167 protein-coding genes (1 of these 167 running past the window's edge) are annotated in these 191,548 nt (G+C 63.9%); 76 read left to right on the top strand and 91 right to left on the bottom strand.

Annotation, left to right across the window (positions count from 1 at the left end):
• Positions 1-522: 522 nt before the first annotated feature.
• The 3 genes from WG899_RS11955 to WG899_RS11945 all read right to left on the bottom strand — a co-directional run bounded on the left by WG899_RS11955 (position 523) and on the right by WG899_RS11945 (position 6,395).
• The gene (locus tag WG899_RS11955; protein WP_339595878.1) at positions 523-4,278 is read right to left on the bottom strand and encodes a hydantoinase B/oxoprolinase family protein; all 3,756 of its coding nucleotides are present in this window, start codon (positions 4,276-4,278) and stop codon (positions 523-525) included.
• A gap of 109 nt (positions 4,279-4,387) precedes the next feature.
• Complete coding sequence (locus WG899_RS11950; RefSeq protein ID WP_339595877.1) at positions 4,388-5,323, bottom strand: LysR family transcriptional regulator; 936 nt, start codon at positions 5,321-5,323, stop codon at positions 4,388-4,390.
• A 244-nt stretch (positions 5,324-5,567) separates the two neighbouring features.
• Positions 5,568-6,395, bottom strand: coding sequence for a hypothetical protein (locus WG899_RS11945; protein WP_339595876.1), 828 nt, complete (start codon positions 6,393-6,395; stop codon positions 5,568-5,570).
• 309 nt (positions 6,396-6,704) lie between these two features.
• Between WG899_RS11945 and WG899_RS11940 the strand changes: the two genes are divergently transcribed.
• The 4 genes from WG899_RS11940 (at position 6,705) to WG899_RS11925 (ending at position 10,366) form a co-directional block, all read left to right on the top strand.
• Positions 6,705-7,091 (top strand): DUF2946 family protein, encoded by a 387-nt coding sequence (locus WG899_RS11940; RefSeq protein WP_339595875.1) that lies wholly within the window; start codon positions 6,705-6,707, stop codon positions 7,089-7,091.
• A gap of 142 nt (positions 7,092-7,233) precedes the next feature.
• The gene (locus tag WG899_RS11935; RefSeq protein WP_339595874.1) at positions 7,234-8,640 is read left to right on the top strand and encodes a hypothetical protein; all 1,407 of its coding nucleotides are present in this window, start codon (positions 7,234-7,236) and stop codon (positions 8,638-8,640) included.
• A gap of 23 nt (positions 8,641-8,663) precedes the next feature.
• Positions 8,664-9,617, top strand: a complete 954-nt coding sequence (locus WG899_RS11930) for a metal ABC transporter substrate-binding protein (protein WP_339595873.1) — start codon at positions 8,664-8,666, stop codon at positions 9,615-9,617.
• A complete protein-coding gene (locus WG899_RS11925) occupies positions 9,614-10,366 on the top strand; it encodes a metal ABC transporter permease (RefSeq protein WP_339595872.1) in 753 nt (250 codons plus the stop codon). The genes WG899_RS11930 and WG899_RS11925 overlap by 4 nt, the downstream gene beginning before the upstream one ends.
• On the opposite strand, the gene WG899_RS11920 is transcribed toward WG899_RS11925, so the two are convergent.
• From WG899_RS11920 to WG899_RS11885, 8 genes are all read right to left on the bottom strand, one after another.
• On the bottom strand, positions 10,367-11,542 hold the full coding sequence (locus WG899_RS11920) for a patatin-like phospholipase family protein (protein WP_339595871.1): 1,176 nt from the start codon (positions 11,540-11,542) through the stop codon (positions 10,367-10,369).
• A 33-nt stretch (positions 11,543-11,575) separates the two neighbouring features.
• Positions 11,576-13,579, bottom strand: a complete 2,004-nt coding sequence (locus WG899_RS11915; protein ID WP_339595870.1) for a tetratricopeptide repeat-containing protein — start codon at positions 13,577-13,579, stop codon at positions 11,576-11,578.
• A 98-nt stretch (positions 13,580-13,677) separates the two neighbouring features.
• Positions 13,678-14,838, bottom strand: a complete 1,161-nt coding sequence (locus tag WG899_RS11910; RefSeq protein ID WP_339595869.1) for a hypothetical protein — start codon at positions 14,836-14,838, stop codon at positions 13,678-13,680.
• Between the two features lie 81 nt (positions 14,839-14,919).
• On the bottom strand, positions 14,920-16,134 hold the full coding sequence (locus WG899_RS11905; protein WP_339595868.1) for a methyltransferase: 1,215 nt from the start codon (positions 16,132-16,134) through the stop codon (positions 14,920-14,922).
• A gap of 106 nt (positions 16,135-16,240) precedes the next feature.
• Positions 16,241-17,665, bottom strand: coding sequence for a serine hydrolase domain-containing protein (locus tag WG899_RS11900; protein ID WP_339595867.1), 1,425 nt, complete (start codon positions 17,663-17,665; stop codon positions 16,241-16,243).
• A 403-nt stretch (positions 17,666-18,068) separates the two neighbouring features.
• Entirely contained in the window at positions 18,069-18,617 is a 549-nt protein-coding gene (locus tag WG899_RS11895) for a single-stranded DNA-binding protein (protein ID WP_339595866.1), read from the bottom strand.
• A 55-nt stretch (positions 18,618-18,672) separates the two neighbouring features.
• Complete coding sequence (locus WG899_RS11890) at positions 18,673-19,764, bottom strand: FAD:protein FMN transferase (protein WP_339595865.1); 1,092 nt, start codon at positions 19,762-19,764, stop codon at positions 18,673-18,675.
• 11 nt (positions 19,765-19,775) lie between these two features.
• Positions 19,776-20,192, bottom strand: a complete 417-nt coding sequence (locus tag WG899_RS11885; protein ID WP_339595864.1) for a c-type cytochrome — start codon at positions 20,190-20,192, stop codon at positions 19,776-19,778.
• A 226-nt stretch (positions 20,193-20,418) separates the two neighbouring features.
• On the opposite strand from WG899_RS11885, the gene nosZ reads away from it, so the two are divergent.
• The 11 genes from nosZ to recQ all read left to right on the top strand — a co-directional run bounded on the left by nosZ (position 20,419) and on the right by recQ (position 34,260).
• Positions 20,419-22,341: a TAT-dependent nitrous-oxide reductase gene (nosZ, locus tag WG899_RS11880; RefSeq protein ID WP_339595863.1), complete on the top strand. Its 1,923-nt coding sequence runs from the start codon at positions 20,419-20,421 to the stop codon at positions 22,339-22,341.
• A gap of 116 nt (positions 22,342-22,457) precedes the next feature.
• Positions 22,458-25,118, top strand: a complete 2,661-nt coding sequence (locus WG899_RS11875) for a 4Fe-4S binding protein (RefSeq protein ID WP_339595862.1) — start codon at positions 22,458-22,460, stop codon at positions 25,116-25,118.
• Positions 25,115-26,404: a nitrous oxide reductase family maturation protein NosD gene (locus WG899_RS11870; protein WP_339595861.1), complete on the top strand. Its 1,290-nt coding sequence runs from the start codon at positions 25,115-25,117 to the stop codon at positions 26,402-26,404. Before WG899_RS11875 ends, WG899_RS11870 begins: the two co-directional genes overlap by 4 nt.
• Positions 26,379-27,371 carry an ABC transporter ATP-binding protein gene (locus WG899_RS11865; RefSeq protein ID WP_339595860.1) on the top strand — a complete coding sequence of 331 codons (993 nt, stop codon included), beginning with the start codon at positions 26,379-26,381 and terminating at the stop codon, positions 27,369-27,371. Before WG899_RS11870 ends, WG899_RS11865 begins: the two co-directional genes overlap by 26 nt.
• 2 nt (positions 27,372-27,373) lie before the next feature.
• Entirely contained in the window at positions 27,374-28,186 is an 813-nt protein-coding gene (locus WG899_RS11860) for an ABC transporter permease (RefSeq protein WP_339595859.1), read from the top strand.
• Positions 28,183-28,731: a nitrous oxide reductase accessory protein NosL gene (locus WG899_RS11855; protein ID WP_339595858.1), complete on the top strand. Its 549-nt coding sequence runs from the start codon at positions 28,183-28,185 to the stop codon at positions 28,729-28,731. The genes WG899_RS11860 and WG899_RS11855 overlap by 4 nt, the downstream gene beginning before the upstream one ends.
• Positions 28,732-28,743: 12 nt before the next feature.
• Entirely contained in the window at positions 28,744-29,373 is a 630-nt protein-coding gene (locus tag WG899_RS11850) for a nitrous oxide reductase accessory protein NosL (protein WP_339595857.1), read from the top strand.
• A 117-nt stretch (positions 29,374-29,490) separates the two neighbouring features.
• The gene (locus tag WG899_RS11845) at positions 29,491-30,609 is read left to right on the top strand and encodes a sensor histidine kinase (protein WP_339595856.1); all 1,119 of its coding nucleotides are present in this window, start codon (positions 29,491-29,493) and stop codon (positions 30,607-30,609) included.
• Positions 30,606-31,382, top strand: a complete 777-nt coding sequence (locus WG899_RS11840) for a LytR/AlgR family response regulator transcription factor (protein WP_339595855.1) — start codon at positions 30,606-30,608, stop codon at positions 31,380-31,382. Before WG899_RS11845 ends, WG899_RS11840 begins: the two co-directional genes overlap by 4 nt.
• Positions 31,379-32,299: a head GIN domain-containing protein gene (locus WG899_RS11835; protein ID WP_339595854.1), complete on the top strand. Its 921-nt coding sequence runs from the start codon at positions 31,379-31,381 to the stop codon at positions 32,297-32,299. Before WG899_RS11840 ends, WG899_RS11835 begins: the two co-directional genes overlap by 4 nt.
• 89 nt (positions 32,300-32,388) lie before the next feature.
• Positions 32,389-34,260 (top strand): DNA helicase RecQ, encoded by a 1,872-nt coding sequence (gene recQ / locus WG899_RS11830; protein WP_339595853.1) that lies wholly within the window; start codon positions 32,389-32,391, stop codon positions 34,258-34,260.
• Here the strand turns inward: recQ and WG899_RS11825 are convergent.
• From WG899_RS11825 to WG899_RS11815, 3 genes are all read right to left on the bottom strand, one after another.
• Positions 34,257-35,795, bottom strand: a complete 1,539-nt coding sequence (locus WG899_RS11825; RefSeq protein ID WP_339595852.1) for a DUF1501 domain-containing protein — start codon at positions 35,793-35,795, stop codon at positions 34,257-34,259. The genes recQ and WG899_RS11825 overlap by 4 nt on opposite strands.
• Positions 35,796-35,863: 68 nt before the next feature.
• A complete protein-coding gene (locus WG899_RS11820; RefSeq protein ID WP_339595851.1) occupies positions 35,864-37,651 on the bottom strand; it encodes a DUF1800 domain-containing protein in 1,788 nt (595 codons plus the stop codon).
• Positions 37,652-37,825: 174 nt separating this feature from the next.
• Positions 37,826-39,793: a hypothetical protein gene (locus WG899_RS11815; RefSeq protein ID WP_339595850.1), complete on the bottom strand. Its 1,968-nt coding sequence runs from the start codon at positions 39,791-39,793 to the stop codon at positions 37,826-37,828.
• Positions 39,794-39,924: 131 nt separating this feature from the next.
• On the opposite strand from WG899_RS11815, the gene WG899_RS11810 reads away from it, so the two are divergent.
• Positions 39,925-41,199, top strand: coding sequence for an MFS transporter (locus WG899_RS11810; RefSeq protein ID WP_339595849.1), 1,275 nt, complete (start codon positions 39,925-39,927; stop codon positions 41,197-41,199).
• Between the two features lie 4 nt (positions 41,200-41,203).
• Here the strand turns inward: WG899_RS11810 and WG899_RS11805 are convergent, their stop codons facing one another.
• From WG899_RS11805 to WG899_RS11785, 5 genes are all read right to left on the bottom strand, one after another.
• A complete protein-coding gene (locus WG899_RS11805) occupies positions 41,204-41,419 on the bottom strand; it encodes a hypothetical protein (protein ID WP_339595848.1) in 216 nt (71 codons plus the stop codon).
• A 215-nt stretch (positions 41,420-41,634) separates the two neighbouring features.
• A complete protein-coding gene (locus WG899_RS11800) occupies positions 41,635-42,276 on the bottom strand; it encodes a substrate-binding periplasmic protein (RefSeq protein WP_339595847.1) in 642 nt (213 codons plus the stop codon).
• Positions 42,277-42,484: 208 nt separating this feature from the next.
• Positions 42,485-43,840, bottom strand: a complete 1,356-nt coding sequence (locus tag WG899_RS11795; RefSeq protein ID WP_339595846.1) for a Gfo/Idh/MocA family protein — start codon at positions 43,838-43,840, stop codon at positions 42,485-42,487.
• A gap of 244 nt (positions 43,841-44,084) precedes the next feature.
• The gene (locus WG899_RS11790) at positions 44,085-47,024 is read right to left on the bottom strand and encodes a TonB-dependent receptor plug domain-containing protein (RefSeq protein ID WP_339595845.1); all 2,940 of its coding nucleotides are present in this window, start codon (positions 47,022-47,024) and stop codon (positions 44,085-44,087) included.
• Between the two features lie 115 nt (positions 47,025-47,139).
• Entirely contained in the window at positions 47,140-50,550 is a 3,411-nt protein-coding gene (locus tag WG899_RS11785; protein WP_339595844.1) for a TIM-barrel domain-containing protein, read from the bottom strand.
• Positions 50,551-50,913: 363 nt separating this feature from the next.
• Here WG899_RS11785 and WG899_RS11780 point away from each other — a divergent pair, with 363 nt between their 5' ends.
• Genes WG899_RS11780 through WG899_RS11755 form a run of 6 tightly spaced genes read left to right on the top strand, consistent with a single transcriptional unit; the run spans position 50,914 to position 58,318 of the window.
• Complete coding sequence (locus WG899_RS11780; protein ID WP_339595843.1) at positions 50,914-52,092, top strand: AgaS family sugar isomerase; 1,179 nt, start codon at positions 50,914-50,916, stop codon at positions 52,090-52,092.
• Positions 52,076-53,035, top strand: a complete 960-nt coding sequence (locus WG899_RS11775) for an ROK family protein (RefSeq protein WP_339595842.1) — start codon at positions 52,076-52,078, stop codon at positions 53,033-53,035. The genes WG899_RS11780 and WG899_RS11775 overlap by 17 nt, the downstream gene beginning before the upstream one ends.
• Positions 53,036-53,083: 48 nt before the next feature.
• Entirely contained in the window at positions 53,084-54,415 is a 1,332-nt protein-coding gene (locus tag WG899_RS11770) for a D-tagatose-bisphosphate aldolase, class II, non-catalytic subunit (RefSeq protein WP_339595841.1), read from the top strand.
• Between the two features lie 33 nt (positions 54,416-54,448).
• Positions 54,449-55,222, top strand: a complete 774-nt coding sequence (locus tag WG899_RS11765; RefSeq protein ID WP_339595840.1) for a DeoR family transcriptional regulator — start codon at positions 54,449-54,451, stop codon at positions 55,220-55,222.
• A gap of 19 nt (positions 55,223-55,241) precedes the next feature.
• Positions 55,242-56,411 (top strand): N-acetylglucosamine-6-phosphate deacetylase, encoded by a 1,170-nt coding sequence (nagA, locus tag WG899_RS11760; protein ID WP_339595839.1) that lies wholly within the window; start codon positions 55,242-55,244, stop codon positions 56,409-56,411.
• Positions 56,408-58,318: an MFS transporter gene (locus WG899_RS11755; RefSeq protein ID WP_339595838.1), complete on the top strand. Its 1,911-nt coding sequence runs from the start codon at positions 56,408-56,410 to the stop codon at positions 58,316-58,318. Before nagA ends, WG899_RS11755 begins: the two co-directional genes overlap by 4 nt.
• Positions 58,319-58,320: 2 nt before the next feature.
• Here WG899_RS11755 and WG899_RS11750 read toward each other — a convergent pair whose 3' ends face one another.
• The 3 genes from WG899_RS11750 to WG899_RS11740 form a co-directional block, all read right to left on the bottom strand.
• Positions 58,321-61,359 carry an ATP-binding protein gene (locus tag WG899_RS11750; RefSeq protein ID WP_339595837.1) on the bottom strand — a complete coding sequence of 1,013 codons (3,039 nt, stop codon included), beginning with the start codon at positions 61,357-61,359 and terminating at the stop codon, positions 58,321-58,323.
• A 65-nt stretch (positions 61,360-61,424) separates the two neighbouring features.
• Positions 61,425-62,645 carry a hypothetical protein gene (locus tag WG899_RS11745; RefSeq protein ID WP_339595836.1) on the bottom strand — a complete coding sequence of 407 codons (1,221 nt, stop codon included), beginning with the start codon at positions 62,643-62,645 and terminating at the stop codon, positions 61,425-61,427.
• A gap of 225 nt (positions 62,646-62,870) precedes the next feature.
• The gene (locus WG899_RS11740; protein ID WP_339595835.1) at positions 62,871-63,125 is read right to left on the bottom strand and encodes a hypothetical protein; all 255 of its coding nucleotides are present in this window, start codon (positions 63,123-63,125) and stop codon (positions 62,871-62,873) included.
• A 337-nt stretch (positions 63,126-63,462) separates the two neighbouring features.
• On the opposite strand from WG899_RS11740, the gene uvrA reads away from it, so the two are divergent.
• Positions 63,463-66,381: an excinuclease ABC subunit UvrA gene (uvrA, locus tag WG899_RS11735; protein ID WP_339595834.1), complete on the top strand. Its 2,919-nt coding sequence runs from the start codon at positions 63,463-63,465 to the stop codon at positions 66,379-66,381.
• Positions 66,382-66,430: 49 nt separating this feature from the next.
• Here uvrA and WG899_RS11730 read toward each other — a convergent pair whose 3' ends face one another.
• Positions 66,431-67,213, bottom strand: a complete 783-nt coding sequence (locus WG899_RS11730) for an MHFG family PEP-CTERM protein (RefSeq protein WP_339595833.1) — start codon at positions 67,211-67,213, stop codon at positions 66,431-66,433.
• Between the two features lie 388 nt (positions 67,214-67,601).
• Between WG899_RS11730 and WG899_RS11725 the strand changes: the two genes are divergently transcribed.
• A complete protein-coding gene (locus WG899_RS11725) occupies positions 67,602-67,994 on the top strand; it encodes a response regulator (protein ID WP_339595832.1) in 393 nt (130 codons plus the stop codon).
• Between the two features lie 103 nt (positions 67,995-68,097).
• Here the strand turns inward: WG899_RS11725 and WG899_RS11720 are convergent, their stop codons facing one another.
• Positions 68,098-68,523, bottom strand: coding sequence for an SWIB/MDM2 domain-containing protein (locus tag WG899_RS11720; protein ID WP_339595831.1), 426 nt, complete (start codon positions 68,521-68,523; stop codon positions 68,098-68,100).
• Positions 68,524-68,975: 452 nt separating this feature from the next.
• On the bottom strand, positions 68,976-69,293 hold the full coding sequence (locus WG899_RS11715) for an energy transducer TonB (protein ID WP_339595830.1): 318 nt from the start codon (positions 69,291-69,293) through the stop codon (positions 68,976-68,978).
• A 49-nt stretch (positions 69,294-69,342) separates the two neighbouring features.
• Here WG899_RS11715 and WG899_RS11710 point away from each other — a divergent pair, with 49 nt between their 5' ends.
• The gene (locus WG899_RS11710; protein WP_339595829.1) at positions 69,343-69,903 is read left to right on the top strand and encodes a hypothetical protein; all 561 of its coding nucleotides are present in this window, start codon (positions 69,343-69,345) and stop codon (positions 69,901-69,903) included.
• A 129-nt stretch (positions 69,904-70,032) separates the two neighbouring features.
• On the opposite strand, the gene WG899_RS11705 is transcribed toward WG899_RS11710, so the two are convergent.
• Positions 70,033-71,016, bottom strand: a complete 984-nt coding sequence (locus tag WG899_RS11705) for a TerC family protein (RefSeq protein WP_339595828.1) — start codon at positions 71,014-71,016, stop codon at positions 70,033-70,035.
• A gap of 317 nt (positions 71,017-71,333) precedes the next feature.
• On the opposite strand from WG899_RS11705, the gene WG899_RS11700 reads away from it, so the two are divergent.
• A complete protein-coding gene (locus WG899_RS11700; RefSeq protein ID WP_339595827.1) occupies positions 71,334-71,690 on the top strand; it encodes a phage holin family protein in 357 nt (118 codons plus the stop codon).
• Positions 71,691-71,707: 17 nt separating this feature from the next.
• Here the strand turns inward: WG899_RS11700 and WG899_RS11695 are convergent, their stop codons facing one another.
• Positions 71,708-73,318, bottom strand: a complete 1,611-nt coding sequence (locus tag WG899_RS11695) for a M48 family metalloprotease (RefSeq protein ID WP_339595826.1) — start codon at positions 73,316-73,318, stop codon at positions 71,708-71,710.
• Between the two features lie 89 nt (positions 73,319-73,407).
• Here WG899_RS11695 and moaC point away from each other — a divergent pair, with 89 nt between their 5' ends.
• On the top strand, positions 73,408-73,887 hold the full coding sequence (gene moaC, locus WG899_RS11690; RefSeq protein ID WP_339595825.1) for a cyclic pyranopterin monophosphate synthase MoaC: 480 nt from the start codon (positions 73,408-73,410) through the stop codon (positions 73,885-73,887).
• Positions 73,888-73,927: 40 nt separating this feature from the next.
• On the opposite strand, the gene WG899_RS11685 is transcribed toward moaC, so the two are convergent.
• Entirely contained in the window at positions 73,928-75,706 is a 1,779-nt protein-coding gene (locus WG899_RS11685) for a PglL family O-oligosaccharyltransferase (RefSeq protein ID WP_339595824.1), read from the bottom strand.
• Positions 75,707-75,784: 78 nt separating this feature from the next.
• Positions 75,785-76,678, bottom strand: coding sequence for a DUF2846 domain-containing protein (locus tag WG899_RS11680; RefSeq protein ID WP_339595823.1), 894 nt, complete (start codon positions 76,676-76,678; stop codon positions 75,785-75,787).
• A gap of 200 nt (positions 76,679-76,878) precedes the next feature.
• On the opposite strand from WG899_RS11680, the gene WG899_RS11675 reads away from it, so the two are divergent.
• Genes WG899_RS11675 through WG899_RS11665 form a run of 3 tightly spaced genes read left to right on the top strand, consistent with a single transcriptional unit; the run spans position 76,879 to position 79,711 of the window.
• Entirely contained in the window at positions 76,879-77,283 is a 405-nt protein-coding gene (locus tag WG899_RS11675; protein WP_339595822.1) for a GntR family transcriptional regulator, read from the top strand.
• An 11-nt stretch (positions 77,284-77,294) separates the two neighbouring features.
• On the top strand, positions 77,295-78,227 hold the full coding sequence (locus WG899_RS11670) for an ABC transporter ATP-binding protein (RefSeq protein ID WP_339595821.1): 933 nt from the start codon (positions 77,295-77,297) through the stop codon (positions 78,225-78,227).
• Between the two features lie 2 nt (positions 78,228-78,229).
• On the top strand, positions 78,230-79,711 hold the full coding sequence (locus tag WG899_RS11665) for a hypothetical protein (protein ID WP_339595820.1): 1,482 nt from the start codon (positions 78,230-78,232) through the stop codon (positions 79,709-79,711).
• Positions 79,712-79,737: 26 nt separating this feature from the next.
• Here the strand turns inward: WG899_RS11665 and trxC are convergent, their stop codons facing one another.
• Both trxC and WG899_RS11655 read right to left on the bottom strand, forming a co-directional pair.
• Positions 79,738-80,151 carry a thioredoxin TrxC gene (gene trxC / locus WG899_RS11660; RefSeq protein WP_339595819.1) on the bottom strand — a complete coding sequence of 138 codons (414 nt, stop codon included), beginning with the start codon at positions 80,149-80,151 and terminating at the stop codon, positions 79,738-79,740.
• Between the two features lie 52 nt (positions 80,152-80,203).
• On the bottom strand, positions 80,204-81,124 hold the full coding sequence (locus tag WG899_RS11655) for a LysR family transcriptional regulator (RefSeq protein ID WP_339595818.1): 921 nt from the start codon (positions 81,122-81,124) through the stop codon (positions 80,204-80,206).
• A gap of 128 nt (positions 81,125-81,252) precedes the next feature.
• Between WG899_RS11655 and WG899_RS11650 the strand changes: the two genes are divergently transcribed.
• A complete protein-coding gene (locus WG899_RS11650; protein WP_339595817.1) occupies positions 81,253-81,486 on the top strand; it encodes a hypothetical protein in 234 nt (77 codons plus the stop codon).
• A 44-nt stretch (positions 81,487-81,530) separates the two neighbouring features.
• Complete coding sequence (locus tag WG899_RS11645) at positions 81,531-81,959, top strand: tautomerase family protein (RefSeq protein WP_339595816.1); 429 nt, start codon at positions 81,531-81,533, stop codon at positions 81,957-81,959.
• A gap of 28 nt (positions 81,960-81,987) precedes the next feature.
• Here the strand turns inward: WG899_RS11645 and WG899_RS11640 are convergent, their stop codons facing one another.
• Positions 81,988-82,713 (bottom strand): hypothetical protein, encoded by a 726-nt coding sequence (locus WG899_RS11640; protein ID WP_339595815.1) that lies wholly within the window; start codon positions 82,711-82,713, stop codon positions 81,988-81,990.
• A 274-nt stretch (positions 82,714-82,987) separates the two neighbouring features.
• On the opposite strand from WG899_RS11640, the gene WG899_RS11635 reads away from it, so the two are divergent.
• The 5 genes from WG899_RS11635 to WG899_RS11615 all read left to right on the top strand — a co-directional run bounded on the left by WG899_RS11635 (position 82,988) and on the right by WG899_RS11615 (position 88,130).
• The gene (locus WG899_RS11635; protein ID WP_339595814.1) at positions 82,988-84,601 is read left to right on the top strand and encodes a sensor histidine kinase; all 1,614 of its coding nucleotides are present in this window, start codon (positions 82,988-82,990) and stop codon (positions 84,599-84,601) included.
• Positions 84,598-85,293, top strand: coding sequence for a response regulator (locus tag WG899_RS11630; protein ID WP_339595813.1), 696 nt, complete (start codon positions 84,598-84,600; stop codon positions 85,291-85,293). The genes WG899_RS11635 and WG899_RS11630 overlap by 4 nt, the downstream gene beginning before the upstream one ends.
• Before the next feature lie 75 nt (positions 85,294-85,368).
• Positions 85,369-85,896: an RNA polymerase sigma factor gene (locus tag WG899_RS11625; protein WP_339595812.1), complete on the top strand. Its 528-nt coding sequence runs from the start codon at positions 85,369-85,371 to the stop codon at positions 85,894-85,896.
• A complete protein-coding gene (locus tag WG899_RS11620) occupies positions 85,893-86,462 on the top strand; it encodes a hypothetical protein (protein ID WP_339595811.1) in 570 nt (189 codons plus the stop codon). The genes WG899_RS11625 and WG899_RS11620 overlap by 4 nt, the downstream gene beginning before the upstream one ends.
• 21 nt (positions 86,463-86,483) lie before the next feature.
• Positions 86,484-88,130, top strand: coding sequence for a serine hydrolase domain-containing protein (locus WG899_RS11615; RefSeq protein WP_339595810.1), 1,647 nt, complete (start codon positions 86,484-86,486; stop codon positions 88,128-88,130).
• Between the two features lie 46 nt (positions 88,131-88,176).
• Here the strand turns inward: WG899_RS11615 and WG899_RS11610 are convergent, their stop codons facing one another.
• The 3 genes from WG899_RS11610 to WG899_RS11600 all read right to left on the bottom strand — a co-directional run bounded on the left by WG899_RS11610 (position 88,177) and on the right by WG899_RS11600 (position 90,032).
• Positions 88,177-88,599 (bottom strand): DUF6326 family protein, encoded by a 423-nt coding sequence (locus WG899_RS11610; RefSeq protein ID WP_339595809.1) that lies wholly within the window; start codon positions 88,597-88,599, stop codon positions 88,177-88,179.
• A 134-nt stretch (positions 88,600-88,733) separates the two neighbouring features.
• Complete coding sequence (locus WG899_RS11605; protein ID WP_339595808.1) at positions 88,734-89,249, bottom strand: hypothetical protein; 516 nt, start codon at positions 89,247-89,249, stop codon at positions 88,734-88,736.
• A gap of 237 nt (positions 89,250-89,486) precedes the next feature.
• A complete protein-coding gene (locus WG899_RS11600) occupies positions 89,487-90,032 on the bottom strand; it encodes a hypothetical protein (protein ID WP_339595807.1) in 546 nt (181 codons plus the stop codon).
• 236 nt (positions 90,033-90,268) lie between these two features.
• Between WG899_RS11600 and WG899_RS11595 the strand changes: the two genes are divergently transcribed.
• Together WG899_RS11595 and WG899_RS11590 are read left to right on the top strand one after the other, a co-directional pair.
• Positions 90,269-92,179, top strand: coding sequence for a potassium transporter Kup (locus WG899_RS11595; RefSeq protein ID WP_339595806.1), 1,911 nt, complete (start codon positions 90,269-90,271; stop codon positions 92,177-92,179).
• Between the two features lie 26 nt (positions 92,180-92,205).
• Positions 92,206-92,469, top strand: coding sequence for a hypothetical protein (locus WG899_RS11590; protein WP_339595805.1), 264 nt, complete (start codon positions 92,206-92,208; stop codon positions 92,467-92,469).
• A gap of 14 nt (positions 92,470-92,483) precedes the next feature.
• On the opposite strand, the gene WG899_RS11585 is transcribed toward WG899_RS11590, so the two are convergent.
• The 6 genes from WG899_RS11585 to WG899_RS11560 form a co-directional block, all read right to left on the bottom strand.
• Positions 92,484-93,509 carry a GGDEF domain-containing response regulator gene (locus tag WG899_RS11585; protein ID WP_339595804.1) on the bottom strand — a complete coding sequence of 342 codons (1,026 nt, stop codon included), beginning with the start codon at positions 93,507-93,509 and terminating at the stop codon, positions 92,484-92,486.
• Positions 93,510-93,529: 20 nt separating this feature from the next.
• Positions 93,530-93,952: a response regulator gene (locus WG899_RS11580; protein WP_339595803.1), complete on the bottom strand. Its 423-nt coding sequence runs from the start codon at positions 93,950-93,952 to the stop codon at positions 93,530-93,532.
• Positions 93,953-94,167: 215 nt separating this feature from the next.
• Positions 94,168-96,510 carry an ATP-binding protein gene (locus WG899_RS11575; RefSeq protein WP_339595802.1) on the bottom strand — a complete coding sequence of 781 codons (2,343 nt, stop codon included), beginning with the start codon at positions 96,508-96,510 and terminating at the stop codon, positions 94,168-94,170.
• Positions 96,511-96,533: 23 nt separating this feature from the next.
• Complete coding sequence (locus tag WG899_RS11570) at positions 96,534-97,313, bottom strand: substrate-binding periplasmic protein (RefSeq protein ID WP_339595801.1); 780 nt, start codon at positions 97,311-97,313, stop codon at positions 96,534-96,536.
• The gene (locus WG899_RS11565) at positions 97,313-98,056 is read right to left on the bottom strand and encodes a substrate-binding periplasmic protein (RefSeq protein WP_339595800.1); all 744 of its coding nucleotides are present in this window, start codon (positions 98,054-98,056) and stop codon (positions 97,313-97,315) included. Before WG899_RS11565 ends, WG899_RS11570 begins: the two co-directional genes overlap by 1 nt.
• A 149-nt stretch (positions 98,057-98,205) precedes the next feature.
• A complete protein-coding gene (locus WG899_RS11560; protein ID WP_339595799.1) occupies positions 98,206-98,724 on the bottom strand; it encodes a flavin reductase family protein in 519 nt (172 codons plus the stop codon).
• 124 nt (positions 98,725-98,848) lie between these two features.
• Here WG899_RS11560 and WG899_RS11555 point away from each other — a divergent pair, with 124 nt between their 5' ends.
• Positions 98,849-99,829, top strand: a complete 981-nt coding sequence (locus WG899_RS11555; protein ID WP_339595798.1) for a M48 family metallopeptidase — start codon at positions 98,849-98,851, stop codon at positions 99,827-99,829.
• A 33-nt stretch (positions 99,830-99,862) separates the two neighbouring features.
• Here WG899_RS11555 and WG899_RS11550 read toward each other — a convergent pair whose 3' ends face one another.
• The 3 genes from WG899_RS11550 to WG899_RS11540 form a co-directional block, all read right to left on the bottom strand.
• Positions 99,863-100,513, bottom strand: a complete 651-nt coding sequence (locus tag WG899_RS11550) for a Crp/Fnr family transcriptional regulator (protein WP_339595797.1) — start codon at positions 100,511-100,513, stop codon at positions 99,863-99,865.
• Between the two features lie 63 nt (positions 100,514-100,576).
• A complete protein-coding gene (locus WG899_RS11545; protein WP_339595796.1) occupies positions 100,577-101,269 on the bottom strand; it encodes a helix-turn-helix transcriptional regulator in 693 nt (230 codons plus the stop codon).
• 184 nt (positions 101,270-101,453) lie between these two features.
• A complete protein-coding gene (locus WG899_RS11540; protein WP_339595795.1) occupies positions 101,454-102,986 on the bottom strand; it encodes a peptide MFS transporter in 1,533 nt (510 codons plus the stop codon).
• Positions 102,987-103,238: 252 nt separating this feature from the next.
• On the opposite strand from WG899_RS11540, the gene WG899_RS11535 reads away from it, so the two are divergent.
• From WG899_RS11535 to WG899_RS11520, 4 genes are all read left to right on the top strand, one after another.
• Positions 103,239-103,709, top strand: a complete 471-nt coding sequence (locus WG899_RS11535) for a Cd(II)/Pb(II)-responsive transcriptional regulator (protein WP_339595794.1) — start codon at positions 103,239-103,241, stop codon at positions 103,707-103,709.
• Between the two features lie 175 nt (positions 103,710-103,884).
• A complete protein-coding gene (locus tag WG899_RS11530; protein ID WP_339595793.1) occupies positions 103,885-104,556 on the top strand; it encodes a cation diffusion facilitator family transporter in 672 nt (223 codons plus the stop codon).
• Positions 104,557-104,562: 6 nt separating this feature from the next.
• Positions 104,563-105,024 carry a methyltransferase family protein gene (locus WG899_RS11525; RefSeq protein WP_339595792.1) on the top strand — a complete coding sequence of 154 codons (462 nt, stop codon included), beginning with the start codon at positions 104,563-104,565 and terminating at the stop codon, positions 105,022-105,024.
• A 244-nt stretch (positions 105,025-105,268) separates the two neighbouring features.
• Positions 105,269-106,060, top strand: a complete 792-nt coding sequence (locus WG899_RS11520; protein WP_339595791.1) for a helix-turn-helix domain-containing protein — start codon at positions 105,269-105,271, stop codon at positions 106,058-106,060.
• Positions 106,061-106,086: 26 nt separating this feature from the next.
• On the opposite strand, the gene WG899_RS11515 is transcribed toward WG899_RS11520, so the two are convergent.
• Both WG899_RS11515 and WG899_RS11510 read right to left on the bottom strand, forming a co-directional pair.
• Complete coding sequence (locus tag WG899_RS11515; protein ID WP_339595790.1) at positions 106,087-108,213, bottom strand: prolyl oligopeptidase family serine peptidase; 2,127 nt, start codon at positions 108,211-108,213, stop codon at positions 106,087-106,089.
• Entirely contained in the window at positions 108,213-111,032 is a 2,820-nt protein-coding gene (locus tag WG899_RS11510; protein WP_339595789.1) for a TonB-dependent receptor plug domain-containing protein, read from the bottom strand. The genes WG899_RS11515 and WG899_RS11510 overlap by 1 nt, the downstream gene beginning before the upstream one ends.
• Positions 111,033-111,423: 391 nt before the next feature.
• On the opposite strand from WG899_RS11510, the gene WG899_RS11505 reads away from it, so the two are divergent.
• Together WG899_RS11505 and WG899_RS11500 are read left to right on the top strand one after the other, a co-directional pair.
• Positions 111,424-112,581 (top strand): serine hydrolase domain-containing protein, encoded by a 1,158-nt coding sequence (locus tag WG899_RS11505; protein WP_339595788.1) that lies wholly within the window; start codon positions 111,424-111,426, stop codon positions 112,579-112,581.
• An 85-nt stretch (positions 112,582-112,666) separates the two neighbouring features.
• Positions 112,667-113,449, top strand: a complete 783-nt coding sequence (locus WG899_RS11500) for a fused MFS/spermidine synthase (RefSeq protein WP_339595787.1) — start codon at positions 112,667-112,669, stop codon at positions 113,447-113,449.
• A 21-nt stretch (positions 113,450-113,470) separates the two neighbouring features.
• On the opposite strand, the gene WG899_RS11495 is transcribed toward WG899_RS11500, so the two are convergent.
• The 11 genes from WG899_RS11495 to WG899_RS11445 all read right to left on the bottom strand — a co-directional run bounded on the left by WG899_RS11495 (position 113,471) and on the right by WG899_RS11445 (position 120,522).
• Complete coding sequence (locus tag WG899_RS11495) at positions 113,471-114,118, bottom strand: dihydrofolate reductase family protein (RefSeq protein WP_339595786.1); 648 nt, start codon at positions 114,116-114,118, stop codon at positions 113,471-113,473.
• Positions 114,119-114,174: 56 nt separating this feature from the next.
• Entirely contained in the window at positions 114,175-114,408 is a 234-nt protein-coding gene (locus WG899_RS11490) for a hypothetical protein (RefSeq protein WP_339595785.1), read from the bottom strand.
• 318 nt (positions 114,409-114,726) lie between these two features.
• Positions 114,727-115,212, bottom strand: a complete 486-nt coding sequence (locus WG899_RS11485) for a hypothetical protein (protein WP_339595784.1) — start codon at positions 115,210-115,212, stop codon at positions 114,727-114,729.
• Positions 115,213-115,224: 12 nt separating this feature from the next.
• Positions 115,225-115,458 carry a hypothetical protein gene (locus tag WG899_RS11480; protein ID WP_339595783.1) on the bottom strand — a complete coding sequence of 78 codons (234 nt, stop codon included), beginning with the start codon at positions 115,456-115,458 and terminating at the stop codon, positions 115,225-115,227.
• Between the two features lie 261 nt (positions 115,459-115,719).
• Positions 115,720-116,613 carry an alpha/beta fold hydrolase gene (locus tag WG899_RS11475; protein WP_339595782.1) on the bottom strand — a complete coding sequence of 298 codons (894 nt, stop codon included), beginning with the start codon at positions 116,611-116,613 and terminating at the stop codon, positions 115,720-115,722.
• 186 nt (positions 116,614-116,799) lie between these two features.
• Positions 116,800-117,357 (bottom strand): DUF1697 domain-containing protein, encoded by a 558-nt coding sequence (locus WG899_RS11470; RefSeq protein ID WP_339595781.1) that lies wholly within the window; start codon positions 117,355-117,357, stop codon positions 116,800-116,802.
• A 173-nt stretch (positions 117,358-117,530) separates the two neighbouring features.
• The gene (locus tag WG899_RS11465; protein ID WP_339595780.1) at positions 117,531-118,043 is read right to left on the bottom strand and encodes a GNAT family N-acetyltransferase; all 513 of its coding nucleotides are present in this window, start codon (positions 118,041-118,043) and stop codon (positions 117,531-117,533) included.
• Between the two features lie 108 nt (positions 118,044-118,151).
• Positions 118,152-118,751 carry a hypothetical protein gene (locus tag WG899_RS11460; protein WP_339595779.1) on the bottom strand — a complete coding sequence of 200 codons (600 nt, stop codon included), beginning with the start codon at positions 118,749-118,751 and terminating at the stop codon, positions 118,152-118,154.
• Between the two features lie 263 nt (positions 118,752-119,014).
• Positions 119,015-119,545: a hypothetical protein gene (locus WG899_RS11455; protein WP_339595778.1), complete on the bottom strand. Its 531-nt coding sequence runs from the start codon at positions 119,543-119,545 to the stop codon at positions 119,015-119,017.
• A gap of 78 nt (positions 119,546-119,623) precedes the next feature.
• The gene (locus WG899_RS11450; protein WP_339595777.1) at positions 119,624-119,833 is read right to left on the bottom strand and encodes a hypothetical protein; all 210 of its coding nucleotides are present in this window, start codon (positions 119,831-119,833) and stop codon (positions 119,624-119,626) included.
• 350 nt (positions 119,834-120,183) lie between these two features.
• Positions 120,184-120,522: a hypothetical protein gene (locus tag WG899_RS11445; RefSeq protein ID WP_339595776.1), complete on the bottom strand. Its 339-nt coding sequence runs from the start codon at positions 120,520-120,522 to the stop codon at positions 120,184-120,186.
• Between the two features lie 116 nt (positions 120,523-120,638).
• Here WG899_RS11445 and WG899_RS11440 point away from each other — a divergent pair, with 116 nt between their 5' ends.
• Positions 120,639-120,839 carry a hypothetical protein gene (locus tag WG899_RS11440; protein ID WP_339595775.1) on the top strand — a complete coding sequence of 67 codons (201 nt, stop codon included), beginning with the start codon at positions 120,639-120,641 and terminating at the stop codon, positions 120,837-120,839.
• Between the two features lie 105 nt (positions 120,840-120,944).
• Here WG899_RS11440 and WG899_RS11435 read toward each other — a convergent pair whose 3' ends face one another.
• From WG899_RS11435 to WG899_RS11420, 4 genes are all read right to left on the bottom strand, one after another.
• Positions 120,945-122,363, bottom strand: a complete 1,419-nt coding sequence (locus WG899_RS11435; RefSeq protein ID WP_339595774.1) for a M16 family metallopeptidase — start codon at positions 122,361-122,363, stop codon at positions 120,945-120,947.
• 20 nt (positions 122,364-122,383) lie between these two features.
• Positions 122,384-123,775 carry a M16 family metallopeptidase gene (locus WG899_RS11430; RefSeq protein ID WP_339595773.1) on the bottom strand — a complete coding sequence of 464 codons (1,392 nt, stop codon included), beginning with the start codon at positions 123,773-123,775 and terminating at the stop codon, positions 122,384-122,386.
• A gap of 112 nt (positions 123,776-123,887) precedes the next feature.
• The gene (locus WG899_RS11425; RefSeq protein ID WP_339595772.1) at positions 123,888-126,038 is read right to left on the bottom strand and encodes a prolyl oligopeptidase family serine peptidase; all 2,151 of its coding nucleotides are present in this window, start codon (positions 126,036-126,038) and stop codon (positions 123,888-123,890) included.
• 129 nt (positions 126,039-126,167) lie between these two features.
• On the bottom strand, positions 126,168-127,229 hold the full coding sequence (locus WG899_RS11420; RefSeq protein ID WP_339595771.1) for a GlxA family transcriptional regulator: 1,062 nt from the start codon (positions 127,227-127,229) through the stop codon (positions 126,168-126,170).
• A 41-nt stretch (positions 127,230-127,270) separates the two neighbouring features.
• Here WG899_RS11420 and WG899_RS11415 point away from each other — a divergent pair, with 41 nt between their 5' ends.
• Positions 127,271-128,500, top strand: a complete 1,230-nt coding sequence (locus WG899_RS11415) for an MFS transporter (RefSeq protein ID WP_339595770.1) — start codon at positions 127,271-127,273, stop codon at positions 128,498-128,500.
• Here WG899_RS11415 and WG899_RS11410 read toward each other — a convergent pair.
• Positions 128,445-129,374: a DMT family transporter gene (locus WG899_RS11410; protein WP_339595769.1), complete on the bottom strand. Its 930-nt coding sequence runs from the start codon at positions 129,372-129,374 to the stop codon at positions 128,445-128,447. The two genes, WG899_RS11415 and WG899_RS11410, sit on opposite strands and share 56 nt — an antisense overlap.
• 258 nt (positions 129,375-129,632) lie before the next feature.
• Between WG899_RS11410 and WG899_RS11405 the strand changes: the two genes are divergently transcribed.
• The 3 genes from WG899_RS11405 to WG899_RS11395 all read left to right on the top strand — a co-directional run bounded on the left by WG899_RS11405 (position 129,633) and on the right by WG899_RS11395 (position 131,761).
• Complete coding sequence (locus WG899_RS11405) at positions 129,633-130,094, top strand: Lrp/AsnC family transcriptional regulator (RefSeq protein WP_339595768.1); 462 nt, start codon at positions 129,633-129,635, stop codon at positions 130,092-130,094.
• Between the two features lie 49 nt (positions 130,095-130,143).
• Positions 130,144-130,695: an NUDIX domain-containing protein gene (locus WG899_RS11400; protein WP_339595767.1), complete on the top strand. Its 552-nt coding sequence runs from the start codon at positions 130,144-130,146 to the stop codon at positions 130,693-130,695.
• A gap of 148 nt (positions 130,696-130,843) precedes the next feature.
• Positions 130,844-131,761 carry a GGDEF domain-containing protein gene (locus WG899_RS11395; RefSeq protein ID WP_339595766.1) on the top strand — a complete coding sequence of 306 codons (918 nt, stop codon included), beginning with the start codon at positions 130,844-130,846 and terminating at the stop codon, positions 131,759-131,761.
• A gap of 42 nt (positions 131,762-131,803) precedes the next feature.
• Here WG899_RS11395 and WG899_RS11390 read toward each other — a convergent pair whose 3' ends face one another.
• On the bottom strand, positions 131,804-133,117 hold the full coding sequence (locus WG899_RS11390; RefSeq protein ID WP_339595765.1) for a solute carrier family 23 protein: 1,314 nt from the start codon (positions 133,115-133,117) through the stop codon (positions 131,804-131,806).
• Between the two features lie 142 nt (positions 133,118-133,259).
• On the opposite strand from WG899_RS11390, the gene WG899_RS11385 reads away from it, so the two are divergent.
• Positions 133,260-133,994: a metallophosphoesterase family protein gene (locus WG899_RS11385; RefSeq protein ID WP_339595764.1), complete on the top strand. Its 735-nt coding sequence runs from the start codon at positions 133,260-133,262 to the stop codon at positions 133,992-133,994.
• Positions 133,991-134,539: a cysteine hydrolase family protein gene (locus tag WG899_RS11380; RefSeq protein WP_339595763.1), complete on the top strand. Its 549-nt coding sequence runs from the start codon at positions 133,991-133,993 to the stop codon at positions 134,537-134,539. Before WG899_RS11385 ends, WG899_RS11380 begins: the two co-directional genes overlap by 4 nt.
• Before the next feature lie 16 nt (positions 134,540-134,555).
• Here the strand turns inward: WG899_RS11380 and WG899_RS11375 are convergent, their stop codons facing one another.
• The 4 genes from WG899_RS11375 to WG899_RS11360 all read right to left on the bottom strand — a co-directional run bounded on the left by WG899_RS11375 (position 134,556) and on the right by WG899_RS11360 (position 139,229).
• The gene (locus tag WG899_RS11375; protein ID WP_339595762.1) at positions 134,556-135,266 is read right to left on the bottom strand and encodes a phosphatase PAP2 family protein; all 711 of its coding nucleotides are present in this window, start codon (positions 135,264-135,266) and stop codon (positions 134,556-134,558) included.
• 239 nt (positions 135,267-135,505) lie between these two features.
• Positions 135,506-137,734 carry a xanthine dehydrogenase family protein molybdopterin-binding subunit gene (locus tag WG899_RS11370; protein ID WP_339595761.1) on the bottom strand — a complete coding sequence of 743 codons (2,229 nt, stop codon included), beginning with the start codon at positions 137,732-137,734 and terminating at the stop codon, positions 135,506-135,508.
• Entirely contained in the window at positions 137,731-138,198 is a 468-nt protein-coding gene (locus WG899_RS11365) for a (2Fe-2S)-binding protein (RefSeq protein ID WP_339595880.1), read from the bottom strand. The genes WG899_RS11370 and WG899_RS11365 overlap by 4 nt, the downstream gene beginning before the upstream one ends.
• 32 nt (positions 138,199-138,230) lie before the next feature.
• Positions 138,231-139,229, bottom strand: a complete 999-nt coding sequence (locus WG899_RS11360; protein WP_339595760.1) for an MBL fold metallo-hydrolase — start codon at positions 139,227-139,229, stop codon at positions 138,231-138,233.
• A gap of 187 nt (positions 139,230-139,416) precedes the next feature.
• Between WG899_RS11360 and WG899_RS11355 the strand changes: the two genes are divergently transcribed.
• A complete protein-coding gene (locus WG899_RS11355; protein ID WP_339595759.1) occupies positions 139,417-140,568 on the top strand; it encodes a sensor histidine kinase in 1,152 nt (383 codons plus the stop codon).
• Entirely contained in the window at positions 140,565-141,389 is an 825-nt protein-coding gene (locus WG899_RS11350) for a LytR/AlgR family response regulator transcription factor (protein WP_339595758.1), read from the top strand. Before WG899_RS11355 ends, WG899_RS11350 begins: the two co-directional genes overlap by 4 nt.
• Positions 141,390-141,545: 156 nt before the next feature.
• Here the strand turns inward: WG899_RS11350 and WG899_RS11345 are convergent, their stop codons facing one another.
• From WG899_RS11345 to WG899_RS11330, 4 genes are all read right to left on the bottom strand, one after another.
• The gene (locus WG899_RS11345) at positions 141,546-142,316 is read right to left on the bottom strand and encodes a LytR/AlgR family response regulator transcription factor (protein WP_339595757.1); all 771 of its coding nucleotides are present in this window, start codon (positions 142,314-142,316) and stop codon (positions 141,546-141,548) included.
• The gene (locus WG899_RS11340) at positions 142,313-143,410 is read right to left on the bottom strand and encodes a sensor histidine kinase (protein ID WP_339595756.1); all 1,098 of its coding nucleotides are present in this window, start codon (positions 143,408-143,410) and stop codon (positions 142,313-142,315) included. The genes WG899_RS11345 and WG899_RS11340 overlap by 4 nt, the downstream gene beginning before the upstream one ends.
• 71 nt (positions 143,411-143,481) lie before the next feature.
• The gene (locus WG899_RS11335) at positions 143,482-143,892 is read right to left on the bottom strand and encodes a hypothetical protein (RefSeq protein ID WP_339595755.1); all 411 of its coding nucleotides are present in this window, start codon (positions 143,890-143,892) and stop codon (positions 143,482-143,484) included.
• A 17-nt stretch (positions 143,893-143,909) separates the two neighbouring features.
• Positions 143,910-144,947: a tetratricopeptide repeat protein gene (locus WG899_RS11330; RefSeq protein ID WP_339595754.1), complete on the bottom strand. Its 1,038-nt coding sequence runs from the start codon at positions 144,945-144,947 to the stop codon at positions 143,910-143,912.
• Positions 144,948-145,228: 281 nt separating this feature from the next.
• Here WG899_RS11330 and WG899_RS11325 point away from each other — a divergent pair, with 281 nt between their 5' ends.
• The gene (locus WG899_RS11325; protein WP_339595753.1) at positions 145,229-146,230 is read left to right on the top strand and encodes an extracellular catalytic domain type 1 short-chain-length polyhydroxyalkanoate depolymerase; all 1,002 of its coding nucleotides are present in this window, start codon (positions 145,229-145,231) and stop codon (positions 146,228-146,230) included.
• 49 nt (positions 146,231-146,279) lie between these two features.
• The gene (locus WG899_RS11320) at positions 146,280-147,029 is read left to right on the top strand and encodes a DUF2306 domain-containing protein (RefSeq protein ID WP_339595752.1); all 750 of its coding nucleotides are present in this window, start codon (positions 146,280-146,282) and stop codon (positions 147,027-147,029) included.
• Between the two features lie 20 nt (positions 147,030-147,049).
• Here the strand turns inward: WG899_RS11320 and WG899_RS11315 are convergent, their stop codons facing one another.
• Positions 147,050-147,670: a glutathione S-transferase gene (locus WG899_RS11315; protein WP_339595751.1), complete on the bottom strand. Its 621-nt coding sequence runs from the start codon at positions 147,668-147,670 to the stop codon at positions 147,050-147,052.
• A gap of 102 nt (positions 147,671-147,772) precedes the next feature.
• On the bottom strand, positions 147,773-150,814 hold the full coding sequence (locus WG899_RS11310) for a bifunctional diguanylate cyclase/phosphodiesterase (RefSeq protein ID WP_339595750.1): 3,042 nt from the start codon (positions 150,812-150,814) through the stop codon (positions 147,773-147,775).
• Between the two features lie 349 nt (positions 150,815-151,163).
• On the opposite strand from WG899_RS11310, the gene WG899_RS11305 reads away from it, so the two are divergent.
• Entirely contained in the window at positions 151,164-152,144 is a 981-nt protein-coding gene (locus tag WG899_RS11305) for a DUF3667 domain-containing protein (protein WP_339595749.1), read from the top strand.
• Between the two features lies 1 nt (position 152,145).
• On the opposite strand, the gene WG899_RS11300 is transcribed toward WG899_RS11305, so the two are convergent.
• Entirely contained in the window at positions 152,146-152,841 is a 696-nt protein-coding gene (locus tag WG899_RS11300; RefSeq protein ID WP_339595748.1) for a DUF4386 family protein, read from the bottom strand.
• A gap of 158 nt (positions 152,842-152,999) precedes the next feature.
• Positions 153,000-153,812, bottom strand: coding sequence for a CPBP family intramembrane glutamic endopeptidase (locus WG899_RS11295; RefSeq protein ID WP_339595747.1), 813 nt, complete (start codon positions 153,810-153,812; stop codon positions 153,000-153,002).
• Positions 153,813-153,974: 162 nt separating this feature from the next.
• On the opposite strand from WG899_RS11295, the gene WG899_RS11290 reads away from it, so the two are divergent.
• Together WG899_RS11290 and map are read left to right on the top strand one after the other, a co-directional pair.
• Positions 153,975-154,250, top strand: coding sequence for a ParD-like family protein (locus WG899_RS11290; RefSeq protein ID WP_339595746.1), 276 nt, complete (start codon positions 153,975-153,977; stop codon positions 154,248-154,250).
• The gene (gene map / locus WG899_RS11285) at positions 154,250-155,047 is read left to right on the top strand and encodes a type I methionyl aminopeptidase (RefSeq protein WP_339595745.1); all 798 of its coding nucleotides are present in this window, start codon (positions 154,250-154,252) and stop codon (positions 155,045-155,047) included. Before WG899_RS11290 ends, map begins: the two co-directional genes overlap by 1 nt.
• A 20-nt stretch (positions 155,048-155,067) precedes the next feature.
• Here the strand turns inward: map and WG899_RS11280 are convergent, their stop codons facing one another.
• From WG899_RS11280 to WG899_RS11270, 3 genes are all read right to left on the bottom strand, one after another.
• The gene (locus WG899_RS11280; RefSeq protein WP_339595744.1) at positions 155,068-156,219 is read right to left on the bottom strand and encodes a serine hydrolase domain-containing protein; all 1,152 of its coding nucleotides are present in this window, start codon (positions 156,217-156,219) and stop codon (positions 155,068-155,070) included.
• Between the two features lie 215 nt (positions 156,220-156,434).
• Positions 156,435-157,118 (bottom strand): glutathione S-transferase family protein, encoded by a 684-nt coding sequence (locus tag WG899_RS11275; protein WP_339595743.1) that lies wholly within the window; start codon positions 157,116-157,118, stop codon positions 156,435-156,437.
• Complete coding sequence (locus tag WG899_RS11270; protein WP_339595742.1) at positions 157,115-157,549, bottom strand: DoxX family protein; 435 nt, start codon at positions 157,547-157,549, stop codon at positions 157,115-157,117. The genes WG899_RS11275 and WG899_RS11270 overlap by 4 nt, the downstream gene beginning before the upstream one ends.
• 79 nt (positions 157,550-157,628) lie before the next feature.
• Between WG899_RS11270 and WG899_RS11265 the strand changes: the two genes are divergently transcribed.
• Positions 157,629-158,513, top strand: a complete 885-nt coding sequence (locus WG899_RS11265) for a LysR family transcriptional regulator (protein ID WP_339595741.1) — start codon at positions 157,629-157,631, stop codon at positions 158,511-158,513.
• A 1-nt stretch (position 158,514) separates the two neighbouring features.
• Here WG899_RS11265 and WG899_RS11260 read toward each other — a convergent pair whose 3' ends face one another.
• The 3 genes from WG899_RS11260 to WG899_RS11250 all read right to left on the bottom strand — a co-directional run bounded on the left by WG899_RS11260 (position 158,515) and on the right by WG899_RS11250 (position 161,110).
• Positions 158,515-159,462 (bottom strand): Gfo/Idh/MocA family protein, encoded by a 948-nt coding sequence (locus WG899_RS11260; RefSeq protein WP_339595740.1) that lies wholly within the window; start codon positions 159,460-159,462, stop codon positions 158,515-158,517.
• A gap of 7 nt (positions 159,463-159,469) precedes the next feature.
• A complete protein-coding gene (locus tag WG899_RS11255; protein ID WP_339595739.1) occupies positions 159,470-160,282 on the bottom strand; it encodes a polysaccharide deacetylase family protein in 813 nt (270 codons plus the stop codon).
• A gap of 99 nt (positions 160,283-160,381) precedes the next feature.
• A complete protein-coding gene (locus WG899_RS11250) occupies positions 160,382-161,110 on the bottom strand; it encodes a type 1 glutamine amidotransferase domain-containing protein (RefSeq protein ID WP_339595738.1) in 729 nt (242 codons plus the stop codon).
• A 104-nt stretch (positions 161,111-161,214) separates the two neighbouring features.
• Here WG899_RS11250 and WG899_RS11245 point away from each other — a divergent pair, with 104 nt between their 5' ends.
• Positions 161,215-162,141: a LysR family transcriptional regulator gene (locus tag WG899_RS11245; protein ID WP_339595737.1), complete on the top strand. Its 927-nt coding sequence runs from the start codon at positions 161,215-161,217 to the stop codon at positions 162,139-162,141.
• A gap of 170 nt (positions 162,142-162,311) precedes the next feature.
• Positions 162,312-163,946, top strand: a complete 1,635-nt coding sequence (locus WG899_RS11240; protein ID WP_339595736.1) for a methyl-accepting chemotaxis protein — start codon at positions 162,312-162,314, stop codon at positions 163,944-163,946.
• A gap of 43 nt (positions 163,947-163,989) precedes the next feature.
• Here the strand turns inward: WG899_RS11240 and WG899_RS11235 are convergent, their stop codons facing one another.
• Positions 163,990-165,675 (bottom strand): HDOD domain-containing protein, encoded by a 1,686-nt coding sequence (locus WG899_RS11235; RefSeq protein ID WP_339595735.1) that lies wholly within the window; start codon positions 165,673-165,675, stop codon positions 163,990-163,992.
• A gap of 410 nt (positions 165,676-166,085) precedes the next feature.
• Here WG899_RS11235 and WG899_RS11230 point away from each other — a divergent pair, with 410 nt between their 5' ends.
• The 3 genes from WG899_RS11230 to WG899_RS11220 are packed head-to-tail and all read left to right on the top strand — an operon-like array spanning position 166,086 to position 170,681.
• The gene (locus WG899_RS11230; protein ID WP_339595734.1) at positions 166,086-167,222 is read left to right on the top strand and encodes an efflux RND transporter periplasmic adaptor subunit; all 1,137 of its coding nucleotides are present in this window, start codon (positions 166,086-166,088) and stop codon (positions 167,220-167,222) included.
• 10 nt (positions 167,223-167,232) lie between these two features.
• Positions 167,233-169,251 (top strand): ATP-binding cassette domain-containing protein, encoded by a 2,019-nt coding sequence (locus WG899_RS11225; RefSeq protein WP_339595733.1) that lies wholly within the window; start codon positions 167,233-167,235, stop codon positions 169,249-169,251.
• Positions 169,252-169,307: 56 nt separating this feature from the next.
• On the top strand, positions 169,308-170,681 hold the full coding sequence (locus WG899_RS11220) for a TolC family protein (protein ID WP_339595732.1): 1,374 nt from the start codon (positions 169,308-169,310) through the stop codon (positions 170,679-170,681).
• 15 nt (positions 170,682-170,696) lie between these two features.
• Here the strand turns inward: WG899_RS11220 and WG899_RS11215 are convergent, their stop codons facing one another.
• Positions 170,697-171,605 carry a LysR family transcriptional regulator gene (locus WG899_RS11215; protein ID WP_339595731.1) on the bottom strand — a complete coding sequence of 303 codons (909 nt, stop codon included), beginning with the start codon at positions 171,603-171,605 and terminating at the stop codon, positions 170,697-170,699.
• 147 nt (positions 171,606-171,752) lie between these two features.
• On the opposite strand from WG899_RS11215, the gene WG899_RS11210 reads away from it, so the two are divergent.
• Entirely contained in the window at positions 171,753-172,652 is a 900-nt protein-coding gene (locus WG899_RS11210) for an MBL fold metallo-hydrolase (protein ID WP_339595730.1), read from the top strand.
• Here WG899_RS11210 and WG899_RS11205 read toward each other — a convergent pair.
• On the bottom strand, positions 172,627-173,454 hold the full coding sequence (locus WG899_RS11205) for an MBL fold metallo-hydrolase (protein ID WP_339595729.1): 828 nt from the start codon (positions 173,452-173,454) through the stop codon (positions 172,627-172,629). The genes WG899_RS11210 and WG899_RS11205 overlap by 26 nt on opposite strands.
• A complete protein-coding gene (locus WG899_RS11200; protein ID WP_339595728.1) occupies positions 173,451-173,933 on the bottom strand; it encodes a tautomerase in 483 nt (160 codons plus the stop codon). The genes WG899_RS11205 and WG899_RS11200 overlap by 4 nt, the downstream gene beginning before the upstream one ends.
• Before the next feature lie 118 nt (positions 173,934-174,051).
• Between WG899_RS11200 and WG899_RS11195 the strand changes: the two genes are divergently transcribed.
• Both WG899_RS11195 and gpmI read left to right on the top strand, forming a co-directional pair.
• Positions 174,052-175,032, top strand: coding sequence for a GlxA family transcriptional regulator (locus WG899_RS11195; protein WP_339595727.1), 981 nt, complete (start codon positions 174,052-174,054; stop codon positions 175,030-175,032).
• Between the two features lie 122 nt (positions 175,033-175,154).
• Entirely contained in the window at positions 175,155-176,810 is a 1,656-nt protein-coding gene (gene gpmI, locus WG899_RS11190) for a 2,3-bisphosphoglycerate-independent phosphoglycerate mutase (RefSeq protein WP_339595726.1), read from the top strand.
• 60 nt (positions 176,811-176,870) lie between these two features.
• On the opposite strand, the gene WG899_RS11185 is transcribed toward gpmI, so the two are convergent.
• Genes WG899_RS11185 through WG899_RS11175 form a run of 3 tightly spaced genes read right to left on the bottom strand, consistent with a single transcriptional unit; the run spans position 176,871 to position 180,013 of the window.
• Positions 176,871-177,935 carry a serine hydrolase domain-containing protein gene (locus tag WG899_RS11185; RefSeq protein WP_339595725.1) on the bottom strand — a complete coding sequence of 355 codons (1,065 nt, stop codon included), beginning with the start codon at positions 177,933-177,935 and terminating at the stop codon, positions 176,871-176,873.
• 51 nt (positions 177,936-177,986) lie between these two features.
• A complete protein-coding gene (gene ampC / locus WG899_RS11180; RefSeq protein WP_339595724.1) occupies positions 177,987-179,153 on the bottom strand; it encodes a class C beta-lactamase in 1,167 nt (388 codons plus the stop codon).
• A 59-nt stretch (positions 179,154-179,212) separates the two neighbouring features.
• A complete protein-coding gene (locus tag WG899_RS11175) occupies positions 179,213-180,013 on the bottom strand; it encodes an exodeoxyribonuclease III (RefSeq protein ID WP_339595723.1) in 801 nt (266 codons plus the stop codon).
• Positions 180,014-180,249: 236 nt separating this feature from the next.
• On the opposite strand from WG899_RS11175, the gene WG899_RS11170 reads away from it, so the two are divergent.
• The 3 genes from WG899_RS11170 (at position 180,250) to WG899_RS11160 (ending at position 184,066) form a co-directional block, all read left to right on the top strand.
• Complete coding sequence (locus WG899_RS11170; RefSeq protein WP_339595722.1) at positions 180,250-182,517, top strand: TonB-dependent receptor; 2,268 nt, start codon at positions 180,250-180,252, stop codon at positions 182,515-182,517.
• A 137-nt stretch (positions 182,518-182,654) separates the two neighbouring features.
• Positions 182,655-183,332, top strand: a complete 678-nt coding sequence (gene pyrE / locus WG899_RS11165; protein WP_339595721.1) for an orotate phosphoribosyltransferase — start codon at positions 182,655-182,657, stop codon at positions 183,330-183,332.
• A 23-nt stretch (positions 183,333-183,355) separates the two neighbouring features.
• Positions 183,356-184,066 carry a hypothetical protein gene (locus WG899_RS11160; protein WP_339595720.1) on the top strand — a complete coding sequence of 237 codons (711 nt, stop codon included), beginning with the start codon at positions 183,356-183,358 and terminating at the stop codon, positions 184,064-184,066.
• Positions 184,067-184,111: 45 nt separating this feature from the next.
• On the opposite strand, the gene gatB is transcribed toward WG899_RS11160, so the two are convergent.
• From gatB to gatC, 3 genes are read right to left on the bottom strand one after another with little or no spacing between them, the layout of a single operon-like run.
• Positions 184,112-185,572, bottom strand: coding sequence for an Asp-tRNA(Asn)/Glu-tRNA(Gln) amidotransferase subunit GatB (gene gatB / locus WG899_RS11155; protein ID WP_339595719.1), 1,461 nt, complete (start codon positions 185,570-185,572; stop codon positions 184,112-184,114).
• A gap of 1 nt (position 185,573) precedes the next feature.
• A complete protein-coding gene (gatA, locus tag WG899_RS11150) occupies positions 185,574-187,085 on the bottom strand; it encodes an Asp-tRNA(Asn)/Glu-tRNA(Gln) amidotransferase subunit GatA (RefSeq protein WP_339595718.1) in 1,512 nt (503 codons plus the stop codon).
• A complete protein-coding gene (gene gatC / locus WG899_RS11145) occupies positions 187,085-187,384 on the bottom strand; it encodes an Asp-tRNA(Asn)/Glu-tRNA(Gln) amidotransferase subunit GatC (RefSeq protein WP_263539627.1) in 300 nt (99 codons plus the stop codon). Before gatC ends, gatA begins: the two co-directional genes overlap by 1 nt.
• 293 nt (positions 187,385-187,677) lie before the next feature.
• Between gatC and WG899_RS11140 the strand changes: the two genes are divergently transcribed.
• From WG899_RS11140 to mrdA, 4 genes are all read left to right on the top strand, one after another.
• Entirely contained in the window at positions 187,678-188,721 is a 1,044-nt protein-coding gene (locus WG899_RS11140; RefSeq protein WP_058722426.1) for a rod shape-determining protein, read from the top strand.
• A 228-nt stretch (positions 188,722-188,949) separates the two neighbouring features.
• Complete coding sequence (mreC, locus tag WG899_RS11135) at positions 188,950-189,945, top strand: rod shape-determining protein MreC (RefSeq protein ID WP_339595717.1); 996 nt, start codon at positions 188,950-188,952, stop codon at positions 189,943-189,945.
• Positions 189,942-190,463 carry a rod shape-determining protein MreD gene (mreD, locus tag WG899_RS11130; protein ID WP_339595716.1) on the top strand — a complete coding sequence of 174 codons (522 nt, stop codon included), beginning with the start codon at positions 189,942-189,944 and terminating at the stop codon, positions 190,461-190,463. The genes mreC and mreD overlap by 4 nt, the downstream gene beginning before the upstream one ends.
• A 15-nt stretch (positions 190,464-190,478) precedes the next feature.
• Positions 190,479-191,548: the start of a penicillin-binding protein 2 gene (mrdA, locus tag WG899_RS11125; RefSeq protein ID WP_339595715.1), read on the top strand. 1,153 nt of this gene lie beyond the right edge of the window; only the first 1,070 of its 2,223 coding nucleotides appear in the window; the start codon lies at positions 190,479-190,481; its stop codon lies off the right edge, out of view.

Raw genomic sequence — 191,548 nt, 5'->3', positions numbered from 1 at the left:
GCGTTCAAACAAGGGGCACGAAGCCAGTTCTTGAAGTCGCTGCGCGACGCCCGGCAAACTCTGTGCTCCTCGCCCATACAGAAGGGGAACCCAAAAGAACACGGCTCGCTGCGCATCGCCTTAAGGGGTGCGTGCTGCGTGCAGCACCCTGTTCGAGGCGATGCGCAGCGAGCCGTAGCTCTTCATCCCGTATGACTGGGTGAGGAGCGCAGCAATTCTGGGCAGGCGCGCAGCGCCCTCAACATCTGACTTCGTGCCCCTTGTTTGAACGCAGCGTAGCGAAGTGAGTTGGGCACGGGCCCTGAATTGCGAGCACCGCAACGGACCCCGCAGGGGCCAGGCGTCCGGGGCGCCTTCTTTTGCTTACTTTTCTTGGTGAAGCAAGAAAAGTGAGTCGGCCGCCGGGCCGAACACCCGGCATCGTGCCGCCAGAGCAATAAGGAATGGACTTCCGCTCCGGGCACTTTGCCGTCACCGGACTTTCGGTCCAATGGCCGCGATGCCGCCCCGGCGGCCACCTGCTCATTCGCTGGGCAAGTCTGCCGACTTGCCGTAGCCACCCCCACCCGGCGTGCGAATCGCAAACACATCGCCGGGGCGCATCTCGACCTGACCCAGATGCGGCAGTGGCTCGATGCTGCCGTCGGCGCGCTGCACCCAGTTCAGGCCCGGCATGCCGGCCGCGCCGCCGGCCATGCCGAAGGCGCCGGTCTTGCGACCATTGCTGAGGATGGAGGCGGTCATGGGCGCCAAGAAACGAATCTTGCGCAGGCCGCCATCGCCGCCGCGCCACTGGCCGGCGCCGCCGGTGCCGGCGGCGATCTCGTAGGACTCCAGACGCACCGGGAAGCGCCATTCCAGTACCTCGGGGTCGGTCAGGCGCGAGTTGGTCATATGGGTTTGCACGACGCTGGTGCCGGCAAAACCGGGGCCGGCGCCGGAGCCGCCCGAGATGGTCTCGTAATACTGGTGCTGCGCGTTGCCGAAGGTGAAGTTGTTCATCGTGCACTGGGCCGCCGCCATCACGCCCAAGGCGCCGTAGAGCGCATTGGTGACACAGGAGGAAGTTTCCACATTGCCGGCCACCACCGCGGCCGGCGCGCAGGGGTTGAGCATGCAGCCAGTCGGCACGATCACGCGCAGGGGTTTCAAGCAACCAGCATTGAGCGGAATCTGATCCTCCACCAAGGTGCGGAACACATACAGCACCGCGGCCATGGTGATCGAACGCGGCGCGTTGAAGTTATTCGTTAGCTGCTGTGCACTGCTGCCACTGAAGTCGATGACGGCGCTGCGCTGCGCCTGATCGACCTTGACCGCCACCTGGATCTGCGCGCCGTTGTCCAGCATCAGCGTGAAGGCGCCGTCCTGCAAACGGGTGATGGCGCGGCGCACCGACTCCTCGGCGTTGTCCTGCACATGCTGCATATAGGCCGCCACGGTGGCGGCACCGTACTGCTCGACCATGGCTTGCAACTCTTGCGCACCCTTTTTATTGGCGGCAATCTGGGCGCGCAGATCGGCCATGTTCTGGGCCGGGTTGCGCGCCGGGTAGGGGCCGCTGGCGAGCAGGGCCAGCATCTCGGCTTCGCGCAAGACGCCCCGGTCCACCAGCTTGAAGTTGTCGATCAATACGCCTTCTTCCTCGATACGGGTCGAGAACGGCGGCATCGAGCCGGGCGTGATGCCGCCGATATCGGCATGATGGCCACGCGAGGCGACATAGAAGTCGGGCTTGTCCGACAGCGCCTCGCCCTCGGCATCGCCGCTGGCCGCGTGCAGAAACACCGGGGTCACCACGGTGATGTCGGGCAGATGGGTGCCGCCCTGGTAGGGGTCGTTGAGCACAAAGACATCGCCAGGCGCCATCGCAGGGTTGCGCGCCATCACCACCTGAATGGATTCACTCATCGAACCCAGGTGCACCGGAATGTGCGGCGCGTTGGCGATCAACTCGCCGCGCGCGCTGAACAAAGCGCAAGAGAAGTCCAACCGCTCCTTGATATTGACCGAGTGCGCGGTGTTCTGCAGGCGCAGGCCCATCTGCTCGGCAATGTTCATGAAGAGGTTGTTGAAGACCTCCAGCATCACCGGGTCGACCCGAGTGCCGATCGCGTGGCGCGGCCGGCGCAGCGTGACGCGGCGAATCTCCAGCCCGCCGCCGGCCAGCAAGCGAGCCTGCCAACCGGGGTCGATCACCGTGGTGGCGTTCTGCTCGGCCAGGATGGCCGGGCCGTCGATCACGGCACCCGCATGCAAGGTTTCGCGCCGATGCAGGGCGGCCGGCCGCCAGCCGGCGGGGCCAGCCTCATCGGCCGGGCAGTACATGCGGCGCAGCGCGGCGGGCTCGGGGCTGTAGGCGGCGCTCGCGGCAGCCCCTGGCGCCAGCGCTTCGGCGCGCGCGCCGGCCGCCGTGCACTCGACCGCCACCGCCTCGATCACCAAGGCCCGACCCGGCATCAAGAAGGCAAAGCGCTGGCGATAGGCGGCCTCAAAATCGGCCCGCAAGCCGGCCACCACGTCTTCATCGCGCCGCGCCAAATCGGTCACTTCACAGGGCAAGGCGGTGTCGGTGCCTTGGTAGCGCAGCAGCAGGCGGCAGCGGCTGCGCACGCCCTCGGGGCTAATGCCCTGATCCAGCAGCTCGGCACAGGCCTCTTGCTGCAAGAGCTGCGCCGTGGCCCTTGCCGCGGCCAAGCCTGCGGCGTCCAGCGCCAGTTCGACCGAGGCCTCGCGCAACACCCCCTGCTCGGCCAGGCCCATGCCATAGGCGCTCAAGACCCCGGCCAAGGGGTGCGCCAGCACGCGGCTCATGCCCAGGGCATCGGCCACCAGACAAGCAGCTTGACCGCCCGCGCCACCAAAGCACTGCAAGGTGTAGGCCGTCACGTCATAGCCACGCGCCACCGAGATGCGCTTGACCGCATTGGCCATGCTGCCGACGGCAATCTGCAACGCGCCGCTGGCCAGCTCTTCAGCGCTGCTGGGGCCACCGACCTGGCTGCTGGCCTGGGCCAGCTCTGCGAAGCGCGCCGCCACCGTGTCACGGTCGAGCGGCTGATCGGCCGTCGGTCCAAACAGCGCCGGGAAGAAGTCCGGTTGGATGCGGCCGAGCATCACATTCGCGTCGGTCAACGCCAGTGGGCCGCCGCGCCGGTAACTGGCCGGACCCGGGTTGGCGCCGGCCGACTCGGGCCCGACGCGCAGACGCGCGCCATCAAACCGGATGATGCTGCCGCCACCGGCCGCCACCGTGTGGATGCTCATCATCGGCGCGCGCATGCGCACGCCGGCCACCTCGGTCTCAAAGGCGCGCTCATAGTTCGCCGGATCGCTGATGCCGCCCTCGTGCTTGTAGTGGCTGACATCGGTAGAGGTGCCGCCCATATCAAAGCCGATCAGCTTGGCGTGCCCCGCCGCCAGCCCGGTGCCCACCATGCCGACAATGCCGCCGGCCGGGCCGGACAGAATCGCATCCTTGCCCTGGAAGTGATGGGCCTCAGTCAAGGCGCCGGAACTCTGCATGAAGAACAGCGGCACGCCCGGCATCTGGCCGGCCACCTGCTCAACATAACGACGCAGGATGGGGGACAGATAGGCGTCCACCACCGTGGTGTCGCCACGTGGCACCAGCTTCATCAAGGGGCTGACCCGGTGCGAGACCGAGACCTGGGTGAAGCCCGCGGCGCGCGCCAGCGCCTCGGCACGCAGCTCATGCGCCGGGAAGCGGTAGGCATGCATGAAGACGATGGCGCAGGCGCGCAGGCCGGCCTTGAAGGCCGTCTTCAGCTCGCAGGCCAGCGCCGCCTCATCGAGCGCGGTGACGCAATCACCCTGTGCGCTCAGGCGCTCCTTGGCCTCGATGACGCGGCTATAGAGCAACTCGGGCAGCAGAATATGCCGATCGAACAAACGCGGCCGCGCCTGGGTGGCGATGCGCAAGGCGTCACGAAAACCCTGGGTGGTGATCAGCAGCGTGGCGTCACCCTTGCGCTCCAGCAAAGCATTGGTCGCCACCGTCGTGCCCATCTTCACGCACTCCACCCGCTCCGGCGTGATCGCCTCGCCGGGCTTCAAATCCAACAAGCGCCGAATGCCCTCGACCGCCGCGTCGCGGTATTGCTCGGGGTTCTCGGACAACAGCTTGAGTGTGCGCAGCGCGCCATCGGGTGCGCGCCCGACCAGGTCAGTGAAGGTGCCGCCACGGTCGATCCAGAACTGCCATCGCTGGGCGGCGATGGGCGTGGAGATGGCAGAACTAGCGTCGGCAGGGCACATGGGCGAAGGCCTCGAGTCGATTTCGACAGGCATTGTGCGATCCGATTGCGCCGCGATCAAACAACAAAATTTCTGTTGAACTGATCGAATTTTTTGATGAAGAAGTCGTTCAGCCTTGCTCCGCAAAGGGCTGCGCCGAGGCCAGCAGCTCCTCAATCAAGTCCGAGGCTGGGTCCGGCCGGTAGCTGGCATGCATCAGCAAGGGCGCCAGCTCGAAGTTGCAGGGCAGGATCTGCAACGCCACCGCAGGCATCTGCTGGCGCACGACCCGCTGCGCCACCGCCAGCGGCAAGGTCGCAATGCCAAAGCCGGCCTGCACCAGCTGCAGCATGGCTGCAATCGAGGAGATGGTGTGAATGCGCGGCGGCTCCAGCGCCGCGTCTTGGAACAGCTGCAACAAGGCTTGGTGCGGCTGCGAGCCGCGTTGAAAGGTCAGCAACTCCTGGCCGGCCAGGTCTCTCAGGCCGTAGCGGCGGCGGCGCCCCCGCAAGGGCGGCAGGCTTTGAGGCCCCAGGCAGGCCATGGACATGCTGGGCAGCGGCCGGCTGCGCAGCGCGGCGGTATCTGCGGCCGGCAAGGAGGCAAACACCAGATCCAGCTGCCCGCGCCGCAGCTGTTCCACCAGCTCCAGCGAGGTTTCCACCGTCAGCGCCAGCTCAAACTCGGGCAGGGTCTCGCGCACGCTCAGCAGCCAGTCACTCAACCAGCTGTGCAGCACCGACTCGATGGCGCCAATGCGCAGATGCACCGGGCGGCGCGGGCCGGTATCCTTGTCGGCCCCGTCGCCATGGCGGCCCATTTCTTCCTTCACCTGGCGCTGCAAGCGCAGCATCTGTTGCGCCAGCCCATGAAAGCGCTGGCCGGCCTGGGTCAGTCGGAACTGTTGCTTGTCGCGCCGGTCCAGCAAAACAACGCCCAGCTCCTGCTCCAACGCCGCAATCCGCGCCGACAAGGCCGACTGGGTGAGATGCAAGCGCTCGGCGGCGCGTGTCACGCTTTGCAAAGACACGGCCCAATGAAAGGCTTCGAGAAATCGTAGGTTCATGGCGAAGGCAGTTCTTTGTTCTTGGAGCCATCGATGTGCCCCACTTGGGATTTCTCGTTCGACCGTGACTCAGCATCTGGTGATCTACAAGCGCTCAACCCCACGTGGGATGGACTACCGGACAGACAGTCGTTCAAATTTGCCACTGATGGGTCTGCGTCGGCCGGCCTCGCAGAGCTACAAAACGCTACGGCCGCTCAACCCCGCCAGATGCCGTAGGCCCATTCGAGCGCGAGATTGGGCATCATTGAGCGGCGGCATGAAGTCTGGGTAGGCGGCGAAGTGCAGCACAGTCTTTGACTGCGCCAAGTTCACTTTCTTGGCGCACCGGCCCATCGTAGATTTGGTCGTACTTTTCGCCCAACACGAATGAAGCCCAGAGGCGGCCAGCTGACTCCCAGCGATCTGCCTTGACGCCAAATGACGCTAGTGATTCAGCATCCAGCAGCCAAGCACGACACAGGGGGTCGCGTTGTCCTTGCAGTTGAAATGCGAAATTTCCAGCAGACTCCTCTTTGTATGCAACTTCCACCTGTGATGTGGAAGTGAGAAGGTACATAAAGTTCATTGCATTTCGGTTGACGCCCGTTGCATCAAAGTAAGCAGTCATCTCGTCCCTTAGCGGACCAAGGGTACCGAGCAAGACTTGCCGTGCAGCATTTGGAAGATTCAAAAGGCCACCTTCACGCTGTGCAGATAAGAAGGCGCCTTCTGCTGCTGCATGCATCGCGATGACACTTCCGTCCTTTATCTTCAAAAGATGTGCGCCAGGAAGTATTAATTGAGCGCACGCAGATGCACACAGGCCGACAATTTCAACTTTAAGTTGCTTGGCCTTCAGAGTCTTCCCGATCTTCATCGCTTCGAGCAGCAATCCACCGGGTGACCGCACTTGCACAAGTTGGATGTCGTCGGTCAGTGCCCTTTCAAACGCCTCCGCATCGCCCGCGTCAATCGTGCCTCGCATCTCCAAGGTGCTGCTTCGAACGCTGATGGTCGCTGCTCGCGCTGATTCTTCCATTCCAGCCATGGCAATGGCCGATACGAGCAGAGCCGTAAGAACAGTACGCATGGGGCGGGAGCGGCTTGTTAGGCTTAATGACTGAGTGAATCGGCTTGCGCCAAAGTAACGAAGTATGCAAAGCATAAAAAATCCGAGTCGCGCCGCCACTGCAATTCTGAAGAAATGATTCGTTAGGCGACAACGCGCCCAGGAGGATACATGCGCCTGCTGCCGGCCGGTACCAGCATATGAGGTTGCCTGCCGGACTGCAGCTATTGGGTCAGCCTCAAAAAGGCTGGCCGAAGCCTTCGCAAGGACAACCGAGGTCGAATCCCCCAGCCAAGGCATCTTCCCCCTGGGCTAAGATCGCCCCCCATCGTGATCGCACCCCACACCCTCCCCGCCAACACCAAGCCCCGCCGCATGGACCCCCGCGTCTTGTGGGTCTTGTGCTTGGCGCTGCTCGTGCCTTTGGCGCAGGGCTGGTCGGGCTGGCATGCGTTCTCGCACCTGAGTCCGTCGACGAACAGCACGCAGAGCAGTAAAGGCGGCAGCGAACGCGAAAGCAGCGCGCTGCATCTGACGCATTGCGAATTCTGTTTGGCCGCTGCGGCCATCGACGCGATCGCGCCGCCTGCGGCTGCCCTGCACTTTGACGCGCCCAGCCTGGGCGAGACACTGGCCCTGTTCAGCCCCGGCCAAGGCCCGTCCAAGCGGCCGCTGCGCGCCTATCAAAGCCGCGCCCCTCCTGCTCGTTTCGTCTAAAGCCAAGCCTGGTGTTTTGGTCGCGCGCGGCCAAGCGCCCTTTTGCCTTTGCCGCCCCTGGCACAAGCGTTCCACGATGGCGACTCCCCGTCGCTGTCACGCTGGGCGCTGCTGGGCCGCAGACCCTACGAGATTTCTGAACATGCACAAGCTGATTCCCGCGAGCTTCGCTCTCGCCATGGCCCTACCTATGGCCGCCCAAGCCCAAACTCCGGCCGCCGAAACCGCCGCCGACATCAAAGCCCTGCGCCAAGAAATGGAGGCCATGCGTGCCGCCTACGAGGCGCGTATGCAAGCGCTAGAGCAACGCCTGCGCTCGGCTGAAGCCAGCGCGACAGCGGCGACCAAGCCGGCTGTAAGCGCAAACCCGGAGGCAGCGACCGCCGTTGCAGCAGCCCCCGTCAACACCAAGACGGCTGGCGCCAATGCCTTCAACCCAGCCATCTCGCTGATCCTCTCGGGCACCTATGCCAACACTTCGCAAGACCCCGAGAACTACCGCATCACCGGCTTCCACCTGCCCACCGACGGCGAGTTTGGCCCCGGTACCCGCGGCCTGAGCCTGGCCGAATCGGAGTTGGGCATCTCGGCCCAGATCGACCCCTTCTGGCGCGGCGCCTTGCATCTGGCCTTGCACCCAGACAACCAAGTCTCGGTGGAAGAAGCCTATGTGCAGACCACGTCGCTGGGCCATGGGCTGACGGCCAAGGCCGGGCGCTTCTTGTCCGGCGTGGGCTCGCTGAACTCGCAGCATGCCCACACCTGGGACTTTGTTGACAACGCTCTGGCCTACCAAGCCTTGCTGGGCGGCCAGTATGGTGACGACGGCCTACAACTTAAATGGCTGGCGCCACTGAATCAATACCTGGAGCTGGGTGCCGAGATCGGCCGCGGCCGCAGCCACCCCGGCACCGACACCTCGCGCAACAAGCCCGGCATGTGGGCGCTGACCGCCAAAACCGGTGGCGATATCGGTGAAAGCCACAGCTGGCGCCTGGGTGCTTCGCTGCTGAACGCCAAGGCCAGCGCGCAAGAGCTGGTCGGCCTGAATGCAGCGGGCGAATCGGTGCACAGCGCCTTCAATGGCGACACCCAGGTCTGGGTGCTGGACGCGATCTGGAAATGGGCACCGAACGGCAATGCCACCCGCAGCAACTTCAAGCTGCAGGGCGAGTATCTGCAAAGCCGCCGCAAGGGCAGCCTGCTCTATGCCGCCGACAGCGAAGCCGCCAGCAGCGGCGACTACCGCGCCACCTTGTCGGGCTGGTATGTGCAAGGGGTCTATCAATTCATGCCCGCCTGGCGCGTCGGCCTGCGCACCGAGCGCCTGGACGCCGGCCGGCCCGACTACGGCCTGAACAGCGATCTGTACGCGCAAAGCCGCTACAAGCCGGCCAAGCATTCGCTGATGCTGGACTACAGCCCCAGCGAGTTCTCGCGCATCCGCCTGCAGCTGGCGCAAGACCGCTCGCGTGAAGGCGTCAGCGACCGTCAGCTGATGCTGCAGTATCAAATGAGCTTGGGCGCCCACGGCGCTCACGGCTACTGAGCGCGCCTCAGGAGAAGCTTGTGATGAACTTTTCGAAGTCCCCACTTCGGCCGCGTCTCTCGATGCTGCTGGCCGGGCTTTGCCTGGCCGCCCTGCCCCTCAGCGCAGCGCATGCCGCGCTGCGCGTGCTGGCCTGCGAGCCTGAATGGGCGGCGCTCACGCAAGAGCTGGGCGGCTCTCTGGTGGAGGTCAACTCGGCCACCACCGCGCTGCAAGACCCGCATCAGATCCAGGCCAAGCCGAGCCTGATCGTGCGGGCGCGCAATGCCGATCTGCTGGTCTGCACCGGGGCTGAGTTGGAGGTGGGCTGGCTGCCCATCCTCTTGCAGCAATCGGGCAATGCCAAGATCCAAGAGGGTCAGCCCGGCCACTTTGCCGCCGCCGACCATGTGCGCAAGCTGGAAGTGCCGGCTCTGCTGGACCGCTCCCAAGGCGATGTGCATGCCAGCGGCAACCCGCATATCCAGACCGACCCACGCCAGCTTGCGGCCGTGGCCAAGGCCTTGAGTGCGCGCTTGCAGCAGGTGGATCCGGCCAACGCGGGAGCCTACGCCAAGGCTTACAGCGACTTCAGCAAACGCTGGGAGCAGGCCATGACCCGCTGGACCGCCCAGGCCGCGCCGCTGAAGGGCGCCTCGGTGGTCTCGCAGCACAAGGCCTTTGTCTACTTGTATGACTGGTTAGGCCTGAACGAGGTGGCGGTGCTGGAGCCCAAGCCCGGCGTCGAGCCCAGCGCCTCGCACTTGCAAGGCGTGCTGGCGCGACTGAAGGCCAAGCCGGCCAGCATGGTGCTCTACGCAGCCTATCAAGACGGCAAGCCGTCTGAATGGTTGAGCAAGAACGCCGGCTTGCCGGCGGTGAAGATCCCCTTCACCGTGGGCGGCAGCGAAGGTGCGAAAGACTTGTTCGGCCTGTTTGACGACACGCTGGCGCGTCTGTTGGCAGCGCAAGCCGGTCAAGGCGGAACCAAGAAATGAACTGGGCGGCCATGGATTGGGCCATCCTCGGCCCGGCTTTGATCGCGGGGCTCTTGGTCTTGTCCACCCATGTGCCGCTGGGTGCCAAGGTCTTGGACCGAGGCATCGTTTTCATCGACCTGGCGATTGCGCAGATCGCCGGCCTGGGCGTCATTGCCGCCGATGCCTTAGGCCTGCCGGAAGGCGGCCCCGCAGTGCAGGCCGCGGCCGTCACCGCCGCGCTCTTGGGCGCCTGGCTCTTGACCTGGACCGAACGCAAAGCGCCCAAGCATCAAGAAGCCTTGATCGGCGTGATGTTCATCCTGGCGGCCTGCGCCGGCCTTTTGATTCTGGCCGGCAACCCGCATGGCGGCGAGCATCTGAAGGACTTGCTGGTCGGCCAGATCCTTTGGGTCAACCACACGCAGCTGCTTTGGCTGGGCGGTGTTTCGGCCGCCTTGCTGCTGGCCATGCGCCTGGGTTGGGTGGACCGGCTGGGGCGATTTGGCTTCTACGCGGTCTTCGCCTTGGCCGTCACCGCCTCGGTGCAGCTGGTGGGCGTCTATCTGGTCTTCGCCAGCTTGATCATCCCGGCCCTGGGCACCGTCAAGCTGCAGGGTTCGGCGCGCTTGCTGGCCGGCTATGGCATTGGCATCGTGGCCTACGGCCTGGGCCTGGCCTTGTCGGCGTTGCTGGACCTGCCTTCAGGCGCGGTGATTGTGTGGGCCCTGGCGATCTGCAGCCTGGCCGCATCGTTGATCAGGCGCTGATCAAACAAAGCCGCGCAGGTGCGCCAGGCTGACATGCCGCTGTGCATAGGCCTGGCCCACTTGCTGGATGGCGGGAATGTGCTTGACCGAATCCATCAGTTGCACATCCTTGGCGCGGATGCCGTCCAGGCCCAGCTGATCCAGACCGGCCTGTGAGACATTGGGGTCGTAGCGCACATAGGCGAACTGCTTGTGACCGCTCCAGTTGCTTGAGGTGGCGTCGGGCGCCAGCACCATATCGCCGATCTCGCGGTCGATGAGCCCGCCATGCCGGCATTCGCCCAGGGTGCGACAAGCCATGTCCCAGCCAGCCGCCGCCGCATTCATCAAGGCGCCGGGGATGTTCTTGGCATGGTCCAGCAGCCACAAATCATCGGCCTGCAAATCGGGCCGTGCATTCGCCACCTGGCCGGTGCCGACCGAGACGATCAAGAGCTGATCCACCCCGGTTTGCCATCCGACCTGGTAGGGCGCAGCCGTTGCCATCTGGAAGGCCAAGAAGGCGGCGTTGTTGTAGGTGGTGACGCCACCATCGACAAAGACGAACTGGTACTCATTCGGCGTGTCGGGCGCAAAAGTCACCACCTCCGGCGGGAAGAAGGTGGGCGCCGCCGTGCTGGCCCTCACCAGCTGCCAGAGCGGCAGGTTCAGATTGCAATCAATGCGAGCCTTCTGGTTGTACTTGGCGAAGGGGTTGTTGCTGACCGGCCAGGGCGAATCGGTCGTGTGGTTGCGCATCACCATCATCAAGAGGCAGCGCAGCTGCTCGTCGCCCAGCGTGGCGGGCGCGGCATCCGCAGGGTAGCCCAACGCTTGGTTCAGCTGAATGCGCAGCAGCTGGGCCAGTGGCTCGTCGTTGTAGTTGTAGCGCAGACGCTTCAGCAGGGACGCCTTGTCGAACATCTGCTCGCCGCTGCCGACATAGAACTGGCGCAAGGTGGCCGTGTCCATGCCGGTGGCGATGCAGGCGGCGATGATGGCGCCGGTGCTGGTGCCGCAAACAAAGTCGAAATAGTCGGCCAAGACCAGACTGGGGTTCTGGGTTTTCTGCCGCAGATCAGCCTCCAACTTGGCCAGAATCTCCACGCTCATCAAGCCCAAGATGCCGCCGCCATCGCAGCTGAGAATCTTCTTTGCACCTGGGGACTTGATGCGATCAATGACTCGTTGACTCATGACGTAGACCTCACGGGTTAGACAATTCTTGACTCACCACAGCTTGCGCGGATCAATCCAGCTGACCCGCCCGGTGTGGCGCCGCACCTCTTGCACCATATGCGCGGTGCCGCCGGGGCCATCACCGCCGCCGCCATTCCAAAAGGTCAGCAGGTTCAGCTTGGCCAAGCCCCAGGACATGGCCGAATACAGCAGCCAGAGATTGCAGCGCTCATAGGCGTTGACGCCCTTGGGCAAGGGGCCTAGCGCATCCGGCATCAATCGCAAAGGCCGGTCCGGCCGCAAGCCCTGCACCACTTGGTAGTAGAGGTCTCGCCAAGCGGCGCTGTTGCTGCTGCGCGAATCGATGGAACGCTGAATGAACTCCGCCTCGCCAAAAGGCAAGAGGATCTGGCAGCGCAGGCCGCGCGCCTGCGCCGCTTGCAAGAACAAAAGGTCACTGCCCGCCGAGGCTTGGCAGAGCGCCAGATCCTCGGGGCCGGCGCCCATCTCATCCAGGGATGCTGCAATCGCCTGCGCCACCACAGCCTGCTTGTCGGCCGGAAAGCGCGGCTCCACTCGGCCGGGCTCGTCCACCATATGGCCACTGAACAGAATCACCTTGCGCGGCTGCCAAGGCCCGGCGGGCGCTTGCAGCTTGGCCAAGGCCTTGTCGAACACAGCCAGGGCCGCCGCCACCGGCTCGGGCCTGAAACCCAATTCGGCCAACAGCTGCAGCTGCGCCCGGCTGGACTTGAGCGCAAAGCCATCACCATCAGCTTTGGCCACCGCCTCGCGGTAGGCGGCCCGCACCCGCTCCACCGAACTGCCCTGCAGCAACTCCACGTCCGCCAAGGTGACCTGCGCCCAAAAAGCCTGTGCCGCTACGGGCTCGTTTGAAGCTGCGAACTGCACCGCACCTTGCAGGGCGGGCAGTTGAGCGGCGTAGCGCTGGTCGGCGCACAAATGCTCATGCAAATGCATCAAGCTCAGGGCATTGATGCCGGAGAAGTAATGCCCTGGATGGCGCCGATAGGCCTGGGCATAACTGTCAATCGCTGCGCGCAGCAAGGCGGCCTGCTCGCCGGCCTCCTCGCGCCTTTGCTCGGGCGTCAACTCGGCCCGCAGCCAACTCTCGGTCCAGGCGTCTTTGTCGACCCGGCCCAGCAAGGCCAGGGTTTCGGCATCTGCCGGGAAGTCCTTCAACACCGTTTGGTAATGAGCCCGAGCCTGTGCCAGGGAATGCCCTTCATGCTGAGCTTGGGCCAGGCGCTGCAGGCATATGCCCTTCTCGCGCAGGCCGGCCAAGTTCTTGGGCTCGATGGCCAGGCCCAACTCCAGCTGCTCCAGCGCAAAGCGAAAGCGTTCGGCCTTGCGCAGGGCGATGCCAGCCTTGATCCAGGCCTCAGCGCGAAAGGCCGCCACCGGCGCTTCATCGGCCAGCACCAACAAGTCGCCGATCAGGCCCTGCTTGCGCGCCAGGTCGATGCGCCCTTCCCATTCCTCATGCTGGACCCAAAACTCCTGCGCACAGGCCACACGCACCGACTTCCAATCCGGCTCTTGCAAATAGGGCAGCAGGGAATAAACGGGGCTGATCTTGCGGCCGGTCCAAGACTGCATCGTCGCCTGAATCATCTGGCTGAGCTTGACGATATCGCCGGCCAGCGTGGCCGGGTCGGGTGCGCCGTCCTTCAGGCCATAACGCAGCTTGCGATCGGTATAAACATCAAAAGCCGTGGTGGACCGCCCGCCCATCACCAGCACCACACCGCGAGCCCGCAGGGCATGGCGCACGCCCAGCTCGTACCAGACATTGGGGTTGTCGATGCTGAGGTCGGCCACCACCAGGTCGGCGATCAGCAGCTCCTGAAACATATCGCTGCGAATATCACCGGCATGCTGCTCTTGGTCGGCCCGAAAGGCGCTCAGGCCGGCCGCTTCAATGGCCGGCGCGATGTATTCCGTGTAGACGCGATTGAAGTCGATCAGCTGTCCGTCCGGGCCCGGCTTGCTGCCGAAGGGCATGGCGACAAAGGCATGCGGGCGAATGCTCATGGCGGGCGGCGTCTCCGGGCGGCTAGCGCGTCATTGAAGAAGGGTGCGCCAGCGTAGTTGGCGGCGCGTGTAAGCGTCAAGGCCGGAGCCTCTTCAAGTTAGGGTGCGCTGGCGGTCTCCGCCTGGATGCTGCGCACAATCCTCGCGCGCGCCTGCGCATGTTGAAGCAGCAACTCGCGTTGGCCGGAGCGGTCCAGCCAGTCAAAAAATCGCTGCACCGCGTAACGGGTGCTGCTGTCATCCCGGCAATTGGCCAAGAGCACCAGCTGGATGCGCTGCACCGGGTCGGCCACATAAACGCCAAAACCGGTGGACACCACGGTGGCATCCGGGAAGCCCAACAGATCGGTGGCCTGCTTCTCGGTGGCGGTGCGGTGGCAGGCGATCAGATGCACCGGACCGGCCGCCTCCGGCAAGGCCTCGGCCGAGGGCAGCTGCAGATGGTCGGAAAGAAAAGGCCGGCCGACCATCTCGCGCGCCGCTGCGTTGGAGGTGGCGGCGGGAATGGCATGCACGCAGATCAGCAGGTCCGCCGCGTCTTCTTCGCGCAGCAAGACTTGAGTCGGCCTATCCACCACGGGCCGTGCCGCCGTTCGGTCCAAGAGCGCCGCGCTGCAGCTGGCCTCCATGGCGGCCTTGCGGCCCGAGAAGGACAAGCGGCTCCAGGCCAGAGCCTCACCGAGCGCATAGCTGTCCTTGCTCAAGACGGCGCTACCGCCGCGCACCAAGGCGGCCACCGCTTGGCCCAGGCTCTGCCGCGCCAGCGCCAAGGCCTGGTCCTCGGTCTCAACCGGTGCGCCGCTGAACAAGGCCTCTTGGCTCAGCAACTCCGCAAAGCGCTCATCGCGCCGAGTGCTCTTGGCCGAACTCAGCGGCAGCTGGATGACCCGGGTGCGCTCGCGGCCGGACTGCAATCCCGCCATCAGCTCCGCATGACAGATGCCTACATCGGCAGGGCCTTTGGACCAACCGGCCGAGCCGTTGTAGAGCGCAATCACGATCTGCGCTCGGCGGGCTTCCTTCAAACAAACGTCCCACAAATCCAGGGCGGCCGATTTGGCGGGCTCCTCTTCGTTGATGAAGCACTCGAAGATGGGCTCGCCGAAGAGCTGCGTCGCCTCGATCTCGCGCTTCAAGTCCTGGCGCAGCTTGGCGAGTTTGAAGAGCTTGCCGTCCGGACCTTTGTAGTCCTTGCAACGGCTTGAAATCATCACGCGAATCTTGTCGACAGGCATCTGCGCCTCCCAGGCTTGGCTCATAGGCATCAGCGATTCTTGCCGGCATGAAGCTCAGGCCCAGCACCGCTGTGTTGGCAGATTATGGTCGGCTTTGATGGCGCCTCAGGCGGCCACGGCCCCCAGTCGCCACAGCGAAGTCAGCTCGGCCGAGCGCGCCGCGAACAGCGGGTCGCTTGCATCGCTGGCACGGGCATGCTGAGGCTTGGCGTCGCTGCGGCCCAGCACTTGCAAACCGGCTTCATGGATCCAGCCCAGCAGCTCTTCGCGGCTGCGCAAGTCCAGATGCTCGGCCAGGTCCGACAGAATCAACCAGCCCTCGCCGCCCGGCGACAGATGTGCAGCCAAGCCGCTCAAGAAACCGCGCAGCATGCGGCTGTCGGGGTCATACACCGCATGTTCCAGCGATGACTCGGCCGGCCAAGGCAGCCAGGGCGGGTTGCAGACAATCAGCTGCGCCAAGCCCTCGGGGAACAAATCAACACTCAGCAGCTGCACCCGCGAGCTGAGCTTGAGCAAGGCCAGGTTGTCGCTGGCGCAAGCCAGGGCGCGGTCTTGCTGATCGGTACCCACAACCTGGCGCACCCCGCGTTGCGCCAAAACTGCGGCCAGCACGCCGCTGCCGGTGCCGATGTCAAAAGCCACGCCGGCCTTGCCGCTGCTTTTCAAACTGGCCGGCAAAGCGGTGTCTGCCACCAGATCGACATACTCACCGCGCACCGGCGAAAACACGCCGTAGTGCGGCGAAATCGCGGCCTTCAAGGCCGGGATGTAGACGCCCTTCTTGCGCCACTGATGCGCGCCGATCAAGCCCTGCAACTCGCGCAGCGAAGCCACATAGTGCTCCCCGATGGCGCCGCGCGCCTGCGCGCCCGCCTCACGCACATCGGCCGCACGCGGCAGCGGCACGCTGTGGTCGGCATCAAAAGGCAGCAACAACAAGCCCAGCACCCGCGCCCGCTGCGCCTGCGTCTTGCGCTGCTGCACAAAGGCGGCGCGCATGCTTTGCGGACTGGACGAGTCCGCCTTAGGTTTGGGCTTCTTGCTCGATTGACGCCGCGCTTGTGCATCCAATCGCCGCACCAAGGCCTGCATCATCAGCCGGGCGTTTTGATAGTCGCCACACCAGAGCAGGCCCACACCCTCGCTGGCGAGCCGAAACGCGGTGTCGGCGCTCAGGCCATCGTCCACCATCTGCACCCGCTGCGGCGGCGGGCTGTCAGCCAAGGAGCACCAACGCGCCTGCTGGAGGCAATCGTCGGCGTCGAGCCAATGCAAGACAGGATGGGTGCCGGCGCCGAGGCTTGAGGATTCATTCATCCCGCATTCTCGGGCACAACGCGCAAGACGGACTCAAGGCCTCGACTTCGACCTTGACAGCCATATCGACGCGGCAGCACTTAAGGCCAACGACCGGCCTCAACGCTTAGCGCCCTGCTTTTCGGCTTTCAGCGCTGGGCTGATCGTTCTGCGTGACGATCAATTGCTCAAACACACCTGCCGCATCGGCCACGAAGCGAAGATGCACACGGCTGGGGCTGTCCTTGATGAAGAACTCCGCCGGGCCACAGGGCAAGACTTCAAACTTGCCGCGCCCGCTGCGCTGCATGAAGAGACGATTGCCTTCACGGCTGATCGAGCGATCTTCCTTGTCATTGATCTTGTAAACCCCGACAAACTTCTCCAAGCTGTCCGTATCCAACTGAATGGCTTTGTACTCGGGATAGGGCTTGCCCATGGCAATGGCCGCAATCTTCTCCGCCAAGTAGGCGGAGTTCGGCGCTGCAAAACCGTTGTTGCCAAGCACCGCCACGTACAGCTGATGTTCAGGAATCCTCACGGCAAAGGCATTGAAGCCGGGGATGATGCCGTCATGCCCAATCGCACGAGCACCACGAATCCGATAGTTATTCCAGCCATAGCCATAACCTTCATTTTGAGTGCCATGAATTTTGTGCGGCTGCATTGCAAGTTCCCAGGAACTGGGCTTCAACAATTTGCCGCCAACAATGGCCTGGTCCCAGGTGGCCAAATCATCCACCGTGGACACCAGTCCGCCTGCGGCATAGACGATGTCGATGTTGATGGGGTCAGCCTTCTGAACCTTCTCACCTTGGCCCATATAGCCTTCAACCCGACGCTGAGCGTCGCGCTCGCGCCCTTCGTAAGCCGTGTGCGTCATCTTCAAGGGCTCAAAGATGTTTTTGGCGAGGTAGTCCGCGTAACTCATGCCGGAGGTCTTCTCGATGATCAAGCCCAACAGGAAGTAGCCGGTGTTGCTGTAAGCGAAGCCCTGACCCGGCGGGAATGCCAAGCCATCATCTTTGAAAAGCTCGAAGATCTGTTGCCGCGTGATCGGCTTGCCGGCAGTCTCGGCAAATTTGGGTGAGCGGACGTAATCCTTCAGCCCCGAGGTGTGGCTGAGCACTTGTTCAAGCGTGATCTTCGCGCCCTGGCTTGGCAGTTCGGGAAGCAGGGCATTGATATCGTCATCGAGCTTCAACTTGCCCGCTTCGATCAATTGAAAGATCGCCGTCGAAGTGAATTGCTTGGAGACCGAACCGACCCGAAACATCATGTCGGGGCGCAAGGCGGTCTTCGCTTCGAGATCGGCCAGACCATAAGACTTGCGAAAGATGGTCTTGCCGGCGCGCGTCATGATCACCGAGACGCCGGGAAGATTGGCGTTGAAATACGGCGCCAGCGCTGCATCGAAACTGTCTTCAGCAACGGCGCTTGCCGCCGTCGTTTGCGCGGCCTCGGCGGTGCTTGCGGCAAAGAACCCCATCAGGGACAAGGCCAGGATGGCCGATGGCAAGCGGGAGAGAGCGGGTTTGGAGATGCTTTTCATTTGTGGGTATTCATCTGATTTTGCGCCGCAAACCGAAGCCACGAGCTGCACCAAGAAGACGGTCTGACAAGGACGAACCATGCGCCCTGCCCGACATGAAGCTTCATTCTTCCGGCCAAACCGCCTGCCTTGAAGCGCAATCCGACCGGATGCATAAACCATGGGTCAGTCGGTCTGTTCCTGAGGCGGGACCACGCAAAGCCACCGCATCGCCCCCTTGCGCCCCGATGGCAAGCAGCTCGTCCTTGAGCTGCTGGATGACCCACACAGAACAAGGAAAGTGATGTAAACAAGAAAAAAGCCCCGTAGCGCTGAGGCTACGGGGCTTTTGTTTACGTTCCTACAAGGTGTGTCTTAGAACGGGATGTCGTCATCCATATCGTCCTCCGAAGGGACGATCAATTTAAAAAGGGATGTCGTCATCCATATCGTCAAAACCGGTCGCCGACTTGGGCGCGGGGGCCGGGCGAGGGGCTGGCGGACGGGCTGCAGCCGGGCGAGCGGCAGGCGCGCGGGCTGGGGCGCTGTACTCATCGTCACCACCGCCATAGCCGCCACCGCCACGGGCTTCACCACGGCCACCGCCGTAGCCGCCACCGCCGCCTTCATCACCGCTATCGCGGCCGCCGAGCAGCTGCATTTCGGTGGCGATGATTTCGGTCGTGTAGACCTCCTTGCCTTCCTTGTCGGTCCACTTGCGAGTGCGCAGGCGGCCTTCGACATAGAGCGGGCGGCCCTTCTTGCAATATTGACCGACGATCTCGGCCAGCTTGTCGTTGAAGACGACGCGGTGCCATTCGGTCTCTTCCTGCTTCTCGCCCGACTCGCGGTTCTTCCAGCTGCGGGTGGTGGCCAGGCTGAGTGTGCAGAACGCCACGCCGCTGGGGTTGTAGCGCAGCTCGGGGTCGCGCCCCAGGTTGCCGATGAGAATGACTTTATTGACCGAGGCCATGATGGTGGAGCTTTCCGCTGCTGACTGATTCGACCCGGGATTATGCCGCCACCGCTCAGGCCAGCGGTCCGAGGGCTTGCCCCATGCCCGCCGAAGTCCAGACGCCATGGCGTGTATCGACCATCAAGGCCTCCAGGCCTGGCGCGGCCTCGATATGGCGGCGCCCGGCCGCCAATCCGCCGACCATGAAGGCCGCACCCAGGCCATTGACGGCCGCCACAGAGGCTTCGCCGGTGGCCAGCAGGCTCAGGCCTCGCAGGCCTTGGCTTGGCCGCCCGCTGCGCGGATTGAGGATGTGGTGCTGGCGCACGCCGTTTTGCACAAAACAGCGCTCGTAGTCGCCGCTGGAGGCCAGCAGGCCGCGGCCCTCCAGCTTCAACACGCCAAGCAGTTGCTGCGGCGCGCGCGGGTCGCGCAGCCCGATGCGCCAGGGTCTGCCCTGCCAGCGGCCGCTGTAAAGCACATCGCCGCCGCCATTCACCATGATGTTTTCAAAACCCTCGGCGCGCAGTGAATTCAAACCAGCCTCGAGTATCGGTAATTTGGCAATACCACCCAGGTCAATCGCCATACCGCGCCGTTTCAAATATGCCGTGCCGGCCGATGGATTCAATATCAGTTCGCGGTAATTAACCCATTGAAGTTGACGCTCAATTAACTCGGCCGGCGGTATTTGACTTTGACCCTGGTCAAAATGCCAAGCCTTGAGCGCGCCCACCGTAATATCGAAGACGCCATTGCTGCGCCGAGCCAATTGCTGGGCGTCGAGCAGTATCTTCATCATCTCGGGCGGCACCTGCACCGGCTGCACGCCGGCGGCCAGCTTGAGCGCGCTGACGACGCTGTCAGCGCGGTAGCGACTCATCATGTCGACCTGACGCGCCATCTCGGCATAGGCGCGCTCTAGCGCCGGGGCCAACTCAGTGGCCGCGACCTGCGACTGCGCGTTCGCCTCCACCGCAATGTCGACCTGCGTCCCCATCAAGGGGCGCGACTGCCGCAGCGAGGCCGGCCCGGCCGTCCGCGCGGAACTCGGCAAGGCAGCGGCCCAGGCCGGCAGCCCCAGCAGCGGCAGGGCCAGAGCGAGCACCCGACGCCTGCCGGAAACCCCAAGCAAGTTAGTGCTGGCTTCTGCTTTATCGCTCATGGCTTCGTTCTTTACTCGGACTTGGCCACCATGAAATCAACAGCAGCCTTGACCTCGTCGTCGCTCAGCGTCGAGCCACCACCACGCGCCGGCATCATGCCCTTGGCGCCGGTAAAGCCTTCGATCGCATGTTTGTACAAGGTGTCCTTGCCCTGGGCGATACGCGGGCCCCAGTCGGCCTTGTCGCCCGGCTTGGGCGCGCCGGCCACACCGGCGGCGTGGCACATGGCGCAGGTCTTGCCGAAGACGCCCTTGCCGACTTCGTTCTCGGCGGCGGCGACGACCGGCGCTGCCGAGGCGGGCGCAGCGGGCGCCGTGGCCGAGGTCGCGGCAGGGGTCGAAGCCGGCGCCGCCGCGTCCTTCTGGCCACAGGCGGCCAGGGCCAAAAAACCGAAAACCGACAAACCTAAAACAAACTTCTTATGCATGGCCAAGCGCCTCCGAAAGGGGATATGGAAATGAATTCTATGAATCCGCACTCTGGAGTAAAGCGCCTGTCAGGTTTATTTCAGGCCCACCGTCGCATATTTGAATTTCTTGAACCAGTTCAAGGCCAATAAAGCGCCACTGAGGAACGATTCGGTCGAACAAAAATCAATGTCAAGCGCCGGTCGTCTTCGCTGTAGAAGCCCCGGCCACAACCGAGGACCCACCATGGCTTCAGACAATTCCAACGCAGGCAATAGCGGCATGGGCCGCCGCCGCTTCCTCAACAGCGCCGCCGTGGCCGGCGTGGCAGGCTTGGTGGCCTGCACCGACAAGGCCGCCACCAACGCCGCAGCGCCGGCCGCCTCCGGCGCAGCCCCGACCGCCCACAGCGGCGGCGCAGCCAACGCCACCCACCTGAAGCCGGGTGAGTTGGACACCTATTACGGCCTCTGGAGCGGCGGCCACACCGGCGACGTGCGCGTGCTGGGCCTGCCTTCCGGCCGCGAAATCACCCGCATCCCCTGCTTCAACCCGGACGCGCTGGTGGGCTGGGGCCACACCAATGAGTCGAAGAAGGTGATGGGCACCAAGGCCGACGGCTCGCTGCGCTACAGCGTGGCCGACACCCACCACGTGCACGCCTCCTACAAGGACGGCAACTACGACGGTCGCTACGCCTGGGTCAACGACAAGATCAACAGCCGCATCGCCCGCATCCGCCTAGACTACTTCGTTTGCGACAAGATCACTGAGTTGCCCAATGTGCAGGGCTTCCACGGCATCTTCCCGGACAAGGCCGACCCGGTCGATCCGAAGATCAACTACACCACCCGCGTCTTCTGCGGCGCCGAGTTCTCGATCCCGCTGCCAAACGCCGGCATTGAAGATGGCACGAAGTACCGCTCGCTGTTTACCTGCGTGGACGCCGAGAGCATGGACGTGCGCTGGCAGGTACTGATCGACGGCAACTGCGACCTGACCGCCACCTCGTATGACGGCAAGCTGGCGGCCACCAACCAGTACAACACCGAGATGGGCGTGCACTACGAGGACATGATGTCCGCCGAGCGCGACGCCTGCCTGTTCTTCAACATCGCCCGCATCGAAGAGGCCGTCAAGGCCGGCAAGTTCAAGACCTATGGCGACTCCAAGGTGCCTGTGGTGGACGGCACCCGCGAGGCCAACAAGGACGCCAAGACCGCGCTGACCGCCTATGTCTCGGTGCCTAAAAACCCGCACGGCGTCAACGCCAGCCCGGACGGCAAGTACTTCATCTGCGCCGGCAAGCTCTCGCCCACCGGCACCGTGATCGAACTCACCAAGGTGCTTGATTACTTTGACGGCAAGCTGGACGCCGCCGACAAGGCCATCGTCGCCGAGGTTGAGCTGGGCCTGGGCCCCTTGCACACCGCCTTCGACGGCCGCGGCAATGCCTACACCACGCTGTTCCTGGATAGCCAGGTGGTGAAGTGGAATGTTGAAGCCGCTATCAAGTTCCACGGCGGCGACAAGAGCGCCAAGTACGTGGTCGACCGCATCGACGTGCAGTACCAGCCGGGCCACTTGAACGCCTCGCAGTCGGAAACCAAGGCCGCGGACGGCAAGTACCTGGCCGTCGGCTGCAAGTTCTCGAAGGATCGTTTCCTGCCGGTCGGCCCGCTGCACCCCGAGAACGAGCAGCTGATCGACATCTCCGGCGACAAGATGGTGCTGATGGCCGACCACCCGGTGCGCGGCGAACCGCATGACTTCATCATCTTCAAGCGTGATCTGCTGAAGCCCAAGCAGGTCTACAACCTCGATGATTTCCCACTGGCCATCAAGGACCCCAAGGAAACCGGCGTGTTCCGCAATGGCAAGAAGGTGACCGTCAAGATCACATCCCAAGCCCCGGCTTTCAGCATGCGCGAGTTCAAGCTGAAAAAGGGCGACGAGGTCACGCTGATCTTGACCAACTTGGACAAGATCGAAGATCTGACGCACGGTTTTGCCATCCCCAAGTACAACGTCAACTTCATCGTCAACCCGCTGGAAACCGCCTCGGTCAGCTTCATCGCCGACAAGCCGGGCGTGTTCTGGTGCTACTGCACCCACTTCTGCCATGCGCTACACCTTGAAATGCGCACCCGCATGATCGTGGAAGCCTAAGCCCTAGGCCAAGCAAAGGGCCGGAGATGAAGGCCCCGGTGGCGTGCGGACTCGAGCCCCGCCGCCACCTCGCGGACGGCGCCATCCGGCGCCCGTCCGGCGAACAGGAAAAGTAGATGAAATTGCATTGCCAAGGACTGGCGGCCAAGTGGGGGAAACTTCTCCAGTTGGCCGCATTTTTTCTGGTGCTGGGCCTGGGTGCGCAGGCCGCACAAGCCACGCAAACTGCACAAGCCGGGCATTCGGGCAATGGCGCCTATGAGGCCGCCTTGCCGGCCGAGCTGGCCACGGCCAAGGATATGTGCGCCCTGCTGCCTTGCAGGGACGTCTTCCCTGGTGCCAAGAGCTTTTCCGAGCGGCTGGGCTCGCCGCCCTATGTGAAGGCGCTGGGCGAGGCCGACAAGTTGCTCGGTTATGTGATGCTGTCCACCGACATCACCGACACGCCGGCCTATTCCGGCAAGCCGGTGGTGACCCTGATCGGCATGGACCTGAGGGGTCACTTCGTCGGCATCAAGGTGCTCAAGCATTCGGAGCCGATTCTGCTGCTGGGCATCCCCGAATCAGCGCTGCTGAAATTCAATGATCAATACCTCGGCAAGTCGGTGGCCGACAAGATCGAGGTCGGCCAGACCCGCCCGGACGAGAACGTACTCGGCGTCGACGCGATCTCCGGCGCCACCGTCACCGTGATCGCCCAGAACCAGGTCTTGATGGCCTCGGGCCAAGCGGTGGCCAAGCAGGTTGGCATCTTGGCGCCGACGGTGCGCGATCCGGCCCGTTACGCCCAGACCGAGCGGCGCTTTGACTGGGCGCAGCTGGTCAAGCTCGGCGCCGTGCAACGCCTGCGGGTCAGCCCCGAGCAAGTGGGGCTGCCGCGCGGCCCCGAGCCTTTTATCGAACTTTGGTTTGGCGACTTGAACCACCCCGCCATCGGCGCCAGCCTGATGGGTGCCAGCAACTGGGCCAATCTGCGTTCACGCATGAAGGAGGGTGAACATGCCTTCTTCATCATCCGCACGGCCGGCATCGAATCCTTCAAGGGCTCGGGTTTTGTGCGCGGCGGCATTTACGACCGGGTGCAGGTCAAACAAGGCGCCGACTCCTTCACCTTTCGCGACCTGGACTATCTGAATCTCTACGGCCTGGAGGCGGTTGGCGCGCCAGAGTTCAACGAATCGGCCATCTTCATCATTCGCTCGAAGTCTTTCTCTGCCGCTTACCCCTGGCAGCTGGCCTTCCTGGGCAACCGGGTGGACCGGGCCACCGGTACGCGCAGCTTTGCCAACTTCGACAGCAAGTATTGGCTGGCGGCTGAGTTGCTGGAGGGCGGCCGCCCGGTGGTGGTGGAGGCCGACGCCCCTTGGGTACGCGTCTGGAAGACCCGCGCGGTCGAGATCGGGCTCTTCATCGCCCTGCTGCTCGGCGTGACCGTGGTCTACGCCTTGCGCGAAAAACTGACGCGTCTTTCCACCCACAAAAACAAATGGCCGGTCAATGCCTTCAAGTACACGGCCTGGGGCTTGAGCATCGCCTTTGTCGGCTTTGGCGCAATGGCGCAGCCCTCCATCACCCAGGTGCTGACCTGGTTCCATTCGCTGCTGTTCCAGTGGACCTGGTCGCTGTTCCTGTCCGACCCCTTCATCTTCCTGTTCTGGATCTTCATCATCCTCACCGTCTTCTTGTTCGGACGAGGCCTGTTCTGCGGTTGGATGTGCCCGTTTGGCTCGCTGTCCGAGGCGATCTACAAGGTCGGCGAGAAGATTGGGCTGAAACGCTTCCAGGGCCATCTGCCTAACGCCTGGCACCACCGGCTGAAATGGCTCAAGTACGCCATCTTCTTTGGCCTGCTGGCGATCTCGATGTTCTCGATGGGCCTGGCCGAGAAGCTGGCCGAGGTGGAACCGTTCAAGACCACCTTCCTGGTCGGCATTACAAACAGGGCCTGGCCTTACGGCCTCTTCGTTGCCACGCTGCTGGGCCTGTCGCTGTTCATCGAGCGGCCCTATTGCAAATACATCTGCCCTCTCGGCGCGGCGCTGGCCATGCCCAGCACCTTTCGCTGGTTCGGTCTGAAGCGCAAGCAGGACTGCAATAGCTGCAAGGCATGCGCAGTCGGTTGCGGCTCGCTGGCGATTGATGCGGCCGGCCGCATCGACCACCGCGAATGCCTGCACTGCCTGGACTGCATGATTTTGTACACCGACACCAAGGGCTGCCCACCCCTGGCCAAAGAGCGCAAGCGCCGCGAGCGCGACGGCCTGCTGATCACCCCGATTAGCCGCGATGGCTATTTCATTCCTATCCAGCCCATTCAGCCCATTGCCATGAGCGACAAGGTGGCCCTGGGGCCGGACCCGCGCATGCCCACCGACCCGGTGGCGCCGGCCCACAAGGCCGAGGCCCAGGGTTTGAAATGGATCTGGGCGGAGTTGTTCGACCACCTCTGGCCTTGGCACAAGGACAGCTGGAAGAGCCAGAAGGCCTTGCAGATTGCCGGCTTCTCCTTGGCCTTGGCCGCCACGCTGGCCTGGGTGCTGGCCGGCAGCGGGCGCCTGTCGCAAAGCGCCATCATTGGCTGGTGGTTTGGCTGGAGTGTCTACGAGGTCTTGATCCGCCTGGCGGGCAAGCGCTACGTCAAAGACGGCCCCTGGTGGCAGGGCCACTACCGCCGCGCCTCGGTGATGGACATGCTCAGCTATGTCGGCTTCAAGAATCTGCTGATCGGCGCCGCCTTATTCCTGGCGCTGAAGGCAAGCGGGCTGATGCTGGCATGAGAGTTCATCTGCATCCTGTGTGCTTGTTGCTACTGAGCCTGTTGGCTTGGTTGGGCAGCGCGCAGGCCGCCACGCTGCGGGTCAAGCCCGGCCAGTCGCTGCAAGAGGCGATTGCCGCCGCCGCACCCGGCGATGTGCTGGAGATCGAACGCGGCCTCTATGTGGGCAACTTCCTGATCGACAAGCCGCTGACGCTGCGCGGCATCGATCGGCCGACGCTGAGCGGCGCCTTGACAGGCGATACCGTGCGCGTCACCGCCGCCGACGTGACTATCGAAGGCCTGATCGTGCGCGACTCCGGCAGCAGCCTGAAGGATCAGAACGCCGGCATCTACATCCGCCCCGGAGCGCACCGGGCGCTGGTGCAGCACTGCGATCTGGCCTACAACCTGTTTGGCCTGTGGATTGAGAAGGCCAATGGGGTGCGGGTGGAATACAACCTCATCACCGGCAAGCGCGAGCTGAACAGCTCACAGCGCGGCAACGGCATCCAGCTCTACAACACCGACGGCGCCCGCATCATCGGCAACAACATCGGCTTCGTCCGCGATGCGCTTTATGTGGACGTTAGCCATCACGCCGTCTTCAAGAGCAACAAGCTGCACCACAGCCGCTACGGCAGCCACTATATGAACTCCTACTACAACCTGTGGGAGGACAACGAGAGCTACTACAACCGCGGCGGCCTGGCCCTGATGGAGGTGCGCAACCAGGTGGTGCGCGGCAACCGCACCTGGGGCAATAGCGACCACGGCATCATGCTGCGCACGCTGCAGGACTCGGTGATAGAGAACAACATCATTGCCGGCAACGCGCGCGGCTTCTTCATCTACGACGTCGAGTACGCGACGCTGAAGGGCAATCTGGTGGTCGACAACCAAGTCGGCGTGCACCTGTCCGCCGGATCGACCCGCAATGTCGTCGAGGGCAATGACTTCATCGCCAACCGCGAGCAGGTGCGCTATGTCGGTGCACGCGATGAGGTTTGGGGCGGCAAGGACAAAAAATCCTTTGGTAACCATTGGAGCAATTACCTCGGCTGGGACCGCAATGGCGACGGCGTCGGCGATGTGCCCTATGAGGCGAATGACATGGTGGACCGCCTGAGCTGGCGTCATCCGAGCGTCAAGCTACTGCTAGCCAGCCCTGCCGTGCAGGCGCTGCGTCTGGTCGGCCAACAATTTCCGGTGCTGCGTGTGCCCAGCGTGGTCGACCCGGCCCCGCGCATGCAGCCCGGCAACAAGCAATGGAGTGAGTGGCGTGACAAGCACTATCCCGGCCAATAAGGTCAACCCTGCGCCAGCCATCGAGGTGCGCGGCGTCAGCAAGCATTACGGCGCCATCCACGCGGTGGACGGCGTTGACCTGCGGGTTGAAGCCGGCGAAATCTTCGGCCTGATCGGCCACAACGGCGCCGGCAAGAGCACTTTGTTCAAGATGATGTTGGGGCTCACGCCGCTGAGCCGCGGTGAGATCCTGATTGACGGGGGTTCGGTGCGCGGCAGCGGTTTTCGCGCCACCCGCCGCCGCCTGGGCTATCTGCCCGAGAACGTGGTGCTGTATGACAACCTCAGCGGCCTGGAAACGCTGCGCTTCTTCGCCAAGCTGAAGGGCGCCGATCTGCAGCAATGCGCGCCAACGCTCGAGCGGGTGGGCCTGGCGCATGCCGGTACGCGCCCCTTGCGTGAGTACTCCAAGGGCATGCGGCAACGGCTCGGCTTTGCGCAAGCGTTGCTGGGCGAACCGCGCGTGCTGTTTCTGGACGAGCCGACCAATGGCCTGGACCCGCAGGCGATCCGCGACTTCTACAGCGTGTTGCAAGACTTGAAGACCAAGGGCGTGACGGTGTTGATCACCTCGCACATCTTGGCCGAATTGCAGGAGCGCGTGGACCGGCTGGCCATCATGGCGGCCGGACGCATCCAGGCGCTCGGCACCGTTCAAGAGCTGCGCGAACAACAGCGTGCGCCGCTGCGCATCGAGCTGCGCCTGAGCGAGGTCGACGCGGTGCTGGCGCGGCAGGCGCTGAGCCAGTTGAGCTTCGATGGTCTGGCCTGCCGCAGCACGCCGCAAGGGCTCAGCCTGACCTGCCCCCGCGCGGCCAAGATGGCGGTGCTGGGCCTGGCCGGAGGCCTGGGCTCGCGCCTGCTGGATCTGAGCCTGCATGAGAGTTCGCTGGAAGATGTGTTCTTCGGCGTCGGCCAGTCGGCGAATGAAGACGCGGCGGTGACCGCTGCGGCGGGAGGCCGTTGAACATGGAACTGAGTCAAATCTTCACCCTCGCCGGCAAGGAATTCCGCGACCGCATGCGCAACCGCTGGGTGCTGGCGGTGGCGCTGGTGTTCACCGCCTTCTCGCTGGTGATCACCTACTTTGGCGGCGCCAGCAGCGGCCAGGTCGGCCCGCGCTCGATCGAGTTCATCATCGCCAGCCTGGTCAGCCTGGTGATCTATCTGATCCCCTTGATCGCCCTGCTGCTGGGCTTTGACGCCATCGTCGGCGAACGCGAACGTGGCTCGCTGGACCTGCTCTTGGCCCTGCCGATCACCAAGCTGGAGTTGCTGCTGGGCAAATACCTGGGCCTGGCGGCCGCCTTGACGCTGTCCACACTGGGCGGCTTCGCCCTGGTGGCGGCGCTGCTGTATCAACAGTTTGGCTGGCCCGGTCTGTTCCATTACCTAGGCTTTATGTTCAGCAGCACGCTGTTGGGCCTGGCCTTTCTGAGCCTGGCGGTGCTCTTGTCGGTGCTCAGCCGCGAGCGCACCCGGGCCTCGGGCCTGGCCATCGCCTTGTGGTTCTTCTTCGTGCTGGTGTTTGACCTGCTGCTGCTCGGCGCCTTGGTGGCCAGCAGCGGTGAGTTCGGTGGCGAGGCTTTGGCCTATCTGCTGCTGCTCAACCCAGCCGATGTGTTCCGCATCCTCAATATCTTTTCGCTCGACGATATGCGCACCCTCTATGGCCTGACCAGCATCGTGCCGCCGGCCCTGGCCAAGCCCGGCCTGATGGCGCTGGTGATGGGCGCCTGGATCGTCGTACCGCTGCTGCTGGCCCGCTGGAGATTCAAATGAAATTGCCTCAACTGTTCCGTTCTTCCCCTTCGCTGCTCCGCGTCACCCTGCTGTGCGCGGCGGTTTCGCTGGGCCTCGGCGCCTGCGGTCGTTCGGACGAAGCCAAGCCGCTGCCGCCGGTCGAGATTGACGCGCGCAGCACCTGCGATCTGGACGGCATGCTGCTGGCCGACTACCCCGGCCCGAAGGCGCAGATCCACTACGCTGGCCAGACCGCGCCGACCTTCTTCTGCGACACCGTCGAGCTCTTCAACACCTTGCTGGCACCCGAGCAGGTCAAGGCCATCAAGGCCGTCTATGTGCAAGACATGGGCCGCGCCGACTGGGAGCAGCCACGCGGCTTCTGGATCGACGCCAAGAGCGGCATCTATGTGCTGGGCAGCAAGCGCCATGGCTCGATGGGACCAACGGTCGCCGCCTTCGCGCAGGAAGCCGACGCCAAGGCCTTCGCCGACAAATGGGGCGGCAAGCTGCTGCGCTATGCCGAGATCAAACGCGATATGGTCGACCTGAGCGGCGGCGCGCTGCATGACAGCAAGATGTAGAAGGCGCTCGCGATGCTGCCCGTTTCCGCACCGCTGCACGGCCCGCTGGGCGTCTTGAGCCGGCTGGCCTGGGGCGCTTTCGCCGCCTTGGCGCTGGCCGGTAGCCTGCAATGGCTGCCCGGCCAGGCCAGGCTGGCCGGCCTCGACCCCAGCGCCGAGGTCTGCGTGGTGGCGCCGCCAACGCCCTATGAGCCGGCCTCGGGCCTTGCCCTGCTGGCGCCACGGCCGGTGCCTGCGGATGCGCGCTGCCCGGTCTGCGGCATGTACCCTGCACGCTCGCGCGACTGGGCGGCGCAAGTGATCTTCGACAACGGCGACACCCAGTTCTTCGACTCGCCGCTGACCCTGATGCTGTATCTGCAAGACGTCGGCCGCTACAGCCGCGGCCGCAGCGCCGAACAAATAGCCGCCCGCTATGTGACCGACGCCAACAGCGGCGCCTGGCTGGCCGCCGAGGCCGCCGTCTATGTGCACGGTTCCAACGCCAGCGGGCCGATGCGGGCCGGCAATCTGCCCGCCTTTGGTGATGCCGCCGCGGCACAGCGCTTCGCCGAACAGCGCGGCGGACGCCTGCTGACGCTGGCGCAGATCGACGCCGGGCTGCTCAAAGGCCTGGGCGCCCAGGGCAAGCACCGGCATTGAGGGGCTGGCTGCTGCTGCGGGCAAGGCCAATCGCATAGGCCCGCAAATCAGACCTCGCATCCCGCAGATGGGCACCGACCCGGCCCGGCGCACGCCGGGCTTGCCTAAGATGCCGCCATGGATCAAAGAATCGTCAAGCCCCAAGACCCGCCCGAACAGGCCCAGCGCCGCTTCTGGCTGGCCTATGCCGGCAGTTGCCTGCTGAGCTGGACGCTCTATATCTTGGCCGGCACCGACTACCAGCGCGGTCCCTGGGTGCTCTGGTCGGCCATCTACGAAGCCACGCTGACGCTGTGGGCCCCGATGCTGCTGGGCACGGCGGTCTGGCCCTGGATGCGCTGGATGCAGCGCCATGAACTGAGCCTGCCGGGTCAACTCGTCCTGCATGGCCTGGCGGCGCTCTTGTTCAGCGCGCTTTGGTTGGGGGCCGATGTGGCCCTGGCCGGCGCGCTGTTTGGCGCCGAGCATGCCTGGGCCACCCTGGAGCAAGCGGCGGCCTGGCGCGTCATCACCGGGGTGTTTGTCTATGTGCCGCTGGCGACCGGGTTTGCCGCGGTGCTGAATGCCCGCCGGGCCCGTGCCAGCGCGGTCGCCGCAGCGCAGGCCGAAAGCGCCTTGGCGCGCGCCGAGTTGGCCGCCATCAGCGGCAAGCTGAACCCGCACTTTCTCTTCAACACTCTGAACTCACTGATCGCGCTGACCCGCAAGGACGCCAAGGCCGCCGAGCAAGCCTTGATGCGCTTCTCTGACATGCTGCGCTATGTGCTGGCCAGCAAGCGCGGCAGCGCCGACCGGGTCTCGCTGCGCGAAGAACTCGACTTTGTGCGCGACTATCTGGCGCTGGAGTCGCTGCGTTTGGGCGCGCGCCTGCAGCTGAGCTGGGACATCGCCGAGGAAACCCTGGACGACGAACTGCCGCCGCTGACGCTGCAGCCCTTGGTTGAGAACAGCATTGTTCACGGCATCGCTCCGCGCCTGCAGGGTGGCACCATCAGCATCAGCGCCCGCCGCGACGCCTTGTCGCAAGACTTGACCCTGAGCGTGCGTGACGATGGCGCCGGCTGCGACCCGCTGACCTTGGAACGGCCGCGCGCCGAAGCCAAACTCGGCGGCATCGGGCTCGGGGCCTTGCGCCGCCGCTTCAAACTGGACTACGAAGGCCGCGCGCGGCTGCAGATTCACACCGCCCCCGGCGCAGGTTTTCGCGTCGATTTGAGAATTCCCCAATCCCTATGAACCACAGCACACGCATCAGCACCCTGATCGCCGAAGACGAACCGCTGGCCAGCGAAGCACTGGCCGAATGGGTGGCGCAACAACCGCAGCTGGAACTGGTGGCCTGCTGCGCCGACGGCGTCAGCGCGCTGGCCGAGATCCGCCGACTGCAACCGGCGCTGGTCTTCATGGACATTCAGATGCCGGGGCTGACCGGCTTGCAGGTGCTGCGCACGCTGGCGGACGCCAACGAGTTGGAGGGCCAGGCGCAGCCGCGGGTGATCTTCACCACCGCCTACGACGAGCATGCGCTGACCGCCTTTGAGTTGCATGCCGCCGACTATCTGCTCAAGCCCTTCTCGCAAGAGCGTTTCAATGAAGCGGTGGACCATGCGCTGCGTTCACTGCCCGGCGGCGCGGGGCTAGGCAATTCGCTGGAGGCGGCCTCGGCCATGAGCGACAGCTCACCGCTGACCCGCATCCTGGTGCGCGACCAGGGCAAGATTTTCCCCTTGCAGGTGGACGCGATCGAGTACCTGCGCTCCGACATCAAATACACCGCGGTGGCCAGCGCCGGCAAGCAATTCCTGGTGCGACTGCCAATCGCCGCCTTCGAGCAGCGCCTCGACTCAAGCCGTTTCTTGAAGCTGCAGCGCAGCTGCATCGTCAACCTGGATTTCGTCGTCTCGATGACGCCGGACGACAACTCGCAGCTGATCGTGCAGATGCAGGACGGCACGCGCTTCACCGCCAATCGCGAAGTGTCCAAAAAACTGAGGGAGCAGTCGATATGAGCCTACGCAAGACTTGCCGCGCCGTCTCGCTCGGCCTCTTGAGCGCCTTGCTGGTGGGCGCGAGCTGGAGCCAAGCGCTGCCCCTTCCACCGGTGGCGCCAGTGGCGCCGGCGACGGCAGGCAATCCGCCGCCACCACCGGCGCTGCCCGCACCGCAGCCCGCACCACAGCCCAATCGACCCCAGGTGCACATCCTGGTGCTGCCTTCGACCCCAGCGCCACCGGTGCCACCGCCGCTCCCGGCGGCCGAAGGGCGGCTGTATACATCGCGCCCGTTCGAGCGGGTTGAGTTGTCGGGCTCGGCCAATGTGCGGCTGATCCAGGGCGAGCGCGACCAGGTCTTTGTGGCCGGCGATGCCGAGGCGCAAAAAGCCATCGAACTGGAATTTGCCGGCGACCGGCTGCAGATCCGTTCGGTCGATGGCTGGAAGATGTGGCGCAACCAACGCCCGCAGATCGATGTGACGATGCGGCGCCTGAACCAATTGGTGCTGTCCGGTGCCGGGGACCTGCATGCGCCTGGGGCTTTCAAGGCCGTCAAGCTGGTAGTCAGCATCTCGGGGGCCGGAGCCGCCCGCTTTGACGACTTGATTGCCGAACGGCTGGACTTCGGCATCTCCGGCGCCGGCGAAGGTCGCATCAGCGGCCAGGTCAATGAGCTGAATCTGAGAGTGTCGGGCAAGGGCCGCCTGCAGGCCGAAAACCTGCAAGCGCAGCGCGCCTCGGTCAGCATCAGCGGCATCGGCGGTGCCGAGGTCTGGGCCACCGAGCTCTTGAGTCTGGGCGTCTCCGGCTTTGGCCAGATTGACTATTGGGGTCGCCCGGAGGTGACACGCAATTCAAGCGGCATTGCACGCGTCAATGCCCGTGGCGACAAGGCCGTGACCGCACGCGCCCTGCCCAGCTCTGCACCCTGAAGCGCCGCGCCACTCAAACGCGCCACTTGCAAGCTTTTGACCCGCGCTGACGAGGGGTTTGTTCGCCGTGGCCGACAATGGCGCCATCCATGAGTCAGCCCCATCCATCATCCCCGCCGCTGAGCATCTTGCAAGAGGTGTTCGGCTACCCCGCGTTCCGCGGTGCCCAAGCCGATATCGTTGACCATGTGGTGGCCGCTGGCGACGCCCTGGTGCTGATGCCCACCGGCGGCGGCAAGAGCCTCTGCTACCAGATCCCCGCCATTGCCCGCCACCGCGCCGGCCAAGGCGTGACCGTGGTGGTCAGCCCCTTGATCGCGCTGATGCATGACCAGGTTGGCGCCTTGGAAGAGGCCGGGGTGCACGCCGCCTTTTTGAACTCCACGCTGAGCAGCGAGCAGGCCAGCCATGTGGAGCGAGAAATGATGGGCGGCCGCCTGGTGATGCTCTACGCCGCGCCGGAGCGCATCACCAACCCACGCTTTCTGGCCCAGCTGGACTCGCTGTATGAACGCGGCCTGTTGAGCCTGTTTGCCATCGACGAGGCACATTGCGTCAGCCAATGGGGGCACGATTTCCGCAGCGAATACCTGGCCCTGTCGCTGCTGCACGAGCGCTACCCCGAGGTGCCGCGCATCGCGCTCACCGCCACCGCCGATGAGCTGACCCGCGCCGACATCATCGAGCGCCTGCGCCTGGAAGAAGCGCGCATTTTCATCAGCAGCTTTGACCGGCCCAATATCCGCTACGCCATTGTCGAAAAAGACAAGCCGCGCGAACAGCTCTTGCGCTTCATCCAAGACGAGCACGCCGACGACGCCGGCGTTGTCTACTGCCAGAGCCGCAAAAAAGTCGAAGAAACCGCCGCCTGGCTGGAGGCCGAAGGCATCAAAGCCCTGCCCTATCACGCCGGCCTAGACGCCGCCGTGCGGCAACGCCACCAAGACCGTTTCTTGCGCGAAGACAGCATCGTGATGGTGGCCACCATCGCCTTCGGCATGGGCATCGACAAACCGGATGTGCGCTTCGTCGCCCACCTGGACCTGCCCAAGAACATCGAGAGCTATTACCAAGAAACCGGCCGTGCCGGCCGCGACGGCGCCCCGGCCGATGCCTGGATGACTTACGGCCTGGCTGATGTGGTGAACCAGCGCCGCATGATCGACGAAAGCCCCGCCGGCGAAGAGTTCAAAAAAGGCCAGCGCGGCAAGCTCGATGCCCTCTTGGCCCTGGCCGAGGCGACCGACTGCCGGCGCGTGCGCCTGCTCAGTTACTTCGGCGAAATGAGCAGCGCTTGCGGCAATTGCGACAACTGCCTGGTTCCGCCCGCCACCTGGGACGGCACCGATGCCGCGCGCAAGCTACTCAGCTGCATCTACCGCTTTCATCAAAACGGCGGCCAGCGTTTTGGCGCCGGCCATTTGATCGATGTGCTGCGCGGCAAGGTCACCGACAAGGTCACGCAATACGGTCACCAAACGCTCAGCACCTGGGCCATCGGCGCCGACCTGCCGGAGACGCAGTGGCGCGCGGTGCTGCGGCAGTTGATCGCGCTCGGCCATGTCTTCACCGAGGGCGAATACCAAACCCTGGCCCTGGCCGACAGCGCCCGCTCGGTGCTGAAGGGCGAGGTGCAACTGCTCTTGCGCGTGCCCAGCGTGGCGCCCAAGAAGGGCAAGCTCTCTCGCGGCAGCAAGCCCAGCGGCTCGGGCCGCAGTTCCGCGCCGGTGGACTTGGACGAGTCCGCTCAGGCCCGCTTCGAGCAACTCAAGGCCTGGCGTGCCGAGGTCGCCAAGGAACATGGCCTGCCGGCCTATGTGATCTTCCAGAACGTGACCCTGGCCGAAATGGCCCGCCAACAGCCGCAGTCACTCGATGAGCTGGGCCAGATCAGCGGCGTGGGGGCGAAGAAGTTGGAAGCCTATGGCGCGGAGATTCTGCGCGTCTTGGATGACGCTTAGGCCATAAAACCCAGGTCCCGCTTGCTGGCGTCGAAGTTCTTCAGATTCGGGAAGATGTCGGCCAAAGAGCCCTCGCTGACGCCCATCCAGCGCCCCAGCGTGGCGCCGAGTTGCTCCACCGAGGTCTCGGGCAGCAGGCTGCCATTGCCGAGCTGATTCGGGCTGCTGTCGAAGTCATTGTTCTTGGCGTTCTTCAGCCCGACGACCGGGAACTTGCCGTAGAACTCGCGGCCCTTGACGGCGCCGCCCATGACGAAATGGTGGCTGCCCCAGCCATGGTCGGTGCCGTCGCCATTGCTGGTGAAGGTGCGGCCAAAATCACTGGCGGTGAAGGTGGTGACGTTGTTGCGCAAGCCCATGGCGCCCAAGGTGTTGTCAAAGTAGGCCAAGGCATGCGAGAGCTTGGCCATCAAGTCGGCCTGGGCGCGGTTCTGCCCGTCATGGGTGTCAAAGCCGCCCATGCTGACAAAGAAGACCTGCCGCCCGGCGCCCAGCGCGCTGCGCGCGCCCATGGTGCGCGCCACCACTTGCAGCTGCTGCGCCAGGTTGTTGTTTGATTTGCCGCCGGTCAGCGGGTTGTCGTACTGCAAGAGCGGATCGGCCGCGCCATTGGCCAGGCCCGGCGTGCCGTAGGGCGCGACATTGACCGCCGGCAAAGCACTGGCAATCAAGGCTTCAGCCGTCAAAGAGCGGCTCACCACGGCTGCATGGTCGCGGCCGATCACGTCGCTATTGCGGCCGCCGCGCATCACATTGCGCATGCGCTCCAGCGCCACGGTGGAGCCGAACAAACTGGTGTCGCTGCCGCCAATGCGGATCGCACCGCGCGTGCTGATCTGATACTGCAAGGCCTGCTGGCCGCTCAGGAACACCGCATTGCCGCCGGCCGAAATGGCGCTGAAGATGGGCTGGGTGTTGCCCGCCATCAGCAGGTCGGCAAAGCGCCCGCCCCAGCCCACCGTGGCGCCTTCCGGCGTCAAGGACTGCCAGGTGGACTGCTGGTCATTGTGCGAATACAGGCCGGCCGGCCGAGCGAAGCTGGCGATCTTCAGATCGGCCTTGGTGGTGGGTCGCACCAGCGGGCCGATATTGGGTAGCACGGCCAAGCGCCCGGCGGCGAAGAGATCGCGCACGCCGGTCATACATGGGTGCAGGCCGAAAGTGCGGCCCTGGTTGCTGATCGGGCTGATGGGCAGCACGCCGCCCAGTCGCTCCGGCGAGCCTGCTCCGGCTCCCATCTGCGGCGCCGTGCCGGGCGCCAGCAAGGCAATCGACTCAGGCGCCTGATTGCGCACCTGGCTGTAGGCCGACCACGAAGCGGCATCGGTGGGCAGCACCATATTGAAGGCGTCATTGCCGCCAAACAAAAAGACGCAGACCAGGGCCTTGTAGTCCCCGGCGGTTTGCGCGTTCGCACTGCTGAGTGCAGCCAGATTTAGGGCCATCGGTGCGGCAGCGCCGAGGCCGGCAATGCCTGCAGCCTGCCGCAAGAAAGCACGCCGCGAGGCCGGGGAATTGAATACGTTTGTGCTCATGGCGCTTCCATCCAGTCAGTTGGGGTCAGAGCATGGCGCTGCGCACCAAGGTCTGACCCACAAGTCCATTATTTTTGAACCAGGTACTCAGGCGACACCAGCGCCAGATAGACGGCCAGCTTGGCGCGGTTGCGCGTCTGGTCATCGACGGTTTTCTGATTGCTGGCATCGGGCTTGAGCGCATCCAGCTTGACCGACTCCACCGCCGCCACCATTTCGGCCTTCAGCGCCGCATTGGCGCGGGCACCCAGCAATTGCTTGCAGACCTGCTCGACCAAGTCGGCCGGCTTGGGCGCCAGCGCCAGCAGCGCCGTCAGGTCGAACTGCACATCGTTGCGGGTCGCTTTGAAGTCCAGGCCGCGCTGGCCGAAGCCGCTGGCCACGCCGTTCTTGATGTAGTTGGCATAGCCGGCCACCGAGGTTTCATGCACCAACTGCAGCTCGGGCATGGCCAGCTTGGCCGCGCCCGATTCACTGCCGGGCAGCACAAAGCCGGGCCGGTAGAAGTTGAACACCGAGGGCGAGCGCATCGGTGACTGGCCCAGTTGGGTGCCGGGGTCATCGGTGCTGCCGATCAGCCAGGCGCCGCTGTCGCTGGTGGCACCCAGTGCGCGCAAGGCAGCCGTGAGGCGCAACACCGGCTCTTGCAGCTTGCCGTAGCTGGGCTGACCGGCCAGCGCCACATCGCGCGCCTCGGCATCCAGCAGAATCGCCTTGACCATGGCCTTCATATCGCCAGCGCCAAAGGCCTTGCTGACGCGCGCCACATAGGCCGGGCTGGGGTTGCTGGTGACAAGGCGCTGAATCATCTGGCGGCCGATGAAGGGGCCTACATTGGCATGCGTGGCCAAGGTGTCCAGGCCCAGCTTCAGGCTGGCGGCCGGATCGGCCTTGTCTTGCGCGGGCAGCACCTTGCCGAGGAAACGCTTCTCGCTGATCGAGTGGAACTGGCTGTAGCCCTGCATGGGCTTGATGGTCCGGTCGGGCGAGCAATAGTCCGGGCACCAGCCCCAGAAGCGACCATCGGCGGTGTCGGCACCGTCCCAGCTGAAGCCGGTGAAGACCTTGGCCATGCCGGCAATGTCATCGGCGGTATAGGTCGGCTTCGGATTGCCGGCCTCCAGCTTGGGGCTGCCATCGGGGTTCAGTTCGATCAGGCCAATGGAGAAGAGCTGCATCACCTCGCGGGCAAAGTTTTCGTCCGGCACGCGGCCGGTCTTGGCGTCTTCCTTTTGGTTCTTCAGGTGCGAGAGATACAAGCCCATGGCCGGGTGCCGGGCCACCTGCTCCAGCAAGTCGCGGTAATTGCCAAAAGCATGGGCCGACAGCACATCCATGTACGACGCCACGCTGCGCGGTTGATTGCCCACATTGTCTTGCGCCATCGAGATCACCATGATCTGGGACAGCGCATAAGCCACCCGCTGGCGCAGCTGGTCCTCACCGGTGATGGCCACCTTGTAGAAGGAGTCCAGCACCTCGCGGGTACCGGCCGAGTTGGCGGGGGCGGCCGCCTTGATGGCCGCGTCGGCGGCGTCCCAGTTGAGGCGATGCGCGCTGGCTGGCTTGGCCAGCTGCTCATCCAGCCAAGGCTCATAACCCTTGTCCATGACGGCAGCAATGCTCGCCTCGGTGGGGCCGAAGCTGGCCTGCATCAAGAAACGCATCGCTTCGTCGCGGCTGCTGGGCTTGGCGATCACCGGCGGCGCGGGCGTGCTGGGCGTGGCGCTGCCACTGTCCGTGCCTGCGGCGCCACCGCCGCCGCCGCAGCCGGCCAACACGACGGTAGCGCTGAACAGCAAGGCCGTCAGGCTACGGCCTGGGCCGCGGGGGGATCGAAAAATAAAACCACTCATACCAAGTGCTCCAGGCTTTGGCCAAGCTGCTGGGGCAGCGCCATGGGCGGCACTCTAATCAGTGCCGCCCATGGCAGGCTGAGGAACTTGGCAAAAGGTGTAGGCAGGTGTTGCGGCCGGCATCGATGCTGCGCCGCAAGCTGCTGCAGCGTGACTTCTTACCGCCGGCTCAGCTCATCTTGAGCGCAGCATCCGCGTGGTTTGCTCCTGCTCATTGAAACGCTGCTGCTCGCTCAAGGGCTTGGCCTGGCCGGCCGCCAATGCGGCCTGATCCAGATTCGCACCCCAGCTCAGGCCGGCCCGCAGCGGCAGTGGCGCGGCCAAGCCATCGACGATATTGGGGCTGAGCCAGGGCATCAGCTCGGTCAACACCAGCTGCAAGCGCGGCCGGATGCTGGGCTCGCCGATGCGGCCGCGCTGGCCCCAGTTGAGGATCAGGTCGGCGCTATTGCTATCGGGGAGCAACTTACCGGCCACCGCGAAGTCGCGCAGCACGCCATAGCGCAGCTGCATCATGCCCTCCTCCACCAACATGGCCGCGTCCTCGCGCGAGTAGCTCTCGCCGCTGGGCACCGAGTAGCTGTAATCGTCATTGACCCGGTCAGCGCTGAAGAAGGCAGTGATGTCGGCCGCTTGGTAGGCGATTTGCTGCGCGCTGGGCGTCTCACCAAAGGACAGCACCCGCGCCAGACCCTGCATCTGGCTGGAATAGAAGGGCAGGCGATTCTTCAAATTCTCGGAGCTGCTCAGCGCCGGCCCGGCCTCGTAGACCCGCTTATTGCTGGGCAGGCCGGCATGGCTGCGCGGCGGCATGAAGTCGGCCGCGTGGGTCAGCTCGTGATACAGCAGGCGACCCAGCTCATAACGCAAATCCTCCAGGCTACGGCTTTGGCGGCCGGCGACCGGATAAGACACGCTGGCATGCTGGTTGTCCTTGACGTAACGCCAGGGGGTCGAAAAGTTCAGAAGCGCGCCGTTATTGCTGCGCGGATCAGGGGCCTCGCTGAGGCTGTCTCGCTGCTCGGGCGTCAACCAGAAATAAGCCGCGTCCAGATAGATGGCGCCGGTGGCGTTCCAGTAAAAAGCCGGCCGCACCCGGCCGCCTATCACCACCGCCGTGACCGACGCCAGCATGCGCCGGTAGTCGCCAAAGCTGTCTTGCTCACGCAGGAAGCGCTCGAACACCTCGCCCATCCAGTCGTTCGACACCAAGACCCGGTCCATCACCTGCTCCACCGTGGGCACGGCGCCACCAGTGGCCTGGCCCAGCAGCGGCAGCTGGCCCAGGGTGCAAAGATTGTTTGGGCTGCTCTTGCTCAGGGCGGCGCTGTAGACACAGTCGCTCAGCGGGCCCGCATAGGGGCTGGCAGCCCGGTAAGGATAGACGCGGGCAATCGCATCCGAGGACGCAAACAAGGGATCGGCCGGCCGCGCCGCTGGCGCCTGCACCAGCAAGGCGAACTGGCCCGTCAAGATGCGGCCATCGGCCAGGCTGATGCTGGCGCGCAGCTGCAGCAGCTGATCGCTGGTGACAACAGGGGCGGTCAGCAGCAGCCGGTTGGCGCTGGTTTCGCCCAAGGTGGCGGTGGGCCCGTCAACTTGGCTCCAGCTGTAGCTGGCGCCGGTCAGCTCGGCCTCACTCAAGCCGCTCGGCCAGGCGCGCAAAGAAGTCTTGCCGCCCGACACGACCGAGGGCTCGGCCCGCAGCGTCAAACGCGCGACGTCGGCGGCCGGCTCGGCCTTGAAGGTCACGGCCGCCTTGTAGCTGCGGTCCTTGGCATCGGTGTAGCCCAACTCAAAGCCGTAGCTGCCTGCCACCGCGGGCTCGAGGCTGATCGCCGCCGAGCCCGCAGACAAGGGCTTCAATGTCGGCCCACTGGTCTGCGTCCAGCGTATCTGGCTCAGCGCTGCGCTGCTGCACGAGAGCAAGGCCAGCTCGCTATTGCGCCCCTGCTGCGGCGCAGCCTCCTGGGCCAAGCGGGCCACCGAGCCAGCCTGACAGACGGCACTCAGCGGCGGCACTTCAAGCGGCGCAGGCTCGGGGCTGCCGCTACCGCCGCCGCCACCTCCACCGCAGGCCGCCAGCAACAGACTGAGCAGCCAGCTGGCGCGTCGCATTGGTGTCACGAAATTGCTTGTCATCTCCATCCCCTGTGGGCCGTACGCTGTTTGGTTTTTTTGGCGTCTGTGCAAGGTGAATCATCACGGTGGTTTGGGGCGCTCTGCGCGCGACCTGAACATTCCCTTCGACAAAGGCATGCCAAACTGGCCCGATGTTACAAGCCGTCGCGCGCCGCATCGCCCCGCTGGGGCTGCCCTTCAAATTGCTGCTGATCAGCGATACCTTGATGCTGCTGTCGCTGATGGTGGGGCATGTGGCCGTGCCCTGGTGGGTGGCCACCCAAGGCGGCGCCGCCGAGTTGGCGTTGTTTGCCGCCACCCTGTCCGCAGCCTCTTTTGTGGCCCTGCCCCTGCTGTCGCCCTTGGGTGACCGCATCTCCAAACGCCGCTTGATTGCCGGAGGCCTGATGCTGATGGCCGCCGAGGGCGTGGTCCTGGCCGCCCTGGCCCAGGCCGGCTACTACCATCTGAGTTGGGTGATCGCGCTGGAGTTGCTGGCGGTGATTGCCATGGCGGCCATCATGCCGGCCTCGCTGAGCATCGTGGCCGAACTGCTGCCGCCGGCCCAGCTGACCGAAGGTCTGGGCCTACAAAAAAGCGCCCAGGCGATCGGCCGGCTGATGGGGCCGGTCTTGGGCGGAGCCCTACTGGCCGCCGCCGGAACCGCGCCCACCTTGTGGTTGCACGCCTTGCTACTGGTCTGTGCGGCCGTGCTGGCCCTGCGGATCAAGACCGCCACGCCGGTCGATCAAGGCGCCAAAAAAGACTTTTTGAGGGAGTTACGCGCCGGCCTGGCCGCCAAATGGAAGATGCCGATGGAGCGCGGCTGGACCTTTGTGTCCTTCTTGGTGATGATTTTCTTCGGCCCTGGCATCGGCATGCTGCTGCCGCTGAAGGTTCAGTCGCTAGGCCTGTCGGCGGTGTGGCTGGGCGCCTGCGAAGCCAGTTTGTCGGCCGGCCTGCTGCTCGGCTCGCTGGGCGGTTCGGTCTGGCTGGCGCAGCGCATTGGGCGCTTCAATGCCAGCCTGAGCGCGATCTTGGTGGAAGGCTTGGTCATGCTGGGCATCGGCTTGACGCATGCGCCGCTGCTGATGGTGCTGGGCTTCGGCCTGTTCGGCGCCTGCATTGCCACCGTGCAGATGGTCGGTCAGACACACCGCCTCTTGGCCATGCCCCAGAGCTACCGGGCTCGCATGACGGCCGTCAATATGATGGCCATGCAGGTGGCCGGCGTGTTGGGGCCAGGTCTTGCCGGCCTGACCCTGTTGCGCAGCAATGTCGACTGGGTCTATGGCCTGTTCGGCCTGGGCCTCTTCACGGTCGGGCTGGGCTATCTGTGGGTGCCCGGCTACCGGGCCTTCCTGAATCTGCCCCACGCCGAAGCCGAGGGGCGTTACGTCAAGGACTACCCGCAGCTGTTCCGCTGACCGATCAAGACCGGGCGCGGCCTTCAATCAACACGGTCGGCAGTTGCTGGACCATGACGCCCTGCAGCTGCGCCGTCACCACTCGTCCGGCCTGCTTCTCCACCTTTTGCTGCGCTTCGGCCTGGTCGGCCAGATTCAGCCCGAGCACGGCCGAGGCCGCAACCGCGCCCAGCGCGGTCAAAAAAGTACTCAGAAGGGATGTGTTAAAGCTGGTTTTCATGGCCGGTACTCCTTGGTGTTGAGGGTGCTCCTCTGTTGCAATGTCTGCAGTGTCCTGAAAACCGCGCCGCGGCGCAGCCGGCAAGCGACGAAACGCGCGCTTTAGCGGGCGAAGTGAGATTGGCTGCGACGAATGGTCGCCCTTGCATGACCGCGCCGCCTGGGCCTCTGTGCGCAGCCAGCCCGGCGGCGTTCTGGTGGGCGATGCGGCGCGGGTCAGCGGTAACGAGCGAGCAATCGACCCAGAGCACCGCTGTTGCTGAACTCGGCAATGGCGCCATTCAAACGGTCCAACTTCAGCTCGCTGCGCGGTGACAAAGCGCAAGCCATGGCCAACTGAGACACCTTGAAATCGGGATGCAGGTCCAGCTTCAACATACCCTGGCGACGCTGGTAATCGATGTAGCGCTGATTGGCGACCGCATATTGCATGCGCCCAATCTCCAGCTTGCGAAGATTGGCGCCCATGGTCGGCGCGTCCTCGCGCACAAAGCCTGCGCCCAGTTGCCTTTGCAGTTCAGGGTACGCAAAGCCGCTGACCGTGCCGATCGGTTTGCCGGCCAGATCGCTCAGCTGACGTGGCATGGCGGCGCTGCGCAGGCTCAAGACCAGTTCGTTGTCGGGGAGGAAGGGTTCGCTCCAATCGAAGGGTCCAAGCAGCCATTGCGGCAGATAGGCGCAGGCAATGTCAGCCTGCCCCTGCTCCAAACGCTCGACGATGCGTTTGCGGGGCAAGACCATAAAGCGCGCCCGCAGCCCCATTTGCGCCGCCAAGCCCTCGGCCAAGTCGCGGTGAATCCCGCTGCGAACCTCGTTGTTCTGCAACTCGGCCCAAGGCAGTTGCGTGCTGGCATCCACCGCGAACACCAACGTGCCTGGCGCAGCCTGAATGGGCCCGACGCAAGCGCCCGCTAGTGCGAGGACCCTTGCGAACAAAAACAGCCGCCGACCAGCCGACAAGACCATAGTGATGCGCCCAGCATTGCCTCAATGCCCCGAGCTTAGCGCCTTCACATGTCATCAGCGCTGTGACGAGCGCAAACCTTGGCAGCGCCCGAGCAAAGCCTCAGTACTTGTCGTCAAACGCAAAAATCGGCTTGCGCGTCTTCCACTTGCCTTCGGTGAAGTCGGGGAAAGGCAAGGTCTTGAAACCCTCGGCAATCGACTGCTCCGACAAGGGCGTGATGGCGCTCCAGGCGACCGCGTCGTAGATGTCGATGGGCATGGGCGCGTCGGCCTTCAGCGCTTCGACAAAGGCGTTGATGACGAACCAGTCCATGCCGCCATGGCCGGCGCCGGCGGCGGTGGCGGCGTGCTTCTTCCACAAGGGGTGTTCGAACTTGTCTTGGTAGGCCTGGAAGTCCTCCCACTGGTGCGGCGGACTGATGCCTTCCACATGCACCGAGTGGTTCAGATCCATCCACAAGCCGTTCGTGCCCTGCACGCGGAAGCCCAGCGAATAGGGGCGCGGCAGCGAGGTGTCGTGCTGCAGCAGAATCGTTTCGCCGTTTTCGCAGGCCAAGGTGGTGGTGACGATGTCGCCCAGCTTGAACTTGACCTTGGCGTTCGGGTGCTCCTTCGTGCCCTTTTTGTTGGCCACATAGTCCTGCAGACCACGCGCCTTGCTGGCGAAGGCATTGATGTGGGTGAAGCGATTGCCGCGATGGATATTGGTGTACATCGCGCAGGGACCGATGCCGTGGCTGGGGTAGAGCTCGCCATTGCGCTGCACCGAATGCTCGGTGCGCCAGCGCGCCTCCGACCAGCCTTTTTCTCCGAACTCGACACCGCTGCCGTAAGGCTCGGTCGGCTTGCCGGAGTTGAATTTCACCGCGCGCAAATCATGCTGATAGCCGCCCTGCAGATGCACCAGCTCGCCAAACATCTGCGCCCGCACCATCTGCAGCACCGTCATCACATCGCGGCGGTAGCAGACGTTCTCCAGCAGCATGTACGGCGTGCCGGTGCGCTGCTGGGTGCGCAGCACATTCCAATGGTCCTGCAGAGTGATGCCGGCCACCACCTCGCAGCCCACCGCCACTTTGGCTTCCATGGCCGCAATCGCCATCGGTGCATGCAACTCCCAAGGCGTGGCGATGATGACGCCGTCCAGATTCTTCTGCGCCAACAGCTGCAGATAAGCCTGCTTGTCGCCGCTCTCGCCATAGGTCTGCGGCTTGGGCTTCTCGAACTTTTCCACCATGGCCAGCGCACGGCCCAGCATGATGGGCTCGATATCGCACAAGGCCACCACCTCCACGTCCTCGCGGCGCAGCAGCTCCTTGAGCAAGACCTGACCCCGCATGCCGGTGCCGATCAAACCCAAGCGCAAGCGCTCACGCGTGGCCGCCATGGCGGGGCGGAGCAGGCCGGCGGCGCCCAGGGTCGCTGCGGTGGAGGAGAGAAAACTGCGTCTTTTCATCTTCGTGGTCTCTGAATCATCAACAAGGCGGAGCCAACAAGGCGGAGCCAACAAGGCGGAGCCAACAAGGCGGAGCCAACAAGGCGGAGCCAACAAGGCGGAGCCAACAAGGCGGAGCCAACAAGGCGGAGCCAACAAGGCGGAGCCAACAAGGCGGCGCGCCGCACCGCCTATTACCCTTCGCCTATTGTCAATCGGCTCAGGCGGCTCAAACAGCGGCCCCTGAGTCGGGGCCGCCGGGTTTTCACCAGAACTTGTAGCTGGCCGACAAGCTGTACACACGGCCGAACAGGTTCAGGCTGTGGTCATAGCCTTCCCAGCCGTTCGGGTCGTAATAGGGTTTGGTATTCAGCACGTTCTTGATGTTGAGGCCCAGGTTCAAATCCTTCATCGGGGTCCAGTTGAAGCCCAGGCTAACTTCGTAATGCGCCGGCACGCCGCCGCACTGGTTGGACGCCAAAGCCACGCCACCAGCGGTGCAGGTGCTGGGGTTGTTGTCCGCCTCGTCCGCGTCGTCATAAGCCCATTTGCGGCTGCCGGTGTAGTTGACGAACAAGGTGCTGCCAAAGTTGTTCAGCTGCCAGGCGGCGCTGAAGGTGGCGCGCAGCTTGGGATTCTCGTAGTAGCCAACCTTGTTGACGGTGAAGCTGCCGGCGTCGTCATCCTTGTGCTTGTTGCGGTTCATGATGGTTGCAGCAAGGCCCAGATTCAGGCGACCCATATCGCCCAAGCTGAAGCGGGCGTGCGAGTCGATGTCAAAGCCATCGGTCAACGTGGCGCCGCGGTTCAGATAGCGATTGCTCATGCCGGCCAGCAGACCCACCGAGTACTTGGGCGCACCGCCCACGCACGCCGCAGCATTCGCGGGGTTGGCACACATGGCGGCCGCTGCGGCAATATTGGCGCGGTCTTCGTCGCTGATGCCGCTGCGGATCACGCCGGGCGCGCCAGCCAGGGTCGGGCCGTATTGCTTGGCATACTCGTCGTACAACTCCTGGAAGTCTTGACGCACGATCTCGTTGCGGCGGTAGATGAACCAGTAGTCGGCCGAGATGTCAAAAGCCTTGGCCGGCTGCAGGACAAAGCCCAGCGTCGAGATCTTGGCGGTCTCGGGCTTGAGGTCTTTGTTTGGCGGCGTGAGGCCAGCGATATTGATGCTGCAGTCGCGGTTCAGCAGCGACTTACCCAGGTCCTGGTCGGTGCTGCTGCTGGATTTCTTCAGCAGATTGGCCAGAGCATTGGTTTCATCGCAACGCACCTTGTCCTTCATGCCGCCGCGCTGGGCAAACACACCGCCCTCGCCGGATTCGGCCAGGTTGGGCGCACGGAAGCCTTCCGAGTAAGTGCCGCGCAGCAGCAGCTCCGGCATGGCGCGGAACTTCAGGCCCACTTTGGGAGCCAAATTGGCGCCGAAATGGGGGTATTTGTCCAAGCGCAGAGCCGCGTCCAGCTCCAAGCTCTTGGTGATGGGCACGATGGCTTCACCAAACACCGCGCCGATGGTGCGCTTGCCGTCAAACCAAGAGCCGCCTTGCTGGGTGATGCGTCCGTCCGCCGCATCCTTGTTGCCCGGGGTGACAAAAGACTCCTGCATCACGCTGGCGCCGAAAGCGGTGCGCACATCGCCGGCGGGCAGCTTGGCCACCGTGCCTTCGATCTTGCCGTCCAAAGTGACCAGGCGGGTCCAAGACTGGATGTCAAAGGTCGGGAAGGCTTCGCGCACCAGCTGCGCATTCTTCTCGTTGATGACGCCAAACTCATACGCCGGCTTGTCGGCAATGATTCTGCGGCCGCTCACCGGGTCGGTGCTGAAGGGGCCGAAAGCCTTCTCGAAACCGGCGGTGTTGATGTTCACCGTTTGGAACAGTGTGGAGTGGCTGCCAGCGGCGCTCAAGGCGGTCTCATAGTCCCACTCGCCCAGCGAACCGCGCAGGCCGGCCACCACGCGGTAGCTCTCGTCCTTGTTCTTCTGGCCGAAATGGCCCACCGCGTCTTGCAGCAGATAGGTCAAACCAGCGGTGCCGCCCATCTTGTCCTTCAAAGCCGGGCTCAACTTGTTATAGACGTTATTGGGGCCAAGGAAGGGGTTGACGAAGGTGTTGAGCGTGGTGCCGGTGTTGCGCGAGTACCAGTTGATGGTGCGGCCGCTGTTGAAAGCACCGGGGCCGTTTTCGCCGCGCATGTCGATGCGGGTGAAGGCGGCTTCGGCAAAGCCTTCCATCGTCGGGCTGATGTTCAAGCGACCGGCCAGATAGCCGGTGGCGCGGCTGGACTTGGGGCCGGTGTCCAACTGGTAAGGCAAGGTGTTCCAGATGCAACGCTTGCCCGAGGCTTCGGCAAAGGTGGTGGTGCAACCGGGTGCCGGCTCTTGCAAGCGGGCATTGCCCTTGGCCTTGTCGAACACGAACAAAGTGCCGTTGTTGACCACACCCGGCTCGGAGCCAATGCCCAGGCGGAAGTTGCTGACGAAGTTCGGGTTGTTCTCGTAGAACTGGGCCGGGCGCTTGTCGTAGGTGTCGGCCAGCGCAATGCGGTCGCGCTTGAACAGATTGATCGAGCCGTAGATATTGAAGCGGTCGCGGTCAAAGTCGCCAAAGCCATAGGTGGCGCTGGCCTGGTGTTCGCCAAAGGTCTTGACGTCGGCCGAGCGGTCGGTGCTGACTTTGACTTCCAGGCCTTGGTAAGAGCGTTTGGTGATGACGTTGATGACGCCGGCCATGGCGTCCGAGCCATAGATGGCGGAGGCGCCGTCGGTCAGAATTTCCATGCGCTCGACCGCAGCAGCCGGGATGGTGTCGATATTGACGAACTGGGTTTGGAAGCCCTCAGGCGCGCCGTAGAAGGACAGGCGGCGACCGTTCAAGAGCACCAGCGTGCCCTGCGCACCAATGCCGCGCAGATTGGCTTGCGAAGCGCCATCGGAGCCGGTGAACATGGAGCGGAAGTCTTGCTGGCCCGGCTTGGCGGCGGGCAAGTTGTCCAGCACCTGCAGCAAGGTGCGAGCGCCCATGCTTTCGATTTCTTTGGCGGTCACCACCTGCACCGGCGAGGCGGTTTCGGCATTCACCCGTTTGATGCTGGAGCCGGTGACTTCAACACGCTCCAAGGATTCGGCCTGGGCCGCGCAAACAACAGTCGTCAAGCCAGCGGTGGCCAGCAAGGCCGCCAATTTCGTCAGTTTCATCGCTATCTCCTGGTAGATTGGGGCGAGCTTTGCCGCCACCTTGTTTTTCAACGGTGTTCTTCTTGACCGCCCGAAGGCGGCATTTGCTTACTGCGGAGGTTTTTCTTCTTCGACTTCAGCGGGGTGCTGCGGGCCTGACTGCGGCCCTTGCCCCTTCCTGCCCGATCAGGGCCGCATTGGCCCAGTTGCCGCAGACCTTGGCCGGGGCTCCCGCCGCGGCCAGGCTGCGCAATTCCAAGTGGCTGATGCCACGGACATCCAACTCCGGCTTGACCACCGCCGGAGCCTGCATGGCACCGCTGCTGAACAGCAGACGGCCATCGCCCCAGACCTGGAACTCCATGCCGCCGGCCTTGCGGCAGCTGTCGTCAATGCCCACGTCGGCACGGAACAAGTGCCAGTTGCCGCTCAGATTCAGCGTCAGGCCTTGACCCGGACGTACACCCAGGCCCTTGCGGAACAGCAGGCCATTCATGCGCATCTCGGTGCCGCCGCTGGCCGGCCTGTCGAGCCCGAGCTTGGGCATTGCCTTCAGATCGCTGAGATAGCTTTGCTGCTCTTCGCCCTGCGGCGCGCGGTACTCCAAGACATGGAAGCTCGACAACACAATCGGCTCAACATCGCTGGCCGCCAGCGCATTGAAGGCCTTGGCGGGCGCTTTCTCCTGGGCAACCGCGGTCACCATCGGGTCGGCCGCACTGGCGCTCACACCTTCGCCATCCCCCTCTGGGTTGTGCGTACTCAAGACGCGGAATCGCAGCAAACGTCCGGCCGCCGGCTTGGCGAAGTTGATGGTCTGCAAGCCTTCCTGCAGCCGCAGTCGCCCCGTCTGCACCGGCTTGCCCCAATCGCCGTTGTTGTCGCCCAGATAGACCTCGTAGTCGCAGATCTGGCCGTGCTTCCAGTTTTTGTCATTGCGCGGTGCCAGTTCGATACCGTCGATCAGACGGCGCTCACCCAGGCCCAGCACCCACTCATGCGGGCCGGCGCGCATGGCCTGGTTGCGGGTGGTGCGGAACCAGGTGTCGTGCTTGCCGTCGAAGGCGTTCTCGATCGGGTGACCGGGCTCCTCGCCGGGGCGGTTGACCACGGTCAGGCTGTCGGCCGGCACCTGGCGGCCCAGCTCTGGCGCGGCCGGGAAGTCCTCATTCAGGGTCAGCGGCGTGTCGGCGCTGATCTTCACGAGGAACTGCGCGGCATGGCGGATTGAGCGCTGCGCGGTCTTGATATGGACGGTGCCGTACTTGTCTTGCGCATCAAAGAACCAACCCTGGCCGGCCGCCTCGAACGCGGCCCGGTCACCGAAGGCCGGCAGCACCTGGCCGCCCAACTCCACCGACTGCGGGCGGGCATGGGTGTGCACCATCAAGGCCAGGCTGCGCTGCGCTAACTGGCCGGCGTATTCACCGACGACCGCACCGACCTCGATGCGCACATCACCGGCGCCCTGCGTGACCGCGCTCATGCGAATCTCTTGGCGGCTGCTCTTGGCCTGCTCGCGGTACTGGCGCGTCAGGCCATCGTCTTCATAGATCGTGCTGCTGGACTCCCCATGCGGGTACAGATCCAGGGTCAGCTGATCCTTGGGTTTATGCCCGTCATAGAGCATCTCTGGGTACATCGGCAAGATGGCACCGGCGCGCACAAATACCGGCAGCTTGTCCAGCGTCACCTGCAGATCAAGCGAGCGGCCGTCCTTGCCGGCGCGGGCCAGGCGGCCGTCCCAGTAGTCAAACCACGCGCCCTCGGGCAGGTAGATGTTTTTGCGCCAGCCGCTCGAGGCGGCCTGACTGCGATAGACCGGCGCCACCAAGAGTTCACGGCCCAGCAGGAATTGGTATTTGTGCGCCTCGGTGTTGGCGTTCGGGTCCTTCGGGTGGTCCCACATCAGGCCGCGCACGATCGGCGCGCCGCTGGCCTCGGCCTCTTCGGCCAGGGTGTACATATAGGGCGTCAGCCGCATCTTCAGCTTCAGATATTTGCGGTTGATGCTGCGGTAGGGCTCCTCATAGGCCCAGGGATGCTTGCGCGCCTGCGCGGCCCAGCCGCTCATGCCCATCAGCACCGGGGTGAAGGTCTTCCACTGCAGATCGCGGGTGAAGGTCTCCGGGCTGCCGCCAAAGATGGCGTCCACATCACCGGTGGCATAGACCTGGCCCGACAAGGCCGAGCCAATCAACGTGGGGATGTGCCAGCGGATGTAATCCCAGCTGCTGCTTTGATCACCGGTCCAGGTGACGGCATAGCGCTGAATGCCGGCCCAGCCCATCACGGTCCACAGAAACGGCCGCGCGTCGGAGTTGTCCAGAATGCCGTTGAAAGCCGACTGGTTCGCGTCCATGGCGAACTGATAGCCCTGGCCGGTCCAGGCCACATCGAGCTTTTGCGCACGGGTACCGGCACTGCCGACTTCCCACTTGATCTTGTCGACGCCGTTCTCGGTCCACAAGCCGGTACGGAAACCCAGCTCGCTCAGGCCCTTCACCACCTGCGGTAGCTCGGTGTACCCACAGCCATAGCCATCATTCGGCAAGATCCAGCCGCCGGGCATGTCGTGCTCGCGGTACTTCTTGGCCACCGACTCGATCACGTCCGGCGTCTTGCCGGTCGGGCCATCGCTCCAGCCCTTGGGCACGGTGCCGGGCTTCTTGACGTTATCGCCGTCGTTATAGCAGTCGGCGTCGCCATACTCATAAGCCCAGCGCGGCAGCAGACGGGCACGGCCGGTCAGCTCGGTGTAACGGGCCAAGACCTCACGCGGACCGTCGCCGACAAAGTAGTAGGCATCGAAACGCCCCTCTTGGTGTTGCAGCGAAATCTGCTCCGGCTGGCGCAGGTCGTAGCTGCCGTCGCTCCAGGTATTGCGCAAAACACCCCAACCGCGCGAGCTCATCAAGAACGGCGCAGGGCTGGGCCGGTCGCCCTCCTCCCAACCGCCGGAGTAGCCCACCTCGAGCTGCTTGCCCTTGAATTCAAACCGGCCGTTTTGCTGACCGCCGCCAAAGAAGCGCTCTTGCTTGCTGCTGGCGAGGGTCTGTACGCTCAGCTTGTCGGCCAGATCAAGCGACTGGGTTTCGCTCCAGACCAGGGTCTGGTTGTCGTCCTTGTAAAGCGCAAAGCGCAGCGGCTTCTTATGGATGCGCAGCGCCAGCTGTGAGGTCTTCAGCAACCAATGGTCACCCAGGTCGCTCATGCTGTGCTCGACCTTGTCGGCATAGCGCCCCACCACGATGGGCGCGGCCTTGTCCTCGGCCGGCAGCAACTGATCTTTGCTGCCCGCCCAGATGCGCAAGACATCGGCCCGCAAGAGACTGACCCGCACACGCACCTTGGCGTCGGTGCGCAAGTCCCAATGCTGCTGGCCCTGGCCCAGCGCGCCAGCGTCTGGCACGACCAGCGGCGTCAACTCACGCAAATTGCCAACGGGCGCCGCTTGGGCCGAGCCGGCCGCACCCGCCAACAGCCAGGCCGCCAGCCCCAGGCCCGCACCGATAGGCAATGGCCCGGCGCGCAAACCCGTTTTCATGCTGAGGAAATTTCTTGTCTTCACGGCCATCAATCGAAATGAGTTGAGCGGACTCTAGGCAGGACAACCGGCAGTGTCAAACCAACGAAAACAACAACGAAAGATAAAAGCCGAAAATTCAGTGAAAACCACTAGATTTTTTTGATTGAAACGAAACTTAACAAATCGTCAATCAAGCCTTGAGAGTGCCGTTTCAGCGCGGCAAGCCCAGCAACAATCGAAAGAGACTCGGATCAATTCGATCCAGGCCGGAATTTTTCACCCCAGGGGCCTTCAAACTTTATCTTTCTTTTTATTTTCTTTTTTGCTAGAGTGAAAGTAATTTCAGCCATCGACGGCATCATCCGTTTCGACCGAATTGTTATGAACTCATTGCTCAACCGCTCGCCAGAGGCTTGGCGTCAACTCCAAGGCCTGCACACTGCCGAGGAAATCGCCCAGCAAGCCCAAGTCTGGCGCGAGCTGGGCCAGCGTCTGTTGAGCCAGCAGGGGCAGATCGACGCCTTTCTGAACAACTGGCTGGCCCAGCCCGGCCATCTGGTCATCCTCACCGGCGCCGGCAGCTCGGCCTATTGCGGTGAAGGCGTGGTGGAGCGCATCAACAAGACCTGGGCCGCCGAGGTCCGTGCCGTGCCCACCACCAGCCTGATCAGCCACCCCGGGCTGTACCTGGAACGCGGCCGCCCGACCTTGCTGGTTTCGTTTGCACGCAGCGGCAACAGCCCCGAAAGCCTCGGCGCCGTGGATCTGTTGCGTCAGCTGGTCGACGCACCGCGCTTCTTGAACATCACCTGCAATGCCGAGGGCTCGCTCTACACCCGCAACCAGGCGCAGGCCGACACACTCAATCTGCTGATGCCGGCCGCCAGCTGCGACCGCGGCTTTGCAATGACCAGCAGTTTCAGCAGCATGCAGCTGGCCGCCTTGATGGCCTTCTCAAGCGAGCCTTGGGCACAACGCCATGAGCGCCTGGAAGCGCTGGCGGCACAGGCGCAGACGCTGTTGGGCGAATGGGCCGCGCCGGTCGCCGCCTTGGCGCAACAGCCTTTTTCCCGCATCGTCTATCTGGGCGCAGGACCGCTGGAGGCCTTGGCCAAAGAAGCGGCGCTGAAGGTGCTGGAGCTGACTTGTGGCCGCGTGCTGGCCTTTGCCAACACGCCGCTGGGCTTCCGCCATGGCCCCAAATCCATCCTCGACAACAACACCTTGGTCGTGCTGTTCCTCTCCAGCGATGCGCATGCGCGCCGCTTTGATGAAGACCTGCTGGCCGAACTGCAGCGCGACCGCGTTGCCGGTCGCGTGTTGGTGCTGGGCTGCGGCTCACCGCAAACCGACGCCGAGCAATGGCTGTGCGCGCCGGACGCGCCACTGCTGACCGGTGGCGATGAATGGCTGGCGCCCTTGTGGCTGCTGATGGCCCAGCAATACGCGCTGCAACGTTCGGTGGCACTCGGCCTGACGCCGGACAACCCCTTCCCCGATGGCACCGTCAACCGCGTGGTTCAAGGCGTGACCCTGCATCCTTATGTCGAACGCGGCTGAGTTCCACTACGGCATCGACATCGGCGGCAGCAAGATCGAGCTGGTGGCCTATGCCGATGCGGCCTTGCTGCAGGAGCGCTTTCGCAAGCGTGTGCCCACCCCCGGACACAGCTTCGAGGCCTTTCTGGATGCCGTCTGCGGGCTGGTGCTTGAAGCCGATGCGGCGCTGGGCGCAAGCGGCTCGGTCGGCCTGGGCGCGCCGGGCGTCACCGATCCGCGCAGTGGCCGGCAGCTGAGCTCGAATGTGCCGGCCTTGAATGGCCAGGCCCTGGCGCCAGCGCTGCAAGCTCGGCTGGGCCGGCCGGTCGCTATCGGCAACGACTGCCAGTGCTTCGCCCTGTCCGAGGCCCATGGCGGAGCGGCCGCGGGCTACCCCAGCATGTTCGGCGCCATCATCGGCACCGGCGCCGGCGGCGGCTTCTGCCTGAACGGCCAGCTCTTGCGCGGCCACAACGGCCTGGCCGGCGAGTGGGGCCACGGCGCCCTGCCGGCCACGCTGCAGCAAAAACACCAGCTGCCACTGTGGCACTGCGCCTGCGGCCTGACCGGCTGCCTGGAACGTTATGTGTCGGGCAGCGGCCTGGCCGCGCTCTACCAATATTTCGGCGGCGAGGCCCTGGACGTGCCGGCCATCGAAGCCCGTGCCGAGGCGGCAGATCCCCTCGCCCTGCGGGTGCGCCTGATGCATCTGGATGTGCTGGCCTATGGTCTGGCGCAGCTGATCTTGATCGAAGACCCGCATGTGATCGTGCTGGGCGGCGGCCTGTCCCAAATGCAGCGGCTCTACACGCAGTTGCCGCAGGCCGTGGCCACGCATCTGTTTGCCAGCGTGCAATTGCCGCCGATCTTGCCGCCGCGCTTCGGCGACGCCGCCGGTACCCGCGGCGCAGCCTTGCTGGCCATGCAGCAGACACCGCACCCAGCAAGCGGCAACGGCGTCTGACGCCGCGCCCACGCCGACTCCCCTAGAACACTCGGAATACTTCTCGCCATGTCGTCCCTTCTTTCTGAACTGATCGCCCAGCATCGCGCTGGTGCGGCCCTGGGCATCTACAGCGTTTGCTCGGCCAATGTGTATGTGCTGCGCGCCGCCATGGATGTGGCCAAGCAGTACGGCGGGCCCTTGTTGATCGAGTCCACCTCCAACCAGGTGGACCAGTTCGGCGGCTACACCGGCATGACGCCGGCGCAGTTCCGCGCCTATGTGCTGGAACTGGCGCAAGCGCAAGACTTTCCGGTCAAGCGCTTGATTCTGGGCGGCGACCACCTCGGCCCGAACGCTTGGCAACACCTGGCCGCCGCCGAGGCGATGGGCTTTGCGCGCGAACTGATCCGCAGCTATGTGGCGGCCGGCTTCGAGAAGATCCACCTCGATTGCAGCATGTCTTGCGCCGACGACCCACGGCCGCTGTCCGACGCTTGCGTGGCCGAACGCTCGGCCGAGCTGGCCCGGGTAGCCGAGCAGGCCGCCCGAGACGCCGGCCTGCAGCCGCCGGTTTATGTGATCGGCACCGAGGTCCCGATCCCCGGCGGCGAGGCCTCGCTGGCCCAGGGCCTGGCGGTGACAACGCCGGCCGCCGCGGCCCATACCTTGGAGATTCACCGGCAGGCCTTTGCCGCGCCCGACTTGCAGGCCGCCTGGCAGCGCGTCATTGCCCTGGTGGTGCAACCGGGCGTGGACTTCGACCACAGCAGCATCCACCACTATCGTCCGGCCGAGGCCGCCGCCTTGTCGAGCTTTGTGCTGGAACACAGCGGCTTGGTCTATGAGGCCCATTCGACCGATTACCAAACCGAAGCCTCGCTGCACGCCTTGGTGCGCGACCATTTCGCCATCCTGAAGGTCGGCCCTGCGGTCACCTTTGCGCTGCGTGAGGCTTGGTTCGCGCTGGCCGCCATCGAGTCCGCCTTGCTGCCCGCCGATCGCTGCTCGCACCTGCCCGAGGTGCTGGACGCCGCCATGCTGGCTGCGCCCAAGCAGTGGCAAAAGCACTATGGGGGCAGCGCCGAGGAACAAGGCCTGCTGCGCGCCTACGCGCTCAGCGACCGCTGCCGCTACTACTGGGGCGACGCTCAGGTGCAGGCCGCGCTGGAGCGGCTGATCGCCAATCTGGACGCCCTCAGCATCCCGCTGCCGCTGCTCAGCCAATATCTGCCCGAGCAGTTCGATGCGGTGCTGCAGGGCGGGCTGGCACCCAGCGCCACCGCCCTGGCCCAGCACAAGGTCGGCACGGTGCTGGCCCGCTATGCCCGCGCTTGCGCCCAAGACAAGGTTTCAAGCGTCATCGAAAGCTCGGGTGGCAAAAAACTTTCGGTCGTATAAGCTTTCGGCATTGAACGAAAGCTATTACCCGCTATGACGACAAGAAACACCGGAAAACGGCGCGAACAGATTTTGCAACTGCTGATGGAAAAAGGCAGCGTGCAGGTCTCGGATTTGGCGCCGCTGCTGGGCGTGTCTTCGGTGACGATACGCACCGACCTGAGCGCCTTTGAAGAGCAGGGCTTGGTGACGCGCAGCTATGGCGGCGCCACGCTCAAGCGCATGCCGCCGCCCGAACACAATATCCGCCAGAAGGACACGCTGAACACGACGCTGAAGGAGCGCATCGGCACCCGTGCGGCGCAGATGGTGCACAGCGGCGACAACATCATCATCGACTCCGGCACCACCACGATGGCGCTGGCCCACCATATCCGCGATCTGCGCGAGGTCACGGTGATGACCAACGGCCTCAACATCGCCTGGGAATTGGCCGACGTAGACGGCGTTGAGGTGATGCTGACCGGCGGCCTGCTGCGCAAGAAGTCGCTGTCGATTCTCGGCACCCAGGCCGAAGCCTGCCTGAATGGCTACAACTTCGACAAGCTCTTCCTGGGCGTCGACGGCTGCGACCTGCAGTTCGGCCTGACCACCCACCACGAGGCCGAAGCGCGCCTGAACCACATGATGGTGGAGCGGGCCAAAAAGGTCATCGTGCTGAGCGACTCCAGCAAATTTGGCCGCGCCAGCCTGCACCGCATCGTGCAACTCGACCGCGTGCACACGCTGATCACCGATGCCGGCATCAGCCCCGAGTACCGCGAAGGACTGCTGCGGCTGGGCATTGAACTGATCATCGTTGACTGAAAGAAAAGAACCCGGCGCCATGAGTTCAGCCTTCACTTCCTTGTCGGGTCGCATCCTGACGCCCGACGGTTGGCTGCTGGGCCGCATCGAGTTCGATCAACACATCAGAGCGATCACGCCGGACGCCAGCGCCCCGGCCGAGCGCATCATCCTGCCCGGCTTCATCGACCTGCATGTGCATGGAGGCGCCGGCGTGGACATCATGGAAGGCACGGTGGACGGCCGCAACAGCGCCGAGCAGGTGGCCCGCGCCCACGCCCAACACGGCACCACCGCGCTGCTGGGCACCACCATGACAGCCAGCCCGGCGGCCATTGAGCACGCGCTGGAAGGCCTGAGCGCAGCAATCCAGGGTCGAGCGGCGCGTGGCTCCGGCATGCCGCGCATCCTCGGCGTGCATCTGGAGGGGCCCTTCATCAACGCCAAACGGCTGGGCGCGCAGCCGAATGTGGTCTGCTCGGCCACGCTGGAGCAGGTGCGCCACTATCACGCCATCGCGCCGATCAAGGTGCTGACACTAGCGCCCGAATTGAGCGGACACTTGGCCCTGATTCCGCAGCTGAACGAGATGGGCATTCGCGTCCAGATCGGCCATTCGGCCGGCAGCTACGAGGACGGCCTGGCCGCGCTGCAGGCCGGCGTAGCCGGCTTCACCCATTTGTTCAATGGCATGACGCCGCTGAACCACTACCAGCCCGGCATCGTCGGCGCGGCCCTGGCGCATGCGCAATTCGCCGAGCTGATCCCCGATCTGCAGCATGTGCATCCCGGTGCCATGCGGACGGCGATGCGGGCGATTCCGCAGCTCTACTGCGTCACCGACGCCACCGCCGCCACCGGCATGCCGGACGGCGAATACGCACTCGGCTCGCAGCGGGTACTGAAGTGCCAGGGTTGCGTGCGGCTCGCCAGCGGCTCACTGGCCGGCAGCGCGCTGACCATGGACCAGGCGCTGCGCAATCTGCTGTCGATCGGGGTGGATCTGGCAGCGGCCTCACATGCGCTGTCGCGCAACCCGGCCGACTACCTGGGCCTGTCCGACCGTGGCCGTATCGCCCCCGGCGCCTGGGCCGACCTGCTCAGCTTTGACACCGAGATGCAATTACAGGCCGTCGTCATCGAAGGCGAGGCTCTTTCTCTCAACCCCGATCGCCCCGATCAATCCGTCGCCAAGGACGCCCACGCATGAACGCGCCAGCCAGTTCCGCTACCGCAAGTCCGTCCCCAGGACTCAGCGGCGCCGCCGCCACCTCGACCCCACTCGGCTCGATGCGCTTCATGCTCTTCATCGCCGGCATGGGCGGCCTGCTCTACGGCATCGACATCGGCATCATCGCCGGCGCCCTGCCCTATTTGGAGTCGACCGCCTCGGTGCTATGGAAGCTGAGCACCCAGCAACTCGGCTTCATCGTCGCCGCGGTGCTCTTGGGCAGCGTGCTGTCGTCGCTGTTTGCCGGCGCGCTGGCCGACTGGATCGGGCGCAAAAAAGTGATGGTGCTGAGCGGCCTATTGTTCGCCCTCAGCATCCCCATCATCGCGCTGGCCGAAGGCTATATGCCGCTGCTGCTGGGTCGGCTCCTGCAAGGCATCAGCGGCGGACTGATCGGCGTAGTGGTGCCGCTCTATCTGGCCGAATGCCTGCCCGCCGAGCAGCGCGGCCGCGGCACGGCAATGTTCCAGTTACTGCTGACGATAGGCCTGGTAGTGGCCGCCTTGATCGGCTTGTACTACGCCCGCCAGGTGGAGGCCGCCACCGCGGCGACGCAGCTGACGAGTGGATTCGGCGCGCTGAGCAGCGCGCAAAGCAACGCCATCTTCCTGGCCAAAGACGCGGCCTGGCGCAGCATCTTCTGGATCTGCCTGGTCCCCGGCCTGGTGTTCACGCTGGGGGCCTTGCTGTTGAATGAATCGCCGCGCTGGCTCTTGCGCCGCGGCCGCCTGGATGCCGCCCGGCAGGCCTTGCTGCGCAGCCGCAGCCCCGCCCAGGCTGAGACCGAGATGCGCGAGATGCTGGCGCTGAGTCAGCCGCAGCAGCTTCACGTCGGCTCGGGGGCCGACCCGCTGCTGAGCCGCCGCTATCTGGCGCCCTTTCTGTTGGCCTGCCTGATCTTGGCCGGCACACAGGCCACCGGGGTGAACTCGATCTTGTCCTATGTGGTCACCATCCTGCACCAGGCCGGCCTGGCAGGCTCCACCGCCAATGCAGCCGATGTAGCGATCAAGGTCTTGAATGCGCTGATGACTGTAGTTGCCGTTGCCCTGGTCGATCGCAAGGGCCGCAAATTCCTCTTGATGCTGGGCAGCGGCGGCATTTGCGTCTCGCTGCTGCTGAGCGGCGCGCTGTTCTGGTCGGCCGAACGCGGCCGCAGCGATGTCGCCACCACGGTGCAAGCGTTGGTGCAAAACGATCGCCTCACGTTGGACTTTGATGCTGCCTTCCTAGCGCGCGCCGGCGTCAGCACGGGCGATGGGCGCCAGGCACAGCAGCTGACGCTGGCCTATTCCTATGGCGACTTCAGCAATGTGCAGACGCGCCGCAGCGATGAATTGGACCTGAAGACCCTACAGATCCAACGCGAAGACACGGTGCAGGCCGACAGCGTCATCGGCGCCTTCTTCCGCCGCCTGCATCTGAACCCCTTTGCCGACCCGGCCAGCGCCGTCGGCGCGCCGCTGAAGATCCAGCAAGCCCTGATCGGCCCGGTGCCCAGCGAGACCCACGGTTGGCTGGTGACGGTCTGCATCTTTGCCTTCGTCGCCTTCTTCGCGGTGGGCCCCGGCGTTTGCGTCTGGCTGGCGCTGTCGGAGCTGATGCCCACACGCATCCGCTCCAATGGCATGAGCATTGCGCTGCTGATCAACCAGTTCGTCTCCACCACCATCGCGGCGGTGTTTTTGCCCACCGTAGGCAATCACGGTTATGCGGCAATGTTCTTCTTCTGGGCCGGCTGCACGGTGCTCTACTTCCTGACCGCCAGTTTCCTGCTTCCCGAAACCAAGGGCCGCACGCTGGAGGAGATCGAGGCCTTCTTCGTCGGTAAGGGTGGCAAAGGCGGTAACGACGGTAAAGGCGGCAAGGGCCAAAACGGCCGATAAGGCTAATGCTGCGCCAGCAACTGCTGCGTGCGGCGCAGATGGTCGCCCATGCCTAGAGCCTCGAAGGCTGCTGCGGCCTGCGCCAGCAGCAGCTGCGCTGGCGCCCCCTGAGACAGGGCCAACTCGGCCGCGCACAAATCGTTGACGGCTGCCTCATGCGCCGAACCGCGCACTTCCGCGGCTCGGCGGGCCAAGGCCAAGTAATGTTGCGCGGCGGCCGGCCGCCCTTCGGTCTGAGCCAGCCTCGCCGCCGCCCGGTAGGCCATGGCCACGCCGATCCAATCGCTCTGGCGCGCACGCCGCAAGGTCTGGGCAATTTGCCGGCGCGCGCCGCTCACATCACCCTGAGCGACCAGTATTTCGGCCAACCAGCCATGGTTGAACGAGCTGAACAGCCCCCCGCCGCGCGGTGCAAGCCAGGCGATCGCATCACGCAACTCGGCGGCAGCACTGCTGCTGCGCTCCTCCATCCACGCGCCATAGGCCGCGGCCGCATGGCCCATTGAGAAGGTGAAGAGGCTGCGCACCCGCCCGCCAATGCGGTGCGCTTCCTGAGCGCTTTGGCGCGCCTCCGCCCAGCGCCCTTGCCACAGCAGCACGGCCGCACGCCAGCCTTGCACCGAGGCCTCCACCGGCAGATTGCTGCCGCGCACATTCGACAAGGCTTCGTCAAAGGCCTCGTGGGCGGCCTGGAAATGGCCCTGATCCCCAAGCACATAGGCCTTGCAGGCCAGTGAATAGCTGCGCCCGACCGCCGGGCGACCCAACCCGGACAAGGTGCCGCCGCGCGGGCCGCTACCGGCTTGGCGCTGAAAGGCCAGGGCCTCGTCCAGCAGACGCAAAGCGGCGGGGTAGTCGGCCGCCGCGGCCAGAATCTGCCCGAGCGCACCGCGCAACTGCGCCAGCAAGGCCTCATCACCGGCCTCTTGGGCGGCCAGCAGGCCCTGCTCGCAATGCTTCAGCCCAGCCTTGGCATCACCCAAGGCGTAGCTGACATAACCCAACCAATACTCGGCACGTGCGATGCGGCCGGCATCGGCACCAGCCGCCGCCAATTTGGCGGCATGCTGCAAGACCCGCAGGTCGGCACGCGAAGCGTCAAACACACAGGCCAGCCCAAAACGCTGCGCGATCAGCACCCAGCGCTCGTCCACCCCCGGGCCAGGCGGCAGGTGCTCCAGCGCGGCCAGGGCGGCACGGTATTGCTTCTTGGCGCGGTCCAGCGAGGACGAGGCCAGCGCCTGGTCGCCGGCGCGCTCGGCATGAAAAGCCGCTTCCTCCCACAGTCCGGCGGCCCCGCCGTGATAGGCCAGCAACTCATCGGTGGCCTGGCGCGGGGTGTTGACCGACTGCGAGCGCAGTTCGGCGGCCACGTGCCGGTGCATGAACTGGCGCTCGTGCCAGCCAATCGACTCGTAAACCACATCGCGGGTGATGCCGTGCTTGAAGCGCAGGAAACCCGCGCGCCGGTCAGGGAACACAAAGTCCGCCTCGGCCAAGGCCAGCACCGCGGGGTCGCGCTCGCCGCAGCCGGTCACGCGCTGCAAGAGCCAGGCCGGAATGACATTGCCGATCACCGCCGCCGCACGCAGCAAATGCACCTGAGCGGCAGGCAAACGCGCCACGCGCGACTCGATCAAGGCCGCCAACCAGGCTTGCCCGACCTGTTCTCGCCCCTGCGGAGTCGGCGTCGGCTGCTTCGCTGTCTCATGCTTGAGCGCATGACACAGCTCCTCGATGAACAAGGGGTTGCCGCCGGCATGACGCTGAATCTCAGTGGCAACAAAGGGATCGGTGGCGGGCAGCAGTTGCACCACGGCGGCGGCCGCCTCACAGTCATTGAAAGGCTGCAGGTCCAAGACGCTGATGCCTTCATCCCGGCTCGGTAGGGCCGGCTCCGGCAACACGTCCGCCGTCTGTTGCGGTCGGGTGGCGGTCAGCAAAAGCAGAGGCAGGCGCTGCTCGCGCGCAAGGGTGTGCAGCCGGTGCAAGAGCGTCAGGCTGGCATCATCGGCCCATTGCAAATCGTCAATGCAAATCAGCTGCGGGGCTCGCCGGGCCAGGCCGGCCATCCACTGCAGCCAGGCGTCCGGGCGCGCCGTGGGCTTGGCCTGCAGCAAGTCAGCGGCCTCTTGCATGCCTTGCGCCTGCAAAGCGCGCAGCATCTGTAAGAACGGTTGCAGGGGCTCGGCGCTCAAATAGCTTTCGCAATAGCCGCGGTGCACCTGGCAATTGCCTTCGGCGGCGCGGCTCAAAAACTCTTCGGTCAAACGGGTCTTGCCGACGCCGGCATTGGCCCGTACGCTGAACCACAGCGGCTGCCCCCGCACGGCCTGCTCAAGCGCAGCCTCCAAGGCGGCCAACTCGCTGACCCGCCCGACAAACGGAGACAGCCCGCGCCGCAGGCTGGCCTCAAAGCGCCGACCAATCGCCGCTCGCCCCATGATGGCGTAGACCGTCAAGGGCGTGCTGCGGCCCTTGAGCTGCACCTCGCGGCGTGCACCGGTTTGGAAGTAATGGCTTTGCAGCCCCAAGGTTTCTTCGCTGACCAGGATCTCATCGGCCTCGGCCATATCGGACAGCCGGGCGGCAAAATTCGGCGTATTGCCGAGCAGCTCGAAGCGGCCGCGCACCGCATCACCGTCTTCGATCAGCACCATGCCGGCATGAATCCCGGAGTGCAGGCTCAAGGCCTGACCATGCGGCCATTGCGCCTCGCCACTGGGCGGCTGCAGGCCGCGCACCGCCTGGTGCAACTCCAGCACCGCTTCGGTGGCACGCCGACCATCATCCTCACGCACCTCGGGGTGACCGAAGATGGCCAGCATGCCATCGCCCTGGATGCGCACCACCGTGCCACCATGCCGTGGCACCACGCTTTGATACAGCGCCCGCAGCTCGGTCAACATGGCGGCGTAATGCTCTGCCTCCATGCCATCGGCCAAGCGTGTCGAATCAGTAAGATCCGAAAACACGACGGTCAAATTGCGCCGCTGCCCCACCGAATGCAGTGTTGGCGCGCGTGAATTGGGGTCGGTCATGGCCTCAAGCTTTTGTCGCGGCTGGGTGCTGTCGTCCCATCCTACAACCTGTGGATGCGCTGGAATCAAAGATTCACAAGGGGCGCCGGGAATGCAGGTAAATCCTCTTCCCGCAGGCCCAGAAAGATCGGCTGACCTTGGCGGCGATGGATATTGATCTTGGCGTTGTAGACCCGGTGCGGCAGGCCATGTTTGTCGCTGATCTCGAACTCGCTGATACCGAATTCACCTCGCGCATCGCGGCGACCGGTCAGGTAGCAGGCGATTTCGTCAATTTCGGCGCCAGCCAAACTGAGACCATTCAGTTGCTTGAGCGGGCGGCGTGTACGTTCGACAAACTCGATGCTGTCGATGCGTTGAATCTCGCCGCTAGTCTCGCTGCGCATCAAGGTGTTGAATTTGCCAACCACGATCTGCCCGGGCAAGGCTCGGTCAATCATGCGCGCCAATTCAATCGTCACCTGGCCGACCAAATAGCTGAACGAGGTCGGGTTCAGCCCCTCACTTTGATAAAACTCATAGTGCGAGCCGACATGGAAGGCGGCGCGCAACTGCGGCACCGACTCGGGCCGCTTGGCGCGCTCGCGCGCCAAGGCGTTATCGGCCAGGATGAATTGCAGCAACTGGTAGAGCTCGACATTCGCCTCGATGCCGCGCATACGGTTCCAGATATAGAAGCCGTCGCCGGTGGTGGTGCGGGCGAAATTGATATTGATCTCGCGGTCCAATAACTTGGCATAGGCCGCATTGACCGAGCAAGACAGGCTGTTCAGCTGCACCACCTGCTGCAGCGGGGACAGCAGGGAAAAGCCCACCGCATCGAACAGAATCACGGCCCGGTCTTCCACCAGGCGAATGCCATAACGTGCCACGATGGCGGCAATCAGACCCAGGCCCAGGCCGGTTTCGGGCGCAAACGGCAGGTCGATCAGCTGCGGGCTCAGGCCCAGTTCAGCGGCCACTGCCTCAAATTGCGACTCGGGCACATGGGTCTGGTTGGCCAGCAATTCATCCAGCACACGGCGGCGGCGGGCGGCTTCCACCGCATCGGCACTCGACTGGCTGAACTCGGTCAGCAAAGGATGCGGCGCCACCAGCACGCGCAAGCCGCGCGGCGCTGGGGTCCAGGCAAAAATCAGGTTCTCGCCCAAGTCCCAGAGGGCGTAGAGCCGCTGATCCAGCACGACGATGTTGTCGCGCGCCTGCGCTTCGCCCAAGCCGCTGGGCAAGGCATAGGCCATGAAGCCGTCAAGCCATGACCTGCGCTTGCGGATTTCGTCTGTCACTGTTCTACCCCTGCCACGTCTGCATGATGCTCAAGGCCCATGCACCGACCGAGGTCGACACACATAGGCCTCAAGCGCCGTTTGAATCAGCCGGCATTGTCAGGGATGAACAAGAACTTTTTGAGCGAATCAAACCGAAGCGCAGCGGCGGCAGTGCAATGGGCGCGCTGTCGCTGCGCTTCGGCTCGATCCGGGTTCATGAAAGGCAGGCTTGTGCCCGCGCACTCAGACACGGCGCGCGCTGTTCTTGGCGGGCTTGGCGGCGGCCAGCAGTTGCTGCTGCATCTGGCTGTTGATGCTGAGTCCGGTAACCACCACACGCGGCAGTTGCACCACCTGGACGGCGGGGGCTGACTTGCCACTGATGAACACCGGCGGCAGTTGCGCAACGGCGGGCTGCGGAGCGGCCTGGGCCAGCGATGCCAAGCCAAGTGCGGCCGTGACAGAAAGGGTTTTGATCAAATTCAATGTTGTCGACATGATGAGTGCTCCTGAAAGTTGAGTGGGTGGCGAAGTCCTTTTTCGGCTTCGTTGGACTCATTGTGTGGAATGCTCACGCCCTTCACCATGCCGATGCGATGAACTGCCAGCCAAGCCGCTTGGCTTGCGCCATCAAGCGACGAAGGGTTTTCCCTAGATCACCACGCACCATCACCAAGCCCTTGTTTTTCCAAGCAAAGGCACGCTTCCGTTCTCGCCGCCTTGGCCTTGTGCAGGCTGGAGCAGCGACGGCCACCAAGCCTCCCCAAGCGCGCTTGCTGGCGCAATTTCGTCGCGGCGCCCTATGATGGCGGGTTGCCTTGCCAGATTGCCGACCATGTCCGACCCCACTCCGCTGCCGTTTGAAGTTCCGATGATCCGTGTGCGGGGGGCGCGCACCCACAATCTGAAGAACATCGATGTGGACCTGCCGCGCAACAAGCTGGTGGTGATCACCGGTTTGTCGGGTTCGGGCAAGTCCAGTCTGGCCTTTGACACGCTGTATGCCGAGGGCCAGCGCCGCTACGTCGAGAGCTTGTCGGCCTATGCTCGCCAGTTCTTGCAGCTGATGGACAAGCCGGATGTGGACGTCATCGAAGGCTTGTCGCCGGCCATCTCGATCGAGCAAAAAGCCACCAGCCACAACCCGCGCTCGACGGTCGGCACCGTCACCGAAATCCACGATTACCTGCGCCTGCTCTACGCCCGCGCCGGCACGCCCTTCTGCCCCGACCACCACTTGCCGCTGGAGGCGCAAAGCATCAGCCAGATGGTCGATGCGGTGCTCGGCATGCCCGAAGACAGCAAGCTGATGCTGCTGGCCCCGGTGGTGCGCGACCGCAAGGGCGAGTTTCTGGACCTCTTCGAGGCCATGCAGGCGCAAGGCTATGTGCGCTTTCGCGTCGATGGCGTGACCGTCGACGCACCGGACTTCCCGGCGCTGAAAAAGGCCGAGAAGCACGATATCGACGTGGTCATCGACCGGGTCAAGATCAAGGCCGAGAGCGCCGATTCGCTGCGCCAGCGCCTGGCCGAAAGCTTCGAGGCCGCCTTGCGTTTGGCCGAAGGCCGTGCGCTGGTGCTGAATATGGACAGCGGCAAGGAACAGATTTTCTCCAGCAAGTTCGCCTGCCCGATCTGCAGCTATTCGCTGCAGGAGCTGGAGCCGCGCCTGTTCTCTTTCAACTCGCCGGTGGGCGCCTGCCCGTCTTGTGAGGGCCTGGGCCAGATGACGGTGTTCGACCCCGAACGGGTGGTCGCCTTCCCCAGCTTGAGCCTGGCCAGCGGCGCGGTGAAGGGTTGGGACCGGCGCAATGCCTACACCTTCTCGATGCTGGAAGCGGTGGCGGCGCATTACCAGTTCGACATTGATCTGCCCTTTGAGGAACTGCCCGAAACGGCGCGCCAAGCGCTTTTGTATGGCTCCGGCACCGACGAGATCCAGTTTGTCTACCAGGCCGAAAGCGCGGCCGCCGGCGGCGGCACCAAGAAGCGCGCGGTAAAACGCTCGCACCCCTTTGAAGGCATCCTGCCCAATTTGCAGCGGCGCTTCAAGGAAACCGACTCCAGCGCGGTGCGCGAAGACTTGGCGCGCTATATGGCGCCCAAGAAGTGCCCGCATTGCGAAGGCTCCCGCCTGCGTCGCGAAGCCCGCCATGTCTTGCTGCAACCGGCCAGCGCCGAGGTGGGCGAGATGGGGCGGCCAATCTATGAGGTTGAGCATTCGACGCTGCGCGACTGTCTGCACTATTTTGAAGGCCTGAAGCTCAAGGGCGCCAAGGCCGAGATCGGCGACAAGGTGGTGCGCGAGATCACCTCACGCCTGCGCTTCTTGAACGACGTGGGCCTGAACTATCTGAGCCTGGACCGCAGCGCCGACACCTTGTCGGGCGGCGAGGCGCAGCGCATTCGCTTGGCCTCGCAAATCGGCTCCGGTCTGACCGGCGTGATGTATGTGCTGGATGAACCGTCCATTGGCCTGCACCAGCGCGACAACGACCGCCTGATCGCCACGCTGCGCCGCCTGCGCGACCTGGGCAACTCGGTGCTGGTGGTGGAGCATGACGAAGACGCCATCCGCGCCGCCGACTATGTGCTGGACCTAGGGCCTGGCGCCGGTGTGCATGGTGGCCACATCATCGCGCAGGGCACGCCGACCGAGGTGGCTGCCAACCCAGCCTCCCTGACCGGTCGCTACCTTTCGGGTACGGCCAAGATCGAGGTGCCGCGCGAGCGCCACCGCGTGCCGGCCGATGCCGAGCACAAGTCGCTGAAGATCATCAACGCACGCGGAAACAACTTGAAGGGCGTGACGGTCGAGATCCCGGTGGGCCTCTTGACCTGCGTGACCGGCGTGTCCGGCTCCGGCAAGAGCACCTTGGTCAACGACACGCTCTACACCGCGGTGGCCAAGAAGATTTACCAAAGCCACGCCGACCCCGCACCCCATGATGAGATCGAAGGGCTGGACGCCTTCGACAAAGTCATCAATGTGGACCAGTCGCCGATTGGCCGCACGCCGCGCTCCAACCCGGCCACTTATACCGGCTTGTTCACGCCCATACGCGAACTGTTCGCCGAGATGAACACCGCGCGCGAACGCGGTTACGGGCCAGGTCGCTTCTCCTTCAATGTGGCCGGCGGCCGCTGCGAGGCCTGCCAGGGCGACGGCGTGCTGAAAGTGGAGATGCACTTCCTGCCGGACGTCTATGTGCCTTGCGACACCTGCCACGGCAAGCGCTACAACCGCGAAACGCTGGAGGTGCTCTACAAGGGCAAGAACATCACCGAAGTGCTGGCGATGACCATCGAGGACGCCCACCAGTTCTTCAGCGCCGTGCCCACGCTGGCGCGCAAGCTGCAGACCCTGCTGGATGTGGGCCTGGGCTATGTGAAGCTAGGGCAAAGCGCCACCACGCTCTCGGGCGGCGAGGCGCAACGGGTCAAGCTGGCGCTGGAACTGAGTAAGCGCGACACCGGTCGCACGCTCTACATCCTGGACGAGCCGACCACCGGCCTGCACTTCGCCGATATCGCTTTGCTGCTGAAAGTCTTGCACCAACTGCGCGATGCGGGCAACACCATCGTGGTGATCGAACACAACCTCGACGTCATCAAGACGGCCGACTGGTTGATCGATATGGGCCCCGAAGGTGGCTCAGGCGGCGGGCAACTGCTGCTGGCCGGCACACCGGAAGACTTGGCCGCCCATGAGGGCAGCCACACCGGGCGCTATCTGAAGGCTTTGTTGCGTTAAATGAGCAATGCGCCATCACGGCGCCATCGACTCCAACGGTGCCTGCGGCTTAAGTGCTGCGGCGACGAGCCACAAAGCCCACGGCCAAGAGGCCGGCCATCAGCATCGCCCAAGTGCCGGGCTCTGGAATGCCTGGAACCACCGGCGGAATGGTGTTCGTGCCCGGCGGCAGCGAGGGGACAAAGAATCCACTGGGGGCCGGGGCAGGCGGCGCAAAGCCAGCACCCGTCGGCGGCAAGGAACTGACGTCAAAGCCGTCGTTATTGCCACTGGCGATTTGCGAGAAGCTGTTCGCCGGGGTGGGCGCCGCGGTCGCCATCGGGCCGGCCGATGGCGGATCAATTTCCAAGGGCGTTTGCGGATCGACCGACTCATTGGCGGCCGACGCAACGGTGCTGCCACCGGCGGCGGTCTTCGGGCTCAAGCGCTGGATGCGGCTGACGTTGCGGCAAACGGTCGGCACCAAAATGCACTGCCCATCTTCGCAATACACCAAACCACGCTCTTGATACTGCTGGGTCCACTTGGCCCGGCTGACGGTCTTGCAAATGCTGTTGGCGCCGAAATGCATGTCGCGGATTTCGCTGCCGTACTGGGCCTGACCCTGAATGCCGTCACGCTGAATGGTCACCAATTCGTCGTAGTCACGCTTGAGCATGCGGGCCTTGAGGCGCTCGCGGGCAGCGACGGGAATATCTTGGTAGCGATCAACGGCTGCCACCACGTCGCCCATGAAGGGGTTGACGCCTGGTTTGTCCCAGGAGCAATGCGGCAAGACATTGCCGGGGGCTGCGCCGGCAGCCGCTAAAGCAATCGATGCGAGCAAAGACATGGCTAGATTTCCGTTTCACGACAAGGCTTCGATGTAGCACCATTCACGCCGCCAGAAGCCACAGCCGACATGAAAGCAAGATGGGAAAAGCCCTGCTTTTTCCACGATGCGCAATGTCAACAGTGTAATAACCCTGACATTCGATACGAGATGCTGACGTGGGGCGCACTCTCTACAGCGGTGCGGTATTCACGTTTTTGCTTGGGTTTATCGCCCCATATCGGCTTGACCACCGCGCAAGCAGGCCGAGACGGCGCCCAAGGCCTTGTTGGCAAGCGTCGGCTGGGCGCTTACTTTTTTCATTGCCAGCCAGCGCTGCCCGCTTGCGGAGGCGTCATTCGCTGCTATCGTGCCAGGGCTTCGATCAGCCCCCAGACTTCTCATTCCCATGCATCCGGCCAGTGCCCCCTATGTGCTCTATGTCGAAGACGACAGGATCAATATCGTCTTGATGGAAGAGGTGTTCAGGCGTCTGCCCGGCTGGCGGCTTGACTGCGCCGAAGACGGTGCCCAAGCCCTTGAACTCTTATCGGCCGGCTTGCCAGACCTGATGCTGATCGACATGAATCTGCCCGATATGAGCGGGCTCGATTTGCTGCAACGGTTGCGCGCCGACGCCTCCACCGCCGCGCTGCGCTGCGTCGCCCTATCGGCAGATGGCCTGGGCGAACAAGTTGAGGCCGCGCTGCAGGCGGGCTTCAGTGATTACTGGCTCAAACCGATTGATGTGACGAGACTGGCCGAAACCCTCAGGTCGACCTTGTCGGACGAGGCGGCTTGATTCGAATGCGGTATGTGAAGCGACAAGAAAAAAGGCCCGGGTAGTCCGGGCCTTTGTCTTGCCGAGAGCGAAGGGCCTGAGCCTCCCGCCCTGACAGCACAATTTACTTCAGGTGGCTGTTGATCAGCTTGGTCATCTCGAACATATCGGCCTTGGCCTTGCCGAAGATTTCCTTCAGGGCGGCGTCGGCAACGATGATGCGCTTTTGCACTTCGTCTTGCAGCTTGTGCTTCTTGATGTATTCCCAGACCTTCTTGGTCACATCGGTGCGCGGCAGCGGAGCTGCGCCCACGATGGCGGCCAAAGCGGCGCTGGGGGTCAAGGCCTTCATGAAGGCAGCGTTAGGCGTACGCTTCTTAGCGGGTGCAGCTGCAACCTTCTTGGCCGCAGGAGCCTTCTTCGCAGGAGCCGCCTTCTTGGCCGTCACAGCAGCCTTTTTGGCCGGAGCCGCGGCTGCTTTTTTTGCCGGAGCGGCCTTGGTGGCCGGCGCCGCTTTCTTAGCGGGTGCGGCCTTCTTTGCAGTTGCCATTTCGATTCTCTCCATCAAAAGTTGTTGATGTGCTGGGTCCGGGTGAAGGCCGCATAAGCCTTCAATTCTCTCTAGCACCTAGCAGCGTGAATGGTACTGCTCGCCCCTGGCATTGAGAAGCCGTAGATCCGCAAAGAAGGCGCTATCTCACAGGGAAATACCCGTTGTTTACCCTTGGTGTCGCGCACTCGCATCACTTCGCGGGCATTTATTCGCGTCAGTGCGCGGGTCAGTGGCGATCCCCGGGCAGCATGCCTCGGCCCACCCGGCGCAAAATCCGATTGAATATGGCGTTATGAAATTTCGCCAGCCGCGCTTGGATGCCGACCTGAGCGGCCGATGGTTTGAATGACATCGGCTTCGCAAGCGGGTCTGTAGTGCCTGAGGGTTTTCACCAGCGCGGGCGACGTGCCCGCCTTCCATCGACGGCCGAAACCTTGGTCGGCGTCAACTTAACGCTCGGACTCGTAGGACAACAAGGCCGTGGTTTCCCATTCGATGGCCCGACCGTTCTCGACATAGGGCATGAAGCGTGCGCTGCGGATGTCCTGCAGCGCTTGTTGATCCAGTCTGGCAAAGCCGGACGACTTTTTCAAGCTGACTTCCTTCAACAAGCCTTGAGCGTCCACGACGATGCGTAGATGAGCGACACCGGTCTCACCCAAGCGGCGCGACTGCAAGGGCACCGTCAATTTGGGTTCTTGCAAATACCGAACGGCACCCGGTGCGATCTGCTTGGGTGCGGCTGGCGGCCCCGACTGCGGCGACACGACAGCATTCGGCGGTGCGGCCACCGCCACGGGACTCGTCAGCGCAGGGTTGCTGGCCGACTCCCGCGGCGCTTCATCCGCCGCCGGAGCATGCGCGACGGCGACCGAAACGACCGACACAAGCGGCGGGGCCATCGACGGCATAAGCACCGGCAAGGGGGCCGTGGGTCTTGGGGCCAGTGACGGTGACGGCAACGGTGGCTTCGGCGCGGCCGGGGTCGCGATGATGCTGAATTTGATCGGCTCAGAGATCTTCTTTTTCACCGAACCTGGCAGCAGCAAGGTCCAAGCCAGCAGCGCGTGCAAGCCCAAGATCGCAGCGATCACACCGATGCGTGAACGCGAAGCTCGATCACCGGGATGGCGAGCAGGCATCAAACGAGGAGACGCGTTCTGCGTCGTCCCGGGCGATCGGGACGATTTCTTCGGCAGCGCTCCGAGGTCGAGAGTGGCGGCGATGGCAGTGGTCACGGCAAATATCAGGCAAACAGAACGGGCAGAAGTGCCGACCTCAGATACCGGCTCGAGGTCGAACGGTGAGTTCCCGCTGATATTAACATTAATGCGAATTATTACTATTTACACATTTGCGATGAATCTGTGTGCATGACGCGCTTGCTGCAACGGACGAGAAAAAGCCCCTTTCACCTCGGGTGAAAGGGGCTGGATCGCGACACAGAGCCGGCCGACGGCCCGGCTCTATCGCGTTTCTAAATCAGGCCTGGGGCCGTTCGCTCAGTCAGTGAGCGCCGTCGGCGCCACTCGCGTTGCGGTCGATCTTCGGCGCGGTGCGCAGACTCAGCACCATGGTGGCCGCCAAGATCGCGACGACAACGCCCAATGAAATCAGCACCGGAATCTTGATCACGTCGATCAGCATCATCTTGGTGCCGATGAAGGCCAGCACCACTGCCAGGCCGTAGCTGAGCAAGTGGAACTTGGTGGCCATCGCCGCCAACAAGAAGTACATCGCACGCAGACCCAGGATCGCGAAGATATTGGACGTCAACACAATGAAGGGATCGTTGGTGATGGCGAAGATCGCCGGGATCGAGTCCACCGCGAAGATCACATCGGTCATGCCCACCAGCGCAATCACCAGCAACAGCGGCGTGGCCAAACGCTTGCCGTTTTCCACCGTGAAGAAGCGCTCGCCATCAAAGTTCTTGCTGACCGGCATGGTGCGGCGCAAGAGCTTCAGCGCCGGGTTGGCTTCCAGATCGGGCTCCTGGCCAGCCGCCCACCACATCTTGATGCCGGTGATCAGCAAGAAAGCGCCGAACAGATACAGCACCCAATGGAACTCGGCGATCAGCCAGCCGCCCACCAAGATCATCACCGTGCGCAGCACGATGGCGCCGATGATGCCGTACATCAGCACCCGCTTCTGGTACGCCGCCGGCACCGAGAAGTAAGTGAAGATCATCAAGAAGACAAAGATGTTGTCGACGGCCAGCGACTTCTCAATCAGATAGCCGGTCAAAAACTCCAGCGCGCGGGTGTTGGCCAGCGCCACGTCCCCGGTGCTGTCCTTGATGGCCCACCAGAACAAGCCATTGAAGGCCAGGCTCAAGGCCACCCAGACCAAGGACCAATTGATGGCCTCCTTGACCGAGACCTCGTGCGCGCCCTGCTTGCGCAGCACGACAAAGTCGACGAACAAGGCCACCAGCACGGAGCCGCCGAAGAAAAACCAAAGCCAAAGAGGTGCGATCGTATCCATTGAATTCCCGCAATTACAGACCAGACAAGCCACGCTCCCGTCTATCTAAGCACAGACGCGGCCACATGTCGAAAGGTCTTGCGGGACGGCTTGCAGAGGTTCTCTGCATGAGAACGTCTCCATGTGCCGGCTGCGGGGCCCGGGCGTCTTCACAGACGCCGTACTGACGGGCGGCCGCCACGGCCTGCGCCGCGTAGCTACTCCCCTTTCGGAAGCCTGCATTCTGCCATGCATAGGCAAGATCTGACCCGATTTAGGGAAAAACCTCCATCCCGACCCAGGGCAATTGTTCACGCAGCGCCTGTATGCTTGTGCGCATGAAGACACTTGTGCGTTGGTTGTTGCTGGCCGGAGCGCTGCTGCTGGTGGCTCATCTCTACCCGGGCGTGGAGGTGAAGTCCTTCACCTCGGCCCTGATCGCAGCCATGGTCTTGGGTTTACTCAATACCTTGCTGCGGCCCATTCTGGTGCTGCTGACCCTGCCGGTGACCGTGCTGAGTCTCGGCCTGTTCCTGTTCGTCATCAATGCCTTGATGTTCTGGGCCGCCGCCCATCTGCTGGACGGCTTTGCAGTGGCAGGCTTTTGGGCCGCCCTGATAGGCTCGCTGATCTACAGCCTGTGCGGCATGCTGATCGATGTCGTCATCGAGCGACTCTTCCCGCCGCTCGACTAACACCCGCAAGGCTCGCTTCAGTTCGGCAGTTCCGCGCCCGGAGGCACCCCGCGCGGGTACATGTCTTCCAGCATCTGGCGACGCTGATACAGCAAGGTGCGCAGGCGTGAGTCAATCACGGCCGCTTCGATCTGGTCCGCCTCGCGGCTGCGCGACTGACGCATGCCGGAGCGCAAACGGTCGATCGCGCCATTCAAGTCCCCCATCGCCGCGCGCGCCTCGCCCTGCGCCCGCAGCGACCGCAATGGTTGGTCGAGCCGCGTCCACAACTGACCCAGATGCGTCCAGGCCGAGGCATCCATCGGGTAGATGCTGACAAAGGTCTGCAAAGCCTCGGCGGCATCGCGGGCCGAGGCCCGGTTCGGGTCGACCATCGCCAACTCGGCCTGCTGCATCAACAGCGCGCGAGAACGCTCGCCGGCCAGCGGCCGCAGGGCGGCAAAGCCATCGGCCGCCTGACCACGCGCCTGCGCCAATTCGGCGCGCAGGTAACGCAGCAGACGCTCGGCACGCGCGTCGTTACCCATCAACTGCAAGGTCAGTTCGGCGCTGCGCAAGGCATTCTCAGCACGCGGAAAGTCGCGCATCTTGATCGAAGCCAAGGCGCTGGCATAGCGTGCGCCGAGTTGCTCAAAGCCCTTGCCATCGCTGCTCGTGCCGGCACGCAAGTCACGCGCCCCGGCATCGTAGTTTTGCAAATGGGTCCAGGCCTCGGCGCGCGGATCCATCAAGACGCGCGAACGCGCGGCCATCAAAGCATGCTCGGCCGCTCCATCTGGACGGTTGTAGGCCTCGGTACCCATGCGGGTGCGGGCATCGCCAATGCGTTCGGTGGTCAAAGGGTGCGAGCGCAGATACGGATAGGCGCCCGAGTCCATCAAATGATGCGCCTGCTCCATGCGCTCAAACATGCTGAACATCCCAGAGGGTGCAAAACCCGCTTGGCTCAGCACCGAAAAACCAACCCGGTCAGCCTCGCGCTCCATATCGCGAGAAAAACTCAAGGAAGCCTGCGCGGCCGCGGCCTGACTGCCGACGATGGCAGCATTGGCCACATCGGCGCTGCCCGAGCGTGAAGCCACAATCAAGCCAGCGATCAAACCGGCCAAGGCCAGCATGCTGTTGCGCGAGTCGCCGGCGATGCGGCGCGCGATATGGCGCTGGGTGACGTGGGACAACTCATGCGCCAGCACCGAAGCCAGTTCATCGCGCGAACCGGTCATGGCGATCAGCCCCAGATGCACGCCGACAAAGCCACCCGGCAAGGCGAAGGCATTGATGCTGCGATCGCGCACCAGAAAGGTCTCCCAGGCAAAACGGTCCTGGGTTTCATCGCCAATATTGCCGAGCTGCTTGGCCGTTTTCACCAAAGGCTGCCAGGTCGCCTGCACATACTCAAGCAGCAGCGGGTCGTCCAGGAAGTCAGGGTCGGGGCGGATCTGCCGCATCACCTGGTCGCCAATACGGCGCTCGGTGCCCACATCCAGGTCCTGCGACACCGCATCGCCCAAAGCGGGCAAGTTCACCTGGGCGTGGCCGGTCGTCAACCCCAGATTCAGCACCAGGGCCGCCAACAAGCTCAGCGCCCCTCGGTTGGGGCGACGCATCAAACCGACAGATCGTTTCAACAATACAGACTCCAGCGCTGACAAGCCTCTCTATGATGAGGGCCAAATCGTTTCCCAATTGTTGCCGTCACCCTGCGGCCAACCCTGCAATGACTTCTGAACTGACGCATTTTGATGCCCAAGGCCAAGCCCATATGGTGGACGTGACGGCCAAGGACGTGACTCACCGCATCGCGGTGGCGGCCGGCCGCATCAGCATGCAGCCCGCTACCCTGGCCCTGATCGTAAACGGCAATGCCAAGAAGGGCGATGTGCTCGGCATCGCCCGCATTGCCGCCATCCAGGCCGCCAAGCGCACGGCCGACCTGATCCCACTCTGCCACCCGCTGCCGCTGACCCGCGTGGCGGTCGATTTCGAGATCGACAGCGCCGCCCACGCGGTGCTGTGCCGCGCCCAAGTGGAGACCCTGGGCCGCACCGGCGTCGAGATGGAAGCCCTGACCTCGGTGCAAGTCGGCCTTCTGACCATCTATGACATGGTCAAGGCCGTCGATCGCGGCATGGTCATCGGCGATGTCCGCGTGCAAGAAAAGCATGGCGGCAAGAGCGGCGACTGGTCGGCACCCTAAGACAACGCTGACACCGCCTCAGGAAGAGTTCACGACAAACTCAGCGCAGTTCGCGCCAGGCATAGACCCGCTGCGCGGGCTCACATTGAAACGGTAGGGGTGCGCCCGGCGAGCGGGCGTCATCGCATTCGGCCAGCCAATCGCTGCTGGAGGCATTGCGGAACTCTCGCAGGCGTTCCACCACATAGCGCGCTTTGTCGGGCTCACCGCTGGCGTGCAAGGACTTGGCCCAGGCCATCATCAGCCGTGCATCGATCAGGTTATGTGCTGTGCGCTGCGTGGCCGCCAGGGCCTCGGGGCCGGGAGGCAAAGAGGTGGCCGCCGCGTAATCGGCCTGACTCGAGAACAAGAGCGTGGCCTGGCCATCGGCAATGCGCTTCGTCAGCGCCGGCGCATGGGCCGAGGGCACGTAGATCTCCACCACGCGTAAATAGTCGCGCACGGTCAGCAGGCTCCCTGCCAGCATCAAGGCTCCGCCCGTCCACCAGGTCCAGGACGCCACCGCGCTGCCGGCCGAAGCAGCTTCACGCTCTGAGCCCAGTGCCAGGCCAAAGGCAAAGGCCGTGGGCAAGAGGAAGTAGGCGTACCACAGCGGGTACTCGAGCAGGCTGTGCAGGCCAATCATCAGCACCAACATGAAGGCGCTGCGCCGCGCCACCGCATCGACGCCCTCGGCGCGCATGCTCATGCGCAGGGCTTGCCACAAGGACCAGGCCAACAAGGCCAAGATGCTCAGGCTGAGCGGCAAGCCCAACTCGACAGCAAGTTGCATCACGATGTTGTGGGTGTGATCGAAGAAGGCAATCGGCCGGTTCGGGAACGGGGTCATGCTCCAGGCCAGATTGAACTCACCCCAGCCAACACCGGTCAGCGGATTGGCCTTCAACAAGGTCCAGGCGTTGGCGATGATGGCCAGGCGCGAGGGCGAGCCAGCCCCTTCGGCCAGGCGCGATTCGGCACCAAGCGCATGCCCGCCGCTACTGGCCCAGATCGACAACAGCCACCAACTGAGCGCCAACATCATTGGCGTGGTCAACAGCGCCAGCTTGGACGCCCGGCCGAGTTTGCGATCCAGCGCGCCCCAAACCGCCAAGATCAGCACGCCAATCACGCCGGTGCGCGAGGCGCTCAAGACCACCGCCAAGATCAGGCCCGCCAGCACGACCGGCAAGAGCCAGCGCCCGGCTATGCCCAACAGCGCCTTGAAGCCGCCCGTTTCCGCCAGGTAAACCGCCGCTACGCAGGCCCACATCAACAGACTGGCCAGATGATTCGGTTGGCGCAGATTGCCCACCGCGCGCCCCGGAATGCCGGAGCGGGCAATGACCTGCCCATCGGCCCAGCCGGGCATGAAGACCTGCACAAGGCTGACCACCAAGCTCAGCAGACCCGCCAACAACAGGCCCCAACACAAGAGTTCCAGCCAGCGCCTGCGCGCCAATTCAGGCAGGCCCTGCCCCGCCAGCAGCAAGAGCAACGCGGCGCCGAGCATGCCGCTGTTGGCCAAGGCCAATCCGATCGGCAAGCCGCCCACCAGCGTCGACAGGGCCGGCGCCAGCATCAGCAAGCCCAGCGCTAGCGCCGCCGGGCTGGCACGCCAGCGCGGGACGGCTGCATCGGCCATGCTCATCAGCACCAAACCCCATCCCGCCAAGGCGGTCAATTGATTGAACAAGGTGGCCGAGGGCGTCAGGTTGTAGGCCAACAAGGGCGCCAAGCCACAAGCAATCAAGATGGCCGGCAAAGCCCATGGACTGACCGGCGCCTGCGTGGGCGCGGCGGCATTCGGCGAAGAGAGTTGCGGCAAGGTGATCGACATGGGGCCGAATCATCACATGAACGGCCGAGCTCTTCGCCTCTAGTTTCTATCTATGGCGAGCTGGCCTCGCCCCCAATCTCAAGGTTGCGCGCGGCACATGCCCATATCGCAGCGCACCCGCAAGCTGTGGGCTGCGCATTGCACGATGAAACTCTCAATCACACCGTCCCGCGCTTCCAGCCGTGCCAATGGGCGCCCCCCATTCGGTCCCAGGCATCCCGCCTCTTTGGCGGCACGCTCGGCTTCATAGTCAAAGCGGCTGGGGCGGAGTTTGGCCTCGGGGGCGGGGGTCGATGGCGCTTTGGCCAGTACAGGCTTCTCACTTGACGTCTGCGTGTGTGTTGGCGCCTGAGCCTGCGTTTCCGCTGCTAGCGATGACGCTGCCAGCGGTGCGGCCGCTTGCGAAGCGACCGGGAAGCTTTCTACGGTGCTGACGGGCGCAGGCATCGCGGCGGGAGCAACTGTCGCGGCTGGGGCCACGGCAGCGACCGGCTGCACGGCAGCGCCGGCCATCATCAAGGGGCTGCGAACCATTTGGGTTTCCAACACGCCGGCGCGGCCGGTGGCCGCATCCACGCTGTGCAGGCGCGAACCGGCGCTGAGCAAGCCCATCTTCACCTCTTGCCAGACAAAGCTGGGTTCGCCGGCGCGGGTGGTGAGAGTCAAGGTATGGGTGTTCTCACCCTTGGACACCAACTGATGCTCGCCCGCCTCCACGTCGGCCACCACAAAGGTCTTGCCCTTGGTGGTACCCGCGGGTCGGCCGTCCAGCGTGAGGTCCAGGCCCACCAGCGCGCCCAGAAGCTCATTGCGGTAGATATAGATACGCGATTGCTGGGCCGGCACCTCGAAACGTTTGACGGCAGCCTCCTGGCCCGGGCCCGCCGGCTTGACGCTCGCGCAACCCGACAACAGGGCAATTCCCAGCAGTCCCAATGACGCGAAAGACTTGAGCGAATGATTCAAGGTCATGGCCTTTGTGCCGAGCGGCATCCAGATGTTGAGGCAGCGGCGAGTGTAGGGCGCTGTATCCATCCCCTCCGCGCCAATGGTTCACCGGCCCGCGCTGAAGCATGCAGAAATACCGTCACGGCCTTCCGTAACTGCCCACACAAGTTGTTGACGCCAACCGTCTATGTGTACTACTATATTAGTACACATAAGGAGCAGCCTTGAGCGCCGACCCTTCTCACTTCTTCAGTATCAACACCGGCTCGACCGAACCGATCTACCGCCAGCTGGTCGAGCAACTGCGACGACGGGTGGCCAGCGGCCACCTGAAAGCCGGACAGGAAATCCCCTCGGTGCGCGAGGTGGCGCAAGCCTTGGCGGTGCACCCGATGACGATCTCCAAGGCCTACAGCCTGCTCGAGGCCGAGGGCCTGCTCGAGCGCCGGCGCGGCCTCGCCATGCGGGTGGCGGCACAGCACCAGAAAGCGCAGCCGGCCGCCGAGCGGATCGTGCTGCTGCGGCCAACGCTGGAACGCGCGGCCGCCGAGGTGCAGCAACTCGAGGTGCCTGCCAAGCAGGCTTTGCAATTGTTCGATCAAATTCTCAAGCAGGGAGGCGCCCTATGAGCGCGGTCACGATGTCAACAGCTTCACAACCAGACTGGGCGCAGGAGAACACCAGCGCCGACTTGCCCAGTCCCAGCGCCGAACTGCGCGGCCTGAGCCTGAGTTATGGCCCGCAGCGGGTGCTGGACGGGCTGAACTGGCAGCTGCTGCCCGGCCAGGTGGTCGGCCTTTTGGGCCGCAATGGCGCCGGCAAGACCAGCCTGCTGGAAGCGCTGCTGGGCCTGCGCGAGCCACAAGCCGGCACGGTGCAGCTGTTCGGCCAAAACGCAAGCGCGCTGGACGATGGCGCCCGCGCCCGGATTGGCTATGTCCCCCAAAACAGCGACCTGTTCGAGACCTTCTCCGCCGCACAGCTGCTGAGTTACTTCAAGAGCTTCTACCCGCGCTGGAACGAGGCCAAGGTCGAGGGCCTGATGTCGCGCTGGGACATCGCCCGCGACAAGCCCATCGCCAAGCTCAGCGGCGGGCAGCAGCAGCGCCTGTCCATCATCCGCGCGCTGGCCCATGAACCCGACTTGCTGGTGCTGGACGAACCGGTCGCCAGCTTGGATCCGGCCGGCCGGCGCGACTTTCTGCGCGAACTGGTGGACCAGGTGCTGGACCGCGGCACCACCGTGGTGTTCTCCACCCACATCCTCTCGGACCTGGAGCGGGTCGCCTTCAACGTCGCATTTCTGAAGCAAGGCCGCATCGGCCTGCAAGCACCGCTGGACGAGTTGCTGGACGAGGTGCGCGCGCTGAGCGGCCCGAGCGGCGAGTTGCAAGCCTTGATCACCGCGCGGGGACTGAACTGCTTGAGCCGCAGCGCCCTGAACGAGGGCCAGCTGCGCTGCCTGGTGCGTGGTCCGGCCGTTCATGGGCCAGCCCTCGAGCAGGCGCCGCTGCCGGCGCAGATCAGCAGCCAGACGGTCAATCTGGAAGACCTCTTCATGGAGTTGACCTGATCATGAGCGCCCTGATTGCCCCCATCGCGCCCATCTGGTCGCGCTACAGCCCGCTGTTGTTGGCGCCGTTCCGGGAGCGCCGCCGCAGCGGCGAATTGTGGATCTGGCTGGCGCTCTTGCTGATCGTTGCGGCGATGGCCGTCGCGGCAGGCATAGGCTGGGGCGCGCATGAAGCGCGCACCGTGCTGGGCATCGCGACGATCCCGACACTGTTGATTCTCTGGGGCATCTGCTTCGCCGATCTGCGTCAGCAGAACCGTCCGAACGCGGCTCGCCTGGTACCCGGCCATTTGGCGCGGCTGCGGCGCTGTGCGGTCGGCTTGATGCTGGGCTTGAGCCTGCTGGTGGCCGCCGTCTTTGGCGCCGCGACCAGCAGCCCGCTGCTATGGGGCCTGTGCGCTGCACTGACGATGTTGACCGTGGCCGTTTGCATGCGCTGGTGGTGGTTCGGGCTCACGATCTGGATCGTGCCCAGCCTCGGTTTTTGGTGGCCCTTCGATGCGCTGCGGCTGCAACTCTGGGCGGGTCTGCAACGCTGGTATTTGGAGCAACCCGCCAGCCTGCTCGTCGTGGCCCTGCTGGTGCTGCCCTATCTGCTGACACGCTTGCTGCAAGACGGCGGCAGCGCCCATCGCCGCAGCCATGCCAAGGAAGGTCAATGGCGCAAGCTGCTGGCCAATCAGCAGCAAAGCCTGGTCACGCCCAAACATGCCAGCAGCATGGGGCTGAGTCTGATGCGGGTTTTCGTCTGGCCGCAGCCGCTCTGGCTGGCCTATCTGCTGCGGCACGCCAAACCGGTGGCTCGCAGCGCCCTCGCCCGCGCCGAACTGGTGAGCTTGGGCAATCTGCACTGGACCTGTTTTGCCGGCAGCTTCAGCGTGATCGCCACCCTGTTCGCGCTCGGCGCGGCCTGGCTCTCCTTCAGCGCCGAAGCCAACTGGGCAGAGATCGGCGGCAACGGCAGCATGGGCTTGCAGATCGGCATCATCAGCATGGCCATCAACCCGCTGCTGGGGCTGGCCGCCAATCTGTATCGCTCGCGGCGTGAGCAGAGTTTGCTGATGCTGCTCCCGGGCATGCCACGTGGCGCGGCCCTGAACCGCTCAATGGGCCGCCGCCTGCTGACCCAGTTCTATCTGCAATGGAGCCTGGCCCTGGGCTTGATCGCTGCGTTGATGGTCGTGAACCCGGCCTTTCAATCGTCGCGACTGGGCTTCTATGCCTTGTTGGCGATCTTGCCGATGGGCGCGATGCTGCTGCGGGACTGGTCGCGGCAGCCCATGCCGCGCGCCGCGCAAGTGGCCCTGCCCTTCCTCGGCGCGGTGGTCGGTGGCCTGCTGCTGGCCGGTCTCAGTTGGCTGGGCTTTGGGCTCTGGCTGGGTGCCGGTCTCAGCGTCGCGCTGAGTCTGGCCCTGCTGCACTGGCGCTGGCGCCGCTTTTTGCTGGCCGCTCCGGCGGCCATGCCGGTCGGTCGCTGGGCCTGATGGCGTAAGTGCCGTGCCGAGGGCGCTCAGCGCAGCCAGCCGAGGATCTGCGGTGCCTGCAGGGCGCCCGACATGCGCTGCAACTCGCGGCCCTGCTGCAACTGGATCAAGGTCGGAATGCTGCGGATGGCAAAGCGCTGCGACAACTGCGGGCTCTCATCGCTATTGACCTTGACCAGCAAGACCTGACCCTTCAATTGCTGGGCGGCCAGCGCAAACTGCGGCGCCATCTGTCGGCAGGGGCCGCACCAAGGCGCCCAGAAGTCGACCAGCACCGGCAGCTCCGTGCCATTCACCACCGAGTCGAAGTTGCTGTCGTTCAGCGCCAGCACCTCACCGCTGAGCAGGGCTTGGCCACATTTGCCGCACACCGGGTCTTGGCCGGCCCGCTCGTCCGGGACGCGATTCTTGCTCAGGCAATGGGGGCAGACGATCAACATGGCGACAACACTCCTCGGTTAAACGCCCAGTTGACGGCGCAGGGTCGGTTTTTCAAGGTGCGGCCTCCAGCGTGGCCTGCAGCAATGCGCCCACTTCCTGCATGAACACCCGCACGCGGGCGGTCTGGCGCAGGTCCGGATGGGTCAGCAGCCAGACCGGCGTGCTGACATCGTGAAGCACCTCGGAGACCGGCAGCAGATCGGGTTCATGGCCTTCGATCAGGGTCGGCAGCAGCGCCAGCGCCAGGCCGGTGCGGGCCATGGCCACGGCTGGGTGCAGCAGGTCAAGCCGCACGGCGATGCTGCTGGGCGGCACATGGTCCAACATCCAGCGATCAAAAAAGCGCGAACGCCGTTCGCGATCGAAGCCGATCCAGGGATAGTTGGCACACAAGTCCTCGGTCGGCATGATGGTCTGCGGCAAGTGCGCGGCACCACGGCGCGCATAGACGCGCATGCGTACCTCGCCGACTTGGCGCCCAACCAAGTGCTCCGGCACGACGCGGTTCATGCGCAGCGCCACATCGGCATCACGGCGTGACATATCAACCAGGCTGGAGTTCTCATTCACCTCCACCTCAATGCCCGGGTGGCCGCGCCGGAAGGTCGCCAAGGCTTCGGGCAGCAAGTACAGCGTGGCGATAAAGGCCGTGGTCAGGCGCAGCGTGCCGTGCAATTCGAGATCGCGCCCGACGATGCGCCGCTGCATCTCGGCGATTGCGGGCCGCATCTGCCGCGCTTGCGCCGCCATCAACTCGCCCGCCTCGGTGGGTGTGTAGCCCTGGCGCAGGCGCTCGAACAAGCGAGCCCCGAGGCGCTGCTCCAGCGCATCCAGGCGACGCAGCACGGTGGTGTGGCGCACGCCCAGCAACTTGGCTGCGCCGTTCAGCGAGCCAGCTTCGGCAATCGCCAGGGCGAAGCGCAAATCGTCCCAGTTGAAACCACTCTCTGCGCCCTGTTCATTGCCATTCATGGTCGTTGATTGTGCTTTTTTGCAGTTTTAAACTGCAATTTACTCAGTTGTTTGTGCTTTTTCGCAAACATAACATGCGCACCATGCCTTGCCAAGCGATGCAAGCCCAGCCCAAACAGGAGCGCAGCATGACCCCCCAACTCAACACCAGTTCCGCGACATCACCAGCCTTGTCTGCACGCCACGCCCGACACAGCCATCACAGCCATCACACCGATTCGGACTGGCGCAGTGAGTTGCAGCGCATCACCGATGCTTGGCAGCGCGTCCAGCGGGCCTATATCGCCTGGTGCAGCCGCAGCGAAGCCCGCAGCACTGCGGCAGGCCATCAAGCCGAGACGCTGCGCCGCAAGCATTTCTGAACCGGCGCCCAGCTTCGCCACGCCCACTCACTGGAGACAAGCCCATGCCACACCTGCACCTCAGCCTCAGCCCCGCCGCCGGCCGCGAACCCGATCTGCGCCAGTTGGCCCAAGGCCTGACCGAGCTCACCACCGAACATCTGGCCAAAGACCCGCAACTGACCGCCGTACGCTTCAGCCTGCTGCCGGCCACCCATTGGTTCATCGGCGCCCGCTCACTCGCCACCGACACGCTGGCCAGCTACCAGTTGGAGATTCAGGTCACCGAGGGCAGCAATAGCGAGGCGCAGATTGCGGCCTTTCTGGCCGCCGCGCACGCGGCAATGGAACAGGCACTGGGCCGCGTTCATCCGACCAGCTACATCACCGTGCAACAGATCCCCGCCACGGCCTGGGGCTATGGCGGGCGCAGTCAGGCCTCTCGGCGGGAACAGAAACTCGCACTCGACGGCAGGCTCGCCCGCGCGGCATGAGCTGCCACGCCCGGGCGCAGGCGAGGGGCTACTTCGGCTGCAGCCGCGCCATCGCGTCCAGCCGGTATTTCTCCAGCAAGCCTTCCTTGTCCATTTGCTTGAGCACGGCGGTCAGCGCGATGGCGAACTGGGCATGCTTCTCATGCAAATAGCCCCCGTTGAAGACCGGGCCGCTGACGTCAAACAGCTTGTAGAGCCGAGGGCCGCCTTGGCCTTGCTGCGGTGAGTACTCATGGTTCCAGACGCCCAGATTGACGTCGCAGAAAAAGTCGGTGTGATCGACCACCAACATATCGATCGCCTGCTTGACGGTAGTCACCGCAGCAAGCCCTTGCGGCAGCAGCAAGGGCTTCAACAGACTCTGACAAAACAGCACCCCACGCCGGTAGCTGCCTCTGAATTTGCCGCCTCGCAAGTCATCCACCCCGGTCAGCCCCGGCACCGGTCTGAGCGCGTAGAGACTGTAATAAGACGGCACACCAGGCAGTTCCACCGGAATCAACTGCGGGTGCAAGCGGCCATAGACCGGGCCGCGCATCGTTTCACCGTCGATCTCGCCGCGCTCGAGCATCAGCTCCAAACGTTTCAAGGGCGCGACCACAATTTCCAATGGCACCCCGAGACGCCGAAAGGCCTCGACATAGACCATGCGCTCCCAGGCTCCGGTGAACACCTGATCCTCGGTGCCGGTCCCCAAGATGAATTTGCCAGCTTCGGCCGCCACCGCCGTGTTCACAGCGAGGCAGGCGCTCAAGCAACTGCCTGCCAATACAAGCCGCAGGCCAACGGCGCGGAGGCGGCGTCTGCACGCCAAGTTCAAAAGCCCGATTCGCAGCATCTGAGTCCACCGAAGTTCTGGGGCGGCCCATCGCCGCGCCAAGCCAGCCAGGCAAGATCCATCTGTTCTCGGTCCCTCGGCCCTCGAAAAACGGACACCGCGCTTGAATTCAAGGCTTGGCAGCGGCAAGAATATCTCAAGCCTCGCATCCCTACGCGATCCTGATGCCGGCCCTGCTACGCTGCCGGCCATGCAGAGTCGCCGTGCCTCATTGCCGCTATTTCAAAAAGTCAGCCTGGCCGCCTTCAGCTGGGCGGCTGCCTGGGCCTTGATGCTGAGTCTGGACGGCCGCGTTGCGTTGGCCAATCTGACCCTGCTGCCGGTCTTGGCCACCGCCTTGGCCAGTTTGTGGCTGCCGCTGGTGGCCTCGATGGTTTGCAGCCTGCTGGCTGTGCTGGCCTTCAACTGGCGCTTTGTACCGCCGCGCGACAGCCTGATCGTGGCCGGCCAAGAACACCTGTTGCTGCTGCTGAGCATGTTGAGTCTGTGCTGGATCACCAGCGCCTTGATGGCTCGCCTGCGCTGGCAGGCCGCCAATGCCGAGCGCCACGCGCACCGCGCAGAGCAGTTGCGCAGCTTCGGCGAAAGCCTGCGCGACAGCGCCTCGGCGCTTGATCTGGCGCCCGAGTTGGCGGCCGCGCTGCAGGGCTTGGTCGGTACCGAAGTGCGGCTGATGCTGCTCAATGGCGAGCCACTGCCGGCGCGCAATGAGCCGAGCGCGGTGCTATGGCATGGCACCGCACCCGACGCAGACCAAACCAGCGGCCTGTGGCTGTGTCTGCGCACCGGCCAAGCGATGGGTCCGGGCTGCGGGCGACACGAGGAACTGGCCGCTTGGTACCTCCCCTTGCGTGGCCGGCGCGGCAGCTTTGGCGCGGCCTATCTGCCGCTGCAAGCCCATCTGCTGGCTCATCGACAGACCCACTTGCAAGCCGTGGACTCCGGCCTGCGCGCGCACGCCCAATCGCTGTGCGACCAACTCGGCTTGGCGTTAGAGCGCCAGGCGACCGAACAAGGCGCGGCCAAAGCCCTGAGTGAAGCCGGCCAGCAAGCCACCCGCAATGCGCTGCTGGCCGCCATCTCGCATGACTACCGTACCCCGCTGGCCTGCATCATGAGTGCCGCCTCGGCCCTGCATGATCAAGAGGCCAAGCTGAGTAGCGCCCAGCGCCAGCGCCTGAGCGCCACCATCTTGGACGAAACCCAGTCCCTCAAGCGCATGACCGACAACAGCCTGCAACTGGCGCGCCTGGATGCGCCCGGCCTGCAATTGAAGCTGGACTGGGAGTCGGCCGAAGACATCGTCGGCGCCGTGCTGCGGCGTGTGCGGCAGCGCTACCCGGAGGCCAGCAAGCGCGTCAAAGCGCGCCTGGAGCCCGGCCTGCCGCTGCTGCGCTGCGATGCCCTGCTCCTGCATCAGCTGCTGGACAACCTGATCGACAATGCACTGGCCTATGGTCAGTTGCCAGGCCAGTTCGGCCCAGTTGAGCTGCTGCTACGCCAGGCCGAGGAAGACGGCAGCAACTATGTCTTGCTGGCCGTTCGTGACCGCGGGCCCGGCGTGGCGCCTGGCTGGCGCGACAAGGTGTTCGAGGTCTACCGCCGCGGCGAAAGCGCCGCAACCGTCGGCCCGCATGCCCACTATACCCACCGCGGCGCCGGCATCGGCCTGGCCGCCTGTCGCGCGATTGCCCGTGCGCACGGCGGCGAAATGCGGCTGCGCGCGCGCAGCCATGGCGGCGCCAGCTTTGAGTGCTGGTTGCTGGTGATCGAAGCCCCCACCGGGCCGGGAGAAAGCGCATGAGCTTGGCCGTCCTCTTGGTCGAAGACGACCGCGAACTGCGAAGCACCTTGAGCGAAGCCCTGCGGGTAGAAGGTTATGCGGTGAGCACCGCCGCCAGCCTGGCCGACGCCCAAGCCCAGCTGCAGCATGCGCGCCAGCCGCCTGACTTGATTTTGTTGGACCTGGGCCTGCCCGATGGTGACGGCCAAAGCCTGCTGACCCAGCTGCGGCGTAGCAAGAACACGCCGGTGTTGGTGATCTCGGCGCGCGAGCAAGACGGTGAAAAGATCCAGCTGCTGGACGCCGGCGCCGACGACTATCTGGTCAAGCCCTTCAGCATCAGCGAGCTGCTGGCGCGCATGCGCGTCGCCCTGCGCCACCGCGGTCTGCACACCCAAGCTGCACTGACCCGCTACGAGCAAAACGGCCTGCTGGTGGACCTGGGCGCGCACCGGGTCAGCCTTCATGGCGCCGAGGTCAAGCTGACACCCACCGAGTTCAAGCTGCTGGCGCGCTTGGTGCGCAGCGCCGGCCAAGTGGTGACGCATCGCAGCTTGCTGATCGACGTCTGGGGCCCGGAGTTCACCGAGCACACCCACTACCTGCGCCTTTATATGGCACAGCTGCGCGCCAAGCTAGAAGCCGAGCCGGCCGACCCGCATTTGCTGCTGACCGAGCCTGGCGTGGGCTACCGCTTGGCAGAAGGTGCCTAAGGTTTTTTTGCAGCAGCCTGTAAGAAACTGAATTGGCGGCGGACTGTTGAGTTTGAACGCACTTTGGCAGCCCGCATGTCAACACCCTCACCCCAAGACCAGCAGTACCTTGAAGCCATGCGCCTGCATGGCGCTGAGCTGGCACGTTTCGCCCGCGGCTATGAGCGAGATGAAGCCAAGCGTCAGGAGCTCTTGCAGGAATTGCAACTGGCGCTGTGGCAAAGCTTGGCCAATTTTCAGGGCCAATGCAGCTTGCGCACCTGGGCTTACCGGGTGGCGCACAACGTCGGGGCCAGCCATGTGCAGCGCAGCTTGCGGCAGGCCGAGCGCCAAGGCCTGACGCTGGAAGAGGCCGAGTCCTTGGCCGATGCCGACGCCGATATGGCCCACACCGAACGGCGCATCGATCTGGGCCGTGTGCTGGCCCTGATCCACCGCTTGGCACCGCTGGACCGCGAGCTGATGCTGCTCTACCTCGAAGACCTCGACGCCGCCAGCATCGCCGACATCACCGGTCTCTCGGCCCGCAATGTCGCCACCAAGATCCACCGCATCAAAGCCTTGCTGGCCCGCCAGCTCGGCCCCCAGGAGGCCAAGCCATGAGCGCAGAAGACGATCTCAAGATGGCCTGGCGCGCCCAGTCAGAGCCTCAGCCGGCGTGCCTGCCGCAAGAGTTGCGGGTCGCCGCACAAGCCTTCCAAGACCGGATCGCGCGTCGCAACCGCCGCGAGTACATCGGCGGCGCCATCGTCGTGCCGGTGTTTTGCTTCTACGCCTGGTTCTTCCCCTACTGGGTGACCAAGTTGGGTGCGGTGCTGGTGGTGCTGGGCACTTTGGTGGTGATGTGGCAGCTGCACAAGCGCGCCTCGGCTCGCAGCTTGCCGCGCGACTTTGGACAAACCGGCTTGCAATTCCAGCGCGAAGAACTGCAGCGCCAGCGCGATGCGCTGCACGACGTCTGGCGCTGGTATCTGGGGCCGCTGCTGCCCGGCCTGTTCGTCTTCATGTGGGGTCAGCAGGACGGCCAGGCCGGCACGGCCGAGGCCATCGTCGATCTGATCATGGTGCTGGTCTTTGTGGCCATCCATGCGATCAATCGCCGCGCCGCCAAAAAACTGCAAGCCGAGATCGACGCTTTGGATCGCTTGGCCGATGTCGAGAGTCATTGATTGAAACGGGAGACAAACATGATGAAAACAAAGCCATGGCGCCGCCGCGGCGCGGTGCTGGCCTGTGTGTTGCTGCTGCTGGGTGGGGCAGCTGGTGCCAGCAGCGAGGCAGAACTGCTGACCACATTGCAAACCCGCTTTGAGGACGACCGCACCGGCGCATGCGCCGTCGCTGCCCTGATTGAAAAGGGTCAGGTCTTGCGCGCCAAGACTTGCGCCGCCCCGCGCGCCGATGGCGGGCCGGGCTATGGCCATGTGTTCGAGATCGGCTCGGTGAGCAAAACGATGACGGCCTTTCTGGTCGCCGGCTTGGTGCGCGAGGGCAAGTGGCAGCTCGATGACCCGATCGCCAAGCACCTGCCGCCCGGCACGGAGCTGCCGCGCCAGGGCGAGCGGCAAATCCTGGTGCGCGATCTGCTCACCCACAGCTCGGGACTGCCCGGCCTGCCACCCGGCTTCGCCCCCAAGAATGCGAGCGACCCCTACGCCGACCTGAGCGAAGCCCAGCTGCTCGCGGCCCTCGGTCAGGTCAAGCTCAATCGCCCCATCGGCAGCCGTTTTGAATACTCCAACTTCGGCATGATGGTGATATCAGCCGCCGTCGCCCGCAGCTTGGGCGGTGACTTCGAACAAGCCCTGACTCAGCGCCTCTTCGAGCCCTTGAAGATGCACAGCAGCTTCATCAACACGTCGCGCGGCAAGGCGCCGCGGGCCCAGGGGCATCTGGCCTCCGGTCAGCCGACCAGCGCTTGGCATGCCGCCACCAATTTGTCGGGCGTGGGCATGGTGCGCGCCAGCTTGGACGATATGGTGCGCTATGCCCAGGCGCAGCTGGGGCTGGATGAAGGCAAGAGTCTGCCGCCCGCGCTGCTGGCCGATATGCACCAGAGCCAGCAGCCGCTGCGCGAGCACTCGGCCATGAATTGGATGCGCTTCAAGGTCCAGGGCCATGAGCTGGTGGCCCATGAAGGCGGGACCGGCGGCTTCTCATCCGTGGTGGCACTGGAGCCTGCGACACAACGCGCCGTCGTGGTGCTGAGCGATGCCAGCCTGGCGGATCTGGGCGGCCTGGGGGATGTGGCTAACGCGCTGCTCGGTCTGACAAAGTCCCCATTGCCCCAAGCCCGCAAACCTGCCCAGCCCAGTGCCGCGCTGCTGGCCGCCATGCCGGGCCAATACAGCCTCGGCGGCCTGGGCGCGCGCATCTGGCTGCAGGGCGAGCAGTTGATGGCGCAAGCCGACGGCCAATCGGCCTTCGAGCTGGGCTATGACAGCCGTGGCGACTTCTACCCGCGCACTTTCAGCGCCCTGCTGAGCCCGGTGTTCGAGCAAGGCCGGGTTGACCGAGCCCTGTGGCGCCAGGGCGGCGGCGCCGTGGAAGTGCTGCGCGTCCAGCCGCTGGACAAAGCCGCTAGCGGGCTCGTGGCCGAACTCTTGGGCGAGTACGAGTTGGCGCCGCAATTCATCCTGCGCGTCTTTGAAGACAAAGGTCAGCTCAAGGTGCAGGGCAGCGGGCAGCCCGCCATCTCCGCGCAGCCCGCCGGTGCCGACCGTTTGGAAATCAAAGCCGTCGGCGCCGTGCTGGAGTTCAAGCGCGACGCGGCCGGACGGGTGGTCGCCGCGCTGCTGAAGCAAAACGGCCAAAACCTGGAAGGCAAGCGGCGGTGAGATCTAGTTCCCAGTTGAGAGCATCACCGTCCGCCTCCGCCCCAAGCTATGGGTGTGGGACGCCGCATTTTGGCCATTTGAGTGCGACCCAGAAGATGGTGGCAGTGAGGCCAACCTCGACGAGGGCGAAGAACTGATAGAAGCGCCAATCAACCCACACCACAAACGCAGCCATCATCAAGGTGAAGAACGCAGCGACCACGAGATTCAAATAGCGCACGGCGACTGGCGGAAGAAGCAGGCAAAGCGCAATCAGCACGCTCGGGATGGCCATGAGAATGGAAGGCCCCATGAGGGTGGTCTGCGTGACCGGCCCCAGGGGTTCCATTCGACCCGCGAGCATGGTCTGAAGCTTGCCTGGCACGTACAACTCAAAGTAATCGCAGTACAGATAGCAAAAGGTCGCCGCGGTCCAAAGCGCGCTGAGCTTCAGCGGAGTAGGCGTGGGCGTGTTCTCGAGTTGGCTCATGATTCACTGCCGGTGGCCGGCTGCAGTTGAAGTGCGGGAGAAGTGTCGCGGCAACTGCCACTCACGCAATGGAGATGCGACAGAACGCATGTATTGGCGGATGAAACGCAGGTTCGCACCGTCTGGAATACGCACTAGGCTGAGTGTTGAGGCACAAAGCAGCGAGAGGCAAACGGGGGAAGCATCGAGAGTGGCCGGCCATAAAGATGCACATGGAATGTTGCCTCATTGCCCTGCGTTGCCGTGGAATGGATCGCCGCAGCTTGCAGGGTTAAAAACTCACCGGGGCCAACGCCAATCGAATGCTCGGGCGCTACCGTCCTGCTGCTTGCTGACGGCCGATGGAAGAACGTATTCAGTTCATTCCCTCGAATACCGACGATGACCGCCCAAGTGCAATGTTCATGCAGCAGGCTCACAAGGCCCTGGCCATCTGAGACAAGGTAGATGGAGGGCCCCGCCTCAGAGCCTACTGCCAGTTCATACAGGCGCTCTTCCCCTGGTTTCGCAGACTCAAAAGTGCAGAGAAAGTCCCGCTGGGCTTCACAAACAGCTAGCAAGTCACCTGCTGCTTCAAGCAGCTGCGCCTCGCTGGGATAAGAGCCATAGTCGCGCAGCTTGATTGAGAGCGATTCAAAGGGGTTTGACATACGTAAGCATTCCCTGAAGACCTAACATCCAGAGTATGCGGCATTAAAAGAAGCCAGCTTCGAGCCTCAAATCCTTGGAATACGGGCCGAAACCAGCAGAGCTGCCAATTTCAGCCGCTCATACCCCCGGCAGGCCGCTGTCAGAGACAGGCCTTGCCGGGACCAACTTAGAGCGCCATCGGCGTTGAGAACTCGGTTTCGACCATCGGGCAAGGCGCGGGCAAGCTTGCCCCTAACTTATTGCTTGGCCGCAGTGGCAGGCAGAGGCAACGGCACAGGCTTGGGCGGCATCATCGCGACGCGAACCGCTTGCACTTCGACACCTTGTGCGGTCGGGCGCAAGACCCAAAAGGCCGAGAACTCGGCCGAGGCGCTCATGCTGCCATCGTCCTTGACGCGCCCGATGAGGGCGCGGCTGTCCATGGTGCAGAAATTGCCCATGCTTTTGACACGGCTGACGCTCATCTTGTGCTTCAAGTCTGCCGGCAAGGTCTTGAACGAATGGGCGAAGAAGGCTTGCACCTGCGATCGGTCGCTCAGGTGCACATGATCGGCCGCGATGGCGAAGCTGGCATCGCTGGCGTAAAGAGCGGCCAGTGCTGCGGCGTCGCGAGCATTCCAATAGACATCAACCTTTTCTGCAAAGTCTTGTAAGTCCGCCTTGGAAACGTCGGCAGCGCAGCCAGCGAAGGCATCAACGGGAGCAACATCGGCGGCCAAGACGGGAGTGCTGAGCGCGCTTGAAAGCAGGGTCGACAGAAGAACGGTGCGAAGGAGAGTCATGCGTGAGCCTTTTGAAAAGTCGCCGTGGCGAAGTGAATGAGGCCTCACGGTACTTTTCGCCGGCTTGACCCGCAAAGGCTGTGCGACGAAGCAAGGTATGCGCCGACCGGCGGCGGAGCTGCCTCACTGACCTAAAGCGCCCCAAGCCAGCGCCACGACCCTGGCCCCACGCATCCTTATGCCTTCCTGATACGCCCAGGCGCACAGTGCGGACATCTAAACCCACCGTTGAGAAGATGTCCTCAGCCTCCCATGCCTCCTCCCCCAGCGGTCACCCGCAGCGCCAGGCGCTGCCGGCGCTGACCTTGGGCGCCATCGGTGTCGTCTATGGCGACATCGGCACCAGCCCGCTCTACACCGTCAAGGAAATCTTCCTGCCCGCCACCGGCGTGGCGCTGAACCAGGCCAATTTGATCGGCGCGGTGTCGACCATCATCTGGGCGCTGATGCTGGTTGTGACGCTCAAATACGTGATCCTGATCCTGCGCGCCGACAACCGCGGCGAAGGCGGTGGCCTGGCGCTCACCGCCTTGGCCGCCAAAGCGGTCGGCACGGGACGGGCGCGCTTGCACAAGGGCTTGCTGCTTTTGGGCGTGTTCGGCGCCACGCTGTTCTATGGTGACAGCATCATCACCCCGGCCATCACGGTCATGGGTGCGGTCGAGGGCCTGGAGGTCATCACGCCCAGCTTCAAGCCCTATGTGCTGCCGATCTCACTGGGCGTGCTGCTGGCCCTCTTCATGGTGCAGCGCTACGGCACGCATGCCATGGGCAAGGTCTTCGGCCCGGTGATCACGCTCTGGTTCCTAGTCTTGGCCATCATCGGTGTGCACCATATCCAGCAGCAGCCGCAGGTCTTGGCGGCCTTGAATCCGCTGCATGCCTGGGAGTTCTTGATGGCGCGCGGCTGGCATGTGTTTGCCGCCGTCGGCGCCATCGTGCTGGCCCTGACCGGCGCGGAAGCCTTGTATGCCGACATGGGCCATTTCGGTGCCAAGCCCATCCGTCTGGCCTGGACCGCGCTGGTCATGCCCGCCTTGGCGCTGAACTATATGGGCCAGGGCGCGCTGCTGATCGGCGACCCGACGGCCATCGAGAATCCCTTCTACCGCATGTTCCCCGAGCAATGGCTGCTGCCGATGGTGGTGTTGGCCGCGCTGGCCGCGGTGATTGCTTCGCAGGCCGTCATCTCAGGCGCCTACTCGATGACCAAGCAGGCCATCCAACTCGGCTTCCTGCCGCGCATGACCGTGCGCTACACCTCGGCCAGCGAGGTCGGGCAGATCTATATGCCGGCCGTCAACTGGGCCTTGCTGGGCGGCGTGGTGGCGGCGGTGCTGTTGTTCGGCAATTCATCGGCCCTGGCTGGCGCCTACGGCATCGCCGTGACGCTGACCATGTTGATCACCACCGTGCTGACCTTCTTCGTGGTGCGCGACGGATGGCGTCTGCCGGCTTGGCTGGCGATCTCGGCCACGCTGTTCTTCTTGGCCTTGGATGTTTTGCTGGTGGCCGGTTGCGCGCTCAAGTTTGTCGATGGCGGCTGGTTCCCCTTGGCCTTTGCCTTGGGACTCTTCATCATCATGAGCACCTGGCAGCGTGGCCGAGAGCTGCTGATGGGCAGCATCCGCAGCGAAGGCCTGGAGCTGACTCCATTTTTGGAAAACCTCAGCGAAGGCAGCGTGAGCAACAAAGCCTTCCGCACCGCCGTCTATGCGGTGGCCAACCCCGACACCGTGCCGCAGGCGCTGCTGCATAACCTCAAACACAACCAGGTTCTGCATGAGTGCAATGTGATCCTGACCGTGGTCTTCCATGACCGGCCCTGGGTCGATGCCGAAGAACGTGTCGAGTTGCAGCAACTGCCGGGCAGCTTCTGGCGCGTCACCCTGCATTTCGGCTTCATGGACCAGCCGGATGTGCCCAAGGCACTGGCGATGTGCGCGGCCAAGGGCCTGCACATCAACAGCTTCGAGACCAGCTACTTCCTCAGCCGCGAGACCGTGGTGCCGACCGAAGGCGAAGGCATGGCCAATTGGCGCGAACGCATGTTTGCCACCATGAGCCGCAACGCCGGCGGCGTGGCCGAGTTCTTCTGCCTGCCGGACAACGCGGTGGTGGAACTGGGCACGCGGGTGCAGATCTGAGCGCCCAAACAAAAAGGAGAGTCCCCATGTCCGACGCAGACACGCCCAAGAAAGCGATCTGGTTCCCGGCCAAGACCTATGGCTGGGGCTGGGGTCCCCCGAGCTGCTGGCAGGGCTGGCTGGTGCTGCTGAGCTTTTGCCTGCTGATCACCCTTGCTTCCATTGTGTTTTCGCCAGACGCGCACCCGATTGCCTTCTTTGCCAGCGTGACGCTGCTGTCGGGCGTTTTGATCGGCATTTGCTGGCTCAAGGGAGAGCCGCCGCGCTGGTGTTGGGGTAAAGAGCGCTGATGGCCTATGCCGCCCTAATCGCTGGCCCGCTCGCCCACCACCACGCGGTTGCGGCCGCCCTGTTTGGCGGCATACAGCGCCTTGTCGGCACGGGTCTCAACCGACGCAATCGTGTCACCCGGCATATAGGCGGCCACGCCAAAGCTCGCGGTGCATTCACCGACATGGGGGAAGGCATGCGCCGCCACATGTCGGCATAGGTTTTCGGCCAGCTGGCGCGCACCGGCCAGCTCGGTATCCGGGCAAATGATCAAAAACTCCTCGCCCCCCCAGCGCCCGACCACATCGCTGCCCCTCACGCGTTGCTGCAACAACAGCGCCAGGCTGACCAAGACTTGATCGCCGACATGATGGCCATAGGTGTCGTTGACGCGTTTGAAGCGATCGATGTCGAGCAAGATCAAGGCAAAGCTGCGTGACTTGCGGCCGGCCGCGGCGAACTCCCGCTCCAGCACCCGATCGAGGAACAAACGGTTGTAGAGCTTGGTCAGCCGGTCAGTCACCGACAACTGCTCCAGCTCCTGGTTCTTCTCCAACAACTCCTGGGTACGCAGGCTGACGGTCTTTTCCAGATCCTCGTTCATGCGACTGAGTTCGCGCACATGGCGTTGCAACTCAGCATTCAAATGGTAGGTATTCAGCGCTGCGCTCACGGTCAGCAGCACATCTTCGTTATGCCAGGGCTTCTCTAAAAAGCGGAACAAGCGGGCTTCATTGATGGCGCGCTTCACACCCTCCAGATTGCTTTGCCCGGTCAGCATGATGGTCTGTGCATCGGGCATGCGCTGATGCACGCGCACCAGCAATTCATCGCCCTTCATGCCGGGCATGATGTAGTCGGCAATGATCAGGGCCAACTGCTGCCCTTCGCGCTCCATCTCGTCAATCAAATCCAGCGCCTCGGCGCCGCTTTCGGCAATCTCGATCAACTGCCCATGCTGCAGGTTCTTGCCGAGCAAGGAGCGCAGCGAGGTCAGCACTCCGCTGTCATCGTCGACGCACAAAATCACCTCATTGGCCATCTCGCGTTTCCTCCCCAAGTCTGTCCCAGGCTAACGACTCAACACCGGTTCGGCTGCGGCCGCAGATTGGCAAACTTCTCCAGGCCGGCGTCAATGCTGGCCAACAAGGCCTGCGCATCCCAGGGCTTGCCCAGCAGGCTATGCAGGCTGCCCTGTTGATGCAACCGCGCCAGCGCCTCATCGCTAACCTGGCCCGTCAACATCACCGTGACGACAAAAGGAAATCGCTGGCGCGCCCGAATCAAGAATTCGTCGCCCTTCATGCCCGGCATCTGAAAGTCCGAGATCACCACCAGGGGCACCAGGCCCTGACCACTGAGTTCGTCAAGAATCTCCAGCCCCTCTTCGGCGCTTTCGGCAATCTCGATCAAATGCTGCTTGCCATAGGCCTTGCGCAACTGGTCGCGCAGCGCATTCAGCACCATCAATTCGTCATCCACGCACAGCAATATGCCTTGCATCAACTCATCTCCCTCGAGTCATGGGGACCGACTGGACCTTCTATGGATGCTGTCGGTCGCGTGGGTCGATGCCGCATGGTGGACCCATCACGATATTACGTTCGAGCCGGCAATGCCGACACGAAGCGAAAACGGTCTTTTTCACAGAGGCCTCACAGGCCTGAGCCCAGCCTCGGCGCCTACCTCCCTGAGAACTGCCCCTCACCATCAGACGCTTACCGCATGGTGGCCAAGGGCAAATACACCGAAAAGCTCGTACCGACACCCACTTCGCTGTGCAACTCGATGCGTCCGCGGTGCTTCTCGACGATCTTCTTCACGATGTCCAGGCCCAAGCCACTGCCCTCGCCGACCGGCTTGGTGGTGAAGAAGGGGTCGAAGATGCGCCCGATCAGCTCCGGCGGAATGCCGCAGCCGCTGTCGCTGATGATGACGATGGCGTAATGCTCATCGCGCTCCAGACGGATCTGCAGCACGCCTTTGTATTGCATGGCCTGCAAGGCGTTGTGGATCAGATTGGTCCAGACTTGGTTGAGCTCATCCGGCAGGCAGGGAATGCGCGGCAGGTCTTGGTAGTGACGCACCAATTCGATGCCACCGCGCAGCTTGCTTTGGTAGATGGTCAGCACCGTCTCCAGGCCTTCGCGCAGATCGGCGTCCACCACTTCCTCGGCTTGGTCAAAGCGCGAATAGGACTTGAGCGCGAAGATGATTTTGGCCACCCGCTCGACCGCCAGATTGATGTTCTCGGTGTTGCTGGCAATGGTGGACATGCTGTGGGCTGTGTCCAAAATCAACTCCACCTGCGGATGGCGCAGCAGCGGCAGATAGTCGTCCAGACTATCCTGAGCGCGCAACTGCACCAGCAGGCCAGCCTTGTGGCGTGCCCCATCGATGCCCGCGGCCTCCAGGCTTTGACTCAAGCTGCGGGCGCGGGCGCGCTCCTCACTGGAACTGAGCAACTCATGCGGCTGGTTGATGCGGTTGATCAAGCCGACAAAGCGCTGCTGATCGGCCTCGTCGAGCAAATGCAGCACCGCCGGCAATTGCTCCAGCGTGTTGCGCAGCGCGTCGGCAATATTGCGCCCGCTGGACTTGACGGCCCCGATCGGCGTGTTGATCTCATGCGCAACGCCAGCCACCAGCTGACCCAGCGCCGCCATCTTTTCCGATTGGACGAGCTGACTCTGCGCCTGTTTCAGTTCCTCCAAGGCCCGCGCCGCCTGCCCCCGCGCTGCTTCGACGTTGGCGTAAGCCGAGGCGTTCGCCAAGGCGATTGCGGCATAGGCCGCCGTCGAACGCAGTATTTCCAACTCGCGTTGCTGAAAGTTCTGCCGCTGGTGGCTTTGGCAGATCACCACGCCAATGCGGCGCCCGTTCGCCACCAGCGGCCGCAGCAATGCGGACAACATCGGCGCCGAAGGCACGATGCCCTCCGGGGTGGGGGATTCGGCCGCCTCGTCGGCGATCATCAGTTCACGGTCCTCCAAGAAGGTGCGCACCGTCAGCCAGCGCGTGTCCGTCAACATAAAGCTCGAGGGTGGCGCCAGCACGCCGTCTTCCACGTAATAGATCAGGTCCAGCCGGTCGCCGCCGGCGGACAGCAGCGCAACGCCAAAAGAATCCAGGGGCAGCAGGTCGCGCAAATGGCGGTGCAAGGCGACGCAGATGGCGTACACATCGAGACTGGTGGTCAGCTCTTTGCCGATGTCACCGATCTGGCGCAGCACATCGGCCGATTGAGCCAGCGCTTGATTGGCGGTGGAAAGTTCGGCGGTGCGCTCCCGCACCGCATCGGCCAGGTGGTCGCGGTGATCGGCCAACTCCGTTTCATACCGCTGCTTTTGCTGCACATAGTCGCTCAAGCGATCCTGCAGGTGGTTCACCCCGCCGACCAACATGGCCAACTCGTCGCGGTTTTTAGACGAGCGATTGAGCAGCAGATGTTCGGTCTTTTCTTCGGGGCGCAACCGCCCCAGATGCATGGCGATGCGCCGCACATGCACCGTGACCGCGCGGCTGAACAAAAACATGATGAAGCCGGCCAGCAACAAGGACTGCAACAGCTGCGTCAACACAATGGCCTGCACCGAGGAACGCAGCGAGGCCCACAGCTCGCGCTCATCGCCAACCAAGGACAACTCCCCCAAGGGCTCGATCGGTGCACCCGGAAAGGCCTGATAGCTGAGCGGCAAGGTGCGCGACGGCGCGCGGCCGGGCCCTTCCCAGCCTGGACGGGTGAACTGCACCACTTCGGCGGGACGGTTGGTGGCCTTAATGCGGACCTCGATGTGTCCAATCGAGCGCACATTGCCGACGCTGCTCAGATGAGTTTGGATCGAGTCCCGGTCCATGTCCCAAACGGCCTTGCGCAGCGTGCTTTGGTAGACCTTTTCGATCAACTCCAGTTCGCTGGTCATGGTCGCCAGGCCGCTCTGCCAAGCAGACCAGGTATGGGCCGCCACCGCCGCCACGGTGAACAGCAGACAAAAAGCCAAGGTCGCCAAGACCATGCGGGCGCCCAAAGACTGGTTGTGGCGCGCTAAACGTTTGAACATCGGGGCTCCAGTTGCAGGGCAACTCAGGTCGAAGCGGCCTCGGCACCCTTGCGAGCCCCATGCCACTTGCTGCGTATCAGTTCGTACTGGCCGTTCCGCTTGATGGCCTCCAGGCCGCGCCGGAACATCTCGACCTGTTCGTCCGGGGTGGCAGGGCCGAAGGCCATATGAAAGGACACGCTCAGCTCGGGCAGTGGCAAGGCCTTGGCCAACAAACGATGGAAGTCCTGCCCGACCTGGCGGACCAAATGCCGCGCCATCACGTCGGGCGCGATCCAGAGATCGACCCGCCCTTGCCGGAGCTTCTCAAGATTGAGCTCATTGCGCGAGCCCGACTGCAGATGCCGACCACGGACGAAGCCGCGCTCTTCCAAAAACTGCTCGGCCACGTCGGCGTTCACGGTTGCCGTCTGCAGCTGCAAAGCGTCGGAAAGCTGGCCCAGCTTCAGGCCTCGGCTGGCCAGGGCAAACAAGCTGTAGTCGGCCTGGGTCAACACCCCCACCCACTTGAACAAATGCTCGCGCTGCTCGGTGCGCGCAATGGAATAAATCAAGACATCGCCGCTGTGCTGGGCCATGTCATAGGCGCGCGCCCATGGCAGCGTCTCGATCGGAACCTTGAGCTGCAACTCCTTCAAGACCGCCTGCACCAACTCCGTGCACAAGCCGGTGGGCACTCCGCGCTCCGTGTAGTTGAAGGGCGGCGCTTCTTCGCTGACGATGCGCAAGCCCGACCCGGCCCAGACTGGGCGGCCCAGGCAGGCCAGGCCAGCGAGCAGCAACTGACGTCGATCGCAGCGCATCAAAGCTTGGCCTTGCCACTGGCCTTGACCTTCTCGAAACCCCGCCGCACGCGCTCGACGGTTTCATCGGGCGTGCTCAGGCTGAAAGCGGCATACAAGGGTGAGGAAAGCTCGTCGAGACGATGGACACGCTCGACCTGGGCGCAGTCCACGCTCAGTTGCTTGCAATAGCTGTTGACATCGGTTTCAGTCATGACGACCAGATCGACACGCTGGCTCAGCAGCTGGCGGAAATTGTCGATAGATTGCGGCTCGACCAGCAGCTTGGTGAAGCCTTTGCGGCTCAAAAACTGATGCCGAAAGTCATCTCTGGACACGCCGATTTTGTAGGCCCGCGCATCACTGATTCGCTGCACTTGAATGTCAGGGCGCGACTTCAAACGGTAGAAATCGAACTCCAGGCGCAACAACTCACTCACCCATTTGAAGCGACTCTCGCGCTCAGGGGTGCGAGCGATCAAATAGATCAGTACATTGGGCTGCGTCAGGGCCAGGTCATAAGCGCGCGCCCAGGGGTAGAGCTTGATGTCGTAGGTCTCGACCCCGGAAGCGCTCATTACCCGCTCCAAAACCTCGGTGGCCGGCCCGGCCACCTTGCCGCCTTCGGCGTAGACATAGGGGCTAGTCTCGGTGACCAGATGGACGGCTGCGCCGGTATCGGATGCGCTGGATGACTGCGCCCAGGTGCATGCACAGACGCTTAGCAAGACCAGCGCCGCGCTTTGAAGCCAACTTACGGACATCACCTGCCCCCCTTGTCGTCAACTCGCCCTTGGCACGTCGATATGCCCAAGCAACCAAGGCCCGAGCCATCTTAGCGAAGTGGAAGCAAGGCGCAATGGCCTAGCTGGGGCAATGGGGTCAGGTTTTGCCTGGGGTAGGCAAACTGCGCTTACAAAGGCAGTTCGGTGTAGTAGCGCCCACCGTGGAAGATCAGCGGCTGCGCGCCTTCGCGCCAGCTGCAGGCTTCCACTTCGCCGACGAAGATGACATGGTCACCTTCCTCGTACTGGCTGCGGTTGGCGCATTCAAACACCGCCGCCACACCGTCCAAGACCGGCGCCCCGCCGGCGCCCTCATGCCACACGACGCCGGCAAAACGGTCGATATCGCGGGTGGCAAAACGCTGGGCCAATTCTTTTTGCTCGGCCGCCAAGATATTGATCGCGTAATGGGAGCCGCGGCTGAACACCGGCATTGAGCCGGCTCGTTGCGCCAGGCTCCACAAGACCAGCTGCGGATTCAGCGATACCGAATTGAATGAGTTGGCGGTCAGGCCGACCAAGCTACCGTCCGGCGCGCGCGCGGTGACGATGGTCACGCCGGTGGCAAACATGCCCAGGGCCGAGCGAAAGCGCTGGCTGTCCAAACCGGTTGGCGCAGAAATAGTGGGGGCGGTAGTTTTCGGCATGCGGCATTGTCAGTCAAAGCCAAAGCCGGCACAGGCTGCGGGGCAAAGATGGGCCGAGCGAAGTGGCTTTCATCATCTGGCCTCAGAATAGCAGTCAGCGAATTTTGTGCGCTCGTCCCTAGCCATGCCCCAAGACTTGTTTGAGTATCCCTGCGCCCAGTTGATAGACAGCACGGCCACCACACCCGGTGTCGGCTTTGGCGGTTTTAGCAGTTGCGGCTGCAACCTTGGCGCAGCCAAGCCGGCCGGATTCAAGCCGTCCCGCCGCCTGTTCACCGGCTTGCTTGGGGCTGCCGCCCTGACTCCCGCCTGGGCCCGTGAAGGCGTGGAGGTCGGCAAAAGCAGCATGCTGGCGCAATTCGTTTCGCCAGAAGGGATCGAGCGCAGCGGCGCCCAAAACTACGCGGCCATGATGCAAAAAGCGCAGCAACAAGGGGCGCTGGCACCGCCCAAACACCCGCAACTGATTCGCTTGCGCTCGATTGCCGAACGCATCATTCCGCAATCCTTTGGCTGGAACCCGCGCGCCCGGCAGTGGCGCTGGGAAGTCAATCTGATTGCCGATCCACAGCTGAATGCCTTTTGCATGCCGGGCGGCAAGATCGCCTTTTTCTACGGCATCTTGGAAAAGCTCAAGCTCAGCGATGATGAAGTAGCCACCATCATGGGCCACGAGGTCGCGCACGCCTTGCGCGAACATGCGCGTGAGCGCCTGGCCAAAACCAACGCCACCCGCCTCGGCGCCGGCGCGCTGTCCAGCCTGCTCGGCCTGGGCAATGTCGGCGACGCGGTCTTGAACATGGGCGGGCAATTGCTGACCCTGACCTTCAGCCGCGAGGATGAGAGCGAGGCCGATCTGGTGGGCATGGAACTGGCGGCTCGCGCCGGCTACGACCCGGAGGCCGGCATCAGTCTGTGGCAGAAGATGGGGGCGGCCTCCAAGGGGGCGCCGCCGCAATGGCTCTCCACCCACCCGGCCGGTAAGACGCGAATCCAGGACATCCAGGCCAATCTGCCCAAGGTGCAGGGGCTTTATGCCAAGGCCGAGAAGCCCACCCAACGCTTCGCGGTTGCACCGCCGCTACCCGTACGACGCAATAGTTAGGCCTTAAGCGCTAGTTAGTCGGGAGACGCCGACTTACCAGCGCGCCGGCAATGGCTTCAGGCGCTGGTAACGGCCGTTTGCGACCCGAATCAGATAGCCCCCCAGCTCCAGGTCTTTGACCAGCTTGGAGACCATTTCGCGCGAGCAGCCGAGTCGCTGCGCCATGGCTTGATGGGTCAGATGAATATCGGCGCCGTCCTCGGAGGAGGTTTCCAGCAGTGCGCGCAAACGGCCATACACATCGTTCAGCGCCAATTGCTTGGTCGACAAGGTGGCCGCGCGGGCTCGCCGGATCACCTTGGTCAAGAGCTCGAACGCAAACTCCGGGTGCTCGGCAATATGGGCGAGCAGACTGGTACGGGCCAGCATCACGCAGCGCGCGGCGTCCTCGGTGATGACGCTTGCGGAGCGCAACCCACCATCCAAACTCATCTCACCGACGTACTCGCCAACACCGTAAATCCCGTAGGTCACTTCGCGGCCTCTGGCGTCACAGCCGTAAACACGCAAGCTGCCGGACAAGACCAGGTACAGGCAATCGCCCTGCGAACCCTCTTCGATCAATACGGTGCCGCGGCGGTAACTGCGGGCGATGCCACGCTCAGCCAGCAGGCGCAGGTGGGGAGGCAAAGCGGCGAGGTCGGGGTCGGTCGCGAGAACCGTGACGGCTGTGTCGGTATCCATTCGTACGCAAATCGCCCCATAGGGCCACGGTCAAAGGCCGAATAGTACGAGAGCGTTTGTGACTCAGGGTGGTGTCAATGCGACGTTGCTTGGATTCCGCTCCATTCGCAGGGTTGAAATTAGGGGGGGCAGCTTGGCCAACTGGCGCAGCAACTCGGCAATGCTGTCGGCACCCGACTTGGCACGAATGCTCTGGATTTGGGTGCGCACGGTCGAAATGGCCACGCCTTGCTGCTCGGCCACATAACTCGGTCTCACACCGGCACTGAGCGCCTTCAACACCGCCGTTTCGGATGGGGTCAGCCCATGCTGCAGGGCGAACCATTGCGCCGCCAGTTCGCCGCAAAGCTCGCGCCGCTCCAGAATCAACAGCACGGCCGCCCGGGCCACGTCGCGATTCAAGGGAACGACCACCACATTGACGGCGGCTTCGCCCTCGCCAACCCGCAGCAAGCAGCGGCGCCCTTGCGCCTCGGCAGCCTGCATGGCCGCGGACAAGGGCGCCGCATCGTCGGGGTTGCGGCAGCGCAGCTGATTGCCGCTGAGTTGCAACGGATGCCCCTCACCCAACTCACGGCGCGCCAGCAAATTGCAATGCAAGACCCGGCCGGCGTGGTTCAGCAAGAGCACGCCGTAGTCCAATTCATCCAGCACCAGACTCATCCAATGCCGGCTGAGCGACTCAGCTTGGCGTCGTTCAGTCTGGCCAGCTTGAGTCACCATGTCCTCGCCGGGCGAAAGAGCAGAGGGCCGCATACGCTGTCTCCTTGCCGCGCGTTGAAAGCGCGCATTGGCGAAGGGTAGACAAAGCCGTCGCCGATGGGCCGTGAATCCTGGGCGCTCGCCCTGTGAACAATTCACCGCACAGCGCGGCCAAAATGGAAAAGGCCCTGCACAGCAGGGCCTTTCGGGCAGAGCGAGCCGAGAAGCGGCTCAGCGCTCAGTGCACGCCGTGCATTTTCTTCTTCATCCAAGGCGACAAGGCCATCAGCACCAGGCCGGCAGCGGCCGGGATGATGGTGAAGATCAGGAAGAAGGTGGACATCGAATAGGTCGAGGAGATGTAGTCGATATAGGCCCCGGTCTTGCCCGCGATGAAGTTGGCAATGGCCGTGTTCAAGAACCAGACGCCGAACATCAGTCCCAGCAAACGCGCCGGCGCCAGCTTGGAGATGTAGGACAGGCCCACTGGCGACACGCACAGCTCACCCATGGTGTGCAGCAGATAGGCCAAGCACAGGAAGAGCATGCTGACTTGGGCGGTCTTGGCGCCCGAAGGAATGCCGGCAGCGCCGAAGGCCAGGGCAGCAAATCCCAGGCCCAGCAGCACCAGGCCAACGCCGAATTTGACCGGTCCGCTCGGGTTCCAGTGCTTGTCCCACATCTTGGAGAAAGCAGGCGCCAGGATCACGATGAAGAAGGAGTTCAGCACGCCGAACCAGGTGGCCGGCACTTCGCTTTGGTCCATCGCGAATTCACGGCCCAGCATCCAGACCACCAAGCCCCAGATCAGGGCGAAGGCCAGCACCAAGAGCAGATTGCCCAGCCATTGGCTCTTGCCGGTGGCCAGGTGCAACTGCAGCAGCAGCCAGGTCAGCACGGCCGCCGGGATCACCGTCATCAGCGTGTTGACGATCTTGAAGACCAAGCCGCTGGTGCCGACCAGGGTGCGGTCGGTGTAGTCGGCCGCGAAGATGGTCATGGAACCACCGGCCTGCTCGAAGGCGAACCAGAAGAAGATGGTAAAGAAGGCAAACACAAAGACGGCCTTCAGGCGATCGGCCACCACATTGGCGGGCGTGTCGTCGACGGCCTTGGCGGCGGCTGTTTTCTCCTTGCTCGGCGCTGCGCCGATGTCGCCAAACACCGACTGGCTGAAGAAGAACTGCAGGGCGCCAAGAATCATGAACACGCCGGCCAGTCCAAAGCCGAGGTTCCATGAAATCTTTTCACCGATATAGCCGCACAGCGAGATGCCAAAAAACGCACCGGCGTTCACGCCCATATAGAACAGGGTGTAGCCGCCGTCACGCGCGCCTTCGTTGTCCTTGTTGTAGAGCTGGCCGACGATGGCGGAGATGTTCGGTTTGAACAAGCCGGTGCCGGCGATCACCAAGGCCAGGCCCAAGTAGAAGGAAGGGATGGTCTCCATGAACAGCGAGATATGACCCGCTGCGATGACGAAACCGCCCAGCAGCACGGCTCGCCGTGTACCCAAGAAACGGTCAGCGATATAGCCACCGAGAATGGGGGTGAAGTACACCAGCATGGTGTACCAGCCATACAGCGATGTGGCCTCGGCTCGGCTCCAGCCCCAGCCGCCCTTGGCGGTTTCCGAGATCAGGAAGAGCACCAGCAGGGCGCGCATGCCGTAGTAAGAAAAGCGTTCCCACATCTCTGTGAAGAACAGGACAAACAGGCTGTTCGGGTGGCCGAGGATGGTGTTGGAACCCGCAGTTTGAATTTTGTTCAAACGACTCTCCGTGATCTGACTTGTTGGTTGAATGCCCTTGCGCCTTGCTTCCCTCAAGCCCGCCACAAAGGACAAGCCGCCAAGAGCGGTACTCCGGCGGCTGCGGGCCGTATTGTCACCGGGCAGCCCCCCCAAGCTTGTTCGGGTTCCCACCAGTGCCATTCGAACCGACGGGTGCCATTCGTCATGCCCTGATGGGGAGGGTTATGCTTAAAACAACTACTCCCAAGGCCACCACAAAGGATCTGCCCCTTGCGCATCGGAGCTCTCAGTCGCGCCACCGGCGTCGACATCGAAACCATCCGCTTTTACGAAAAGAGCGGCTTGTTGCCCGGCCCTTCGCGCAGCGACAACGGCTATCGCGACTATGCCCAATCGCACCTGGAGCGGCTCGCCTTCATCCGCCACTGTCGCGCGCTCGACATCTCGCTGGCCGACATTGGCCAGTTGCTGGCCAGCCTGAACAGCCGCGATAGCGCCCAATTGGCCGCTGTCGACGGGTTGGTTGAGGCTCAACTGGCACGCGTGCGAGCCCGCCTGGCCAGCATGCGCGCCCTTGAGCAACAACTGGAAGCCTTGAAAGCCCGCTGCGACGGTCAACATGCGCATCACGAAGGCCAGGGCTGCGGCATCCTGGCCGAGCTGGTTGCGGCCGCGCATGGTGAGGCCTGCGCCTGCCACGAGCATGCCGCGCCGGCCGCGGTGAAGTCGGCCGCGCCTTGATGGCCAGCGTTGCAACGCACCGCCCATGCCGCAAGGGTCAGGGCCGCTACACGGCGGCGGCTTCGTAGCCCGCCAAGCCATAGTCGTGTCAGGCCTTTTTGAAACCCTGAGCTTGACTCTGGTGTCACTACAGGCTTTCCAATGCAGGCATCGATGCAAGGAAAGCCCGCTCACCATGTCCGCCCACTGCTGTAATCACGACACCCCCGCCGTCTCCACCATCCAGAACCTGCCGCGTTATCGCCGCGCGCTTTGGATCGCCCTGGGGCTGAACCTCGCCATGTTTGTGGTGGAGGTGCTGGCCGGTGGGCAAAGCGGCTCGCTGTCTTTGCTGGCCGATGCGGTGGACTTTGCGGGCGACGCCATCAATTACGGCGTTTCGCTGGCGGTCTTGTCGGCGGCGCTGGTTTGGCGCGCCCGCGCTGCGCTGTTCAAGGCAGCCTGCATGTTGGGCATGGGCGGCTTTGTCTTGGCCAAGGCCTTGTTGAATCTGAAGACCGGCGCTCCGCCCGAGGCCGCCACCATGGGCGTGGTCGCGGTCCTGGCGCTGAGCGCCAATCTGTTGGCCGCTTGGGTGCTGTACGCCTTCCGCGAGGGCGACGCCAATATGCGCAGCGTTTGGTTGTGCACCCGCAATGACGCCATCGGCAATATCGCGGTGATGGCTGCTGCACTCGGCGTCTTCGGCACCGGCAGCGCCTGGCCCGACCTGCTGGTGGCCGCCATCATGGCCAGCCTGGCCCTGCGCGGCGGCTGGCAGATTCTGAAGCAGGCTCGGGGCGAACTGCAGGGTGGAGCGCCAGTTGCGGCTCACGGCCATGATCACGACCACGGGCATTCTCATTAAGCCAGCATGCGCGCCCTGGAATTGAAGCTGCCCCCGCTTCTGGTGCTGCTGCTCTGCGCCGGCTTGGCGCTAGGCCTGGCCACAGCTTTGCCGGCCGCGCGATTCAGTTTTGCCGGCCAAGGCCTGGCGGCCGGCGCCTTGGCCCTGCTGGGCCTCGGTGTTGCGCTGGCCGGGGTCTGGGCCTTCCGCCAAGCCAAGACGACGGTGAACCCGCTGCAGCCGGAGCGCGCCAGCGCAGTGGTCAGCTCCGGCGTGTACCGCCTGAGTCGCAACCCCATGTATCTGGGCATGGCCTTGTTGCTGGCTGCGCTGCTGCTCGCCCTGGGCTCGCTGGCGGCGCTGCTCTGCTTGCCAGCCTTCTGCGCCTACCTCACGCAGTTTCAGATCAAGCCCGAAGAGCGCGCCCTGCGCCTCGGCCTGGGCGCCCCTTTTGAAGCCTATCTGCGCCGCACCCGCCGTTGGCTCTGAACCGGAGTGGCCACGGGTCCGCAGGGCCAAACGGAGCCCAGGGAAACCCCAATAAAGCACTGATATATTAAACATATACTCAATTTTGGTGCCAATCTGAAACGCCTCATGAGGTCGGGTCGGAATTGCAGAGTCGGCGACCCCAGCCTCTGCAACGGTCACCCCAAGCGTCACACGCAGACGCTGTTCTTGACCCGCCTTGTCCCTTCCCCTGCCCCAAGGATTGAAGAAGAAAAAAGTCGCCATGCAAACCGATGCCCTGCGCCTGTGCGAGCTGAGCGTGGTCGAGGCCTTGTTCGACCCGCTGCCCGATGTGGTGTTTTTCGTCAAAGACCGCGACGGCCGCTACTTGCGCGTCAACCAGACCCTGGTGCGGCGCAGTGCACAGCGCTCCAAGCAGGCGCTACTCGGGCGCACCTCCAAAGAGATTTTTCCCGGCGCCATGGGCGAAGCCTTTTGGGCGCAAGACCGCAGCGTCATCAGCAGCGGCGCAGCCATGCAGCGCCACCTGGAGCTGCACCTCTATGCCGACGGCGGCGCCGGCTGGTGCCTGACCCACAAACTACCGCTGCGCGACGAGCCCCAAGGCAAACAGCCCGGCGCGGTGCTCGGCGTGGCCGGTATCTCGCGCGACCTGGGGCGACCCGACCAGAGCCACCCGGTCTATGGCCAGATCGCCGAACTGGCCGAGCAGATTCGGCGTCACTTTGACCAGCCGCTGCATCTGGGCGACTGGGCGCGCGCGGCCGGGCTGACGCTGGACCGGGTCGAGCATCTGTTCCAGCGCATCTTCCACCTCAGCCCACGCGAGATGCTGCTGCAAGCACGCCTGGACGCGGCGCGCCGCCTTTTGGTGGAAGCGCCCGATATGAGCGTGGCGGCCATTGCCATGCAATGCGGCTACAGCGACCAAAGCGCCTTCACCCGCCAGTTCAAGGCCACCACCAGCCTAACGCCTTCGCAGTACCGGCGCATTCAGCAAGGCAGTCAGCAAGACCTTGCGCCCAGCGACGAACACTGGCGCGCCGCTGCCTGATGGATCCTTTTGTCATAACGCCCTGTTTACGGTGACTTCGTGACGGGCTTGGGGCCCATCAACTGCTCACGCAAAAAGCCATAGCTGAGCGCCCAGAGCTGCGCCTGCTGTGCTGGCGTCGACGCCCCCGCATGACCACCTTCGCGGTTCTCCCAGTACAGCACCGGCTGGCCCAGCTCCTGCAGCCGCGCCACCATCTTGCGCGCATGGCCGGGATGCACCCGGTCATCCAGCGTGGAGCTGGTGTAGAGCACCTTGGGGTAAGGCTTAGCGGCGCTGGCGTTCTGGTAGGGCGAGTAGCGCGAGATGGTGTCCCATTGCTCGGGGATGTCGGGGTTGCCGTATTCCTCGATCCAAGAGGCGCCGGCCAGCATGCGGTGATAGCGCCGCATATCGGTCAAGGGCACCTGGCTGACCACCGCGCCAAACAGCTCGGGCCGCTGCACAAAAGCCACCGAGGTCAGCAAGCCGCCCAAGCTGCCACCCATGATGCCCAGACGCGCCGGTCGGGTGATGCCGCGCTGAATCAGGTCTTCGGCCACCGCGATGAAATCATCAAAGCTGCGCTGGCGATGCTCGCGCTGGGCCGACTGATGCCAACGCGGGCCGAATTCACCGCCGCCGCGCAGATTGGCCAGCACATAAACGCCGCCTTGCGACAACCAGCCGCGACCCAGGATGCCGCTGTAGCTGGGCTTCATCGAGATCTCGAAGCCGCCATAGCCGTAGAGCAGTGTCGGCGCGCCGTCCTTGGGCAGCTCACCGCGCGGCCTGACGATGAAGTAAGGCACGGCCGTGCCGTCCTTGGAGCGCGCCTGCAGCTGCTGCACCTCATGCGTGCTGGCATCAAAGAACTCGGGCAAAGCTTGCAAGAGCTGGCGCTCGGCCCGGCCCACTTCGCCCAGCTCCAGCCGCGCTGGGGTGAGGAAGTCGCTGCGGGTCAGCAGGTAGTGGTCAGCGTCCTGGCCGGCCAAGGCGCTCACACTCAGGCTGCCCAAGTCACCCGCCGGCAACAACGTTTCTTGCCACTGGCCTTTTTGATAGCGCCACTGCACCAGCTGCTGGCGAGCTTCATCCATGCGCACGCCCAAGACCGCGCTTCGCGTCGCCACATGGCTTTGCAGCGAGCTGCGTGGCGAGGGGCTGAACAAGGTGTGGAACTGGCGCTTGCCGGCCGCCCAGTCCGCGCGCGAGATCGCCAGCAAGGAGCCGGCCGCATGGGTCTTGCCACCTAAGCTCCAATCTGAGCGCAACTCGATCAGCCATTGGTCGGCAAAAGGGCTCATGCTGGCATCCGCCGGCTTGCTCAGCGCCAACAGGCGCCCATCCTTTTGCAAGACATGCTGCTCGCCGGCAAAGAAGCTGGTGCGGCGCTCAATCATGTGGACGCGCGCTTTGCCGATCTGCTCGGCCCAGGTCCAAACGCTGACGTCCTGCGGCGCCGCCTCAAACACCAGCCGCGCTTGCGCCAAGGGCTGGCCGCGCTTCCAGAGTTTGACCTGGCGTGGGTAGCCCGAGTCCGTCATGCTGCCGGGGCCGAAGTCGGTGGCCACGCTGAGCGTGTCGCGGTCCACCCAGGCGGCTGTGCCCTTGGCCTCGGGCAGGCTGAAGCCGCCTGCCGATGCGGCCACAAAGCGGCGCGTGCCAAGGTCAAACTCGCGCAGCACATGGGCGTCACCGCCGCCGCGGCTGAGAGTCAGCAAGCAGCGCTGGGTCTGGGGAACCAGGCAAGTCGCCCCACCCCAGACCCAGGGCGCACCCTCCTCCCGACTCAACTGGTCCACATCCAGCACGGTTTCCCATTGCGGCATGTCGCTGCGATAAGAGGCCAAGGTGGTGCGCCGCCACAGGCCGCGCGGATGTTCGGCATCACGCCAGAAGTTGTAGAGATGGCCGCCGACTTGCTGCGCATAAGCCAGTCGCTTGGGTGAGGCCAAGACCTCGGCAAAACTCTGGCTCAAGGCTGCAGATTGCGGGCCTGTCTGCAGCGCCGCCAGACTGGCCTCGTTCTGGCCCTGCACCCAGCGCAGCGCGCGCTCGCCCTGCACCTCTTCCAACCAAAGATAGGGGTCCTCGGCCTGTGCTGAGCACAGACCGGCCTGCAGCAACATGGCCGCGGCAAGCGCACGCAGCACCAGTCTGGCGACCCACATCAGAAACGTGCCTCCAGGTTCACTTTCAAGACCCGGCCGCCCAGCGGCAGCGAGGAACCGGGGCGCAATTCCACCAAAGGCTTTTGGTCAAAGGCATTCATCAGATTGGCGGACAGGGTGAAGTTCTTGAAGCCGCTGTACTGCAACCACAGATCGGTGCTCAACCAAGGCTTGATGCGGCAATCGGCCTCTTCCACACCGCGGTCGGCGCAGCCCTCGATGCTGTTGTCAGTGTCCCAGTCCGCGGCGCTCAAACGGGTGCCGGAGTAATGGTTCAGTCGCGCGCCCAACTTCCAGTCGGCGATGCCCCAGTTGATCTTGTAGATCGCATGCAGACGCGGTGTGCCGCGGTAGCCGACGCGGTTCTCGGTGTAGTCCTGTTTGGTGGTGTCCCAGTAGCGTGCATCGATCTGGTAGTTGGCTTCGATGCCGGCGTCCAGCTGACCCCAAGCGCCCAGCTTCCAGCGGCTGCGCAGGTCCAGATCCAGGCCCGAGACCTTGGTCTTGTTCATGTTCTGGTACTGCAGGCCCAGCGAACGCACCGAACCGACGGCAAAGCCGATGTCCTTGCCCGACAGTTCCTTGACCCGCTTGGCCAGGTCTTTGTCGCGTGCCGACACCGGATCGCGCGGCAGCAGATTGGGGTTGGCGTCTTCATTGCCCAGCACTTCGTTGACATCACGCACGCCGATCTCATCCTTGCGCTGGATGTTGTAGTAGTCCAGCGTGAAGTTGATGTTCTCCACCGGCTGGGTCACGATGCCGAAGGAGAAGTTGTTGGACGACTCGGGCTTCAAGTTCGAATTCGGCGTGATGGCCGATGGGAAGCTGACCGAGCAACCCGAGTTATAGACCTCGGTGGCATCGAGCTTGTCGCTGGCATTGCCGGTTTTGAGCACCGCTTGCATTTGCTTGGCGGTGTCGCAGCGCTTCGGGTCCAAATAGCCGTTGTTGAACCAGGAGGCGCCGCCATTGCCGGTTTCCGGCAGGCTAGGGGCGCGGAAGCCTTGAGTGACCGTGCCACGCAGCATCAGCTCGCGCATCGGCCGCCAGGCCAGCTGCATCTTGGGCGTGACCGCGCCAAAGCCATTGAAGACCTTGTCGCCGCGCAGAGCCAGCGTCGCTTCGATCTGCTTGGTGAAGGGCAGGCTCACCTCGCCGAACAAGGCGCCGACATCGCGCTTGCCGGAGATGTCCACGCCGGAGAAGCCAACGATGCGCGCCTGCAAGATGTTGTCCATGCTGCGGTGCTCAAACTTCTCGTGGCGCAACTCACCACCCAAGGCCAGCATGATGGGGCCGCCCGAGAGGCTGCCAATCTCGCGCGAGCCCTTGGCATCGGCGAACTGCTGCGTGTAGGTGCCCGAAGAGCCCATCTCGGGGAACATCTTTTCCAGCAGCTCACGCGGGTTGGTCTGGCCGAATTTGTAGGCGCCGCTGGTGATGGCTTCTTCATAGCCGAAACGATCTTTGTAGAGGTGCTGACGCTGGGTGGCGTGCGACTGCATCATGCCCACCGCGCCGTCAAAGTCCCAGCCCCAGGCCGAACCTTCAAGGCCTGCCAATACACGGAAGTCGCGCGAGGCGCCGATGTTCTTGAACATGTCCGGGTGATCCACAAAACGGTAGTTCAAACCGATGGGGAAGCCATAGGGGTTGTTCGGGTGATTGGCTGGCAGCTTGGGGTCGGTGAAGCTTTGCAGCTCGCCCTTCAGGCTGTCGTACCAAGTCGAGACGCTGCCGGGGTTGCTGCGTGGGATGTTGGTGTAATAGTCAGCCTGGATGTCGGCGCCCTGGAACTCGGCAAAGGCGCTCAGGTCTTTGTTGATGGTCATGCGCGCGCCGGCCAGCAGCGTAACGCGCCGGGTCGACGGGCGGGCATCGCTGTCCTTCCAATAGTCGTACTGGCAGACGCCGCCGATCAGGTTCTCGGGGGCGCAGCCGGCGGCCGGCGTGTTGATGCGCTTGCCGGCCAGGGCCGGGTCTTTGTAGTCGGCCGGGTAGCTACCGACATAGTTGCCAGGGAAGGAGCCCGCCGAGCGCTGGCCGCGCGAGGGGTTCTGTTCCAGATACCAGTCGGGCAGCAGGTCGCGCACCGCGCTGTCCTTGTAGCTGCCGCGCTTATAGACCTCCAAATGCGCATAAGCGTTGTAGCCATCGCTCGCCAAGTTGCCATGGCCCACGGTCACCGAGGCCTGCTGGTCAGCGTCCAAGAAGCTGTTCTTCAGATTGCGCTGAGCGCTCAGCTGCAGGCCTACACCGCTGAAGTCCTTGACGGTGATGACATTGATCACGCCGCCGATAGCGTCGGAGCCGTAGATGGCCGAGGCGCCATCCTTCAATACTTCAACACGCTCGATGATATTGGCCGGGATCGCGTCGATATTGGTGAAGTTCAGCTGCAAGCCATCGGCAAAACCATAGCTGGACAAGCGGCGCCCGTTCAAGAGCGTCAAGGTGCCGCCGGTGCCCAGATTGCGCAGCGACACGCCCGAGGCGCCGCTGGCCCAAGAATTGGCGCCGCCCAGGTCGCTGATGGCGCTGCGGTCGTTATTGCTCAGATTGGCCAGCACATCGCCGACTGTTAGCGCGCCGGAAGCCTTGATCTCGTCCTTGCTCAAGACCAGCAGCGGCTGCGAGGTCTCCAAGTCGGTGCGCTTGATGTTCGAGCCGGTGACCGTCACGCGGGTCAGGCTTTGCGTCTCGGCAGCGGCGTCCTTGCTTTGGGCATAGACGGCTTGGCTGCCGCTCAAGGCCAGGCAGGCCGATACCGTGGCCAGGGCAATGGCGCTGAGCTTGGGGCTAGGTTTCTTGTTCATACGTCTCCTCGCGGGCTTTTTTAGGATCCGCTCAGAATAGAAAAACCAGGCCCCATCGTCTTGATGCCAAACGGCAGCGGGCCGACCGAATTCGGCACAAAACCCGCATAGCCCTCATTCAATCGGGCGTCGCTGTTCTCCAAGCCTGCACGGGCAAAGGCAGGCAACAACCTGGCGCCAGGCCGAGCCTGCCAAACCGAGTTCCCCCATGTCGGCCTGGCTACGCCGGACGCAGCGTTGCACAACAGCGGAAAAAAATGATGCGACCTTGAACCCTTTTGGGACTTCGGCGCCTCTAGGTTCAGGTGTCATACCTCCAACCGAGACCGAGCCCCAGCGCCCGACACAGCACTGCACAGCGCGACTGAATCGGTCCAACCCTCACCTAGATATGAAAACCACCCTCTGCATGATCGCGCTGACCGCCTTTGCCGCCGCCAGCTCGGCCAACCCCAACGCCGCCGCCCCTTCAACGGCACCGGCGGCATCAGCGCCCTCTGCCGCTGCGCCAGCCGCGAGTTTTGACTTGAGCGGCCTGCTCCAAACCAGTGTCGAGGGTAGCGCCGTGCCGGCCATGGGCGCCGTGTTGATTCGGCAAGGTCGGCTTGCCGAAATTGCGGTCACGGGTCTGCGAGCCAAAGGGGCCGAAGCGCGCGCGCAGGCAGGGGATGTCTGGCACCTGGGCTCCAACGGCAAGGCGATGACGGCCACCATGCTGGCACGCTTGGTGGAGCGAGGGCTCTTGTCCTGGGATGCTCCGCTGAGCCAGTTGCTGCCCGCACTGGCCACCGAGATGCAGCCCGCTTACCGAGACGTCAGCTTGCGCGACCTGCTGGCCCACCAAGCCGGCCTGCAGGCCGATATCGATGAATCTTGGGTGGCCGTGTTTCACCGCGACAAGCGGTCACTGCATGAACAGCGTTTGGCCTTTGCTCGCCTGGCCCTGGCCCAGCCACCGGCCTATGCACGGGCGAGCAGCGATGCCTATTCCAACAATGGCTATGTGATTGCCGGGCTGGTCGCCGAGCAGGTCAGCGGCAAGTCTTATGAAGAGCTGATGCAAGTTGAACTGTTCGAGCCCTTGGGCTTGCGCAGCGCGGGTTTCGGCGCCACCCATCGCGGCCAAATCCTGGGCCACAAAGCCGGCTTGGCGGTCGAAGGCCTGGCGGCCGACAACCCGGCCGTGGTTGCGCCGGCTGGCGGCATCCACATGTCTTTGGAAGATTGGGCCAAATTCGCCATCGATCAGATGGCCGGTGAGCATGGCCGCGGCAAATTGCTGAAGACCGAGAGCTACCAGTTGCTGCACCAGAGTGCCCGCCAAGGCGGCAAGTTTGCTCTCGGTTGGCGGGCGCAAAGCAGCATGGCGGGCATGAGCGCCCGCCATCTAGCCCACACCGGCAGCAACGAAGCCTGGTTTGCGCTCATCGTGCTCAGACCGGACAGCGAAGACGCGGTGCTCGTGGCCAGCAACGCCGGTGAAGACGCCAAGGCCGACAAAACCGTCCGCGACCTAGCCACCCGCTGCCTAAAGGCGTTAGCGCCTTGAGTCCAAGCGGAGAGGGTCGAACTAATTCGGCACAAACGGCCAAGCCCGCCGGGTGGCAAGCGCGGCCGCTATCATGGGCCGACCCATGTCCGAACCTACCGCCCCCGCCGATCCAAGCGACCACGCCAAGCCCTTCATCTACGAGACGCTCAACAGCAAGGCCCTGCACTTCTCGCTCAGCGAGATCCAGAGTCGCATGCAGACCGAGCGCCCGCACGCGCTGGACCTGGACTACACCCGATTGATGATGGGCTTGCTGCTCTTCCACGCTGCGCCGGCCCGCCTAGCCATGATCGGCTTGGGCGGCGGCTCCATGGCCAAGTTTTGTCACCACTTCATGCCCGCCACCCGCATCGAAGTGGTTGAAATCAACCCGCATGTGATCGCCTTGCGCGAGGCCTTTTCCATACCCCCCGATGACGCCCGCTTCCAGGTGAAGCTGGCCGACGGCGCTGCCTACCTCAGCGCCGCGCCCGAGCCCATCGACGTCTTGGTGGTCGATGGCTTTGACGGCAGCGGCCAGCCCGAAGCCCTGTGCTCACAGCGCTTTTACGACGATTGCCAGGCCGCACTGCAGCCCGACGGCCTGCTGGTGGTGAATCTGCACGCCGCGCATTCTGACTTTGAATTGCAAGCCGCGCGCATTGAGCGCAGCTTTGCCGGCGAGGTGCTGCGCGTGCCGGACCGCGACGGCAGCAACACCATTGTGTTCGCCAGCAAAGCGCCGCTGGAGCAGCGCTTCAAGCCCCAACATCCACGCCAGCTGCGTCAGTTCGACGCCCAGACCCGCGCGGACTTGATGCCAGCCTGGGCGGCAGTTGAACGCGCCATGCGGGCTTCGCAAGGCAGCGACGCCATACGCCGCTGACAGACCCGCTCGTTCACTGATTCATTGCCTCGACAGGACGAGATGCGTCGCTCTTGCCGAGGCCTGATGCTGGGTGCAGGCATAGCCCAAGGCCTGCAGATCCAGGCCCTCGAACAGCCTCTCTCCGCGGCCCAGCAGCACCGGCGAGATGGCAATGTGCATCTCGTCAATCAGCCGCTGGCGAAGGTATTGCTGGATCACCTGAACGCCGCCGCCCACTCGCACATCATGGCCCTTGGCCGCCTCGTGCGCCTGCGCAAGCGCGACCTCCGGGCCTTCGGTGACGAAGTAGAACGTCGTGCCGCCTTCCATCACTAGAGGCGCGCGCGCATGGTGTGTGAGCACAAAAACCGGCACCTGGTAGACCGGCTTCTCGCCCCACCAGCCTCGCCAGCTCTCATCCGGCCAGGGGCCGCGCACCGGGCCGAACATGTTTCGACCCAGAATCCACGCGCCTACATTGTGAAAGCCGCGCGCCGCGAAGTCATCATCAATACCGGTCTCACCACTCGGCTGACCAAACAGCTTTTGCTGGAAGGTCTGCGTTGGCATCAGCCAGCCATGCAAAGTGCCGCCACCCACACCCAGGGGGTTCTGCAGGTCCTGGTCGGGGCCGGCGCCAAAACCGTCCAGGGAGATCGTGAAACTTTCAACGCGAACTTTGGACATGGCAACAAGCTCTCTTTGATCGGTTCAAACAAGACCGGCGCGCGAACGCGACGGCTTTACTTCCATAGCGTGAATAGCGTCAACACATCGACCAAGCCCAAGACCGCGCTGGGCTTCAGCCGCGAAGGCGCTGGAACGGCCAGAACTGCAACAGGCCGCAGGCGCCGCCACATGAAGGCATAGACCAGCACAGCCAGAGCAAGCCCGCTCGCCGCCACGGCCCATGACTCCAGGGCAGATGCCAAAGCAAAAGCAAGCAGCGCAACCAACACCGAAGTCAACAAGGGCACGCCTGAGGCTGCCCTTGGGACATAGCAGCTCGCGCCACAAGAGCCACAAGCCGCCGGCGTCGCAACACTGGAACGCCAAGCGCCCAACAAGGAAATGGACTCACTCGCACAAGAGGGGCACTTCAGCATGACGCACAGGGCCTTTCAGAAACCACTCGCCGCAGGAAGATGCCCGGGGCGTGTGGAGTCATGAATGTACAGGGCTCGTGGCCAAGTCCGGCCCTAGCTTTCGGTGACAGGTTGACTGAACGACGATCAGGGCCCAATTCTTCAGGCTCTATCCTTCGCAAAAAGATGAGCCCTCTTGAAGGCCTCGACCTAACTTGCAGCGTAAGAAACAGAGACCCGTGTCAGCTGGCCAAGCCGATCAGCCGTCGGGCAGGTGATGGGCACGATGTAGAAAGCGTAGCCTTCACTGCGCAGCACCGCGCCCCCAGAGAACGCCTGATGAAAGATGTCCTCACTCTCAGGCGTCGCCTTCAAACAAGCACGCTGTCCCCGCACAAGACTGAGGGGGTATGTGGTGGGAACACCGGTTCGAGCTCGAACAAACAGGCTACGTTCCCCAGGCGCGAGATCTGCAATGACGTATTCAGATTGTGAAAGGTAGGCAAAGGCCTTTCCATCCACGCCGACCGTGAGACTGACGCCGCCAGCAGCAAATGCTGGGGATCGATACACCAAGACCTGCGCCCGCTGTCCGTCCTCAGTTTGCGGCAAAGGGAAAAGGGGCATTGACGAGCAAGAGGTCATCAACAGGCAGGCGACAGAAAGTACAAACAGTCGGCTCAGGTTTCGCGTCATTCCGAGTTCCATTCATCGAATGACTTCGGTGTTCTTCTTTCTTTGCGCCTCGTACTCTTCCCGAATCTTTCTTTGGCAATTCACCCGGTCCTGACCGCCGTATTGATCGCATTGACGCTCGGATTGACGTTGATTCGTTTTGCTCATCTCGTTCACCGCCTCGCTGGGGGTTTGCAGGCGGGTGTTGCTGCAAGCAGAAACAAGGCTGAGGACAGTCAATGCGAAGGAGAGCTGGTGAAATTTCATGGGATGAGGCTTCCTCGAGTGTCGGGCGCATGTGTCCCGGCGATGGCGAGTGGGTGCATGACGCGAGCGGGTAAGAGAAGGGAGAAGGCAAGGCGCCCAGACCTCAAGTCTGAATGCAAAATCCGAGTTCAGCTTGAATGTATTCGCTGAATTGGGCTGGCGGGTGAAGCAGGCCAGCCATTTGACCCGGAAGTTTGAGTCTTGCCTCCAAGGGCCCTGCCCCACCTCTCGCTGGTCACTGCTGATTGTCTCCAAGCGCCCTTAGCGCTGCAGCATCATTTCCTGAATAGCATGCACCACCGCCTCCGGGTTGGCTTTTTGGATCTGGTGGTCAGAGTCCAGCACCACCGTCTTCGCACCAGCGTAGAGCCCGCGGACTCGGGCGATCGTCGCATCGTCTGAATTCACGACGCCCAAATCGATCGCGATGGCACCGGCGCCTTTGGGGACATTGACAAGGCGCGTGACCGGAATTTGCGTCGGCCAAGGCAGCGCCAACACGGTTTCGCCGGTCGCGTGAATCGCATCGATCTCCCGAGCCGCCATGCGGCTCAGGAACAAGGCCTTGCCCCACCGCGTGTAGAAGGGAAAATCATCAGGCTTCTTGATCACACCGGGGTACAACGCGTCGACCAAGACCAGTCCTTTGACCTCGCTCGGATAGAGGCGCGCAAACAACTGCATGTAAAGCCCGCCCAAAGAATGACCCACCAAGAGATAGGGCGGCTTATGGCCTTGTTGCTGGAGCAAGTCATGCAGATCGGTAACGATCTGACGCCCCTCCCGCGAACGTTCGGTGGCCTCGCTACGGCCGATGCCCGGGCGGTCATAGGCAAACAAGGACCAAGGCTTTGCAGTGCCTGCTGCCGAGGTCTGCGCCTGAGGGGCGAAGGCGCCGATGACGGCGCGCCAGCCCTCCATTTCAGCGCGCGATCCGTTCTCGAACACCACCGTCCCCTGGGGGTCCTTGGCATGGACGCTCCATTGATGGATGGCCTCGCCATGCAAGCGCACCAGCGTTGAACCTGCATCCGCTTCGGGGGGCTGGGCGCGGCCAATGCCAGGAGCTACAGCCGCCAGCAAGGTGGCTGAGGCGAGGATGCTGATACGTATCGCGTTGCCAGTACGGAGGCAAAGCAGGGAACCGAGTTTCATAGGTCAAAGGCCATCAGAGGATCAAAGTGAAACCGGTTTTTATCAAGCCGCCCCTGCCAAGTCGCCTGGCTTGCGACAGGCTGCTGGATCGCTAAGGCAGGCTGCACATTCCCCTGCTCTCAGTCATCTGCTCCGAACCCTGTAGACCGCCTTACGAGGCGGCAGCGGCTTCGCAGGCGGCAAAGCTCAGGCCCCCAGCCCTTTGGCCAAGGCCTGAAGTTTGAGCACGGTGGCCCAGTTTCGGGTGGTGGCCGTCTTGCCGACCTTGCCCACTTTGCCGAGCAAGGCTTCACCGGCCCGGCTCTCAAGAATGCCCGAGGCGCAATGCAGATAGGCTGCGTTCGCCCCCAAGAAAAAGGCTTCGGCAGGTGTGAGCAAGGGTTCAATCACGCCGAGCCCTGCCAGCGCCTCGGGCCCTTGCGTCACGGCCACGAGCAAGCGTGAAGGGTCATCCGCCGCATTCGCTGCCAGCGCGTTGTCGGCCACGATGGCGGACCACTGCGCAGCCGACTTGACGATGACCGGCACCTCAAGCTGCAGCTTCGTCGCGATGGCATGGGTAATCTCAACGGCCAGCTCAGCGGGCGCGCCCTTTGTAGCGCGGAACACCGCATTGCCGCTGTTCAGCAAGGTCTGCACATCGGCGTAGCCCAGCTCAGCCAGCAAAGCGCGCAGATCCGCCATCGGCACCTGTTTGGCCTTGCCAACATTGACGCCGCGCAGGAGGGCTATAAAAGTAGGCATGTCATGAGACTCAGGATTGGCTTGTATTGACGCATCAAGCCCGTTTGTAGATGTTCAGTCTGTTCCTCGTTGCCTTGCCGCTGTTCAGAACACAGGTCTAGAAATGAAAAAGACCCCGAAGGGTCAGGTCTTGCTATTGGAGCTTGAAATGCTGGGAAGTCCTTGTAGAGGGGCTAGGCGTCATTTCGCAACCGTAGGCAGACTTCCACAACTTGGTGACCGCCAAGCTCAAACTGCTTCTCGCTGCCTTCGACGTGCGAGAACCCACAGCTCTTGTAGAAGTTGACTCCGCGCTCGTTCCGACCAATTACCCACAGTGAGACTTCGACAAAGCCAAGGGCGCGTAGCTCCAGGAGGGCTTGAGCCATGAGTGCGCGACCGACGCCTTGACTCCACGATTGCGGCTCGGCGTAGAGTGCCCAGATCTCGCCTTGCTCTGGAGACGAATGCTCGTGACGCCAGTGGCCGTAGCTGATGAAACCGACGACGCTGTCGTTTCGGAGCGCAACGAGCGTCTTGGACTCTTGTCTTTGGAGTATGTCTTCCCACCGAAGCGCCCGATCCTCGACGGAAAGTCGATCCAGGAACGTTTGGTCGAGGATGCCGGCGTAGGCCGCCTGCCAAGAGCGGATGTGGACTCTGGCGATGCCGGACGCGTGCTCGCGAGTGGCAGGAGCGATTTTCATGAAGCTTAACGTTTGAGTTAGGCGGCCTTCTGCAGATTGTCGAGGAAAGCCGAGAATGAAATGACGGCCTTCAGCGACAAGCTGTGGTAGGTCCACTTGAAAAATGGGTTAGGCCTCATGCAGTTGCCACAGACCGCGTGGATTGAAGAACGGCTCACCTGACTCGTGTCGTGAGTCAGGAACGCGAAGCACGCGGTAGCGCGGTGCCGTGCTTGTTAGGCTGAACGTGTGCCGATCCTGCAGCGTTGGCTTCTCTGTCAACTGCCAATGGTTGAACTTATTCATCAGTTCAGCCGCCACTTCAATCCCGAGTGATCGTGGCACTTCGCAGTCCGGCAGCGAGAAGTTGTGCATGCCGCAGGAATAGAAGTAGTTGCGATCCGCAACAAGCGTGATGGCAGCGGTGTAGAGGTCGAATGGTGTTCCTGCTAGCAACTGGTTCCAGCGCTCCCAAGTATGTGCAACGCCGGCCGACTCGACCTTGACCGCCGCGCCGCCGATAGCTTGAAGTAGCTTTGTGAACTTCGCGACCTTGGCTCGTTCATCCGATAGGTTTGGCGGAACTCGGAGGTACACCACGCTCGCATGAGTGTCGACGGCGGAGAGCACCTGATCAGTGAGCTTGCCTTGCCCAGCGAGCTCAAACGCGCGCCTCATTTGAGGATCTCTGGTATGAACTTCGAGCCCGACGTGGTTCTTCTCTTGCATGTCCGCAAGTATCAAACCCGCAAACATGAACCGACCCTTGGGCTCGTGACTAACGACTCTTCGGAGAAAGTCTGAGCGATCAACCCAACCACCAGGTATGCAGAGAATTAACTCGTCGACTTGCGATTGTTGGGCCATGGCGCTGCGGCTGAGGATTGACAATGTCGCGCTCGCTGTCAGGAAGCATAGAGCGCTGCGCCGGGATGATCTCATGAGGCCGTACGTCCGCTCGATGGAGGGGTTGCGCATCCATGTGCCCCCGATCAACGGCTACACGGAGGCACTTTGCCCGCGCCACGAACGTATTCGTGCTCATCAACGCTACGCGGATAACCCATCAGCCATGTGACACCGTCATCCTCGTATGCCTTCATGAACCTCACCGAGTAGATGTACGATGATGTGCGAAGCCGCTGCCCCATCTTCTCAATTGAGTCAGCACGGAACTCTGGCGAAGCCCACTTCATGTGCAGTTTGAACTTGGTCCTGGGCCTCTCTTCTTCGGTGAACAGATACTCCTTGACCTCGACTTCCGCGATGAGCGGATAGCAGATCATTCCTTGATCGGCGAACTGCTCAACAGTCTTGGGTGTCGGGTCCTCGCATGAGCTCATGTCTGGACGGTCTCTGAAGTAGACCTTGGTCGCCACGCCGACAAACACTGCGCTAGAGCCGCAGTAGGCATAGGCCTTGCCGAACTCCTCTGGACCGGCTCGTGCGCTGACCTCGCCAACGGCCAGAACACCGACGAGCGACAACATTGGAGCGATGAAGAAGAAACGGCGCATGTTCACAGGGCTTCCTCGGTTGCATAACGTTTGAGCTAATCGGACCGTTGCCGCATGCCGCAATGGGTACGGTTGAGAGAATGGTTAGGCTGCACCGCGCCTGTTAGCTGAATCTGGAGCCTGAATCACCGCTTCGCGAAGCCCAAATTCCCATTCCTTAGTATCAAAGGTTTCGCCACTGGCTAAGTGCGTGGCGCGTACGGTCTTCTCGAATTTATAGCTCCGCATCTCATCGATGTCGAAATTCCAGACCTCATAGAAGCCTTCGACAGTTGAAAGTCCGACAATCGACAAGTTGACTTCATAAGTCTCGTCTGACGAGGCGCCTACCCACGTTGACAAATAGTCAATTCGGTAAGTTGGTTGACCAACCGTAATAACTCTGCCGTCTTCAAGAACATGGCGTCGGCGCCCGTCCGGTAGAACGGTTGTTTCAACGGGACGGCCGTTTGCCCATGGGGTCCTGGTTTGGAGGCTAACGGAAAAGGTAACGTCTGGCATGTTCTTAATGGTGGCTTAGAGGTGACCGAAAGCGTGCAGCCTAACGTCGAAGTTGAGCCGCGAGCGACGGCTGGGCACGGAAGGCCCAGAATGAAATGGGGGCCTGAAGTGACCAGCCGTTGCGAGTCGGCTCGAACGACTGGTTATGCATCACGACGACGAGCCCACGCCCGAACGATGAAGCCCGGAAAATAGAAGAAGGGCGAGACCATTACAGAGAAGGCGAGAGGAACGCCAGAAGTCCCGCCCCCACGATAGAACAGAATATGAAAGACGAAAAACAATACTGGAAAGCCGACAAGGAAGAAGTGCCCAAGCCAGACGAGCAAGTTACCGACGACCATCAACAAGGTTGGCGACTTCGCAAATACGATAGGTTCGGATGAAGGCAGCCACCCGCCGTTGCCGAAAAGAGCGCCACATTTTTTGCATTCAGGTGCGGTTGCGGCTACAACCTGACCGCAGTTAGGGCAGTAACTCATGATGCATAACGTGTTGTATAGCGGCACCGACCGCCGCCTATCAAAGCAGATGTCGTAATAACAAGCTGCTCACCTGAGCTGCTAAGTGCTTGTAGGCATTGCCATTTTCTGATGAAATGCTGTATTTTCATACAGTATTAAATTTCACGCCAAAAGCCGCGCTTGTTACAAACACGCTGCCCGGTTCGCGCGGCCCCTTCAAGCGAACAACAGGCGCTGATGATGCCACCAGTTCACGGCGTTATTTCAGAGTTTGGAGCTGGGCGGTCTGGCATCGTCTTGTGGCGAGAAACGGCAGCCAAGGACTTGATATCTGAAACCTGCCCTTGCGGCTCACGGGTGATGGTGAAGCAAGCGGCTGATCATTGCTCAGAGCCGCCGACCTGGGCAAACAGCAACTGCCCAGGCCGGCGGCGGAAAATTCAGCGATTCACCTTGAACTCGCCAAATTCCTTCAGCTGCTCGGCCACGCCCTTGTCACCCACCACGATCAGCGACTGGCTTTCGGGCGAGAAGTAAGTCTTGCCGATCTCGCGCACCTGCTCGGCCGTGACCTTTTGGATCAGCGGCACATACTGGCCCAGGTACTCGGCGGGCAGGCCGACCAACCAGTTGCTGGCCAGGGTCTGCGCCACAGCGCCTTGCAGCTGGGTGGTCAGCAGATAGCTGCCGGCCACATAGCGCTTGGTCATTTGCAGCTCCTCCGCCGGCACCAGCTCGGTGCCGATGCGGCGGTATTCCTTGATGAACTCCTGCAAGGCTGCGCCGGTGACTTCATTGCGCACATCGGCACCGCCGGTGATGGCGCCGCCGACGCGGTAAGAGCGAGCACCGGCGCTGGCGCCATAGGTGTAGCCCTTTTCCTCACGCAGGTTCTGGTTCACCCGGCTGGAGAAACCACTGCCCAGAATGGTGCTGGTCAGGCGCAGCGGCACTTGGTCGGCGCCATTGGCCGGCGCGCCCGGTCGGCCCAGGCGCACGGTGGATTGGACGCTGCCTTCGCGCTCCAGCAGCACATGCTGGGGCTTGGCCGTCACCGGCGAGGCGGCAATCTCGGCCGGCGCCGGGCCGCTGGCCGCCCAGTCGCCAAAGGCAGCTTGCGCCATCTTCAGGCCTTCATCGGCCGAGACGCGGCCGGTGATGACCAGCAGCGCACGGTCGGGGCGGAAGCGCTTGGCGTGCTCGGCGCGCAGCGCGGCGGCGGTGGTGGCTTCGATGGCTTCGGCGGTTTCTTGGCTGCGGCCGTAAGGGTGATCGCCATAGATGGCGGCGTTCAGCGCCTTGCTGGCGCGAAAGCCCGGCTGGGCGCTGGCCACCTTGAGGGCTTGCAAGGCATTCGCCTTGGCCAAAGCCACCTCACCCTCGGGGAAGGACGCATGACGCGTCACCTCGGCCAGCAACTTCATCATGCCCTCGGCATGCGATTTGAGCGCATAGGCGGTCAGCGTGATCCCGTCGTTAGCGGCTGCGGCCGCTACACCGCCGCCCATGCCTTGGGATGCCTCGGCAATGGCGCGTGAGTCGCGCTGGGTCGTTCCTTCGTTCAAAAGACCTGCCAGGAGCTTGGCCTGACCGGGGGCGTTGGCCGCGTCAGCGCCAAAGCCGGCGCCGCGCAGCGCCAAAACATAGTCCACACGCGGCAAGCCCTGGCGCGGCAGCACCCATACTTCCAGGCCGTTGGCCAGCGTCTTTTTGCTGATCTGCGGCACCTGGATGGCTTTGTCTTGGCCGTACTTGGGCAGCTCGGCGGGCATCTTGATCGCTTCGGCAGCCATGGCGCCCAGCGGCAGGGCCAGCAGGGCAGCAAGAGCGATGGTGTTCAGCTTGTGATGGATCATCATGGTGAAAGTCTCCCTCGCGTTCAAGGCTTGGTGGCGGCGCTGGCAGCAGCGTCGGCGGCAGGAGCAGCCAACATGGCCACCGGCTTGCGGTCGATCACCGAACGGTTGGCCACGGTCAGATAGGTCTTGGCCACGCGCTGCACATCGGCCGAGGTGACGGCTTCAATCCAGCCGGGGATCTGGTTCACCACCTTGGCATCGCCCCACAGCGCTTGCAGCTTGGCCAGTGTGTCGGCGCGGCTCAAAAAGCTCTCCAGGCCGTTGTACCAATCGGCCAGCAAGCGGGTCTTGACGCGTTTGAGCGTGGCTTCGTCCACACCGTCTTTCACCACCTTGGCGATTTCTTCGTCCATGGCGGTCAGCAGCGCATCGGCCGTGGTGGTGGGCTTGTAGAGCGCAAAAACGGTGAAGATGGTCGGGCCGTCGTATTCCCAGATGCTGGTCAAGCCGTAGAGCGAGTCAACATTCAGCGCCAGCTCGCGGCCCTTGATCAGGCCTTGATAAAAGCGCGAAGCGTCGCCGCCGGCCAGCAGCTCGCCGAGCACGGCCATGCCGGGCTGGTCTTTGCTTCCGCGATCGGGCATCTTCCAAGCGGCGGCAATGGCCGGCACCTGGGCCAGCTTGTCGCTCTGCTGCAGGCGCTTCTCAGCGGTGTTCAGACCTTCACGGAAGTCGCTGGGCGCGGGCGTGGCACGCTTGGGGATGGCGGCAAAGTACTTCTCGGCCAGCGCAAAAGCCTTGGCCGGCGTGATATCGCCCGAGATCGACAGCACCGCATTGTTGGGGCCGTAATAGTCGCGGTGGAAGGCGCGCACATCGTCCAGGCTGGCGTTCTCCAGGTCCTTGAAGCTGCCGTAGCCGTCGTGCTTGTTCTCCCACTTCTCAAAAGCCAGGCCACCAATGTCGATCCACATAAAGCCGCCATAAGGCTGGTTCTGCACATTGACGCGGATCTCTTCCTTCACCACGTCTTGCTGGTTCTTCAGCGTCGCCGCGTTGAAGTCCAGGGTCTTCATGCGGTCGGCTTCCAGCCACAAGATGGACTCCAACGAAGACACCGGCGCGGTCTCGATGTAGTTGGTGAAGTCCGGGCGGGTGGAGCCGTTGTTATTGCCGCCACCGCCGGTGATGACCTTGTCGAACACGCCTTTGGGCGCCTTGGGCGTGCCCTGGAACATCAGGTGCTCAAACAAATGAGCGAAGCCGGTGCGGTTCTTGGGCTCCAAGCGCATGCCCACTTTGTAGACCACGCTGACGCCGACGGTGGGCGAGCTGTGGTCTTCGGACACCAAGACGGTCAAGCCATTGGCGAGCTTCTTGCTGCTAACCGGCAATTGCCACTGATCGGCCGCTTGTGCGGCCAGCGACAAGGCCAGGCCCGCAGCCAGGGTGAACAAAGAGAGTTTGCGCATGGGCACCTCGTTGAGAAAAGAGTTAGAGCGAATGCAGTGAATCAAACATCGACTGGTTTTCGTCGCGAGCGGCCGTCAGGCATGAATGCATGGCGGCCGCGCAGCAGAAAACTCAAGGAGCCGGCATTTTGAAAGTGTTGGCGATGAAGGCCAGCATGTCGGCGCGCTCTTCGATGATCTTGGAGGTGGGCTTGCCAGCGCCATGGCCAGCTTGCGTCTCGATGCGGATCAACTTAGGCGCGGCGCCGGTGTCGGCAGCCTGCAAGGCGGCGGCGTACTTGAAACTGTGCGCTGGCACCACGCGGTCATCGTGGTCACCGGTGGTCACCATGATGGCCGGGTACTTCACGCCCGACTTGATGGTGTGCAACGGCGAGTAAGCCAGCAAAGCCTTGAATTCATCGGCCTTGTCGCTGGAGCCGTAGTCAGGCTCCCAGGCCCAGCCGATGGTGAACTTCTGGAAGCGCAGCATGTCCATCACGCCGACCTGGGGCACCGCTGCGCCAAACAACTCGGGACGCTGATTCACCACCGCGCCGACCAGCAGGCCGCCGTTGGAGCCGCCGTTGATGGCCAGCTTGGCCGGCTGGGTGTACTTGTTGGCGACCAGCCATTCGCCGGCGGCGATGAAGTCGTCAAACACGTTTTGCTTCTTCAGCTTGGTGCCGGCCTCATGCCAGGCCGAGCCGTACTCGCCGCCGCCGCGGATCGAGGCCAGCACATAGACGCCGCCCATCTTCATCCAGGTGGCGGCCGTGATGCCGTAGCCCGGCGTCATCGGCACATTGAAGCCGCCATAGCCATACAGCAGCGTGGGGTTGCTACCGTCCAGCTTCAGGCCTTTTTTGTGGGCGATGAAGACCGGGAAGCGGGTGCCGTCCTTGCTGGTGACAAAGGCGCGTTGGGTCTCGAACTGGTCGGCGTCAAACGCCGTTTGCGGACGCTTGAACAGCTCGACCTTGTTGCTCGCCACATCAAAGCGGTAGATCGAGCTGGGCGTGGTCAGGCTGGTGTAGTTGAAGAAGGTTTCCTTGTCCGAGGCGCGGCCGGCGAAGCCACTGGCCGTGCCGACGCCGGGCAGCTTGACCTCGCTGAGTGCGCGGCCATCCAGGCCATGCACACGCACCACGGTCGACGCGTCGTGCAGATAGCTCAGCAACAAGCGGCCGCCCACCACCGAGGCGCCGGTCATGGCGTCGCCGCCTTCGGCCACCAAGGTCTTCCAGGCTTCCTTGCCCGAGGCCTTCAAGTCAATCGCGATCAGGCGGCCACGCGGCGCGTCTTTGTCGGTCTTGACGATCAAGGTCTGGCCGTTCAGCGCCACGGGCACGTACTGCGCATCAAAAGCCAGGCTGATGGCCTTGGGCTCGCCGCCGGCATAAGCGCCCTTGACCAGGGGCAGCACCATCAGGCCGTTTTTCTCGCCGCCCTTCCAGACGGTGATGAACACGGCCTTGCCGTCGTCCGACACTTCAGCGCCAAAGCCCCATTCCTTTTCATTCGGATTGGCGGCCACCAGTTGGTCGGCCGACTGCGGCGTGCCCAGGCGGTGATAGAACAGCTTTTGGAAGTAGTTGGCGCCGGTCAGCGCCGCGCCTTCGGCGGGCTCGTCATAGCGCGAGTAGAAGAAGCCCTTGCCGTCGGGCGTCCAGGCGGCGCCGGAGAACTTCACCCAGTTCAGCTGGTCGGCCAGGTCTTTGCCGGTGCTCAGATCGCGCACCTTCCAGGTTTGCCAGTCGGAGCCGGCGGCGGCCACGCCATAGGCCAGCAGCTTGCCGTCGCGCGAGGCGGCATAACCGCCCAAAGCGGCGGTTCCGTCCTTGCTCAGCGTGTTCGGGTCCAGCGCCACCATGGGCTCGGCCTTCAGCGACTTGGCGGTGTAGAGCACGGCTTGTTGTTGCAGGCCGTTGTTGCGGGTCCAGAAATAGCGGCCGCCTTCCTTGAAGGGGATGCCGAACTTCTCAAAGTTGTAGAGCTCGGTGTAGAGCTTGCGCACCGGCATGCGCTGCGGCATCGCGTCCAGGAAAGCGTCGGTCACCAGGTTTTGCGATTTGACCCAGGCCTTGGTCTGCTCGCTGTTGTCGTCTTCCAGCCAGCGGTAAGGGTCGGCCACCACGGTGCCGTGGTAGGTGTCGGTCTGCTCGACCTTGGCGGTCACGGGGTAGCTGGGGGCTTGTTGGGCCTGGGCGGACAGGCTCATCATCAGGCTCATGCCGGCCAGGGCCACGGCCCGGAAGGCCCACTTCGAAGTCGCTTTGCTCATCATCATCCTGTTGTTGGGGCTACGGGCGGGCCCTCGTGAGGCCGCCTCGATGGGACCCGGCATTCTGGCAAGGAAGCTGGGGCATGACGAAAGCCACCCCCTGGGATCGACCAGGTGAAAACCCGCAGTTCAGCCCGATTGGCGTGAAAAGCGTTGCCGATATTGCTCCGGCGAGATGCCCGCTTGGCGCTTCAGACTGCGCTGCAAGCTGTCCACCGAGCCAAAGCCGGCTTTTTGCGCCACCCGCGCCAAGGGCCAGGCGCTTTGCTCCAAATGCGTCTTGGCACGCTCCAGGCGCAGCGCCTCAACGAAGCGTGCCGGCGTTTGCCCGGTCTCGCTCATGAACAAGCGTGCGAAATGGCGCTCGCTCATATGGGCGCGCGCCGCCAGGGCAGCAATGCCAAGGTCTTGCGCCGGGTGCTCGACCATCCACAGCAAGAGCTCGGCCAGGCGCTTGCCCTTGGGGCCGGAGAATGCGCCGCGGCCCGCCTGAGCCTGCGCCTGCAGGCCGGCCGAGTACTGCGATTGTCCGCCGGGGCGGCGCAAGAACAGCACCAGATTGCGCGCCACCTGCAAGGCCAGGGCCTGGCCCTGATCGGCCTCCACCAGCGCCAGCGACAGATCAATCGCCGCCGTGATGCCGGCCGAGCTGAAGAGCGGCGGGTCGGCCACAAAGATGGCGTCGGGCTCCAACATCACCTGGGGGTAGAGCGCCGCCAGGCGCTCGCAATACTGCCAATGCGTGGTGGCGCGCCGGCCATCCAAGAGCCCAGCCGCCGCCAAGGCAAAAGCTCCGGTACAGACGCTGCCCATGCGCCGCACCTGGCCCACGCGTCGCTGCAACCAGGGCACCAGCTTGGGCACCGAGCCGGGCTGCTCCAGCAACACGTCATTGCCACCCACCACCAAGACGGTGTCGATGGCACCGCGTAGCGCCGCCAGCGCCGTCGTGGGCCCCAGCTGCAAGCCCGAGTTGCTGGTGATGGGCCCGCCGTCGGGTGAGGCCAGCAGCAGGCGATAAGGGGCCGGGCGGCCCGCCTCTTGGCAATAAGTGTTGGCCTTGCTGAAGACCTCCCAGGGGCCAGTGACGTCGAGTGACTGGCAGCCCTCGTAGATCACCAGCACGATGGTCTTGGGCGCTTGGGGCTCGCCAGCCCGTTCCAATTTTGCTTTGGCAGTTTTTGCGGTCATTGTGTCAAACCAGACATTTGCTCGAAGCATAAGCTCTGGCCATGAATACGCCAAACCCCATGTTCACCGTCCGCCTGCTGGTGCTCAATCAGGCCTTGTTTGTCTGCGCCTCGGCGATTGGGCTGACGCTGACCGGCCTGGTCGGCGCGATGCTGGCGCCCAGCCGCGCGCTCGCCACCCTGCCCTACGCGCTGGTGACGCTGGCCACGGCGCTCAGCACCATCCCGGTCTCGCTGCTGATGCTGCGCTGGGGCCGGCGCCTGGTCTTCATGGGCGGCAGCTTGGCAGGCGCGGTTGGCGGGGCATTGGCGGCCTGGGCCATCGTGCGCAATGACTTCCTGCTGTTTTGCTTGGCCAATCTGGGCCTGGGCCTTTTTGCAGCCAGCGCGCAGTACTACCGCTTCGCTGCCAATGAGGTCGCGCCCACCGAGCACAAGGCGCGCGCAATTGCCTGGGTGATCAGCGGCGGCGTCCTGGCCGCCGTGGCCGGCCCGACGCTGGCGGCCTGGGCGCGCGAGGCTGTGCCGCGCCATAGCTTTGCCGGCTCCTACTTGGTCTTGATGGGCCTGGCCCTTTTGTCCGGCCTGCTGCTCAGCCGCCTGGCCATCGCCAAGCCCAAGGCGCCGGCCGGGCCGCAGCTGGCCGCCATCGACAAGACCCCGCTCGGCACCTTGCTGCGGCGCCCGGTCTTCATCACAGCCGCGGGCCACAGCGCCTTGGCGGCCGGGCTGATGATGTTTGTGATGACGTCCACGCCGCTCGCGGTGCTCGGCTGCGGTTTGGCGGTCGAGCAGGCGGCTTCGGTGATCCAGTGGCATCTGCTGGCCATGTTTGCGCCGGGTTTCTTCAGCGGCCGCTTGATCGCGCGCTGGGGCGTGCTGCGAGTGCTGTGGCTGGGCGCGGCCTTGTTTGGCGCCGGCAGCCTCTTGGCCTTGAGCGGGCTGAGCCTGCCGCATTTCGGCCTGGCCTTGGTGCTCAATGGCGCGGCCTGGCACTGCATGTTCGTCGGCGCCAGCACGCTCTTGACGCAAGGCTTCGCGGCCGACAGCCCGGCGGACCGCGCGCGCGCTCAGGCTGCCAATGAGTTCATCACCGCCAGCGTGGCGGCCAGCGGCTCCCTGCTGGCCGGCTGGGTGTTTGACCGTTATGGCTGGGCCACGGTGCAGGCGGCCATCTGGCCGGGCCTGCTGACGGCGGCAACGCTGGCGGCTTGGTTCAGCGCGCGCGCTGGCTCCACAGCACGCCCGCCGCAATCAGCAACATGCCGATGACGGTGGCGCCGTCCGGCCGCTCGCCAAACAGCGGCACGGCCAGCAGGGTCGCCAGCACCGGCGTCAGGGCACCGGCGGTGGCACTGCGCTGCGCCCCCAGGCGAGCCACGGCAAAGCTGTAGCTCAGCGTGGAAATCAGGCCCACCCCAATGCTTTGAATGCCCAGTTGCAGCAGCAATTGCTCACGCGAGAGGCCAGGCAAGGCCAGGCTGCTGATGCCGCCTTGGCCGACCTGCCACAACAAGAGTGGCAGCAACAAGGCCAGGGACACGCTGGAAATCATCGCCGCCGCCTCGATCGGGGCCAGCTTGGCCTCACGCAACGCCAGCGTGTAGGCCGACCACATCAAGCTGCCCAGCAAAAACATGGCGTAACCCTGAGCCAGACCGGCATGGCCGGCCTTCATGGCCAGCAGGGTCGCGATACCGGCGGCAATGCACAGCAGCGCCGGCCAACGGGCCAAGGCGGCACGCCCGTGCAGGGCCGCCGCCAGCAAGGCGGTGAACAGCGGCAAGGTGCCGGGGATCAAGGTCGCGCCATCGGCCACCGGCGCGTGGCGCATGCCCCAACCGGCGATCAGGAAGTAAGGCAGGCCCGCACCCGCGACGATCAAGACCCACAACTTGGCCGGCACCGCCGCGAAGCGTGCGCGCCGCTGCCACAGCAAGGGCGCAAACAAAAGCCCGGCCGGCCCAAAGCGCAGCAGCGCCAGCTCGGCCGGGGGCAAGGCCGCACGCGCACCGGCGCGCAGGGAGATGAAGAAGGCGGCCCAGATGCTGAGCGTCAGCGCCAGCGCGGCCCAGCCGGCCAGTTCGGCGCGAGTGAACGCGGGCGCTTTGGCCAAGGCCGCGGAGGCGCCGGAACGGCTTGCCACGGCAGGCCCCGCTTGGGCGGAAGAGGCGGAGGAAGAAACGGGGGCGGTGGCTGTGGCCGTCGATACAACTGGGCTGGGCATGGGGCGCTCAAACTGCAAAAAGCGCGGCCCAAAAGCAGGCTGCGACGGAAAGAATTCTCCGGCGCATGGCGAGGCGAAATTAGCCAAACTCGGCCACCGCAATAAATTTATGGGGTTATTTCGAGCCGTAAAATCCAATAAATCGACTGAAATCACCCAACACAGGCAAAACACCCGATGGACCGCATCGACATCCAACTGCTGGAACTGCTGCAGCGCGACGGGCGCCTCAGCATCGCCGAACTGGCCGACCGCGTGGCGCTGTCGCAAAGCCCCTGCGCGCGCCGCCTCAAGCGGCTGGAAGACGGTGGTTTCATCGCCGGCTACCGGGCGGTGCTGGACCGCAAGGCGGTGCAGCTGGCGACCACGGTCTTCGTCAACGTGCGGCTGATGCACCACCGCGAGGACGCGGTGCAGCAGTTCGAGGCCGCCATGGAGGCGATGGCCGAGGTGGTCGCTTGCCATGTGGTGTCGGGCGCGCATGACTATCTGCTCGAGGTGGTGGTCAATGAACTGAGCAGCTACGAGCACATCGTGCGGCGCCTGCAGGCGCTGCCCATGGTGCAAGACATCACCAGCAACTTCGCCATCCGCTGCGTCAAGAGCGGCGCGCCGCTGCCCTTGAAGATCAGCGCCTGATTGATTCTGATTCGAGCCGGCGCACGGCAACCGGCGCCGCCCCCACACTATGCAAAGACAAGCCATTCGCGCCGAGATCGAGGCCATCACCCCACTGGACGCGCTCGAAGCCGAGCAACGCGCCGCGGCCCTGGCCTGGGTCGACTCCGGCGCCGAGCTGATTCGGCGCGCCAAGCCGGCCACGCCGCCGATGCATCTGGTGTCTTACTTCGCCGTGGTCGACCAGGGTCACATCCTTTTGGTGGACCACAAGAATGCGCAGCTGTGGCTCCCATCCGGCGGCCATGTGGAGGCCGATGAGCACCCGCGCGACACGGTGGCGCGCGAGTTGCGCGAGGAACTGGGCTTTGAGGCGGCGCACGCGATCGAAGCGCCACTGATGATCACCCGCAGCGAGACCGTCGGGCTGACCGCCGGCCACAGCGATGTCTCGCTCTGGTACTTGGTGCATGCGCCGCGCAGCCAGGCCCTGGCCTTCGATGCGCAAGAGTTCAACGGCGTGCGCTGGTTTGCCTTCGACGCGGTGCCGCTGCAGCGCAGCGACCCGCATATGGCGCGCTTCCTGCAAAAGCTGGTCGGGCTGCAGACCCGCGGCGGCTGAGCACGTTCGCCCTAGCGCGGGGCGCTCTCGTCGGGCTACTATTGGCTTGAGCTTGGAGGCCGGCTGATCGAGCCGGTGCCGCCAGGCACGCAGCCGATTGCCCCTTCATCAAGCCGCCGAAGCGATGCCTCTCGACAGCCCGTCTCGCATGGAAGAACCGTCGCCCGATGACTTGGCTCGCCAGCTGATGGCGCTGCACGCCGACAGCCCCCAGCCCACGGCCTTGTTTGATCAGCACGACGTGCTGCGCTTCGCCAACGAGGCCTTCTGCCAGGCCTTCGACACCCGACCGGATGGCAGCACCCGCTGGGTCGACATGATGCGCGCCAACCTGGCCAAGCAATGCGGCAATGTGGTGTCTTCCAGCGATCACGAGGCCTGGCTGGCTGCCGCCGCCTCACGCCGAGGCAAGCAAGCCTTTCGGGCCTTCGAGGCCGATCTGCGCGATGGCCGCTGGATCTGGATGAGCGAGACCACTCACGCGAATGGCTGGATGCTCTGCAGCGCCTGCGACATCACGGCGTTGCGGGCGGATGAGCGGACCTTGCGGCAGGAGCGCGACAAGGCCTTGCGAGCTGCCCAAACCGACCCCTTGACCGGCATCAGCAATCGCCGCCACGTGATGCAGCAGCTGGAACAGCATGTGGCCGCCCTGAGCCTGAGCGCAATGCCCTTGGCCCTGGCCGTCCTGGACCTGGATCATTTCAAAGCGATCAACGACCGCCTGGGCCATGACGCCGGTGATGCGGTGATTCGCGACTTCTCGCGCCTGCTGCAACAAAGCAGCCGCCGGGGCGACGGCTGCGGCCGCGTCGGCGGCGAAGAGTTCATGCTGGTGATGAGCGATGTGGACCAAGCTCAAGCCCAGGCCATCCTGCAGCGCCTGCAAACCTTGGTGAGCCAGTCACGGCCCTTGCCGGAGCATCCGGAGCAGGGCTATACCTATTCGGCCGGGCTCGCGATGGCACGGCCCGGCGAGTCTCTGGCGCAGCTGTGCAAACGCGCGGATCTGGCGCTGTACCAGGCCAAGGACGAAGGCCGCAACCGCTGCTGCCTGAGCCCCTGAGCCCTTAATCCGCTCTCGCCCCTCGCCCCTCAGCACCGCGGCTCAATGCCCGCGCTTCGCGTCCGGCTTCGCCTTGGCCGCACCTACCGACAGCAGCGCATACAAAACAATCGCGCCGAAGGTGGCGGTGCCGATGCCGCCCAGCGACATGCCGCCGAATTTGAGCGTGTAGTCGCCGGTGCCCAGAATCAGGCTGATGGCCACCACCATCAGGTTGCGGCTGTCGGAGAAGTCGACCTTGTTGTCGACCCAGATCTTGGCGCCAGCCACGGCAATCAAGCCGAACACCACGATGCTGACGCCGCCCATCACCGCCAGCGGAATGGCCTGGATCAAGGCGCCGAACTTGGGGCTGAAGCCCAGTAGCACGGCCAACAAAGCGGCCACCACAAAGATGGCGGTGGAGTAGATGCGGGTCGCGGCCATCACGCCGATGTTCTCGGCATAGGTGGTGACGCCGGTGCCGCCGGCCGCGCCGCTGACCATGGTGGCCAGGCCGTCGCCCATGAAGGCGCGGCCCATATAGACATCGAGGTTCTGCCCGGTCATGGCGCTCACCGCCTTGATGTGGCCGAGGTTCTCCGCCACCAAGATCAAGACCACCGGAGCGATCAGCAGAATGGCATTCGCATCGAACACCGGCGCGGCAAAACGCGGCAGGCCGAACCAGGCGGCGGCGGCCACGGCCGAGAAGTCGATCGGCTTGCCCAGGCCCAGGCCATTGGTCAGCAGCGCGTAGACCAGGCTTGCCAACAGCAGGCCGATCAGGATCAACAAACGCTGCGCCATGCCGCGCGAGTACACCGCCACCAGGGCCACGCTGAGAAAGGTAGCACCCTGCATCCAGGCGTCAAAACCGGTTGGCGCCATATTCTTGATGGGGATGGCGGCCAGGTTCAGGCCAATCACCGCCACCACCGCGCCGGTCACCACCGGCGGCATCAAACGCTCAATCCAAGCGGTGCCGATCGCACTGACCAGGGCGCCGACCGCGAAGTACAAGGCCCCGCACACGATGATGCCGCCCAGGGCCACGCCGATATTGGCATTCAAGCCGCTGCCGCCATAGCCGCTGGCGGCAATCACCACGCCGATGAAGGCGAAGCTCGAGCCCAGATAACTGGGCACCCGGCCGCCGACCATGAAAAAGAAGATCAGCGTGCCAATGCCGCTCATCAGAATCGCCACATTGGGGTCAAAGCCCATCAGCAGCGGCGCCAAGACGGTCGCGCCAAACATGGCGATCACATGCTGCAAGCCCATGGCCAGGGTTTGCGGCCAGGACAGGCGTTCATCGGGGGCAACCGCGCGGCCTTCTTGCGCGCTCACCTCGCGCCATTGGGTCAAAAAGCTCATAAGTTTTCATCCGAGTTGTGCTGCAGCAGTGTATTGAGCTTGGGCGAGTCGGGGCTCAGGGGCAATCCCCATTTCGCCCAAGCATCAACCGCAGCCTGGTAAAGAGGAGATCCAAGATTCGCGAAGCCGCCACAATCGGCCAATGCGAATTGCGGTCCTTTCAGACATCCACGGCAATCTGGCCGCCCTCGAGGCGGTGGTGGCCGACTTCAAACGGCGCGGCGTTGATGCTGTGGTCAACCTGGGCGACAGCCTGTCCGGCCCCTTGCTGCCGCGCGAGACAGCTCAATACCTGATGGCACAGAACGACTGGCAGCAGCTGGCCGGCAACCACGAGCGCCAAGTGCTGCAGCTGAGCCCGAATGCCGGCGCCTCAGACCGTTATGCCCGCGAGCAGTTGGGGGCGGCAGAGCTGGCCTGGATGGCCGGGCTGCAGCACAGCCGGGCCTTCAACGAACAGGTCTGGCTGTGCCACGGCACGCCTGACTGCGATGTGCAGGTGCTGCTGCAAAGCGCCGAGCGCGCCGCCACCGCCGACGAGGTGGAGCAGCGCCTGAAAGGCCACCGCAGCGAATTGCTGCTGTGTGGCCACAGCCATGTGGCGCGCAGCGTGCGCTGCGCCAGCGGCGGCCTGATCGTCAACCCGGGCAGCGTCGGCCAGCCAGCTTATGAGGATGACTTCCCCTATCCGCATGTGGTGGAATCGGGCTCGCCCGATGCCCGTTACGCCATTGTTGAGCGTGGCGCGCAGGGCTGGATCGCAGAACTTCTGAGCGTGCCCTACGCTCACCAGCAAATGGCCGAACTGGCCCGCCAAGCCAATCGCTCCGAATGGGTCCAAGCCCTCAGCAGCGGCTACATCACGCCTCGCACATGACTACTACTTCGTCCCCCGCTCTAATCATCATCGACATGCAAAAAGGCATGGCCACGGCCGGCCCGCGCAACAACCCCGAGGCGCAAGATCGCGTCGCTGAGCTCTTGGACGCCTGGCGCGCTGCGGGGCGGCCGGTGGTGCATGTGCGGCATTTGTCGCGCTCGGTCGGCTCGCCGTTTTGGCCCGGCCAGACTGGCGCCGAGTTTCAAGACCGACTCGCGCCACTGGCCCATGAGCATGTACTGGACAAGCATGTCACCGACGCCTTTGCCAACAGCGGCTTAGAGCATTGGCTGCACCAGCGCGGCATCCGCGAGCTGGTGTTTTGCGGCGTGAGCACGAATATGTCGGTCGAGGCCACGGTGCGCAGCGCTGGCTGCCTGGGCTTCAGCTGCCAGGTGGTGGCCGATGCCTGCTACTGCTTTGATCGCCCCGACCTCGATGGCCGCCGGCGCAGCGCCGAAGACCTGCACCGCGTGGCCTTGGCCAATCTGCAAGGCGAGTACGCCCAAGTCTGCGACAGCGCCGCCTTGCTGGCGCGCTGAAGCCGAGCACGGAGCTTCAGACGCGCCGTGCCAACTTGCGCGCCAACAAGACAAACAACACGGCCCAGGCCGCGCCAAAAGCCCAGCCGCCGACCACATCGGAGGCCCAGTGCACCCCGAGCGCGATTCGGCTCAGGCCGATCAGCACCGCCATCAGGGCCGCAGCGAAGAGGATGAAGGCACGCTCCGCCAATCGGACGCGGGCGCTGGCCAACAGGGCACCCAGGCTCAAGAACACCAGCGCCGAAATGCTGGCGTGGCCGCTGGGGAAGCTCAAGCCCGAGGCCACCATATCGGCGAATGCCGGATCGGGCCGCGAACGGCCGAACGCCGTCTTCATCACGAACACCGCCAAAGAACCGCTGATCACCGAAGCCGCGAGCAAATAGGCCTGCAAACCGCGCCCGAGCAGCAGCAGGTAGAGCACAGCCATGCTGGTCAGCAAGCTCAGCACCAGGGTGCTGCCGACACCGCTCAAATCACGCATCACGCTGCCCAAGCTCGCATGCTCGGCACGCAGGCGCTGGGCGGCGTGCAACAGCGCCACATCGAGGCTGCGCGTGCCGCCTTCGATGACTTCGCCGCTGACCTCCAAGAACAGCCAGGCCAACACGGCCGCCAAGCCACCCAGAAGCAAGGATTTGAGGACAGAGCGATAGGCCTCAGTAGCCTTGGCGGTATCGGGGAGAGGATTCGAAATTTCAGCGGTAGGGGCGGTCTTCTGCATCAGGACTGTTGGACTCTTCAAAAAAGCAAAATGGCCTTGCGGCCCAGACCGGCAGTTTAGAGTCCCCTCTGACTTGGACGAATTGCTTCGCGGCACGCTGAGCGACCCACTCCTTCAGCGGCATGCGGAGCAAGGCATCGGCGGTCTGGTTTTGTGCCGGCTGAGCGCAAGCGAGCCCTCTGAGTCTTCAATACTGTACATAGTCAAACAGCCACTCCTTGATATCAGCCCCTCCGTATTCAACCCTCCAGCACCCACCCTGCCCTTGTGAGCGGCAACCGCGTGATCGCCCGGATTGGATCTTTGCCGGCGGCGGCGAAGAGGGCGTTGGCCAACGCTGGGCCTATGGAAGCGGGGCCTTCTTCGCCGACGCCGCGGGGGGCCTCTCCGCTGCCGAGCACGACCAGGTTAATCGGCGGAGTCTGGGCCAGCGTCAGCAAGGGGTAGCTATCGAAATTGGTCTGTTGCACCATGCCGTCTTTGAGCGTGATCTCGCCGGCCACCGCGGCGCTGAGGCCAAAGATCGTGCCGCCCATCAGCTGGGCGCGCACTGAGTCCGGGTTGATGACCAGACCGACGTCGACTGCTGCGGTGATGCGCTCAATGCGAAAGCGACCCGGGCTTCGGACTGAAACCTGCACGATATGAGCGCTGCGGGCGGCGTTTCCGCAGCTCAGGCCTAGGCCTTGGAAATGCCCCGGGGGCAAGACCTGGCCCCAGCCGGCGCGTTCGGCCAGTGCGCGCAGCAGCGCCTGGGTATGGGGTTTCTTTTCCAGCAGGCGGAGCCGGTAGGCCAGGGGATCGATGCCGGCCAGTGCGGCGGCGCGCTCGATGCTGCACTCGTAGAAGAAAGTGTTCTGCGAGGCACCGACCGAACGCCAGTAGCCGCAGGGCACACCGGCATCGACACGGGTCCAGCCCAGCTGCATGGGGCCAACTTCGTAGTCGTGCCGCGTCCAGCCCATGCCGACGGACCAGTCGAAGTCTTTGCTCGGCTCACCGTTTGTCAGTCCGCTGTATTCAAGCAGAGAGGGGTTAGCGGCATCCACCCGCAGCGCCTGCGGCCAGCCTTTGCCATCGAGCGCCAAGCGCACGCGGGCGGCGGCAGCAGGGCGGTAGCCGCCGGCCTGCATATCGATCTCGCGCGACCAGATCAGCTGCACCGGGCGGCCCTTCATCTGCTTGGCAATCAAGGCGGCCTGCACGGCAAATCCATGCTCGAGCCGGCGGCCGAAGCCGCCGCCAATCAACATCGCGTTGATCTGCACTTGTTCGGGCTGGAGGCCAAGTGCCTTGGCTACGCCGCGCTGGGTGTCGCCAGCGCTCTGGGTGGAGAGCCACAGCGCCGCGCCCTCGGGGCCGACCTCGGCCAGTGCGTTCATGGGCTCCATGGTCGCGTGGGCGAGAAAGGGCACGTCGTAGCTGATGTCCAGCACTCTTGCGCTCTGGCTCATCGCCTGAGTCACGGCGGCCGCGTCGATGCGCGGCTCGTCGCGTTGGTCGAAGGGCTTGCCTTCGCCGCGGGCGGTGGCGGCGAGCAGCTCGGCGCGCAAGGCCTCGCTGTCCGTGGCGGCGTGCGGGCCGGCACTCCAGCGCGGCTTCAGGGCCTGCAGTGCTTGGCGGGCGGTCCAGTAGCTGTCTGCCACCACGGCCAGCGCGCCCGGCAGGCGCACGATGCCACGCACGCCAGGAATCGCTTTGGCCGGCCGTTCGTCGACGCCCAGCAGCTCAGCGCCAAAGCGGGGGGCATGGATCAGCGTAGCGTAGAGCATGCCGGGGCGGCGCGCGTCGATGCCGAAGCGGGCGCTGCCGTTCACCTTGGCCGGCAGGTCGATGCGCTGCGCGCCCTCCTTGCCGACCAAGCGCCGCGCGCTGGCGGGCTTGCGCGGTGCGTCCTTGGGTGGCGTGAGCAAGGCGGCTTCGGCCAGCAGTACGGCATAGGGTAGGCGCTGACGACCATCGGGATGCAAGACCTGACCCTCACCGTTGTCGGCCCCGGTGCGGCAATCCGCCGCGGCCACGCCCCAGCGGGTGGCAGCCGCCTGCACCAGCATCGCCCTTGCACTGGCGCACAGGCCGCCGATCTCGCGCCAGGACAGCGGGGTGCCAAGGCTGCCGAAGCTGGCGTAGTCCTTCAGCCTTTTGCTGAAATAGCGTGCCTCGACCGGTGCCTGCTCGACGCGCACGCGCGCCAGCGGCAGATCCAGTTCCTCGGCCGCCATCAGTTGCACGGCGCTGTGCGTGCCCTGGCCGAGTTCGGCCACATAGCTGAGCACGGTGAGGCCGCCCTGTGCATCAAAGCGCAGCCAGATGCCGAAGCCGGGCTCGACGGTAGCGCTGGGCGCCGGAACTTGCGCCTTGCTGGGCGCCAGGCCCAGCGTCCACAGGCCGGCGGCCAGGCTGGACTGCAGCAACAGCGCGCGGCGAGCCGGATTGGACAGCACCTCGGTGCGATGGCGGGCATTCATGCGGCGCTCCCAGCTTGCAGTGCGCTGGCGGCGCGCTCGATGGCGGCGCGCACGCGCGGATAGGTGCCGCAGCGGCAGAGATTGCTCATCGCCGCCTTGATCTGGTCCTCGCTGGGCCGGGGCTGTTCGGCCAACAGCGCGGCGGCAGCCATCAGCATGCCGCTCTGGCAGTATCCACATTGCGGCACCTGCTCGGCCAGCCAGGCGGCTTGCAGCGCGCGGCCGATGCGACTCTGGTCCAGCGCCTCGATGGTGGTGATGCGCTTGCCTTTCAGCGCCTCGAAGGGCAGCACGCAGCAGCGCGTCGCCGCGCCGTCGACGTGCACCGTGCAAGCGCCGCACTGGGCAGCGCCGCAGCCGAACTTGGTGCCGGTGAGTGCCAGGTCCTCACGCAGCAGCCAGAGCAGCGGCTTGCCGGCGGGGGCCTGGACGCGCTGCGTCTGGCCGTTGATCTGCAATTGCATGGTGACGGGTTTCATCGGCGTGCGCCTTTGGCTCAAGGGGCGGTTGTGGTGGCGGGCAGGGCAGCGGGCATCGCTGCGTAGTCGATGGGCACCCAGATGAAGTTGGGCCCCAGCGAACGCAGCCGGCCGATGCCGGGGAAGGCGAAGTGCGCGCCGGCTATCAGATCGGCGCTGCGCGCGGCGGCAGCGTATTCCTGGCGGCGCATGGCGATGCCTTGGGCGGCATCCTTCTCGCCCGGGGGCACGGTGTCGGGCAACTCGAACTGCACCTTGTCGTTGACAACGAAGTCACCCCAGAACTGCATACGCTGGCCGCGGCTTTCGATGATGTAGAAGCTGTGGCCCTCGGTATGGCCGTAGCGAGCCACGGCGCGCAGCTCGGGCGAGAAGCGGGTGTCGCCCTCAAAGGGCTGGTAGTGCTTGGCGGCGATATAGGGCGCCAGCTTGGCCACGATGGCCTGCGCCGTCTTGTTGCCCTTGGCTGCCGCCGCCTGCCATTGCGGCAGCTCGTGGGCGTCGGCATGCACCACGGCATTGGGGAAGGCGCGCTGCTCGCCCTCGGCCAGGCCGAAGACATGGTCGGGGTGCATATGGGTGATGTAGACATCGTCCACCTGCTCTGGCGCATAGCCGGCTGCCTTCAGGTTGCTGAACAGCTGGCCGTAGCCGGCCATGCTGCCGCGGCCGCCGGCGTCGATCAGGATCAACTTCTTGCCGGTGTTCACCAAGAAGGCGATGGTGGAAAAATCGTTGCTGGCTTGCGCATGGGTGCGCTGGCGCAGGCTGGCTTTCTGCTCGGTGCTGAGAGCGGGGAAGAGCTCGTCAATCGCTTCAGGCCAGGGGTCAACGGCATCAAGCAGCGCGGTGACTTCCAACTCACCCACCATCAGGCGGTAGAAGCCCGGCGCCTGGGTTTTGGCCATAGGCGCGGCGGCATGGGCAGTGGGAAGTGCGGCAGGCAGCGTGGCGGCGAGGGCCAGCATCAGTAGGCCACGGCGGGGCCAGGCAAGGTGGTCAGGAAGAAGGCGCATGAGACAAGGGGTCCTAGGGCGGCTGAATATGGAGGGATGGCGGCAGTATGGTCAGCCGGCGCCGCGCAATCGAGGCCCGTGGTACGAGTGCGGTCGGGCGTGATGCGAATGCCTTTTTGGCTTGTTTCGGCTTGTTTCGGCTTGAGCGATCATGGGAACCTGTTCCCAGCCAAGTCACCCCCAATCGATGCCATCGGATAAGCAAGCCACCGTCAGCAAGACCGGCACCCTCACCGCGCCGGGCTCTCTATTGCGTGAGGTGTTGCGCGTCGTGCTGGTGAATCTGCTGGTCTGGGGCCTGATCTGCAGCCTGGGCGCGACGGGAGACTACCGCGATGGCCTACGTGGCGGGCGTGCGTCCGACTTCCTGCGCGTCTGGGGCGCTTGGCTGAACGCGCATGTGCCGCTCTTTGTCTTGAGCACGGCGCTGATGCTGCTCCTGCCGCGCATCAAGGATCGCTTTTTTAGCGGGCGCGCCATTGCCGGCCTGTATGGGGCCTTGGCGCTGCTGTACTTTCCGCTACACATGATCTACACCGCGCTGCCGGGCTGGCTGGCCCGCGGCGCTGGGCAAAGCTTGCTCGCCTATGTGCTGCAGCGGGATAACTTCACCTGGTTTCTCGAGTTCGCCTGGTTCAGCGGCACTTATGCGGTGGTGATGGCAGTTCATATCTGGCGGCTGGGTCAGCAGCGCGCGGCTGAACTGCAGGCCGCGCGTGAGGCCAACCTTGAACTTGAGCTGACACTGGAGCGACAGCGCCTGCAAGGCATGCGCCAGCAGCTGGAGCCGCACTTCATCTTCAATGCGCTGAACAGCATCAGCGCGCTGGTGCGCAGCAATGAGCAGTCGGTGGCGCTGGAGGGCATTGCCAGCCTGAGCGCACTGCTGCGCTATGCGCTGAAGGCCAGTGCCCAGGATGCCGTCTGCCTCGGCGATGAGACCGCCTTCTGCCATGACTATCTCGATCTGCAGCAGATGCGTTATGGCGCGCGGCTGCAGGTCGCCTTCAAAGGGCTGAGCCCGGAAATCGAGCACATTGAAATGCCGCCGCTGCTGCTGCAGCCGCTGATCGAAAACGCGCTGCGCCACGACCTGGACCGGCATGCCGGGACGACCCGGCTCGCCCTGCATTTCCAGCTCGACGGCACGAGGCTGCGCATCCGAGTGTGGAATTCCATCGGCCAGCGCGGCCCGGCCAATGCCGGCCTGGGCCTGGGCCTTGCGCATGCGCGTGAGCGACTGGTGCTGATGTATGGTTCGCGTGCAGTGCTCGAGACCCAGGAGGATGCGTCTAGTTTTGAAGTTCGTATCGAACTGCCCATCAGCATTTCAAAATGACAGCGCCTCACGACACCAGCACCAAGCCCAGGCCAATAGAGACCATACGCGCCCTCGTCGTTGACGACGAGGAGCTCGGGCGGCGCAATCTTTGCTTGGCGCTGGCAGAGCAACCACGCTGGGCCGTGGTGGCCCAGGCGCCGAGCATGGCAGCAGCACTTGAGGCGCTGCGCGAACAGCCCGAGATCGAGGTGGTGTTCCTGGACATTCGCATGCCAAATGGTTCCGGCCTTGACCTGGCGCGCGAATTAGCAATGCTGGCGCAGCCGCCCTGGATCGTCTTCGTCACCGCCTTCGACGAGCATGCGATCGAGGCCTTTGACCTGCACGCGCTGGACTACCTCCTCAAACCCTTCAGCAAGCGGCGACTGGAGAAGGCACTGGCCCATGTCGAACAGATGGTGCGACTGCGCCAGCAGAGCGCTTTTGCCGGTGCACTGCGCAGCTATGTCGAGGACGAACAGCGCAGTCAAGTCGCGGGCAGCCATTACTGGACAACGGTCAGCATCCGTTCGGTGGGGCGGATCGATGTCGTGCCCTTGGACGAGGTGCTGCGCATCGAGGCTCAGGGCAATTACGCGGCACTACATCTGGCTGGGCGCGAGCTGCTGTTCCGCGCCTCGATGGCGCGGTTGGAGCAGCATCTCGATCCTGCGGTTTTTCTGCGCGTGCACCGAGGCGGCATCGTGCGTCGTGAGCAAATGCAGTCCTTGCAAAGCCTGGCCAGTGGCAGCTACGAGCTGAAGCTGCGCGATGGGGCGCGGGTGGCCGTCAGCGAGCGCTATGTCGCCGCCGTCAAGGCAGCGCTACAGACGGGCTGAAGCAAGCCGACTTTCCTCAAGCGCGTGCAATACAGGCGAGGCCTCGACTAGAAAGGATGGCCCGTCAAGCACCTGTTCAGATACAGGTAGATGTGGGCGAAGCTTGCAGGTTTGGCCCGCATTGCGCTTTTCGCGGCAGCGGGCGGGCTCGGCCTCCTACATTTCCTTGAAGAGCTGCAAATAGCTGCGGCTCACTGGCAGGCGCTCGCTGCGGCCCTTCAGCTCGATGTCGGCGGTCTCGTTCTCGCCGCGGGTGACGCGGCGGATCGAGCGCAGATTGACCACCACCGAGCGGTGCACCTGGGCGAACTGGTGGGGGTCTAACTGTGCGAGCAAGTCCTTCAGCGGCATGCGGATCAAGGCCTCGGCCACTTGCCCCTCGTCGCGGTAGGCGACCAAGGTGTATTTGGTATCGCTCTTCAGGTAGTCGATGTCATCAACCGGAATCATGCGCAGCGAGGGGCCGACGCTGGCGCGCACCCAGCGCAGCGTCTCGGGCTTGTCGAGCTTGAGCCGCTCGGCCAATTGCGTCAGCAAGGCTTCGGAATGCACGGCGGGCTGGGCCTGCTGCAGGCGCGCCTTCAGGCGCTCGACCGTTTCGCTCAGGCGGGCTGCGGTGACCGGCTTGACCAAGTAGTCGAGCACGCCATGCTCAAAAGCCTCCAAGGCATATTGGTCAAAGGCGGTGACGAACACCAGATGCGCGCGTTTGCCGATATGGCGGGCCACTTCCACACCGCTCAAGCCCGGCATGTGCACGTCCAAAAAACAGATCGTCGGTTGATGCTGCTCGAACAACTCGATCGCCTGGCGGCCATTGCGGGCCTGCGCAACGATTTGCAATTCGGGCCAGACTGCGGCCAGGCGCGCCTCGAGGATCTCGCGCAGCAGCGGTTCGTCATCGGCAATCAGTGCGGTCAGGCTCATGGCTTGGACTCGTTAAATTCAATCGTCACTTGCACCCCGTGAGGCTCCACCTCGCGCAGGTCCAAACTGGCGCTGCCGCCGTAGGCCCAGAGCAGGCGTTCGCGCAGCGCTGCCAGGCCGGTGCCCAGGCCGCCGCCGGTGGCTTGCAGGCCCACACCGGTATCGACCACGCGCAGGCGGCAACGGCCGCCTTGCAACAGCTCGGCATGCACGTCGATGCGGCCACCTTCCTCGCTGGGGTCGATACCATGCTGGACGGCATTCTCCACCAGGGTCAACAAGGTCATCGGCGGGCAGCGCAGCAGATGCACACCGGTGCCGATGTGCAGCGCAAAAGCCAGGCGGTCCGGCATGCGCATTTGCATCAGCTCCAGATAGGCCCGCACCAGTTCCAGCTCCTGGCCCAGCGTGTTGGCCGAGCCGTCCAGGCGCGGCACGGCGGCGCGTAAATAGTCCGTTAGGCTTTGCAGCAGTTGCGGCGCGCGCGGCGAACCAGCCTCCACCAGGGCCTGCACATTGGCCAGGGTATTGAACAAAAAATGCGGCTGGGCTTGGGCCGTCAGCAGGCGCATGCGGGCGTCGAGCGCCTGACGCGCCAGCTCGCTGCGCTCCAGCTCAAAGTCAATGGCTTGTTTTTCCACTTTGGCCTCACGTTGGCGCAGCAGGGCCGTCAGGGCCACCCAGGGCGCCAGCAACATGCCGGAGAACGCCAGCGTCATGAAACCGTTCAACCGCTTCTCGTCGGCCCAAAACACCGGAGCACCCGCAGGCGTGCTCCATTGATAAAAAAAGAAAACTGTGACCGGCACCACCGCGCCGACGGCGACCACCTGCAGCACCCAGCGTGCCAGCCACTTAGGCAGCCGCCGCGGCCACTGCTCAAACAGGCCAAAGGCCAGCAACACCATCAAGCCAACGCCGAACACCCGTATCGCCAGAAGGTGATAGTTCTTGGCGTTCCAGTTGATGCTGAATAACAAAGTCAGCAAGAGACAGGTGATGGCGACGGTGCGCACGCGGCGCCAGCCGAACAGCGCCCGCCAATGGAAGGCCGACGACAGCGGCACTGCTTCGAAAGGGGTGGTGGGTGACATCACAGCAGAATACTCGAGTGAATGGCTGGAAGACTTGAGTGGCAATGGCGCCCGGCGATCATTGCCAACGATCAGCGCCAGCGCTGAGCCGGCTTGCGGAAGTAGTGATGCGCGATATAGCGCCATGGCAGCACCAGCGGCGTCAACACCACGCCCATCAAGCAGGCATAGAAGTTCTCTATCACGCCCGGCGTCGCAGCGTCGTTCAGCCACAGCGGATAGCCGATGACCAAGACCCAGATGGTTTTCCAGGTCAGCTCCCAAATCAGCAGCGGCAACATCTGCAGCGGGTAGCGCAGCCCCAAGAGACAAACGACTGAAACGGCGATCATCAGCGAACCCAACACACCCTGGCGCTGCGCCCATTGATCGGTGTGCTGCAACATGCCTGGGCCCCAGGTGACGGCCAAGCCTACCGTGATCAGCAAATAGAAGGCGCGCAACAGATTCAGGCGCCAGAGGGGAACGTCTTGGTCGGTCATGTTCAGTTCTCCTTCCTTCAACCGAGCTTGGCCAGGCTCTTGCGAGCGTCTTCGACATTGGCCGGGTTGGCCCGCTTGTTGGCAATGAAGCGCTCGTAAGCCGCCTTGGCCTGCGCCTTGTCGCCCTTGGCCAAATAGGCATCACCGAGGCGGTGATCGACGGGCAGTTCGTCGGCACCGCTCAGCGTTCTGGCCCGCTCCAGGTAGCGAATCGCCTCGTCCATTTGGCCTTGCGCGGCGTAGACCCGGCTCAGGCCATAGCTGCCACTGGCCTTGCTCGGCTGATCGCGGTGCAGGCCTTCATACAGACTCTTGGCCTTGGCCAAATCTTTGTTGTCCTTCAAATAGATCCGCGCCAATTGCAGGGTGGCTTCGCGGATTTCCTCCAGCATGGCGCCATCCTTGCTCGGCTTGATCGCCAGCAACTCGCTTTCCATCTCGGCCCATTTTTTGTCTTCGGCGGCAATATTGACGCGGATGATGCGCGCCGTTTCGGGCTGGCTGCTGCGCACGGCGGCCTCCAGCTCCTTGGCCTTGGACACGCTGCCGCCCATCAGCCCGGGCACGGTCAGATAGAGCTTGGCCAGCTGCACCCGGGCCGTGAAGCTGCTGGGATCCAAGTCCAGCGCGCGGATCCAGGACTCTTTCAAGGTCCCCACATTGCGCATGGCCTTGGTCATGCCCATATTGATCATCTGCAAGCCAAGGCTCTGCGCCGAGGCCAGGTGGCAAACCGCCATATTCGGGTGCTGATCGGTGCAGAGCTTGGCCTGCTTGGCGCCGGCCTCGAGACGCTTGCCGTCGCCGGCGTCGCTGAAGCTCAAGGCCAAAGACAAGGCCGCGCTGGCTTCGGCATCGGCGGCATTGGTCTTCAGACGGGCCTGCGCCACTTGTTCCAGCTCGGCAAACTTGCCTGCATCTTGCAGGGATTCCAACTGCGCATCTTTGAAGACAGCGGCCTGGGCGGTGCCCAAGGTACTGAACAAGGCCAGAGCGGCGATCGCGCTGGCGATGCTGCGGCGGGCGGGATGGGTGATGAATGTGGTCTTTCTCATGATCGGGCTTTCGGGAAAGTGGGTGACAAGTTCTAAGGACAGCGTCATTGTGTTGAGCCGAATGCCCGCCCACCCAGGCTCTCAGACGAGCGACGACGCGCGGGCTTTCAGGCACGATTCGAAGGGACGAGCGGTGAGCAAGGCCGAATAGCCGGTGCCGGCTTCATTGATCGCAGCGGGGCGTCACTCGTCCTCGCAAGCGCGTCATCGATCCGGCGTCGCTTGGCCGAGACCGGGCTACAAGGGCACAGTCGGCCCCGTCACTACAAAAAAGCACCGTCATGAAAAGAGTTCTGCGATTCCTGCTGCGAGGCTTCTTGGCCCTGACTGCGCTGCTGGCCGTGCTGGCCGGCCTGTTCGCCTACTTCCTCTACACACCCGATCCCGAGTTGCCGCAGCTGTCCGGTCAATTGACCAAGGGAACGATTGAAGTGGCCGGCGTGAAGCGCAGCTACCGGACCTATGTGCCCAAAGACCTGCCCCAGGGCGCGCCGCTGGTCTTGGTGATGCATGGCTCGGGCGAAGGCCCACAGCGCATTCGCATCGGTACCGGCTACGCGTTTGAGCGCTTGGCCGACCAACATGGCTTCGCGGTCGTCTACCCCAAGGCCTACGCCTCGGACTGGAACGACTGCAGCCGCATCGGTGACAAAGAACTGAACGGCGTGCGCAGCGACGATGTGGGCTTCTTGGCCGCCCTGGTCGACAAAACGGTCGCCGAGCTGGCGCTTGACCCGGCGCGCGTGTTTGCGGCCGGCGTGTCCAACGGCGGCTCGATGGCGATGCGCTTGGCGCTGGAGCAGCCGAGCCGCTACAAGGCGGTGGCCGCCGTGGTCGCCAATGTGCCGGCACCTGAGAACTTCCAATGCCAGCCGGCGGCGCAAAAAGCCACCTCGGTGATGGTCATGAACGGCACGGAGGACCCGCTGGTGCCCTATGCCGGCGGCGAGATCAATCTGCTGGGCCTGTTCTACAAGGGCGGACCCATCATTTCCTCCCGCGCCTCGGCCCAGTATTTCGCCAACTGGGCCCAGCTGGGCGGCGCGCCCCAAAGCAGCGAGAAGCTCGTCGCGGCCGGTGTGCGCGTTGAGCAGAACCGCTGGAGCCCGGCCCACAACAGCAGCCGCGATGGCAAGACCGAGGTGGAACTGGTGAGCATTCATGGCGGCGGACATGGCCTGCCGCAGCCCTACTCACAGCGCCCACGCTTGCTCGGCCCCTCCCCGATGGAGCCGAACGGCCCGGCCATGATCTGGGCCTTCTTCGAGCGGCAACCCCGCTAAGCCCACTCAACAGCCCGCCCTGTACACCGAATTTCGGAGTTATTAAAAAATGACCGTCCTCTACATCAGCCCCGAGAGTTCACCCTTGGTCCACGTCGCCGCCGCGGCGGTGCTGTATCTGCATATCGGCGCCGGCAGCGTCGGCATCTTGTCCGGTGCTGCCGCCTTTGTATTCCGCAAGGGCACACCGCTGCATCGGTTGATCGGCAAAATCTTTGTCATCTCGATGTTGATCATGTCCAGCATCGGCGCCTGCGTAGCGCCTTTCCTGCCGACGCCCGAGCGAGCCTCGGTGATTGCCGGCATCCTGACCTTCTATCTGGTCTTGAGTTCCTGGATGGCGGTCAAGCGCAAACCGGGCCAGATCGGCGGCTTCGACTACGGCCTGTTGCTGAGCTCGCTGAGCATCTGCGCGGCGAGCGCCTTCTTCATTCAGCTGGCCTCACAAAGCCCAAACGGCAAGCTCGACGGCCAACCGGGCGCGGCCTTCGGACTGTTCCTGATCATCGGCAGCTTGGCGGCCGCAGGCGATCTGCGCCTGATTCTGAAGCGCGGCGTCACGGGTGCGACCCGCTTGGCGCGCCATCTCTGGCGCATGACGGTGGCCTTGTTCATCGCAGCGAATTCGCTCTTCCTGGGTCAGCCGCAGGTGTTCCCGAAGGCGGTGCAAAAGTCCGGCTTGTTGAATGTGCCGGCGCTGCTGATCCTGGCCTTGCTGCTGTACTGGCTCGGCCATGTGGGCTACGGAGCCTTCAAGCGCCGCCGGCTGCACAAGGCGGCGGGCCTGCAAGGCACTTGAGCTGATAAGGCCGAGCCCGATCAGGCCTGAACGCTGGCGTAGTACTGCAGGATGGCTGGGGTCGCGGCCACGCGCTCCAGATGGGCCAGCAAATCGGGCGCGACCCGCGCCACCAGGTCGGTCGGCACATGGTCCAAGCGGCCGGAGTTGAGCCAGCGCAGGAGCACAAACACCTTCAGGTCGGCAATGGTCAGGCGCTGGTCGGCAAAGTACTGGCCGCCGCGCGCGCGCAGCTGGGTCTGCAGCCAGCCCAGGTAGAGCGTCAGCGGGCCCTGAACCAGCGCCTCGCGCGCGACCTTCAAGGCCTCGGCCGGCAAGCCGAAGGTCTGGCCCAGCTTGACGTTCAGCTCCTCCATCGCGTCCAGGACCTCATCGCACAAGAGCGCCTGATACGCATCCGTCGGGTAAAGGCCTGCCAGCTTGCCAACATAGCGGGTGATGGCATCGCTCTGCGTGATCTGCTGGCCATCGACGTGCAAGGTCGGCACCTGGCCGAAGGGCGTGGACTTGCGTACTTCGGCGAAGTCGGGGAACTTGAAGCGATGGTCCTCGAAGGGGATGTTGCCAATCCGCATGGCCAAGCGTGCGGGCTCGCCACGGCCACCGTGGGTGTCAAAGTAGGTGAGTTTGAGTTGCGGCATGGGGCTCGGAAGAATGCGCCTGGGTCAGGCTGGGTTGAAAAGCCTTGCGCATGCTACGCCGAATGGGCGCCGAGTTCGGCGCCGGCCGCCCGGCATTCGGGTTCACACCGCCAAGCGGTCCGGCGCGGGCAAAAACAGCTGCTCGAACTCCTTCGCCGGCAACGCCTTGGCGAACAGATAGCCTTGCGCAAAGTCGCAGTTGATTTGACGCAGCAGGTCTCTTTGTGATTCGGTCTCGACGCCCTCGGCGATGACCTGGATGCCGAGCTTGTGTGCCATCACCACGATCGCCTCGCACAGCGACAGGTCATGGGAGTCGGGCGCCAGATTGCGGGTGAAGGACTGGTCGATCTTCAAAAAATCGACATCGAGCTTCTTCAAATAGGACAGCGATGAATAGCCGGTGCCAAAGTCGTCGATCGCCACCTGAACCCCCTGGTCGCGGTAGTTCAAGAGCCGGGCGGTGACACGCATATCGGTGTCCATCAACACGCCCTCGGTAATCTCCACGACGATGCTGCTGCCGCTCAAGCCGACCTGCTCCAAGAAGCTGAGCCAGTCTTCCTGATGATGCCGGTCCGCCAGGAACTGCACCGGCGACTTGTTGACGCTGATCTGGAACTCGGCGCCCAGCCGCTGCTTCCAATCGACGATTTGCTCGATGGCTTGGCGCATCACCCAGGCCCCGATCGGATTGATCAGGCCGGTCTCTTCGGCGATGGGGATGAACTGATTCGGCGGGATCTGCCCCCGCGTCGGATGCTGCCAGCGCAGCAAGGCCTCGGCCTTGCGAACTTCACCACTGGCCAGGTCAATGATGGGCTGATAGCGCAGCTCCAATTGACCGGCGCTCAAGGCGTGGCGCAGATCGCTGGCCAAGACCATGTGCAGCAGGGCATCGTCCTGCATGGTGCGGGTGAAGAAACGGAAGCAGTGGCGCCCCTGAGCCTTGGCGGCATACATGGCCTGGTCGGCATTCTTGGTCAGCTCGATCACCGTCGTCGCGTCGTCGGGATAAATGGCAATGCCAATGCTGGCCGACACATGCAACTCCGCGCCGCGCAGCAAATACGGCATGGAGACTCGCTCGATGACCTTTTGCGCCAAGGCGCCGATCACGGCCAGGTCATGCAGTTCCGGCAGCAAGACGGTGAACTCGTCACCGCCGAGCCGGGCCACGGTGTCGCAGTCGCGCACCGAACCCTTGATGCGCAAGGCCGCCTCCACCAGCAATTCATCACCGACATCGTGACCCAAGGTGTCATTGACCTCCTTGAAGTGATCGAGGTCGATGAACAGCACCGCGACGCGTTCCTCGTCCCGCTGTGCCTTCTTGATCAATTGTTCAAGCCGGTCATGGAACAGCTGCCGATTTGGCAGATGGGTCAGGCTGTCGTAGTTGGCCTGCATCCAGATCTTTTCTTCGACCGCTTTCAGGGCGGTGATGTCGGTATGGGTGCCGACCATGCGCAGCGGCTGCCCCTCGGCACTGCGGCTGACCACGCTGCCGCGCGCATAGATCCATTTGTAGTCGCCGTTCTTGCAGCGCAGGCGGTACTCGGCCGCATAGGACTCGCTGCGGCGCTGCAAATAGTCGTCCAGCGCCTGTTGCAGCCGGGCTTTGTCTTCAGGATGGATCAGCTCCAGCCAGGTCTGCTGGGTCGAAGGAAACTCGCTCTCGACATAGCCCAGCATTTCCAGATAGCGCGGTGAGTACTGCGCTGCCTCGGTTTCCAAATTGAGATCCCAGACGCCATCGCCGGCACTCTCAAAGGCGCAGCGCCAGACGAACTCGGCCTCCTTGCGGGCGCTGATGTCATAGAAGTTCACCACCACCTTGTCGATGCGCCCCTGCGCATCCAGATCGGCAAAAGCCGAGACCGAGACCCAGGTCAATGACTGCTTGCCCGGCTTCTTGATGGCGAACTCCATATCCCGCAGCGGTTCGCCGTTTTGCAGCACCAGGCTGACGGGGTACTTCTCGGGACGCAAAATCACGCCGGCCGGATCCAGAAAGCACCAGGTCGGATCCACCGCCATGCGGCCCTGCATCTGCTCATCGCACAGGCCCAAAATCTCGGCGGCGCGGGTGTTGTTGAAAATGATGCGGGTGTCGGCCGCATGAACCACGATGCCGGCATCCAGCTTACGCAGCAAATTGAGATGCTGCGCTTCTGCATCCATCAAGGCCTGGTGCTCGGCCCGCAAGGCCCCCTCTTTCGCCTGCATCAAGGCAATGAAGCCGTTCTGCTGCTCCATCGCCATATGCATCTGGCGCACCAGCTTGAACAATGAAAAAGCCAGGGCCGCGACCAGGGCGCCCAAGATGGCGGCCTGGGCACGCCACTGCCCCAACTCCGCGTCTCGCGCCAGTCCGACGTTGACCAGATAGCCATACTTCTGGCTGCGCCGGTAAGAGTAGCTGCGACTCAAGGGATCCACACTGGAGCCGTCGCTGATATAGCTACCCTCGTCGGGCTTGAGTCGCAGTACCTGCTTGAAGGGGTCAGCCAATGTTTGCGACCCAACGGGAATAGGATTTTGATAACCAAAGGTCTGGCGCGCCATCAAGCCCATATCTCTATCACGCAAGGCGATCGAGCCGCCGGGCGCCATCTTGATCTGCGCCAGCATCTGCTCCAGTTCTGGCAAGGGAATGGAGGCGTAGACCGTGCCTCCGAAGCTGCCATCGGCCTTCTTGATGCGACGCGCAAAGGTCCACAGCCAGCGTTTGTCGATGCGCCCAATCACCGGCTTGGCGACATAAAGGCCCAGACCGGCGTCATCGCGCAAATGAACGAAAAACTCGCGGTCCGCCATCGAGGCCTTGGTGGTGGAGGCGTCCAGGCCGTAGACCACCTGACCCAGCTCATCGGTGGCGCGCAAAAAAGCCACATGGGGCAGGCGTTGCTGCTGGCGACTCAGCAGCGCGTCAATGGCCTGCTTGTCCGGTGCCCCGCTGACCTGCTGATGCTCGATCTCGTCCACTGCCGCCTGCAGGGCCACGTCCAGGGTGTTGATCAGCCCGTCAAACGTGCCCTCCAGCGCCCGCGCCAAATGCTGCGTGCCGCTGTTCAAGCGGGACTCCATCTCCTGGCGCAGATGCCAGATGGCAAACAGCGCGGCCAGCAAGGCGATCAGCACAATTAAGCTGGCGCCGGCGTAGAGCCGAAAAGCCGGAAATTTCCCCTGCTGAGGCTGCGTTTCGCTTGCGCTTGCGCTTGCGCTTGGGCTTGGGCTTGCTTGGATGTCCATGAAGTCCAGACGGTCAGGGCTGCCTGATGATGCTTCCAGCATATCCGCTAACGCAGGGCCTCGGTGTCAGGCCCGCCCCATTTTTCGGGGGGCACATCCGGGTCGCCGATGCTGTCCCGGCTGCGGGTACAGTCGCGCAATCCTGTGCGCCGCGCATGGTGCCGCAACCGGCCGTTCGACCTGGAGGGCCTTCAGCCGACGCAAAGCGGGCCCCGTTTGTTCCTGCAAGGAAATGCCGATGCCAGATCTGCCAGATCGGACCACTACCGAGCGATGGGCCACGCCCTGCCGCAACTGCGGCGCGGAACTCGCCGCGCCCGACTGGGACTATTGCCCGCGCTGCGGCCAGGAAACCAAGCTCGAGCTGCCATCGGTGGGGGAGTTTTTGGCCCATACCGGCGGGCGGCTGTTGGCGCTGGACGGTCGCCTGGGGCGCACGCTGTGGCATCTGGCCGTCAAACCGGGGGTGCTGGCCCAGGCCTATCTGGCCGGAAGGCGGCGCTACTTTGTGCGCCCAGCGCGGCTGTTTTTTGTGCTCTCGCTGCTGCTGTTTGCGGTCTTGCGCCTGACCGCCGACAACCCATCGGAGGACAGTGCGGCGGGCAACACGGAGCAGCAACAGCCAACGCCCGCTGCCGCTTCGGCGGCCTCTGCCCTTGCCCCAGCTGCCGCCACGCCCGCGGCCTCCAAGCCCCGCCCGCCGGCTTCGGGCCCGACGATCAGCGATAACTGGCTGGAAATTCTCGAAGACGCTCCAAAACCGATTGCCGACCCCTTGCGCAAGCGGGTGCTGCATTACAAGGGATTGAGCCGCGCCGAACGCCTTCAGCAGATCAACGCCGGCTCGCTGCGCTTGGGCCCCTATGTGCTGTTCGCCCTGCTGCCGGTCTACGCAGCGCTGATGCAGTTGGTCTACCTGGGGCGCAGCAAGCGCTACCCACAACGCCCCCGCCGCTATGGCGAGCATTTGGTGCAAGGCGCTTATCTGCATTGCAGCATCTTGCTGGCTTGGATCCTGGCCTTGCTGTTTCCCTGGGGCTGGCCACGGCTGGGGCTGAGCCTGTGGTTGCTGATCTACCTGTGCCGGGCCCAGTACAAGGTCTATGGCGGGTCGGTCTGGGGCACCCTGCTGCGCATCCTGTTGGTGGCATTCCCCTATATGTTCTGCGCCTTCATGATTTCGCAGGTTCTGCTGCCCATGGTGGCCGCCTTGCTGTGAGTCAGGCAGCTTGCAGACCGCCGCCGCGAGCGGCAGCTTCCGTGGCCGAAAAGCCTCTGACCAGCAAGGTCAGGCTCAACACCAGCAGCGTCACGGCGATCGGGGCCAGCATCAGGGGGTTCATCGGCTGCATGAAGAGCACCGAAGAAATGCCCAGCATCTGAATGGGTGCGGCCACCAGGCCGATCGCCGGGACGATGCGCGGCACCAAGTTGGAACGGAACAGGGCCAGGAAGAGCACGAAAATCGAAGTGCCTCCGACCAGCTTGTCAATGAAGTGGATGCCGTGGCGGGCGGCCCCGACCATGCCGCGCATCAACTCGAACAGCGCCGGGTCCAGCCCCGAATTCTTCGCATGCTGCAGGCTCAAGGCGCGCATGGCCAGGAAGTTCGCCTGCTCCACCGCATTGGTCGCGACGACGATGGCAGTCAGCAAGACATAGGCGAGCGCTAACGAAGGGCTGCTACGGCGCAGGATGGGCCAGGCCAGGATGGCGATGGCCATCATCATCAGGCTGGTCACGACAGCCAGGAGGGCGCTGAAGGCAAACAGCGAGGGCATTTGCGCACCGTTTTGGAGCCAACCCGGCTCAGCGAAGATCGGCGTGCTCAGGCCGAAGTTGTTCCATAGGCCCAGCAGCAAGGAGAGCAGCAAGAGCCCGCCGATCAAGCGGCCGGTTTGTTTTTCGGTGTTCATAAGAAGCCTTTCATTGGGTCAATGTCTGCATCATCTGGCGGGCAGCCGGCTCAAATGACGCCCATCCGACGAGCCACGCTGGCATCCGATGAAGCACGCCGGCGAGTGATCGCCGCAGCGGCGCAGCAGCGACTCCCTCAGGGCTCCGAGCCATTTGTCTACCGCTGCCTTGCCCGACGCAGCCAAGCGCCCAGGCCGGCGCAGAGCAAGATCACCAGCACGCCGTCCGCGCTGGGCGAGAACAGCCAGGGCTGCGCACTGGACTGCGACAGCCCGGAGGCAAAGGCGGCCTGCGCGCAGATATTCATGCCCGCATGCAAGGCGAAGGCCGGCCACACCGAGGGCCAGCGCAGAAACAGCTCCATGTATAGAAACTGCATGGCCAACACCCCCAGCAGCAAGCGCGGCGCCAGCGTGCTCAAGGGTTCGACGGTGTAAGCCTGGGTCAGCACCTCAAGATAGGGCAGGTGCCAGCCAAACCAGACCAGGGCACCCAGCCCGAGCACGCTGCGATAGCGCAGCCGCGCCAACAGGCTGGGCAGCAAATAGCCTCGCCAGGCCGACTCTTCCAAAATTGCAAACAAGGCAATGCTGAGGCTGGCCACCAGCAATTGCGCCGCTGGCATGGGCTTGGGCGCCCAGGCCAGCCCACCGAAGACCATGCCGGTCGCGATCAAAGCGGCCACCGCGGCGCCCGCCAGCAGACCCACGGCCAGCGCGGCACGACGGGTGTGGCGCGCGCCGCGCAGCGCAAAGAACCGCCGCTGGCGCGTGGCGGGGTCGAGGCGCCTAAAGACCAGTGCCAGCAGTGCCGGGGCCAAAATCCACAGCAACATGCCGCTGCTGCCGCCGGTCTCACTCAGGCCGTTCACCTGCGCGGCATCGATGCCCCAGCGTCCGACCACACCGGAGCCGAGGGCCAGCCCGGAGAACAAAAAAGTTAGCAACAGTCCGCGGGCAGGCATGGTCATGAAAGCTCGTGTTCGGTTGAAAACCCGGCTGCTATCGCCGCACTCGGCGCGGGCCAGGCCGCCAAAGTCGCCCAGTGTGCCCGCAGAACCGGCGGCTGCCAAAAGCCAGCCCCCGCCCGGCAGCCGATACGAAACATATGCGTATCGCATAAACTTGACGGCATGGGAATCGTCAAAATTTCAGAAACCATGCACGAGAGCCTGCGCGTCGCCAGTGGCGCCCTGTCTCGTTCGATCAATGCACAGGCCGAGCACTGGATGCGCATCGGCATGTTGGCCGAGCTGTATCCGGACCTCGACCACCGCGAGATCAGTCAGCTGCTGATTCGCGCCGAACAGAACGGCGGACTCGACCTGGCCAGCCTCGCCGGCCTCGCGGCGAACCATTCGCCGGCCACCCCGAATGCGCCGCGCGCCGGCCGAAAGAGCATGCAATGATGAAAAGCGACGTCGTCAAAATCCGCAGCCCGGAAGAAATCGCCAAGGCCCGCGAAGCCGGTCATCTGGCCGCCCAGGTGCTGGCCATGATCCTGCCGCACGTCAAACCCGGCGTCAGCACCGAGCAACTCGACAAGCTCTGTCACGATTTCATCGTCGATGAGTTGAAGGTCACGCCGGCCAATATTGGCTATCACGGCTATCCCAAGACCGTTTGCAGCTCGGTCAACGAGGTGGTCTGCCACGGCATCCCATCGCCCAGCAAGATCTTGAAGAACGGCGACATCGTCAATATCGATGTGGCCATCATCAAGGACGGCTGGTTCGGCGACTGCAGCCGCATGTACTTTGCCGGAGAGCCCAAGATCGCCGCACGCCGCCTGGTCAACACCACCTATGAGGCCATGTGCGCCGGCATCCGCAAGGTGCGCCCCGGGGCGACGCTGGGCGATATTGGCCATGCCATTCAAAGCGTGGCCTACCGCGATGGCTATAGCGTGGTGCGCGAATACGGCGGCCATGGCATCGGCACGATTTATCACGACCAGCCGCATGTCAATCACTTCGGCCGGCCGGGCGAAGGCATGGTCTTGCAAGAAGGCATGATCTTCACCATTGAGCCGATGATCAACGCCGGCAAGGCGCAGATCAAAGAGAAACCCGATGGCTGGACCGTGGTCACGCAAGACCGCTCGCTGTCCGCACAGTGGGAGCATATGGTGGTGGTGACCAAGGATGGCTTTGAAGTGCTAACGCCTTGGCCAGACGGCCTTGGCAGCTACCCGGCCATCGCTTAAGACCAGGGGGCCAGTCGGCCTCAGTTCGGCAGCATGGCCAACATGGCCGCTTGCGTGACCTTGTCGCCGTCCATATCCGCCCCGGCATTGGCGGCCACCAGCACGCCCAGGCCGGTCTCGGGGAACAGGGCCACCAGCGCATACCAATTGCCATCGGTGCCGCCGTGCAGCAGCACCGGGCCTTTGCGGCCTGCCAAGCTGGCTTGCAGGCCCCAGCCCAAGTTGCCTTCACCGCCCGGCAGGGTGGACTGCATCAAGCGATAAGACGCCGGGCTGAGCAGCTTGCCCCCGCCCTTTTGCGCCGCCAATTGGTCCAGGCAAAAGCGCGCCCAATCCCGCATGCTCATATGCATATTGCCGGCCGGGGCGAACATCAGCGGGTTGCTGTCGCTGGGTTTGGTGATCGGCTTGCCTTGCACATGACCCGAGTTTTGGCCCGTCTTGGCGTCAAGCGATGTGGGGCCGTAGCCAGCATGGCTCATGCCCAAGGGCGCGAAGACCTCGCGTCGCATCAAGTCCTCAAACGTCTTCTGAGTCACACGTTCGGCAATCGCTGCCGCGATCACGAAGCCGGTATTGCTATAGCTGAACTTGCTGCCCGGCGCAGCCACCGGCGCTTCGCTCAAGGCCCGGCCGATATAGGCCAGGCGCTGCTCGGGCAGCGGCCGGCTGTCCTGATAAAAGGCCTCGAAATACTTCTCGTCGCTGTAGTTCTCCGGCAGGCCCGAACGGTGCGACAGCAACTCGATCAGGGTGACGCCTCGGTACTGGGCATTCATCACCGGCAACAAGTCGGGCAGCAGGCGCTCCAAAGGGGTATCCCAGGCGAGCACGCCTTGGTCCACCAACTTGGCCAGCAGGGCCGTGGTGATGGGCTTGCCGGTAGAGCCGGTCAGCCAAACATCGTCCAAGCCCACAGGCGCCTGGCCATCATTGCGACGCACACCCTGCGCCGCCTCTTGAACCATCTTGCCGTCCTGCAAAAGCACGGCCGCCAGGGCCGGCGTCTTGCTGCCTTCCAAGGCTTGGGCAAGGACTTGCTTCAGGTCGAGGGCGGCCGGGGCGGCGGTTTGCGCGGCTGGGGTCTGAGCCTTCTGGGCTTGCGCGGCGGGCAGGGCCGCGATCATCAACAAGGACGCCGCGATGGCGCTGAGCGTGCGGGTGAAAGACATGAAACTTCCTTTGGGAGCGGGGCTGAAGAGCGTATGGGCGGACATGCGTCCTGGCCTCATGACTACGCAGAACTCGTGCCATGTGAACTACCGCGTCGCTGGCATTTCAAATCAAGCACTTAGCTTCTGGAACGCGACTCAAGGCAAAGGCCGGGCACTGTCCGCGGACAGCGGCGGACAGGGTACGGACAGCGGACAGCCAAAAGAGTGGTAGATCAAGCCACAACTGCCAGGCGCTTGGACAAGGCCGAGCCACGCGCCAACAGAAAGCTGCGCAAGCGCTGCCGATAGTTCGGCCCCACCGCGGCCAGCACCGAAGGCCTCTGGGCCAACTGCGCACGCCAAAGCTGCAACTTCGGCAAGCCGGACCAGAAGCCGAAGTCCGCAGCACCTTCAAGCTCGTCAAACACCTCAAAGTAGCGGAACATCGGGCCGAACACCGCGTCGACGATGCTGAAGTCCGCGCCGGCGAAAAAGGGCCCGCTGTCGAGGGCTGCCTCCAGCTGTTCAAAGCGACGACGGATGTCTGCGGCGCTTTGGCGCAGTTTGTCTTCATCGCCTGCGCTGTAGAAGCCGGCTATCGCATTCAAGAGCGCGGAGCCGAACTCCATCCAGGCCCGATGCCGCGCCCGCAGCAAGGCATTGGCCGGATGCAGCCGTGGCAAGGCGGTGTCCTCCAGGTATTCGCAGATGACAGCGGACTCGAAGATTGCCGTGTCTTCGCCCACCTGCAGCACCGGCGTCTTGCCCAGCGGCGAGAGGCGCAAGAACCAGTCCGGCTTGGCGGCCAGGTCGATGTCCCTCCGCTCAAAGGGCAAGCCCTTCTCGGCAAGCACGATGGCGACGCGCTGCACATAGGGGCACAAGGGGTGCGATACCAAGAGCAGCGGCGCGCTCATTGCTCGGCTCCCGCCCATGGCAGCGGTGCACGCTTGAGGGCCAAGGCGCCATCACCCTGCAAGGCCAGAGCAATCGATGCCGCGATCAGGAACACCGGGTACTCCCAGCCGCCGCCGGCGCTGGTGTGCACCCAGCCATTCGGTAGATGCACCCAGGCGGCCACGGCCATCACCGGCACCAGGACCAACGCCACTTGCCGCGCATAGATCCCCAGCACCAGGGCCAGCCCGCCGAGCAACTCCGCCGCGAACACCGGGTAGGCCAAGAAGCCGGGAAAGCCGATGCTGACGAAGTACTGCGCCGTGCCCGGCAGCGTGAAGACCCAGAGCTTGAGCAAGGCATGCGCGATCCACATGCTGCCCAGGCTGAGTCGCAGAAGAGTGATGCCCAAAGGGTTCAGGTTTGCATTGGGCGAGGCGGTGTTCAACATCAGAGGCTCCATCGTCGAGTGAGGATGAGCCCAATGTAGGATTGCCAAATAGAAACCGGAATAGCCAGTTCTACAAAGCATGATTGCAAAAACGCAATACTCAATGACGCCGACCGATCTGGACGTCTTGCTGGCCCTGGTGCGCGGCGGCACGCTGGCCAAGGCCGGCGAACGCCTGGGCGCCGATGCGTCCACCGTGTTCCGCGCCTTGCAGCGCATAGAGCGGGGTCTGGGGCGCAGCTTGTTTGAGCGCAGCCGCAGCGGCTATCTCGCCAGCGAGCTGGCCACGCAGCTGGCCGAGCATGCCGAACAAATGGAAGCCACGCTGGAGGCCGCCCGAGCCTCGGTGGAGGCGGCACCGGCGCAGATCTCCGGCACGGTGCGCATCTCCAGCACCGACACCGTCTTGCATGCATTGGTCGCGCCCGCCTTGCAGACCCTGAAGGACAGCCACCCCTTGCTGAACTTCGAGCTGCACACCGGCAATGAGTTGATCAGCCTGACGCGCCGCGACGCCGACATCGCCGTGCGCGCCACCAAGCGCCCGCCGCCGCATCTGGTCGGGCGCCAAATCGGGCCGATCCGCGTGGCGCTGTATGCAGCCAAGCGGGGCGGCGTGCGCGACTACGCCGATGTAGAAGCCGGCCGGGCCGATTGGGTCGCCCCCGACGACGCCTTGCCCGAGCACCCCTCGGTACTCTGGCGCAAACGCTACTTTCCCAAGGCCACCCCGCGCTGCCGGGTGGGCAGCATCCTCTCGGTGTTGGAGTTGGTGGCGCTGGGCCTGGGGGTTGGCATCCTGCCGCTTTTCCTCGCTGAAGGGCGCCGCGATGTAGTCCGCTTGACCGAGCCGCTGGATGAAGCGGAGACCGAGCTGTGGCTGCTGACCCACCCCGAGTCACGCCATCTGCGTCGCCTGGCCACGGTTTATGCCCATCTGGGCGAGCATCTGAGCCTGCCCTGACTCAACTGCCCGAGCGAGCTGGCTCGGCCTCACCGCTTTCAATCGCCCGCACGATCTGCTCGCAGTGGCGATGCGTCTCCAAGGCATCTTCGGCCCAGCTGGGGTCGGGCGTGGGCGCTTGCAGCGCGGTAAAAAACTGCTCGATGATGGCTTCGAAGCCGCGCCGCCGCAGCACAGGCTCCCAATCCCCGAAGCCATGGCGCTGCTCGCGGCCCCGGATGGTTTCGCTGGCCTGATTCAGGTCTTCGATGCGCCAGCTGCTGCCGGGGCTCATCAGCTCCAGCGTTTCTCGGCTGGCGCCACTGTCGCGGTCCATCACGCCAATGCCGGTGAAGCCCGGCGCCTTGAACTGCACGCTGACATGGTGCAGCAGGCCGCGCTCCATCCGCGCCGACACCACCGGCGCGGCCAGCGGCTCCGGCGCCAGAAATCGCAAGGTGTCGACCACATGGATGAAGTCGTCATAGATGAACTCGCGCGGCGCCGCCGGCTGGCCGATGCGGTGCTTTTGCAGCAGCGCCAGATGGCGACCCGGCAGGGCCAGCAAGCCCCGATAGAGCGGCGCGCAACGCCGGTTGAAGCCCAACATCAGCAGGCGCTGGCGCGCGCGGGCCAGCGCCACCAGTGATTCCGCCTGGTCCAGATGAAAAGCGATGGGCTTGTCGAGATAAACATGCACGCCCTGCTCCAGCAGCGCTGTTGCCACCTCCATATGCGAGTCGGTGCTGCTGTGGACAAAAGCTGCAGTGGGTGCGAAGCGCATCAGCTCATCCACACTCGTGGCCCGGTGTGAGATCCGGTACTCCTGGGCCAGGGCTTGCAGGCGCTCGGCATTGCGCGAGCACAGCACCAGCTCCAAATCGCGGCGCCGGCTCAGCAGCGGCAGATAAGCTTTTTGGGCAATGTCGCCGAGGCCAATGACTGCGATGCGCACGCGAGGCTTGTCCATGTTCAACTCAGCGGCGACGCGCCGCGTGCAAATGGCTGACGATGTTGACGAAGCTGTCCACCCAATAGAGCTGCGGGTGGTCGGCCAGATGCTGGAGCAAGGCCTGGTGGGCCTCTTTGGAAACGCTCAAGTGATCGCCGCCAATGCCATGGAAAGTGATGCTGGCCAGGGTTCCTTGTGCGGCCGCTTCTTGCACGATGGCAATCAAGGCCGCGCCGCTGACGCCGTCTGGCCCTGCGGTGGCTACATCCCAAGGGTCCAGCGCCGCGAGCGAGGCCACGGGCCCGCCGATGCGCGTCTTCATGCCCAGGAACTCGGCCTTCACCGCAGGCAAATAGGGCTGGCCTGCGGCCAAGGGGTCGGTGCACGGGGCGGTAAAAGTCCGCCGCGTCTGGCCATCGATGGCTTGCAAATAGGCATTGGCCAAAACGACCTCTTCGCGCATCTGCGCCACGCTGATGTGGTCCAGATCGCGGTGCTTCGCCACCCAGTCGCGGCCGGGAGCTGAGCGCGAGCAGGGATGAAACAGGGTGTGGTTGCCGAGTTCATGACCGGCGGCCGCCGCCCGGCGCCATTCCGGCAAACGCTGGCTGACAGTGGGGCTGGACAAGGTCAGATAAAACGTGGCCTTCAGGCCCAAGGCATTCAGCGCGGGTAAGGCGTTATCCAGCTGGGACGGCAGCGCGTCGTCATAGGACAGGCTGACCGCCGCTTTGGCACCGCCCGGCCATTGGAAGGCTTCGCTGTGCGCACCCTCGGCACTCAAACCCAGAACCAGCGCCAGCACCCAGGCGCCCCATGGGCCCGCAATTTTTCTCATCGAAGCTCAGCGCCTTTTTTGAATGCCTTGATCCGCCTGCCCGCTGCAAGCCTGCGGATGATAAGCACCCAGAGCCGGTTCACAAGTAGCTCAAGCAGCTCAGGCGGCGTTTTCGGCCAGATGCTCGGCGTCCACTCCCAGAGCCTGCAACAGCAGCGCCGCCACCCGGTCGGAAGACTGCGGGTTCTGGCCGGTGATCAGCTGCCCATCGCGCAGCGCGAATGCTTGCCAGTCTGCGGCGCCTTCGAACTTGCCGCCCAGCTCACGCAAGCGCGTCTCCAGCATAAAGGGCACGACTTCATGCAAGCCGACCGCGATCTCCTCGCTGTCGGTGAAGGAGTTGACGCGCAGGCCGTGAACGATGGACAAGCCGTCGGGGCGCTTGGCCGTCACCAAGCCGGCGGCGCCATGGCAGACCGAGGCGATCAGCTTGCCGGCCGCAAAAGCCTGCTCGACCGCGCGGGTCACACCGGCGTCGGTCGGCAAGTCCCACATGGTGCCGTGACCGCCCGGGAAGAAGACCGCATCAAACTCAAGCGCGTTCTTGTCTTGCGCCTTGGCGGTTTGGCCGATCAAGGCTTGCAGGCCCGCGTCGGCCAAGAAGCGCTCGACGATGGCCTCGTTTTCGCCCGCCGGCTTCAGGCTGCTGGGGTCAATGGGCACCGGGCCGCCAGCCGGCGAGGCCAGCTCGATCGCCACGCCGGCGTCCAGCAAGGCGTAGTACGGTGCGGCCAACTCCTCGGCCCACAGGCCGGTCGGCTTGCCGGTGTTGCCCATGCGGCTATTGGAGGTCAGGATCATCAGGATGCGGGCTGTCTTCTTGCTCATTGGGTCTTCCCTTGCAGGGCGGGTGTCGATGGCAAGACTGTATTGAATGGCATCAGATCGATAAACTGGCCACCAAGCAATTCATTCATTACACCAAGGAATATATGAGTCGCAGCTTTGACCCGGTTCAGCTGGGCAGCATCGAGCTGTTTTGCAAGGCGGCCGAGTTGGGCAGCTTCACCGCCGCGGCCGAGGCGCTGGGCCTGACGCCCGCCGCGGTAAGCCGCTCGATCAGCCGTTTGGAGACGCGCCTGGGCGTGCGACTGTTTGCGCGCAGCACCCGCAGCATCCGCCTGACCGGCGATGGCGAGCTCTACAAGGTGCAGTGCGGTCAGGCGCTGGAGCAGATCGCCGAGGCCGAGCGCGCCATCACCGGCCGCCAGCAGGTGCCCAGCGGCGTGCTGCGCATCAGCGTGGGCACCACCTACGCCCACCACCGCCTGCTGCCGCTGCTGCCTCGGTTCAGCCAGCTCTACCCCGAGATCGAGGTCGAACTGAGCATCTCGAACCGCAATATCGATTTTGTTGAGGAAGGCTTCGACCTCGCCATTCGCCTCGGCACGCCGCCGGATTCCCGCCTGATCGCCCGCAAGTTGGAGGACGCAGCGTTGGGTGTATTCGCCTCCCCCGGCTATTTACAGGCACGCGGGACACCGCAAACCCTTGACGACCTGCAGCAGCATGACTGCATCCAATTCATCCTGCCCAGCAGTGGTCGTTCGATGGGCTGGATCTTTCAAGATGCCCAAGGGCAGGCGCTGGATTTCAGCTTCCGCAGCAGCCGGCGCGTGCATGACGATGTACTCGGATGCCTCAGCTGGGCACGGGCAGGCGGCGGCCTGTTCCAGTTCTACGACTTTGCCGCCGCCGAGGCGCTGCGGCGCGGCGAATTGGTCGAGGTCTTGCAGCCGCTGCGCGGCCGCAGTCGACCGTTTTCCATCCTCTACCCACAAAACCGCCACCTGTCGGCGCGGGTGCGGGTGTTTGTGGACTATCTGGGCGCGGCCCTGGAGCGCTTGGGCAGTTCTTAAGCCGGGTGAGAGGCGGCACAAAGTCACGAACTGGGCAGCCCCTGCGAGACCTGCGCGCGCTGCGCACGGCATCGCCGAGGCAACTTGATCTATGTCAATGCTACAGACCCACACAAGCCCGAACCTCGCGCCCTCGATTCATGGTGAGTCGAAGTTCACGAGCAGTCCCCATGCGCATCAATTTGCCGGTTACTCCCCAGGAGTACCCTTTTCCCAGCGGCCAGACCCTGGTTTCCACCACCGACACCCAAGGCCGCATCCTGCATTGCAATGCCGCCTTTGTTGAGGTCAGCGGCTACAACAAAGATGAATTGCTGGGCCAGCCCCACAACCTGATTCGCCATCCGGACATGCCGGAGGAGGCCTTCCGCGATATGTGGGCCACCATCGGCGGCGGCCAGCCTTGGTCCGGTCTGGTGAAAAACCGCCGCAAGGACGGCAGCCATTACTGGGTGCTGGCCAATGTGACGCCCTTGCTCGACAACGGGCAGCTGCGAGGCTTTATGTCGGTGCGCTCAGAGGCCAGCCGAGCCCAGATTCAAGCAGCGGAAGCGCTGTATGCAAGCATGCGAGATGAGGCCAAACAAGGCCGCTTGATCCATCGCCTGCGAGCCGGCCGGCTGAAGCGCCAGGATTGGCAAGGGCGACTCAGCACCCTGGCGGGCCACGTATCGGTCTGGCGCGGCGCGCTCCTGCCCGCCAGCGTCGGCTTCATGGGCTGGGGCCTCAGCGCGGCCAGCGTCAACGTCTGGCTCGGGCTGCCCATGCTGGGCGCTGCCGCCCTGCTGATCGATGGCCTGACGCGGCGGCGCAGCCAAGGCGCGCTGAAGCAGGTGCAGCTGTTCGCCAATCAGTTGGCGGCGGGCGATCTGAGCCAGGACCTCAAGCCCAGCGGGCATCTCTTGACGCAAGGCCTGGAAGCCTCGCTGGCGCAGTTGCGCGTCAATATGCGCGCCTTGGTGTCCGACACGCGCAGCGAGCTGGCACGCATGACCGCCGTCAGCCACGAAATCGCTCAGGGCAATCAGGACCTGGCCCAACGCACCGAGTCGCAGGCTGCCAATCTGGAAGAAACCGCGGCCAGCATGCAGCAGATCAGCGCCACAGTGAAGCTGAGCAGCGATTCGACCCAGCAGGCCTCCGGCGTGGTGGGCGAGTTGAGCGCGGTGTCGCAGCGCAGCGGCGATGCGGTGCATTCGGTCACCACCACCATGGGCGCCATCGCCCAGTCCTCGCAACGCATTGGCGAGATCATCCAAGTCATCGACAGCATCGCTTTCCAGACCAATATCCTGGCCCTCAATGCGGCGGTGGAATCGGCTCGCGCCGGAGAACATGGGCGCGGTTTCGCGGTGGTGGCGACCGAGGTGCGGGCGCTGGCCCAACGCAGCTCGAACGCCGCGCGCGAGATCAAACAGCTGATCCAAGAGTCGACCGAACGCGTCGAAGCCGGTGAACGCCAAACCGCGCATGCCCGCAGCAGCATCGCGGCCACCTTGCAATCGGTACAGCAGTTCTCCGGCCTGATGGCCGGCATCGACGACGGTGCGCGCGAACAACTCAGTGGCATCTCGCAGATCTACACCGCCATCCAGCAGATCGAAAGCATCACCCAGCAGAACGCCGCCTTGGTGGAACAGCTGGCGCGTTCGGCCGTGCAGATGCGCGAACAAGCCGATCAGGTGGACGCCTCCTTGAGCGTCTTCCGCCTGCGCCGCGATGAGGCTCGGCGCAAGCAGCCCGACGCGGTCGGCCTACGCAAAGCGGCACGTTCGGCCCAAGCAGTGCGATTCACCATGCACTGATCCGATCGGGGCGCCGGATCAGGCGCCCCATCGACTGGATGGCTCAGGCCTTGGGCGGCGTCCGCAGGGCCACCAGCAACTGGTTGCGCAGGTTTTTCAGCAAGGTCAAGGCCCGATCGTTGACGACCATGCGGCCGACTTCGGACTGGTCGCCGTACATCATGCCCAGCACCTTGCCCTCGAAGGCCAGGGGCAACACCAGAAAGGCCGCGCCCCGCACCCGCTTGGTGAACCATTCGGGCAAGCGCTGGTTGATGACCGGATCGCTGGAGTCGACGATCAGCGTGTCGGCATTCTTAGCGCACAGCAGCCCAAACAACTCACTCGGCGGCTGCAAGGGAATTTGGAAATGCGGCGCCAAGACCACGGCCTTGTCGCCCACGCCGACTCGCCCGGTGAGGTTGCCGGTGCTGGGGTCCAGCAGGCAGACGATGACGCGCTGCATGTCCAAGGCCTTCATCATCAAACGCATGCTGGTGTCCATCACCTCGGCCAGCGGCGCGCCGCGCTTGTTCATGCGGCTCAGTTGGTCCACCGCATCGGCCAAATCCTCGGCCAAGGCCTTGCGATAGGCGGCTGAGTTGGGGTCCAGCTTGGGCGCGGCCTGCGCCGTTTTGGCGGCCGGGCCACCGGGGGTCAGGGTGATGCCCAGGGCCTTCACCAAATCCAACCAAACGGTGCGAGCGCGCTCCACCATCTCGGGCAAGGCTTCCGGATCCAAGCCCAGCGGCAGGGCCCATTCGGCCGCAAACTTCAGCACCAGCTGTTTGCGCGCTTCGACGCGCTCCTCGGCATCGCCCTCCTCGGGCGCATTCATCAACTCCAGGGCCAGGCAATTGCTGCCGGTGCACAAAGCACGCAGATATTCGTTATCGCTCAGCACCCGCTCCGGGTCGCTGGGACGCAGCGACTGCATGCCCATCAACAAGGAATCCGGCCAACCCCACATGCCGGCCACCTTGATGCCGATGTCCTCAATGCCCATGCCCCAGCGCTTGCGCGCCAGCTTTTCACGGGCCTCATGGCGTGCGGCCGAGCCGAGCACCAACTCGTCGGCGTCCAGCAAGTCTTCAATGACCTGCGCATCCTCTTGGAAGTGCAGCCCGGCCAATAAATCACCGAGGCGCTGGAACAGCGCGGTGATGTAGATGCTGTCGATGTGCTTGCCGCTGGTGCACAAATCATGGGCCAGCAGCGCCGCATACTGCGAGCGAGCGAATTCAAGCCGCAGGCGGTCGCCATCGGCCCCTTTGGGCAAGCGGTCAAACAGCATCAGCGAGCTGGCCAACATGCCCACGTTCTGGAAGCCCATCAAGGCCACCGCCCGCTGCATACAGGTGATCTCGCCGCCACCGGCGGTTCTGTAAAAGGCCGCATTGATCAGGCGCAGCAACTTGCTGACCATGGCGGCGTCGTCATAGATCAAGCCGGTCAGCGCCCGTGCATGCGAACGCTCCGAGCGCGCTACTTTTTGAATGCCCTGCACCGCATCCTTCATGCTGGCAAAGTCGGCCTGGCCCTCGATGCTTTGCATCAAGCGCAGCAGGCGGTTGCGGCGCAGTGCCTCCTCTTGTTCTTCGGCCGCTTGGCGTTTGGCAGCCTCGGCGTCCGCGGCAGCAGCATCCGGGCCGGACTCGACTTCCGCGGCTGAATCAGCACCCGCAGCGCCAGACATGGAGACTTCGGCATCCGATGCGGACGGTGAATTTTGGACTTCACATTCACTCATGGCTAATTCTCGAGAGCTTGTTTGCGGAACGGATGCACGCTGCAAAGCAGCGAAAGGCTGGGCAGATTAGCACCAATCCCCCCGGTACATACGCTCGAAAAGCGATGAAAAGGGAGGCTCCAAGGGCCTAAATAGCTGCGCGGGCATATTCACAAAATTCATCACGTTCGCGGCCAGCCTGCACCGCGCCACGGCAGGGGGCGGCAATGCAGGGCCCGGCTCAGAGCGCCAGGGACAAGCATTGAATTGATCCCGCCTATCGACCGCTTGGTCGGCTCTATCTGCAACAGGTCACAAAAGCCGCGCCCACGGGCCGACCCCTTGCTACATTGCGTCCACTCAACAACCCAGCTGGATGCAGAGAGAACGAGACTGTGCAGAACAACAACAAGGCGGCCCGCGGGCACTGGATGAAATCATGGCGTGTACGTTTGGCGGTCTTGGCCGTTTTAGGCGGTTCTTATGGGGCCTACAAGGCCCTGACTCCGCCGCCGCCGCCCGCTCCCCCGCCGACCGGCGAGGTCACCGTCGCCGACATCAGCCAGACCGTGCAGGCCGCCGGTGTGCTGCAGCCGCGCCTGAAGGTCGATGTGGGCGCCCAGGTCAGCGGACAGGTGCGCCAGTTGCATGTGCAACTCGGCCAGCAGGTCAAGAAGGGCGAGCTGCTGGTCAGCCTTGACCCCGAGTTAGCACGCAGTGACCTGGCCCAGGCCGAAGCCTCGGTCGCGCAACAAGCGGCCCTGATCGAGGTGCGCCAGGCCGATCTGAAGATCGCCCGCCGCGAAGCCGAGCGCCAGCGCCGCCTGTTGGCCGGGGAAGCCACCGCCGCCACCGAGGCCGAGCGCGCCGAGACCGAGTTGGCCAAGCTGGAGGCCGATCTGCGCGGCCAGAGCGCCAGCCTGAAACGCCTGCAGGCCGAGCTGGACAAGCGCAAGCTGTCGCTGGGCTACACCGCCATCAGCGCGCCAATGGACGGCACCGTCGTTAATCTGCCGGTGCAAGAGGGCCAGACCGTGATCGCCGCCCAGATCACCCCGGTGATGGTGACGCTGGCCAATATGGATGTGATCACCGTGCGGGCACGTGTGCCTGAGGCCGACATCGCCCAGATCCAAGTTGGCCAGCACGCCCGCTTCGTGACCCTGGCCGGCGAGGCTCAGCGTTATGACGGCAAGGTGCGGGTGATTCAGCCGGTGCCGGAGCGGGCCGGCAACGCGGTCTTCTACAACGTCTTGTTCGAGGTTGACAACCAGGCCCGCAAGCTGCTGCCGGAAATGACGGTGCAGGTCAATATCGAAACCGGCAAGGCCAGCAAGATCTTGACGGCGCCGATGGTGGCGCTGGGCGAGCGCGACGAGGACGGGCGTTTCATCGTGCAGGTCTTGGATGCCAAGAACAAGCAAAGCCCACGCAAGGTGCGCACCGGCCTGCAAGACGGCGCCCGCGTGCAGGTGCTGGACGGGCTGAAGGCCGGCGAGAAAGTGCTGCTGGCCCCACCCACGGCGGCCGACCAAGCCGCTTCGGCAGCCTCAGCCGCCTCCAAGTAAGCGCTCTGCTATGCATCCGCTGATCGAACTGCGCGGCGTCGGCCGCCACTACCGGCTGGGCGCCATCGATGTGCCGGCGCTTGACGACATCAATCTGAGCATCCAGGCTGGGGAATTCGTGGCCGTGATCGGCCAGTCCGGCTCCGGCAAGAGCACCTTGATGAATGTGCTGGGCTGCCTGGACAACCCGACCGTCGGCCATTTTTTGATCGATGGCCAGGACGCCAGCCAGCTCGGCCCCGACGAATTGGCCGGCCTGCGCCGCGAGCGCTTCGGCTTCATTTTCCAGCGCTACCACCTGCTGCCGCATATGGATGCGCGCGGCAACGCGGCGCTGCCGGCCGTCTATGCCGGCTCCAGCAGCAAGGCGCGGCGCGACAGAGCCGAGGCCCTACTGACCCGCCTGGGCCTGGGCGACCGCATGCACCACAAGCCGAACGAGCTGTCAGGCGGCCAGCAGCAGCGCGTCTCGATCGCCCGTTCGCTGATGAATGGCGGCCAGATCATCCTGGCCGACGAGCCGACTGGCGCGCTCGATTCGCAGTCCGGCACCGAAATGCTGGCTTTGCTGCGCGAGCTGAACGACAGTGGCCACACCATCATCCTGGTCACCCACGATGCCCATGTGGCCGGACACGCCCGCCGCATCATCGAGCTGCGCGACGGCAAGGTGCTGAAAGACAGTGGCACGCCGAAAGACCATAAGGTGCCGGCCGCCCTGAGCGGTGAAACAGCGGCGCTGCCCAGCGGTAGCTGGTGGGGACGCCAGCAGATGCAATGGCGCGAGGCGCTGCAGTCGGCCGTGCAATCGCTGCAAGGCAATCGCCTGCGCACGGCACTGTCCATGCTGGGCATCAGCATCGGCATCGCCGCGGTGGTCTCCATCCTGGCCCTGACCGACGCCGCTCGCGGCAGCATCGAAAAAGACGTGGGCAGCTTTTTGTCCGGGCGCATTCCGGTCTTCCGCGGCAACTCGGCCCTACCGCCCGGCACCCAGGCCAAATCATTCCGGCCGAGCGAAATCGAGGCGATTCGCGCATTGCCCGGCGTCAAGGCGGTGACCGTGGGCCGCGAAGCGCAGCTGACCGCGCGCCAGGGCAGCCGCGATGCGATGGTCACGGTGCTCGGCGCCGAGGAGCAGACGCTGGCCGCCCGCAAGCTCAAGCTGGTCGAGGGGCGCTATCTGAATGCGATGGACTACGCCAGCTCCAGCCAAGTGGCGGTGATTGACGAGAAAACGCGCAAGTCGCTGTTCAAACCCGGCGAGGCGGTGCTCGGGCGGACGCTATTGCTGGCGCCTCAAGCGGGCGGCGGCGATGGCGTTGGCATGGGCGCGGCCCCGCCCCCGATAGGCGTGGCCCTGCCGCTGACCATTGTTGGCGTGGTCGGGCAAGACACCGGGGGTACGGTCAGCTTCGGATCCTGGTTAGGCCAGGTGCTGATGCCGCACACCACCTTCGGCCGCAAGCTCGATGTGCGGGTCGACTCCGACGGCTTCAATGTGCTGCTCGACTTCACCCTGCCGCCCGAGGAGGTGCGCAAACAGCTGACCTACCGACTCAAGGCCTTGCACGGCATCGAGGACTTTGAGTCCTGGAACGCCGCCGACGAGTTCAAGAAGTTCCAGCAGATCACCGGCGCGATGGCGCTCTTGTTTGCCGGCGTGGGCGCAATTTCGCTGCTGGTCGGTGGCGTCGGGGTGATGAACATCATGCTGGTCTCGGTCAGCGAGCGCACCCGCGAGATCGGCATCCGCATGGCCGTCGGGGCGCGGCAGGCCGATGTTCGGCTGCAGTTCCTGGTCGAGGCGGTGGTCTTGTGCTGCTTGGGCGGTTTGGTCGGGGTGTTCCTCAGCTGGCTCGGTGCACAAGGCATCAATGCCGCGCAACAGTCCTTGAAGGTTGAGGTCAGCTGGGCCGCACTGGGCGTCGCCTTCGCGGTCTCCAGCATCGTCGGCCTGCTGTTTGGCACCTTGCCAGCACGGCGTGCCGCTGCCCTGAGCCCGGTCGATGCACTGGCCCGCGAATGATGACGATGCTGAAAGCAGAAGCGATGAAACGCCATAACTCTAAAAATATGCGCACCATGAACGATGCCATGAAAACCTTGTCGACACTGGCGCTGGCGGCTGCACTGACGGTCGGTCTTGGGGCCTGTGCCCTAGTCCCCCAGACCGGCGCCACACCCGAACTGGCAACGCCGCTGTCACTGCCATCGAACTGGCAGCAGCTACAAAACGGCGGCGCGGCTGCGGCAGACTGGGCGGGTGCGTTGGATGCGCAATTAGCAGCCCTGCAGCAGCAGGCGCTGAAGGCCAACCGCGACATCAGCCTGGCACTGAAGCGCTGGGAGCGCGGACAGCTGCAAGTGCGCGGCGCCGCACTCGACCGCGGCCCGACGCCGAGCCTGAGCGCCGGGGCCTCGGGCAGCCGCGCCATCGAGCAAGGGCCGGTGTCGCGCAGCTATTCACTGAATGCCGGCGTCGGCTTCGAGGCCGATCTGTGGGGCCGGCTGGCGCATGCCGAGTCGGCCCAGGCCGCCCAGGCCGAGAGTCTGCGCAGCGACTGGGCGGCGGCGCAGCTGCTGATTCGCAGCCGGGTGGCCGAGAGCTACTGGAGCCTGGCCGCGCTGGCGCTGGAGCAGCCGCTGATCGAGGAACAGCTCCAAGGCGCCGAAGCGGTGTTGGCCTTGACCCGGCTGCGCGTGCGTGAAGGCAAGTTGCTGCCGATCGAGGTGGACAAGTCGGCCAGCACCTTGCAAGGGCTGCACTCAAGGCTCGCGCAATTGCAGCGTGAGCGCATTCAGCACCAGCTGACGCTGGGCCTATTGCTGGACAGCCCCGCGCCCAGCTTGCCCGCGCTGCCGCTGCTGCCGGCCAGCGCCCCCGGCGACTGGCAAGCCGGTGCACCCGCCGAGGTGCTGGAGCGTCGCCCCGATGTGCAGCGCGCCCGCGCCGGGGTGGACAGCGCGCTGGCACAGTGGCGTGGCAGTGAGGCGGCGCGCTATCCGCGCCTGAGCCTGAACCTTGGCATTGGCACGGGCGGCCAGCAATGGACCGATTGGCTGGAACGCCCGCTGGCCACGCTGTCGGCCAATCTGGTCGTGCCGCTGGTCGATTGGCGGCGGCTTGAGCTGCAGCGGGCCCAGGCCGGCAATGAGGTCGAGAGCGCGGCCCTGTCGCTGCGCGACATCTTGCACAAGGCCCTGGTTGAGGTGGAGCAGTTGGCCGCCGAACGGCGCGAACTGCGCGCCCAGGCCATTGCCAACCAGGCCCGCTTGAGCGAAGCGCAACAGACGGAGAAGCTGGCCGCGCTGCGTTTTGAGGTCGGCGCCATCGCCCGCGCCGACTGGCTGCAGGCCCGCAATGCACGCTTGTCTGCAGAGCAAGAAGCGATTCAGCTGCGGCTGCGTCAGTGGCTCAATCAAGCGGCGCTACACAAGGCGCTGGCCAGCGCCTGATCGTTCGCGCCCGCATCAAAGCGCCCGATCCCAAGGCGCCTGATCCCCAGCAAAGCGCGCCGCCAGAAAGTCCACCAGCAGCCGCAGCGCCAGCGGCTGGTGCTGGCGCGACAGGTAGATGGCGTGGATGCCCATTAACTCCGGCTCATGGTCCGGCAGCAAGCGCAGCAGGCGCCCGCTGCGCAAGTCGTCGCCCAGGTAATAGGTCGGCAGCATGCCGATGCCCGCGCCGGCCAGCACGGCCTGGCGCAGCACCGCCGTTTCATTGGTATGAAAGCGCCATTCCACTGGCACGGTGAAGCTCTGCGCGCCCTGCGTCAGCCGATATTGCCGGCCAATGCCAAAGGCATGGGCGATGCATTGATGCTGACGCAAATCTTCCGTCGTGCGCGGCGCCGGATGGCGCTCCAGATAGGCCGGTGAGGCGCACAAGACCGAGCGGCAGCGGGCCAGCGGCCGGGCAATCATGGCCGGGTCCAAGGTGTTGGTGATGCGCACCGCCAGATCGACCCGCTCGGCCACCAGATCGGTGGCCTTGTCGCCCACCGACAGCGCGATTTCCACTTGCGGGTATTGGCGCTGAAAGTCCACCAAAGCGGCGGTCAGCTGCGACTCGGCGAATGAAGCGGCGGTGGTGACGCGCAAGAGGCCCGCCGGCTCGCGATTGCGCTCGGCCGCGATATGGCGGGCGTCTTCGGCCAGGTCCAGCAATTGCCGACAGGCCGGCAGCGCCTGCAGGCCCGCATCGGTGAGGCTGAGCTTGCGGGTGGTGCGATGCAGCAGCCGCGCCTCAAACCAATCTTCCACCGCCGCCAGATAGCGGCTGACCATGGCGGTGGACATGTCCAGATGCTCGGCGGCCTGGGTCAGGCTGGCACGATCGGCCACTTCCACAAACACACGCACGGCAGTGAGTCGGTCCATCGCCTGCTCCCTTATTCCAACGATCCATGCAATAAAACATTAACCGAAGCGGACTTTATCAATGTTTACGCAAAACCTACAGTTCATCCCATCGACAGGCCAGCGCAAGCAGTCGTCGCCCGAACCCACCCAACGGAGCCTCTCACCATGTTCAAGTTCAACACCTCTCTTCGCTTTGTTTTCTCTGCCCTGACGCTGGGCGTGGTCGCCGCCGGCCCAGCGGCCGCCAACCCCACGGCCGCTGCCGCGCCCTTGAGCGTCAAGGTCTACAACGCCGAGGCACAAAGCTTCCACGTCAATGCCGTGGTGGTCAGCGGCAAGACCGAAGCCATCGTCATCGACAGCGGCTTCACCCGCGCCGACGCGCTGCGCGTGGCCGCCAATGTGCTGGACAGCGGCAAGACGCTGAAGGCCATCTTCATCAGCAACGCTGACCCGGACTTCTACTTCGGCGCCGAAGTGCTGAAGGCCCAGTTCCCGCAAGCGCAAGTGCTGGCCACCGCCGCGGTGCGCGACAAGATCCAGGCCAAGCTGGCCGGCAAGGTCGCCTTCTGGGGCCCCAAGATGGGCGCCAATGCACCGCAAAAGCCGCTGCTGCCTGATGTCCTGCAAGGCAATAGCCTGAGCGTCGATGGTGAGGCCATCGAGGTGCGCGGCACCAGCGGCGAACTGGCGCACCGCCCCTATGTGTGGATCCCGTCCATCAAGACCATTGCCGGCAATATCGCCATCTTCGGCAATCTGCATGTCTGGACCGCCGACACGCAAAAAGCCAGCGAGCGCAAGGCCTGGTTCGCCCAGCTGGATGAGATCGAAGCGCTGAAGCCCAGCACCGTCATCCCCGGCCATATGGCGGCCGGCACCGCGCTCGACGCCAGCGCCATCCGCTACACCCGCGAGTATCTGCAGCGCTTCGACCTCGAAGCCGCCAAGGCCAAGAACGGCGCCGAGCTGATCGAAGCGATGAAGAAGGCCTATCCGCAAGCCGGCCTGGGCATTGCCCTGGACATCGGCGCCAAGGTCAACAAGGGTGAGATGCAGTGGTAATCGGCTGAAGGCTTCGAGCGGCGCGGGAGAACTGCAAGCTCTCCCCGTCCTCGGGCACGAAAAGCCGCTCGGCCAAACCCGCAGCCTCAGCGGCTAAGCGCAGCTCGGCCCGTGTGACCGGGCAGTGGCTCAAGGCCTCCAGATGGTTGGCCACCACCGCCCCTTTCGCCAGGCGACAAAAAGCCAGCACCTCGGCCACATCCATGATCAGCTCCTGGCCCAGATCGAAGCGCGCGCCGCCGGCCGGGATCACCGAGACATCCGGCTGCTGCTCGCGCACAAAGTCCTGCACCGCAGGCGTCAGCACCGTGTCGCCGGCCAAATAGACCGAGGGCTCGCCCGGCAGCTCGATGAAATAACCCACGCCATGCTCCATCAGCAGCCGCACCGCGCCTTTGCCATGGGTGCAGCGCACCGTGCGAATCTGACCGGCAAGAAAGGGCTGCGGCCGATGATGCTCTGACGGCAGGGGCTGCACATTCAGCCCTCGGCTGCGCAGATGCTCGGCATCATGCGGCGTGCAGATCACCGACGTTTGATGCTGACGCAGCCAGGCCTTGCCGGCCCGGTCCAGGTGATCGAAGTGACCTTTCCGGCAATGCGTAATCAAAGCATGACTCACGTCTTGCAGCAGCCCATCGACCGCCCCCGGCAAGTCGCAGGTCGGGTTGCGTTCTCGCACCCCATCCAACAAACGCAAAGGCGGCAAAGCATGGCGCGGCGCCAGCATCGGGTCCACCAAGATGCAATGCGCGCCGAGCTGAATCTTCAGCGTGGCGCTGCGCAGTTGGGTGATCTTCATGTTTGGCGCCTCTCGGCCTGCGCCACCGGCAGCAAATGCTGCAAATGCCGATAGCCCGCAGCCTGCGCCATCGCCGCCAGCGGCCAAATCACACCATTGGCGGCCCAACACCCATCGGGCACCTCATGAAGAATGACCGAGCTGACCAAGCGCCGCGACTCGCCCTCAGGCAATGCCGCTTGAAAGGCGGCGTGGACCTGCGCCACATACAGCGCGCGCGCCTCGGCATCCAAGACGCCGGCCGGCACATAGATCAGCGCCCAGCAAGGCAGCAGCAAAAGCAGCGCCGGATCGACGCCGCCACAGCTCCAGGCACCCGCTGCCAACTCCTCGACCATCACCCAGCACAAGGCGCGCTGCGACGGCGCATCCGGGATCTGCTCGGCCAAGGCGGCAGCTTCATTGATGGCGCGCACCAGGCGTTCGCGCGCAGCCCCGGGGTAAGCGCCTCGCGGCAGTTTGAGCACGATGTTCGGCATGACCTGGCTTTCTGAGCAGTGAATCAATGCCTTCATTGGAGCCGGGGCTGGTCTAAACTGCGAGTGTCTGAAATTCCACCAATCGAGCGATTTCAGACAAAACCACTCAGACCCACCGATGCCCGACTTCACCCTGCTCGTGCTCCCCGGCAGCTACGCCAGCAGCGTGGCGGCCACGCTGGACATGCTGCGCGCCGCGGCCAGCCTGGCGCCGCGCCTGCGGCTGGCGCCGCCCACCTGGCGGGTGCTCTCGCCCGAGGGCGGGCCGGTGGACTTGGGCACGGGGCTTTGGGTGGACAGCGCGCCGCTGCCGCAGCGCCTGCGCCGCGATCCCGGCACCTGGGTGCTACCGGGCCTGGGCACCGAAGATGTCGAGACCTTGATGGCCGCGCTGCAGCAGCCCCAGGCGCAGCGCTTGATGCAGGCCTTGAGCGCCCATGCGGCGCTTGAGGGACGCATCGCCGCCTCTTGCTCGGCCGTGTTCATGCTGCAAGCGGCGGGGCTCTTGGCGGGCCGGCAAGTCACCACCTCCTGGTGGCTGGCGCCGCAGCTGCAGCAGCTGGAACCACGCTGCAAAGTGGACGCCGACCGCATGATCAGCACCGATGGCCCGCTGTGCACAGCCGGCGCCGCTTTTGCCCAGGTCGACCTGATGCTGCACCTCTTGCGCCAGCAATTCGGCGTGCCGCTGGCGGATGCCGTGAGCCGGGTCTTGCTGATCAACGGCCGCGAAGCCCAAGCGCCTTACATGGTGCCGGCCCTGCTGGCCAGCGGCGATGCGCTGGTGGGCCAGCTGCTGCGCCGCATTGAAGCCGGCTTGCCGCAAACCCCCAGCGTGGCGGCGCTGGCGCAGCAGCTGGGCCTGTCGACCCGAACCTTGTCGCGCCGCGTGCATCAGGCCACCGGAAAAAGCACTTTGGCCTTGATTCACAGCGTGCGCCTGCAGCGCGCACGCTTACTGATTGAGTCCAGCACGCTGAGCATTGAAGAGGTGGCCGCCCAGGTGGGCTATGAAGACGCCACCGCGCTGCGCCGGCTGATGCACAAGCTGCAAGGGCAGGCGCCCAGCCAACTGCGCAAAAGAAGCAGCCTGGTTTAAGGACGAAGACTCAGGAAGAGGGCCCAGCGCCCGGCACGGAGGATGATGGGAGAATTCGCGCTCCTCGTGAGCTGCGCCACCGGCGCTGCTGCGACGCCAGCCCCCACTCTTTGCTCAGACCCATGCTGCAACAACTCTCGACATTCACTCAAGAAGCCTCCGCCATCGGCCCCGTGGTGCTGATCGTGATGGACGGCTACGGCATCTCAAAGACCGGCGCCGGCAGCGCCATCGCAGCGGCCAACAAGCCAACGCTGGACCGACTGGTGGCCCAGTACCCGAATATTCAGCTGCGCGCGCACGGCACCGCCGTGGGCATGCCCTCGGACGACGATATGGGCAACTCCGAGGTGGGCCATAACGCCTTGGGCGCGGGCCAGGTCTATTCGCAGGGCGCGGCCCTGGTGGCCAATTCCATCGCCTCAGGCGAACTTTGGCAAGGCCAGGCGTGGCAAGAAATCGTGGCAGCCGCCAAGGCCGGCAATCAGCGCATCCACTTCCTGGGCCTCTTGTCGGATGGCAATGTACACAGCCATATCGACCACCTCAAAGCCATGGTGCTGCGCGCCAAGCAAGAAGGCATCAAGACTGTGCGCGTGCATGCCTTGATCGACGGGCGCGATGTGCCCGAGACCAGCGCCTTGGAGTACGTCGTGCCTTTTGAAGCCTTCTTGGCCGAGCTGAGCACCGAGGGCTTCGACGCCCGCATCGCCTCGGGCGGCGGCCGCCAGTCCATCACCATGGACCGTTATGACGCCAACTGGCCCATGGTGGAACGCGGCTGGAAGACCCATGTTCTAGGCCAAGGCCCGCAGTTCGCCAATGGCACCGCCGCCATCCAGGGCCTGCGCGAGCAGCACCCCGGCGTGATCGACCAAGACCTGCCCGAATTCGTCATCGCCGAGAACGGCCAGGCCATCGGCACCATTGAAGACGGCGACGCCGTGGTGCTGTTCAATTTCCGCGGCGACCGCGCGATTGAAGCCACACGCGCCTTTGAAGAAGGCAGTGCTTTTGACAAGTTCGATCGCCAGCGCGTGCCCAAGGTCACCTTCGCCGGCATGCTGCAATACGACGGCGACCTGAAGCTGCCCGCGCGCTTCCTGGTGGCGCCGCCGGCCATCAAGAACACCTCGGGCGAGTGGTTCAGCAAGATGGGCATTGCGCAGTTCGCCTGCTCAGAAACCCAGAAGTTCGGCCATGTCACTTACTTCTGGAACGGCAACCGCTCCAGCAAGTTTGAGGGCGAAACTTATCTCGAAGTGCCCAGCGATGTGGTGCCGTTTGAGCAGCGCCCCTGGATGAAGGCGGCTGAGATCACCGACGCCATGGTCGCGGCACTGGAAAGCGGCAAGTACAAGGTGCTGCGCTGCAATTTCGCCAACGGCGATATGGTCGGCCACACCGGCAATTTGCGCGCCGCCACCATGGCCATCGAAGCGGTGGATCTGGCCCTGGGCCGCTTGCTGAAAGCGGTGGACGCCGCCGGCGGCGTGGCCCTGATCACCGCCGACCACGGCAATGCCGACGAGATGGTCGAGCTGGACAAGAAAACCGGTCAGCCCTCGCTGAACAAAGACGGCAGCTTCAAAGCCAAAACCGCCCACACGCTCAACCCGGTACCGCTGATCCTGTACCAGAATATTCCGGGCCTGAAGCTGGGCTTGAAGCAGACGCCAACGGCGGGCTTGTCCAATATCGCAGCGACCACCGCAAACCTGCTGGGCTTCGACAAGCATGCGGATTGGGATGAGAGCTTGCTGACGGTGGGTTCCTGAGCAGGATGAGTTGCGGCGCGGTCGGCTCTTAACTGCCAGTCTGCCGCGCCCCAGAACCGCTCAGGACGCCTCTTCCGTTTCGGCCCCGGGCCACAGGCGTTCCGCCCATGTTGTGGCGGAGGCATCAAATCCCTCGCCATTGGCCAGCACGACCAGCGCGATGCCGTCTTCAGGGCAACGCAGCGCCAGCGAAGAGAAGGCGGCAAAGCCGCCGCCATGAAACAAGAATTGCCGCTCGCCTTTGCGCAGGACCTCGGTGCCGAAGCGATAGGGCTGGTCGGCTGAGGCGAAGCGCGGGTCGTCAGCAGCGCAAAGCGCGAGCAGTGAATGGCTGCCTTGGCGACGCCAATCGTCTAGCAAACAGGCCTCGGCGCGCAGTAAATCATCCAGCGTCGACCACATGCCGCCATCGCCCCAACTGGCCAGGTTCACCGGCAGTTCACGCCAACCACCGGTCGCGCTGCTGTCACTGGCTTGGTAGCTGCGAGCACGGCGCGGCAAGACGCGATGGGGGTCGTTTTCAAAACCGGTTTCGTGCAGTTGCCAAGGCTCAAAGAGTCGCTGCCGCGCGATCTCGTTCAGCGGCAAGCCGGCATCGCGTTCCAAGCAATCCGCCAGGAGCACATAGTTGCTATTGCTGTAATCAAAGCGGCTGCCGGGCTCGAAGTCCCCATCTTCGGTCTTGCGAATTAGTTCCAAGGCCTGGGCCTGGGTGACGAGGTCGTTGTCGTCATGCCCGAGTTGCATCTGCCAGAGGTAGAGATAGTCATCAACACCGCTGGTGTGGCGCAGCAAATGGCCTAGACGCACAGGATGCTCGTAGCTGGCGAGCGCCGGCAGCAACGCGCGCATATCGGTGTCCAGCGCGATCCGCCCGGCCGTAACGGCCTGCATCACCAGCGCCCCGACCCAGAACTTTGATTCCGATGCGAGGTAGAAGCGGGTGTCGCCCGCGAGCGGCTGCGGCCACTCCAGATGCGCCAAGCCGTGGTGCGCGGTACGGACGGTCTGGCCCTCTATCGAAAGGCCGATACAAAAGCCGGGGCCTAAGGGATCGTGCTGTTCACGCAGCCTGGCGATGGCGGCGTCGAAGCGATCAAGGAGAAGTGGTGCATCAAGACTCATGGCGGCAGCATACGGGCTTGGGCCAGTTCGCTGCATCTGCATCCCCCTCGCTCAGGGCCGCTCCCCGACCAAAGCCGTCAAAATGGCATAGGCGGCCTCGATGCGGGCGGGGACCGGATAGTTCTTGTTCGCCAGCAACACCAGGCCGAACTGTTCCTTGGGGACAAACAGCGCATACGCACCGAAGCCCCCGGTCGAGCCGGTCTTGTTGAACAAGCGCGGCCCCGGGTCCTGTCCCGCCAAGACTTGTTGCGCCGGCTGAGGGTCAAAGATGATTTCTTCGGCATTGCCGCCCAAGAGCCACTCACGGCTGATGGGGTAGCCGTATTGCTCCCAGCCCAAGCCTTGCACCATAGGGCCGGCCCGGAACCGTCCAATCTGAGTGGACAGCACTGCGCGCTTCATCGGGCCGCTGAGGGTGGAAGGGTCCAAATTGGCCTGGACAAAGCGAAGCAAATCTGAGGCCGTGGTCTTCACCCCGTAGGTCTGCTCCTCCATGGGGCCCGGGTTGACTCGAACCGCCTGCTCGTCCCGATGTCCCCAGGCGTAGTTCCCCGCTGCTCGTTCAGGCACTTGAATGAAGGTGCTCGTCATGCCAAATGCCGGGAACACAATCGTTTCCATCGCACGGCTAAAGCTTGTGCCCAAGGCATTGCTGGCCGCCAAGCCAAACAGGCCCAGGCTCGGGTTGGAGTACTCGCGAATGCTGCCCGGTAGCGCCGCGGGTTTCCAGCCTGCGTAATAAGAAAACATGGCTTTGTGGCCATGAACGGTTTCAGGAAACTGCAAGGGCAAGCCGCCTGCGGTGTAGGTGCCGAAATGCAGCAGGGTGGCACGGTCGATGGCCTTGCCGCGCAGTTCGAGAATGTACTTGCCGGGGTGATCGGCCAGAGAGAGCTTGCCCGAAGCTTCGGCATATGCGCCCAGCGTAGCGGTCAGCGTCTTGCTGATGGAGCCGATCTCAAAAATGGTGGCGTCCGACACTGCCTGGCCCGAGGCTTTGGAGGCCACGCCGAAATTGAAGACATGAGCGCGACCGTGCCAGGACACCGCGACCGCCATGCCGGGCACGGCATATTGGCTCATCAGCGGCGCAATCACAGGCTCAAGGGCAAGACGAACACGTGCAGCATCGTCGGCATGGGCCGATGGGACGAGCAATGCGGCAACCGCAACGCTGCAGAGTCGCAGCAGGCTGCGAGAACAAGAAGAAGGCACGGGCGTCACTCGGGGACTTGGAGTTGAAGTGGCCTGTCAGACCTTGCGATCACTGCAGCTCAAAGGCTGAAGTCGTAGTCCACCGTCAGCGGCGCATGGTCGCTGAACTTCTGGTCCTTGTAGATTGAGGCGCTCTTGGCCAAGGCCGCGAGCTTGGGCGTGGCGAAGTGGTAGTCCAGACGCCAGCCCACGTTCTTGGCATAGGCTTGGCCGCGGTTGCTCCACCAGGTGTAGCAAGCGTCGGTGGTGTCAGGGTGCAGTTGGCGATAGACATCGACCAAGCCGCCATGACCGGGGTTCTGGCCAAAGAGATGATCCAACCAGGCGCGCTCTTCCGGCAGGAAGCCGGAATTCTTCAGATTGCCCTTCCAGTTCTTCAGGTCCTCTGGCTTGTGGGCGATGTTGACGTCAGCCACCAAGATGAACTCGCGCTCAGCCTTCAGCGCCGCCAGATGCGGACGCATCGCGTCCAGGAAGCGATATTTGGCTTCTTGCCGCTCAGGGCCACTGGAGCCACTGGGGAAGTAGCAGCTGATCAGGCTGAGCTTGCGGCCGGGCTTGTCGAATCGCTTCTCGATGTAGCGGCCTTCATCGTCGAACTCTTGCACGCCGATGCCGGTGATGATGTCGCTGGGGGTCTCGCGGGTGTAGAGCCCGACGCCGGAGTAGCCTTTTTTCTGCGCGTAGTGGAAGTGGCCCTTCAGGTCGCCCGAGCTGCAAAAGGTGCCGGCCACATGCTCATCCTGCGCCTTGACCTCTTGCACGCCCAAGGCGTCGGCTTGCTGCTGCGGCAGCCAGTCAAAAAAGCCCTTGGTGGCGGCGGAACGGATGCCGTTCAAATTGGCTGTTATGAAACGCATGGCAAAAACACTCACATGGACCGGTAGGGCGCGAAGTATCGCAGGTGAAGAAGTTGCCCCTTCAGACGCGGCTTGCGGTGTTTTGACAACAGATAACCCCAGACTTGGCGCCCAAGGTAGTTGGCGGGCAAGGGAATTGCTAGATTCACGGACAGTTCACAGATTGGTCACATACCACCTGCCAGCCCGAACGCGGCGCGGCCTTGTGCATCCTCTCTTTTTTCGGAGTTCCCCCTATGTCCAAGAAGTCCTTTTCCCTCGCTCCTTCGCGCGCCCTGGTGCGCCCCACCCAACTGGCCGCTGGCATCGCCTTGGCGCTGACGCTGTGGCCACTGGCGCAAGCGCAAGACAAGCCGGCTGAAAAGGCCGAGAAGAGTCAGCTCGAAACGGTGGTCATCACCGCCGAGCGCCGCGCCGAGAACATCAAGGACGTGCCGATTGCCGTCTCCACCCTCAAGGGCGAAAAGCTCGATGTGCTGGCCTCGGGCGGGCAAGATGTGCGCTTCCTGTCGGGCCGCGTGCCCAGCCTGAACATCGAGTCCTCCTTCGGCCGCGCCTACCCGCGCTTTTACATCCGCGGCTATGGCAATACCGACTTCCGCCTGAATGCCTCGCAGCCCGTCTCGGTGCTGTTTGACGACGTGGTGCAAGAGAACCCGATCCTGAAGGGCTTCCCGGTGTTCGACCAGCGCAATGTGGAAGTGCTGGCCGGCCCGCAAGGCACTTTGTTCGGCCGCAACACGCCGGCCGGTGTGGTTAAGTTTGACTCGGTGCGCCCGAGCAAAAAGCAAGACGCTTACGTCAGCGCCAGCTACGGCAGCTATGGCAGCTACAGCCTGGAAGGCGCCGCCAACCTGCCCTTGGCCGGCGACTGGTCGGCCCGCATCTCGGCGCAAACCCAGCATCGCGATGACTGGGTCAAGAACACCAACCCCAAGGGCCCGACCCAAGAGACCGAAGGCTATCGCGACAGCGCCGTGCGCGTGCAAGCCCTGTATGAGCCGAGCAAGACCTTCAGCGCCTTGTTCAATCTGCACCACCGCGATCTGGACGGCAGCCCGCGCCTGTTCCGCGCCAGCATCATCAAGCCCGGCACCAGCGACTTGATCGATGGCTTTGACCCAGCCAAGGTCTCGCTGGACGGTCTCAACAAGCAAACGCTGACCCAGACCGGCGGCTCGATGAAGCTGAAGTGGGCGCTGCCCGAGTTCACCGTCCACTCCATCACCGGCTACGAGACGGTCAAGCCCTTCAGCCGCGGCGATATTGACGGCGGCTCGGTCTACAAATTCCCGCAAGGCCCTGGCGAAGCAGGCTTCCCGGTGGAAACCTCGGATGCCTTGGACGGCCACCGTCAGTTGTCACAAGAGGTGCGCCTGGAGTCCAACGCCAGCGGCCCGCTGCGCTGGCAAGCTGGTGTTTACCTCTTCGATGAGCGCTACACCGCTGTGGCCCAAGACTACATCGGCCCATTGACCACCAGCACTCGGCAGACCAACAAGGCCTGGGCGACCTTCGGCTCGATCAACTACGACCTGAGCGCCGACTTCAAGCTGCGCGCCGGCCTGCGCTACACCAAGGACAAGAAAGAACTGTCCACCAGCACTACCGACCCCAAGCGCATTCAAGCGGGCAATGGACTGAGCCTGAATACCGATGATGCGAAGTGGAACTGGGACGCCTCGGCCACTTACGCGCTGAACAAAGACACCAACGTCTATGCACGCGTGGCTACCGGCTTCCGGGCTTCGTCGATCCAGCCTGCGGCCGAGTTCAATCCGCAGTCCTTCGCAGGACCAGAAGACGTCATCTCCTATGAGTTGGGCCTGAAGTCGGACCTGTGGGACCGCCGTGCGCGCCTGTCGGCTGCCTTGTTCAACTACGAGGTGAAGAACCAGCAATTCACCGCCGTGGGCGGCGGCAACAATGCCAACCGCCTGATCAATGCCAAGAAGGTGGGCGGCCAGGGCTTGGAGTTCAATCTGGAACTCTTACCGATCGACAACCTGCTGCTGACCGTGGGCGGCAGCTACAACGACACCAAGATCAAGGACGGCGGCTTGCAAGTCGAAGCCTGCGGCGCCTCTTGCACCTTGCGTGACCCGATCATCGTGCCCAAGAACCCGGCGATCTTCAAGTTCTCCGATACGGTGGCCATCGATGGCAACTCGCTGGCGCAAGCACCGAAGTGGATCGGCAACCTCACCGCCCGCTACACCATCCCCACCCCGGCCGGCAATGAGTTCTATGTCTACACCGACTGGGCCTATCGCAGCAGCGTGAGCTTCTTCCTGTATGACTCGGTCGAGTTCACCGGCAAGCCGCTGACCGAAGGCGGCCTGCGCCTGGGCTATATCTGGAACAACGGCAAGTACGAAGTCGCTGCCTATGGCCGCAACATCACCAACCAGATCCGCGTCACCGGCGCCATCGACTTCAACAACCTGACCGGCTTCATCAACGACCCGCGCACCTACGGCGTTCAGTTCAAGGCCATCTTCTAAGCCTCAACCAGCTCAAGGCGGGGCGGATTCAAGCTGATTTGAATCGCCTCGAATTGCCCTGCAAGCCCGGTCTTTCATGGAAGACCGGGCTTTTTTTGGCCCCTACAATGGAGCGAAAACTTGCTGCCCCAACGCCCATGACCACGACTCAAGCCCCCGATCTTTTGGCCCAAGAATTTGTTGCCTTCGCGGTGGAGGCCGGCGTCTTGCGCTTCGGCGAATTCAAGACCAAGGCCGGACGCCTGAGCCCCTATTTTTTCAATGCGGGACTGTTTGACGACGGCGCCAAGCTGGGCCGGCTGGCACAGTTCTACGCGCAGCGCCTGGTCGCCTCCGGCTTGCAGTTCGACATGATTTTTGGCCCGGCTTACAAAGGCATCACCCTGGCGGCGGCGCTCTCCATCGAGCTGGCTCGCTTAGGCCACAACAAGCCCTTTGCCTACAACCGCAAAGAAGCCAAAGACCATGGCGAAGGCGGCACCCTGGTCGGCGCGCCGGTGCAGGGCCGCGTGTTGATCATCGATGACGTGATCTCGGCCGGCACCTCGGTTCGCGAGTCGATTGCCATGATCAAGGCCGCCGGCGCCACGCCTTGCGGCGTCACCATCGCACTCGACAGGCAAGAAAAAGCGGTTGAGAACGGCGTCGAAAGCGCCAAATCGGCGGTGCAATATGTGACCGAGCAATTGCAAATGCCGGTGGTCGCGATTGCCGGCCTGGCCGATCTGCTGGCCTATCTGCACAGCACCAGCAACCCGGCGGTGACCGCCTACGCCGGCGCGGTGCAAGCCTACCGAGATCGCTACGGGGTCTGATGCCTTACTTCAACGGTCAGGACATGCGCCATCTGATTCAGACCTCCTGCCTGCCCCTGGCTGCGGGCATGCTGCTGGCCAGCAGCGCTTGGGCACAGGCGCCCAACGCCGGCACCAGCACAAGCAAATCAGGCGCCGGCATCTACACCTGCACCACGCCGGAAGGCCGCCGTCTGACCTCGGACCGGCCCATCGTCGAATGCAGCGCCCGTGAGCAGCGCATCTTGAACGCCGACGGTTCGCTGCGCGCGATCTTGCCGCCGTTTTTGTCGCCGGAAGAGCGCGCCGCGCAAGAGGCACGCGACCGCAAGCAAGCCGCCGAAATCGCCGCTCGCAATGATGCCATCCGACGCGACCGCAATTTGATGCTGCGCTTCCCCAACGAAGCCAAGCACCAGCGCGCGCGCGAGGAAGCCCTGGACGACGCCAACAAAGCGCGTTTGATTTCCGAGCACCGCATCAAAGACCTGGCGCTGGAGCGCAAGCCGCTGACAGACGAGGCCGAGTTCTACAAGGGCAAGCCGCTACCGGCCAAGCTGAAGCAGCAACTTGACGCCAACGACGCCGCGGTGGGCGCGCAGCGCGAGCTGATCGAAAACCAAAAAGCCGAGCTGGTGCGCATCAACGGCCGCTACGATTTGGAGTTAGCGCGCCTCAAACGACTGTGGGCCGGCGCAGCGCCAGGCAGCTTAGGGGCAGCGCCGGCGGATGCGGCTGCATCCGCCTCGCGTTGAGTCATCGCAGGAAGCGCCAGCACGGCGCTCCCGACTGAGCTTCGATCAGGCGCCGAGCTTCTTCTTCAGCAGCTCGTTCACCAGGCTCGGATTGGCCTTGCCCTTGGCGGCCTTCATCGCCTGGCCGACCAGGGCATTGAAGGCCTTCTCTTTGCCCGAACGGAATTCCTCGACCGACTTTTGATTCGCCGCCAAGATTTCGTCCAGGATGGCCTCGATGGCGCCGGTGTCGCTGACCTGCTTCAGGCCCTTGGCTTCGATGACGGCATCGACGTCCGAACCCTCACCGCTCCACAAGGCCTCAAACACCTGCTTGGCGGCATTGTTGGAGATGGTGCCGTCCTGGATGCGCTGGATCAAACGACCCAGCAGTTCCGGGTTGACCGGGCTGGCCTCAATGCTGCGCTCCTCGCTGTTCAAGCGACGTGACACCTCGCCCATCAGCCAGTTCGCCACCAGCTTGGGCGCGCCACAGACGGCTTTGGCCGCCTCGTAAAAGCGTGCCGTCGCCAGGCTTTGGGTCATGATGGCCGCGTCATAAGCGGTCAGCCCGTCTTGTTGCTCAAAGCGCGAGGCCATGACGGAGGGCAGCTCAGGCATCTCGCCGCGTACCCGCTCGATCCACTCGTTAGCAATCACCAGCGGTGGCAGGTCCGGATCGGGGAAGTAGCGGTAATCCGCCGAGTCTTCCTTGCTGCGCATCGCGCGGGTTTCGCCGGTGTCGGGGTTGAAGAGCACGGTCGCTTGTTGGATCTTGCGGCCGTCTTCGATCTCGTCGATCTGCCAGTTCACCTCAAAGTCCACCGCCTGCAGCAGATTGCGGAAGCTGTTCAGGTTCTTGATCTCGCGGCGTGTGCCGTATGGCTCGCCCGGCTTGCGTACCGACACGTTCACATCGCAACGGAAGGAGCCTTCTTGCATATTGCCGTCGCAAATGCCCAACCACATCACCAGCGCATGCAGGGTTTTGGCGTATTCGCAGGCCTCGGCGCCAGAGCGCATATCGGGCTCGCTCACGATCTCCAGCAGCGGTGTGCCGGCTCGATTCAAGTCGATGCCGCTTTGGCCGTGATAGTCCTCATGCAAGCTCTTGCCCGCGTCTTCTTCCAGGTGAGCACGGGTCAACTGCACGACCTTTTTCTCGTCACCGACGAAGAACTCGACCTTGCCGCCTTGCACCACCGGGATCTCGAACTGGCTGATCTGATAGCCCTTGGGCAGGTCCGGGTAGAAGTAGTTCTTGCGCGCAAAGATGGACAGCGGCGCCACCTTGGCGTCAACCGCCAGACCAAAGCGAATGGCCCGCTCGACCGCACCACGGTTCAAGACCGGCAGCGTGCCCGGCAGCGCCAGATCCACGGCCGAGGCCTGGGTATTGGGCTCGGCGCCAAAGGCGGTGGAAGAGCCGCTGAAGATCTTGGAGACGGTGGAGAGTTGGACGTGGTTTTCCAGGCCGATCACGACCTCATAGCCACGGATCAATTTGTTCGTGCTGCTGCTCTTCATTTCAGAATCCTGCCGGGGCTGCGCGGTGCCAGTCGGTCGCTTGTTGCAAGGCATGTGCGGCGTGCAAGAGCTGCCCCTCCTTGAAGTAATTACCCAAGAGCTGCAAGCCCACCGGCATGCCGCCTTCGCCCAAGCCCACCGGCACGCTCATGCCGGGCAGGCCGGCCAGCGAGCCGGGCAAGGTGAAGATGTCAGCCAGATAGGCCTTGACCGGGTCGTCCTTGCCTTCGCCATGCTTCCAGGCCACGGTGGGCGCAACCGGGCCGGCAATCAGGTCGCATTGCTGGAAGGCTTGCTGGAAGTCGTCGGCAATCATGCGGCGCAGCTTTTGCGCTTGCAGGTAGTAGGCGTCGTAATAACCGTGAGACAGCACGTAGCTGCCGATCATGATGCGGCGCTTGACCTCGGGGCCGAAGCCTTCGGCGCGGGTCTTTTTGTACATGTCCAGCAGGTCATCAAACTTGGCTGCACGGTGACCAAACTTGACGCCATCAAAGCGGCTCAGATTCGAGCTGGCTTCGGCCGGGGCAATGATGTAGTACACCGGGATCGCCAGCTCGGTACGAGGCAGGCTCACGTCCACCAGGGTGGCGCCGAGCTTTTCTAACTCCGCCAAACCGGCTCGCACCGCGCCATTCACATCGGCTGCCAAGGCCGCCGGGAAGAACTCACGCGGCAGGCCGATGCGCAAGCCCTTCAAGGGTTGAGCAGCGGTGGCACCTTCGCGGGCGGCCAGCATCTGGGCATGGAAGTCTTGCGGAGGCTGCTGCACGCTGGTGGCGTCGCGCTCGTCAAAGCCGCTCATGGCCGAGAGCAGCAGGGCGCAGTCTTCGGCCGAGCGCGCCATCGGGCCGGCTTGGTCCAGGCTGGAGGCGAAGGCAATCATGCCGTAGCGGCTGCACACGCCATAGGTCGGCTTGATGCCGGTGATGCCGGTGAAGCTGGCCGGCTGACGGATCGAGCCGCCGGTGTCGGTGCCGGTCGAACCTGGCACCAAGCGCGCCGCCACCACGGCGGCCGAGCCGCCCGAGGAGCCGCCGGGCACACGGGCCGTATCCCAGGGGTTGGCCACCGGCTTGTAGGCCGAGTTCTCATTCGCCGAGCCCATGGCGAACTCGTCGCAGTTGAGCTTGCCCAGAGACACGGTGCCGGCCTCAAACAAACGCGCAATCACCGTGGCATCAAAGGGGCTGCGGTAGCCGGCCAAGATCTTGGAGCCGGCGGTGGTGGGCATGTCCTTGGTGACAAAGATGTCCTTGTGCGCCAGCGGCACGCCCAGCAAGGGGCTGCTGTCGCCGGCGGCGCGGCGCGCATCGGCCGCAGCGGCGGCGGCCAGCGAAGCGGCGGGGTCGGTATGCAAAAAACCGCCCAGCGCTTCATGCTGGGTAACACGTGCAAGCAGATGTTGCGTCAGCTCGGTGCTGGACACCTGCTTGGCCGCCAGCGCACGGCTCAAATCGGCCACGCCCAGATCATGCAGGGCGGCGTTGTGGGTACTTGTCGTCGTTGTCATTATTCGATCACCTTGGGCACCAGGAACAGGCCGTCTTCCACGGCCGGCGCGCTGCGTTGGTTCAGCTCGCGCTGATTGCTCTCCGTGACGGCGTCCTCACGCAGACGCAGCGCCACTTCTTGCACCGCCGACAGCGGCGTGTAGAGCGGCTCCACGCCGGAGGTGTCGACGGCGCTCATTTGCTCAACGATGGAAAAAAAACCATTCAGCTGGCCGAGCAAGGCGGCGCTTTCCGCTTCTTGCAATTCCAGCCGGGCCAGATGGGCGATTCGACTAACGTCTTGTGGGGTCAGAGCCATGGGGCAAGGTGTCCGGAGGTGGCAAAAACAAGGGCCTCAATTAGCAGAACTGAGGGCTTGTCGGATCAAGAAATAGGGGGCTATCAGTTATTATCTATGCTTATCTCCACTGCATCGGGGCTGCGTGTCCTACAGGGCTTGTCTCTCTAGGGTCGTGCAGCCTCGTTGCATATGGTTCAACCGTCGGCTCAACCGTCGTTCCACACCCGTCCCGATCAACGCTTTATTGCGCGTAATGCCGGCGATCTCCAGCCCACCGGCTCAGATGCTTGGCCCTCGCGCCCACAAAAAACATGTTCGCTTCCCTGCGCCGCTACTTCTCTACCGACCTCGCCATCGACTTGGGCACCGCCAACACGCTGATTTACGTCCGCGGGAAGGGCATCGTGCTGGATGAGCCTTCGGTCGTTTCGATCCGCCACGAAGGTGGCCCGAATGGCAAGAAAACCATTCAAGCCGTTGGCCATGAAGCCAAGGCCATGCTGGGCAAGGTGCCGGGCAATATCGAAGCCATCCGCCCGATGAAAGACGGCGTGATCGCTGACTTCACCGTCACCGAGCAGATGCTCAAGCAGTTCATCAAGATGGTGCACGACTCCAAGATGCTGCGCCCCAGCCCGCGCATCATCATCTGTGTGCCCTGCGGCTCGACCCAGGTGGAGCGCCGCGCAATTCGTGAGTCCGCTCTGGGCGCCGGCGCTTCCGAGGTCTATCTGATTGAAGAGCCAATGGCAGCCGCGATCGGCGCCGGTCTGCCGGTGTCGGAAGCTTCCGGCTCGATGGTCGTGGACATCGGCGGCGGCACGACGGAAGTCGGCGTGATCTCGCTGGGCGGCATGGTCTACAAGGGCTCGGTGCGCGTTGGCGGCGACAAGTTCGACGAAGCCATCATCAACTACATCCGCCGCAACTACGGCATGTTGATCGGTGAGCCCACCGCCGAAGCGATCAAGAAGAACATCGGCAGCGCCTTCCCCGGCTCCGAGGTCAAGGAAATCGAAGTCAAGGGCCGTAATCTGGCCGAAGGCGTGCCGCGCAGCTTCACCATCTCGTCCAACGAGATCCTGGAAGCGCTGACCGACCCGCTGAACCAAATCGTTTCCGCCGTGAAGAACGCGCTGGAGCAGACCCCGCCCGAGCTGGGTGCCGACATCGCCGAGCGCGGCATGATGCTGACCGGCGGCGGCGCGCTGCTGCGCGATCTGGACCGCTTGCTGGCCGAAGAAACCGGTCTGCCGGTGCTGGTGGCCGAAGACCCGCTGACTTGTGTGGTGCGGGGTTGCGGGATGGCGTTGGAGCGTATGGAGCGCCTCGGCTCCATCTTCACCTACGAGTGATGGTTGTGCCTACTGCGCGGGCACCAGCCGTCGTTGGGCGGTGCTCGCAATCCTCACGTGCCACAAGCACGCTCCGGTTGCTGCGCTCCGGCCGCCAAGGTCAGAGCCCTTGGCCTTCGGCAGGCACAATCAGTCCTCAGGACTGATTGAGTCCAGCCTCAGCCTAGCCCAGCCCCCACTCGCTACGGCCAGAGAGACCGTCACACACCTCGACTCGCCCACTGAGCCATGCCTCTCGGCACCCTTGATCGCAATCCACCTCCGTTCTTCCGTCAAGGCCCTTCGGCGCTGACGAAGTTGCTGCTGTGCGCGGCGCTGGCGGTGTTTTTGATGGTGGCGGATGCGCGCTTCAAGCTGGTGGCGCCGGCGCGGGCCGCCTTGGCACTGGCTTTGCATCCGCTGCAGCGCTTACTGCTGACGCCGGTAGACGCGATGGAAAGCCTGCAGGACTATCTGCGCGGCACCGAGCGGGCCATCGAGGCCGAAAAGAAAGCCAGCCATCAGCTGGTCTTGCAGGCCGAGCGGCTGAGCCGGGCCGAACAGTTGCAGGCCGAGAACCAGCGCCTGCGCGAGCTGCTGGATCTGCGCCCCGCGCTGCAGGTCCAGTCGGTCGCCGCCGAAGTGTTGTATGAAGCCACCGACCCCTATTCACGCCGCGTGGTGATCGACCGCGGTCGCAGCCATGGCATCAAGCCCGGCGCGCCGGTCATCAATGACAAAGGCGTCTTGGGACAGGTCACCCGGGTCTACACCTTGTCGGCCGAGGTCACGTTGCTGAGCGACAAAGACGCGGCCATTCCGGTCTTGAACACCCGCACCCAGCAACGCAATGCGGCCTTTGGCAATAGCGATGGCAGCGGCATGGAGCTGCGCTTCCTGGCCGCCAATGCCGACGTGAAGGAAGGCGATTTGCTCGCCACCTCGGGTCTGGACGGGGTCTACCCGCCTGGCCTGCCTGTGGCCAAGGTAACCGAGGTGGAGCGCCGCGGAGAGACCAGCTTTGCACGGGTCAGCTTGAAGCCTGTGGCGCAAGCGGACAGCGCACGCCATGTGCTGGTGCTGGAGCCGCTCGATCTGCACGAGGCCGCGATGGCCGAAGCGGCCGCGGTGGCCGCCGCCGAAGCAGCTTCTGCGGCCAGCGCCAAGACACAGCGCAAGGCCGCCGCCGTGGCGGCAGCCGCCAGCGCTGCGGCTTCCAGCGGCAAGGGAGGGCACAAGCCATGATCATGCCGCGCGGCGCCGGGCAGTTGCTGCTGCCGGCCAACCCTTTATTCATCGCGCTGAGCCTGGTCTTGGCGCTGATCATCGACATGGTGCCCATGGGCCGCCTACCGGCCATGCCAGATTTGATGGCGGTAGTGCTGGTGTTCTGGGGCGTGCATCAGCCGCGCCGGGTCAGCGTGGGCTGGGCGTTTGCCTTTGGCTTGCTGGTGGACGTGCACCACGGCGCCTTGCTAGGTCAACATGCGCTGTCCTTCAGCGTGCTGAGCTATGGCGCGGTCAGCCTACATCGCCGCCTGCTGAGCTTTGGCCTGGCCGAGCAGGCCTTGCACGTGCTGCCGCTGTTTCTGGCCGCGCACGCGCTGGAACTGCTGGTCCGCATGAGCGTGGGCGGCATGTGGCCGGGTTGGACCATGGTCCTGGCGCCGGCCTTTGAGGCCCTGCTTTGGCCGCTGGTGACGGTGCTCTTGCTGGCGCCGCAACGGCGCGCGCCGGACCGCGACGCCAATCGTCCGCTTTAAGTCCTGCGCAGCAGCATGACCGTCCTGAAGAATATCCAACAGGAGCTGGGCCGCTTTCGCCTGCGCCTGGTGGTGGCTGGCCTCTTTGTGCTGTTCTGCTTCGGCTTGCTGTTAGCGCGCCTGATCTATCTTCAGGTCATCCAGCATGACAGCATGATGGACCGGGCCGAGTCGAACCGCATCACCGTCGTGCCCATCGTGCCGAATCGGGGCCTGATCAAGGACCGCAATGGCGTGGTCTTGGCTAGTAACTATTCGGCTTACACGCTGGAAATCACTCCGTCCAAGGTGGCCGACCTGGAAGCCACCATCGACGCCCTGGCCCAGGTGATCGAGATTCAGCCCCGCGACCGCAAGCGCTTGAAGCGCCTGATGGCCGAGAGCAAGAACTTTGAGTCATTGCCGATCCGCACCAAGCTGAGTGACGGCGAGGTGGCTCGCTTCACCGCGCAACGTTTCCGCTTCCCAGGCGTCGAGATCAAGGCGCGCTTGTTCCGCAACTATCCGCTGGGCGAGGTGGGCGCGCATTTGCTCGGCTATATCGGCCGCATCAACCAGGCCGAAAAGAAGGCCATGGATGAGTGGGAAGAAGAAGACCTGGCCAATTACCGCGGCACCGAATACATCGGCAAGCTGGGCCTGGAACAGGCCTATGAGCGCGAGCTGCATGGCATCACCGGCTTTGAGCAAATGGAAACCAGCGCCGGCGGGCGTGCGGTCCGGCGCCTTGCCCACCGGCCGCCGACACCGGGCAATACCTTGGTGCTGTCGATCGACATCCGCTTGCAAGCACTGGTGGAAGAGCTCTACAAAGACCGTCGCGGCGCGCTGGTGGCGATTGACCCGCGCAATGGCGAGGTGCTGGCTTTTGTCTCCAAGCCCACTTTTGACCCGAACTTGTTTGTGGACGGCATTGACGTCGAGAACTGGCGCGAGCTGAACGAGAACCTCGACAAGCCGCTGCTGAACCGGGCGATGCGCGGCACCTACCCGCCGGGCTCGACCTTCAAGCCCTTCATGGCCATGGCCGCGCTGAACTCAGGCAAGCGTTCGCCCAGCTTTATCGTCATGGACAACCTGACCTA

The organism is Paucibacter hankyongi, assembly GCF_037482915.1.
In the GTDB taxonomy this organism is placed as follows: Bacteria; Pseudomonadota; Gammaproteobacteria; order Burkholderiales; family Burkholderiaceae_C; genus Paucibacter_A; species Paucibacter_A hankyongi.
This window is presented reverse-complemented; position numbering and strand designations above follow the sequence as displayed.

Bases quoted from the DNA above. Each gene is read 5' to 3' on its own strand.
- pyrE (WP_339595721.1), top strand. From the start codon at position 182,655: ATGACCACGACTCAAGCCCCCGATCTTTTGGCCCAAGAATTTGTTGCC.
- WG899_RS11510 (WP_339595789.1), bottom strand. From the start codon at position 111,032: ATGAACAAGAAACCTAGCCCCAAGCTCAGCGCCATTGCCCTGGCCACG.
- WG899_RS11605 (WP_339595808.1), bottom strand. From the start codon at position 89,249: ATGTCAAACCCCTTTGAATCGCTCTCAATCAAGCTGCGCGACTATGGC.
- WG899_RS11920 (WP_339595871.1), bottom strand. From the start codon at position 11,542: ATGAGTCAACGAGTCATTGATCGCATCAAGTCCCCAGGTGCAAAGAAG.
- WG899_RS11430 (WP_339595773.1), bottom strand. From the start codon at position 123,775: ATGCGCAAACTCTCTTTGTTCACCCTGGCTGCGGGCCTGGCCTTGTCG.
- WG899_RS11855 (WP_339595858.1), top strand. From the start codon at position 28,183: ATGAAATTGCCTCAACTGTTCCGTTCTTCCCCTTCGCTGCTCCGCGTC.
- WG899_RS11160 (WP_339595720.1), top strand. From the start codon at position 183,356: ATGCGCCATCTGATTCAGACCTCCTGCCTGCCCCTGGCTGCGGGCATG.
- WG899_RS11345 (WP_339595757.1), bottom strand. From the start codon at position 142,316: ATGAGCCTGACCGCACTGATTGCCGATGACGAACCGCTGCTGCGCGAG.
- WG899_RS11225 (WP_339595733.1), top strand. From the start codon at position 167,233: ATGCATCCGCTGATCGAACTGCGCGGCGTCGGCCGCCACTACCGGCTG.
- WG899_RS11250 (WP_339595738.1), bottom strand. From the start codon at position 161,110: ATGAGCAAGAAGACAGCCCGCATCCTGATGATCCTGACCTCCAATAGC.
- WG899_RS11530 (WP_339595793.1), top strand. From the start codon at position 103,885: ATGTCCGCCCACTGCTGTAATCACGACACCCCCGCCGTCTCCACCATC.
- WG899_RS11365 (WP_339595880.1), bottom strand. From the start codon at position 138,198: ATGCAATTGCAGATCAACGGCCAGACGCAGCGCGTCCAGGCCCCCGCC.
- WG899_RS11395 (WP_339595766.1), top strand. From the start codon at position 130,844: ATGGAAGAACCGTCGCCCGATGACTTGGCTCGCCAGCTGATGGCGCTG.
- WG899_RS11765 (WP_339595840.1), top strand. From the start codon at position 54,449: ATGACGACAAGAAACACCGGAAAACGGCGCGAACAGATTTTGCAACTG.
- WG899_RS11945 (WP_339595876.1), bottom strand. From the start codon at position 6,395: ATGCGTACTGTTCTTACGGCTCTGCTCGTATCGGCCATTGCCATGGCT.
- WG899_RS11875 (WP_339595862.1), top strand. From the start codon at position 22,458: ATGAAATTGCATTGCCAAGGACTGGCGGCCAAGTGGGGGAAACTTCTC.
- WG899_RS11360 (WP_339595760.1), bottom strand. From the start codon at position 139,229: ATGCGCCTTCTTCCTGACCACCTTGCCTGGCCCCGCCGTGGCCTACTG.
- WG899_RS11630 (WP_339595813.1), top strand. From the start codon at position 84,598: ATGAGCTTGGCCGTCCTCTTGGTCGAAGACGACCGCGAACTGCGAAGC.
- WG899_RS11955 (WP_339595878.1), bottom strand. From the start codon at position 4,278: ATGTGCCCTGCCGACGCTAGTTCTGCCATCTCCACGCCCATCGCCGCC.
- WG899_RS11580 (WP_339595803.1), bottom strand. From the start codon at position 93,952: ATGCAAGGCATATTGCTGTGCGTGGATGACGAATTGATGGTGCTGAAT.
- WG899_RS11550 (WP_339595797.1), bottom strand. From the start codon at position 100,513: ATGGATACCGACACAGCCGTCACGGTTCTCGCGACCGACCCCGACCTC.
- WG899_RS11265 (WP_339595741.1), top strand. From the start codon at position 157,629: ATGATTGCAAAAACGCAATACTCAATGACGCCGACCGATCTGGACGTC.
- WG899_RS11240 (WP_339595736.1), top strand. From the start codon at position 162,312: ATGCGCATCAATTTGCCGGTTACTCCCCAGGAGTACCCTTTTCCCAGC.
- WG899_RS11930 (WP_339595873.1), top strand. From the start codon at position 8,664: ATGAACTTTTCGAAGTCCCCACTTCGGCCGCGTCTCTCGATGCTGCTG.
- WG899_RS11275 (WP_339595743.1), bottom strand. From the start codon at position 157,118: ATGAGCGCGCCGCTGCTCTTGGTATCGCACCCCTTGTGCCCCTATGTG.
- WG899_RS11935 (WP_339595874.1), top strand. From the start codon at position 7,234: ATGCACAAGCTGATTCCCGCGAGCTTCGCTCTCGCCATGGCCCTACCT.
- uvrA (WP_339595834.1), top strand. From the start codon at position 63,463: ATGTCCGACCCCACTCCGCTGCCGTTTGAAGTTCCGATGATCCGTGTG.
- WG899_RS11205 (WP_339595729.1), bottom strand. From the start codon at position 173,454: ATGAAGATCACCCAACTGCGCAGCGCCACGCTGAAGATTCAGCTCGGC.
- WG899_RS11925 (WP_339595872.1), top strand. From the start codon at position 9,614: ATGAACTGGGCGGCCATGGATTGGGCCATCCTCGGCCCGGCTTTGATC.
- WG899_RS11825 (WP_339595852.1), bottom strand. From the start codon at position 35,795: ATGAGCACAAACGTATTCAATTCCCCGGCCTCGCGGCGTGCTTTCTTG.
- WG899_RS11325 (WP_339595753.1), top strand. From the start codon at position 145,229: ATGAAAAGAGTTCTGCGATTCCTGCTGCGAGGCTTCTTGGCCCTGACT.
- WG899_RS11425 (WP_339595772.1), bottom strand. From the start codon at position 126,038: ATGAGCAAAGCGACTTCGAAGTGGGCCTTCCGGGCCGTGGCCCTGGCC.
- WG899_RS11625 (WP_339595812.1), top strand. From the start codon at position 85,369: ATGTCAACACCCTCACCCCAAGACCAGCAGTACCTTGAAGCCATGCGC.
- WG899_RS11485 (WP_339595784.1), bottom strand. From the start codon at position 115,212: ATGACGCGAAACCTGAGCCGACTGTTTGTACTTTCTGTCGCCTGCCTG.
- WG899_RS11755 (WP_339595838.1), top strand. From the start codon at position 56,408: ATGAACGCGCCAGCCAGTTCCGCTACCGCAAGTCCGTCCCCAGGACTC.
- WG899_RS11565 (WP_339595800.1), bottom strand. From the start codon at position 98,056: ATGTCCGTAAGTTGGCTTCAAAGCGCGGCGCTGGTCTTGCTAAGCGTC.
- WG899_RS11795 (WP_339595846.1), bottom strand. From the start codon at position 43,840: ATGAAAAGACGCAGTTTTCTCTCCTCCACCGCAGCGACCCTGGGCGCC.
- WG899_RS11775 (WP_339595842.1), top strand. From the start codon at position 52,076: ATGTCGAACGCGGCTGAGTTCCACTACGGCATCGACATCGGCGGCAGC.
- mreC (WP_339595717.1), top strand. From the start codon at position 188,950: ATGCCTCTCGGCACCCTTGATCGCAATCCACCTCCGTTCTTCCGTCAA.
- WG899_RS11680 (WP_339595823.1), bottom strand. From the start codon at position 76,678: ATGACCTTGAATCATTCGCTCAAGTCTTTCGCGTCATTGGGACTGCTG.
- WG899_RS11730 (WP_339595833.1), bottom strand. From the start codon at position 67,213: ATGTCTTTGCTCGCATCGATTGCTTTAGCGGCTGCCGGCGCAGCCCCC.
- WG899_RS11495 (WP_339595786.1), bottom strand. From the start codon at position 114,118: ATGTCCAAAGTTCGCGTTGAAAGTTTCACGATCTCCCTGGACGGTTTT.
- WG899_RS11290 (WP_339595746.1), top strand. From the start codon at position 153,975: ATGGGAATCGTCAAAATTTCAGAAACCATGCACGAGAGCCTGCGCGTC.
- WG899_RS11780 (WP_339595843.1), top strand. From the start codon at position 50,914: ATGAACTCATTGCTCAACCGCTCGCCAGAGGCTTGGCGTCAACTCCAA.
- WG899_RS11230 (WP_339595734.1), top strand. From the start codon at position 166,086: ATGAAATCATGGCGTGTACGTTTGGCGGTCTTGGCCGTTTTAGGCGGT.
- WG899_RS11185 (WP_339595725.1), bottom strand. From the start codon at position 177,935: ATGAGTCTTGATGCACCACTTCTCCTTGATCGCTTCGACGCCGCCATC.
- trxC (WP_339595819.1), bottom strand. From the start codon at position 80,151: ATGTTGATCGTCTGCCCCCATTGCCTGAGCAAGAATCGCGTCCCGGAC.
- WG899_RS11300 (WP_339595748.1), bottom strand. From the start codon at position 152,841: ATGAACACCGAAAAACAAACCGGCCGCTTGATCGGCGGGCTCTTGCTG.
- WG899_RS11665 (WP_339595820.1), top strand. From the start codon at position 78,230: ATGAGCGCCCTGATTGCCCCCATCGCGCCCATCTGGTCGCGCTACAGC.
- WG899_RS11195 (WP_339595727.1), top strand. From the start codon at position 174,052: ATGCCCGACTTCACCCTGCTCGTGCTCCCCGGCAGCTACGCCAGCAGC.
- WG899_RS11805 (WP_339595848.1), bottom strand. From the start codon at position 41,419: ATGAAAACCAGCTTTAACACATCCCTTCTGAGTACTTTTTTGACCGCG.
- WG899_RS11320 (WP_339595752.1), top strand. From the start codon at position 146,280: ATGACCGTCCTCTACATCAGCCCCGAGAGTTCACCCTTGGTCCACGTC.
- WG899_RS11620 (WP_339595811.1), top strand. From the start codon at position 85,893: ATGAGCGCAGAAGACGATCTCAAGATGGCCTGGCGCGCCCAGTCAGAG.
- WG899_RS11700 (WP_339595827.1), top strand. From the start codon at position 71,334: ATGAAGACACTTGTGCGTTGGTTGTTGCTGGCCGGAGCGCTGCTGCTG.
- WG899_RS11845 (WP_339595856.1), top strand. From the start codon at position 29,491: ATGGATCAAAGAATCGTCAAGCCCCAAGACCCGCCCGAACAGGCCCAG.
- WG899_RS11900 (WP_339595867.1), bottom strand. From the start codon at position 17,665: ATGAAAAGCATCTCCAAACCCGCTCTCTCCCGCTTGCCATCGGCCATC.
- WG899_RS11770 (WP_339595841.1), top strand. From the start codon at position 53,084: ATGTCGTCCCTTCTTTCTGAACTGATCGCCCAGCATCGCGCTGGTGCG.
- WG899_RS11235 (WP_339595735.1), bottom strand. From the start codon at position 165,675: ATGAGTGAATGTGAAGTCCAAAATTCACCGTCCGCATCGGATGCCGAA.
- WG899_RS11720 (WP_339595831.1), bottom strand. From the start codon at position 68,523: ATGGCAACTGCAAAGAAGGCCGCACCCGCTAAGAAAGCGGCGCCGGCC.
- WG899_RS11400 (WP_339595767.1), top strand. From the start codon at position 130,144: ATGCAAAGACAAGCCATTCGCGCCGAGATCGAGGCCATCACCCCACTG.
- WG899_RS11860 (WP_339595859.1), top strand. From the start codon at position 27,374: ATGGAACTGAGTCAAATCTTCACCCTCGCCGGCAAGGAATTCCGCGAC.
- WG899_RS11815 (WP_339595850.1), bottom strand. From the start codon at position 39,793: ATGACAAGCAATTTCGTGACACCAATGCGACGCGCCAGCTGGCTGCTC.
- WG899_RS11705 (WP_339595828.1), bottom strand. From the start codon at position 71,016: ATGGATACGATCGCACCTCTTTGGCTTTGGTTTTTCTTCGGCGGCTCC.
- WG899_RS11475 (WP_339595782.1), bottom strand. From the start codon at position 116,613: ATGAAACTCGGTTCCCTGCTTTGCCTCCGTACTGGCAACGCGATACGT.
- WG899_RS11370 (WP_339595761.1), bottom strand. From the start codon at position 137,734: ATGAATGCCCGCCATCGCACCGAGGTGCTGTCCAATCCGGCTCGCCGC.
- WG899_RS11335 (WP_339595755.1), bottom strand. From the start codon at position 143,892: ATGACCGACCAAGACGTTCCCCTCTGGCGCCTGAATCTGTTGCGCGCC.
- WG899_RS11840 (WP_339595855.1), top strand. From the start codon at position 30,606: ATGAACCACAGCACACGCATCAGCACCCTGATCGCCGAAGACGAACCG.
- WG899_RS11520 (WP_339595791.1), top strand. From the start codon at position 105,269: ATGCAAACCGATGCCCTGCGCCTGTGCGAGCTGAGCGTGGTCGAGGCC.
- WG899_RS11600 (WP_339595807.1), bottom strand. From the start codon at position 90,032: ATGACTCTCCTTCGCACCGTTCTTCTGTCGACCCTGCTTTCAAGCGCG.
- WG899_RS11740 (WP_339595835.1), bottom strand. From the start codon at position 63,125: ATGTCGACAACATTGAATTTGATCAAAACCCTTTCTGTCACGGCCGCA.
- nosZ (WP_339595863.1), top strand. From the start codon at position 20,419: ATGGCTTCAGACAATTCCAACGCAGGCAATAGCGGCATGGGCCGCCGC.
- WG899_RS11500 (WP_339595787.1), top strand. From the start codon at position 112,667: ATGTCCGAACCTACCGCCCCCGCCGATCCAAGCGACCACGCCAAGCCC.
- nagA (WP_339595839.1), top strand. From the start codon at position 55,242: ATGAGTTCAGCCTTCACTTCCTTGTCGGGTCGCATCCTGACGCCCGAC.
- WG899_RS11505 (WP_339595788.1), top strand. From the start codon at position 111,424: ATGAAAACCACCCTCTGCATGATCGCGCTGACCGCCTTTGCCGCCGCC.
- WG899_RS11210 (WP_339595730.1), top strand. From the start codon at position 171,753: ATGTTCAAGTTCAACACCTCTCTTCGCTTTGTTTTCTCTGCCCTGACG.
- WG899_RS11375 (WP_339595762.1), bottom strand. From the start codon at position 135,266: ATGCAGAAGACCGCCCCTACCGCTGAAATTTCGAATCCTCTCCCCGAT.
- WG899_RS11650 (WP_339595817.1), top strand. From the start codon at position 81,253: ATGACCCCCCAACTCAACACCAGTTCCGCGACATCACCAGCCTTGTCT.
- WG899_RS11525 (WP_339595792.1), top strand. From the start codon at position 104,563: ATGCGCGCCCTGGAATTGAAGCTGCCCCCGCTTCTGGTGCTGCTGCTC.
- WG899_RS11560 (WP_339595799.1), bottom strand. From the start codon at position 98,724: ATGCCGAAAACTACCGCCCCCACTATTTCTGCGCCAACCGGTTTGGAC.
- gatB (WP_339595719.1), bottom strand. From the start codon at position 185,572: ATGAAGAGCAGCAGCACGAACAAATTGATCCGTGGCTATGAGGTCGTG.
- WG899_RS11555 (WP_339595798.1), top strand. From the start codon at position 98,849: ATGCCCCAAGACTTGTTTGAGTATCCCTGCGCCCAGTTGATAGACAGC.
- WG899_RS11280 (WP_339595744.1), bottom strand. From the start codon at position 156,219: ATGTCTTTCACCCGCACGCTCAGCGCCATCGCGGCGTCCTTGTTGATG.
- WG899_RS11220 (WP_339595732.1), top strand. From the start codon at position 169,308: ATGAACGATGCCATGAAAACCTTGTCGACACTGGCGCTGGCGGCTGCA.
- WG899_RS11870 (WP_339595861.1), top strand. From the start codon at position 25,115: ATGAGAGTTCATCTGCATCCTGTGTGCTTGTTGCTACTGAGCCTGTTG.
- WG899_RS11445 (WP_339595776.1), bottom strand. From the start codon at position 120,522: ATGAGTTACTGCCCTAACTGCGGTCAGGTTGTAGCCGCAACCGCACCT.
- WG899_RS11170 (WP_339595722.1), top strand. From the start codon at position 180,250: ATGTCCAAGAAGTCCTTTTCCCTCGCTCCTTCGCGCGCCCTGGTGCGC.
- WG899_RS11405 (WP_339595768.1), top strand. From the start codon at position 129,633: ATGGACCGCATCGACATCCAACTGCTGGAACTGCTGCAGCGCGACGGG.
- WG899_RS11655 (WP_339595818.1), bottom strand. From the start codon at position 81,124: ATGAATGGCAATGAACAGGGCGCAGAGAGTGGTTTCAACTGGGACGAT.
- WG899_RS11785 (WP_339595844.1), bottom strand. From the start codon at position 50,550: ATGAAAACGGGTTTGCGCGCCGGGCCATTGCCTATCGGTGCGGGCCTG.
- WG899_RS11420 (WP_339595771.1), bottom strand. From the start codon at position 127,229: ATGACCGCAAAAACTGCCAAAGCAAAATTGGAACGGGCTGGCGAGCCC.
- mreD (WP_339595716.1), top strand. From the start codon at position 189,942: ATGATCATGCCGCGCGGCGCCGGGCAGTTGCTGCTGCCGGCCAACCCT.
- WG899_RS11915 (WP_339595870.1), bottom strand. From the start codon at position 13,579: ATGAGCATTCGCCCGCATGCCTTTGTCGCCATGCCCTTCGGCAGCAAG.
- WG899_RS11380 (WP_339595763.1), top strand. From the start codon at position 133,991: ATGACTACTACTTCGTCCCCCGCTCTAATCATCATCGACATGCAAAAA.
- WG899_RS11905 (WP_339595868.1), bottom strand. From the start codon at position 16,134: ATGAATGAATCCTCAAGCCTCGGCGCCGGCACCCATCCTGTCTTGCAT.
- WG899_RS11810 (WP_339595849.1), top strand. From the start codon at position 39,925: ATGTTACAAGCCGTCGCGCGCCGCATCGCCCCGCTGGGGCTGCCCTTC.
- WG899_RS11305 (WP_339595749.1), top strand. From the start codon at position 151,164: ATGCCAGATCTGCCAGATCGGACCACTACCGAGCGATGGGCCACGCCC.
- WG899_RS11895 (WP_339595866.1), bottom strand. From the start codon at position 18,617: ATGGCCTCGGTCAATAAAGTCATTCTCATCGGCAACCTGGGGCGCGAC.
- WG899_RS11850 (WP_339595857.1), top strand. From the start codon at position 28,744: ATGCTGCCCGTTTCCGCACCGCTGCACGGCCCGCTGGGCGTCTTGAGC.
- WG899_RS11570 (WP_339595801.1), bottom strand. From the start codon at position 97,313: ATGCGCTGCGATCGACGTCAGTTGCTGCTCGCTGGCCTGGCCTGCCTG.
- gatC (WP_263539627.1), bottom strand. From the start codon at position 187,384: ATGGCTCTGACCCCACAAGACGTTAGTCGAATCGCCCATCTGGCCCGG.
- WG899_RS11245 (WP_339595737.1), top strand. From the start codon at position 161,215: ATGAGTCGCAGCTTTGACCCGGTTCAGCTGGGCAGCATCGAGCTGTTT.
- WG899_RS11215 (WP_339595731.1), bottom strand. From the start codon at position 171,605: ATGGACCGACTCACTGCCGTGCGTGTGTTTGTGGAAGTGGCCGATCGT.
- WG899_RS11140 (WP_058722426.1), top strand. From the start codon at position 187,678: ATGTTCGCTTCCCTGCGCCGCTACTTCTCTACCGACCTCGCCATCGAC.
- WG899_RS11635 (WP_339595814.1), top strand. From the start codon at position 82,988: ATGCAGAGTCGCCGTGCCTCATTGCCGCTATTTCAAAAAGTCAGCCTG.
- WG899_RS11515 (WP_339595790.1), bottom strand. From the start codon at position 108,213: ATGTGGGTCGCCAGACTGGTGCTGCGTGCGCTTGCCGCGGCCATGTTG.
- WG899_RS11330 (WP_339595754.1), bottom strand. From the start codon at position 144,947: ATGAGAAAGACCACATTCATCACCCATCCCGCCCGCCGCAGCATCGCC.
- WG899_RS11950 (WP_339595877.1), bottom strand. From the start codon at position 5,323: ATGAACCTACGATTTCTCGAAGCCTTTCATTGGGCCGTGTCTTTGCAA.
- WG899_RS11575 (WP_339595802.1), bottom strand. From the start codon at position 96,510: ATGTTCAAACGTTTAGCGCGCCACAACCAGTCTTTGGGCGCCCGCATG.
- WG899_RS11340 (WP_339595756.1), bottom strand. From the start codon at position 143,410: ATGTCACCCACCACCCCTTTCGAAGCAGTGCCGCTGTCGTCGGCCTTC.
- WG899_RS11545 (WP_339595796.1), bottom strand. From the start codon at position 101,269: ATGCGGCCCTCTGCTCTTTCGCCCGGCGAGGACATGGTGACTCAAGCT.
- gatA (WP_339595718.1), bottom strand. From the start codon at position 187,085: ATGACAACGACGACAAGTACCCACAACGCCGCCCTGCATGATCTGGGC.
- WG899_RS11470 (WP_339595781.1), bottom strand. From the start codon at position 117,357: ATGCCTACTTTTATAGCCCTCCTGCGCGGCGTCAATGTTGGCAAGGCC.
- WG899_RS11725 (WP_339595832.1), top strand. From the start codon at position 67,602: ATGCATCCGGCCAGTGCCCCCTATGTGCTCTATGTCGAAGACGACAGG.
- WG899_RS11910 (WP_339595869.1), bottom strand. From the start codon at position 14,838: ATGAGCCAAGCCTGGGAGGCGCAGATGCCTGTCGACAAGATTCGCGTG.
- WG899_RS11595 (WP_339595806.1), top strand. From the start codon at position 90,269: ATGTCCTCAGCCTCCCATGCCTCCTCCCCCAGCGGTCACCCGCAGCGC.
- WG899_RS11610 (WP_339595809.1), bottom strand. From the start codon at position 88,599: ATGAGCCAACTCGAGAACACGCCCACGCCTACTCCGCTGAAGCTCAGC.
- recQ (WP_339595853.1), top strand. From the start codon at position 32,389: ATGAGTCAGCCCCATCCATCATCCCCGCCGCTGAGCATCTTGCAAGAG.
- WG899_RS11175 (WP_339595723.1), bottom strand. From the start codon at position 180,013: ATGCGTTTCATAACAGCCAATTTGAACGGCATCCGTTCCGCCGCCACC.
- WG899_RS11350 (WP_339595758.1), top strand. From the start codon at position 140,565: ATGACAGCGCCTCACGACACCAGCACCAAGCCCAGGCCAATAGAGACC.
- WG899_RS11390 (WP_339595765.1), bottom strand. From the start codon at position 133,117: ATGAGCTTTTTGACCCAATGGCGCGAGGTGAGCGCGCAAGAAGGCCGC.
- WG899_RS11685 (WP_339595824.1), bottom strand. From the start codon at position 75,706: ATGTCGATCACCTTGCCGCAACTCTCTTCGCCGAATGCCGCCGCGCCC.
- WG899_RS11465 (WP_339595780.1), bottom strand. From the start codon at position 118,043: ATGAAAATCGCTCCTGCCACTCGCGAGCACGCGTCCGGCATCGCCAGA.
- WG899_RS11255 (WP_339595739.1), bottom strand. From the start codon at position 160,282: ATGAGAAAAATTGCGGGCCCATGGGGCGCCTGGGTGCTGGCGCTGGTT.
- WG899_RS11480 (WP_339595783.1), bottom strand. From the start codon at position 115,458: ATGAAATTTCACCAGCTCTCCTTCGCATTGACTGTCCTCAGCCTTGTT.
- WG899_RS11750 (WP_339595837.1), bottom strand. From the start codon at position 61,359: ATGACCGACCCCAATTCACGCGCGCCAACACTGCATTCGGTGGGGCAG.
- WG899_RS11820 (WP_339595851.1), bottom strand. From the start codon at position 37,651: ATGAGTGGTTTTATTTTTCGATCCCCCCGCGGCCCAGGCCGTAGCCTG.
- WG899_RS11615 (WP_339595810.1), top strand. From the start codon at position 86,484: ATGAAAACAAAGCCATGGCGCCGCCGCGGCGCGGTGCTGGCCTGTGTG.
- WG899_RS11670 (WP_339595821.1), top strand. From the start codon at position 77,295: ATGTCAACAGCTTCACAACCAGACTGGGCGCAGGAGAACACCAGCGCC.
- WG899_RS11415 (WP_339595770.1), top strand. From the start codon at position 127,271: ATGAATACGCCAAACCCCATGTTCACCGTCCGCCTGCTGGTGCTCAAT.
- map (WP_339595745.1), top strand. From the start codon at position 154,250: ATGAAAAGCGACGTCGTCAAAATCCGCAGCCCGGAAGAAATCGCCAAG.
- WG899_RS11460 (WP_339595779.1), bottom strand. From the start codon at position 118,751: ATGCAAGAGAAGAACCACGTCGGGCTCGAAGTTCATACCAGAGATCCT.
- gpmI (WP_339595726.1), top strand. From the start codon at position 175,155: ATGCTGCAACAACTCTCGACATTCACTCAAGAAGCCTCCGCCATCGGC.
- WG899_RS11355 (WP_339595759.1), top strand. From the start codon at position 139,417: ATGCCATCGGATAAGCAAGCCACCGTCAGCAAGACCGGCACCCTCACC.
- moaC (WP_339595825.1), top strand. From the start codon at position 73,408: ATGACTTCTGAACTGACGCATTTTGATGCCCAAGGCCAAGCCCATATG.
- WG899_RS11270 (WP_339595742.1), bottom strand. From the start codon at position 157,549: ATGTTGAACACCGCCTCGCCCAATGCAAACCTGAACCCTTTGGGCATC.
- WG899_RS11590 (WP_339595805.1), top strand. From the start codon at position 92,206: ATGTCCGACGCAGACACGCCCAAGAAAGCGATCTGGTTCCCGGCCAAG.
- WG899_RS11790 (WP_339595845.1), bottom strand. From the start codon at position 47,024: ATGAAACTGACGAAATTGGCGGCCTTGCTGGCCACCGCTGGCTTGACG.
- WG899_RS11645 (WP_339595816.1), top strand. From the start codon at position 81,531: ATGCCACACCTGCACCTCAGCCTCAGCCCCGCCGCCGGCCGCGAACCC.
- WG899_RS11315 (WP_339595751.1), bottom strand. From the start codon at position 147,670: ATGCCGCAACTCAAACTCACCTACTTTGACACCCACGGTGGCCGTGGC.
- WG899_RS11440 (WP_339595775.1), top strand. From the start codon at position 120,639: ATGCTGTATTTTCATACAGTATTAAATTTCACGCCAAAAGCCGCGCTT.
- WG899_RS11295 (WP_339595747.1), bottom strand. From the start codon at position 153,812: ATGACCATGCCTGCCCGCGGACTGTTGCTAACTTTTTTGTTCTCCGGG.
- WG899_RS11260 (WP_339595740.1), bottom strand. From the start codon at position 159,462: ATGGACAAGCCTCGCGTGCGCATCGCAGTCATTGGCCTCGGCGACATT.
- WG899_RS11385 (WP_339595764.1), top strand. From the start codon at position 133,260: ATGCGAATTGCGGTCCTTTCAGACATCCACGGCAATCTGGCCGCCCTC.
- WG899_RS11200 (WP_339595728.1), bottom strand. From the start codon at position 173,933: ATGCCGAACATCGTGCTCAAACTGCCGCGAGGCGCTTACCCCGGGGCT.
- WG899_RS11435 (WP_339595774.1), bottom strand. From the start codon at position 122,363: ATGATGATCCATCACAAGCTGAACACCATCGCTCTTGCTGCCCTGCTG.
- WG899_RS11885 (WP_339595864.1), bottom strand. From the start codon at position 20,192: ATGCATAAGAAGTTTGTTTTAGGTTTGTCGGTTTTCGGTTTTTTGGCC.
- WG899_RS11890 (WP_339595865.1), bottom strand. From the start codon at position 19,764: ATGAGCGATAAAGCAGAAGCCAGCACTAACTTGCTTGGGGTTTCCGGC.
- WG899_RS11835 (WP_339595854.1), top strand. From the start codon at position 31,379: ATGAGCCTACGCAAGACTTGCCGCGCCGTCTCGCTCGGCCTCTTGAGC.